Raw genomic sequence first — 225,357 nt, forward strand, 5'->3', positions numbered from 1 at the left:
TACGTGAACGGCGACCTTGAGCAGCGCGTGCCGCACAACCTGAACATCAGCTTTGCCTACGTCGAAGGCGAGTCGATGCTGATGGCGGTGAAGGACCTCGCGGTGTCCTCGGGCTCGGCCTGCACCTCCGCCTCGCTCGAACCCTCGTACGTGCTGCGGGCGCTGGGGCGCAACGACGAGCTGGCGCACAGCTCGATCCGGTTTACGCTCGGCCGCTTTACGACCGAGGAAGAGATCGATTACACGGTGCAGCTGATGCGCGCCAAGATCGGCAAACTGCGCGAATTGTCGCCGCTCTGGGAAATGGTCCAGGAAGGCGTCGATCTCAACACCGTGCAGTGGGCCGCCCACTAAGGCAAACGTATTCAGGGCGTGGCAGGCCCCGGCCTTGCCGCTGACCTGCCGCCCTCAAGAGGAGAGTAAGATGGCATACAGCAACAAAGTGTTGGACCATTACGAGAATCCGCGCAACGTTGGTTCCTTCGCCAAGGAAGACGACGGCGTGGCAACCGGGATGGTCGGTGCGCCGGCTTGCGGCGACGTGATGAAGCTGCAGATCAAGGTGGGCAAGGACGGTGTCATCGAGGACGCCAAGTTCAAGACCTACGGGTGTGGTTCGGCGATTGCCTCGTCGTCGCTGGTCACCGAGTGGGTCAAGGGCAAGACCCTCGATCAGGCGCTGGAGATCAAGAACACCCAGATCGCCGAGGAACTCGCGTTGCCGCCGGTCAAGATTCACTGTTCGATCCTGGCCGAGGACGCGATCAAGGCGGCCGTGGCCGACTACAAGAAAAAGCACGGCGAATAATGCCGGCTGTGGTGAATGCCGGGTCCGGACAAAGCGCCGGCCCGGAGGACGCAAAGGAGAATGAACGGATGGCTGTAACGCTGTCGGAACGTGCGGCCAAGCACGTCGCCAATTACATCGCCAAGCGCGGCAAGGGCATCGGTCTGCGCCTCGGCGTACGCACGAGCGGTTGTTCCGGGGTCGCCTACAAACTCGAATTCGCCGACGCCGTCGAAGCCGAGGACCTGGCCTTCGAATCGCACGGGGTGAAGGTTTTCGTCGACGCCAAGAGCTTGCCGTACCTTGACGGTACGGAACTCGACTACGTGCGCGAAGGCTTGAGCGAAGGTTTCAAGTTCAACAACCCCAACGTCAAGGATGCCTGCGGCTGCGGAGAGAGCTTCACCGTCTGACCGTCAGGTGGTTTGCCACCGATGACTGCGCTTCTCGTTGTGCTTCTCGCCGCTCCGGGTCGGTTCGATCGCCCGGAAAGGTGCCAAATGACTGCCCATGGACTTCAACGCCGATCACTTCGCGCTCTTTGAGCTGCCACGCGCGTTCCGACTCGAGAGTGCGCTGCTCGACAAACGCTACCGCGAGATTCTCGCCCTCGTTCATCCCGACAAGTTCGCCCACGCCAGCGACGCTGAACGGCGCTTGTCGCTGCAATGGGCAACACGCATCAACGAAGCCTACCTGACGCTGAAGAAACCGCTCGCGCGCGGGCGTTATCTGCTCGAGCTGCTCGGGCATCCGGTGGACGAGGAAAATAACACCTTGATGCCGACAGAATTCCTGATGGAGCAGATGGAATGGCGCGAGGCAGTGGCCGAGGCGCGCCAGGCCTGCGATCAGGAAGAACTCGAGAAGCTGCGCCGCCGCGTCAAGGCACGCCAGGCGCAGCGCTACGAGCAGTTGGCCGAGGCTCTCGATGACCGGCAGGACTATGCCTTCGCCACCGAGCGCGTGTGCCGCTTGATGTTTCTCGAGAAACTGATCGCCGAAATCGACAACGCGCTGACCGAGCTCGACGCCTGAGGCGGTGCCGGCCAGCGGACCCAACACAGCAACCCAGCAAGGATTCACGACCTTCATGGCTCTTTTCCAGATCGCGGAACCCGGTCAATCGGAAGCCCCGCACCAGCACAAGCTGGCCGTCGGCATCGACCTTGGCACCACCAATTCGCTGGTGGCGACCGTGCGCAGCGGCCAGTCGACGGTCATTGCCGACGCGCTCGGCCGCCCGCTGCTGCCCTCGGTCGTCCGTTACGGCGCCGACGGCAGTGCGACGGTCGGCTACGAGGCGCAGGCGGTGCAGTCGAGCGACCCGCGCAACACCATCGTTTCGGTCAAGCGCTTCATGGGCCGCGGTTTGAGCGACATCGCGCACCGCGAGTCGATGCCCTATCACTTTGAAGAGGCGCCCGGCATGGTGCGGGTGCGGACCGTGGCCGGGGCCAAGAGCCCGGTGGAAGTTTCGGCCGAGATCCTGCGCACTCTGCGCGAGCGGGCCGAGGATTCGCTCGGCGGCTCGCTGGTCGGTGCGGTGATCACCGTCCCCGCTTACTTCGACGACGCCCAGCGCCAGGCGACCAAGGATGCCGCCAAGCTGGCCGGACTTTCGGTGCTGCGCCTGCTCAACGAGCCGACGGCGGCGGCGATCGCCTACGGGCTGGATAACGCCGCCGAAGGCGTGTATGCCGTCTATGACCTGGGCGGCGGCACGTTCGACATCTCGATCCTCAACCTGACGCGCGGCGTTTTCGAAGTGCTGGCGACCGGCGGCGATTCGGCGCTCGGCGGCGACGACTTCGACCAGCGCATCTTCTGCTGGGTGCTCGAGACGGCCAAGCTCAAACCGCTCTCGGCCGAGGATGCGCGCCTGCTGCTGACCTGCGCGCGCGAAGCCAAGGAATACCTGACGCCGCACGGCGTGGCGCCGATTTCGGCGCGGCTCTCGAGCGGCGAAGTCGTCGATCTGCAGCTGACGACGGAGATCTTTACCGAAATCACCCGCACGCTGGTGACCAAGACGCTGCAGCCGGTGAAGAAGGCGCTGCGCGACGCGGGCATGGGGCCGGAGAACGTGAAGGGCGTGGTGATGGTCGGCGGAGCGACGCGCATGCCGCAGATTCAGCGTGCTGTGGCCGATTACTTCGGCCGCCAGCCGCTCAACAACCTCGATCCGGACAAGGTCGTCGCGCTCGGCGCGGCGATGCAGGCCAACCTCCTCGCCGGCAACCGCGCGGCGGGCGACGACTGGTTGCTGCTCGACGTCATTCCGCTCTCGCTGGGCCTGGAGACGATGGGCGGTCTGGTGGAAAAGATCATTCCGCGCAACTCGACGATTCCGGCGGCGCGGGCGCAGGAGTTCACCACTTTCCGCGACGGACAGACGGCGCTGGCCGTGCATGTGGTACAGGGCGAGCGCGAACTCGTCAGCGACTGCCGTTCGCTGGCGCGCTTCGAGCTGCGCGGCATCCCGCCGATGGTGGCGGGCGCGGCGCGCATCCGGGTGACCTTCCAGGTCGATGCCGACGGGCTGCTCTCGGTTTCGGCGCGCGAGCAGACGGCGGGCGTCGAGGCGAGCATCACCGTCAAACCCTCGTACGGCCTCTCCGACGACGAAGTCGCCAACATGCTCAAGGACTCGCTCAGTCACGGCAAGGACGACGCCCTGCGGCGCGCCCACAAGGAGGCGCAGGTCGAGGCGCAGCGCCTGATCGAGGCGGTGCAGGCGGCCTTGCGCCACGACGCCGAGCTGCTTTCGCCCGACGAGGCGCAGGCCATCGAGGCCGGCATCGCCGCGCTGCAGGTGGCGGCGCTGGGCGAGGACCGGCGCGCCATCTCGGCAAGCATGAATGCGCTTGAACTCGCCACCAAGGACTTTGCCGCCCGGCGCATGGACAAGTCGATCCGCCGGGCTTTTGCCGGTCGACGCATCGATGAAATTTCTGAAATCGAAGCCGCCACCGGCGACGACGTGACCACGCCGGGAGCGCCCGCATGACCCAGATGATCGTATTGCCGCATGTCGAATTGTGTCCGGAGGGCGCCGTCATCGAGGCCAAGCCGGGCGAGTCGATCTGCCAGAACCTGCTCGACAACGGCATCGCCATCGAGCATGCCTGCGAGATGTCGTGCGCCTGCACGACGTGCCACGTGGTTGTGCGCGAGGGCTTTGCCGCGCTCGAGGCTTCCGACGAACTCGAGGACGACATGCTGGACAAAGCCTGGGGGCTGGAGCCCAATTCGCGCCTCTCCTGCCAGGCGATCGTGAACGAGACGCCGCTGGTGGTCGAGATTCCGCGCTACTCGATCAACATGGCCAAAGAAGGCAAGCGCTGAGGAGAGCAACATGAAATGGACCGATGTGCACGACCTGGCGATCGAGCTTGCAGAGGCGCACCCGGACGTCGATCCGAAACGCCTGAATTTCGTCGACCTGATGCGTTGGGTGCTCGCGCTGCCGGGCTTTGACGACGATCCCAAGCATTGCGGCGAAAAGATCCTCGAGGCGATCCAGCAGGCCTGGATCGACGAAGTGGAATGAGCGCCGGCGAGTTCGGCGGCGCCGGAGGCGTGCAGCGCAACGTCCTTGGTGGTCCGCTCGGGCGCTGCAGCGATGCGCCAAAGACCGGGTTTTACCGCGACGGTTGCTGCAATACGGGCGACGAAGATGTCGGCCGCCATACCGTTTGCGTGGTGATGACGGAGGAATTTCTCGCCTTCTCGCGCGCGCAGGGGAACGACTTGTCGACGCCGCGCCCGGAGTACGGCTTCCCCGGCCTCGCGGCCGGCGACCGCTGGTGCTTGTGCGCTGCGCGCTGGCTCGAGGCCTTCCGTGCCGGGCAGGCGCCGCGCGTGCTGCTCAACTCGACCAACGCAGCGACCCTGGAGATCGTCGCGCTCGCCGACCTCAAGCGTTACGCCATCGACCTGATGTGAGCGCAGGTGCGGGCCGCGAAGCCCGTCTGGATGCGTCTTCCGGCGCCGCTGCAGGGCGCATCCAGCGGTCGTTTCAGGGGCATGTGCTTGAGCGTTTGTTCTGCAAGCTCGGTCCAAGCCGCAGCGAACACTGGGCCCATTGAGCGCACGAACAAAAAAACGGGAGCGAGCTTGGCCGAAGGCAGGGAATGCCTTTGGCTAGAAAGCCTTTTTCTTTCTTCGTGCTTCCGCGTGGGGAGCTTCAATCCGCTGCCGCGCACGGCAGGCGCAGGCGGGCGATCAGCCCGCCGCCCGGGCGCGGCAGGAGGTCGAGCCGGCCGCCGTGCAGGCGCGCCATGCGCTCGGCGATGGCCAGCCCGAGCCCGGTTCCACCGGCGTTCGAGCGCGCCGCTTCGAGGCGGGTGAAGGGGCGCTTGAGACGTTCGATCTCGGTTTCCGGGATGCCCGGGCCGCGGTCGAGAACATCGATCCCGGCTTCGTCGGCGCGATGCCAGGTGGCGACGTCGACCTCGCCGCCGCCGTATTTGAAGGCGTTGTCGATGAGGTTGGCGAGCGCCCGTTGCATTCCCTGGCGGCGCAGCGGCAGGCGTGTCCCGGCGGCGCTGAACGTGATCGCCTGGCCGCGCCGGGTGTAGGCGTCGACGAGCTCGCCGACCAGCGCGTCGAGCTCGCTCGGTTCAAGCGCCTCGTCGGCGCTGCCACGCGCAAAATTCAGGAATTGCCCGATGATCGCATCCAGGTGCTCGATGTCGTCGGCGACGGCCTGGCGGGCGGCTTCGTCGCGGATCGACAGCTCGGCTTCCAGGCGCAGGCGGGCGAGCGGGGTGCGCAGGTCGTGCGAAAGGCCGGCCAGGATTTCGGCGCGCTCGCCGTCCATGCGTTTCAAATCATCGGACATGCGGTTGAAGGCGGCGGCGAGCTGGCGCAGTTCCAGGGCGCCGCGCTCGGGGATCGGCGCGGGGTAATGACCGCGTCCAAGCGCCGCGACGGCGCCGGCCAAGGCACGCAAGGGCAGGGTGACGCGGGAGACGATCAGCCAGGCGACCGCCAGCGCCAGGGCCAGCGAGGCGCCCCCCCAACTCAGCCAGCGCAGCGGGAGGTCGCTTTCGGCGTGCTCGCCGGGAATCATCAGCCAGTAATCGTCCTTGCCTTCTTCGTCGAGCGCAAAACCGACCCAGATGCCGACCTCGCCGTTGATCGCGCCGGCAAATCGCGTTTCGTCGCCCAGTTCCTCGCGCGCGGTGGCGAGCACCAGGCGGAAGAAAAAGGTGTCGGGCAGCGGGTCGATGCGGTCCGAAGCCGAGGCCGGATGCAGGCTCAAGCCTTCGCTCTCGGCCAGGTCGATGAGTAGCTGGGCACGTTTCTCAGGATCGGCGGCGACCAGCGCCGCGCTGGTGGTGTTGACGATGCTGACGGTCAGTTGCGCCAGTTGCCGCGCGCGCGGTTCGCGTTCGGCGAGGCCGAAGAGAACCAGCCAGATGCACATCGAGCCGACCAGCAGCAAGCCCAGCAGGGCGAAGGTTCGGACCAGCAGCGTGCGCGGCAGGAAGGGGCGCACGCAGGCGAGGGCGCGCCGGATGCGGCCGGATGCGGAACCCTGGGCGCTCGGGGCGGCCGTCATGGCCGGCGGTCGGCCGGCGGGTCGGGGACGAAGACGTAGCCGAAACCCCACACCGTTTGCAGGTAGCGCGGGGTGCCCGGGTCGGGCTCGACGAGTTTGCGCAGTCGCGAAATTTGGACGTCGATGGCCCGGTCGTAAGGGCCTTGCTCGCGGCCGCGGGCCAGCGTCATCAGGCGTTCGCGCGATTGCGGCTGGCGCGGGTGTTCGAGCAGGGCCTTGAGGACCGAGAACTCGCCGGTGGTCAGCGCGATCGTCTCCTCGCCGCGCTTGAGGCTGCGGGTGGCGAGGTCCACGCAGACGTCGCCAAAGCTGACCGTCGTTCGTTCGCCGCTCGTCGGCGCGCCGGGGATCGCCGGCGGACGGCGGCGCAGCACGGCCTGGATGCGGGCCAGCAACTCGCGCGGGTTGAAGGGCTTGGGCAGGTAGTCGTCGGCGCCCATTTCGAGGCCGACGATGCGGTCGATCTCATCGCCCTTGGCGGTGAGCATCATGATTGCCAGTTGCGGGTCGGCACTGCGCAGGCGGCGGCAGATCGAGAGGCCGTCCTCGCCGGGCAGCATGAGGTCGAGAACGACCAGGTCGAAGGCTTCGTGCGCCAGTTCCCGGTCCATCGCCGCGGCGTCTTCGGCGCTGCGCACGACGAAGCCTTGTTCGCCGAGGTAGCGCTCAAGCAGTTCGCGCAGGCGCTTGTCGTCATCGACGACGAGCAGTTTTCTTTCGTTCATCCTCTGATCGTAGCAGGAAAGTGATTGCCGTTACCGTCCGCGTGCTTGAACGCGCCGGACGATGGTTTCCATGAGGCGCCAGATGGGCAGCGAAAAGAGCACCACCACCACGAGGCGCGCGACTTGAAATGCGGTGACCAACGCCACGCCAAGGTGCAGCGTCTTGGCGGTGATGCACATTTCCGAAAGGCCGCCGGGCGAGGTCGAGAGGATCATCGTGCTGGCCGATTCGCCGATCAGCCAGGCGATCGCCAGGCCCAGGCTCACGGTCATGGTCAGGGTCAGGAAGGTGCTGGCGACGATGCCGACCATCAGGCTGCGCGATTCCTGTTTGAGGCTGGGCTTGAAGCGCGTACCCAGTGCGCAGCCGAGCAGCACCTGGGCGAGCAGCGAGAATTCGAACGGGACCGAGGTGAGCGCGTTGCCGCTCATGGTGATCGCGGTGCTGACGAGCAGCGGGCCGAGAATCCAGGCGTTGGGAATCCCGACCTTCATGAACACGAAGGCTGCGGCGATGGCGGCGAGGACCAGGAGGCCAATTCCCTGAAGGTCGAAAGGGACGCGGGCGGATTCGGAGAGGATGTCGCCGCTGATGCCGAAGGCGGTGACTCCGATTGGAATGGTGGCGACGACGATCAGGATGCGGATCGAATGCGAGAGGGCGACCTGATCGAAGCGGGCGCCCGCGCGTTCAGCCATGATCGCCATTTCCGAGGCGCCGCCGGGAACGCTGGCGAAATAGCCGGTAACGTAGGTGATGCCGGAAATCCGGGTCTGCAGGTAGCCGCTGATGGCGCCGATGCCGATCGACGCGAACGAGGCGAACAGCATGTAAGGCCAGAAACCGAGCAGATAGCGGGTGACTTCCGGCGTGAAATAGAGGCCCAGGGCGCAACCGATGATGAGTTGTCCGGCCTGTCGGCCGCCGCGGATTTCGCCGACCTTGACGCCGTTGATCGCGGCGAGTCCGACCCCGAACAAGGGGCCGAGCATCCAGGGCAGCGGGATGTGCAGGAGCTTGCACAGGGTGCCGGCAACAAGGCTGATGCCGAGGGCGGTGAGGATCGGAAACAGGGTCGTCTTGGGCCAGGAGGACATGATCGGTGATGCACTGCGACGCAAGGGCGGAAAGAAAAACCCCCCGCACACGGCGGGGGGTTCGAAGGTGTCAGGATAAGGCGAGCCCTGTCCTGATGGCAAGCATATTATCGTTAGATACGGATGTGGCCGAGGGCGATGGCCGTGGCCAGCCAGACCAGCGAAACGCCGATCGCGGGCAGCAGAGCAAACTTCTGCAGATCGCCGAATTCGACCTTGTTGATACCGACCAGCAGGTAGGTCGAGGGGACCAGCGGGCTGAGCAGGTGCGAACCCTGACCGATCAGCGCGGCGCGGCCCATTTCGTCGGCCGGGATGCCGTAGGTGGCAGCGGCCTTCGCCAGGACCGGCAGAACGCCGAAGTAGAAGGCGTCGTTGGTCATGAAGAACGTGCCCGGCAAGCTGATCAGCGCGGTGATCAGCGGGAAGTGCGGGCCCCAGGTTTCCGGCATCGAAGCGATGATCATCTTGGACATGGCGTCGACCATCTTGGTGCCCGACAGGATGCCCATGAAGATACCAGCAGCGAAGACCATCGACACGACCGGCATGGCGTTGGCGCCGTTGGCGACGAGACGGCCTTGCTGTTCCTTGTTGCTGTAGTTGATCAGCAGAGCGAGCGCGGTACCGATCATGAACAGCAGCGCGAGCGGCAGGACTTCCATGATCAGGCAGGTCATCAGCGTGGCAACGAGGATGGCGTTGATCCACAGCTTCTCGGGGCGCTTCAGCTTGTCAGCATCGGGATCTTCCGAAACCGACTTGTGGCTGCCGTCGTGCTGGTAGTCGATGACGCCCAGACGAGCACGCTCTTGCATGCCCCAGCGGTAGCCCATGAAGCAGACGAAGGCGGTACCCAGGACCATGCCCGGGATCATCGGCACGAACACCTGGCTCGACTCGACGCCCAGAGCGGCGAGCACGCGGCCGGTGGGGCCGCCCCAGGGGATGATGTTCATCACGCTGTTTTCGAGCAGGGCGAGGGCCGGGAGGATGATCGGGCGGATGCCGAGTTTGCGGTGAACCGCCATCATCGCGGAACACGTGACGAGGTAAGTGGTCGAACCGTCACCGTCGAGCGAGATGAACGCGGCCAGCACGGCGGTGCCGACGCAGACCTTCATCGGGTCGCCATGCACCATCTGCAGGATCTTCTTGATGATCGGGTCGAACAGGCCGGCGTCGATCATGATGCCGAAGAAGAGAATGGCGAAACAGATCATGATGCCGGTCGGGGCGACGCGGCGGACGCCGTCCATCATCATTTTGCCGAGCTTGGCGTCGTGGAAACCCAGGCCCACAGCGAAGATGATGGGAATCAGGATCAATGCGTTCATGGCTGACATGCGCTTGGACATGATCAGGTACATGAAGACTGTAATCATTGCAAAGCCGGCGATTGCCAGCGTATTTGCATCAGTCATGACTTACCTCCAATAGTTGATTATCGACCTACTTTTACTGCTGTTCTCTGCCGAACGAATAACCGTACGACGGGCGGGAGTATACTCCTCGGCCTGCGGACGGGAATCCCCGCAACCATTCTTTATCCCGATCGTTAGATGTTGATTCAGTAATCAAGCCACAGGGCGGTTTGGACTATCATTCCCGTCATTCTTGTGTGGGGAAGCAATCGCAGTGATTGCACAATTGGTATCCGGCACCGACCGTACGGCTGCCCGGGAGCTGGTGGAACGAAACGGCCTGAGCTTCGAGGAAGGCTGTGACGAATTGTTCGGTGTGTTCGAGTCCGGCCATCTGGTGGCCACAGGCGGGCGTGCCGGAAACATCCTGAAAATGCTTGCCGTCGAGCCCAGCCATCAAGGCGGCGCTCTGCTGGGCGAGGTGGTGACGGAACTCGTATCGCGCGGCCTCTCGGCCGGTTACGATTCGCTCTTCATCTACACCAAACCCGAGTACATCTCGACCTTCGAGGCGCTCAATTTCTCCTTGCTGGCCAACCAGGGGCGCGTCGCCCTGCTCGAATACGGGCGCGGTTTCCAGAAATGGCTGGCCACCCACAACGCCGACGTGCGGTCCGGCATCAACGGGGCGGTGGTGGTTAACTGCAACCCCTTCACCCTTGGTCACCGCTACCTGATTGAGAGCGCGGCCAAACAAGTCGACAATCTCTACGTGTTCGTCGTCCGCGAAGACCGCTCGGTCTTCCCCTTCGACGTCCGCTTTCAGTTGGTCAAGGACGGCGTCCGTGACCTGACCAACGTCGTCGTTCTCGACTCGTCGCGCTACATCGTCAGCGGCGCGACCTTCCCGACCTATTTCCTGAAAAAGGACGATCCCGTCGCACGCATCCAGATGGAGTTGGATGTGACTCTTTTTGCCTCGCGGATCGCCCCGTTCTTCCGCCTCGTGCGCCGATTTGTCGGCACCGAGCCCACGTGCAAGCTCACGGAGGGCTATAACGATGCTATGCGGAGGATTTTGCCGGTGTACGACATCGAACTCGTTGTGATCGAACGCAAGCAAAGCGCAGGGGGCGTGATCAGCGCCTCGCGCGTGCGCGAACTGATCGCACGCCAGGAGTTTTCTCAATTGGAAGAATACGTGCCGGCCACCACGCTTGCCTACTTGAAGAGCGCGGCGGCTGATCCAATTCGGAAACAATTGCAACAATGATATTAGGAGGTAGTTGATGCAAATACTTAAAAAGGCGCAGGCCGGAACGATGCAGTCCAGCGACCTGATGGTCGTGGTCGAACCGGCTCAAGAACTTGTCGTGGAGATCGAGTCGACTGTCAAAAAACAGTTCGAGCACTTGATCCGCGCCCGGATCGAAGCCGTTCTGACCCGCTGCAGCGTAACGGCTGGGCGGATCAGCGTCAGCGATCGCGGGGCGTTGGACTATGCGATCGAAGCAAGAGTTGAAGCCGCGCTGCGGCGTGCAGGGGGTGTGTAATGGAAGACAAGGCATTTTGGTACCGCGAGTACAAGCAGGGACGGCGCTTCATCGTCAAGATCCGCCCTGAGGAAAGCATCATCGAATGCGTCACCGCACTGGTGACCAAGGAAAAGATCGAATGCGCCGTCGTCCTGTCGGCCATCGGTTCGGTCCAGAACGTCCGCCTGAAGGACATCAAGAGCGGTGCGCGCCTGCCGATTTCCTCGCCGCGCCTGATCTCGCACGACATCGAAGGTCCGCTCGAGCTGCTCGGCCTGACCGGCAACGTCGTTCCGGGCGAGGACGGAAAGCCCGATTGCCACCTGCACATCATGGCCAGCCGTTCCTCGGGTGACGTGGTCGGTGGTCACATGTACGACGCCCAGGTGTTCGCCACCTGCGAAATCGTCCTCGTCGAGCTGAGCGTCGAGGGCATCGAACGTTACCAGTCGAAGACGGGCGGCACGCCGACCCTGTTCTTCTCGGAGGAGTAAGCCATGGCCGATTTCAAGCTCCGTCGCTCGCTCCTGTACGTGCCGGGCAACATGCCCTCGATGCTGCAGAACATCCCGCTCTTCCAGTGCGATGCCGTGCTGATCGACCTCGAAGACGCCGTCCCCTACAGCGAGAAGGACGCCGCGCGCATCCTCGTGCGTCGTTTCCTCGAAGGCTACAAGGATCGCAACAAGGAAATCCTGGTCCGCATCAACGGCCTCGACACCAAGTGGGCGCTCGACGACCTGAAGGCCGTCCTGCCCGCCGTTCCGGATGGGATTCGTCTGCCGAAGGCCGATTCGCCCGAGATCGTCGAACGCCTCGACACGCTGCTCACCGAGTATGAAGAAGAGCTCGGCCTGCCGCTCGGTCACTTCAAGATCCTGCCGTCGATCGAAACCGCCGAGGGCGTGATCAACGCCGTCGCCACGGCGCGTTCGTCGCCGCGTCTGATCGGTCTGGCCTTCGGTGCCGAAGACTACACGGCAACGATGGAAATCAACCGCACCAAGGAAGGCGAAGAACTCTTCAACGCCCGCATGAACGTGCTGTGGGGCGCCAAGTCGGCCGGCATCCAGGCCATCGACTCGATCTTCGCCGACGTGAACGACATGGAAGCGCTGCGCCGCGAGACCGAACTCGTCAAGCGCCTGGGCTTCACCGGTAAGTGCATGGTCAACCCGCGCCAGATCGACGTGATTCACGAAGTCTTCGCGCCGAAGCAGGAAGAAGTGGACTACGCCCTCGAAGTGATGGACGCCATCAAACGGGCCCGCGAAATGGGCACCGGCGTCATCTCGCTCAAGGGCAAGATGATCGACCGTCCGATCGTCGTGCGTGCCGCCCGTGTCATCAATACCGCGCGCGCCCACGGCATGGTGGACGTCGTGATCAATGAGGAGGACATCTATGGTAGTGAATAGCCTGGGTCGGTTGATCCCGGAAACCTTCAACGGGAAAATACTCACCCCCTATAGCGACCCGTGGTCGATGCAGCCCAATGCCGAGCGTTCGACGCGCGCCATCCGGCGCATTACGAGCAGCGGCAGCAAGCTGGTTGGCGGCCTGCGCGAAGCGATCATCGCTTCCGGCCTCAAGGATGGCATGACCATCTCGACGCACCACAGCCTGCGTAACGGCGACTACCTGCTCAACGATCTGGTCAAGGAAATCGACGCCCTCGGCATCCGCGACATCAAGATTGCCTCGAGTTCGGTGCACGTCGTGCATGCCGAGCTGATCCCCTACATCCGCAAGGGCGTCATCACCAGCCTCGAATGCGGCGTGAACGGCCCGATCGGCGAGCAGATCTCGAAGGGCGAGCTCGACTGCCCGATCATCGTCCGCTCGCACGGTGGCCGCGCACGCTCGCTGATTACCGGCGAAGTGCAGGTCGACGTGGCCTTCCTGGCCGCGCCTTACTGCGACGAGTACGGCAACTTCAACGGCTTCTACGGCCCCTCGGCCTGCGGCAGCCTGGGTTATGCCCTGGTCGACGCGCAGCACGCGCATAAGGTCGTGGCCGTGACCGACAACCTGGTGCCGTTCCCGGCCGTGCCGGTCGGTATTCCGCAGTCGGTGGTCGACTTCGTCGCGACCGTGCCGCGCCTCGGCGACCCGAAGAAGATCGTGTCCTCGACGACGCGCATCACCACCGATCCGATCGGGCTGCAGATCGCCAAGTACGCCGCTTCGGTCATCGAAGCGACGGGCTACGTCAAGGATGGCTTCTCGTTCCAGACCGGGACGGGCGGCATCTCGCTGGCCGTGGCCTCGCACGTGCGCGACATGCTGCGCAAGAACAAGGCCAAGGGCAGCTTCGGCTGCGGCGGCATCACCGGCTTCTTCGTCGACATGCTCGAGGAAGGCCTGTTCGAAGCCCTGTTCGACGTTCAGTGTTTCGACCTCAAGGCGGTCGAGTCGATCGGGCGCAACCAGCGTCACGTGGAAATGACGGCCGGCACCTACGCCAACCCGTTCAACTGCGGCGCGGTGGTTAACCGTCTCGACTGCGCGATCCTCTCGGCAACCGAAATCGACGTGAACTTCAACGTCAACGTCAACACCGAGTCGATGGGCTACCTGCTCCACAACACCGGTGGTCACTGCGACGTCGCAGCCGGCGCCAAGGTGTCGATCGTGGTTTGCCCGTCGATCCGTGGTCGTCTGCCGATGATCCGCGACGAAGTGACGACGATCACCACGCCGGGCGAAACGGTCGGCGTCATCGTCACCGAGCGCGGTGTTGCGGTTAACGACAAGCTCCCCGAGCTGAAGGCCGAACTGATCCGTCGCCGCGTGCCGGTCAAGGACATTCGCCAGCTGCGCGACGAGATCTATGCGGTGACCGGTGTGCCGAAGCCCATCGAGTTCGAAGACGACGTGGTCGGTCTGATCGAATATCGTGACGGTTCGATCATTGACGTCGTTCGCAAAGTCCGCCAGTAATTTTCTGGCGGCTCGAGACAACCGGCAGGAGGCCGTCGCGCGCGCTTTGCGCGCGGCGCCCCCTGCGGGAGTTTCGAGTCTCGTTTTCCTGTCGCTCAACGTTCCGGGTGCGGACAAAAACCCGCCCGGCGTTGAGGGGCTGTTCCTCGCCCTGCATCACGCCCTGCTGACGGCATTGCCGCAAGCGCTCGAAATCGAGCGTGCGGTCGACGCCCTCGGGCCTTACGCCCTCTACCGGGTCTATGCGCCGGGCGATGCCGTGAAACGTGCCTGCATCGGCATCGAAAATGCGCGGCCTTCCCATCGTTTAGCCGACCTCGACGTTTATGTCGAAGGCGGGCATCAGATCGGTCGCCGTGCGCTCGGGCTCGAAGCCCGAAGTTGCCTGTTGTGCCCGAATCCCGCCGTCGATTGCATGCGCCTTGGTTCGCATCCCTTCCAAGACCTGCTTGATCGTGTCCATGAACTCCTTACGCCTTTCCGAACTTGAACGTCTGGCTGCCGCCCTGGTCACCGGCGCCCGCCTCGAACTCCATCTGACCCCCAAACCCGGACTCGTCGATCGCCTCGACAACGGTTCGCATCCCGACCTCAGCTTTGCGACGATGGAGCGTTCGATCGCCATCGTCGAAGCCTACCTGCAAGCGACGGTCGCCTCGCTCGCTGCCGGCGAAGACTTCGCCGCCCAGAACGCCCTCGGACGGCAAGCCGAACAGCGCCTGCTCGACGAGCTGGGGACCAATACCCACAAGGGCTACATCTTCCTCGCCGGGATGCTGTTGATTGCCCGCTGGCATGCCCCGAGCGGTGCCGTCTCCGACCTGCGCGCAAGCTTGTCCTCACTCTGCCGCGACTTCTTCAGTCGTCCGCGCGACGGCGAGACGCACGGCGAACGTGCCCGTCGCCTCTATCACGCTGGCGGCATCGTGCGCGAGGCCAGTGATGGCTATCCCGCGCTCTTCGAACACGGCCTGCCGGCCTTCCGTGCCGCGCGCGAGAAAAACGGCTCCTTGCTCAACGCTTCCTTCGCGATGATGGCGCGTCTGATGCAGACGGTCGACGACACCACCATGCTGCATCGGGCCGGCCCCGGCGGCCTGGCGCGCATGGTCGCCGATGGGCGCTGGCTGCAGGTGCAGATCGCCGACGGCGGCAATGCGCGGCCTTTCCTGGAAACGGCCAACCGCAACTACGTCGCCGCCAACATGACCATGGGCGGCGTGGCCGACATGCTGGGCCTCGGCTACGGCGTGCTGATCGCTGCCGGCGAACTCTCCGAGGATGACGTGGCGGCCTTGCTCTCCGCCGCCTGAGCATCAAGCGCGGCGCGCCACGCAAACGGCCCGGAAGCTTGGCTTCCGGGCCGTTTTGTTCCGTGTCTTCGCTTTGGCCTTATCCGACACGCGATGCGCGCCGGAGCGAGCGTTTAACGGGCTTTCGGAGCGGCCCGCGCGGCGGGCTCGAGGCCTTGCTGTTCGATCAGGGGATAGGCCTCTGGACTGGTCAGGAAGCGGACCAGTGCTTGTGCGGCGGCGGGCGATTTTCCGCTTTGCGCTTGTCCGACCGAGAAGGTGGTGACCTTCTGGTAGGGCGGCGGAATTTCGCCGACGAAATCGACGCCGGGGATCGGCAACAGCTCGCTGACCTGCTGGAAACCGATTTCGACGTCGCCGCGCGCGACCCAGGTGGCGACCCGGTCCTTGACGATTTCGCGCGACTTGGCGACGACCGCGTCGCCGAGCAACGGCAACACGTTCTTCGCCAGATGGACGCCGCTGGCGCTGGCCGAATAACCGATTGACGCGGCGTTGCGCAAGGCCTGCTCGAAAGCCGCTGGGGTCGAAATGTCCGGTTTTGCGGCACCGCTGCGTACGACCATGCCGATCTTCGAGTGTACGAGATCGACGCGGCTGCCCGCGACGGCGTGACCTTGCTCGATCAGCTTGTCCAGCTCGGGGCCGGCCATCATGACCAGATCGGCGACCTCGCCGCGCTGGAGGCGCGCGGGGATGGCCGTCGGCGAGCTGCCCATCGACGACCCCGAAATCAGGACGATGTTGTGCCCCGTCTGGCGTTCGAATTGCGGCGCGAGCGCCTCCATGGCGGAATAGAATCCGCCCGAACTCATGACCCGGATTTCGTCGGCATGAACCGCCAGGGCGCCGGCCAGGGCGGCAACGGCGAGTAGACCCCTCGCCAGGATGCGATGTAGTGCGTGCATGCGTAGGACTCCAAAAAAAGCGGCGACGACGGCCGCGAAGCCGCCGTCGCCAGGGGGGGTCAAGCCGAGTATTCCGGCATCCGGTGGAAGTTCATGTAGCGGTAGATGTCGCTCGATTTTTGCATCACGACCTGCATCCGCTCCATGTACTCTTCCTTCGTCGGCAGGCGTCCGAGCAGCGAGGCGATCGCCGTCACTTCGGCCGAGCCGAGGAAGACGTTGGTCGCTTCGCCCATGCGGTTGGGAAAGTTGCGCGTCGAGGTCGAGACGATGGTCGAACCCTTGCGGGCGCGGGCCTGGTTGCCGAAGCACAGCGAGCAACCGGGGACTTCCATGCGCGCGCCGGCGGCGCCGAGACGGGCGTAGTAGCCTTCGCGGTTGAGCGTGTCGGCGTCCATCTTGGTCGGCGGCACGATCCACAGGCGCGTCGGAATCTCCTTGCCGTTGATGAGGTGCGCGGCGGCGCGGAAATGGCCGATGTTGGTCTGGCAGGAGCCGATGAAGCCTTCGTCGATCTTGGTGCCGGCGACGGCCGAGAGCGGCTTGATGTCGTCCGGGTCGTTCGGGCAGGCGAGCAGTGGCTCGCTGATTTCGGCCAGGTCGATTTCGATGACCGCCGCGTATTCGGCATCCGGGTCGGGTTGCTGGATGTGTGGCTTGGCAAGCCAGGCTTCCATCTTGCGGATGCGGCGCAGCAGGGCCGTCTTGTCCTGATAGCCGTTGGCCACCATCCACTTGAGCAGAGCGACGTTGGAGCGCATGTACTCGACGATGGGCGGCAGGTCGAGGCGCACCGTGCAGGCTTCGGCCGAGCGTTCGGCGGAGGCGTCGGAGAGTTCGAAGGCCTGTTCGACGGTGAGGTTGGGCAGGCCTTCGATTTCAAGGATGCGGCCGGAGAAGATGTTTTTCTTCCCTTTCTTCTCGACGGTCAGCAGGCCTTGCTTGACGGCGTAGTAGGGGATGGCGTTGACCAGGTCGCGCAGGGTCACGCCCGGCTGCATTTCGCCCTTGAAGCGGACGAGCACCGATTCGGGCATGTCGAGCGGCATCACCCCGGTTGCCGAGGCCAGCGCGCACAGGCCGGAGCCGGCGGGGAAGTAGGCGCCGAGCGGGTAGCGGGTGTGCGAGTCGCCGCCGGTGCCGACCGAGTCGGGCATGGCCATGCGGTTGAGCCAGGAGTGCAGGACGCCGTCACCCGGACGTACGGCGACGCCACCGCGCGAGTAGATGTACTGCGGCAGCTCGGCGAACATCTTGATGTCTTCGGGCTTCGGATACGCGGCGGTGTGGCAGAAGGTCTGCAGCACCAGATCGGCGGTGAAAGTGAGGCAGGCGAGGTCGTTCTGTTCGTCGCGGGTCATTGGGCCGATGGTGTCCTGCGAGCCGACGGTGTCCATTACCGGTTCGCAATAGGTACCCGGGCGCACGCCCTTGCCCTCGGGCAGGCCACAGGCGCGGCCAACGATTTTCTGCGCCAGCGTGTAGCCCTTGCCGGTGTCGGCCGGAACCTTGGGGGCGCGGAACAGGGCCGTGGCCGGCAGCCCCAGGAGCTTGCGTGCTTCGGCGGTGAGGTTGCGGCCGATGATCAGCGGGATGCGTCCGCCGGCGCGCATGCTGTCGAGCAGCACGTCGGTCTTGAGTTTGAAGGTGGCGACGACTTCGCCGTTCTTGAGCACCTTGCCTTCGAACGGCCGCAGTTCGATGACGTCGCCCATCTCAAGCTTGCTGACGTCCATCTCGATCGGGAGTGCGCCCGAATCCTGCATGGTGTTGTAGAAGATCGGCGCGATCTTGCCGGCGAAGACGAAACCGCCGAATTTTTTGTTCGGGACGTTGGGAATGTCCTGCCCGGTCCACCACAGCAGCGAGTTGGCCGCCGACTTGCGCGAGGAGCCGGTGCCGACGACGTCGCCGACATAGACCAGCGGGTGCCCCTTGGCCTTCATCGCTTCAAACTGCTTGAGCGGGCCGCGTTTGCCCGGTTCGTCCGGCGTCAGCCCGGTGCGCGGGAACTTGAGGATGGAGAGGGCGTGGAGCGGAATGTCCGGGCGGGTGTTGGCGTCCGGATCGGGCGAGAAGTCGCCGGTGTTGGTCTCGCCGCCGACCTTGAAGACGGTGAGCGTGATGCTCTGCGGAACGTCGGCGCGACCGGTGAACCACTCGCCGTCGGCCCAGGACTTGAGGACGGCCTTGGCGTTGGCGTTGCCTTTGGCGGCGAGCGCCTGGACGTCCTTGATCGCGCCAAAGACGAGCAGGGTCTTTTTGAGGCCGTCGGCGGCCAGTGTGCCGAGCTGCGGGTCGGCGAGCAGGCCAATCAGGAGCTTGACGTTGTAGCCCCCCTGCATGGTGGCGAGCAGTTCGGTGGCGCGCTGGCGGGAGATGAGCGGCGATTTCTGTTTGCCTTGCGCAAGGGCACCGAGGAATTCGGCCTTGACCCTGGCCGCGTCGTCGACGCCCGGCGGAACACGGTTGCCGATGAGGTCAAGCAGGAAGGCTTCCTCGCCCTTGGGCGGGGTGCGCAACAGGGTCGTCACTGCGGCGGTTTGCTGGGCGTTCAGGGGCAGGGGCGGGATGCCCAGCGCGGCGCGCTCAGCGGCATGCTTGCGGTAGGCGTCGAAAATCAACGCCCGGCTGGTGGCTTCGTCGACCACCGGGATGCCCGCCGCGGTGGCTGCGGCTTTTGCAGGGGCGGCGAGGGCGACCTCGCCATGGACGGCCACGGCACCGGCCACCGAGGCGGCGACGCTGCGAATACAGAAACTGCGGCGGTTCAACATGTTCAGCGCTCCCAAGAAATAAATATTTCTGTGCTTAAGGGGCATTCCCGTTTGGCGCGTGTGCTGATGCGAACGGGATGCCGCCGTCGGTTTTGTGTTTTAGGGACGGCGCGCTCATTTTCATGCTTTTGTTGTAATAAATAAAATATCAATTTCTTATTGAAGTGCATAATTGAATTTTATTTCAGCAGTGGGGTTCAACATGGACGATAAGGACTGGCGCATCCTCAAGACCATTGCCGAGGAGCGCAACCTGACCCGGGCAGCAGCGCGGCTGTACATGACCCAGCCGGCGCTCACCTACCGCCTGAAAAACCTGGAAGACGACTTCGGCACGCAACTCGTGTCGCGGATGCCGAGCGGCGTGATGCTTACCGCGCAGGGCGAGTGCCTGCTCAACTACGCCCGCGAAATGCTGCTGCGCCACGATGCGATCAAGGAACGTATCCGCAACATGGCGGACAAGGTGCAAGGGCCGTTGCGCCTCGGTTCGTCCGGCGTGTTTGCCCACTTTGCCTTGCCCGGCATCCTCAAGGGCTTTCTGGAGACTTATCCGGAAGTCGAGATTTCGCTCAAGACGGCGCTCAGCCAGCCGATCGTGCGCATGCTCGAAAAGCAGGAAGTTACCGTCGCCATCGTACGCGGCGAGCATGCCTGGGAAGGCGAGCGGCTGTTGCTCATGCAGGAGCCGCTGTGTCTCGTTTCGCGCGCGCGCATCGGACTCGACGCTTTGCCTCAGCACCCGCACATCCGTTATGGCACCGATGCGCCCTTGCAGCGCTTGCTCGACGAATGGTGGCGGCGCTCCTATGCCGTGCCGCCGCGGACGACGATGGAGGTCAACACCATGGATACGGCGCGCGAGATGGTGCTCAACGGGCTGGGGTGGACGTTGTTGCCGTCGATCGGGCTGACCCAGCGGGAGGGGTTGTACGTCGAGCCGGTGCATTGGCCCGATGGCGGCGCGTTCGTGCGCGATACTTGGGTGCTGTGTTCGGCCGGGGCGATGGAATTGCGTACCGTGCGGGTCTTCATCGACTACCTGCGTGCTTGGCAGCAATACGGCGGTGGAGGGCGAGTGGCTGGTGGCGGCACGGTGCCTTCTGCTCCGGCACGGGGACGGGGGCGGCGCGGTCAGCCGCTGATGGATGGGCGCTGAACGGGCCAAGTCCACCGCACCATAGAGAAAGGGCCGGCGCCTTTCGGCACCGGCCCTTTTGCGGTGGCGTTCCCGGCCCCCTTCAGGGCGCCGGGAAGCGTATCGCTTAGATTTCCTTGACCGTGGCGAGCACCTTGTCGCCATGCTCGTCGGTGACCGTCGTTTCGATCTTGAGCAGTTCGCTCCAGCGCTTGAACGCGGCGACGAAGACGATGGACATCAGCACCATCAGCAGCACCGACATGCCGGCCAGCAGATAGAGGTTCTTCGGCAGGAAGTTATTGACGACGTTGAGGTAACCCGCCCACATCACGATCGGCAGCACGCAGAGGACCGGCAGGCCGGTGACCCAGGCGTACTTGGCCTTGCCGATGCGGATCAGCATCGTCGTGCCGACGATCAGTGCGCAGCTGGCGAGCAGCTGGTTGGCCATGCCGAATAGCGGCCAGATCGTCGAGATGTCGCCGGTGTAGACCAGGTAACCCCAGGCCGACGTGAAGAGCGCGCTGGTGACGATGACGCCCGGCGTCCAGGAGTTGTCGGTGAAGGGCTTGTAAACACGGCCCAGCATTTCCTGGAGCAGGTAGCGGCCGACGCGGGTGCCGGCATCAACGGCGGTCAGGATGAAGACCGCTTCGAACATGATGGCGAAGTGATACCAGTAGGCCATCATTCCGTCCATGAACGGAACCGACGAGAAGATGTAGGCCATACCGACGGCCAGCGACACGGCGCCGCCCGGACGGTGCTGGATCGTCTCACCAACCTGCTGAGCGAGGTGCGGCAGATTGACGACTTCGACACCCAGTTTGGCGAAGTTGGCCGCCGACGAGTTGATCGCGAAGTAGTCGGCCGGAACCAGGACGCACGCGGCGATCAGGGCCATGATGGCGACGAAGCCTTCGGTCAGCATCGCGCCGTAGCCGACGAAGAGGATGTCCTTTTCGTTGGCGATCATCTTCGGCGTGGTGCCCGAGCCGATGATGGCGTGGAAGCCCGACAGCGCGCCGCAGGCGATGGTGATGAAGAGGAAGGGGAACAGGGCACCCGGGATCACCGGGCCGCCGCCTTGGATGAACTTGGTGAAAGCGGGCATCTGCAGTTCGGGGTTCACGAACACGATGCCGAGGGCCAGGGCGGCGATGGTGCCGATCTTGAGGTAGGTCGACAGGTAGTCACGCGGCACGAGCAGGAACCACACCGGCAGGACCGAGGCGAAGAAGCCGTACACCGGGATCATCAGCGCCAGTTCCTTCTTGGAGAAGGTGAGCATGGCGGCGAGGGTCGGGTTGGCTTGCACGTACGGGCCAGCGAGGATCGAGAGCACCAGCAGGACGACGCCGATCAGGCTGCCGCCCTTGATGTCGCCCGGACGGATCTTCTGCATGTAGATGCCCATGACCATGGCGATGGGGATCGTCGAGAAGACCGTGAAGGTGCCCCACGGGCTGTCGAACATGGCGTTGACCACGGCGATCGACAGACCGGCGAGGGTCAGGATCAGGATGAACAGGATGGCGACCGAGGCGACCTTGCCGGCGACCTTGCCGATTTCGGTTTCGGCGATCACCGAAAGGCTCTTGCCCTTGTGGCGAACCGAAGCGAAGAGGACGACCATGTCATGGACGCCGCCGGCCATCACGCAGCCGACCAGAATCCAGAGTGCGCCCGGCATGTAGCCGAACTGCGCGGCGATGACCGGGCCAAGCAGCGGGCCGGCCGCGGCGATGGCCGCGAAGTGGTGTCCGAAGAGGACGTATTTGTTGGTCTTGACGTAGTCGTGACCGTCGTTGATCGCTTCGGCGGGCGTAACGCGGTCTTCGCGCAGGTTCATGACCTTTTGGGCCAGATACAAGCCGTAGAACCGGTACGCGATGGCGAAAATACACGCCGCCGCGAAAATTAAGGTTAATGCATTCATCAGAATCCCCCAGTGTGGATGACTATCCCTCGTCCCTGGCCCGGAGCCGCAGAAGCTCGATCGGCGAATCCCCAGGATGGAACACACGCGTACTGACCGGGGGCGAACTCCGAAACCCTTTTGGTCTGGACTTTCCGCCGTACGGACAGTCCAGACCAGCCGGATTCAGGTTTCAAATCCCTTCGTCCAGGCCAGTACGGATTGCACTATAGCTAAAGGAAGATGCAATTTTTGGGGAATCTGGCGAGCGGTCGCCCGGCGCATTGAGTGGTTGCCAACGGGGGGCGAGCGGTGGACGTCGAGGCTCAGACGATGTGCAAGCGGTCCTTGATGTCACGCAGGTAGCGCCGGCTGACCGGAAGCCTTTGCCCGCTGCGGGTCAGAATTTCGGCGCCGCCGTTCTCGAGCAGTTCGATCTCGGCGATCTGGCTCACGTTGACCAGGTATTGGCGGTGGCAGCGGATGAAGGGCGTGCGTTCCTGCAGAATCTTGAGCGTCAGTTCGGTGACGCCCTGACGGCTGCCGGCGACGACCTGCACGCCGGCAATGTCGGTATGGATGTAGTCGACGTCTTCGAGCGGGATGAGGCAGATCTTGTTGCGCGTCGTGCAGGGGATGTGTTGGAGCACGGCGGTGGTGCCGGGAAACGGCTGCGGGGTGCCGGCGCGGGCGCCGCTGCGCAGCCAGTTGAGCGTTTTTTCCAGACGCTGCGGGTCGATCGGCTTGAGCAGGTAGTCGGTGGCGTGCTCCTCGAAGGCCTTGAGCGCGTGTTCGTCGTAGGCGGTGACGAAGACGATCAGGGGCAGCGCGGCGGGGTCGATCATGCCGACCATTTCCAGGCCGCTCAGGCGTGGCATCTGGATATCGAGGAAGACGACGTCGGGGCGCAGGCGGTGGATCGCGGTGAGGCCTTCGATGGCGTTGCTGCATTCGCCGATGACTTCGATGTCGGCGGCGTCGGCAAGCAAGGCCTTGAGCTCCTCGCGCGAGGGTTGTTCGTCGTCGATGATCAGGGCGTTGAGCATCAGGCGGGTTCCTCTTCGGCGGGCAGACTGATCGAGACGCGTGTCCAGCGCTCGGGTTCACAATCGACGCTGAGCCCGTAGGCGGGGCCGTAGCGCAGCTTGATGCGACGGTCGACGAGGTTCATCCCCAGACCGTCGCCGCCCGGGGTCGGGCGGTAGAGGCCGGCGCTGTCTTCGACGAGAATCTGCAGCGTTTCGCCGAGGCGTTGGGCGCGGATGGTGATCTTCCCCGGTTCGATCATCTGCGAGATGCCATATTTGATGGCGTTTTCGACGATGGGCTGGAGCGAGAAGGCGGGCAGGCGCAGGGAGAGCAGTTCGTCGGAAACGTCGAGCTTGACGTCGAGCCGGTCGGCGAAGCGGGCGAGCTCGATGCGCAGGTAGGCGTCGACGTGCTCGATCTCGTCCTTGAGCGTCGCTTCGGTGCTCACCCGCTTCAGGCTCTTGCGGAAGAAGGTCGACAGGTACTGCACGATCTGCCGCGCCGCCTCGGGGTCCTTGCGGATGACCGCGGCCAGGGTGTTGAGTGCGTTGAACAGGAAGTGCGGGTTGATCTGGGCCTGCAGGAGCTTGATTTCCGATTGCGCGAGCAGGCGCTTTTGTTCTTCGATCTTGCCCGAGAGCACCTGCGAGGAGAGCAGGCGGGCGATGCCTTCGCCCAGGGTGCGGTTGAGCGAGGAGAAGAATTTGCTCTTGGGCTCGTACAGCTTGATGGTGCCGAAGACGCGGTTTTCTTCGTCGCGCAGCGGGATGACGAGGCAGGAACCGAGCTTGCATTCCTTGGACACCGAACAGCAGTAGGGCACGATGGCGCCGTCGGCGTAGACCACTTCGTTGTAGTGGATGGCGCGGAAGGTGTGCGGCGAGGAGATGGTCTGTCCGGGGATGTGGTGGTCGGCGCCGAGGCCGACGAAGCCGAGCAGCTTGTCGGTGTCGGTGATGGCCACCGCGCCGACGCCGGTGTCCTCGCGGATGATGTGTGCGAGCTTGGTGCAGTTCTTCTCGTTGAAGCCGAGCGAGAGGATGCCGACCGAGCGCTCGGCGATGCGCAGGGCTTTGGCCGAGAAGGCGATCGAGTATTTCTCCATCATCTCGCGCCGGTCAAGGATGAGGCGCATGATCAGCGCCGCGCCGCAGGAGTTGGTGAGGATCATCGGCAGCGCGATGTGGGCGACGAGGCGCGTCGCCTGATCGAAAGGCTTGGCCATGATCAACAGGACGAACATCTGCAGCATCTCGGCGACCATCGTCGCGCCGAAGGCGATGGCTGGGCTGAGCAGGTCCTGGGCGCGGTGCTGGCGCATCAGGTAATAGTGCAACAGACCACCGATCAGACCTTCCATGGTGGTCGACACGGCGCAGGCCGAGGCGGTGAAGCCGCCCATGAAGTAACGGTGCAGGCCGCCCGTCAGTCCCACCCCGAGGCCGACCACCGGCCCGCCGAAAATGCCGCCGAGCACCGCGCCGATGGCACGCGTGTTGGCGATCGCGCCTTCGATCTGGAAGCCGAGGTAGGTGCCCATGATGCAGAAGCTCGAGAAGACGAAGTAGCAGACGAGCTTGTCGGGCAGGCGCACGGTGACCTGCATCAAGGGCGCGAAGAGCGGCGTTTTGCTGAGCAGGTAGGCGATGGCGAGATAGACGCACATCTGCTGCATCAGGCTGCCGATCAAGGCGATGTGGTTGATGTCTTCGAGCAGCATGGAGAAGCGGCGCGCGGCGGCGGGAGGCGAAGGGTTAGATGCTTGATTCTACGGGATTGGCGGAAAAAAGGCAGGCCGCCGCCAAGGGCGTCCAGATGCGCCTTGCAGCCGGCCTGCAGGGCGCATCGGGCGGTCGTTCCAGCGCGTCAGCGAGCCTACCAGGCGCCGGTGAGGCGCAGCGGCGAGAGCGTGAGGGTGGCGGTCGAACCGTCTTCGCTGCTGACCGCGACGGCCGGTGCGATCTTTTTGGGCGGGCGGGCGTACCAGCGTTCGCACAGGCGAACGAGGTCGGCGTATGAGGCCGTCTCGGCAAAGCCCTGGAGCAGCGTCGTGGTCAGTTTTTCGTTGATGCGGTGCAGGTAGGCGCTGGGCGTCGCCAGGCGCTCGAGGCCGGTGGGGGCCAGGGCGGGGCGCAGGAACATCCGTGGCGGCAGCGCGCGGCTGGACGACGAGGCGTCGAACCGGGCCGCGAACAGCGGCGCGCTGAGGTCGATCACCCAGCCGTCGGCCTCGATCCAGCAATGGTGGTGGTCGGCGTCGGCGACCAGCGTATCGCCTTCGGCCGTGCCAAAACAGAGCAGCTCGCTTCCGGTCAAGGCGTAAGCGGCGGCGCCAGCGACCGGGCAGACGTTGCTCAGGCGGTGATGGCGACGCAGGACGAAGGCGCCGGCGACGGCGAAGAACAGGCTCGCCTGCGCGGGGTCGTGTCCGACCTGGGTCAGAACGGCGTGAATGACGCGGAACAGGCGTTCGTACTCGACGACGGTGATGGGCGGGTGAGGGCTGGCGTTCATGCGGATACTTCGCGGGTGGACGGGGCGACATCATAGTCGATCGGGGGCCGATGGCGGGTACAATCGCCGCCTCGGGCGCCCCGAGCGGCGCTACCATTGAGGCGAAAGGACTTGCCGTGGAGGGGATCGAACGGGTGGCCGCGCGACTGCGCGCTCAATTTGCCGACGAAGGTTCGGGGCACGACTGGTACCACCTCGAGCGGGTCTGGCGTCTGGCGCGCCGGATCGGCGAGGCTGAGGGCGCGGATCTTGAGGTCGTTCAACTCGCCGCGCTGGTGCACGACATCGCCGATTGGAAGTTCCACGCCGGCGACGAAAGTGTCGGCCCGCGCGAAGCCGCGCGTCTGTTGCGCGACGAAGGCGTTTCGGCGCGGGTGATCGACGCCGTCGTCGACATCGTGGCCACGATTTCCTACAAGGGGGCTGGCGTCCCGACCCCGATGCGCTCGCTCGAAGGGCGCTGCGTCCAAGACGCCGACCGCCTCGATGCCCTGGGTGCAATCGGCATCGCCCGTTGTTTCGCCTACGGCGGTCACGCCGGACGGCTGATCCACGATCCGCAAATCGCCCCGGTGCTGCACGCCAGCGCCGAGGCCTACAAAGCGGCGCGCGGCACCAGCCTCAACCACTTCTACGAAAAGCTCCTGCTGCTCAAGGATCGGATGCACACCGCCAGCGGCCGCGCCATTGCAGAAGAACGGCACCGTTACGTGGAAGGTTTTGTGCGGCAGTTCCTCTCCGAGTGGGAAGGCGAGGTGCGCGAGTGAGGTGGTCGGTGCGTTATTGAGGGGCAAGGCCGAGATCGTGAGGGCGATTCGGCTTCTGCTCCGTACTTTGTTCGACCAAGGGAAGTATAAAAACAAAAAGGCCAGTCCGAAGACTGACCTTTTTGCTTGAATCTAATGGTCGGGGCGGCGGGATTCGAACTCGCGACCCCTTGCACCCCATGCAAGTGCGCTACCAGGCTGCGCTACGCCCCGACAAGCCGCCATTATATCGCAGTTTCGGCGTTTTAGGCCGGGATTCTGAGGATTTCTGCAATCTTCAGAAGTTCGCCGCGGAGAGCTTCAGGCGAAAGCGCTGAGGGGGCGGTGGTCTCCTCGTGCTGCGCCTCTCCCAACCGGTTGCGAGCGCCGCTGATCGTGAAGCCTTGGTTGTAAAGCAATTCACGAATCCGGCGGACGAGCAGGACTTCGTGGTGCTGGTAATAGCGGCGATTGCCTCGCCGCTTGACCGGTTTGAGCTGAGTGAACTCCTGTTCCCAGTAGCGTAGGACGTGCGGCTTGACGGCGCACAGTTCGCTGACTTCGCCAATCGTGAAATAACGCTTGGCGGGGATCGGCGGCAATGTTTCCTTGCTGCCGTCTTTAGGATTGTGGTGTTCCATTGTAGGACTGTTCGACCTCGCCCTTCAGCTTCTGGCTGGCATGGAAAGTGACAACGCGCCGGGCCGTGATCGGGATTTCCTCGCCGGTCTTGGGGTTACGGCCCGGGCGTTGCGGCTTGTCGCGCAACTGGAAGTTGCCGAATCCAGACAGCTTGACCCCGTCGCCGCGCTCCAGCGCGTTGCGGATTTCCTCGAAGAAGGCTTCGACCATGTCTTTGGCCTCACGTTTGTTGAGGCCGACTTTTTCAAACAATAAATCTGCGAGTTCTGCTTTGGTGAGCGTCATGTTTTGATCCTGTCAGACGCGGAGCTGGGCCGAGTACGCGTTTTGCACGTAGGCCAGCAATTGTTGCATTGCCGCATCGACTTCCGCATCTTGCAAAGTCCGTTGAGTATCTTGCATAACTATACGGAAAGCAAGACTTTTTTTCCCTGGCTCGATGCCTTTTCCGGTGTAAACGTCGAACAATTTGATCTCTTGGACGAGGGTCGGCCGGTTGGCCAGAATGCCGTCGAGCAGGGTCTGAAGTTCGAGTTTTTGATCGACCACGATGGCCATGTCGCGCAGTGCGGGCGGCTGTTTCGAAATCTCGCGGTAGGCCGGCAGGCGCGCGGCCAGGACGGCGGCGAGGTCGAGTTCACAGACGACCGGGGCGAGCGGCAGTTCGTAGTCCTGGACCCATTGCGGGTGCAGCTCGCCGATCACGCCGACAGCCTTGCCGTCGATCAGGATGCGGGCGCTGCGACCGGGGTGTAGCGCCGGATGCGTGGCTTTTTCAAAGCTGGCAACAGCCGGCGCGAGCAGGAGTTCGAGTTCGCCCTTGAGGTCGTAGAAGTCCACGTTCCGCGTTGCCGTCCCCCATTGTTCGGGCGTGGCGTTGCCGTAGGCGAGCATGGCCAGCTTCCACGGCTGGTCGAAGCCCTCGACCGGTGCGCCGGGGTTGGCGCGGAAGAAGCAGCGGCCGGTTTCGAAGACGCGCACGCGGGTCTGTTTGCGCTTCAAGTTGGTGGCGACGTTGGCGACGAGGCCGCCGATCAGCGTCGAGCGCATCACGCTCATCTGGCTGGCGATGGGGTTGGCGAGCCGGATCGGCGCGGCGTTGCCGGCAAAATCCCGTTCCCAGGCCTCTTCGATGAAGGCGTAGTTGATGACTTCCTGGAAGCCACGGTCGGCGAGGATCTGCCGCGCCTTCTGCAGCGGGCGCGCATCTTCGCCTTGCGGCAACATGCCCAGCGCCGCGCGCGGAGCGTGGGTGGGAATGTTGTCGTAGCCGTGCAGGCGGACGATTTCCTCGATCAGATCTTCCTCGATCTCGATGTCGAAGCGATGGCTGGGCGGGGTGACGACGAAATCGTCACCGTCGCGCAGGCAGGCGAGGTCGAGGCGAGCGAACAGCGCTGCGATCTCCTCACCGCTGAAAGTCACGCCGAGCACCTTGGCGACGCGCGCGATGCGCAGGCGCACCGGTGGGCGCGCCGGCAGGGCAGCGGCGGCTTCGCACACCGGGCCGGCCTGGCCGCCGCAGATCTCAAGGATCAGCTGCGAAGCGCGTTCGAGGGCGCGACGGGTGTTGCCGAAATCGACGCCACGTTCGAAACGATGCGAAGCGTCGGAACCAAAGCCGTAGCGGCGTGCGCGGCCGGCGATGGCCTTGGGCGCAAAGAAAGCCGACTCGAGGAACATTTCGGTCGTCTCAAGGGTGATGCCGCTATCCTCGCCGCCCATGATGCCGGCCATGGCGACCGGGCGGGTATCGTCGGCGATGAGCAGCACGTCGGCGTCGAGTTTGAGCGTTTGCTCGTTGAGGAGGAGGATTTCTTCGTCCTGGCGCGATACGCGGGCGTGGATGGCGCCGTCGAGCTTGGTGTTGTCAAAGGCGTGCAGCGGCTGGCCGAGTTCGAGCATCACGTAGTTGGTGATGTCGACCAAGGCTGAAATCGACCGGATGCCGCTGCGCTCCAGGCGGCGCTTCATCCACTCGGGCGTCGGCGCCTTGGCGTTGACGCCGGCGATGACGCGGCCGCAGTAGAGCGGGCAGGCTTCGGGCGCATCGAGAACGATGGCGCGGGTGCGGTCGATACTGACCGGGGCCGGGGCGACTTCGGGGAAGCTTGCGGGTGTTCCGGTCAGGGCGGCGACTTCGCGCGCGATGCCGGTGAGCGAGAGGCAGTCGGCGCGGTTGGGGGTGAGCTTGAGCGTGCGCAGGCAGTCGTCGAGGTCGAGGTAGTGGCGGATGTCTTCGCCGACCGGTGCGTCGGCCGGAAGGACGAGCAGGCCCGAGGCGTCCTCGGCAATTCCAAGCTCCTTGGCCGAGCACAGCATGCCCGAGGATTCGATGCCGCGCACTTTGGCGATCTTGATCGTGAACTCGCCGGGCAGCACGGCGCCGGGTAGGGCGCACGGCACCTTGAGGCCCGGGGCGACGTTGGGTGCGCCGCAGACGATCTGTTGCGGCGTGCCGGTGCCGATGTCGACGCGGCAGACGTTGAGCCGGTCTGCGTCGGGGTGTTTGTTCACTTCAAGAACGTGGGCGACGACGACGCCGGCAAAGGCCGGGGCGACGCTTTCTTCTTCCTCGACTTCAAGGCCGGCCATGGTCAGCAGGTGAGAGAAGGCTTCGCCCTCGATGGCCGGATCGACGAAGCTGCGCAGCCAGGATTCAGAGAATTTCATGGGGTGTCCGTTTCAGCAATGGCGCGAAAGTACCGGAATGCGTGGAGTGTAGTGGCCGTCCGATCAGACGAACTGGCGCAGGAAGCGCAGGTCACCGTCGAAGAAGAGGCGCAGGTCGTTCACCCCGTAGCGCAGCATGGTCAGGCGATCCGGACCCATGCCGAAGGCAAAGCCGATGTACTTCTCAGGATCGATGCCGACGTGGCGCAGGACGTTCGGATGTACCATGCCGCAGCCGGCGATTTCCAGCCAGCGGCCCTTGAGCGGCCCGCTCTGGAAGGCGACATCGATTTCGGCCGACGGCTCGGTAAACGGGAAGAAGGATGGGCGGAAGCGCACCTGCAGGTCGTCGCTCTCGAAAAAGCGGCGCAGGAAGTCGGCGACCACGCCTTTGAGGTCAGCAAAACTGACGTTCTCGCCGATCCACAGGCCTTCGACCTGATGGAACATCGGCGAGTGGGTGGCGTCGGAGTCGACGCGATAGACGCGGCCCGGGGCGATGATGCGGATTTCCGGCATCGTCTCGAGATGCGCGTACTTGGCGACGTGCGCCTGCATGTAGCGCACTTGGATCGGGCTGGTGTGCGTGCGCAGGAGAATCTTGTCGGCCACTTGGCCGTTTTCGTCCTGCAGGTAGAAGGTGTCGTGCATTGAACGTGCCGGGTGATCCTCGGGCGTGTTCAGTGCCGTGAAATTCTGGAAGTCGGCCTCGATCTCGGGGCCGTCGGCAACTTCGAAGCCGATCGAGCGGAACAGCGCTTCGATGCGTTCGAGGGTGCGCGTCACGGGGTGCAGACCGCCGCGCGTTTCGCTGCGGCCGGGCAGGGTGACGTCGAGGGATTCTTCGGCGAGGCGAGCTTCGAGTGCGAGACGGCGGAGGGCTTCGCGGCGGGCGTTGAGCGCCGCTTCAACGGCTTCCTTGGCACGGTTGATCTGCGCGCCGGCGGCCTTGCGTTCTTCCGGCGAAAGCTTCGCCAGACCCTTGAGAAGTTCGGTGATCTGGCCGCTCTTACCGAGGTAGCGCGCCTTGATTTGTTCTAGCGTGTCGGGATCGTCGGTCGCAGCGAAAGCGACGGCGGCATCCTGGGCGATTTGATCAAGGTTCTGCATTTTTTTAGTCCACTTCAAGCAAAAAAGGGAGGCGAGCGCCTCCCTTTTCCGTTAAGCGCCCAAATTAGGCGCCGAGCTGGGCTTTGGCCTGGGCAGCCAGGGCAGCGAAAGCCGGCTTGTCGAACACGGCCAGGTCGGCGAGGACCTTGCGGTCGACTTCGATCTGGGCCTTCTTCAGGCCGTTCATGAAGGTGCTGTACTTCAGGCCGACCTCACGGGCCGCCGCGTTGATACGGGCGATCCACAGGGCACGGAACTGACGCTTCCTTTGACGGCGGTCGCGGTAGGCGTACTGGCCGGCCTTCATCACCGCCTGTTTGGCGATGCGGTATACGTTCTTGCGACGGCCGCGGTAACCCTTGGCCTGAACGAGAATCTTCTTGTGACGCGCGCGCGCCGTTACACCACGTTTAACTCGGGGCATCTTTTATCTCCTTATGCGTAAGGCATCATGGCGCGAACCATGGCCTTGTCGGAGTCATGCACTCCGGTCATGCCGCGCAACTGGCGCTTGGACTTGGTGGTTTTCTTGGTCAGGATGTGGCGCTTGAACGCCTGGCCGCGCTTGATGCGGCCACTGGTGCTGACCTTGAAGCGCTTCTTGGCGCCACTCTTGGTCTTCATCTTGGGCATTTTTATGCTCCTTTTTAAACATGGCTACGGGTGGCCCCCGGCGGGGACACTTCGGACCTGCAACCACTTCTTGGGTACTGCGGTACTACGGGGACTACAAAACCTTACTTTTTCTTGCTCGGCGCCAGGATCATCACCATCTGGCGGCCTTCCATCTTGGGCATCTGCTCGACGTTGGCGAGGTCCACAAGATCGGCCTTGATGCGCTCGATCTGGCGCATGCCGATTTCCTGGTGCGCCATTTCGCGACCGCGGAAGCGTAGGGTGACCTTCACCTTGTCTTCTTCCTGCAGGAAGCGGGTCATGTTGCGCAACTTGATCTGGTAGTCGTTCTCGTCGGTGCCCGGACGCAGTTTGACTTCCTTGACCTGAACCTGCTTTTGCTTCAGCTTCTGCTCGTGCTGGCGTTTCTGTTCCTGGTACTTGAATTTGCCGTAATCCATGATCCGGCAAACCGGGGGCTGCGCCAGCGGTGCAATCTCGACCAGATCAACACCGGTTTCCTCGGCCATCTGCATGGCCTGACGGATGCCCATGATGCCAAGCGCCTCGCTGTTGGTGCCGACGACGCGGACCTCGGGGGCGTTGATCTCTTCGTTGATGCGATGCGACTTTTGCAGTGCGATGGTATCGCTCCTTGTTCAGACAAATAATTAAGCCGTGCCACTCCGCGCCGCGACTTCGCCTTGAAGCCGCTCGATCAGCGATGCTACGGACATCTGTCCGAGATCCTGACCACCACGGGTACGCACGGCAACCAGATTGGCTGCCATTTCCTTGTCGCCGACGACAATCTGATATGGCAGCTTGTTCAAGCTATGTTCGCGTATTTTATAGGTAATTTTTTCGTTGCGCAAATCCGCCTCGGCGCGAAGGCCGGCTGCGCGTAGCGCTTTGGCCACATTTTCGGCGTATTCGGCCTGCTTTTCCGAAATGTTGAGTACCACAACCTGTTGCGGCGCGAGCCAGAGGGGCAGGGCGCCGGCCCAGTTTTCGATCAGGATGCCGATGAAACGCTCGAGTGAGCCGAGAATGGCACGGTGCAGCATGACCGGCGTATGGCGCCCGTTGTCCTCGCCGACATATTCGGCACCGAGGCGCTGCGGCATCGAGAAGTCGACCTGGATCGTGCCGCACTGCCACGAGCGGCCGATGGCGTCCTTGATGTGAAATTCGATCTTCGGACCGTAGAAGGCGCCTTCGCCGGGGAGTTCTTCCCATTCGAGGCCTGACGCCTTGAGGCCTTCGCGCAGGGCGATCTCGGCCTTGTCCCAGACTTCGTCGGCACCGACGCGCTTTTCCGGGCGCAGGGCAAGCTTGACCGCGATGTCGTTGAAGCCGAAATCGGCGTACACCTTACGCACCAGCGCGTTGAAGTCGGTGACCTCAGCTTGGATCTGGTCTTCGGTGCAGAAGATGTGGCCGTCGTCCTGAGTGAAGCCGCGGACGCGCATGATGCCGTGCAGCGCGCCCGAAGGCTCGTTGCGGTGGCAGGCGCCGAATTCACCATAGCGCAGCGGCAGGTCACGGTAGCTGCGCAGGCCGGTGTTGAACACCTGGATGTGGCCCGGGCAGTTCATCGGCTTGATCGCGTAGTCGTGTTTCTCCGACTCGGTGGTGAACATGTTGTCCTTGTAGTTCGCCCAGTGGCCGGATTTTTCCCACAGCGTGCGATCGAGGATCTGCGGGCATTTCACTTCCTGATAGCCGTTGTCCTGATAGACGCGGCGCATGTACTGCTCGACCTGTTGCCAGACGGTCCAGCCTTTCGGGTGCCAGAAGATCATCCCCGGCGCTTCGTCCTGCAGGTGAAAGAGGTCGAGCTGGCGGCCGAGGCGACGGTGGTCGCGCTTTTCGGCTTCCTCGAGCATCGTCAGGTAGGCGTCCTGGTCTTCCTTCTTGGCCCAGGCGGTGCCGTAGACGCGCTGCAACTGTTCGTTGTTGTGGTCGCCGCGCCAGTAGGCGCCGGCTACCTTCATCAGCTTGAAGACCTTGAGCTTGCCGGTCGACGGCACGTGCGGGCCGCGGCAGAGGTCGACGAAGTCGCCTTCGCGGTAAAGCGAAACGTCCTGCCCGTCGGGGATGGCGGCGATGAGTTCGGCTTTGTAGTGCTCACCAATCGATTTGAAGAAGGCGGTCGCTTCGTCGCGCGCCCAGACTTCGCGGGTGACCGGGAGGTCGCGCTTGGCCAGTTCGGCCATGCGCTTCTCGATGGCCAGCAGGTCTTCCGGCGTGAAGGGGCGGGTGTAGGCGAAATCGTAGTAGAACCCGTTCTCGACGACCGGGCCGATCGTCACCTGCGCTTCAGGGAAGAGCTCCTTGACGGCGTAGGCGAGCAGGTGAGCGGTCGAATGGCGGATGATCTCCAGGCCGTCGGCATCTTTGTCGGTGACGATCGCCAGCTGGCTGTCGCCCTCGATGCGGAAGCTGGTGTCGACAAGCTTGCCATCGACCTTGCCGGCGACGGCTGCGCGGGCGAGTCCGGCGCCGATGCTGTGCGCCACTTCGGCAACCGTGACCGGTTGTGCGTATTCACGTTGGGAACCATCGGGCAGGGTGATGACCGGCATGTTCGACTCTGAAAAAAGTGCACCGGGCGGCGTCCGTTTTACGGAAAGAGGACCGGCGGCAATGGGAAAACGTAGATTCTAGCAGGCGTCGGGGCGGCTTTGAACCCCCGTGGCGGGCTTGTAAAGCAAAACGGGCCACCCTGTTCAGGTGGCCCGTCTGCGAAATTTGGTAGGCGCGATTGGATTCGAACCAACGACCCCCACCATGTCAAGGTGGTGCTCTAACCAACTGAGCTACGCGCCTTCACTTCACCGCGTTGTTGCTTGCGGCAGCGAAGAAGCTGCGCATTATAGGGACGTGGGAAAAAGAGTCAACACTTTTTTGCAAAAGCCTCGTCTGCTTGTCTCCCTGGGCTGGGCTGCGAAGCCCTTTGGTGCTGGTGTTATGACGAATAGCTTGTCTCCGCAATGCGGAGAATCCACGCGGTTTCAGACTGTGGCATCGGGGCACGGGGCCGTGCCCCTTGCCGCGCCGCCGTGTGCAGGCGAGAGCAAGGGGGTAAGCTGTTCGGCGCTTCAGCAGCCGGCAACGTCGAGGCCGGTGCGCAGCTTTTCGAGCGTGCGTTCGGGGTGGTGCAGTTTGTCGAGGCCGAAGAGCCCGATGCGGAAGGAGCGGAAATCGGCACCTTCGTCGCACTGCAAGGGGACGCCGGAAGCGATCTGCAGGCCGGCGGCGAGCGGCTTCTTGCCGCTTTGCAGTTCGGGGTCGGTGGTGTAGCTGACGACCACGCTCGGGGCCTGGAAGCCTTCGGCGGCGACGCTCGGGTATCCGCGCGCGACGAGCAGCTCGCGCACCCGCCGGCCGAGTTCTTCCTGTTCCGCGCGCAGCCGTTCAAAACCGTAGTCCTCGGCTTCACGCATCACGTCGCGCAGTGCGGCGAGGGCGTCAGTAGGCATCGTCGCGTGGTAGGCGTGCCCGCCGTTTTCGAAGGTCTGCATGATCTGCAACCATTTTTTGAGGTCGGCCGCAAAACTGGTGCTGGTCGTCTCTTCCAGGCGTGCCAGGGCGCGTGTGTTCAAAGCGATCAGCGCGGCGCAGGGCGGGCCGCTCCAGCCTTTTTGCGGGGCGGTGATGAGGATGTCGACCTCGCACTCGGCCATGTCCACCCACAGGCAGCCGGAGGCCACGCAATCGAGGACGAAAAGGGCGCCCACCTCGTGCGCTGCGGTGCCGACGGCCTTCAGGTAGGCGTCGGGCAGGCGCATACCCGAGGCCGTTTCGACGTGCGGGGCGAGGACAAGGTCGGGTTTTTCGCTGCGGATCGTGGCCACGACGTCGTCGATTGCCGCCGGAGCGAACGGCGCCTGTGCACCATCGCCTTCGCGGCTTGCCTTGAGCACCGTGCAGCTGGCGGGGATGCGGCCGGTGTCGAAAATCTGAGACCAGCGGAAGCTGAACCAGCCGTTGCGGAGGACGAGGCATTTCTTGTCGGTGGCGAACTGACGTGCCACGGCTTCCATGCCGAAGGTGCCGCCGCCTGGGACGATCACCGTGGCCTGGGCGTTGTACACCTGTTTGACGAGGCGCGAGATGTCCTGCATCACGCCCTGGAAGCGCTTGGACATGTGGTTCAGGGCGCGGTCGGTATAGACCACCGAGTATTCGAGCAGGCCGTCGGGATCGGGCTGGGGCAGCAAAGCGGGCACGGGAGGCTCCTGTCGGGAGATGAACGGAAGGAAGCGGTGAGAAAGCGAAAGGACAAGAATAGCGCTGCGGGCTTCGATCTGCCAGCCGGGCATGATCCCGAATCCGATTCTGGGTCCGATCCGTTTCGGTGAGTGTGTGGTGGTGCTGCGCGTTTCGCCTGCGTTGTGCCCCGCTGCCGGCCTGGGGTAGGCGGCGTCAGGGCGTGTGCGACTGGCGCAGAGCAGAGGGCGGACGGCGCATGAATAAAGCCATGGGCGTCGATTCCGGCTCGCTTGGGCAAAAACCGAGGTCGAGGTAAAGGGTGTGGGCGACAATGTTGTCGCGCCGCACGCGCAGGGTCAGCGCCTGGCGCGTGCCGTCGTGGGCGGCGATCAGCAGTTCGCAGAGGCGGCGGCCGTAGCCGTGTCCGCGCGCGTCGGGGGCGACGATCAAGCGACCGAGGTGCCAAGCCTGAGGGTGTTCCTGCCAGCTCTGGGCGAAGCCCCAGAAACTGCCGTCGGGATCGGTGAGGGCGAAGCGGCGGCGGTCGTCCGGGCTGAGTCGTTGTTCAAGCTCGGCAGAGCTCAAAGGGTAGGGCATGCTCGGGCCGGCCCAGCGGTCACAGGCGTCGGCGTCGGGAATCCAGGCGGCGAGTCGCCGGTAGTCGAGGGGTTGCGGCGTGCGCAGGAGCAATGCACTGGCGGGCGGTAGAGGTGGCATTGCCGCTGTCATGGCGTGGCGTTGGCGACCTTCGGCTCCGATGGGCGATCAGCCGTCGAGCGTGCGGATCAGTTCAAACAGGCGCTGATAAAACTCGGGCGCGGTGACGGTGACTTCACCGGTCTTGACCAAGGTGTCCTTGTCGGCCGCCCAAGGCATCGAGACTGAGCCGACGCCAGCGACGCTGAGGCCGGCGCTGGTACCGCTCGACTTGAGCTCGTAGCTGGTTTCCATGGCGCTGGCATAGACGGCGGCGCCCATGCTGCTTGGCAGGCAGACCAGGGTGATCGTCAGACGGGTGGCCTGCGTGGGCAAGGGGCGGAAGTATTTTTCGCCCTTGACGTTGGTCGGTTGCGCGCCTTCGACTTGATAGCCCTGGCTGAGCAGGGCGCGCTTGCCGATCTCGCAAGCCGCTTCGGGGCCGCGTTCGCTGTAGTACTGGAACGGCGTCTCGACGGTGAAGGTTTCCGCTTGGTAGGCCGATGCGGTCGGTTGCGTGGTCTGGCAGCCGGTGACGAGCGCGGCCAGCAAGAGTGCGGCGGCCGGCCGACGGAAAAGGGGAGCGCGAATCATGGTCGCCATGATAACCAAAAGGCGGGATCGGCGACACCGTGTCGTGCATCGCCATCGAGGCGCCGGGTTTGCTTAAAATGCCGCCATGTCTTCCGTCTCTTTCGCCGAACTGCGCGGTCAGCGCGCCTTCTTTCGTTTCTGGTACGCCCGGGTGGCTGGGACAACGGCCAACCAGATGCTCCTCGTCGCCGTGGCCTGGCAGATGTACGACCTTACCGGCAGCGCCTGGGATCTTGGCCTCGTCGGCCTGTTCCAGTTCGCGCCTGCGCTGCTGGCGGTACTGCCGGCCGGGCATTGCGTCGACCGCGGGCATCGCGGCCGTATTTTTGCCATGGTCATGTTCGGGCAGGTCGTCGTCGCGTTGGCGTTGGCAGCGGCCTCCTGGCACGCGATGGTGACGCGCGAGCTGATCCTCGGTCTGTCCGTGCTGCTCGGGTTGGCGCGTGCTTTCCAGATGCCCGCGCAGCAAGCCTTGACGCCCTTGCTGGTGCCGGCAGCGCTGCTGCCGCGCGCGGTGGCGTTGGCCAGCAGCGGGGTGCAGGCGTCGATCATCGGTGGGCCGGCGCTCGGCGGCCTGCTCTACACCCAGGGCGTGACGCTCGTCTATGCGGTGTGCGTGGTGCTCTTTGCCCTCGGCGGTGTGTTGACTGCCGGCCTGCGCTACGTCCAGCCCGAGCGGCGCGCGTTGTCCGGCGACTGGCGCAGCATGCTTGCCGGCGCGGTCTTCGTCTGGCGGCATAAAGTCTTGCTCGGAGCGACTTCGCTCGATCTGTTCGCGGTTCTGCTCGGCGGGGCTGTCGCGCTGCTTCCGATCTATGCGCGCGACATTCTCAACGTCGGGCCGGTCGGGCTCGGCGTGCTGCGTGCGGCGCCGGCCGCCGGCGCGCTGGCGATGTCGCTGGTCCTGACGCGCTGGCCTTTGCAACGGCATGTCGGCCGGCGCATGCTGCTGGCGGTCGGTGCCTTCGGCATCGCGACGCTGGTGTTCGGCTTATCGACCAATGTGGTCGTCTCGGTCATCGCGCTTGCCGCCACCGGCGCTGCCGACATGGTCAGCGTGGTGACGCGACAGACGTTGGCTCAGCTCGAGACGCCGGACGAGATGCGCGGCCGTGTCGCGGCGGTCAATTCCATCTTCATCGGCGCCTCGAACCAGTTGGGTGAGTTCGAATCCGGGGCGACTGCGGCCTGGTTCGGCGCGGTGGATTCGGTGGTGTTCGGCGGTGTCGGTACGCTGCTCGTGGCGACGCTGTGGGTGCGCGTGTTCCCTGAGTTGGCGCAGCGCGATCACATGCACCAGGCTTGTCCACGCTCGCCGTAGACAAGGCTGTGGACAAGCGCGGGATAGGCGGCGCAGACGCTTGATGCGACGGGTTTTTTAAGCGCCGCCTGTTTTTTGAGCGCCGCTCAGTTGCGGCGCGTTACCCGCCAGATGCCGACACAGACGAGCAGCAAGGCCAGCACATACTTCCATTCGAAGATGCTCTCGCCGAGAAAAATCGCCGAGAGCAGCGCGCCGAACACCGGGATGAGGAAGTTGAACACTGACACCATGCCGACGTTGTTGTACTTGAGCAGGCAGGTCCACAGCGCGAAGGCGACCGACGAGAGCAGCACGAGGTAGGCGAAGAGCGCGCTCGAGGCGACGGTGAAGCCGCTCAGCGTCCCCCCCGTGGCGTGGCCGATGAGGACCAGGACGAGGCCGCCGAAGGCGAGCTGGTGGCCGGTGAGGACGAAGGAGTCGATGCTTTGCGAGAGGCGCTTGCCGTAGATCGACGCCGCCGAGAGAAGGAAGGCGGCGATGACCACGAAACCTTCGCCGCGCAGGGTGAAATCGAAATCGAGCAGGTGGTCGCCGAAGTTCACCACCATGACGCCGGCAAAACCAGCGAGGCAGCCGACGACCTTGTTCAGCGTCAGCCGGTCGTTGTGGTAAATGAAGTGGGCGAGCAGGACGCTGAAGAAGCTGCCGGTGGCGTTCATGATCGAGCCCTTGACGCCGGTGGTGTAGGCGAGGCCGACGTAGAAGAAGACGTACTGGAGCGAGGTCTGCGTCAGCCCGAGCAGCGCGATCTGGCGGCATTGGCGGCCGTCGAGCGCGAAGATCGGCCGCGTCGGGGCGACGGCGATGAGGATCACGATGCCGGCCGCGAGGAAGCGGTAGCCGGCGAACAGCAGCTTGGACGGCAGGTCGTCGGCGGCGATGGCAAAGAGCGCGTAACCGGCCTTGATCGACGGGTAGGCGCTGCCCCAGAGCATGCAGCACAGGGTGGCGAGCAGGAAAACGAGCTTGCGGTTCGAGAAGACGGGATGCAAGGCGGGAGGGCGTCGGCGACGCGTAAAAGGAAACTAGTATACAAGTTGTGCACGGTTTAGGCACGCCAAGGGCGGTGCGATCGGCGTGATCGGCGAGGTCGGCGCAGCGGCAGACCTCGGGTCGCGCATCGGGACGGGGCTCGGGACGACAGAAGCGCCGCCTGCCGAAGGGAACCCGGGTGCCGTCGTCGACTCGATTGCGAAGCGTGAGCTGCGGGTCATGCCCGGCGGCCTTCCAGGTGCCGGTTGGGCGTTGACAGTCCGGCCCGGCTCGTCGATTGTGATGCGCCGGAGGTTCGGCACGATTGAAGCGGATCAACGCTGCGTCCGGCCTGGAGAACGTATCCCTTACCGTTGAGGAAAGCATGCGTCTGCGTTTCTTTTCCTTTTGCGCCTTCGCGTTCCGCAGCCTGCTCGTTGTGGGCGCGCTCGCCGGCCTCCCCCGTACGGTCGTGTCGGCGCCGGTCGCGGCAACAACGGCGACAGCGCACGCCGTGGCGCCTGCAGCCATCACCGGAGGCAGCGTGAGCGTGACTTCGCCGCGCGCCACGGTCAGCCTGCTGACGGAACGCGAGGCAGTGAGTCCGGGCGAAACGCTCTGGCTCGGCCTGCAGTTCAGACTGGCACCCGGGTGGCACGTGTATTGGCTCAATCCAGGCGATTCGGGTTACCCGCCAGTGTTCACCTGGCGCCTGCCCGAGGGCGTGGAGGTCGGCGCGCTGCAGTGGCCGGCCCCGGAACGCATCGCCGTCGGGCCGCTGGTCAATTTCGGCTATTCGGACGCAGTGCTGCTCAGCCTGCCGATCGAGGTGCCGGCCGGTTATCGCGGGCAGAGCTTGCCGGTGGAGCTGGCGGCCGAATGGCTGGTGTGCGAGGCCTCGTGCATCCCCGAGGAGGGGCGTTTCGCGCTTGAGATCCCGGTCCGCCCGCCGGAGGAGCGTGCTCAAGCACGATCCGAAACGGCGGGCGTGTTCGCCGCGCAACGCCGCAGCGTGCCGGCCGAGCGCCCGCCCGAAGGGTGGCGGGTGATGGCGCGCGTCGACGACGGACGTGTGGCGGTTGATGTGCTCGCGCCGCGCGGGGCGCCGCGATTGTACGAGGCGGCGTTTTTCCCGTACGGCGAAGGCTTGATGCAGGCCGCGGCGCCACAGGCGTTCCGCGCCCAGGTCGGGGGTTATGCGCTGACCCTGAGCGGCGCGGACACGCCGGTCGGCGAATGGACGACGCTGGCTGGTGTTCTCGTCGGTCGCACGGAGGCGGCGCAGGCGCCGATCGCATTTGCCGTGGAGGTGCCGATCGACGGCGCGGCGCCCGGGGCAATCCGTCCGGCGGCGGTGGGCGTTGCGCCGGAGGCAGAACGCCCACCTTCGGCGCCGCCGCCCATGTGGCTGGCGCTCGGGTTGGCGTTTGCCGGCGGGATTTTGCTCAACCTGATGCCCTGCGTCTTCCCGGTGCTGTCGATCAAGCTGTTGTCGCTGGTCCGGCACGAAGACCGCGCCTCGCCCGCGGGGCGGCGCGCGACGTGGGGGCATGCCGCCTGCTATGCGCTCGGGGTGGTGCTTTCCTTCGTCGCGCTGGCCGCTCTCCTGCTGGCTTTGCGGGCTGCCGGGCACGCCTTCGGCTGGGGCTTTCAGCTCCAGTCGCCGGCCTTCGTCGGCGGCATGGCGGTGCTCTTCTTCGCGTTCGGCTTGTCCTTCTCTGGGGCGTTGCCCGTGGCCACGCTGGCGCAGGACGTGCCTGGCGCTTGGCGCTTGCGGCATCCGCTGGCCGATGCCTTTCTTTCGGGCGTGCTCGCGGTTCTCGTCGCTTCGCCGTGCACGGCGCCCTTCATGGGCGCGGCGCTGGGCGCGGCCTTCGTGCTGCCGGTGCCGGCGACTTTGGCGGTGTTCTTTGCCCTCGGGGTGGGCATGGCCCTGCCTTACGCCGTGCTCGCCGCCTGGCCGGCGGCACAGGCCAGGCTGCCACGCCCGGGGCCGTGGATGGAGCGTTTGAAGGAGTTTCTCGCCTTTCCGCTCTATGCCACGGTCGTGTGGCTGGCCTGGGTGCTGGTCGAGCAGGTCGGCGCCAACGGGCTGGCGTTCTTCGGCGCGGCCTTGCTGAGTCTGGCGTTGCTGGCGTGGGTGCTCGGCTGGGCTGGGGCGCGGCTGCGCCTGGCGGCGACCTTGGCAGCGGTGGGATTGATCGGCGTGTTGTTGCTCGAACTCGAGGCGCTCGAGCCGCCGGTGGAAGCAACGGCGCGCCGGGAAGCGGCGCGGGGGCCGGCGGCAGCCGCGGGCTGGGCGGCCTGGTCGCCGGCGGCGGTGGCCGAGGCGCAGGCCGCGGGAAAGACGGTCTTCGTCGATTTCACCGCCGCGTGGTGCATCACCTGCCAAGTGAACAAACGCCTGGTGCTGTCGCGCGCAGGGGTGCAGGAGGATTTTGCGCGTGCCGGGGTGGTGACGCTGCGCGCCGACTGGACGTTGCACGATCCGGCGATTACCGCCGAGCTGGGGCGTCTCGGTCGCAGCGGTGTGCCGGTCTATGTGTTCTATCCGCCGCGCGGTACGCCGGTGCTACTGCCCGAGTTGCTGACTGCGGACCTCGTGCGCGACGCCTTGCTGCGGCTGGCGCCGGCGGCGTTCGCAGGGCGGGGGTGAGCGCGGGCGATCGCGCTGCGCCGAACGTTGTTATCCTGACCGACGCTGGGTCGCTTGGGTTGGAGCGTTGAGTCCGTTGTGGATGCGTTTTTATTGCCAAAGGAGGCCTTGATGTCGGTTCTGAAAAACATGTACAGCCCCCTGCGTCGCGGGGTTTTGGCCTCTTTGCTGGGCTTGGCTTGCGGTGTGGTTTGGGCAGTCACGCCGGGCTCTCCAGCGCCCGGATTCAGCCTGAAAACGTTGGAGGGCAAGCCGTTCGCGCTCGCCGATTTCAAGGGCCGCTGGGTGGCGCTCGAATGGGTCAATCCCGACTGCCCCTTCGTCCAGAAGCACTACAACGCCGGCAACATGCAGGCGACGCAGCGTTTCGCCGCGGCGAACAAGGTGGTGTGGATTCAGATCAATTCGACGACGCCGACGCACAAGGACTACAAGAGCACAGCCCAGATGCGCGACTGGCTGGTGGCGATGACGTCGCAGCCCGAGTATTCGGCGCTCGACGAGCCGGGTGCCGTCGGCCGCGCCTACGCGGCGAAGACGACGCCGCAGATGGTGCTCATCGACCCGGCCGGGACGGTGGTCTACAACGGCGCGATCGACGACAAGCGCTCGGCCAACGTCGCCGACATCCCCGGTGCGCGCAATCACCTCAAGGCGGCGATCGAGGAGGTGATGGCCGGCAAACCGGTGTCGCAGCCGGTGACGACGCCTTACGGTTGCACGATCAAATACTGATCGGCCAGGATCAAGCATCCACGCGCCTTCTGGCCCGGCTGGAGGGCGCATGGAATGGCGCTTCCAGGGGCATGGCATAGAAAAAGGGCATCGCATGCGATGCCCTTTGTTCTGCGCCGAAAGGACTTGTGCTGCGTGCTTAGCCGGCGAAGTTCTTCTCGGCAAACGCCCAGTTGGCGAGGCTCGCGAGGAAGGTCTCGACGAACTTCGGACGCAGGTTGCGGTAGTCGATGTAGTAGGCGTGTTCCCACACGTCAACGCAGAGCAGGGCCTTGTCGCCGGTGGTCAGCGGGGTGCCGGCGGCGCCCATGTTCACGATGTCGACCGAACCGTCGGCCTTCTTGACGAGCCAGGTCCAGCCCGAGCCGAAGTTGCCGACGGCGGAGGCCTGGAAGGCCTTTTTGAACTCGTCGAACGAGCCCCACTTCTTGTCGATGGCCGCGGCCAGCGCGCCGCTCGGGGCGCCGCCGCCGTTCGGTTTCATACAGTTCCAGAAGAAGGTGTGGTTCCAGACCTGCGCGGCGTTGTTGTACACGCCGCCGGCCGGCGCCTTCTTGACGATGGCTTCGAGGTCCAGGGCTTCGTACTCGGTGCCCTTGATCAGGTTGTTGAGGTTGGTGACGTAGGCCTGATGGTGCTTGGCGTAGTGGTACTCGAAGGTCTCCTTGCTCATGTGCGGGGCGAGGGCGTCGAGGGCGTATGGCAGTTGCGGCAGTTGGTGTTCCATCGTGTCTCCTTGTCGTCAGGTCGGGTGTTCGAAGTGTAGTACAGGCGGATATTTCTTGCCGGGGTCCGGGGGCGAGAGGAGGTCGAAAAAATTCTTATCGCCTCATTCGTCCTGGGTGGCGATGACCGTGGCCTCGGCCCGCCCATGCCTGAAACAGACCGCGATGCGCGCGTTTGGTTCCAGCGTGCGACTGTCGCGCACGATGACGCCGTGCTCGTCGGTGACGAGGCTGTAGCCGCGTTCGAGCACCGCCTGCGGGTTGAGGTGGGCCAGGGCGGCGGCAAATCGCGCGAGGTTGGCGCGGCGTTCGTCGAGCGCCTGGTGCCCGGCGGCATCGAGGCGGTGCGCCAGGGCGTCGAGGCGGCGCGCGGCGCGTTCGGTCTGCGGGCGGGCGACGGTGAGGCGCTGGCCGAGTGCGCCGAGCGTTTGCCGGCGGCGGGCACAGATCTGCGCCAGGGCGCCGCCGAGGCGGTGCGCCAGGTGGTCGAGTTGGCGCCGCTGGCGGGCGATCTGTTCGGCCGGGTGGACGAGGCGCAGGGCGAGCAGGTCGAGCGCTTGCTGGCGGCCTTGCAGCGCGCTTTGCCATTGCCTTTGCAGCTGGCGGCGCTGTGCGGCCAGCGTGTCGAGCAGGGTGTCGCGCGCCGGAGCGGCGAGTTCGGCGGCGGCGGTCGGCGTCGGTGCACGGCAGTCGGCGGCGAAGTCGGCGAGGGTGAAATCGGTCTCGTGGCCGACGCCGCTGATCACCGGCAGCGGGCAGGCGCGGATGGCGCGCGCTAGCGCCTCGTCGTTGAATTCCCAGAGGTCTTCGAGGCTGCCGCCGCCGCGACAGAGGATCAGTAAGTCGCATTCCTTTCGTTCGCCGGCTATGCGCAGGGCGGCGACGATTTCGCGCGCCGCGCCGGCGCCCTGCACCGGCGTCGGGTAAAGGACGACGCCGACCTGCGGCGCACGGCGACGCAGGGTGGTGAGCACGTCGCGCAGCGCGGCGGCTTGCGGCGAGGTGATGAGGCCAATGCGGCGCGGGAAGGCGGGCAAGTCCCGTTTGTGCTCCGGCGCGAAGAGGCCTTCGGCGTCGAGGCGGGCCTTGCGGCGCAGGAATTCTTCATAGAGGTTGCCGGTGCCAGCCTGACGCGCATTTTCGACATTGAGCTGGAAGTCGCCGCGCGCCTCGTAGAGCGTGACCAGCACGCGCGCTTCGATGCGCTGCCCGTTGGCCAGACGCCAGCCGAGCAGCTGCGCGCGGTTGCGGTACATCACGCAGCGCACCTGGGCCTGGGCGTCCTTGAGCGTGAAGTAGACGTGTCCCGAGGCGGCGTAGGTGAGGTTGGAGATTTCGCCCGCCACCCAGCACAGCGGGAAGGCGGATTCGAGTCGTTCGCGTGCCATCCGGTTGAGCAGGGAAACCGGGATGACGGGCGCAGGCGTGGCAAGGTTTGCCGGGGAGGGTGGGGCTTCAGTCATGCTTCAATTCTACAAGTTTGTCAAATCATGCACATCCTGCGGGCGTTTGCGGGGTGGGTGTGCCGTGAATCCTTGTGGCATCAAGGTGTTGTTGTTAAGTGTTTGAAAAATAAAAGCTTTAATTTGATGCTCTTTTTTTTTGCAAAGTGTCTCGAAGCCTTGCTTTAACGGGGTTCGACCGGGTTTTACGCAACTTGCTCACATTGTTATCCACAGATTTTGTGGATAGTCGTTGCCGCTGTTTTTTTGGTCGGGGCTTGCCCCGCGCCGTCGCGCACGCTAAAGTCTGCGGCTGCAATAATCCCGAGGGAATTTCGCGTGTTCAACATCATCCTGGCCGCCGGCTGGCCGATCTGGCCGCTCCTCTTTGCCTCCGTCGTTGCCGTGGCGCTGATCATCGAACGCCTTGTTGCCCTGCGCCGCGCCAAGGTGCTGCCCAACGGGCTGCTGCAGCGCGTGGTCGCCGAATACCGCCAGAACGGCGTCAGCGACGCCTTGGTCACCAATCTGGAAGCGGGTTCGCCGCTTGGGCGCGTGCTCAGCGCAGGCTTGCGCAACGTTGGCAGCTCGCGCGAAATCATGCGCGAAGCGATCGAGGAAACGGGCGCCGGCGTGGCGCACGAACTTGAGCGTTATCTGACCACGCTCGGCACGATCGCCTCGATCAGCCCGCTGATGGGCCTGCTCGGCACCGTCGTCGGGATGATCGAAATCTTCGGTTCGCAGTCGCCGACCGGCAGCAATCCGGTGCAACTGGCGCACGGCATCTCGGTGGCGCTCTACAACACCGGCTTCGGCCTCCTGATCGCGATCCCGGGGATGATTTTCTGGCGTCACTTCCGCGCCCTGGTCAACGGCTACGTGATCGAGATGCAGCAGCAGGCGGTGCGCCTCGTCGAAGTGCTGCACGGCGAGCGCCGGGCCTAGGGTCGGGGAGCGCGCATGAATTTCCAGCGCAGACGCGGCTTCGATGAGCCCGAGATCAACCTGATCCCGCTCATCGACGTGCTGCTGGTGATCATCATCTTCCTGATGCTGACTACCACTTACGCCAAATTCTCGGGCATCGAGATCAACCTGCCGACCGCCGATTCGAGCAAGCAGGCCGAACAGCCGAACGAGGTCAATGTCGCGGTCACCGCCGGCGGGCAAGTGCTGGTCAACAAGGCGCCGCTGGCCGCGGCCGACGTGCGTTCGATCAGCGAGGCACTACGCCGCGCCGCGGGCGAGCGTAAGGATCCGCTGATCGTCATCAACGCCGACGCCAAGGCGACGCACCAGAGCGTTGTCGACATCATGCAGGCCGCCCAGGCCGCCGGTTATCCGCACATTTCGTTCGCCACGCAGGCGCCGCGCTGATGGCCCGGCGATGACCGCGTCCGGCGACAAGCTGGTCCAGCGTCTGCCGCGATTGTGGTTCCAGCGCCACCTCGCGCCCGCGCTGTTCCTCCTGCTTCCATTTTCCTGGCTGTTTTCCGCCCTCGGTGCCTTGAGGCGGTTCGGCTATCGCATCGGGCTCAAATCCGCGCAGCGTTTGCCGGTGCCGGTTGTTGTTGTCGGCAACCTCACCGTCGGCGGCAGCGGCAAGACGCCTCTCGCGCTCTGGCTGGTGGCGCAATTGCGTGCGGCTGGGCGACGTCCCGGCATCATTAGTCGCGGCTATGCGCGCGATGGGCGCGCGGTGCTGGCGGTGGATGCGCAGGCGGATGCCGCCGTGGTCGGCGACGAGCCGTTGCTGTTGGCCCGGCGCAGCGGTGTTCCGGTGTTCGTTGGCCGTGATCGCGCCGCGGCAGGGCGCGCCTTGCTTGCTGCGCATCCCGACTGCGATGTCCTTGTTTCCGACGATGGCCTGCAGCATTACCGCCTGGCGCGGGATGTCGAAATCGCCGTTTTCGACGCGCGCGGCGCTGGCAATTGTCATCTCCTGCCGGCGGGGCCTTTGCGTGAGCCGCTGGCCCGCCTGGGTGTGGTCGATGCCGTCGTTTGGAATGGCGCACCCACGGGAACGCCGGCGCGCGACGCGCTGCGGTCGCGGGAGGGGCTGGACCGGAATTTCGACATGGTGCTGCGCGCGCAGCAATTCCTCCATTTGCACGATGGCGGTCGGCGCTGCTCCGCGGCCGATCTGCAGGGCAAGCGCTTGTGCGCCATCGCTGGAATTGGCGATCCTGAACGCTTTTTTAAGCAGTTGTCGGCCTTGGGGCTAAGCTTTGAAAAGCGTGCGTTTCCGGACCATCATGCGTACGTTGCCGAAGATCTTTTGTGCGATTTCGGAACGATTCTGCTAATGACCGAGAAAGATGCGGTAAAATGCGCGCCTTTGCCCGTGCCGACCGACGCATGGGTGCTGCCGGTGGCTGCGGAAATTCTGCCCGCGCCCGACGGTGCTACGCTCTTCGCCACGATACTGGAGAAACTCAACCATGGACGCGCGTCTGCTTGACATCCTTGTCTGCCCGATCTGCAAGGCTAACCTGGAGTATCGCAAGCAAGCCGCCGAGCTGGTCTGTAAGCCGTGCAAGCTGGCGTTCCCGATCCGTGACGACATTCCGGTGATGCTCGCCGACGAAGCGCGCCCGCTGGCTGCTGACGAACAATGAGCACTGGCTCAGTGAAATTCAAGGCGGTCGTCCCCGCCCGCTACGCCTCCACCCGTCTGCCTGGAAAACCGCTCCTCGACCTCGGCGGCAAGCCGATGGTTGTCCGCGTCGCCGAGCGAGCGCTCGCCTCGGGGGCTGAGGACGTTTTAGTCGCGACCGACCATGCCGACGTCCATGCCGCTGTCCAAGCCTGCGGCCTGCGCGTGTTGTTGACTCGTGCCGATCATCCGAGCGGTACCGACCGTCTGGCGGAGGTCGTCCATGAATGCGGCTGGGACGACGAGACGATCGTGGTCAATGTCCAGGGGGACGAACCCCTGATCGATCCCGAGCTGATTGCGCGTACGGCGCGTCAATTGGCTGAAAGCGGGGCCGACATCGCGACCGTCGCGCATCCGATTACGTCGCCTGAGGAATTTTTTAACCCCGCCGTGGTCAAGGTCGTTTGCCGCGCGGATGGCGATGCCTTGTACTTTTCACGTGCTCCGATTCCTTACGCACGCGACCATTTTGCGCGGACACCCGGGCGTGATTCGTTGCCGGCGGGATTCCAGGCCTTGCGCCACATCGGCCTGTACGCCTACCGTGCGCGATTCTTGCGCGCCTATGCCGACCTGACGCCGTCGTATGTCGAAGGGTGCGAGGCGCTGGAGCAATTGCGGGCTCTGTGGCACGGTTATCGGATCAGCGTGACCTTGGCGGATGACATGCCTTTGCCTGGCGTGGATACGCCGGAAGATGCGGCACGCGTGCGTGCGTACTTTGCAGGACGGTGCGCGGGAAATTAAGCTGTACGCAGAAAAACAGATTTTCAAAAAATTCAGATTCGTTCCACCGTGGCATTCAATACAGTTGGCTTGCAGTTCACGATTGCTTCAACCGAAGAAATGGTAGTGGAACCAAGGGGTTTGTTTTTGGGGTCTTTTTCCAATTCTCTTCGAGGGGATAAGCAATGAGGATCGTGTTGTTGGGCGCGCCTGGGGCCGGTAAGGGCACTCAGGCTACATTTCTTTGTGAACGTTTTGGCATTCCGCAGATTTCCACCGGCGACATGCTGCGCAGCGAAATCCGCGCCGGCTCGCTGATCGGCACCGAGGCGAAGATGCTGATGGATGCCGGCAAGCTGGTATCCGACGGAACCGTCATCGAACTCGTCAAGAGCCGCTTGTCGCGCCCGGACTGTCAGCCGGGCTACCTGCTCGACGGTATTCCGCGCACGCTTCGTCAAGCCGATGCGCTGCGTGCCAGCGGGCTTGGTATCGATTTCGTGGTTGAAATCGCCGTCGACGATGCGGTGATCATCGAGCGCATGAGCGGCCGTCGCGTGCATCCGGCATCGGGTCGCAGCTATCACGTGGTTTTCAATCCGCCCAAGGTCGAAGGTCGCGATGACGTGACCGGCGAAGCGCTGGTGCAGCGCGAGGACGATCGGGCCGAAACGGTGCGTCGTCGTCTCGAGATCTACCACGAACAGACGAAGCCGCTGATTGCGTATTATAATTCGTGGTTTTCCACGGGCGATGCCAATGCCCCGAAGTTCGTCCGCATCGAGGGCGTGGGCAGCGTCGATCAAATCAAACAGGCCATCTGCGCAGCTTTAGGCTGATCGCGGCGGGTTTGTTTTTTTGCCGTTTTTTTCTCGGCTCATTGAACGATTTACCTCCCGCTAGAGGAGGTAAGCAGTTTATTTGTGCAGTTGTTTGACTTGCCGGCACCTTTGCAGGGGGGTCGGCGGTTTTGATAGGGGGATTACATGTCGGCTGGTTTGCTTTTTGCGCTTGCATGCGCGGTGGTCGCCGTCCTTTACGGGGCGGTCATGACCAAATGGATCGTGTCCTTGCCCGCAGGCAATGACAAGATGCAGGAGATCGCCAAGGCGATCCAGGTGGGCGCTTCGGCCTACCTCAACAAGCAGTATTCGATGATCGGCATCGTCGGCGCCGTGCTCGCCGTGCTGATCGGTCTCTTCCTCAGCAAGCCGATGGCTCTGGGCTTCGTGATTGGTGCCGTGCTCTCGGGCGCCACCGGCTTCATCGGCATGAACGTTTCGGTGCGCGCCAACGTGCGTACCGCCGAGGCCGCGCGTAAGGGCATCTCGGCCGCGCTCGACGTTGCTTTTAAGGGCGGCGCGATCACCGGTATGCTGGTCGTCGGTCTGGGCCTTTTGGGCGTTGCCGGCTACTACGCCTTCCTGCGTGCTGCGGGCGGCGATTTCCACCACACGGTCGAGCCGCTCGTCGGCCTGGCTTTCGGCGGTTCGCTGATCTCGATCTTCGCGCGTCTGGGCGGTGGTATCTTCACCAAGGGCGCCGACGTCGGCGCCGACTTGGTCGGCAAAGTTGAGGCCGGGATCCCCGAGGATGATCCTCGCAACCCGGCGGTGATCGCCGACAACGTCGGCGACAACGTCGGCGACTGCGCTGGCATGGCCGCCGACTTGTTCGAGACCTACGCCGTGACCGTCGTCGCCACGATGGTGCTGGGCGCGATGATGCTCAAGGGTGTCGACGGCGCGAGCGATAACCTGATCATCTACCCGTTGGTGCTCGGTGGTGTCTCGATTCTGGCCTCGATCGTCGGCTGCTTCTTCGTCAAGGCCAACGACGGTGGCAAGATCATGAACGCCCTCTACCGCGGCCTCGCGGTGGCCGGCGTCCTGGCCCTCGCTGCGTTCTACCCGGTGACCACCTGGCTGCTGGGCGATGGTGTGACCATGGCCGACGGCAAGACGATCAGCTCGATGAGCATCTTCGCTTCCGCGACCATCGGCCTCATCCTCACCGGTCTCCTGGTTTGGATCACCGAGTACTACACCGGCACCGACTACGCGCCCGTCAAGTACGTGGCCGAAGCCTCGACCACCGGCCACGGCACCAACATCATCGCCGGCCTTGGCGTTTCGATGAAGGCCTGCGCGATGCCCGTCATCGCTGTCTGTGTCGCCATCTACCTGACCTACGCGCTGGCTGGCCTGTACGGCATCGCCATCGCTGCGACCTCGATGTTGTCGATGTCCGGCATCATCGTCGCTCTCGACGCCTACGGTCCGATCACCGATAACGCCGGCGGCATCGCCGAAATGTCGGGTTTGCCGCAGAGCGTGCGTGACGTGACCGATCCGCTTGACGCTGTGGGTAACACCACCAAGGCCGTCACCAAGGGCTACGCCATTGGTTCGGCGGGTCTGGCTGCACTGGTTCTGTTCGCCGACTACACCCACGCCCTTGAGGGCCGTCTGGGTTACGTCCTTGCCTTCGACCTGTCGGATCACATGGTCATCATCGGCCTGTTCATCGGTGGTCTGATTCCCTACCTCTTCAGCGCCATGGCCATGGAAGCTGTTGGTACGGCCGCTGGCGCGGTGGTGATGGAAGTGCGTCGCCAGTTCAAGGAAATGCCCGGCATCATGACCGGCCAGCAGAAACCCGACTACTCGCGCGCGGTCGGCATGCTGACCTCGGCGGCGATCAAGGAAATGATCGTGCCGTCGCTGCTGCCCGTGCTCGTCCCGGTTATCGTCGGTCTGCTGCTCGGCCCCAAGGCGCTCGGTGGCCTGCTGATGGGTACCATCATCACCGGTCTGTTCGTCGCCATCTCGATGACCACCGGCGGCGGTGCCTGGGATAACGCCAAGAAATACATCGAAGACGGTCATTTCGGCGGCAAGGGTTCGGAAGCACACAAGGCCGCGGTAACCGGCGACACGGTCGGCGATCCCTACAAGGATACGGCTGGCCCGGCGGTGAACCCGCTGATCAAGATCATCAACATCGTTGCGCTGATGATCGTGCCGATCCTGCCGATGGTTTCGTAAGCTTCGGTTGATGTAAAAAAGGGCAGCCTGCGGGCTGCCCTTTTTGTTGTTTTCGCGTCGCTTCGGTTTCGTGCGCCAGAGTTGCGGTGTGCGTGGGTTCAGTCGGCCAGTTTCGGATTCAGCGTATAGGTGCCCGTCAGGCTCGCTTGCGCCAGGATGTGGCCTTGCAGTGCGGCGCGTGCTTCGGCGCCCGTGAAGCGCCCCTCGATCGGTAGGCGTTCGATGTCGAGCGCATAGACGGTGAAGACGTAGCGGTGCATGCGTTCGTCGTTCCAGGGCGGGCAAGGGCCGTCGTAGCCGTAATAGTCGCCGCGCATGTCGTGGTCGCCGGAAAACCAGCCGGTGTAGTCATTGATGCCCTGGCGGGTGCCGTGCGGTGCGGCTGGACCGGCTTTGCCGCGCGGGGTGACTTCGCGGGAGTACTCGCCGGTGGCGAGTTGCCGAACCGAGGCGGGCAGGTCGATGAGAATCCAGTGGAAAAAATCGACGCGCGGCAGGTCGGCCGGAACACTGCGGCCCTCCTGGTTCACGTCGTCGCCCTTGCTCGGAACGTCAGGATCGTGGCAGATCACGGCGAACGAACGCGTTCCCGCAGGCGCGTCGCTCCAGGCCAATTGCGGGTTGCAGTTGCGGCCGAGGCGGACGTGATGGGTGGGGTCAGGCAGGCAGAAGGCGAACTCGCCCGGGATGCGCTGCCCGTCGATAAAACTGGTGCTGGTCAGTTGCATGCTGTCCTCTCCTGTGTGGCGTGGGGTGGTGGCTATTCGGCGCCGCGACGCCGGAAGTCACGCAGACGGAAGCCCGTCAGCCATAGTGTAGCGAAGTATGTGGATCCGGCAGCGCCAACGATGGCGGCGAGGCGTGCGACGCGCTCGAACGCGTCGAAGCTGAGCCAGTCAGAAGCGTTGCCACTCATGAAGGACAGCGTGGCGCCCATGACGCCGAGGGCCAGCAGCAGTTTGGTGCTGAATAACAGCCAGCCAGGTTGTGGGACGTAGATCCCCTGGCGCCGCAGGCCGCGGTAGAGCAGGAGTGCGTTGAGGCATGCGGCGAGCCCGATCGACAGTGCCAGTCCGGCGTGCTTGAGTGGGCCGATCAGCAATAGATTGAGCGTCTGTGTGGTCGCCAGTGCAATCAAGGCGATGCGCACTGGCGTGCGGATGTTTTGTCGCGCGTAAAACCCCGGGGCGAGCACCTTAACCAGGATCAGCCCGACCAGACCGACGCTGTAGGCGACCAAGGCTTCGCGGGTGCGGAAGACGTCGTTTGCAGAGAAGGCACCGTGGTGGAAGAGGGTGGTGATCAGCGGAATGGCGATGATTGCCAGCGCCACGGCAGCAGGTGCGGCGAGTAGCAGGGTCAGGCGCAGCCCCCAGTCGAGCAGGCGCGAGTATTCTGCGTGATTGTCGTTGGCGTGGTATTTGGAGAGGGAGGGCAGCAGGATGGTGCCGAGCGCGGCGCCGAGCATTCCGGCGGGAAACTCCATCAGGCGGTCGGCGTAGTAAAGCCAGGAAACACTGCCGGTGCCGAGAAAGGAGGCGAAGATGGTGTTGATGAGCAGGCTGACCTGTGAAACCGAGACGCCGAGTACCGCAGGGGCCATGAGTTTCAGGATGCGGCGTACGCCTGGGTCGCGCCAGTCAAGGATGAAGCGCGGCAGCATGCCGATGCGACGCAGGCTGGGAACCTGATACGCCAGTTGCAGTACACCGCCGAGAAAAACGGCCCAGCCGAGCGCCTTGACCGGTTCTGCGAAGTGCGGTGCGGCGAAGAGCGCCATGCCGATGAACGCGACGTTGAGCAGGACCGGCGTGAAGGCCGGAACGGCGAAACGGTTCCAGGAGTTCAGAATGCCGCCAGCCAGGGCGACGAGCGACATGAACAGGATGTAGGGGAAGGTGATGCGCGTAAGTTCGACGGTTAGGGCGAACTTGTCTGCATCGGCAGCGAAGCCCGGGGCGGAAAGGTAGATCAGCAAGGGGGCGCCGGCCATGCCGAGCAGGGTTACAGCGAGCAGGACGAAGAAGAGTAGGGTGGCGACACGGTCGACGAGCGACTTTGCTGCCTCGGGGCCTTGCTTGTTCTTGTATTCGCCGAGAATAGGAACGAAGGCTTGCGAGAACGCCCCTTCGGCAAAAAGGCGGCGCAACAGGTTCGGTAACTTGAAGGCGACGAAGAACGCATCGGTCATCATGCCGGCGCCGAAGACGCGGGCAATGACGAAGTCGCGGACGAACCCGAGAATGCGGGAGAGCAGCGTCATTCCGCTGACGGTCACGAGGGCTTTGAGCAGGTTCATGCGGTGCTTTGTTGTGCGGCGTGGAGCGCAGGAGGCGTAATACTACGCCCTTCCTTGTTGTTCGGTGCGTCCGGCGATGCGCTCATGCCGGCGGGATGTCCGTGACGTGTCGATGGCGCGGCTTGAAAAACGCCTTGCGTTGCAAGCACTTTCTCCGTATAATCCCGCGTTTTCGATTAACCCATTAGCTTTCTTAGGGACAGACACTCATGGCCAACAGCGCACAAGCCCGCAAGCGTGCTCGCCAAGCCGTCAAGCAACGCGCCCACAACGTCAGCCTGCGTTCCACTCTGCGTACGGCCGTCAAGCGTGTGCAGAAGGCGATCGTCGCTGGCGACAAGGCTGCTGCTCAAAGCATCTATCAGGAATCGGTTTCGGTGATCGACCGCATCGCGGACAAGAAGATCATCCATAAGAACAAGGCCTCGCGCCATAAGAGCCGCCTGTCGGCCCAGATCAAGGCGCTGGTTGCTGCCTGATCCTGGTTCTTCGCGGTACAGAAAAACGGCGTCTTCGGACGCCGTTTTTGTTTGCCTCATGCCGGCGCGCTTCGGGCGCGATGGGCAAGAGACGCTGAGCCTTGTGCTCTGGAAAGGTTGAAGAACTCGCAGTTTAGGCTGCAGCGACAGCGACTTCGTTCTGATCCTTGTATTTGCTGCGGATCGGGCAGGCGGCCTCGATGAGTTGCAGGTCGTTGTCGACGGCAAAGTTGAGCACAAAGCGGTAGGCCATCGGGTCGACGTCATAAAGGTCGCCGTCGACGAAAACGGCCTTGGCGTCGTTGTAGAAGCCCGGGCTGACGTAGGGGGAGTACTTCATGCGTTTTTCGGTGCAGAAAGCGGACAGGACGCCGCTCAGTCTTTCGGCCCAGTCGCTCGGGCGGAAGCGTTTGCCTTCGCTCGTCAGGCCCACGATGATGTAGGGGGTATTTGAAGAGAATCGCATGGCTGTGCTGTTCAGAAATGAAAAAAGAATAATGAAAACAGGGATGAATCATTTCTTGTTATACGCGCGATTCTAGCAGAGCTACCCTGTTTGCGTCCCGGGTAATCGCATCATAAAAACCGATTTCAGCATTCGGCGTTGTTTTTTGATGTATATAAGGGCAATTTTATCCGGGGATGCATGCATAAACAGGCGCTTTGGCTTGATTCCCCATGCTTTGCTGCATATAGTCTCCATATCCCTTTGATGCAGAGCTGTTTTTTTTCATGTCCTCCACGTGTGCTGCTGTGGCGAAGTTCGGCTTCCGCATTCGGACGCGGAGCGGGGCGATCGTTGATCATCTGATGATTCTCGGTTGTGACGCTTCCGATGCGGAACGCAAGCTGCGGCAAATTTATGTCGGCTGCGAGATTCTCGAGTCGCGCTGCTTTCCGGTGCGCAATCGGGGGGTGATGCGTGGCAACGACGCGAGTTACGAAGAGGTCATGGATTTGATCGCGTCCTCCGGCGAGTCGGGGGCGAGAACCGGCCGTTCCGGCTGACGTCGGCATCGACGCACCCTCGGTGCGCGGCACGTCCTCTAGAGTAGTTTCTGGTGCAGGAATTCGCTGTGCAGCGCGGCGTAGTCGCGGGCGCCTGTGCTGCCCGCGTTGTGGCTGAAGACGTCGCGGCGTTGTGCCGGGCTTTCGGCGATCGCCACGTTCTCGGCAATGACGGTGGTGCACACTTCGTCGCCGTAACGTTCGTGCAGGCGTTGCCGAACGTCTTCGCTCATCTTGCGACGTCGGTCGAAGCGGGTGAGCAGGTAACGGCGTTCGACGCGCCGCTTAAGCACCGGTTCGAGGATCTCCAGGGTGCGCGCCATCTGCTCTGCCGCCTGGAGCGACATGTAGTCGGTCGAGACCGGGACGAGCAGCAGATCGCAGGCGAAGATGGCGTTGAGCGACAGGACGCCGACGTAGGGGCAGCAATCGATCAGCGTGGTTTGTGCAGCCTGACCGGGGACGACTTCGTCGATGCGGTCGAGTCCCTGACGGAGCTTGTTCAGGATCGCGGGGCCCTTGCCGAAAATCGAGTCGACCTTGATGAGGTGTTGGTGTGAGGGGACGAGGCGTCCGATGCCGTCCCACGACAGGGTGAGTTCCGACAGGCAGCGCGAGTTCTGGTAGAAACCGAACAGGCTGTGGGTCGAGTCACGAGGCGGGTTGCCGTGGATGCCGGAGAGGTGGCATTGCGGGTCCAGATCCAGCAAGAGCGGCTGCCCGCCATGGCGCACGATGGCGGCGGCGAGGTTGAGCGTCGTGGTGGTTTTTCCAACGCCGCCCTTCTGGTTGAACACGGCGATCCGCATGGCCCATTGTAGCCCGAGATAACCATGTCGGGAGAGTCTTCTCGCGGGACTTGAAATATATACATGCGTCTTGTTTTGTCTTACACTTTCCGATCCTGCGGATTTTGCGCACAGGGCTTCCGCTGTGCCGGGAGTCGCGGCAAAAGGATCGTTTTGGTTGCGGCGGCGTGGGCCGCCGTTTCAATTTAATGGGCCTCATTGGGGTGGTTTACATGTCGCATGTCATGAACACTTACGCCCGGTTGCCAGTTGCTTTCAGTCATGGCGACGGAAGCTGGGTGACCGATACCGAAGGCAAGCTTTACCTCGATGCCCTGTCTGGCATCGCGGTGAACACGCTGGGTCACAACCATCCCGAGCTGGTGGCGGCGATCGCTGCGCAAGCGGGCCGCCTGCTGCATACCTCCAACCTCTATCAGATGCCCTTGCAGGAGCAACTCGCCAATCGCCTGTGCGCGATTTCGGGGATGCAGGAAGTCTTCTTCTGCAACTCCGGCTGTGAGGCCAATGAGGCGGCGATCAAGCTGGCGCGTTTCTACGGCAACCAGCGCGGCATCGAGAATCCGACCATCGTGGTGATGGAGAAGTCGTTCCATGGGCGCACGATGGCGACCCTGTCGGCGACGGGAAACCGCAAGATCCAGGCAGGCTTCGAGCCGCTGGTCGCCGGTTTTCTGCGCGTGCCGTACAACGATCTGGCGGCGATCCGCGAAGTGGCCCAGCACAACAAATCCATCGTCGCCGTGATGTATGAGGCGGTGCAGGGCGAGGGTGGCATCCACATGGCCGACCTCGATTTCCAGCGCGGCGTGCGTCAGTTGTGCGATGAAAACGCTTGGCTGATGATCTGCGACGAAGTTCAGTGCGGCATCGGCCGCACTGGTCCGTGGTTCGGCTTCCAGCACGCGGGCATCGTGCCCGACGTGGCGACCCTCGCCAAAGGCTTGGCCGGCGGTGTTCCGGTGGGCGCCTGCCTGGCTTCGGGCAAAGCGGCCGGCCTCTTCGGGCCGGGCAATCACGGGACGACCTTCGGAGGCAACCAGCTGGCGATGACGGCGGCGCTGACCACGCTGGACGTGGTCGAGAAGGAAGGGTTGCGCGAGAGCGCCGTACGCATCGGTCAGCTGATCCGTGACGAACTGAAGACGGCCCTTGCCGGCGTGGCCGGGGTGGTCGACATCCGCGGCAATGGTCTGATGATCGGCATCGAACTCGATCGGCCGTGCGGGGCGATCGTGCAGAAAGGCCTCGAAGCTGGCGTCCTGATCAACGTGACGGCCGATTGCGTGGTGCGTCTGCTGCCGGCGCTCAATTTCGGTGAAGACGACGCGCATGAACTCGTCGCCCGCCTTGCCAAACTGATCCGCGCTTTTCTGGCGGGCTGAACGGAACCTCTGACGATGAAGACGGCAGTCAAACACTACCTGCAGTTCAAGGATTTTACGCGCGAGGAGTACGCCTACCTCTTTGAGCGCACGCGCTGGATCAAGGAGCAGTTCAAAGCCTATAAGCGTTATTGGCCGCTCTCCGACCGGACGCTGGTGATGATTTTCGAGAAGGCCAGTACCCGCACTCGCCTGTCCTTCGAGGCCGGCGTGCAGCAGCTCGGCGGTGCGGCGATCTACCTCAATACTCGCGACTCGCAACTTGGGCGCGGCGAGCCGGTGGAGGATGCGGCACAAGTGATTTCGCGCATGAGCGACATCATCATGATCCGCACCTTCGAACAGGACATCGTCGAGCGTCTCGCCCGGCATTCGCGGGTGCCGGTGATCAACGGGCTGACCAACGAATACCACCCGTGCCAGATCATGGCCGACATCTACACCTACATCGAGCAGCGCGGTCCGATCGCCGGCAAAACGGTGGCCTGGATCGGCGATTCGAACAACATGTGCAACACCTGGCTGCAGGCGGCTGAAGTGCTGGGCTTCTCCGTGCATGTGTCGACGCCCCCGGGCTACGAAATCGATCCGGCCGCCGCCGGCCTCGAGGGGAGCGCGCACTTCCGTACCTTTGCCGATCCGATGGAGGCTGCGCGTGGCGCGGACATCGTGACCACCGACGTGTGGACCTCAATGGGCTTTGAGGCCGAGAACGAGACGCGGCGCTTGGCTTTCGCCGACTGGCAGGTCGACGCCGAGATGATGGCGGTGGCCAATCCCGACGCCATCTTCCTGCATTGCCTGCCGGCGCATCGCGGCGAGGAAGTCGCCGCCGAGGTGATCGACGGGCCGCAGAGCTTGGTCTGGGATGAGGCGGAAAACCGGCTGCATGTGCAGAAGGCGCTGATGGAATATCTGGTGCTCGGACGCGTCGAGGTCTGAGCCGTCGCGCGAGGAACCACCGATGTTCGGATTTAGCGAGGAGCAGGTTGCAGAATTCGGCATGACCTTCGGGTTGGCGGCCTTCATGCTCTTCATGCTGTTCATCATCGGTGAACTCGCCTGGACGTCCAAGGCCGGAAAAGTCGGCACCTTCGTCCTGTTTTTCGTTCTTGCTTTCGGCATGCTCGGTTTTGTCGCCAAGGGCCTGCTGGAACATTTTCTGAGGTGAACCCATGTCGCAATTCGACAATGTGAGCGTCGTCAAGCAGGCCAACGTCTATTTCGACGGCAAGTGCATCAGCCACACCGTGCTGTTTGCCGATGGCACCAAGAAAACGGTCGGCGTCATCCTGCCGGCGACGTTGACCTTCAACACCGGAGCGCCGGAAGTGATGGAGTGCGTCGGCGGATCGTGCCGCGTGCGTCTGGCAGGGGTCTCTGAATGGACCACCTACAGCGCCGGTCAATCGTTCTCGGTACACGGAAATTCGTCGTTCGAGATTGCTTGCGACGAGCCGTATCACTACGTCTGCCACTTCGGCTAAGGCCGAAGCCGCATCCGATCGCGCGCCGAGTCGAACCGACCGGCGCGCGAATTTACATCCATACAGAGGAAAACCTATGCCGTCTTTCGATTTTTCATCCGAAGCCGACTTGGTTGCGCTGAAGAACGCGATCGACGTCACCAGCCGCCAGATCGACGCCCGCTACGACTTCAAAGGGACCTCGGCCAAAGTCGAACTCAACGAAAAGGACAAGGTCATCACCCTGCACGGTGATTCCGATTTCCAGCTCGACCAGATCAAGGACATCCTCTTCCCAGCCATGGAGAAGAAGGAGAAGGAAAGCGTCAAGCGCCTCGATCAGCAGACGGTGCAGAAGGTTTCGGGCAACAAGGTCAAGCAGGAACTCAAGATCAAGATCGGGATCGAGTCCGAGCTGGCCAAGAAGATCGTCAAGCTGATCAAGGATTCCAAGCTCAAGGTGCAAGCCTCGATCCAGGGCGACACGGTGCGTGTTTCGGGCGCCAAGCGCGACGAACTGCAGGCGTGCATCGCTCAGGTGACGAAGGCGATCACCGATTTTCCGATCAAGTACGGCAACTTCCGCGACTGAAGCGCAGCGAATGCTTCGGAGACGGACGTTGAGTTGTCTGCCGCGCAGGCGCCACCCCATGCAGCAGGACTGAAGACGTGCAGGACAAGGATCGTATCAACCCGGGCGTGTTGTCCTGGGTCGAAGAGTTGCGTCGGGTCTCGGTTGCGGTCAGCAAGAAAACCGGCCGCGGCGCGGTCAATCGCAACCAGCTTTTCTATCGACTGCACTGGACGCGCGACGGCTTGCGCTTCGGCGTGACCGTGCATAAAGGGCGCGATCCCGAGAGTGCCGAGGAGTGGTGGGCCGTTGATCGCGCCCTGCTCAAGCCGCCGCCCTTTGTGATCGATGAAGACCAGCCCATTTTGCGCATGCTGTGGGCCGAGCGCAGCCATGACAGTGGCTTGCGTGCGTTCGGCCTCGGCCCGAAGCACGGGGCCGAGATTCTGCAGCGCATGGCCCAGTCCGGGCGCCTCTACCCGGCAACCGATGCTTCACCTCTGCGCCTGGCGGAAGCACGGCCGGCGACGGTGAGCTGGCGGCTCGACATCAACGGTCGGCAGCGGCCGTGCCTTAAGGCGCAGCCGGAAGCCAGCCACGTCGTGCCGCTCGATCCGCCCTGGTTCGTCGATATCGATGAAGGCTGCGTCGGGCCGCTCGAAGTTCCGGGCAATCCGGCCGTCGTCGGCCGCCTGTTTGCCCTGCCGCCGCTCACCGAGCGCGAGGCGGCGCTGGTTGCCGAAACACTGAGCGAACTCGCGCCCGAGCTGCCGATCCCGGTTGAGGAAACCGATGCCGGTTTGCGCTGCATCGACGTCAATCCGGTGGCCGTCCTGCGCCTGCGCACGCTCGACGTGCTCGGGCAGCGCAGTTGGCGCGACTACGAAGCCGGCGACGAAGGCATGTTCGACGTCGCCTTGCCGGTCTTCCGTTATCAGGACGCAGAATTCCTGCCCGGCGACCCGCACGAGTATTGCAGCCTGCCCGACGGCGAGGCGGTGCGCGTGGTGCGCCGCCATGAGCGCGAGCGTTTGCTCCTCGAGCGTCTGGCGGACGGCGGGCTGCACAAGATTCCGGGCTATGTCCTGCATGCCGCGGGAACAATGCCCGAATGCCCTTACGGACTGGCCTGCGAAGACGATTGGGCGGCGTTCGTGCAGGAGGGCATCAACGCGCTCAAGCTGGCCGGCTGGGAGATCGTTTACGACGACGATTTTCGTCATCATGCGCTCGAAGTCGACGCCTGGGATGCGGTGCTCGTCGAGCCTGCGGAGGCCGACGGCGGCTGGTTCGAGCTGGACATGGGCATCGTCGTCGAAGGCGTGCGCATGCCGCTTGCGCCGCTCCTGGCGGCCTTGTTCCGGCGCGACCCGCGCTGGCTCGATCCCTTCATGCTGCGCGAGATCGACGACGCCGAGATGGTCGAGCTCAAGACCCCGACCAGCAAGCGGGTGCGTGCGCCCGCCGGGCGCCTCAAACCGTTGGCGGCGACCTTGATCGACCTCTTCGACGGTTTCCAGGGCGGGCCGACGCTGCGTGTTTCACGCTTTGACGCTCCGCGTCTGGCGGAACTCGGCGACCCGGACCGCTGGCAATTCCACGGTCAGGCCGATGTCATGGCCATGGCCGAGAAGCTGGTCGCTGCGCAGGGCATTTCCGACGTCGAGCCCCCCAGCAGCCTGGGGCTTGAGCTCCGCCCCTACCAGCGGGAAGGCTTGTCCTGGCTGCAATTTCTGCGTCGGCACAAGCTCTCCGGCATCCTGGCCGACGACATGGGCCTGGGCAAGACCGCGCAGGCCTTGGCGCATCTGCTGCTCGAGAAGGAAGCGGGGCGCCTTGACCGTCCGGCGCTGATCGTCCTGCCCACTTCGCTGATCTTCAACTGGCGCGACGAAGCAGCGCGTTTCGCCCCTGCGTTGCGCGTGCTTTCGCTGCACGGGGCTGAGCGCAAAAGCCGTTTCCCCGAGATTCCGAATCATGACGTCGTGCTCACGACGTATCCCCTGCTGTGGCGCGATGCGGCTGAGCTGACCCAGCATCGCTATCACTTGCTGATTCTCGACGAGGCGCAGACAGTCAAGAATGCACGCAGCCAGGGGGCCGAGGTCGTGCGCCGGCTCGAGGCGCGCCATCGCCTGTGTCTGACCGGGACGCCGCTGGAGAACCACCTTGGTGAGCTGTGGAGCCAGTTCGACTTTCTCTTGCCCGGGTTTCTCGGCAGCAGCGCCAACTTCCTGCGTTACTGGCGGACGCCGATCGAGAAGCAGGCCGACAACGACCGGCGGGCGCTGCTCGCGCGCCGCATCCGGCCTTTCGTCCTGCGCCGCAAGAAGGAAGACGTGGCACGCGAACTGCCGCCCAAAACGGTGATCGTGCGCACGGTCGAACTTTCCGGTGCTCAGCGCGACCTCTACGAGACGGTGCGCGCGGCGATGGACGCGATGGTGCGCGAGGAAGTCGCCAGCAAGGGCTTCGGTCGCAGCCAGTTCGTCATCCTCGACGCGCTGCTCAAACTCCGTCAGGTCTGCTGCGACCCGCGCCTGGTGCGCTCCAGCGCCGCGCAGCGGGTCAAGGAACGCGCCAAGCTCGAGCTGCTGATGACCCTGGTGCCGGAACTGGTCGACGAGGGGCGGCGCATCCTGATCTTCTCGCAATTTACCAGCATGCTGGCGTTGATTGAGCAGGAGCTGCGCCAGGCCGGGCTTGACTACTTGATCCTGACCGGCGACACCGACGACCGCGAAGTTCCGGTACGCCGCTTCCAGGCAGGCGAAGTGCAGATTTTTCTGATCAGCCTGAAGGCGGGCGGGGTCGGTCTCAACCTGACGGCGGCCGATACGGTCATCCATTACGACCCGTGGTGGAACCCGGCGGTCGAGAATCAGGCCACCGACCGCGCGCATCGGCTGGGGCAAGACAAGCCGGTCTTCGTCTATAAGCTGATCGTCGCCGGCAGCATCGAAGAAAAAATCCTGGCTTTGCAGGAGCGCAAATCCGAACTGGCTGCCGGCATTCTTTCCGAAGATCACCGCGTCGACCTCAAGTTTGGCGAAGAGGATTTGACGGCGCTCTTCGAGGCGCTACCGCCTTGAGCTTTGGCGTAAAAAAAAGCTGTTCTGCGTGAGAGTGGTTCTTGTTGCCATGACGCTGAGATTTTTGATTGATCCAGCGCAATCCTTATGAAATGTAAGGGCTTCATGCTTTCGTGTGCGCACGTTCAGGGTTTGACCGGGGCGAGAAGGTCGAGGATAATCTCACGCTTTGTTGTGCCTTTCTGTTCGCTTGGCCGCACCTGGTTCCCGGAGTTCGGCGGTGTGCCGACGGCCAGGAACTTGACTGTATAGGACCGAGAAATGACCAAGAATCACCCGACGTTGGCAGTGGATCCCTACTACGACGGGGTTCCGGAGTACATGACCGAGGTATACGACTGGGCGTACGTCGATCCCAAGTGGGTACGCATGCTCGACCGGAACATCGTCGTCCGCATCCTGCTGTTCCTCAACGACCAACGTCTGATGCGCGCCTACCTGAACGAGATCAAGGAAGGCTCGCGCGTCTGGCAACTGGCGCACGTCTATGGCGATCTGGTTTCGCGCGCGGCGCGCAAGGTCGGGCCCAAGGGGGCTTTCCACCTGACCGACGTCACGCCGGTGCAGATCGAGCACGGTACGCGCAAACTCGCGGACATGAACTGGGCCAAGGTGATCCGCAGCGACGCGGCGGCGTTCCAGGGCGACGGCAAGGACTACGACCTGATCTGCAGCTTCTTCCTGTTGCACGAAGTGCCGGAGGAAAAGAAGTTCGAGATCGTCAATCACATGCTGAGCAAACTGCCCAAGGGCGGCAAGGCGGTCTTTGTCGATTACCACAACCCGGCCAAGTGGCAGCCGATCCGCTACATCCTGAAGCTGGTCAATCACTACCTCGAGCCCTTCGCCGAAACCTTGTGGAAGAACGAAATCAGCCACTATGCCGCGCATCCCGAGCGCTTCACCTGGCGCAAGCGGACTTTCTTCGCCGGCGTGTATCAGTGCGTGGTGGTCGAGCACAAAGGGTGATGAAGACGCTCCTGGCCTGATTCGCTGCGCTGCGTACCGCGGCGCAGGCGTTTCGCAGGCCGCGGGCATGCGCGTTGCGTCGTCCTCCGGAGGCCTTTCATGCGGACTTTCGGGGCCTGCGCAAAGCGCATGAAAAAGTCTTTTTTCTGCGGTTAGTACGGAGCCAATCCGGACATTTCTTTGTGGCAGAATAGGCCGCACTTTGATCGCGGCCGATGCCATGACCATGTCCTTCCCACCTTCGCCGGGTCTTACGTCCGGGTTCTTCCGCCAGCTCCGGCTCGGCGCATGCGCCGCCATGGCGTTGTGCCTGGCCGGGCCGAGCCTGGCGGCCGAGATCGGCCTGGCCGGGGTTTTTCCGGGCAAGGCGCTGCTCACGGTCAACGGCGGGGTGCCGCGCACGGTGGCGGTGGGCGCGCGTACGGAAGAGGGCGTGCTGGTGGTTTCGGTCGAGCGCGAAACGGCGACGGTCGAGGTCGACGGCAAGCGGCGCGTGCTGCGCATCGGCCAGTACATTTCGTCGCAGACGTCCACTTCGGGGCCGCAGACCGCGGTGCTGACCGCCGACGGACGGGGCCACTTCGTCACGACCGGTCAGGTGAACGGCGCCGCGATGCGTTTCCTGGTCGATACCGGGGCTTCGTCGGTGGCCCTCGGAGCCTCGGATGCGCGCCGGCTCGGGATCGACCTGACGCGCGCCGAGCAGGTGGTGGTAAATACCGCGAATGGCCAGACCGTGGCGTCGCGGGTCAAGTTGGACAGTGTCCGGGTGGGTGAGATCGTCGTCATGAACGTCGATGCCATGGTGCATTCGACCGAAATGCCGTTCGCCTTGCTCGGCATGAGCTTCCTGAATCGAATGGAAATGCAGCGGGATGGCGACACCATGACGCTGAAGAAACGCTACTAGGAGAGTCGTCTATGCCACATCGCGATCAGGAAATCGCCCTGTTGCGCCGCGAAGTTGAGTTGTTGATGGGCGAGCGGCAAGCGCTGCTGCACGTGGCCGGGACCGCGGCGGCCCTGATTGCCTGCCTCGACAGCCGCCGTCTGCCGGTGGCCGCGATCGAGTCAGCCGATCTGGTGGCCACCTCGATCAATCTCCTTTCGGAAGAGACCTTGCAGGATGCGCTCGATTCGGTGCATGCCGAAATCGAAGAGGTGTATCCGAGGGGCGATGACGAGCTGCGGCAGGCGGCCGGACGCGCGTGAATCTCAACGCCTAGCCGCGAAAGGAGCGACGCCGGGGATGTCGGAATACGATTGGCGTTCTCTGTGCGCGGCCCTCTTGTCCGGCCCGCGGCGGACGCCCTTTCTCGCTGACGATGGCGTGAGCGAGGATGCGCTGGTTCCGGCAGCGGTGCTTTTTCCCATCCTCGACCGTGCGGACGGGCCGAGCGTGCTGCTGACCCAGCGTACCGAAGCCTTGAAGCATCATCCCGGGCAGATCAGCTTTCCCGGCGGGCGCGTCGAAGCCGAAGACGCGTCACCGCAGGCGACCGCCCTGCGCGAAGCCTGGGAGGAGATCGGTCTGGCCCCCGAACGCGTGGATGTGCTCGGCTACCTGCCCGATTACCGTACCGGAACCGGCTACCGGATCACGCCCGTGGTGGGGCGCATCGCGCTGCCGATCGAGTTGCGACCCGATCCGCGCGAAGTGGCCGAGGCCTTCGAGGTGCCGCTCGCTTTCCTCCTCGACCCGGCCAATCATCGCGAGTACGAACGCGAATACATGGGCCGGATGCGCCGCTATTTCGCCATGACCTACGCCGACCGTTTCATCTGGGGGGCGACGGCCGGAATCATCGTTGCCCTGGCCCAGGTTCTGAACCGGGGACTGGAAACGCGCGCTTAACCGGTTGCGGCGGGTTGGAGGCGAGGCACCTGAGAGGCCTGCTCGCAGCTGCAGGCGGCCCGGACGGTGAATGCCATGTGGCCCGGAGGGGCATCTCGCTTGTGCGGCGCCGGCGTTCTAGATGCGGCCGGCTTATGTTATGTTGATCCGCCTCGGTCCCGTTGTGCCCTTACCCACGTCGCCTGTCACCATGGTCATCTTTTCGGTCATTGCCGTCCTTCTCCTCGAGCAGCTGCGCCCTTTGTCCTATGTTGCCTGCGTGCGCACCCCGCTGTTCGGGCTGGCCGACTGGATCGAACGGCGTTTCGATGCCGGCGAGTCGCATAACGGCGCCTGGGCCTGGTGCGCGGTGGTCGTTCCGCTGGTCGCTCTGAGCGGCCTCGTCGCCGTCGTTTTTGACGCGCTCAATCCTTTGCTCGGCTGGTTGTGGACCGTCGGCGTTCTTTACCTCACCCTGGGCTTCCGGCAATTTAGCCACTACTACTCCGCCATCCACCTGGCGCTCCGCATGGACGACCTGGAACACGCCCGGGAATTGCTCGGCGAGTGGCGCGGCGAGTCCTGCGCCGGACTTTCGACGTCGGAGGTTGCGCAGCGGGCCATCGAACAGGCGCTGGTGGCCTCGCATCGGCATGTCTTTGGCGTGCTCGTCTGTTTTGTCCTGCTGCCCGGGCCGTGCGGCGCGGTGCTCTATTGCGTGGCGGCCGAACTCGATGCGGTCTGGGGGCGGCGCAGCCAGGATCCGAACGACGCTTTTGCCGCCTTTGCCCGGCAGGCCTTCGCCGTCGTCGACTGGTTGCCGCTGCGGCTTACGGGGCTGTTGTTCGCGGTGGTCGGCAATTTTGAGGACGCGATGTTCAGCTGGCGTACCCGCGATCTGAACGATGCTCGCCACGCCGCCATCGTTCTGGCGAGCGGCGCCGGGGCGCTGGGCGTCCGCCTTGCGGGGTGCAACGAAAGCAACGGCGAGGCGGCCGATACCGGCCACATGCACAGCGCCGTGGCGCTGGTTTGGCGCGCCCTCCTGCTCTGGCTGCTGGTGCTGTTTCTGTTCGGCTTCGCCGGCCTGCTCGCGGCCTGATTCGAATTCGCGATACCAGCGAGACGATGCCGACGGCGTCTTGCTGCGTCTTGGCACTGTCTTGGCGTCTTACTCTGCATGTCCACCGGAATGATCCTGCGGACATGCAGATGGACGGTGCAGGCGGCGCCTGCTGACCGAACGTCATGCCGCCAAACGCTAGAGGTGGCGCGCCCTGGCGCCGGCCTGGAGGGCGCATCCAGACGCCCTTTGCAGGCCGCGCTTGGCGCGGCTCGTCAGCGGTATTCGCTGCGAAGGTGCGCCTGGCGCGTTTCTTCCCACGCGGCCTCGTCGGCACGCGCCAGTGCGTCGAGATCGGCCGGCGTCGCGGCCGGGTCGTCGACCCACTCGCGCAGCAGCGGGCTGCCGTTGATCAGGTCGATGGCCAGGCGCTCGAATTCGTACTCGTAGGGAAAGTCGCGCCACAGCGGGTAGTCGGGCCAGAGCTGACGGATGGCTTTGAACGCCAGCGCCTGCAGGCGCCAGGGGCGGAACAGATGGTGCGCGTAGTGGCCATCCTCGACGTGGATCTGGACGCCGTTGCAGAGCTGGCCGGCGTGCTTGTGAAAGGTCGGTTCGAACCAGCATTCGCGCAGGCGGCAACCGGCGAGCCAGTCGGGCGCCAAGGCGTGCATTCTGGTCAGCAGCGCGCGAGCATCGAGGTCGGGGGCGCCGAAGAGCTCGAGCGGGCGGGTGGTGCCGCGCCCTTCGGAGAGCGTCGTGCCTTCGAGCATCACCGTGCCGGCGTAGCAACGCGCCATCGACAGGTTGGGCGCGTTCGGGCTGGGGTTGATCCAGGTCCGCTCGCCGAGCGGCCAGCCGAAGCCGGGGCTGGCTTCGGGCTGCCAGTTGCGCATGGGAATGACCTGCCAGTCGAGGTCGAGTTGAAGCGTGCGCACGAACCAGCCGGCAAGCTCGCCCAGTGTGAGGCCGTGGCGCATCGGCAGCGCGCCGGCGCCGACGAAACTCTCCCAGCCCGGGCGCAGGGTCAGCCCTTCGACCGGCCGGCCCGCGGGGTTCGGACGGTCGAGGATATAGACGCGCTTGCCGTGCGTGGCGGCGGCTTCGAGCATGTAGCGCAGGGTGGTGATGAAGGTGTAGATGCGGCAGCCGAGGTCCTGCAGGTCGATCAGCAGGACGTCGGAAGTCTCCATCATCGCCGCGGTCGGCCGCCGGACTTCGCCGTAGAGGCTGAAGATCGGGATGCCGTGGATGGGGTCGAGGTAATCGGCGGATTCGACCATGTTGTCCTGCTTGTCGCCGCGCAGCCCGTGCTGCGGCCCGAAGGCGGCGCTGAGGCGGAGGTCGGGGCAGGCGGCGAGCGCGTCGAGGGCGTGCGTGAGGTCGGCGCTGACGCTGGCCGGATGGGCGAGCAAGGCGAGGCGCTGGCCGGAGAGAGCGTGGCGTAAGGTCGGGTCGGCGAGCAGGCGGTCGAGGCCGAAGGCGATGGGCATGGGCGTTTTCTTTCGAAGCGTGGCAGCGCGTGCCGGACGGGCACGCGTGGGCCGTGTTCAGTCGGTGGGCAGGACCCAGGTGAATCCGGCGCGGTGGTGGAAGTCCGGGCGCTCGCTCGGGTGGTGGAGCGCCCAGTAGCTGTGACGTCCGTCGCCCAGGTCGTCGCTTTCGACGACGGCCGTGAGTCCGACGAGGAGCGCCGCGTTACCCGGCGGCAGGGCGCTGGCGTCGAGTTCAGCCGTGAGTTCGACGCGCCCGGCAGTCTGGAGGACGGACAGGCGCGGGGGGGCGAGGCGCTCGGATTCCTGCGGCTCGCCGGGGCGCCGGTAATCGGCGAAGGCATACATCGCCCAGTCGCCGGACGGGGAAAAATTGAATTCGCGGTAAGCCGCCTGATCGGCGCGGGCAAGGAAAACCTCGAAGCAGGTCTGCTCCCAGAGGCGGTCGCCGCGTTCGGGATGCGCCTTGGTTGCGGCGATGCGCAGGCGCGCGATGTCGCCGGCAAGCTGGTAACGGAGCCGCAGCCCGCCTTCGGGGCGGATTTGCAGCGAGGCCCTCAGGCGCTGGATCGCCGGGGCGGGCGTGCGCGGATGGCAGTTCAGGAAACGTTCTTCGGCAGGCATGGCGGGATTCTACCTCCGCGGCCGTTTTTTGCCCCGTCTTGACGGTCGCCCGCCTCGGCCCGCGCCCGCGCCGAGGCGGGAAATACGGATACCAAGGCCCTCCGGCTTTTGCCAGAGTGAAGTCGATCGTCGCGCGTGCGCTCCGGTCATGGCCTGACCGGCCGGCCCAGGTCGCTCGCCCGTTATTTCACGAGGTTAGTCATGGATAGCCCATTGATGGTCGAAGCTCGGGATGAGCGCGAACTGCTGGACGTCGATTTGCGCGAAATCGTTTATGCGCTTTCGGATGCGCTGGATCTGGTCGGCATCTCCGATGTCGCGCACGGCAAGCGCGTGGCCATCATGGCCGAACGCTGCGCGCAACAGCTGGGCTACGATCCGAATGAGGCGACCTTCATCTTCGACCTCGGCATGCTGCACGACATCGGCGTTTCCTCGTCGCGCGTGCATGCCATGCTGGTGAGCGAGTTCGACTGGGAGAACTCGCAGGAACATTGCGAGATCGGGTATCAGCTGTTGTGCAGTTTCCAGCCGCTGGCCAGGATGGCCGAGCCGGTGCGTTTGCACCACACCCACTGGGCGACCTTGCAGTCGCGCGCCGACGTGGCTCCCGAGGTGGCCGAGGCGGCCAACCTGATTTTCCTCACCGACCGGGTCGACGCCATGTGCGCCGCGTTTTACAGCGGTGACAGCATCCTGCGCCATAACCAGACCCTGCGGGCGCACATCGCCGGCCTCTCGGGCAGTTTTTTTGCGCCGCGTCTGGTCGAAGCCTTCATGAGCGTTTCGTCGTCCGAGGCGTTCTGGCTCGGTCTTGAGCCACGCGGCATCCAGCAGGTGCTACAGGGAAAACTCAGCGGAGGGCGGAAATTCCAGCCGACGATGCGCGACCTCAAGCGCCTGGCGCACATCTTCGCGCGCATCGTCGATGCCAAGAGCACCTACACCGCCAACCATTCCCTGGGCGTGGCGCGGGTCGCCCGCCTGGTCGGGCGGCTGATGGGGCTCGACGCGCTGGTGTGCGACAAACTGCTGATCGCCGGCCTACTGCACGATCTGGGCAAGCTGCGCGTTCCCGACGACATCCTGGATAAGCCCGGACCGCTTGACGATCAGGAACTCACGGTGATGCAGACGCACAGCTACGAGACGTACCAGATCCTCGGGCGTATCCGCGGCCTCGAGGAGATTGCGCAATGGGCGGCGTATCACCACGAAGCCCCGGGGGGGCGGGGCTATCCCTTCCATCTGGACGCCGCAAAATTCTCCTTGCCGGCGCGCATCCTGCGCGTGGCCGACATCTTTCAGGCCATGGTGCAGAACCGGCCTTATCGGGCCGGGTTGACCGAAGGTGCGGTGCGAGCCTACCTCGACAAACTGACCCTGTGCGGCCTGGTCGATGGCGAGGTGGTCCAGGTGCTCGAAACGAACATGGGGCGGGCGATGCGCCTCGCCGGCGCGGGGCGGGTGGAAACCGCAGGGCGCGCGCCCTGACGCGTGGTGCCGATACGGATCGGCAGGGGACGGCCGGGCGCGCCTGCCGGGAACGGCTTAAGCCAGCGCCTGGAGCGCCGCGTCGTAGTCCGGTTCGTTCTTGATTTCGCTGACCAGCTCGCTGTGCAGCACGACGTCGTTCTCGTCGAGGACGACGACCGCGCGCGCAGCAACCCCGGCCAAGGGGCCGCTGGCAAGGGCGACGCCGTAGTGTTGCAGGAAGTCGGCACCACGCATGGTCGAGAGGGTGACCACGTTCTCGATGTTCTCGGCACCGCAGAAACGCTTCTGGGCGAAGGGCAGGTCGGCCGAGATGCACAGCACCACGGTGTTGTTCAGCTGGCTGGCGCTTTGGTTGAAGCGGCGGACCGAGAGCGCGCAGGTCGGCGTGTCGATGCTCGGGAAGATATTGAGCACCTTGCGTTTGCCGGCGAAGCTGGCGAGCGGCGTGTCGGCGAGGTCTTTGGCGACCAGCGTGAACGCGGGCGCGGTTTGCCCTTTTTGCAAAAAGTTGCCGGCGACCTGGACGGGGTTGCCGCCGAGCGTGACGGTGTTGGCCATTTCGATTCCTTTGCGTGGTTGGAAAAAATGCGCTGCGAGCCAGGCTGTCCAGGCTCGCGACGTGAGTCGGTGAACATGCCTGAAGAATATGTTTTCCGTATCTTGCCGGGCGGTGGCTTTCCGGGTTTGGTCAGCCTTGCCGGAAAAAAGTTCGTACGCTCGGCGCATCACAGTGTATCCGCTATCATCCGCGCTTTCTCTCCCCTTTGCCTCTTGTTCCCGTCGCTTCCGTGTCGCATTGCGGAGCGCTTGGACTTCATCCTTGCGAGCCATGATCAAGCAAACTCCAGAAACATCGCTGCAACCCATCTGCCTGAAGGATTACACGGCGCCGGCCTACCTCATCGACACCGTCGCGCTCGACGTCGATCTCGGTGCCGAAGCGACGGTGGTCAGCGCGCGTTTGTCGCTTTCCCGCCGGGCTGGCGTCGCGGCGAACACCGAACTTCGCTTCGATGGCGAAGCGCTCGAGACCCTGAGCGTGGCGCTCGATGGCCGCTTGCTGGCGCCGGACGAATATCGCCTGGATGCGCGCGAGCTGGTCATCCCCAATCTGCCGGAACATTGCGTGCTTGAGACCAAGGTGCGCCTGCGCCCGGATGCGAACACCGAGCTTTCCGGCTTCTACCGCAGCCGCGACGGCTATTTCACCCAGTGCGAACCGCAAGGCTTTCGCCGCATTACCTGGTTCACGGACCGTCCCGACGTGATGGCGCGCTACCGGGTGACCCTGCACGCCGACAAGGCGGCGTTCCCGGTGCTGCTCGCCAACGGCAACCCGGTCGCCGCGGGTGATGAAGCGGGTGGTCGTCACTTCGCCACCTGGGAAGATCCTTTCCCCAAACCGAGCTACCTCTTCGCCATGGTCGCCGGCAAGCTCGACGTGCTGCGCGACACCTTCCGCACCGCCTCCGGCCGGACCGTGCAGCTTGCCATCTACGTCGAGCCGGGGAAACTCGACCAGTGTCCGCACGCCATGGACGCGCTGAAGAAGGCGATGCGCTGGGACGAAGAGCGCTTTGGCCTCGAGTGCGACCTCGACCACTACATGATCGTCGCCGTCGGCGATTTCAACATGGGGGCGATGGAAAACAAGGGCCTCAACATCTTCAACACCAAGTACGTGCTGGCGCGCCCGGACGTGGCGACCGACACCGATTTCGAAAACATCGACCGCGTCGTCGCGCACGAGTACTTCCACAACTGGACCGGCAACCGCGTGACCTGCCGCGACTGGTTCCAGCTCTCGCTCAAGGAAGGGCTGACGGTCTTCCGCGACCAGGAATTCGGTGCCGACACGCATGGCCGCGAGACTGCCCGCATCCGCGAAGTGCGCGGCCTGCGTGCGGTGCAGTTCCCCGAGGATGCGGGGCCGATGTCGCACCCGGTGCGCCCGTCGACCTACCTCGAGATCAACAATTTCTACACCGCGACGGTCTATGAGAAGGGCGCCGAGGTGGTGCGCATGCTCCAGACCCTGATCGGGCGCGACGCCTTCCGCCGTGGCATGGACCTCTACTTCGCGCGCCACGACGGGCAGGCGGTGACCTGCGACGATTTCGTCGCCGCCATGGCCGACGCTTCCGGTTTCGATTTTTCGCCCTTCATGGCCTGGTACCGTCAGGCCGGAACGCCGCAGGTCGACGCGCGTGGCGAGTACGACGCGGCGGCGCGGCGCTACACGCTGACCCTCACCCAGCGTTGTCATTCAGCGTATGTGCCGGCGCCGGGCGACCCTGCGCGCGGGCCTTACCTGATCCCGGTCGCCGTCGGCCTGCTCGGTGCGGACGGGGGCGAGCTCCCAGTGCGCTGCTCCGACGGTCTGACCACTGAGAACGGATCGACCTTGCTGCTGACCGGGGACGCGCAGCGCTTTGTCTTCGACGGCGTTGCCGAGCGCCCCGTGCCGTCCTTGCTGCGCGATTTTTCCGCGCCGGTGATTCTCGATTACGCCTACGGCGATGACGAGCTGGCCTTGCTCCTGGCGCACGATCGCGACCCGTTCAATCGTTGGGAGGCTGGGCAGCGTCTGTTCGCCCGCTTGATCGGCGCGGCGTGCGAGTGCCTGGCGCGCGGCGAGGATATCGCGCGCGTTGAGTGGCCTGCGCGCGTGCTCGACGCGGTCGGACGCGTGCTCGCCGACGCCAGCGATCCGGCCTTCGTCGCCGAGGCACTGACCTTGCCGGGCGAAACGACGCTGGCCGAGCAGATGGCGGTGGTCGATCCCGAAGTGCTGCATCAGGCACGGCGCGGCCTGATGCGCCATCTGGCGCGGCATCACGGTGCGACCTTCGCCGCGCGGTATGCCGAGCTCGCCCCGCGCGGCGGGTACAGCACGGCGCCGGACGAGGTGGCCCGTCGTCGTCTGCGCAACCTCTGTCTGGCCTACCTCGCGGAGCTGGAAGGCGAAGCGGGCGGCGCGGAGGCGCTGACGCTGGCCCGCCGTCAGTACACGGACGCCGACAACATGACCGACCAGTTCGCCGCCCTGAGCGTGCTGGTCAACGCCGACGGTGAGGCCGGCGATGACGCCGGAGCCGCGGCGCTGGCCGACTTCTACGCCCGCTGGCAGGGCGAGGCGCTGGTCGTCGACAAATGGCTGGCGGTCCAGGCCACGAGCCGGCGCACAGGCACGCTGGCGCGGGTCGAGGCGCTGACCCGTCATCCGGCCTTCGATCTGCGCAACCCGAACAAGGTTTATGCGCTGCTGCGGACCTTTGGCGCCAATCACCGTCACTTCCACGCCGCCGACGGCGGGGGCTACCGTTTCTTGGCCGCCCAGGTGGCTGCGCTCGATCCGCTCAACCCGCAGGTGGCTTCGCGCCTGGTGCGTAGCTTTGATCGCTGGCGGCGTTTCGACCCCGAACGCCAGGCGCATGCGCGCGCGGCGCTCGAAAGCTTGCACCGTCAGCCGGGCCTGTCCCGCGACGTGTTCGAGGTGGTGGATAAGGCGCTGGCGTCCGGCGCCGCGTAGGGCCTCGTCCGCCCGCCAGCTCGACGCCTCGTTCAGGCGTCGAGCTGGCGTTGCGCGAGTTCGCCCAGCGTCATCAAGGCGTGGATGTAGCGGTCGGTGAAGTGGTGGCAGGCCGACAGGCGGACGTGGTGGCGGTGCCGTCCCGACGGTGAAAACAAGGTGCCCGGCGTGATCGTGATGCCGCGGGCGAGGGCGTCGTCGCACAGCCGGTTGGCGTCGCAGGCGGCGGGCAGTTCGACCCACACGATGAAGCCGCCGCCCGGCTCGGTGGCGCGCGTGCCGGCCGGAAAGGCAGTCTCGATCAGGCCGCGCAGGCGTTCGACGTACGTGGCGTTGATCCGGCGCAGGCGACGCAAGTGGGCGGCGTAGCCGCCGCTGTCCAAGAAGGCGGCGATGACTTCGGCGAAGAACGCGGGCTGCGCGATCGAGGCGCTGAACTTGAGCGCCGCGACTCGCTCCTTGAAGCGCCCGGCGTGCATCCAACCCACGCGCAGGCCGGGCGCCAGCGTTTTCGAGTACGAGGTGCACAGGATGACCCAGCCTTCGGCGTCGAAGGCCTTGACCGTCGGCGGCAAGGGCGTCGCGTACTGCAGTTCGGCGTACAGCGCATCCTCGATGACCGGGACGCGGTACTGCGCGGCCAGCGCGGCGAGTGCGCGCTTGGCTTCGACCGGCATGCTGGTGCCGAGCGGGTTGTGGATGCTGGGCATGGCAACCACGGCCTGGACGCGTCCGTCGGCGAGCAAGAGTTCGAGTGCCTCGAGCGAAATCCCGCGCCCGGGGTGGGTCGGCACTTCGATGGTGCGCAAACCAAGGTGTTCGGCCAGCGAAATCAGGTTGAAATAGGTCGGCGATTCGACGGCGATCGTGTCGCCCGGCCGGGTGACGGCGCGCAAAGCCAACTGCAAGGCCTCCATGCAGCCGTTGGTGAGCAGGATGTCGTCGGCTTGCAGCACCATCCCCAGTTCGACGGCCTGGCGCGCGATCGCGGCGCGCAGGCGTAGCGGACCGGGCGGGAAGGCGTAGTCGGTGAGCAGCGCCGGCTGGCGCCGTGCGTGCTCGGCCACCAGGCGGGCCAGGGCCTTGCCGGGGTAGAAATCGCTGCTTTTCGGGCAGGCCAGCGAAAGATCGATGACGTCGGGGTCGGATTGCGCGGCCACCATGCGGGCGATGCGGTCGAGGACGGCGCTTTCCGCATGCCGGGCGGTGGGCGGAGTCGTGGACGCGGGCCCACTGGCCGGGGCGGCCAGGCGGGCGCGCACGAAGTATCCGGCCTGCGGGCGGGCTTCGATCCAGCCGTGTGCTTCGAGTTGTCGGTAGGCGGCGAGGACGGTGTTGATGCTCAGGCGGCGGCTTGTTGCCGATTCGCGCACTGAGGGCAGGCGCGTGCCCGCCGCCAGGCGGCCGTCATCGATGGCGCCTTGCAGCTCATCGGCGAGCGCTTGGTACAGCGCTTTGCGCGGCGCGGATTTGGCAGGGGGCACAGGGCGTCCTCGAAATGATGGAAACAGGATGAAAAAATGCGATCTGTGCCTAGTATAAATTGCTTTTTCTGGTGCTGTATCCATTTATGCGCGGCCGTTACAGTGAAGGGCCTCGTTACCCTCAGGAGAAGGCCATGATCGATGTTCCCTTGTTGAGTTACGTCGCCACGATGTCGGTGACGCCCGGGCCGAACAACCTGATGCTGGCCGCGAGCGGCGTCAATTTCGGTTTTCGGCGGACCTTGCCGCACATGCTGGGGGTCAGCTTCGGCAACGGTTTCCAGGTGCTGCTGGTGGCCAGCGCCCTGGCTTGGGTGATGGGGGCGCTGACGCGTTGGCGTCTGGCCTTGGTGCTGGTCGGTTGCGTCTATCTGCTGTGGCTGGCCTGGCGCCAGGCGCATGCCGCGCAGCCCGGGCAGAACGGGCGCTCCGGAGGGGCGAAACCGCTCGGGTTTCTCGGCGCGGCCTTGTTCCAGTGGGGCAATCCAAAGGGCTGGATGATGGTGTTCAACACCGTGCTGCTCTTCTTGCCGCGCGGTGGCGGCTGGGCGGCGGCACTTTCTCTGGCGGCCGTCTGCATCGTCATCAACCTGCCGTGCATCGCGCTCTGGGCGGTGATCGGCGATCGTTTGCGCCAGCGTTTGGCCGAGCCGCGCGTCTTGCGGATGTTCAATTACACGATGGCATTTTTGCTGGCGGCCACCGCGGTGTGGATCGCGATCGACGAAGCCTTCAGTCGTTGACCCCAATCGATGTCGAAGGCATTTCCCAGGACGGGAGCGGTGGGTTGTCGGGACTGAGGTAGCGGCGCGAAATTTCGACTTCGGCACTGTGGCGGTCGGGGCTGAGGATCAGGCAGGTCTGGCGCTGCAGGTCGTAGTAGATCCAGCGTAAGGCGCCGTCGACCGGTTCGACGTGAAAGTCGCCCATCCGCCCGGTCGGGGTCCTGACCTTGGCGTCGGCGCCGAAGACGAGCAGAACCGCATCGTTTTCGTCGTGCAGTTCGACAGCGTCGATGGCGGTGTTCATCACGTGCTTGTAGCACTTGCCGTCGACCTGGAAGGTGCGGATGGTGGCTGACATGATCGGAACCTCCTGCCCGGCCGGGAGGCGGTTGATTTTGTCCGGCCGTTGCCTTCGTTAACGGGTTTCGCCCGGTGCGGGTTGAGTGCCGTCTGTCGTTTTTTGTGCGGCGTTTGTCTCGGGGTGTAACGTCGCCGGACTTGCAATTACAGCGAGCGGCTCGGGGCGGTGGAGTCCGTAGCCCTGGCCGTAATCGACGCCCATGCCGGCGAGTTGTGCGGCAATGGCCGGGGTCTCGACGAACTCGGCGATGGTCTTGAGACCCAACGTCTGCGCCATCTGGACGATGGCCTGGACGAGCGCGGCGTCGGCGTCGTCGCGCCCGAGGACGCGCACCAGGCTGCCGTCGATCTTCAGGAAGTCGACTTGCAAGTCGCGCAGGTAGGCGAACGAAGAAAAACCGCTGCCGAAATCGTCGAGCGCGAAACGGCACCCCAGCAGCTTGAGTCGCCGGATGTATTCGCGTGCCGTGTCGATCCCGCTCATCGCTGCCGATTCGGTGATTTCGAAGCTGATCTGGTGGGCTTTGCCCGAGGCCTTGAGCAGGGCTTCGAGCTCGGGCAGGTAGTGCTTGTCCATCAAGGTCTGGCCCGAGAGATTGACCGCGTATTCGCAGTCGGGGTCGAGCTGCCCGGCGAGCAGGGTTTCGATCACCCAGCGGTCGATCTTGGGCATCAAGCCGAAGCGTTCGGCGGCGGAGAGGAAGGTGCCGGGGCTGACGATCTGGTCGTGATCGTCGAGTCCGCGCAACAGGACTTCGATGTGGCCGTGGCCGCGGTCGTTCCGGAGCGGGACGACGCGCTGGCCATAGAGCCGGAAGCGACCGTCGCGAATCAGTTGCGGCAGGCGGGCGGCCCACAATTCTTCCTGGCGCGCACGATTGAGCGCCGGGTCGGCTTCTTCGTAAACCAGTACCTTGGGGCTGCCGGGTTGTTTGGCGAGGCGACACGCGGCGTCGGCGCGGGCGACAACCTCGCGGTTGAGGTAGCCGGGCCCGGCCAGGGCCAGCCCGGCCGAAGCGCCGAGCGGCATCGGCTGGCCGAGCCAGGCGAAGTGATGTTCTTCGATGAGGAGAATGATTTCGTCGGCCAGTCGGCGTGCTGCGTCGAGGTTCGTGTCGCCGCCTCGCCATACGGCGAACTCGTCGCCGCCGACCCGGGCGATGACCGCCTGGTGGCGGGTGCAGCAGGCGCCAAGTTTTTCGGTCAATTCGACGAGCAGGTCGTCGCCCGCAGTGTGGCCGCAGAGGTCGTTCACCAGCTTGAAGCGGTCGAGGTCGATGTAGGCGAGGGCACCGCCGCGCGCCGTGTCGGCGTTCATGCTGGCGGCGAGACCCCGCCGGTTGAGCAGACCGGTGAGGGTGTCATGCAGCGCCTGGTGTTCGAGACTGCGACTGATCGACAGACTGCTGCGCGTGATCCGGTGGCTGAGCACTAGGCAGAGGACGAGGCAGATTACGCCAATGCCGACGAAGGTCATGAGCAGAACTTGGCGTTGCTGGTTCAGGTGGGTGAGGGTGTGTTGCTCCTCTTCCTCGGCCTTCTCGACGATGTCGTCAAGTTTGTGCGCGATCGTATAAGCGTACGCTTTGGCTTCGCTCAAAGCGCGGTTGGCGGCTTGTGGGGTTGTTGCTCTGGGTGTGTCGAAATCGGCGATGACGGCCTCAACGCCCTGTGCATAGGCCTTCAATCCGGTCTCGATTTCGCCGACCTCGACCTTGAGTTGCCCGGTTCCTTCTGCGACCTCGGTCTGCAGCTTGGCGATCTGGGCGAAGGACTGCGCCAGGCTGTCGCGCCAGCGCTGTCGAGCGGCGTACCAGGCGTCGCCGCGCTCGGCGGCGGCGAGCAGAATGTCCTTCTCGTGCCGGCGCACTTCGCCGATCAGCACCTTGAGTTCCAGGGCCTCGAGCTGATGGTCGGAGAAACTGACCAACTCGGTGCTCATGTCTCGGTGCAGGGCGAGCAGGCTCCAAGCGCTGAACGCCAACTGGCCGATGACGATTAACGCCAGTGCAATGAAACCGGCCCGCGTGATCTGTCCGAGGCGGCGCGATTCCTTGTAAAGCATGGTTTGGGCACGGAAATGACGAGAGGGTGCGCGAATGATGCCGAGCGCAGTGAGGCTTGGCAAGCGACCGTCGAGGCTTTGGCTCAGAAAGTGAAAAAATCGCCCGAAAATGCCTCAATGAATCCCCCTACTCGCAACGATCTTGTTTTTTTTCTCGGGCTCGTTTCTAATGAGTCCGCAAGATCAATGTCCTTCCCCGAGTCGAACGTAATCACCATGTCCGAAACTGCACGCAGCACCTCATTCGCTTCCGCTCCCGCAGCGGCGCGTGTGCTGTCGTCCGCGCGTTCGGTTCTGCTTGCGCTCGTCGTACGCCTGGTACGTGTAGTACGCGTATCCGTACGCACCGTACCGACGGGGATCTAGCCAGCCAAAAGTCAGCGAGAAACAAGACTTCAGACTTCCAACCCCCGCCGGTGCCAACCGAGCGGGGGTTTTCATTTTGGCCTCCGCTTCGTCCTCCCGGCTCATGCAGCAGTTTTTTTGAGGAGAAAGCAATGACCACGATGTCCACGATGCCCAGTCCGCCTGCGGAGCGATTGTCTGGAGCGCAGATCGTTGTGCGCCTGCTTGAACGCCAGGGCGTGCGTCGTCTGGCGGGGATTCCAGGTGGCGCCATCCTGCCGTTTTACGATGCGCTGTCGCAATCGACGTCGATCGAACACGTCCTGGCCCGGCACGAGCAGGGGGCCGGGTTCATGGCCCAGGGCATGGCGCGGGTCAGCGGCGAAGTGGCGGTCTGTGTCGCGTCTTCAGGGCCGGGGGCGACCAACCTCATCACGGCGATCGCCGACGCCAAGCTCGATTCGATCCCCCTGGTGGCCATTACCGGCCAAGTACCTAAATCGATGATCGGTACCGACGCTTTCCAGGAGGTCGACACCTACGGCTTGTCGATCCCGATCACCAAGCACAATTTCCTGGTCGGCTCGGCGCAGGAACTGCTCGACGTCATTCCGCGTGCCTTCCGCCTCGCGGCCTCGGGGCGCCCTGGGCCCGTGCTGGTCGATATTCCCAAGGACGTGCAGAACCAGATCATCGAGGTGACGCACTGGCCCGAACCGGGGCGGCCCGACATCGCCCCGCTGCCCGAGACCAAGCTGATCGAGCGGGCGGCGGCGATGATCGAGTCGGCTGAACGCCCGATCCTTTACCTCGGTGGCGGGGTCGTGCATTCGGGGGCAGCAGCTGAGGCCGTGGCGCTTGCCGAACAGTGCGATCTGCCGACGGTGATGACGCTGATGGGCCTGGGCGCGATGCCGGTCGATCATCGTCTTTCGCTGGGCATGCTGGGCATGCACGGGGCGCGCTGCACCAACTATGCACTCGACGAGTGCGACCTGCTGATTGCCGTCGGCGCCCGTTTCGACGACCGGGCCACCGGCAAGGTCGCGGCCTTCTGTCCGCAGGCACGGATCATCCACATCGACATCGACCGTTCTGAGATCGACAAGATCAAGACTGCGCATGTCGGCCTGCGCGGCGACGTGAAGCCTGTGCTCGAGCGGCTGTCCGCGCTGCTGCCGACGCAGCGGCGCGGCGACTGGTGCCGTCGCGTCGCGACGCTCAAAGCCGAGCACCCGCTGCGCATGCCCGGAATCGACGATCCGCGCACGCCGTACGGGCTGATCCGCGCTGTGGCCGATTGCCTCGACGACACGGCCACGATCGCCACCGACGTGGGGCAGCACCAGATGTGGGTCGCCCAGGCCTATCCCCTGCGCCGGGCGCGCCAGTGGCTGACGTCCGGCGGCCTCGGGACGATGGGCTTCGGCATGCCGGCGGCGATCGGCGCGGCGCTTGCCGAACCGGAGCGGACCGTGGTCTGTTTCTCCGGCGACGGCAGCATCTTGATGAACGTGCAGGAGTTGGCCACGGCCGCCGAAGAGAATGCCAACGTCAAAATCGTGCTGATGAACAACGCCTCACTGGGGCTCGTTTTTCAACAGCAGACGTTGTTCTATGGGGAGCGGATTTTTGCCTCGAAGTTCAAGGGCGTTCCCGATTTTCTGTCCGTTGCCGCCGGCTTCGGCTGGCGCACCCTCGATCTCGACGCCGCGCCCGATGCCCGGGCGGCCTTGCGCGAGGCTTTTTCGCTGCGCGGCCCGGTGTTCATCCACGCCAGCATCAATGTCCAGGAGCAGGTGCTGCCCATGGTCGCGCCGGGCGCCGCCAACCTCGAAATGATCGGAGACTGAACGATGAACTCGCTTAACCGAAACGAAAAACGCGCCATGCCCAGGACGGTGCTCGAAGTTGACGTCAATAACCATGCTGGCGTGATGTCGCACGTGGTCGGGTTGTTCTCGCGCCGTGCCTTCAACGTCGAGGGCATTTTGTGCATGCCGGTCGGCGACGGGAGCACCAGCCGCATCTGGCTGGCGGTCGGTGAGGACGAACGCCTGGACCAGATGGTGCGGCAGATGGAAAAGCTCGAGGATGTGCTGGCCGTGCGCCGTCATGGCACCGAGCACGCCGTCTTCGAGCGGCTCGAGGAGTTCTTCCAGTAAGGGTGGCGCCCGGAGGTCGATTGCCGCCGCCGGGCGAGCTACCCTAAGCGGCGGGCTGGGCTTAGCGCCGGCCGCCGTGTCCGCCGCCTTTTCGCCCGCTGTTGTCCCAGTTGAAGCGGACGTTGCGCTGCCAACGGCGGTTTGCGGCGTGCGCCCCCGGGAGCGGCTCCGGGGCACGCTTGCTGTCGCGTGGCTTGGGCGGTTCGGGTTTGTTGCGTTCCCCGGTCATGGGCGCTCCTCGTTTCCAGTGTTATGCATTTGCGCTAGACTTCAGGGCGACTCCATTTCGTACGGGGATTATTGTCATGGCGGATCCGATCCGGGGCGCGTGTCTGTGCGGTGCGGTACGTTACGAGTGTACGGCGGAACCGATGTTCGCCGTCAATTGTCACTGCCGCGATTGCCAGCGGGCCAGTGGTTCGGCCTACCTGCCGGTGTTGATGGTGCCCGCTGCGGCGCTCAAGGTTGTTGGCGAGGTGTGCGAATACGCCAAGCAGGGCGACCGGGGTTTCGTCGCCCGGCGCTCGTTCTGCCCGGTTTGCGGCTCGCAACTCTTTGCCTGCAGCGACGGTATGCCGGACTGGGTCGGGTTGCGAGCGGGAACGCTCGACGACCCGTCGCGTTATCGGCCACAGGCTGACATCTACACGCGCAGTGCCCACGCTTGGGACGTCATGGCGCCGGAAACGGCGAAGTTCGACACCCTGCCGCCACCGCAGCCCGCGCCCGCTTAAGGCGTCGGCCGCGGGCGCCGTGGCGGACGGCGAGGGGCGGCCGGGGTCTGTGCTACACTTTTTGCCCCGTCCATCCTCCCCCTTGTGCGCTATGTCCGGCAATACCTTCGGCACCCTGTTTACCGTGACCTCCTTTGGCGAGTCGCATGGCCCGGCCATCGGTTGTGTCGTTGACGGCTGCCCGCCCGGACTCGAGATCAGCGCGGCCGACATCCAGCTTGAACTCGACCGCCGCAAGCCCGGCACATCGCGCCACGTCACTCAGCGGCGGGAGTCTGACAGCGTCGAGATCCTGTCGGGCGTCTTTGAAGGGCGCAGTACCGGGACGCCGATCGCCCTCCTGATCCGTAACGAGGATCAGCGCAGCAAGGATTACGGCAACATCGCCGAGACCTTCCGTCCGGGGCATGCCGACTACGCCTATACGCAAAAATACGGTTTCCGCGATTACCGCGGGGGCGGCCGTTCGTCGGCGCGCGAAACCGCGGTGCGCGTTGCGGCCGGGGCGATTGCCCGCAAGTGGCTGCGCGAGCGCCATGGCATCGTGATCCGCGGCTGGATGAGCCAGCTCGGGCCGGTCGAGATTCCTTTCGTGGACGAGGCCGAGATCGATCGCAATCCCTTCTTTGCCCCGAATGCCGCGGTGGTGCCCGAGCTTGAGGCCTACATGGACGCCTTGCGCAAGTCGGGCGACTCGATCGGGGCTCGGATCAACGTCGTCGCGCGCGGGGTTCCGCCCGGTTGGGGCGAGCCGGTGTTCGACCGGCTCGATGCCGAGATCGCCTACGCAATGATGGGCATCAACGCGGTGAAAGGGGTCGAAGTTGGCGCCGGTTTCGGCTGCATTGCCCAGAAAGGCAGCGAGCACGGCGACGAGATGACGCCGCAAGGCTTTCTTTCCAACCACGCTGGCGGTGTGCTCGGCGGCATTTCGACCGGGCAGGAGATCGCGGTGAGCATGGCGATCAAACCAACCTCGAGCATCCGTTTGCCGCGCCGGACGATCGACCGGGCCGGGCAGGCCGCCACGGTCGAAACGCACGGTCGTCACGACCCCTGCGTCGGCATCCGTGCAACGCCGATCGCCGAGGCGATGCTGGCTCTGGTGCTCATCGATCACGCCTTGCGCCAGCGTGCGCAGTGTGGCGACGTGGCTTGCTCGACGCCCCGGATTCCGGGCGTTGCGGCCGCCTGAATCAGGCGTGTGGCGGGGGGCTACACTTTCCTGGAGGAAGTGGTAGATTAGGCGTGCGGTTTGGCAATCAAGGTCGTTTTTTCAACCGGATTGGACGGCTTTGCAGGAGTCGTCCAAAGAGCGAGAGAGGGCACGATCATGCAAGTCGAGCATCACGAGTTGTTTCGGGAGTTTCCTGAGTTTGTCGATACCATCCGGACGCTCAGGACTTCCGATAGTTACTTCTGCCAGATGTACGATCAGTATCACCAGTTGACGCATAAGGTCGAACGGCTCGAGGAAGATGATCTGCCGATCGACGACGTTGCCTTCGAAAACCTGAAGAAGCAACGGGTCTGGCTCAAGGACAAGATGTACAAGATGCTCGTTGAGCACTGCAATCCCAGCTGATCCCACTGTTTTTCTTCCGTTCGCCGCACGCCCCTTGGGGCGTGCCCGATGCATCCGGTAAGATGGCTGGATGCATGCAGTTCCATATTGGCGCCTGTCCGCCTACTACTTCAGCTATTACGCCTTCCTCGGCGTCTTCTCGCCGTATTTCGCCCTCTATCTGCAAAGCTTGGGGCTTTCGGCCTGGGACATCGGTTTGCTGATGTCGCAGATGCAGCTCATGCGCCTGTGCGGGCCTTATGTCTGGGGCGGCGTGGCGGATCGCTGCGGGCGTCGTTTGATGATCGTGCGAACGACCGGGGCCGTCGCCTGCGTGAGCTTCCTGGTGTTTTTCATCAGCCAGCGCTTTGAGCCCTTGCTGGCGGCGATGGCCGTCTTTGCCTTCTTCTGGTCGGCTTCGATGCCCTTGGTCGAGGCCCTGACCTTCGATCACCTGCGCGAACAGGCGCCACGCTACAGTCGCATTCGTCTCTGGGGGTCGATCGGTTTCGTCGTCGCCGTGCTGGTGGTCGGCGCACTGCTCGATTTCCTACCGGTCACCAGTCTGCCGTGGCTGTGCCTGTTTACGCTGCTGGTCATTCTCGGCAGCTCTGCCCGGCTGACCGAGGCCAAGCCCTTGCCGCACGCGGTCAGCGATCCGAGTCTCGGGGACGTCTTGGCCTTGCCGCATGTGCGGGCGCTGTTCGTCGGGTGTTTTGCGATGACCGCGGCGCACGGTGCGCTCAATATTTTCTACACCCTGTTCCTCGACGCGCACGGGGTCAGCAAGTCCGTGGTCGGCGCCTTGTGGACGCTGGGCGTGCTGGCCGAGATCGGCGTCTTCCTGGTGATGGCGCGCGTGATGCGGCGTTTCGACCTGCGGACGATCCTGCTCTTCAGTCTTGCCGCCGCGGTGTTGCGCTTCGTGCTGATCGGCTACGGCGTCGGTTCGCTGGCGGTATTGGCATTCGCGCAGTTGCTGCATGGTCTGACCTTTGGCGCCTGTCATGCGGCGGCCATCGCGGCGGTGAACCGCTGGTTCACCGGGGCGACCCGCGGGCGCGGGCAAGCCTTGTATTCGGGCATTGCCTTCGGCGCAGGCGGTCTTGTTGGCGGCCTCCTGAGTGGAGCGTTGTGGGATCGTCTCGGCGGCGAACTGACCTTTGCAGTCAGCTCGCTTTTTGCCTTGTTCGGGTATTGGGTCGTCGCCCGCTGGGTGCGCGCGGACGATGTCGGCGCGCCGCCGGGGTCGCGCGTTGTACGGTCTTCTTGAGCATTATGGAGGTCTTTGGATGCGTCGTTTTCCTTGCCGTGTCGTAGTCTTGCTGTTGGGCATGTCGCTGGCTGTGGGCGCTTGCGTGCAGACCAAGACGACCGCCAGCGGCGCGGTCGGGGTTGAGCGCGAACAGACGATGCTGCTGTCCGCGGCCGAGGTCAATCAATCGGCCGAAGCGGCGTATCGCAAGACCTTGCAGCAGGCACAGAACGCCAATCGTTTAAATCGTGATCCGGCAGTCGTGCAGCGCGTGCGTGGCATCGCGACGCGGCTGACTGCCGCCACGGGTGCGTTTCGTTCCGACGCGCCGGGGTGGCGTTGGGAAGTGAATGTCATTTCTTCCAACGAGCTCAATGCCTGGTGCATGCCAGGCGGGAAAATTGCGGTCTATACCGGGATCATTGAGCGACTGCAACTGACCGATGACGAGTTGGCCGCGGTGATGGGGCACGAGATCGCCCATGCCTTGCGCGAGCATGGGCGGGAAAAGGCAGGGCAGTCCGCCGGAGTCGGCGCCGCGGCCGCCATCGGAGGGGCGCTGATCGGCGCTTATTACGGCATCGACGCCAGCATCGGACGGAATGTGCTGGGGACCGCCGGGGATCTGGCCTTCATGCGTCCGAACTCACGTGGAATGGAGCAGGAAGCCGATCGGATCGGCGTCGAGTTGGCGGCACGCGCCGGCTATGACCCGGCGGCCTCCATTTCCTTGTGGCAGAAAATGGCGCGTGCCTCGAGCGGTAGCCCGCCGCAGTGGTTGTCTACGCATCCGTCGAATGCAACGCGGATCGACGACCTGCGGGACTACTCTGAGCGTGTTCGTCCGCTATATGGTGCTTCAAAAAAGCAGTAATGAGACAGGATGTTGCTCGGAAATGGCTGTTTCATGCAATGATGACAGGGTTTTTGCCCCGTGCGATAATCGAAACGCAAATTTCCTTCGGATGGTTCTCTGATTTATGGCGCAGACCCTTTACGACAAGTTGTGGCAAAGCCACGTGGTGCACGAAGAGGCCGACGGCACGGCCCTGATCTACATCGACCGGCATCTGGTGCACGAAGTCACCAGCCCGCAAGCTTTCGAAGGGCTCAAGCTGGCAGGCCGCAAGCCGTGGCGGGTCAGTTCCATCGTCGCCACGGCCGACCACAACACGCCGACCGACCACTGGGACAAGGCCGAGGGTACGGCGGCAATTGACGATCCCGTCGCTCGCCTGCAGGTCGATACGCTGGATGCCAACATCCGCGAACAGGGGGCGCTGGCTTATTTTCCGTTCAAGCATCCGCGCCAGGGCATCGTTCATGTGGTCGGGCCGGAGAACGGCGCGACCTTGCCCGGGATGACCGTGGTTTGCGGCGATTCGCACACCTCGACGCACGGCGCTTTCGCCTGTCTCGCGCATGGCATCGGCACCTCCGAGGTCGAACATGTGATGGCGACGCAGTGCCTGGTGCAGAAAAAATCCAAAACCCTGCTGATCCGCGTCGAGGGCATGCTCGGCCGGAGCGTTACTGCCAAGGATGTCGCGCTGGCGATCATCGGCGTCATCGGCACGGCGGGCGGCACGGGCTATGCGATTGAGTTTGCCGGTAGCGCGATCCGTGGTCTGTCGATGGAAGGGCGCATGACGTTGTGCAACATGGCCATCGAGGCCGGCGCGCGCATGGGCTTTGTGGCGGTCGACCAAACCACGATCGATTACCTGCGCGACCGCCCTTTCTCGCCCAAGGGCGAGGACTGGGACCGGGCGGTGGCCTACTGGCGCACTTTGCGTTCGGACGAAGGGGCGAGCTTCGACCGCGTCATCGACTTGCGCGCCGAGCGCATCCTGCCGCAGGTGACCTGGGGTACCTCGCCCGAGATGGTCGTCTCGATCGCCGACACCGTACCCGATCCGGCTAAGGAGACCGACGCCGTCAAGCGTGAAGGGATGGAGCGGGCTTTGCAATACATGGGGCTTACGCCCAACCTCCCGATCCAGTCGATCAGGATCGACAAGGTCTTCATCGGTTCATGCACCAACTCACGCATCGAGGATTTGCGCGCTGCGGCCGCCGTCGTCAAGGGGCGTCACGTCGCTGCCAACGTCAAGCTGGCGCTGGCCGTCCCGGGCTCGGGGCTGGTCAAGGCGCAGGCCGAGCGCGAAGGCCTGGACAAGATTTTCGTCGCGGCTGGTTTCGAGTGGCGTGAGCCGGGGTGCTCGATGTGTCTGGCGATGAACGCCGACCGGCTTGAGCCGGGTGAGCGCTGCGCCTCGACGTCGAACCGCAATTTCGAAGGGCGGCAGGGGCCAGGAGGGCGGACGCACCTCGTGAGCCCGCAGATGGCGGCCGCCGCGGCGATCGCCGGGCGTTTTGCCGACGTGCGTGAACTTGGACTGTGAGAAGGGGATCGAAATGAAAAAACTGACGACGATTATTCTGGCGCTGGCGCTGGTTGCCGCCGTAGGGTGCAACACCGTCAAGGGCATCGGCAAGGACATCGAGCGTGGCGGTGAAGCTATCCAGCGCTCGGCGACGAAGTGACGAAATGAACCAATGATGGAACGATTCCTTACCCTGCGAGGCTTGGTCGCACCGCTCGACCGCAACAACGTCGATACCGACGCCATCATCCCCAAGCAATTCCTCAAGTCGATCAAACGCTCGGGCTTTGGCCCCAACGCCTTCGACGAGTGGCGTTATCTGGACGTCGGTCAGCCGGGGCAAGACAACGCGCGGCGCCCGAAGAATCCGAATTTCGTGCTCAATCAGCCGCGCTATCAAGGTGCCCAGATCCTGCTCACGCGGCAGAACTTCGGTTGCGGCTCGTCGCGCGAGCATGCGCCCTGGGCTTTGCTCGACTTCGGTTTTCGCGCCATTCTCGCCGAGTCCTTTGCTGACATTTTCTTCAACAACTGTTTCAAGAACGGCATCCTGCCCATTGTCCTGCCGGCAGCCGAAATCGAAGCATTGTTCGCACAGGTCGAGGCCAGCCCTGGCTATGCTCTGAGCATCGACCTGCCGGCGCAGGCGGTGATCCGTCCTGACGGGCACGGGATTCCCTTTGCCGTCGATCCCTTCCGCAAGGAATGCCTGGTGAATGGCTGGGACGACATTGGCCTGACCTTGCGCCATGCCGACAAGATTCGCGCTTACGAGGATAAGCGTCGTGCCGAACAACCCTGGCTGTTTGCCGGATAGGAGTAAAGATGAAGATTTGCGTTTTGCCCGGTGACGGCGTCGGTCCCGAAATCGTTGCCGAAGCCGTGCGCGTGCTGCGTGCGCTCGAACTGCCGTGCGAGCTTGAGGAGGCGCAGTTGGGTGGTTGCGCCGTCGATGCCACCGGCAATCCTTATCCCGAGGCGACTCAGAAACTCGCGCAGGCGGCCGATGCCGTACTGCTCGGTGCAGTTGGCGGGCCGAAGTGGGATCAGTTGCCGCGCGAACAGCGCCCCGAGCGCGGCTTGCTGGGCATTCGCAAGCAACTCGGGCTCTTCGCCAACCTGCGCCCAGCCGTGTTGTACGCCGAACTTGCCAACGCTTCGACGCTCAAGCCCGAGGTGGTTTCCGGGCTCGACATCCTGATCGTTCGCGAGCTCACAGGCGACATCTATTTCGGTCAGCCGCGTGGTGTCGAGATGCGCGAGATCGACGGGCGGGCGCAACGTTACGGCTATAACACGATGCACTACAGCGAGGACGAGATTCGCCGCATCGGCCGTGTGGCTTTCGAGGCCGCCCGTAAGCGCAACAAAAAACTGTGTTCGGTCGACAAGATGAACGTCTTGGAGACGACCCAGTTGTGGCGCGATGTGATGAACGAACTCGCGCCCGAATATCCGGACGTCGAACTCTCGCACATGCTGGTCGATAACGCCGCGATGCAACTGGTGCGTGCGCCCAAACAGTTCGACGTGCTGGTGACCGGGAACATGTTCGGCGACATCCTGTCGGACGAAGCAGCGATGCTTACCGGTTCGATCGGGATGTTGCCGTCGGCCTCGCTCGACGCGAACAACAAAGGCTTGTACGAACCCTGTCACGGTTCTGCGCCTGACATCGCCGGTCAAGGCGTGGCCAACCCGCTGGCGACGATTCTGTCGGCGGCGATGATGCTACGCTATACGTTCAATCGCGAAGAGGATGCCGCGCGGATCGAGGCTGCGGTCAAAACGGTGCTGGCGCAGGGGTATCGAACCGGCGACATCTACGAAGCCGGAACGCAGCGGGTCGGCACGCGGGCGATGGGAGACGCGGTGCTCGCGGCCCTGTAATCGGTTTAATTTTGTTTATTGTGGAAGGCTGAAATGAAGAAGCTTGGTCTGGTCGGTTGGCGGGGCATGGTCGGTTCCGTGCTCATGCAGCGGATGGTCGAAGAGGGCGATTTCGCCCACGTCGAGCCGGTGTTTTTCACCACATCGTCAGTGGGGGGTAAGGCGCCGACGCTGGGGGGCAAGGACGGCGGTATTCTGCAGGACGCAATGTCCATCGAAACGCTCAAACAGATGGACATCATCATCACCTGTCAGGGCGGCGACTACACCAAGGAAGTCTTCCCGAAACTGCGTGCCACCGGCTGGAATGGTCATTGGATTGACGCGGCCTCGACCCTGCGCATGGATAAGGATGCGGTGATCATCCTCGATCCGGTCAACCTCAACGTCATTCAGGATGCGCTGGCCAAGGGCGGGCGCAACTGGATCGGCGGCAATTGCACCGTTTCGCTGATGCTGATGGGCTTGGGCGGTTTGTTCAAACACGATCTCGTCGAATGGGTGTCGGCGATGACCTATCAGGCTGCCTCGGGCGCCGGCGCGCAGAACATGCGCGAATTGCTCGCCCAGATGGGGGCCTTGCACGATGCGGTCAAGGCTGAGTTGGCCGACCCGGCCTCGGCCATCCTCGACATCGATCGCAAGGTCGCCGAGACGATGCGTGCCGCTGACTTCCCGACCAAGAATTTCCGCAACACCGCACTTGCCGGTAGTCTGATTCCGTGGATCGACGTGCCCGTGGATAACGGGCAATCGAAGGAAGAGTGGAAGGGTGGCGCTGAATGCAACAAGATTCTCGGTCGGCCAGCCTTCCGTTCGCCGGGATCGATTCCGATCGATGGGTTGTGCGTTCGCATCGGCGCCATGCGTTGCCATTCGCAGGGGCTGACGATCAAGCTGAAGAAAGATGTGCCGCTCGACGAAATCAGCGACATCATTGCCCAGGGAAATGCTTGGGCGAAGGTGGTGCCGAACGAGCGCGAGATCAGCGAGCGCGAGCTGACCCCCGCTGCGGTGACGGGAACGCTGACCGTTCCGGTCGGCCGTCTGCACAAGTTGGCGATGGGGCCGGACTATCTCGGCGCGTTCACGGTCGGCGACCAGCTTCTGTGGGGTGCCGCAGAACCCTTGCGGCGAATGCTGCGTATCCTTGTGGATTGATAGCGCTTTGTTTGTAAAAGAAAAACCGGGGCTTTCCCCCGGTTTTTTCGTTTCAAAGTGATAATAAAGATTAGCTTGCATGGCTAACTCCATGATGTTATTTTAATAATTCCCATGTTCGACGCTCAGGGTGGGTGGCGCTGTGGCAAAAAAAATACATCATGCTTTGGAATCGCTCAGGATGAAGACGTCTGTGTTGGCGGCTGCATCCTGTTTCGCGCTTGCGGGCGCAGCATTTGACGCTTCTGCTGCCGGTTTGGGCAAGATTGTCGTCCTTTCCTCGTTGGGGCAACCGTTGCGGGCTGAAATCGAGCTCACGGCCTCGCGCGAGGAAATGACCGACATGCGGGCCCAACTGGCTTCGGCTGACGCTTTCAAGCAGGCAGGGATCGACCTCGTTCCATCGCTTCTTGGCATCCGCTTTTCGATCGACAAACGGCCCAACGGCCAGTCGATCCTTAAACTGACTTCGGATCGGCCGCTGAACGATCCCTTCGTCGACGTCCTCCTCGAACTCAACTGGGCGACCGGTCGGCTGGTGAGGGAATACACCTTCCTGCTCGACCCGCCGGAAATGGCAGTTCGCTCAGCCCCGACGCAAGCCCAGTCTCCCGCGCCCAAGCCGAGTCTCGGGCGTGTCGAACCAGCCAGTGTGGCTCCGGCGTCCTCCATTGACGATGGGGTGCGTTCCCGAGCCCGGGAGGCCAGTCGCCCCGGTTCTGCCAAAGCCGTGGAGGCGCCGGCGCGCCCTTCGCCTCGTACCGAGGCCGCCGCGACGCCCGCACCGACGGAGGCTAAGGACGCCAGGTTGCATCAGGTGCAGCGCGGCGAAACCTTGCGCAAGATTGCGAACGAGACCAAGCCCGAAGGGGTCAGTCTCGAGCAGATGCTTGTCGGCTTGCTGCGCGCCAATCGCGACGCCTTCGATGGCGGCAACATGAACCGTCTGCGCACGGGGCGGGTTCTGACCGTTCCCGAGAAGAGCGAAGTCGAGGCTGTCTCTACCGGCGAGGCCAAGAAGATCGTGGCCAAGCAGTCTTCGGACTGGAACGCTTACCGCGACAAACTGGCGGCGGTGGCCGAAAGGGCGCCAGCCAAGGATGGCGAAGCAAGCCAGATGTCCGGTGGCCGCGTGACGGCCAAGGTCGAGGACAAGGCCGGGGCCGAGAACGAAAACAAGGACCGGCTGCAGGTCTCGCGGACCGAGTCCGGCAGTGCGCAGCCCGCGAAGCCGGGTGCGCGTGGCGGCGAAGACGCCGTGGCGCAGGACAAGGCACTTAAGGAAGCCAACGATCGCGTGGCCTTGCTTGAGAAGAACATCGCGGACCTGCAGAAACTGCTGGAGATGAAGAACCAGAGTCTGGCCGACTTGCAAAAGCAGGCCAGCGCCAAGGGTGAGGTCGCACCGGTACAGCCACCCAAGCCTGCGGAAGTGGTCAAGCCCGTTGACGCACCGAAACCGGCCGAGCCCGTCGCGGCAGAAGCGAGCAAGCCTGCTACCCCCGCGGACGCACCCAAGCCCGCGGAACCCGTCAAGCCTGTCGAGGCTGCGCCGCAGGAGGCGACCAAAGCGGTTGAGCCACCCAAGTCGGTCGAGCCACCCAAACCGGCCGAAGCGCCCAAGCCAGTCGAGGCCGCGAAACCCAAGGTGGTAACTCCGCCGCCGCCTCCGCCGCCGGAGCCGAGTCTCATTGACGACCTTCTCGACAATCCGCTGACCTTGCTCGGCGGTGGTGGGATTGCCGCGCTGCTGGCCGGTTTGCTGATCGCACGGCGTCGGCGTGCTGCCAAGGCCGAAGAACCGCCGATCGACCTGAGCAGCACTTTGACGCCCAATGCGGGCAGCAGCCTGACGTCGAACTCGGTGTTCCGCAATACGGGCGGCCAGAGCGTCGATACTTCGCGCACGCCGGTGCAGACCGATTTCAGCCAGGCGGGGCCGGGCAGCATCGACACCGATGAGGTCGATCCGGTCGCCGAAGCTGACGTGTACATGGCTTACGGCCGTGACGCACAAGCCGAGGAAATTCTGCTTGAGGCCAAGCAGAAAGATCCGCAGCGTTATGCAATTCACCTCAAACTGCTCGAGATTTACGCCAACCGCAAGGACATGGCGCGCTTCGAGACGCTGGCCGGTGAGCTGTACACCGACACCGGCGGCGTTGGCGCCGACTGGGAAAAAGCGGTCGTCATCGGACGTCGCGTCGATCCCACAAATCCGCTCTACGGTGGCGCAGGGCAAGCTCCGGCCGAGCCGGCGAAAGCTGCTTTCGCCGCCGACGCCACGATCATTGCCGGTGCCGCGGCAGCCGGGTTGCGAAACACGGTCACTTTGCCGGGCGAACTGTCGCAGATGGCGAACGAGGCCGGCGCCTCGACCCGAAGCGTCGAATCCGCCCCCGTGGCCAACATGAACGACCTCGACTTCGACCTCGGTCTGCCGGAGGAGAAAGCCCCTGCGGCACCTGCGCCTGCCCCTGTGGTTGAAGAAACCGTGCTCGATTTCGATCTGGGCGGTACGCCGGCACCTGCGCCTGTCGCCTCCGCTCCGGTCTTCGAGCCGACAACGAAAGCGCAGGCTCCGCTTGCTCCGATGGTTTCGGAGGCTGCACCTGCGGCCCCGTTGCCGGACCTCGACTTTGATCTGGGCTCTGACGTTCCGGTCAAACCGACGGCTGCGCCCAGCGCTGCCCCCGCGCTGCCTCAGTCTCAGGAAGAGAACAGCGTCGAGTTCGATGTGTCGCTGACCGAGTCGACCTTCCTCGGCCGTTCGGTGCCGGGTGCCAATTCGTTCGACATGTCGAGCATCGACCTCGACCTCGATCTCCCGCCCATCCAGTCTGAACCGGCGTCGCCGCCGGCTCCGTCGGCGCCTTCGGTGGCGCCGCGCACGCCTTACGCTTCGCCGATGTCGCCGCCCGAGCCACAAGCGGCCGATGGTTTCGAGCGCGAGCAGGTGTCCACCGCGGTGAATCCCGACTTCGGGAGCGCGCAACTTGAGACTGTCGTCAATCCGGCGCTGGCTGGAGGCTTCGAGCAGGATCAGGCGGAAACCATGCTGGCGCCCGAACTCGGTGCGGCCGATTTCGGCGGCGAAACGGCGTTGACTTCGGTGCCCGAGATTTCGAGTAACGAGGAAGTGGCGACTAAGCTCGACCTGGCAAAAGCGTATGAGGAGATGGGCGACCTTGAGGGGGCGCGCGAATTGCTGCAGGAAGTGCTTAAAGAAGGCGACGTCGGACAGCGCGAGAAGGCGCAAAGCCTGTTGAGCCGAATCGGCCAGTAAGCTGACGATAAGGCGGGGGCACGGCGTGCCTGCCCGTCGTGCCGCATTGAATGGGCCGTGACTTGTCGAAGTCACGGCCGATTCTTTTTGGTTTTGACTTCCGCAGTGACTGCAGAGGGAGTTTCAAGCTGTCTTACGGTTGAACGATGAACTTATCCGTGTTGCACCCCACGACGCGCCTGCTGTGCTGGTTGACGGCGACACTGCTCGGCCAAGGACTCTCCGGGGCGGCGCTCGCGTATGCCTTGCCGTGCACAGTCTTCGTGATAGCGATCGTCGCGGGCACTCGTGCCGTGCGCGAAGGCTGGCGTCTGGTGCGACGTGTCCGCTGGTTGATCGTAGCCCTGGTGCTGGTTTTTGCCTGGGGGGTTCCCGGTGAACCGATCGGTGGCGACAGTCGCGTGGTGCCGACCTGGGAGGGCGTGCAACTGGCGGCCTTGCATCTGGGGCGACTGTTGCTGACCTTGATGCTGATCGGTGCCTTGCTCGCCAGCCTGTCGCGCGACGACCTCCTGAGCGCCTTGCTGACCTTGGTTCTCCCGTTACGCCGGATGGGCGTCGATTGCGAGCGGGCGGTGGTTCGCATGGCACTGGTGTTGCGCTTTGTGGAGGATGCCAAAGCGGCCGATTGGCGCCAGCTACTGCGCGAGTCACCGCCACCGGCAGAGTCTGGAGGTTTGGCGTCGCTGCTGGTCGAACAACGGCCCCTGCGTTGCGCTGATCGTTGGTTGTTGGGCGGATGCGGCGTCGTCATGGGGGGCGCAGTTTTCATGTTCATGGGTGGAGTTTGATGCGCATTGCGCTTGGAATCGAATACAACGGCACGTCCTTCCGCGGTTGGCAAATCCAGCCGGCGGGCGGGACGGTGCAGGATGCCTTGCAAGGGGCGCTGGCAAAGATCGCCGGCGGTCCCGTCGACGTAGTGTGTGCCGGGCGCACTGATGCCGGGGTGCATGCCACCGGACAGATCGTGCATTTCGACACCGATCTCGATCGGCCGTTGACGGCCTGGGTGCGCGGGGTCAACACCTTTTTGCCGGCAAGCGTTGCCGTGCGCTGGGCGCACCCCGTTGCGGACGAATTTCATGCGCGCTTTTCCGCCTATGCCCGGCGCTACCGCTACCTGCTGCTCAACCGGCCGCAGCGTCCGGGCGTGCAGAGCGGGCGTGTCGGTTGGTGTCACCAGCCGCTCGATGTGGTGCGGATGCAGGGTGCCGCCGAAGCGCTGCTCGGCGAGCACGATTTCTCCTCATTTCGGGCGGCCGAATGTCAGGCCAAATCACCGCAAAAGACCATGCACATCGCCCAGGTGCGGCAGGTGGGCGAGGTGATCGTCTTCGACTTTGAAGCCAGTGCGTTTCTTCACCACATGGTGCGTAATCTGGTCGGCAGTCTGGTTTACATCGGTCAGGGACGCCAGCCTGCGGACTGGATGCAGACCCTGCTCGAAGTGCGCGACCGGCGAGTCGCCGCGCCGACCTTCGCCGCGGAAGGGCTCTATCTGGTTGGCGTCCGTTACGAGGCGCATTGGGGGCTGCCGAACCGGATCGACGACGGCTTGTCCGATCTCCAACTGATTTGAGAACATCGCACACCATGACACGCATCAAGATCTGCGGATTGACCCGCTTGGAAGACGTCGACGCGGCGGTGGCCGCCGGCGCCGACGCCATCGGCCTGGTTTTCTACCCGCCCAGCCCGCGCTACGTCGATCTGGCGCAGGCGGCGGCCTTGGCGCGACGGGTGCCGCCCTTCGTCAGCGTGGTCGGTTTGTTCGTCAATGCGTCGCCGGACGAAGTGCGGCGCACGCTGGCTGCGGTGCCGCTGCATGTGCTTCAGTTTCATGGCGACGAGGACGAGGCCTATTGCCTTCAGTTCGATCGCCCCTACCTGCGGGCCGCGCGGATGCGCCCCGGATTCGATTTGCTACAATACGCCGCGTCGTTCCCCTCGGCCCAGGCCATCCTGCTCGACGCCTTCGTTGACGGCTATGGTGGCGGCGGGGCGTCGTTCGATTGGTCGCTGATCCCGAACGACCTGTCGTGCCCCTTGGTGCTGGCCGGCGGACTCGACGCCGGCAATGTGGCCGAGGCCATCCGGCAGGTGCGTCCGGCGGCGGTCGATGTGTCGTCGGGGGTTGAAGCGGGTAAAGGCATCAAGGATGCTGAACGCATGCGCGCCTTCGTCGCCGCGGTGCGTGCGGCGGTTTGAGATGCGGAGCGCAGCGGCGGCGTTGCTTAGGAATTAAGGACAGAGCAGAGATGCGCAAAACTTGCGGAGGCCGTACCCGGACGTGCTGGAGGCGTTTTCTGGCCGACCATACCTGAGAGGCGGATGGTATTCATCCGTGCGTCGCTGGTGGGCGACGCGATTTCTCCGGCCGCTTGGCGGCCCAGCCTCAAGGAGCAAGCATGACTTTCGAGAAGTACGATCTCCCCGACCTGCGCGGTCATTTCGGTCCCTACGGCGGCATCTTCGTCGCCGAAACCCTGATTCCGGCGCTCGAGGAATTGCGCCTCGCCTACGACGAAGCACGCCGTGACCCGGCCTTCGTCGCCGAATTCGAATACGACCTCAAACATTACGTCGGCCGGCCCAGCCCGGTCTATCACGCCAAGCGTTGGTCCGAAACCCTCGGTGGGGCCCAGATTTACTTGAAGCGCGAGGACTTGAACCACACCGGCGCGCACAAGGTGAACAACTGCATCGGCCAAGCCATGCTGGCTCGCCGGATGGGCAAGAAGCGGGTTATCGCCGAGACCGGTGCCGGTCAGCACGGCGTCGCGACGGCCACCGTGGCGGCGCGCTACGGCATGGAGTGTGTGGTCTACATGGGTGCCGAGGACATCCGGCGCCAGGCGGCGAACGTCTACCGCATGAAGCTCCTGGGGGCGACGGTGGTGCCCGTCGAGTCGGGATCGAAGACGCTGAAAGATGCGCTCAACGAAGCGATGCGCGACTGGGTGACCAACATCTCGGACACCTTCTACATCATCGGCACGGTTGCCGGCCCGCATCCTTACCCGATGATGGTGCGCGATTTCCAGGCCGTGATCGGGCGCGAAGCCATCGCCCAGATGCAGGAGCAGTGCGGGCGCCAACCCGACGCGGTGATCGCCTGTGTGGGCGGTGGTTCGAATGCGATGGGGATTTTCCACCCCTACGTACCGCACACCGGCGTGCGCTTGATCGGCGTCGAAGCGGCGGGCGAGGGCCTGGAGACTGGCCGCCACGCAGCTTCGCTCACCGGCGGCCGCCCGGGCGTGCTGCACGGCAACCGGACCTATCTGCTGCAGGACGAGAACGGGCAGATCATCGAGACGCACTCGATCTCGGCCGGTCTCGATTATCCTGGCGTCGGTCCCGAGCATGCTTGGCTCAAGGACGCCGGCCGGGCCGAATACGTCCCAATCGACGACAAGGAAGCGCTGGCCGCCTTCCACGCCTTGTGCCGCCTCGAAGGCATCATCCCGGCGCTCGAATCGAGCCATGCGCTGGCCTATGCCGCCAAGCTCGCGCCGACGCTGTCCTCCGACGCCATTTTGCTGGTCAACCTCTCGGGTCGCGGTGACAAAGACATGCACACCGTGGCCGAGCATTCGGGGATTCGCTTCTGATCATGCCGAAAATCCAAGCCACCTTCGAGCGCCTGCAGGCGCAAGGCCGCAAGGCCCTCATCCCCTTCATTACCGCCGGCGATCCCGATCCGGCGCAGACCGTCGAGCTGATGCACACCCTCGTCGAGGCAGGTGCCGATGTCATCGAACTGGGGGTTCCCTTCTCCGATCCGATGGCCGATGGGCCGACCATTCAGCGTGCCTCGGAACGCGCCCTGGCCAAGGGCGTCAGCCTGCGCCAGGTGCTCTCGATGGTCGCGAATTTCCGCGCCGACGATAATGAGACCCCGGTCGTACTCATGGGCTACGCCAACCCGATCGAGGCCATGGGCCTGCGCACCTTTGCCGCCGCAGCCTTCGATGCCGGCGTCGACGGCGTGCTGGTGGTCGACTACCCGCCCGAGGAGGCGGTCGAGTTTGCCGAGGCCATGAGCGAACACGCCCTTGATCCCATTTTCCTGATCGCGCCGACGTCGACGCCTGAGCGCATCGAGCAGGTCGCGGCGCTGGCCAGCGGCTACGTCTATTACGTGTCGCTCAAAGGTGTGACCGGTTCGGCGGCGCTCGATGTTGCCTCGGTTGCCGCGCGCATCCCGGCGATTCGCGCCAGCACCGGTGTTCCGGTCGGTGTCGGCTTCGGGATTCGCGATGCGGCGACGGCCGGGGCGGTTGCCGCGGTCGCCGATGCAGTCGTCGTCGGCAGCCGCATCATTGAGGAAATCGAGCGTGCGCCGGCTGGCGAGGCTTGTGCCCGGGTCAAGGTGCTGGTCGCCGACCTGCGGCGCGGCATCGACGCGGCCCATCCGTAACCCATTACTGGAGTCATCCCATGAGCTGGTTGAGCAAATTGCTCCCCCCAAAGATCAAGCGGCAGGACGGTGAGGCACGCAAGTCGCCCTTGCCCGAGGGTTTGTGGAGCAAGTGTCCGGCGTGCGAGGCGGTGCTCTACGCAGCCGATCTGGAGAAGAACGCTCAGGTCTGCCCGAAGTGCGGGCATCACCACCGCCTGTCGGCGCGGGCGCGCATCGACCTGCTGCTCGATCCCGAGGCCCGGTTCGAAGTCGGCGCCGAGGTGCAACCCGTCGATGCGCTGAAGTTCAAGGACAGCAAGCGCTACAGCGACCGTCTGCGCGATGCGGCCAAGAGCACCGGCGAGGACGACTCCTTGATCGTGGTGCGCGGGGCGCTTAAAGGACAGCCCATTGTCGTTGCCGTTTTCGAGTTCGACTTCATGGGCGGCTCGATGGGTTCAGTGCTCGGCGAACGTTTCGTTCGCGGCGTCCAGGCGGCGCTGGCGCTTGGAGCCCCTTTTGTTTGCGTGACTGCCTCGGGCGGGGCGCGCATGCAGGAAGGGCTCTTCTCGCTGATGCAGATGGCCAAAACGACGGCCGCCCTGGCCAAGCTCGCCGAGGCGCGCTTGCCTTTTGTCTCGATTCTCACTGATCCGACGATGGGTGGCGTGTCGGCCTCGTTTGCCTTCATCGGCGACGTGGTGATCGCCGAGCCCAAGGCGTTGATCGGCTTTGCCGGGCCGCGCGTGATCGAACAGACCGTGCGCCAGAAGCTGCCCGAGGGCTTTCAGCGCGCTGAATTCCTGCTCGACAAGGGCGCGGTCGACCTGATCGTCGACCGGCGCGAGTTGCGTGACCGGCTTGCCGCGCTGCTGACCATGCTCTCCCGTCAGCCGGCGGCGGCCTGAGCGTTCGGAAGAGGCTTGCTTTCCGGCGGCTGCGGCCGCCGGCTTTGTTTGGAGTGCGGGGATCGTGGAGTTGAGCGTGAACGACCGGAATTTGAACGACTGGCTGGGGCATCTCGAAAGCCTGCATCCCAAGGGGCAAGGGGGCATCGAGCTCGGGCTTGAGCGCGTCGCGCGGGTCAAGGCGGCGCTCGGGCAGACGCAGCATTGCCCGGTGATCGTCGTCGGCGGCACCAACGGCAAGGGGTCGACCTGCGCCTTTTTGGACGCGATCTACACTGCCGCCGGCTACCGGGTTGGCTGTTACACCTCGCCGCACCTGCTTGCCTATAACGAGCGCGTGCGCGTTGGGGCGGCTCCGATCGACGACGCTGCGCTGTGTGCGGCCTTCGCCCGCGTCGAGGCGGCGCGCCAGTCGGCGGGCGAGCAGGGCGCCGAAGTGGCGCTGACCTATTTCGAATTCAGTACCCTGGCCGCGTGGGAGGTGTTTGCGGCGGCGCGGGTCGAGGTCGCCATCCTTGAGGTCGGTCTCGGCGGTCGCCTCGATGCGGTCAATGTCTACGACGCCGACTGTGCCGTGGTGACCGGCATCGCGCTCGATCACACCGACTGGCTGGGTGACACCCGGGACGCGATCGGTTTCGAGAAGGCGGGCATCTTTCGTGCCGGCAAACCGGCCTTGTGCGCCGACCCCGAGCCGCCGGCAAGCCTCGTGGCGCATGCCCAAGCCATTGGTGCCCACCTGTCCTTGATCGGACGTGATTACGCCGCCGAGCCTGAGGCGGCCGGTTGGCGTTGGCGCGGGCCGCGGGGCTTGAGTGATCCCGTCTTGCCGCGCCCCGGCTTGCCGGGAGCCTGGCAACTCAACAATGCTGCAACGGTCCGCTACGTGGTCGAACTCCTGGCCGAGTGCCTGCCGGTTCAGGCCGAGGCCTTTGCGGCCGGCTTGAGCCGAGCGCGGCTCAGCGGGCGTTTCCAGGTATTGCCCGGGCGTCCGACCGTGATCCTCGATGTGGCTCACAATCCGCAGGCGGCGGCGGGCCTGGTCGCCAACCTTGCGGCGCAGACGGGCTTTGGGCGAACCTTGATGGTGGTCGGCATGCTGGCCGACAAGGACATCGAAGGGGCGCTGGCGGCCCTTGCCGGTGCCGTCGATGCGTGGTTCCTGGCCCGTCTCGATGTGCCGCGCGGCGCGTCGGCCGAACGTTTGGCCGAGGCGTTGCAGGCCGTGGACGCGCGCGGCTCGGTCGCGCGTTGCGCCTCACCGGCCGAGGCGCTGGAACGGGCCGCCAAGGAGGCTGGCGAAAATGATAGAATTGTCGTCTGCGGATCGTTTTACACGGTAGCCGCAGCCTTGGGCGCGCAGCAGAGTGAGCTGCGCTGACCGAAGACGTCTCTTTTCCTTCTTTTCTTGCCTCGAACCACGATGTCCGATGCCGTTGATGCACAGTTGCAGCTGAAAAAGCGAGCCCGGCGCCGGCTGATCGGTGCCATCGCCTTCGCTGGCTTGGCCGCGGTCGTTCTGCCGATGGTCATGGATCAGGAGCCGAAGCAGCAGGTTCAGGACGTCCAGATTCGCATTCCCGGCCAGGACTTGCCGCCGCCCAAACTCGCGCGTTCGGCTGAACCGCAAGCGCGGGCGCCCGAATCCTTGCCGCCGGCCGAGCGCGCTGCGCTTCCGGTGGCAGAGAAGCCGGTCGAGAAACCGGCTGATAAGGCTGCTGAAAAGAAACCGGTCGAGAAGCCCGCCGAGAAAACCGTTGAGAAAACAACGGAAAAAACGGCTGAGAAAGCGCCTGAGAAAAAGCCCGAAAAACCCGCGGAAAAGCCAGCCGAAAAACCAGCTGACAAGGCAAAACCCGGTCGCAGCCAGGAGAGCGATGCCCAGCGTGCCGCGGCAATCCTCGCCGGGAAAATGCCCGACGAACCGGCCAAGCCGGCGGCGAACGGCAACGGCCAGTACGTGGTCCTGATCGGCGCTTTTTCCAATCCGGCCAACGTCAAGCAGTTGCAGAGCAAGCTTGGCGAGTTATCGATCCCGGTGTTCACCGAACCGCTCGATACACCGGATGGACGCAAAACCCGGGTCCGCGCCGGCCCGTTCGGCGGCCGGGAAGCCGCCGAGCGCGCGCTCGACAAGATGAAGCGGATCGGCGTCGGTGGCGTCGTTGCGGCCAAACAATGACGGGTTTCGATTACGTCGTGGCGACCTTGGTGCTCGCCTCGGTGCTGCTTGGAGCATGGCGCGGCGTGGTCGGTGAAATTATCGCTTTAACGGCCTGGGTGCTTGCCTTCTTCGCGGCCCGTTGGTGGGGTGCGGAAATCGCCCAGGTCCTTTTCCATGAGGTGATCACCGATCCGGCGTTGCGCATCGTCGCCGGCTGGGTGGTCGTATTCGTCGGCGTGCTGATCCTGATGGGACTGTTGCGCCTGGCTGTGCGCGGGATGCTCAAGGCTTTCGGCCTCGGGCTCAGCGACCGTCTGCTGGGGGTCGTCTTCGGCCTCGCGCGCGGCCTTCTGGTGGTGCTCGTACTGGTGGCGCTCGGCGGCATGACGTCACTGCCCAAAGAGCGGTGGTGGCGCGAAGCTCATCTTTCGCCCCCTTTTGAAACGGCGGTGCTGGCCAGTCAGCACTGGTTGCCGCCGGAAGTGTCTAAACGGATTCGTTTCAGGTAGGAATTTTTATGTGCGGAATTCTCGGGGTTGCAGCGCATACGCCGGTCAACCAGCTTCTTTATGACGGATTGATGGTGCTCCAGCACCGCGGCCAGGATGCGGCAGGCATCGCCACGGCCGAGGGCGACGCCTTTCACATGCACAAGGGCCAGGGCCTGGTGCGCGACGTCTTCCGCACGCGCAACATGCGCGCCTTGCCGGGCAACTTCGGCATCGCCCATTGCCGTTATCCGACCGCCGGTTCGTGCTCGGATTCGGCCGAGTCGCAGCCCTTCTACGTGAACTCCCCCTTCGGTCTGGTCCTCGCTCACAACGGCAACCTGACCAATACCGTGCAGTTGCAGGAGGAAATGTTCCGCCTAGACCGCCGGCACATCAACACCAGCTCCGATTCGGAAGTGTTGCTCAACGTCTTTGCGCACGAACTGCAGACGCACGCCAAGGACTACATTCTCAACCTCGATGCCGTCTTCGCCGCGGTGGCCGGCGTGCATCGGCGCTGTCGTGGCGCCTATGCCGTCGTGATGCTGATCGCCGGTTACGGCCTGTTGGCCTTCCGCGATCCGTACGGCATTCGCCCGCTGGTGATCGGCGTCAACGAGACCGCGCAAGGTCCGGAGTACATGCTGGCCTCGGAGTCGGTTGCGCTCGACACCTTGGGTTTCAAGGTGCTGCGCGACGTGGCACCGGGCGAAGCGGTGTTCATCGACAACGCCTACCAGCTCCATCAGCGCCAATGCGCCGACCAGCCGCAGCTCTCGCCGTGCATCTTCGAGTACGTCTATCTGGCGCGTCCCGACTCCGTGATCGACGGCGTCTCGGTGTACGAAACCCGTCTGCGCATGGGCGAATACCTTGCTGACAAGGTGGCGGCGCAGTTGCCGGTGTCCGAGATCGATGTGGTCATCCCGATCCCCGATTCGAGCCGTCCGGCGGCGATGCAGCTCGCTCAGCGCCTCGGCGTGCCGTACCGCGAAGGCTTCGTGAAGAACCGCTACATCGGCCGTACCTTCATCATGCCCGGCCAGTCGACGCGCAAGAAATCGGTGCGCCAGAAGCTCAACACCGTGAGCCAGGAATTCAAGGGCAAGCGCGTGCTGCTGGTCGACGACTCGGTGGTGCGCGGCACGACCAGCCGCGAGATCGTCGAGATGGCCCGCGCTGCCGGCGCGCTGAAGGTCTACTTTGCCTCGGCCGCGCCCCCCGTGCGCTTCCCCAATGTCTATGGCATTGACATGCCGACGCGCGGCGAGCTGATTGCCACCGGGCGCAACGTCGACGAGATCGCGGCGGCAATCGCCGCCGATGCCTTGGTCTATCAGGATCTCGAGGCACTGCAGGCGTCGATCACCGACCTGCGTGCCGACCTCAAGCGCTTCGACTGCTCCTGTTTCAACGGCGAGTACGTGACCGGCGACGTGACGCCCGAGTATCTCGACGCGATCGAGCAGCAGCGCCAGCGCCCGGCGCCGGCCGAAGGGACGGGGACCGTGCATCGTACTGAACGGATGATCGTTCCCTGCGCCGAACGCCAATGACACGCGAAATCGATTCCCAGGGCGGGGCTGACCCGTTCCGCCTCGAAACGCTGGCGGTGCGTGCCGGGCAGGAGCGCAGCCAGTTTGGCGAGCACGCCGAGGCGCTTTACCTGACCTCGAGTTTCGTCTTTGAGAGCGCGGCGCAGGCCGCTGCGCGCTTTTCTGGCGAGGAGGCGGGCAACGTTTATTCGCGCTTTACCAACCCGACGGTGACGGCCTTTCAGGCGCGGCTGGCCGCCCTGGAGGGCGCCGAAGCCTGCGTCGCCACGGCTTCGGGGATGTCGGCCATCCTGTCGCTGGTGATGGGTTTGTGCAGTGCCGGCGATCACATCGTCGCCTCGAGCGGCCTGTTCGGCGCGACGCAGCAACTCTTCTCGACCATCCTGCCGCGTTTCGGGGTGAACACCACCTTCGTCTCGCAGACCGATGCCTCGACCTGGGACGCGGCGATTCGCCCGGAAACCAAGCTCTTTTTCCTTGAGACGCCGTCCAACCCGCTGACCGAAATCGCCGACATTCCGGCGCTGGTTGCCATCGCGCGGGCACGAGGGATTCGCGTCGCGGTCGATAACTGCTTTTGTACTCCCATCCTGCAGCGGCCGCTTGAACTCGGCGCCGATCTTGTCGTGCACTCGGCGACCAAGTACATCGATGGCCAAGGCCGGGTGCTTGGCGGCGCCGTGGCCGGTGCCAAGGTGCTGACCGACGAAGTCCTCAAGTTTCTGCGCACTGCCGGTCCGACGCTGTCGGCCTTCAATGCCTGGGTCTTGCTCAAGGGCATGGAGACGCTGAAGCTGCGTATGGAGGCGCAGTCGGCCGCCGCGCTCGAACTGGCCCGCTGGCTCGAAGCGCATCCCAAGGTCGCGCGCGTTTATTATCCGGGCCTGCCGTCGCACCCACAGCACGCGCTGGCGCTGCGCCAGCAGAAGACCGGCGGGGCGATCGTGGCCTTTGAAGTCAAAGGTGACCGCCGCGCGGCCTGGACGGTGGTCGACCACTGCCGACTGCTGTCGATTACCGCCAATCTCGGGGATACCAAAACGACGATCACGCACCCTGCCTCGACGACGCACGGCCGCATCACGCCGGAACAGCGCGCGGCGAGCGGGATTCGCGAAGGCCTGCTGCGGATTGCGGTCGGGCTCGAGGCGGTTGCCGATCTGCAGGCCGATCTGGAACGCGGGCTGGCGAAGCTCTGATCGTGGATCTGCGCCGGGTTTCGTGCCCGGCGCAGCGCGTTTCGCGGCCGAGCTTTCCTCGGCCGCTGTGTTCCACGCTGACGTGCGGGCGCCTTCCTTTAGGCTCGGCAAAAAGATGGCCAAGCCGTCGGTCAACGGCGAAACCATGCCGCGAACGCGGGCACGCCCCCCATTTAAGGCGCAGAGGAGCGATGCTCCGCAAACTCCGTCCTGCTTGATCTGCAGCGCCGCCGTAGCGCGCGTCTTAATTGCCCCTTGGGCGGTGCCGACCTTAGTGCGCCGTATTTTCGCTCCGGGTCTCGCGGTCGAGCGCTTTCCGGGCCGCATTCGGCAGCATCAGACAGGTGAGCAGGCTGGCACAGGCGCAGATCAGCCAGAAGAACAGGAAACCCAGGGAGTAGGTGGTCAGGGGCGGCAGGGTGACCGGCTGCCCGAGCAGGTAAAGTTGTTGCGGGTCGATGAGGGTGAAGAAGACCGATTCGGCGATTCCGGCGGCGATGAAGGCCGGCCAGCAGACCCAGATGATCGTTTTCATGTTGTGCCTCCCTCCACAGTGTTGCCAACGCAAATGCACCGGCCTTGGTATGACTGGCCGGGCGGGAGGCGGTTCCTTGGTCTTTGCGGCGACTGCGGTGCCTCAGAAAAACTTCCGGCGCCCTGGGGCGCCGGAAATGCCTGCGGTTGGGGGCTTGCGCCGGACGGCTTACTTCGGAACCCAGTCGGTCGGCGACTTGAAGGAATCGCGCAAGAGGTAGCTCATCGGCAGTTTGAGGTTGATCTGCTGCGGCGGGATCGGCGACTCGAACCATTTTTTGTAGATGGCGTTGATTTCGCCGGTCTGAATCAGGCGCAGGATTTCCCCGTCGACGATTTTCTTGAACGCCGGATCGTCCTTGCGCAGGATGATCGCGGTCGGCTGGATTTCCAAAACTTCGCGCGCGAGAACGTAATCGTCGGGTTTTTTCGAACCGGCCTTGAGGCTCGCGAGGATGACTTCCTTCATGACGAAGGCTTGGGCCTTGCCTTGCGCGAGGTTCTCAAAGGCTTCTTCGTGGTCCTTGGCGAGGAGCACCTTGGCGTGCAGGGAGCGGTCGGCGTTGAGTTGGTTCACCATTTTTTCGTAGCTGGTGCCACGGGTCGTGGTGATGGTCTTGCCCGCCAGGTCGTAAATGCTGTTGACACCGGCATCCTTGCGCACCAGGACGCGTCCCAGGTCGAGGTAGGGCGGGATCGAGAAGGCGACCTCCTTGAGCCGGTCCTGGGTGCTGGTGCTCGAGCCGCATTCCATGTCGATCTTGCCGTCGACCAGCGACGAGATGCGTGTCGACGAGACGACGAGTTCGTGCTTGATGGCGAGGTCGGGGCGTTTGAGTTCGCGTTTGAGCGCGTCGGCGATCTTGTAGCAGATGTCGAGCATGTAACCCAAGGGTTTCTGGGTCGTGTCATCGACGTAGGACAGCGGGGCCGAAGCATCGCGGTGGCCGAGAACCAGAGTGCCGCTCTTGGCGACTTTCTCGAGGGTTCCGCTGGCGCTCGCCTTGTGGGGAGCGACCAGGGTCAGGCACAACAGCGCCAAGCTGCAACAAAGGGCAGGGCGGGGCGAAAAAAGTGAAAGCATCGTGCGCAAGCTCCTGATATTGAATTGGAATGGGGTGCATGGCCGAGCAGAAACACGTGACGTTGAATTGGCAGTCGTGTCACGCAGTGAAGTATTCTCAGGCGTCGTCTCCGGGCTGGCAATATGTCTTTGGGTATAGGCGCGGGGGCGGGCTGGGGCGGCTAGAAACGGCCCCGACCCTGTCGTTTATTGAGGCAACCAGTCGGTCGGGGCCTTGAACGAGTCGCGCAGGAGGTAGCTCATCGGCAACTTCAGGTTGATCTGATTCGGCGGAATCGGGGACTCGAACCACTTGCGGTAGAGGGTGTTGATTTCCCCCTGGGTGATGGCCCGGTGCAGTTCGCTGTCCACGAGTTTCTTGAAGGCCGCGTCGTCCTTGCGCAGCATGATGGCAAGCGGTTCGATCGTCAGCGGGTCGCGGGTCAGCGCGTATTTGTCCGGGTCTTTGCTCGATGCCCGGAGCGTGGCGAGCAGGACGTCGTCCATCATGAAGGCGTCGGCCTTGCCGGCTTCGAGGAGCGCGAAGGATTCGTTGTGATCCTTACCGAGCACCAGGTTGGCGCGCAGAGTGTGGTTCTTGTTGAGGTCGTTGAAGAGGGCTTCGCTGCTGGCCCTTGGTGGTGACGACGGTTTTTCCGCCCAGGTCGTAGATCGATTTGATCCCGCTCTTGCTCGGCGCGAGGAGGCGTACGGCGGCAACGAAGGTGGGGATCGTCGAGGCAACCTGTTTGCGGCGCTCGGCGGTACTGGTCGTCGAGCCGCATTCGAGGTCGATTTCGCCCGAAGTGAGCGCGGTCAGCCGCGTTGCCGCACTGACCGGGACGTATTTGACGGCGAGATCGTTGCGCTTGAGGTCGCGTTTGATGGCATCGACGATTTTCAGGCAGATGTCGAGCGAGTAACCGACGGGGCGTTTGTTTTCGTCGAGATAGGCGAAAGGCGCGGCGGCGTCGCGGTAGCCGAGAACAACGCTGCCGGACTTGGCGATCTTGTCGAGGGTGGGCGGGGCGGCGGCAGCGGAGAGGCAGGCAATGCCGATAAGAAAACCGACCAAGCCGCGTCGCTTGGTCGGGCTGATTTCCTTGAGCTGCAACAGCATTTCATCCTCCGTTCGAATCCAAGTGGTTGAAAACGGCGAGCGTTGCGGCGCAGTGATGCAGCGTCGCGTGCATGAATCATGGCGGCGAGGCAGCGTCGAGTGGAGCAGAAACGGTTTCTGGGTCGTTACGGCAACCACTCGGTCGGCGACTTGAAGGAGTCGCGCAAAAGGTAGCTCATTGGCAGCTTGAGATTGACTTGGTTGGGCGGAATCGGCGACTCGAACCACTTACGGTACATGCCGTTGATTTCACCCTGGGTGATCAGGCGGTGAATTTCGCCGGTGACGATTTTGCGAAACGCATCGTCGTTCTTGCGCAGGGTCAGCGACAAGGGGTCGATGGTCAGCGGGTCGCGGGTGAGGACGTAGCGGTCAGGGGTCTTGGACGTGCTGCGCACCGAGGCGAGCAGGATGTCGTTGAGCATGAAGGCGTCGGCCTTCCCCGCCTCGAGCAAGGCGAACGATTCATCGTGCGTGTTGCCGAGTACCGTCTTGGCGCGCAGGGTATGGTTTTTGTTGATCTCGGCGAAGAGCTTTTCCTGCGTCGTGCCCTTGGTCATTACCACGGTCTTGCCGGCGAGGTCGTAGACCGACTTGATGCCACTGTCACTCTTGACGAGCAGCCGGGTCGAGGCGATGTAGGTCGGGATGGTGAAGTCGGCCAGTTTGCGCCGCTCGGCGCTGGCGTTGGTCGAGCCGCATTCGAGGTCGATTTCCCCGGATTCGAGCGATTTCAGCCGCGTTTCCGTGGTGACCTTCACGTATTTGACATTCAGGTCGTTGCGCTTGATCTCGCGCTTGAGCGCATCGACAATTTTGAGGCAGATGTCGATCGAGTAGCCGATCGGGCGTTTGTCGGCATTGAGGTAGGAAAACGGCAGCGAGTTGTCCCGATAGCCGAGCGAAACCACTCCGCTTTTCGCCACCTTGTCGAGGGTGCTCGCGGCCGTCGCCGGCAGGCTGGAGAGGATAAGCAAGGCGCCGCAAACGGCATGCAGGGCGAATGCGGTGCGAGTTCGGGTCGATGTGTCCGAGATGTGCATGAAATTCCCCGTCGGTAAGGCTCGTTATTATGACGTGCGCGCATGGTCGGGCACGTGTCCCGTATGGTAACCGATATCGGGCGCAGGTGTTTCCCGTCACTCGCTGTCGTTTGCGCGGCTGGCGCGGGGGAGTAATATTCGGGAATGTGGTCGCCATTGGCGGCAGCCGTTCGGCGCAAGGAACAAGGAGAAGACGTTGGGAATGGAATCCTTCAAGGGGTATTTGATCGAGGAGTCGGAAGGGCGGGTGCAGGCCAGTTTCGCTGATCTGGACGCGACGCGCCTCGATCCGGGCAACGTGGTCGTGCGCGTGGCCTACTCGAGCGTGAACTACAAGGATGCCTTGGCGGCGACCGGCGCCGGTCGCATCATCCGCCGTTTTCCCTGCGTCGGCGGCATCGACCTGGCGGGCATCGTCGAAACCAGCGCCGACCCGCGCTTTTCGCCGGGCGATGCGGTCCTGGCCACGGGGTATGACCTTGGCGTTGCGCATCACGGCGGTTACGCCCAGTACGCGCGCCTGCCGGGCGATTGGCTGTTCCCCTTGCCATCAGGCTTAAGCTTGTTCGAGGCGATGGCCTTGGGCACCGCGGGTTTTACCGCTGCGCTTGGCATCCAGCGCATGGAAGAGAATGGTTTGCGTCCGGAAAACGGGCCGGTGATCGTCAGCGGCGCCACCGGTGGCGTCGGGGGCCTGGCCGTCGACATGCTGGCGCAAGCCGGTTATCAGGTGACCGCGCTGACCGGCAAGGCCGCGAGCGTCGATTACCTGCGCGGCCTCGGGGCGAGCGAAGTGCGCTTGCGCGGTGAGCTCGATCTGGCGCGCATCCGGCCGCTCGACAAAGCCCTGTGGGCGGGGGCGGTGGATAACCTGGGCGGTGCGGTGCTGGCCTGGATTTTGAGCGGCATGCAGTACGGCGGAACGGTGGCCAGCATCGGCCTTGCGGCCGATACCGCACTCAACACCACGGTGATGCCCTTCATCCTGCGCGGCGTCAGCTTGCTCGGCATCGATTCGAGCCAGACGGCGCATGCCCGTCGCGAGCAGGTCTGGGCGCGTCTGGCGAGCGACCTGCGGCCGCGCCATCTGGCGCAGATGGCGCGTCGGGTTCAGTTCGTGGAATTGCCCGGCGTGTTCGATGACTTCCTCGAGGGGCGGATCCAGGGGCGGGTGGTGGTTGAGGTCGGTGGGGACTGAGGCGATGCCTGAGGGAAAGGGGATGGGTGTCGATTTGTCGTCGACTCCGTTGCCGACTTCGTCGTCGGAACGGCCGCGCATCCTGATCGTGGACGAGTCGCGCATGGCGCGGGCCATGCTCGGCAAGACCTTGCGCGAGCATTTCGACGTGCGCGAGGAGTCGGATGGCGAATCGGCCTGGCAGGTGCTGGTGCTCGATCATTCGATCCGGCTGGTGATCTGCGCGCTGGCTTTGCCGGTCCTTGATGGCGATGGGTTGTTGCAGCGTTTGCGTGGGTCACGCCTGCAGCGTCTGGCGCGTGTGCCGATGCTGATGGTTTCCGGCGATGACGATGCCGCGGTCGAGCGTGCCCGCAATCACGGCGCGTCGGACTTCATCGCCCGCAGCGCCGGAACCGCAGAGCTGCTGACGCGCGTCTCGACCCTGCTGACCCTGGGGCGGACGCAGCAGGATCTGCAGGAAAACCTCGAGCAGCACGTTCAAAATCCGCAGACCGGCCTCTTTACCCGCAAGTACATCGAACTCCAGGCCGCCCAGGCCTTGTCGCATGCCTTGCGCCACGGCAGCGAAGTCAGCGCCGTCGTGCTCAGCTTCGACAATGTTGGCGCCCTACGCGAGACCTATGGCGACGAGATCGTCAACGAACTGCAGAAGCGTTTCATCGGCATGCTGGGCGGCAAGGTTCGGCGCGAGGACAGCCTTGGGCACTTCGCTGGCAGCCAGTTGGTGGTGATTTCGCCGGGAACTTCCTATCCGGCTTGCGCGGCCTTCGGTGTCCGTCTTCGCGATGCGATCTCGGCGGCCAGCATCAGTGTGCATGGGCGGCGATTGAACCTCTCGGTCAGTGTTGGGGTCAGTAACAGTCCTGCCGACATCGTGACTTCGGCGGGGGCTTTGATCGAGCTGGCGGCCAAGCGCCTGGGCGAGGCCCAGCAGGCGGGAGGCAATCGCATCGTGACCTGTCAGGAGGTTTATGCGCCCGCGGCTGCTCCGCAGGCACCGCCTCCGCCGGGCCTTGCGGACGGGCAGGAGATGAGCCTCGAGTTAGCGCTCGAGTGGATCAGTACCGGGCGGGAGGCGCAGTTGCGCCCCTACATGCCGAATCTGCTCAACGCCCTCTTGCCTTTGTTGCAGCAGCTTGAGCGTGAGTACGGCATGGGACTGCCGCTCGCGGACTTGGAACGACGTTGTGCTGACCTGGTGCAAGGAAAAAAAGACGCCGGGCAGAAGTAGTATGACCAGTGCAGGTGTGTCGCATCCGCGAAGGATCTCGTATGACGACCATCCAGGCCTTTCATCAGCAATCGATCGAAAATCCCGACGCCTTCTGGGCCGCCGAGGCCCAGCGCATCGATTGGCAGACGCCCTTCGAAAAAACGCTGGATTACTCGCGTCCACCCTTTGCCCGCTGGTTCGTCGGCGGGCGCACCAACCTCTGTCATAACGCCGTCGACCGGCATGCAGCCAAGCGTCCGAACGATCGGGCCCTGGTCTTCATCTCCACCGAAACCGAGCGCGAAGTCGTTTATTCGTTCGCCGAGTTGCGCACCGAGGTGATGCGCATGGCGGCGGTGATGCAGCGTCTCGGCGTCGGCCGGGGCGACCGGGTGCTGATCTACATGCCGATGATTCCCGAAGCGGCGTTCGCCATGCTTGCCTGCGCGCGCATCGGCGCCATCCATTCGGTCGTCTTCGGCGGCTTTGCCTCAGGTTCGCTCGCTACGCGCATCGACGACGCGACGCCCAAGCTGATTGTTTCGTCCGACGCCGGCATGCGCGGCGGCAAGGCCGTGCCCTACAAGCACCTGCTCGACGATGCCATTAAACTCGCCCGGCATCAGCCCGAGCATGTGTTGATGGTCGATCGTGGCATCGACGTCGGCTTCAACACGGTACCGGGGCGCGACGTCGATTACGCCGCGTTGCGCGCGGAGTGTCTTGACGCCGACGTGCCAGTGGTGTGGCTCGAATCGTCCGAGCCTTCATACATCCTCTACACCTCGGGCACCACCGGCAAACCCAAAGGCGTGCAGCGCGACACCGGCGGTTACGCCGTGGCGCTGGCAGCTTCGATGGCCTACATCTACTGCGGTGGCGAAGGCGAGACGATGTTCTCAACCTCCGACATCGGCTGGGTCGTCGGTCATTCCTACATCATCTACGGGCCCTTGATCGCCGGGATGTGCACGATCATGTACGAGGGCACGCCCTTGCGTCCGGATCCGGGCATCTGGTGGCAGATCGTCGAGAAGTACCGGGTTAACGTCATGTTCTCGGCGCCGACCGCGGCACGGGTGCTGAAAAAGCACGACCTCGCCTACATGCGCAAGCATGACCTCTCCAGTCTCAAGCACCTCTTTCTCGCCGGCGAGCCGCTTGACCAGCTGACGCACGAGTGGATGATGAACGCGCTCGGTAAACCGGTGATCGACAACTACTGGCAGACCGAGACCGGTTGGCCGATCCTGGCAGCGATGCCGGGCATCGAGAAGACCGAGATCCGCTACGGCACGCCGAGCTTTCCGGTTTACGGCTACAACCTCAAGGTCTTCCGAGAAGACGGTACGGTCTGCGATGCCGACGAGAAAGGCATCGTCGGCATCGTGCCGCCCTTGCCACCGGGCTGTCTGTCGACCGTCTGGGGTGACGATGCGCGTTTCGTGTCGACGTACTTTTCGCTCTTCCGCGAGCCGCTGGTCTATTCCTCCTTCGACTGGGGGATCAAGGACAAGGAGGGCTACCACTACATCCTCGGGCGCACCGACGATGTGATCAACGTCGCCGGTCATCGCCTTGGCACACGCGAGATCGAGGAAGCGGTGCAGGGGCACCCGGCGATCGCCGAAGTGGCGGTGGTCGGCGTCGCCGATCCGCTCAAGGGGCAGATGCCGATGGCCTTCGCCGTGGTCAAGGACGCGGCGAGTATCGCCACGCCCGAGAAACGCGCCGAGCTCGAAAAGGCGGTGTTCAAGCAGGTTGATGACAGCCTGGGGGCGATCGCTCGCCCGAGTCGCGTGCATTTCCTCACTGTGCTGCCCAAGACGCGCTCGGGCAAGCTCCTGCGCCGCTCGATCCAGGCGCTGGCCGAGGGGCGCGATCCGGGTGATTTGACGACCATCGAGGACCCCGCGGCGCTTGAGCAGCTGCAACAGGCGCTGGGCCGAGTGGCGGCCTGAACGGGGATGGCCCCGGCAAGGCGGCCCGCCAGCGTGGGCCGCCTTGAGCGTAAGCTGCGTGAGTCTGGGAAACGCATTGATTTTCAAGCCGTACTGCGAGTATAATCGCCCGCTTTTCCACCTTGCCCCACCGTTCGCATGGCGGGGGGCTTTAACCGTAAGGAGCGTTCATGCGTCATTACGAAATTGTTTTCATCGTCCACCCGGACCAAAGCGAACAGGTCCCGGCGATGGTCGAGCGTTACAAGACGCTCGTCACCTCGAACGGCGGGCAGATCCACCGTCTTGAGGACTGGGGTCGTCGCCAGCTCGCCTACCCGATCCAGAAGCTGCACAAGGCGCACTATGTGCTGATGAACATCGAGTGCAACGGTGAAGTCCTCGCCGAACTCGAGCACGGCTTCAAGTTCAACGACGCCGTCCTGCGCCACCTGACCATCAAGATGAAGCGCGCCGTGACGACGCCTTCGCCGATGATGAAGGAAGAGAAGTCGCGCTCGATGCTGGCCAACGCTCAAGAAGAGCAGGCCGCCGCGGCTCCGGCTGCCGAACAGGCTGCGAACTAAGTCGAGGCTCAGCTGAATCGCGTCGAGCTTGCCGGCGTCCTGATCGAGCGCAAGGCCCTGCGCTACACCCCCGCCGGCGTGCCGGTGACGGAATGCGTGATTGGGCACCGTTCGGAACAGATCGAGGCAGGCCACCCCAGGCTCATCGAGTGTGAACTTCACGCCGTGGCCCTCGGGGATAACGCGAAATGGCTGCAGGCGGCGACGCCGGGAGTCGAGGTCAAGCTGACCGGATTTCTCGCCCAGCGGAGCCAGCGCAGCAAACAGCTGAGACTGCACATCAACACGATAGAATTTACTGAAGGAAAGCAAAATGGCTAGGTTCTTCAAAAAGAAAGACGACAAGAACGTCAAGAAGCGCGGCGGCGGCATGTTCAAGCGGCGCAAGTTCTGCCGCTTCTCGGCCGAGAAGATGGAAGAGATCGACTACAAGGACGTCGACCTGTTCAAGGAATACATCGCCGAGAACGCCAAGATCATGCCGGCCCGTCTGACCGGTACCAAGGCCGGCTACCAGCGCATGCTGTCGGTGGCCATCAAGCGCGCGCGCTTCCTGGCGCTGCTGCCCTACACCGACAACCATCAATAAGCTGGAGGAAAGACGATGCAAATCATTCTGCTGGAAAAGGTCGTCAACCTCGGCAACCTGGGCGATCTCGTCAAGGTCAAGGACGGCTACGCCCGTAATTTCCTGATCCCGCAAGGCAAGGCCAAGCGTGCCACGCCGGTCGCCCTGAAAGAGTTCGAAGCCAAGCGCGCTGAACTCGAGGCTGCCGCCGCCGCGAAGCTCGACGCCGCCAAGGCGCTCGCCGAGAAGTTCGCAGGCGTGGTCGTCACCATCGCCCGTAAGGCTGGTGTTGATGGCCGTCTGTTCGGTTCGGTGACCAACCACGACGTCGCCGAAGGTCTGGCCAAGCTCGGCTTCGATCTCGAGAAGTCGGCCGTGCGCATGCCCACCGGCCCGCTGAAGATGATCGGCGAGTCGGAACTGGAAGTCTCGCTGCACACCGACGTCGTGGCCACCGTCAAGGTCGTCATCGTCGGCGAGCAGTAAGTCGACCCGGAGCGCCGCGCGTTAAGGCTCGCGGCGCCATGAAGCCCTGCCCGGACTTCCGTGCAGGGCTTTTTTGTTTCCGCCTGCGGATTTCCGGAGGCGATGCCGTCATCGTGCGGAGCGTCGTCCGGTGCGGTACACTCCCATTTTTTCGGGGCGCCGGTGCGCTCCGGTTTGCCCGGTGATGTTCGATGGCCAAGCCGTTCAATTCTAAATTCCCCAAGAAGCCGGGCAGCGGCTCGTTTGCCGACTCCGACGATCCTGCGATTGCCCAATTGCGCGTGCCGCCGCATTCGATGGAGGCCGAGCAGTCGGTGCTCGGCGGTTTGCTGCTCGACAATGCGGCCTTCGACAAGATCGCGGACCTCGTCGGCGAGGCCGATTTCTACCGCGACGAGCACACCCGGATCTACCGTCAGATCCGCCGGCTGCTCGAACGCGGCAAGCCGGCCGACGTGGTCACGGTGGCCGAGAGCCTCGACCACGCCGGCGAATCGGGCGAGACCGGCGGCCTCGCTTACCTCGGCGAATTGGCGGCCAACACGCCGTCGGCGGCGAACATCCGGCGTTATGCCGAGATCGTGCGCGACCGGGCGATCCTGCGCAAACTGGTGACGGCCGGCGACGAGATTGCCGGCAACGCGCTCAACCCGCTCGGGCGCGACCCGAAGCAGTTGCTCGACGAGGCCGAAGCGCGGGTGTTCGCCATCGCCGAGAGCGGTTTCCGCAGCCAGACGGGCTTCCAGCACATCAATCCGCTGCTCACTCAGGTCGTCGATCGCATTCAGGAACTGCACGACCGCGAGAATCCGTCCGACATCACCGGCGTGCCGACCGGCTACGGCGACCTCGATGCGCGCACCTCGGGCCTGCAGCCGGGCGACCTGATCATCGTCGCCGGGCGTCCGTCGATGGGTAAAACCTCGTTCGCGCTCAACATGGGCGAGAACGTGGCGATCGAAGTCGGTTTGCCGGTCGCCGTGTTCTCCATGGAAATGGGCGGCGCGCAGCTGGCCATGCGGATGCTGTCCTCGGTCGGCAAGCTCGATGCGCACCGCGTGCGCACCGGTCGGCTCAATGACGACGAGTGGTCGCGGCTGTCGTTTGCCCTCGGCAAGATGCACGAGGCGCCGCTCTACATCGACGAGACGCCGGCGCTCAACCCGATCGACCTGCGCGCGCGGGCGCGGCGCTTGGCGCGCCAGTGCGGGCAGCTGGGCCTCATCATCATCGACTACCTGCAGCTGATGACGGGCGCCAACCCGGGCGGCGGCGAGAACCGGGCCAGCGAAATCTCGGAAATCTCGCGTTCCTTGAAAGGCCTAGCCAAAGAGCTTCACGTGCCGGTGATCGCGCTCTCGCAGCTTAACCGCTCGCTCGAGCAACGGCCGAACAAGCGCCCGGTGATGTCCGACCTGCGCGAATCGGGCGCCATCGAGCAGGACGCGGACATCATCATGTTCATCTACCGCGACCAAGTCTATAACCCGGATAGCCCGGACAAGGGCACGGCCGAGATCATCATCGCCAAGCAGCGTAACGGCCCGATCGGGACGGTGCGCCTGGCCTTCCTCGGCGAATACACGCGCTTCGAAAGCCTGGCGCACGGCATGGGCAAGGTCGAAGACCTGTACTGAGCGTTGGGAGTCCCTTGGCGGCGCGGTCTGCTCGCTGCGCCGTCGGCTTCACTTGCCTTGGTCGCGGGGTGCGCCGTGCGCCCCTGGAAGGGCCGCTGGATGCGCCCTGTAGCCGGCCTGGAGGTCGCATCCCGCTTGCCTTCCGGCATGGCCTCGGATCGGGATCCGAGGCCATGAAAACCTTGACTTAGACGGCGCTGCGTTCGGCGCGGACGGCGTAGCTCAGACGCGTTCCGGACGACGGGTCGAACAGGCCTTCGGGCGTTTCGAGCTTGGGCGCGGCGAGGTAGGGTAGTGGCGCGCCGTTCAGGCCGCGCAGGTTGACGTCCTGGGCCGCGTTGTAGCCGATCCAGTTCATTTCCCAAAAGCCGAAGAGCAATTTCTTGAGCACGTTCAGCTTGGGGTCCTGCAGGCTCAGTTGTTCGTCGTGGATGGCCTTGCGCACGTCGGACGGATTGACCGCCACCCAGCTGTAACCCGGTACGTAGAACTCGGCGCGGCAATGCTGCGCCTGGCTCAGGTCGCCCGTGACGCCCAGGCTGCCGAACAGGCGGGAGCTGTCCAGCCGCAGGCCGAAGACCGGACGGGCCGGGATGCCCAGCGAGCGGCAAAGGGCCACGAAGAGCAGCGAAATGTCGGCGCTGCGTCCGGCCAGGCGGCCGCTGTCGAGCATCTGTCCGATGTTCTGGTTGCCGATGCCGGCGGCTTGCGGGTCGTAGCTGGTGTTGTCGATCACCCATTCGTAAACGGCCTTGGCCATGGCCAGCGGGTCCTTGACGCGGCCGATGGCGCGTTCGGCCGTGCGATGCACGATGCCGTCGGTCGGCATCTGCTCGGTCGGCTGCAGGCAGCGGCGCAGGACTTCGGTGCGCTCGGCGACGTTGTTGCGCCGGGTGATGTCGAAGTGCCGATCCTGGGTGGCGATCTGGCTGGTCAGCTCAAGGCGCATCTCTTCGCCGCCGTTGGGCCATTCGGCGTAGAACACCTCCATGTCGGCGACCGGATCGCGGTAGATGCCGGCCTGGCTGAAGTTGCCCTGCCAGCGGTGGCCGAGCGAGCGCGCCCAGGGCGTGTCACGGTACTGGACGAGGGGCAGCCAGAGCCGGGTCGGGCCGCGCGTCGGAGCGAGGGTGAGCGTCGAACGTACGTCGTGGCCGCGCCAGTTGGGCGCCGGCTCGTCGGGCAGGCTGACCGCGTTGCGCGGTTCGCTGTGCGCGCCGGTGCTGTCGGTCTCGCTGGCCGCTGCGGCCGGCTTCTTGTTGGTCTTGGGCTTGGGTTTCGGCTTCTTGGCTTTTTCCTGGGCCTTCTTGGTTTGCGCCAAGGCTGGGGCGGCGCCCAGCAGGGACAGGATCGCCGTGGCGGAAAGAAAGTCGCGGCGTTTCATCGACGCTCCGGAATGCGTTGACACTCGGCGCGGGTCGACGCGCCTTGATCCGGGCGCCGAACGTTTCGCGCCGCCTGAAAGATGCAGCTGCGGGGGTCGGGCGAGCGCCCGCCAAGGGCGGCGAACCGCCAAAACGACAGAGCCGTGTCAACAGGGACACGGCTCTAACGTGGCGCCGATTATAGCACTTCGGCGGCGTGGTCCGCGAGCCGGGAGCGCTCGCCGCGCTGCAGGGTCACGTGGCCGGAATGGGCCCAGCCCTTGAAGCGGTCGACGACGTAGGTGAGCCCTGAACTGCCCTCGGTGAGGTAAGGGGTGTCGATCTGGGCGATGTTGCCCATGCAAACCACCTTGGTGCCGGGGCCGGCGCGGGTGACCAGGGTCTTCATCTGCTTCGGGGTGAGGTTCTGCGCCTCGTCGATGATCAGGAATTTGTTGAGGAAGGTGCGTCCGCGCATGAAATTGAGCGACTTGATCTTGATCCGGTTGCGGATCAGGTCGTGGGTGGCCGCGCGCCCCCACTCGCCGGCCTGCTCGTCGGTCTTGTTGAGCACTTCGAGGTTGTCTTCGAGGGCGCCCATCCAGGGGCTCATCTTTTCTTCCTCGGTCCCGGGCAGGAAGCCGATGTCCTCGCCGACCGGAACGGTGACGCGGGTGATGATGATTTCCGTGTAGCGGCGGCTGTCGAGCACCTGGGTCAGTGCGGCGGCGAGGGTGAGCAGCGTTTTTCCGGTGCCGGCCTGGCCGAGCAGGGTGACGAAGTCGATCTCCGGGTCCATGAGCAGATTGAGGGCGAAGTTCTGCTCGCGGTTGCGCGCGGTGATGCCCCAGACGGCATTCTTGGGATGGCTGTAGTCGATCAGCGTCTCGAATTCTGCGCTCTTGCCCGTGACGTTGCGCACCACGGCCTGGAAGGGAGGCTGCGCATCGTCCTGAAACAGGAATTCGTTGGTCAGCAGCTTGGCGCAGAGCGGCCCTTTGACGCGGTAGGCGGTGCGGTTGTCGTGCTTCCAGGACTCCATGCCCTGGCCGTGCTTGTCCCAGAAATCAGCCGGAAGCTGGCGGATACCGCTGTACAGGAGGTCGGTGTCTTCGAGAACCTTGTCGTTGAAGTAATCCTGCGCCTCGAGCCCCAGCGCGCGCGCCTTGATGCGCATGTTGATGTCCTTGGACACCAGAATGACCGGGCGGTCGGGGTTGAGGCGCTGCAGGTGGATGAGGACGGCCAGGATCTGGTTGTCGGCCTTGGCGGTCGGGATGCCGATCGGCAGGTCGTTGGCGATGGCTTCGGTTTGCAGGAAGAGGCGCCCGCTGGCCAGCTTGTGCGACGGGCTGGCCAAGGGAATGCCCTTGCCAATGGCCTCGGTGTGGCTGCTGACGATTTCGTCGAGGGTGCGCGTCACCTGGCGCGCGTTGCGGGCGACTTCGGAGAGCCCTTTCTTGTTGTTGTCGAGTTCTTCGAGCGTCATCATCGGCAGATAGACGTCGTTTTCCTCGAAACGGTAGACGCTGGTCGGGTCGTGCAGGAGGACGTTGGTGTCGAGGACGAAGATCTTGCTGTGCGGGGCGGACGATTTCTTGCTCTTGCTGCGAGTGCTCGTCTTGTGAAGCATGCGGATCTCCTGTTGCCGATGGAAGGGTCAGAGGGTTCTCACGTAATCGAGAACCCCCTGGGCATGACCCGGAACCTTGATGCCGCGCCATTCGCGGCGCAAGATGCCGTGAGCATCGATGACGAAGGTGCTGCGCTCGATGCCGCGCACCAGCTTGCCGTACAGCTTCTTCTCCTTGATGACGCCGAAACGCTGGCAAAGCGTCTCGTCGGTGTCGCTGATCAGCTCGAAGGGGAGGGCTTGCTTGGTCTTGAAGTTTTCATGCGAACGCAGGCTGTCGCGCGAGACGCCCGCAAGCACGCAGCCAGCGGCCAGAAAGTCAGCGTGGAGGTCGCGGAATTGCTGCGCCTCGGTGGTGCAGCCGGGGGTGCTGTCTTTGGGGTAGAAGTAGAGGACCACGGTTTTTCCGCGCTGCGCGGAAAGACGGAAGGGGGTGGGGCCGGTCGCCGGCAGTTCGAAATCGCTGACGGGCGTGTCGAGCATGGTTCGTGTCCTTTCCTGATGGATTGTTGCGGTGTTGTCCAGGGTTGGTCAAGCGCCGCGACGAATGGTTCGCCCCGAGGCCACACCGGATGTGGCTTCGGGAGGGCGGCCGGCGTCCGCCGGATCAGAGCCGGAAGCGGGAAACGCTGGATTTGAGCGCCGTGGAGAGGTCGACCAGGCGGCGTGCGGTGTCGGCGACCGCGTCGACGGCGTGGGCATTGTCGTCGGAGAGGCGGGCGATCGACTCGACATTGCGGGCGAGGTCGGTGGAGGTCGATTTCTGCTCGCGCAGGGCGTCGGAAATGGCTTCGATCGAATGGCGCACGGTTTCCGAGGCCTTGCGGATTTCCCGCATCGAATCGCTGGCCTGGCCGGCGGTGTTGACGACCGTGCCGACTTCGTCGTGACTGGCCTGCATGCTGCCGGCCACTTCGTTGGCGCCGTTCTGGATGGCGGTGACGACGACGCTGATCTCTTGCACCGAGGTCGTGGTGCGTTGGCGAGCTTGCGCACCTCGTCGGCGACGACGGCGAAGCCGCGGCCTTGTTCGCCGGCGCGCGCGGCTTCGATGGCGGCGTTGAGCGCGAGGAGGTTGGTCTGCTCGGCGACTTCGCGGATGACGGTGGTGATGCGCCCGATCTGCCGCACTTGCTCGGAGAGCCGTCCCATCTGTCCGGAGGTGGTTTCCACGTGCCCGGCGACGCGTTCGACCTGGGCCGCTGCGGTCGCCACCGCCTGGCCACTGTCCTCGGCGCGCAGGCCGGCGTCGCGGGCTTGCTGGTTGGCGTCCTGTGCGCTCGAGGCAATGTGGTCGATGCTGACCGTCATTTCCTCGACCGCGGCGGCCGCCGAGGCGGTGGCCGCCGTCTGGCCTTCGGTGCTTTGGGCGACGCGTTGCGCGGAGTCCGAAAGCTGGGTGGTGGCGTCGTCGACTTCGCCGGCGTGGGTGGCGACCTCGGCGATCGTCTGCGCCAGGTCGGCGCGCATGCGTTCGAGTGAATCCATCAGCCGGCCGATTTCGTCGCCGCCGCGCGGGGCCGCATCCTGCATGGCGCGCAGATCGCCGCCGGCGACCTGGGCCGCGAGCCGGTTGGCTTGGGCGATGCGGGCCGTAAGCCGGCGCATGGTGCCGATGCCGATGGCCAGCGAGACGGCGACCGCGGCGGCGAGCAGGGCGAGCGAGACGAAGGCGGCCTGGCGCTTGGTGGCTGCGGCGGCTTCGGCCTCGCGTTTGCCGAGCGCTTCGTTGTGGAGCTTGTGCTTGGCGAACTGGCCGGAGAGGGCGTCGGCGAGCGGCTGCTTCTCGGCAACCTTGAGAATGGCGTTTTCCTGTTCGTAATCCCAGGACAGCGCGACGACTGCGGCCACGACGTCCTTGAACTCGGTAAAGAGGCGCTGATTTTCGGCGAGCAGGCGGCGATCCTCGTCGTCGCTGACGAGTTCGGCGTAGTTCTTGAGTTCCTGTTCGACCCGGGCGGTTTCTTGCTCGATGCGTTTGTCGATATCGACCTTTTTCTTGGCGTCGTGGCTGACCGCGTGCGTCAGCATCCAGTGCTGCAGGCGGTAAAAGGCCGTCGCGGCGCGGTCGAGCGTGAGCATGCTCGGCACGGTGTCTTCGTTACCGTAGTTGGCCGCCCGGTAGACCTTGTCCATCTGCAGGTAGGCGAGACCGGAGAGCAAAAGCAGGCACAGCGTGGTGCTGGCGATCAACACGATCAGCCTTTGAGCGATGGTCATGGCGTGCGGTCCAAGTGTCGGCAGAGGTCCTCAAACCATACCTTGGCGGGGCGTGCTTGCCAAGCCCGGGAATGCCCTTGGCGTATAACTTTCGGCGTGTTTTGGAAGGCTTTTTTTGTGGTTCATTCCCCGCCCGGAGCGGCGGGCGGGGAGGTTCCGCTTAAGGCGCGGTTTTGGACGTTCTAGAGGCGGAAGCGGGCGATGCTCTGTTTGAGTTCGTCGGCCAGCGTAACCAGTTGCTTGGCCGTGTCGGCGACCGAGTCCACCGCCTGGGCGTTCTCCTCCGACAGCTGGGCGATCGATTCGACGTTGCGGGCGAGGTCGGTCGAGGTGGTCTTTTGTTCGCGCAAGGCATCGGAAATCGCTTCGATCGAATGGCGCACGGTTTCCGAGGTGCTGAGGATGTTTTGCATCGAGGTGCTGGCTTGATTGGCGCTGACCACGACCGCGCCGACCACGCCGCGGCTGGTCTGCATGCTGTCGACCGCGGTCGCGGCGCCGTTCTGGATGGCGGTGACGACGGCGCTGATCTCTTGCACCGAGGTCGTGGTGCGTTCGGCGAGCTTGCGTACTTCGTCGGCGACGACGGCGAAGCCGCGGCCCTGTTCGCCGGCGCGCGCGGCCTCGATGGCGGCGTTGAGCGCGAGGAGGTTGGTCTGTTCCGCGACTTCGCGGATGACCGTGGTGATGTTGCCGATCTGTTGCACCTGTTCGGCGAGCGCCTGCATCGTCTTGGCGGTGTCCTCGACCTGCGCGGCGACCTTGGAGATTTGCCGCGTCGCGTCGTCCACGCTCTTGCCGCTCTGCACTGCCAGGGTGCCGGCGTTGGCGGCCTGGCTGTTGGCATCGTGGGCGCTGCTGCCAATGTGGTCAATGCTGACTGTCATTTCTTCCACCGCAGCGGCGGCCGAGGCGGTGGCCGCAGTTTGTCCTTCGGTACTTTGCGTGACTTGCTGCGCCGTGCCCGCGAGTTGGCTGGCGGAGTCGACCACGCGCTCGGCGTTGCCCGCCACGGCAGTGATCGTCTGGGCGAGGTCCTGGCGCATCCGTTCGAGCGATTGCAGCAGTTGCGCCAGCTCGTCGCGCCCTTTGGCCTCCGCCGTTTCGGCGTGGCTCAGGTCGCCCGCTGCGATGCGTCCGGCGAGGGTGTTGGCGGCCAGGACCCGGCGCGTGACGCTGCGCGTGATCCCGATCCCGATGATCAGCGAGACGGCAATGGCAGCGGCCAGCAGGGCAACGTTGATCAGTGTGGCGCGCTTGATTTCGCTGGCCGCGCTTGCGGCGTGTTCGCGCCCCGTTTCCTCGTTGAGATCCATCAGCTTGTCGAAAAGCGCGCTCAGTTTTTCTCCGACCTGGCGTGCGGTCTCGATTTCGCGCATCGCATCCTCGGTGCGGTAGTCACGCGAGGCGGCGAGGACGACTTCGAGGTCGTGCTGGTAGGTGCTGAGTGCGGTCACGAGCTCTTTGGCCAGTTGTCGGTCTTTCTCGTCCGAGATCAGTTTTTCGTATTTTCCGAAGAGGGTGCCGATTTCCTTGAAGCGATTAGTCGCGGTTTTTTCGAGCTCGATCTTGGCGCGCGGATCATTGGTGATGACGTGTCCGTAGATGTCGCTGCGCAGCCGCAGAAACTGGGTGTTGGCGTCGTTGAGGAGCTGCAGGCTGGGGATGCTGTTGGTGTTGGCGTAGTTGGTGGTTTCGTACACTTTGCGCATCTCGGTGTACATGGTGCCGGAGAGCAGGAACAGGATGGCGATCGAGGTGGCGATGAGTACCGTCAGGCGTTGCGCGATTGACATTGCTTCTCAAGTCTCCAGTGGGGCACGGCGCGTGCAAAAAACTTCGAGTATATCGCCTGCCTGTGCAATCGTCATATCGAAAGCGCGAATTCGAGCATTTCCTTTCTCGAAAGGGAAAGTTCGTGCATTACGAAGGCTTTGAGGTTATAATTTTCCGGTTTAGCCAGAATTCACATCAGCGGAGAGCGTCATGCCTGTCGTCGAGGTTCGTCATCCACTCGTCAAGCACAAAATCGGCCTGTTGCGCGAGGTCGATATCAGCACCAAAAAATTCCGTGAACTGACCGCCGAGCTGGCGCGCCTGCTCACGTACGAAGCCTGCCGCGACTTCGAGCTCGAGCGCTGCACCATCCAGGGCTGGGCCGGTCCGGTCGAGATCGACCAGATCAAGGGTAAGAAGGTCACCGTGGTGCCCATCCTGCGCGCCGGCCTGGGCATGCTCGATGGCGTGCTCGACCTGATTCCCAGCGCCAAGGTGAGCGTGGTCGGCATCGCCCGCAACCACGAGACGCTGGCGCCCGAGCCGTATTTTGAGCGCTTCGTCGGCCAGCTCGACGAGCGCATGGCGCTGATCGTCGATCCGATGCTCGCCACCGGCGGCTCCTTGATTGCCACCGTCGACATGCTCAAGCGCAACGGCTGCAAGCACGTGCGCGCTCTGGTTCTGGTTGCCGCGCCGGAAGGCATCAAGGCCATGCAGGACGCGCATCCCGACGTCGACGTGTACACCGCGGCGGTCGACGACCGGCTCAACGAGGTGGGTTACATCATGCCCGGCCTCGGAGATGCGGGCGATAAGATTTTCGGAACCAAGTAAGCGGGAAAAAGAGCCTCCGGGCTCTTTTTTTTAGCCAGTCTTTCTACAAGGAGAACCATGAACACTGCCACCGAACCCGTTTGGCGCACCGCCCTCTCCGGCGCGCAAATCCTGTTCGTCGCCTTCGGCGCGACCGTCCTCGTGCCGCTTCTGACCGGCCTCAACCCCAGTCTGGCGCTGCTCGGCGCCGGCATCGGCACCCTGATCTTCCAGTTCTGCACCAAGCGTCAGGTGCCGATCTACCTCGGTTCGAGCTTTGCCTTCATCGCGCCGGTGATCTACTCGGTGCAGACCTGGGGCATGCCGGCGACGCTCGGCGCGCTGGCTGCCGCGAGCTTCTTCTACTACGTCGCGGCGGCCCTCGTGAAGTGGCGCGGTGTCGAGTTCATCCATCGCCTGCTGCCGCCGGTGGTCATCGGCCCGGTGGTGATGGTGATCGGTCTCGGGCTTGCGCAGGTCGCGGTCGGCATGGCCACCGGTAAGGCCGGCGATGCGCAGGTCATCCCGTACGAAACGGCGATTTCCATCGCCGCGATCTCGCTCCTCGCCACGATGCTGACGGCGATCCGTGCGCGCGGCCTGCTCAAGCTGGTGCCGATCCTGGTCGGCGTTGCGGTCGGTTACGTCGTCTCGATCTTCATGGGCATCGTCGATTTCTCCAAGGTCACCAACGCCGCGTGGATCGCCATCCCCGAGTTCGGCAAGCCCGAATTCAACATGGCCGCGATCCTGTTCATGATTCCGGTCGCGATCGCCCCGATCGTCGAGCACGTCGGCGGCGTCCTGGCCATCGGCTCGGTCACCGGCAAGGACTACACCGAGTCGCCCGGCCTGCACCGCACGCTGTTCGGCGACGGTCTGGCGGTCAACGTCGTCGGCCTGTTCGGCGGCCCCCCGGTCACCACCTACGGCGAAGTGACCGGCGCGGTGATGCTGACCAAGAACTTCAACCCGGTGGTCATGACCTGGGCGGCGTGCTTTGCCATCCTGATGGCCTTCGTCGGCAAGTTCGGCGCCGTCCTGCAGACCATCCCGCTGCCGGTGATGGGCGGCATCATGGTTCTGCTCTTCGGCTCGATCGCAGGGATCGGTCTTAAAACGATCATGGACGGTCGCGTCGAACTGTCCAATGCGCGCAATCTTTGCATCGTTTCGGTGACGCTGGTTACCGGTATTGGCGGGCTTGGTGTTACCATTGGCAGTTTCTCGCTGCACGGCATCAGCCTGTGTGGCGTGCTGGCCGTCCTGCTCAATCTGGTTTTGCCGCGCGAGCCCGAACACAGCTAGTCTGGGTCCGGGTTGTCCAACCCGTACTGAAAGGAAGAACAATGAAAAAAATCTCGGCTCTCCTGCTGGCGCTTGTCGCCGGGGTGTTCATCGCCGCCTGCAGCAAGCAGGAACCGGCGCCGGCACCCAAGCCCGCGCCCGCACCGGCCCCGGTCGCTGCCGTGCCGGCGGCGATCACGGTCGGTCTGGACGATCACTTCCCGCCCATGGGCTTCCGCGACGACAAGAACGAACTCGTTGGCTTCGACATCGACCTGGCCAAGGAGGCCGGCAAGCGTCTGGGCCTCGAGGTCAAGTTCAAGGCCATCGACTGGAGCGCCAAGGAAGCCGAGCTTTCGGGCAAGCGCGTCGACGTGCTGTGGAACGGCCTGACGATCACCGAGCAGCGCAAGGCCAACATCCTGTTCACCAAGCCTTACCTTGAGAACCGCCAGATCATCGTGGTCACCGAGAAGGCCGAGATCAAGGACAAGGCCGGGCTCGCCGGCAAGGTCGTCGGCGTGCAGGACGGCAGCAGCGCCATCGAGGCGGTGCAGAAGGACGAAGCCACGGCCAAGTCGCTCAAGGAGCTGAAGAAGTTCGGCGACAACGTGACCGCGCTGATGGACCTCTCGGCGGGCCGTCTGGACGCGCTGGTGGTCGATGAAGTCGTCGGCCGCTACTACACGGCCAAGAAGCCGGGCGAGTACCGCGTGCTTGAGCAGCACTTCGGCACCGAAGACTACGGCATCGGCACCCGCAAGGAAGATACCGAGCTGATGGCCAAGATCGAGAAGGTGATGGACGAGATGAAGAAGGACGGTTCGGCCGCCGCGATCTCGACCAAGTGGTTCGGCAAGGACATCATCAAGCCGTAAGCGAAACGCCCTGATCGTTCAAGACGTTGCACGGGACGCCCCGGCCGGAATTCCGGACCGGGGCGTTGCCTTCGTAACCGACGGTTCGGGCACCAGAACAACAGGGAGTATCGGGGAGATGCAGCGCACACCGGGGATGGCCATGCGAGGGGCCTTGGGTGTTCGCCGATCGTGCGCCGCCGGCGCCGCACCCCGCAAGGGCTACGGCCGGTGCACCCGACCCGAGGCACACTAACGCATGGACTACGTCTTACAAATTCTGCCCCACCTCATCGAGGGGACCGGGGTCACCCTGCAGGTCTTCGCCATCACCCTGGTGTTGTCGATGCCGCTCGGCCTGGTGCTGGCGCTGTTGCGCATCTCGCGCTTCGGCGTGGTGAGCGGCGCGGTGAACGGCTACATCTGGCTGATGCGCGGCACGCCCTTGATGCTGCAGATGCTGTTCATCTACTTCGCGCTGCCCTTCGTGCCGGTGATCGGCATCAAGCTGCCCGATTTCCCGGCCGCCATCGTCGCCTTCGTGCTTAACTACGCGGCCTATTTCGCCGAGATCTTCCGCGCCGGCATCCAGTCGATCGGGCGCGGCCAGTACGAGGCGGCACGCGTGCTGGGCATGACCTATCCGCAGACCATGCGGCGCATCGTCCTGCCGCAGGTGATCAAGCGCATCCTGCCGCCGGTCAGCAACGAGACGATCACCCTGGTGAAAGACACCTCGCTGATCTACGTGCTGGCCATGAACGACCTCCTGCGCGCGGCGCGCGGCATCGTCCAGCGCGACTTCTCGACCACGCCCTTCGTCGTCGCCGCCGCCTTCTACCTGATCATGACGCTGGTGCTGACCTACATCTTCCAGCGGATGGAAAAGAAATATGCCGTCTATGACGAATGAGCCGATGCTGCGCGCGCACGACATCCACAAGCGCTTCGGGCACGTTGAGGTGCTGCGCGGCGTCTCGCTCTCGCTCGACAAGGGCGAGACGGTGGCCATCATCGGGCCGTCGGGTTCGGGCAAGAGCACCTTCCTGCGCTGCCTGAACCATCTCGAAACCATCGACCGTGGCCAGATCGACATCGAAGGCGAAACGCTGGTGAAGACCGACGCCAGCGGGCATTGCCACTACCTGCCCGACGCCGACGTGCGCCGCCTGTGCGGGCGCATGGGCATGGTCTTCCAGCATTTCAACCTGTTCCCGCACATGACCGTGCTGCAGAACATCATCGAAGCGCCGATGACCGTCAAGGGCATCAAGCGCGACGCGATCATTCCCAAGGCCGAGGAACTGCTGCGCAAGGTCGGGTTGCTGGAAAAGCGCGACGCCTACCCCTCGCGCCTCTCGGGCGGGCAGAAACAACGCGTGGCGATTGCCCGTGCACTGGCGATGGAGCCGGACATCATGCTCTTCGACGAGCCGACCTCGGCGCTCGATCCCGAACTCACCGGCGAAGTGCTGCGCACCATGCGCGAGCTCGCCGACGAGCACATGACCATGATCGTCGTCACGCACGAAATGGGGTTCGCCCGCGAAGCGGCGAGCCGCGTGGTGTTCATGGACGGTGGCGAAATCCTCGAGTCGCGGCCCTCGCGCGAATTCTTCGCTGCGCCCGAACATCCGCGCACCCGCGCCTTCCTGGAGAACATGCTGTAAGCGGCCCGTAGCCGGGCTGGAGGGCGCATCCACAGGCGCTCCCAGACCGGCTAGAACGCAAATTCCCGCCATGCCGACGCTCGCCGAAGTCTTCTCCGCTGACGGACTGCTCTCGCGCAGCATTCCGGGTTACCGCCTGCGTGCGCAGCAGCTGGAGATGGCCGAACGCATCGCCGCCGCGCTCAAGGGCAACAAGGTGCTCGTCGCCGAGGCCGGCACGGGCACCGGCAAGACCTTCGCCTACCTTGTCCCGGCTTTACTCTCGGGCGGTAAGGTCATCGTCTCGACCGGCACCAAGACCCTGCAGGACCAGCTCTTCGGGCGCGACCTTCCGGCCGTGCGCGACGTGCTCGGCGTGCCGGTCAAGATCGCGCTGCTCAAGGGGCGCGCCAACTACCTCTGCCACTACCACCTCGAACGCACGCTCGACGAAGGCCGCTTCCTGACGCGCGAGGACATCGTGCATTCGCAGCGCATCGGACGCTTCGCCAAAATCACGCGCACCGGCGACAAGGCCGAATGCGCCGGCGTGCCGGAAAATTCGGCGGTGTGGCCGATGGTCACCTCGACGCGCGACAACTGCCTCGGCCAGGATTGCCCGTATTACCAGGATTGCTTCGTCCTCGCCGCGCGGCGGGACGCGATGGCCGCCGACGTGGTGGTCGTCAATCACCACCTCTTTTTTGCCGACGTCATGCTTCGCGACGAAGGCACGGCCGAACTCCTGCCCGCCTGCAACGCGGTGATCTTCGACGAAGCGCACCAGCTCCCCGAAACCGCGAGCCTGTTCTTCGGCGAAAACGTCTCGACCGCACAGGTGCTCGACCTCACCCACGATGCACGCACCGAAGGCATCGTCAGCGCCCGCGACTGTCTCGACCTGCCCAAGCTCTGCGCCAGCGTCGAGAAAGCGGCGAAGGACCTGCGCCTGACGCTTCCGGTCGAGCCGGCGCGCTTCTCGTTCGCCCAGCTCGACGAGCGCGGCGGGTTCGACAACGCGCTGGTCGGCCTCTTGCGCGAGCTTGAAGTGTTCACCGCGCTGCTCGAAACCCAGGCCGCGCGTTCCGAAGGTCTGGAAAACTGCTGGCGGCGCGCCGCCGAACTGGTGATCCGCTTCCGCCGCTGGCGCGAGGACGCGGCGCCCGATTCGGTCCGCTGGGGCGAAACCTACACCCACGCGCTGCACCTCAACGCCACGCCGCTCGTCATCTCCGGCATCATGCAAAAGCAGATGGGCGGGCATCCGCGCGCCTGGATCTTCACTTCGGCGACGCTCGCCGTGCAGCGCAGCTTCACCCACTACTGCGCCGAGATGGGGCTCTACGACGCCGAGACGGCGTGCTGGGACAGTCCCTTCGACTACGGCGCGCAGGCCGTGCTCTACGCCCCGACCGGGCTGCCCGACCCGAACAGCCACGCCTACACCGAAGCCGTGGTCAAGGCCGCCTTCCCGGCGGTGCAGGCGAGCGGTGGGCGCGCGTTCTTCCTTTGCACCTCGTTGCGCGCGATGCGCCGCACGCACGAACTGCTCACCGAGACGCTCGAACGCGCCGGCCTGGAGCTGCCGCTGCTGGTGCAGGGCGAGGCGGGCAAGGGCGAACTGCTGGAACGCTTCCGCCGCCTCGGCAACGCCATCCTCGTCGGCAGCCAGAGCTTTTGGGAAGGCGTCGACGTGCGCGGTGAAGCGCTGTCCTTGGTGGTCATCGACAAGCTGCCTTTCGCGCCGCCCGACGATCCGGTGCTTTCGGCGCGCATCGAAAAGATGAAGAAGGAAGGCCTCAACGCCTTCATGAACTACCAGTTGCCGCGCGCGGTGATCAACGTCAAGCAGGGCGCGGGGCGCTTGATCCGCGCTGAAACCGATCGCGGCGTGCTGATGATCTGCGACCCGCGCCTGACCGGAAAGCCCTACGGCCGGCGCGTCTGGCAAAGTCTGCCGCCGATGCGGCGCACGCGCGAACTCGCCGAGGTGCTGGCCTTCCTGGCCGGCGAAACCCTGCCGGAGCGCAGCGCGTGACGCGCCCATCAATGGCTGATGGCGGTCGCGCCGCAGCCGATGCCCTGAACCGCGGCTGTGCCTGCCACAACGTCGACCGGGCGCGCCTGCTGCATGCGTTGGCCACCGAGGAGGGCGTGGCCGAAGCCTGGCTCGCCGAACGTCCGAACCTCTTTTCCGGGCGCGCGCTCTACGTCGCTCAGGCGCATCTCGACGCGATGGCCGGGCTGGCGGCGGCCATGCACCGCGTCGTGCGGCTGCCGGGCTGGCAGGCGCGCGTCCTTGCCCGGGCCCCCGCGAGTGCCGGCCACGCGCCGCTCGCGGCCGGCGTTTTCCTCGGCTACGACTTCCACCTCGGCCCGGACGGACCACGCCTGATCGAGATCAACACCAACGCTGGCGGCGGCCTCCTGTGCGCCAAGTTGCTGCATGCGCAGGCCAGCTGCTGCGGCGTCGCCGAAGGCGTCGGCGCCATTCCCGCGCCCGGCGCGGTCGAGGCGGCCTTCCTCGCGATGTTCCGCGAGGAATGGCGGCGTTCGCGCGGTGAGCGGCCGCTCCAGCGCGTGGCCATCGTCGACGAGGCGCCCGCGGGGCAGTTCCTGTGGCCCGAATTCCGCCTCTTCGCCGAGCTGTTCGCGCAGGTCGGGATCGAGGCCCTGATCGTCGATCCGGATGAACTGACCTACGACGGCGAACGCCTCGCTGTTCGCGGCCAGAGTGTCGACCTCGTCTATAACCGGCTCACCGATTTTGGCCTCGACGCGCCGGCCAGCGCTGCGCTCCGTGCCGCGTATCTGGCCGATGCCGTCGTCGTGACCCCGCACCCGCGCGCGCACGCGCTCTACGCCGACAAGCGCAACCTCGTCCTGCTTGGCGATGACGCCTGGCTGGCCGAGATCGGCGTCAGCGAAGACGACCGCGCACGGATCGCCGCCTGCGTGCCACGCACCATCGAGGTGACGCCCGACACCGCTGAGACCTTCTGGGCCGAGCGTCGCCATTGGTTCTTCAAGCCGAGCGCTGGCTACGGGAGCAAGGCCGCTTATCGCGGCGACAAGCTCACCAAGGGGGTGTTCGCGGCCATTGCGCAGGGCGGTTATGTGGCACAGGCGCTGGTGCCGCCGTCCGAGCGCTGGCTGCCGGTCGACGGCGTTGAGCGCGCGCTCAAGGTGGACGTGCGCAACTACGCCTACGACGGCGCCGTGCAGCTTGTCTCGGCGCGCCTCTACCAGGGGCAGACGACCAACTTCCGCACGCCCGGCGGCGGTTTTGCGGCGGTATTCCCGGTCGCCTAGTTCCGGGCGGGGGCGAGCTTATTCCTTGCTGCCGTAGAGCTCTTCCCACTGCCGCAGGGCCTCGTTGATCTCCTGCTTGAGCCGGTCATCCTCCCAGGGCTTGAGCATGAAGCGGTAGACCGCGCCCTTGTTGATCGCGTCGGTCACGGCCGACAGCTCCGAATAGCCTGACAACACCATGCGGATGGTCTTGGGGTGCATGGTTTTGACCCGGGAGAGGAATTCCGTGCCGTTCATCTCGGGCATGCGCTGGTCGGAGACGATGACATGCACCTGCTGCTTGGCCAGCAGGCTGAGGCCTTCAGCGGCGCTGTTGGCGGTCAGGACCTGATAGCCTTCGCGTCGCAGCGTGCGCTTGATCGAGGAGATGATGTTGGCCTCGTCGTCGACGAAGAGCACGGTCTTGGTTTTTTCCGGCGCGTTCGGGTCGAGGACGGACAACCGGGTTCCGGCCTGCATCATGCGGGTGATTTCCTCCGCCGGCTGCGGCCGGGCGAAGAAATAGCCCTGCATTTCGTCGCAGTCGCAACGGCGCAGGTAGCGCATCTGCTCTTCCGTCTCGATGCCTTCGGCGATGACCAGTTTGCCGAGTTTATGCGCCATGGCGATGGTGGCCTGGGCGATGGCGGCGTTGGTCGGGTTGGTGGTGATGTCCTGGACGAAGGAATGCTCGAGCTTGACCGCGTCGACCGGAAAGCGCGACAGGTAGGCGAGCGAGGAATAGCCGGTGCCGAAGTCGTCGAGCACGATGCGCACGCCGATTTCCTTGAGTCGCGTGGTGCAGCGCACGGCGGCGGCGATGTCCTGCATCATCGTGCCCTCGGTGATCTCGAGTTCGAGATGGCGGGCGCTCAGCCCGTGGGCAGACAGCGCATGTTCAAGCTGCTGGTGCAGGGCGGGATCGAGGAAGTGGCGGGCCGCGAGGTTGAGCGAGACCTTGAGCGCCGGCAGCCCGGCGTCGAGCCAGGCGCGCATCTGGGCGCAGGTGCTGCGGATCACCCATTCGCCGATCTGGACGATCAGCCCGGTGTGCTCGGCGACGGGGATGAAGGTGCCGGGCAGCACCAGGCCGCGCGTCGGGTGCTGCCAGCGGATGAGCGCTTCGAGGCCGATGATCTCGCCCGAGAACAGGCTCAGCTGCGGCTGGTAATAGAGGATGAATTCGTTTCGCTCGAGCGCGTGCCGGAGTTCGTCGAGCAGTTCGAGGCGCGAGGTTGCCTGATGGCGTGTTCCCGGCGTGTAGATGCAATAACGGTCGCCGCCTTCGGCGCGGGCCTGTTCGGCGGCGGTGACCGCCGTCTCGAAGATTTCGCTGGCGCTTTGCCCGTCGCTCGGATGCGTGGCGATGCCGATCGAGGCACTGAGCGAGGTCTTGCCGGCGTCGGTGCTGAACTGGCCGTTGAGCACGCAGAGGACGCGGGTTGCGATCTCGTCGGCCTTGACCTCGAACACCGACTGTCGCTGCTGGAGCAGAATCGCGAACTTGTCGTGCGAAACGCGGCCAAGTACATCCTCATGGCGGAGGATGGCGCGCAGACGCAAGGCGATTTCGCCGATGATGAAATCGATTCCCTGAGGGCCGAGCATCAGACTGGCCGCGGACAGGTGTTCGATGTCGACGTAGAGAATGGTGAGCAGGGTGTCGTTGTCGCGGCCGCGGACGATGGCATCGGCGACTTCGCGCAGGAAGGCGCTGCGGTTCGGCAGCCCGGTCTGCTCGTCGAAGGTGAGCAGGTTTTCGACCCGCTGGCGGTAGTGGTGGTGCTGGCTGAAATCCTCGCCGATCGACAGGTAATACTGAACCTTTCCCTCGTCGTCGCTGATGGCCGAGATCATTTTGTTTTCGACGAAGATCGAGCCGTCCTTGCGCCGGTTGACGAAGTGCCCGCGCCAGATTTCGCCCTGATTCAAGGTGCGCCACATCTCCTCGAAGGTCTCGCGCGGCGTGTCGCCGGAGTTGAAGATCGCCGGCGTTTCGCCGAGGAGTTCGTCCTCCGTGTAGCCCGTCATCTGCGAGACCGAGGGATTGACGTAAAGGATGCGCCGCTCGGCATCGGTAATGACGATGCTGCCGTGATAATGCTCGACCACGGTCTGGAACATCCTCGTCTGGCTCTGTTCCGCCAGCGACTCGTCACCGTTGATCCTGACGCCGATCAGGATGCGCCCGTCGTTCGGGGCCGGGTTGATGCTCCAGCCCACGTCGATCCGGCTGCCGTCGCGTCGGCGCAGTGCGCCATAGCGGGGCGAGGCACACGATGAGGCGCAGGCGTTCGTACCCGGTTCCGTTCGCGTGCCGGGATCGTCTTGTGCCTGCAGCGTCGAGAAGGCCTGCCCGAGGACGTCTTCGGGGCTGGCGTATCCCAGGCTGCGGGCACCGGAGGGATTGAGGCTGAGGATGCGGCCTTGTGCGTCGAGGTGCAGGACGAAGCCGTTGACCGGGTCGGTCGGCAGGAGCAGGGGAGATGGACTCATCGCTCGGGGGCGGGGCTCAAAAGGAGTCAATCGGGGTCGATCAGGGACAATCGGCGTCAATCGGTTTTTTGGCGGGGATCGAGAAGCGATTCATCGAGCAGTACGGATCCGTCCGGTCCCCAGTTCACGTGCGTGATTCCGGGTTCTTCCGCCTCAAGGCGCCGCCGCTCCAGGTCTTCCGCCGTCAGTGTCCCCCGGGCGAGGCGCATCTCGTCGGCCAGGGACTGGTTTTCGACTGCGGCAGCCCGCAGTGCGAGCGACTGGCCGATCGCGGCGATCAGTTCGTAATCCTTCCAGGGTTTGGCGATGAACCGCCGGATGCCGGCCGCGTTGATCGCCTCGATCAAGGCGTTGAGGTCGGCGTAGCCGGAGAGGATCAGACGCTCGGCGTCCGGTTGCAACTGACGGAAGGCGGAAAGGAATTCAACCCCGTTCATGCCGGGCATGCGGTAGTCGGAGAGCACCAGGTCGTACGCCGTGTGGCGCGCCTGTTCGAGGGCTGCGAACGGATCGTCCTGCGTGTCGATGACGAGCGGATAGTTCTTGCCGCCTACGGTGCAGGGTACCCGCGTGAGCAGACGGCGCAGCGCGTTGAGCACGGCGATTTCGTCGTCGACGATGAGCAGTCGGTTCATCGCTCTTGGCGTGGCCCGGGTTTGCGCTGGATGTAGATTTCCTGCGCCGTCGTTTCGCGCTCCGCATAGTCCTGCAGTTGTTTGAGCACGACCGGATTGAGGACGTAGCCTTCGGCGAGGAGAAGAACGCCGTCGCGGCTGAGCAGGTCGCGCGAGAGGACCATGCCGGAGCGCAGTTCGAGGTAGGGCACGAGACGTTCGTTCTCGCTGCCCTGGCGGATTTCGCCAAGCAGCTTGATGAAGGCGTCGACCACCGCCGGATCGTAGCGGGTGCCGCTCATCTGGACCAGGATGCCCTGCGCCTCGGCCGGGGTGTGCTTCTTCTCGGCGATGGTGCCGATCTGCAGCGCGTCGTAGTCGTTGACCACCGTAAGGATGCGCGCGCCGATCGGAATCGCCTCGCCCGTCAGCCCATCGGGGAAGCCGTGCCCGTCGAAGCGTTCGTGGTGGGCGCGGATCAGGTGCGCCGTTTCCTTCATGTCCTCGAGCGGCATCAGCGCTTCGACACCGGTGGAAACATGGCGGCGGTAGAGGCGCATTTCCTCGCTGCTCATCACCGAAACCGGGATCGCGAGCAGGGCATCGGAGAAGCCGATTTTGCCGATGTCATGCAGAAGCGCCGCCTGATAGGCGTCTTGTTGCAGGCGTTCGGTCAGCGCCATGGCCTGAGCCAGTTTCAGCACCAGGTCGGCGACCCGGCGCGAATGCCCGCCGACCGCGCCGCCGCGCAGTTCCATGAGGTTGGAGAACACCTTGATCGAGGTCAGGAAGTTCTGCTTGAGCTGCTCGTTGGCGAGGTTGAGGAAATCGTTGATCTGCTCGATCTCCTGGGTCCTTTGCTTGACCTTGTCTTCGAGCGAGGCGTTGAGTTCGGTGAGCTCGGCGTTTTGTCGTTGCGTCAGTTCGAGCAGGCGCTGGTTTTCGTTGCGTAGCCTGGCGCTTTCGAGCGCCCCGCGGATGATCAGCATCAGGTCGCTGTCGACCCAGGGTTTCGAGATGTAGCGGTAAATCTCGCCGCGGTTGATCGCGTCGATCGTCGAGGAAATGTCGGCGTAGCCGGTGAGCAGCAAACGGGTGATTTCGGGCCAGCGCAGGCGGACTTGTTCGAGGAACTGGGCGCCGTCCATCTCGGGCATGCGCATGTCGGAAATAACCAGATCGACCTTTTCGCGTTCAAGCAACTCAAGGCCGGCGCGCCCGCTTTCCGCGAGATGGAGGGTGTAACCCTCGGGGCGCAGGAGTCGACGCAGCGCGGAGAGGATCGCCGGCTCGTCATCGACGAGAAGGAGGACGGGAACTTCGGCAGGATTGTTCATGGCTGGATCTGTGCGTTGTCCAATCGATGACATTTGCGTTGCAGGTGTCCGCAGGAGACGGTGAACGCTTCCCATGCAGGGTCGATGATAGGCTTCGCGGCGCCGCGCACAATGGCGGAAATTACTCGCTGGCTGGCGGTAACTACGGAGTCTGGAGCGCAGGAGTTTTGTCATAAGCTAGACCTGCGCTTGCGGTTCCGGGCGAGCGGTGCGAGCGCCGCTCCCGTGTCCGACGCGGATCAAATGCGTCGCTGAACGTACGGTCGCGGGCGCTTCGTGAGAGGACGAAGCTATGTCGGTTTCCATTCTTGTCGTCGACGATTCGCCGATCGCGCGGAAGATGCTGATCCGCGCCTTGCCCCCGGCGTGGGACGTCGAAATTGCCCAGGCCCAGAACGGGATCGAGGCCCTTGAGCATTATCGCGCCGGCAAGGTCGACGTGATGTTCCTCGACCTGACGATGCCCGACATGGACGGCTACCAAGTGCTCGAGACCTTGCGCAGCGAGGACCTCAACTGCCTCGTCATCGTGGTTTCGGCCGACGTGCAGGAGCAAGCCAAGGCCAGGGTCAAGTCGCTCGGCGCCATCGCCTTCATCCAGAAGCCCGTGACCGCCGATGGGCTCTCGGACGTTTTGCGCACCTACGGGGTGATTGTATGAGCGCGCCGGACAGCGAACTGAGCGTCGACCAGCGCAATGCGCTGCAGGAAATCGCCAACATCGGCATGGGGCAGGCCGGGGCCTCGATCGCCAAAATCTGGGGCGAATTCGTCCGCCTCTCGATACCGAAGATTGCCCATGTCGAACGCACGAGCATTCCCGGTCTTCTCGCCCGGGTGGTCGGCAGCGCGCCGGTGGACGCCGTGCGCCAGGCTTTCCATGGGCAACTGCGGGGCGAGGTGGTGGTCGTCTTTGCCGACAGCAACGTTTCCGAGCTGGCCGAACTGATGGGCTACGATTCGAGCGATGCGGTCGAGCAACATGAGCTGCTTCTCGATGTGGCCAACATCCTGGTCGGGGCGTGCCTGGGCAGCGTGGCTCGCACGCTCGAGGCGGAAATCGGATTCTCGGCGCCTTCCCTGATGGGGGTCGATGTCAAGCCCGAGAATCTGGTGCAGAGGGGCGATCTCGGCGCGGGTCGGGCCCTGTTTCTGGAAATCTGCTTCACCCTGGAAAAACGGAGTTTCTCCAGCCACCTGGTGGTGCTGATGCCGGCCGAGGAGATCGCCGTGCTGGCCAAACGGCTCGACCAGTTCCTCGAGGCCTATTGATGAGCGCGAGTCTCGAACGCCTGCTGCCCTTCATCGTCGATCGCATCGAGGTCGGTATTTTCGCGCTCGACAAGGGGTGCAACGTGGTGCTGTGGAATTCGTTCATGGCCACCCACAGCGGGCACGCCGCCGATGAGGTCATCGGCCGCAACCTGTTCGACTGCTTTCCCGACCTGCCGCGCCAATGGCTTTCACGCAAGATCGAAAGCGTCTTCGTCCTCAAGAATTACGCGTTCACCTCCTGGGAGCAGCGGCCTTACGTTTTTCGTTTCGACCACAACCGACCCATCACCGGGGGCGTCGATGCCATGCGCCAGAGCTGCATCCTGTTGCCGCTCAAGGATGCCGCTGGCGAGGTCGAGTTCGTCTGCGTCACGCTCATCGATTTCACCGACACGGCGATGTTCCAGGGACGGCTGAATGCGGCAATCGTCGAACTGGAGCAGGAAAAAACGACCCAGAAGGAGTTGATCCACAAGCTCGAGGACGCTCAGGGGCAGCTTTTGCAGTCGGAGAAAATGGCTTCGGTCGGTCAGTTGGCGGCCGGCGTCGCGCACGAGATCAACAATCCGATCGCCTTCATCAACTCCAACCTCGGAACATTGAAGAAACAGGCCGTCGAACTGCTCGGCCTGATCGACGCATACGAGCGCCTGGAGCCGGCGGGGGCGAGCGATGCGGCTGCGCTCGATACGGTGCGCGCGATCAAACAGTCGATCGACCTCGACTTCCTGCGCGAGGACATCGTCAACCTGATCGACGAGTCGCTCGAAGGCGCGCGTCGGGTCAAGGCGATCGTCGACAACTTGAAGGATTTCTCGCGCGTCGATACCGCGGAATGGCACTGGGCCAACCTCGAACAGGGCCTGGAGAGCACGCTCAGCATCGTTTGGAACGAGCTCAAGTACAAGTGCGAGGTGGTGCGCGAGTACGCCGGGATTCCCGAGGTGGAATGCATCGCCTCGCAGATCAACCAGGTCTTCATGAACATCATCGTCAACGCCGGGCAGGCCATTGCCGAACACGGCACGATACACCTGCGTACCGGCAGGGGCGAGAAGACGGTGTGGGTCGAGATCGAAGATAGCGGCGAGGGCATTCGCGCCGAACACCTGGCGCGCATCTTCGAGCCGTTTTTCACCACCAAGCCGGTGGGCAAGGGCACCGGGCTCGGTCTGTCCTTGGCCTACGGCATCGTCCAGCGGCACGGCGGTCTGCTCGAAGTGCAAAGCGAAGTGGGGCGCGGCACGCGCTTCCGCATGACCTTGCCGGTCCAGCGGGAGGGCGGGCTGTGAACGGGGCTTTCCGGATACGCGCAGATCACTCGAAAAGAGGCTGAACGTGAAACCATTGGCGACCAGCATCCGAACCGGTACGGCGCTTTTGCTGACGGCATTGGCACTGCTGTGGGGCGTGACCTGGATGCTGCTGCACAAGGAACTGTCGCGCACTTACGAGAGTGCCAGGCTGGACAGCACCAACCTGGCGCGGGTGATCGCCGAGAACGAAGCCGGCGCCTTGCACTCGATCGACCTTCTGGTGCGTTATTTTGCGCAGGAATGGGCGCGCAATCGGGACACGTTTCCGGAGGTCGTGCGCCGGCATCAGGAGTTCCTCGATCGTTTGTCGATCCTTCAGGTCGCCGTGACGGAAAAAGACGGGATGATGGTGTTCAGTTCGATCACCGGGTGGTCCAAGGTCGACTTGTCTGACCGGCCGCACATCCGTGTCCATATGCGGCGCTCCTCCGACGAGGCCTACATCAGCTCGCCGGTGCTCGGTCGGGTTTCGAAGCAATGGACGATCCAGTTCAGTCGGCCGGTGATCGATGCGCAGGGTAATTTCGCCGGCGTGGTCGTCGCCTCGATTCCTCCGCCGGCGCTGGTGCGCGACTACCAGGCCGTGCAGCTCGGAGAAGGAAGCGCCATTTCGCTGGTGCGCTTCGACGGGCAGACCATGAGCCGCTCCTCGGGCCTGGACAAAGCGGCGGGTGTGTCGCTGGCCAATACGCCCGGGCTCGATCCGAAAGACCCCGCCAGCGGCGAATACCGGCGGGCCAGCATGATCGACGGCGTCGAGCGCTTATACAACTACCAGAAGGTCGGCGACTACCCCTATACCGTGTATGTCGGGCAGGCCATCGAAACGATCGAGGCCAACTATCGGCGGAGCCAGGCGACGTTTCTTGTTGCCGCATCGGGCACCAGTTTGCTGATGCTGATGGTTTTTGCGCTGTTCGTCTCGCGCGTCCATCGCGAAGCTGAAGTGCACGCGCGCCAGCGCCATTTCGACGAGGAGATGCGGGCCAGCGAGGCCCGCTTCCGCCTGATTGCAGAGACGATCGACAGTGTGGTCTGGTCGGTCGACTTGCAGAACGCTGGCGCGGTCTATATCAGTCCGTCTTACGAGAAGATCTGGGGGGTCGAGATCGCCGAAGCCACGCCGGAACTGTCCATGCTCGCCACCCATGCGGTCGATGAAGACCGTGCGGCGGTGCTGTCCGACTTGCAGATCGACGAGACGAGCGAAGGCTTCGAGCACGAATACCGCATTCAGCGGCCGGATGGCACGCTGCGCTGGATCTGGGGGCGCGGTTTCCCGGTGCGCGACGACGCGGGGCGCAACATCCGCTTCGTCGGATTGGCGCAGGACATTACCGTGCTCAAGACCACGCAAGGCGAACTCAACCGCCTCAACCGCGATCTGGAGCGCCGGGTCGAGGCGCGTACCGCCGATCTGCTGGCGATGAACTCGATCCTGGTGGCCGAGAAGGAGCAGAACAAGGCGCTGATCCGAAAATTCGAGGATGCGCAGATGCAGCTGCTGCAATCCGAGAAGATGGCCTCCCTGGGGCAGCTCGCGGCCGGCGTGGCGCACGAGATCAACAACCCGGTGGGCTTCGTGAATTCGAACCTCGGGGTGCTGAAAACGTATTTCGAAGACCTCTTCAGCCTGCTCGATGCTTACGAGCGTTGCGAGGCGCAATTGACGGCGGAGCAGAAGGACGCGCTTGGACAGGTCAAGCAGCGCATCGACATCGACTACCTGCGCGAGGATCTGGGCAAGCTTTACGTCGAGTCGATGGACGGCTTGCAGCGCGTCAAGCAGATCGTCCAGGACCTCAAGGACTTCTCGCGCATTGGCAATGCGGAATGGACGACCGCGAACATCGAGAAGGGCCTCGAAAGCACGATCAACGTGGCTTGGAACGAACTCAAATACAAGGCTGACGTGGTTCGCGAGTACGCCGGCATTCCGGAAGTCGAGTGCATTCCGTCACAGCTCAATCAGGTGTTCATGAACCTGCTGGTCAATGCCGCGCATTCGATCCGTGAACGGGGACGGATCACGGTGCGCACGAACGAGACGGAAAACGACGTTCGCATCGAGGTGAGTGACACCGGCTGTGGCATTCCGTCGGAGAACCTGCAGCGCATTTTCGATCCGTTCTACACCACCAAGCCGGTCGGCAGCGGGACCGGACTCGGCCTGTCCTTGTCTTACGGCATTGTGCAGAAGCACGGCGGTCGGATCGAGGTCGAAAGCCGGGTTGGCGAAGGCAGCACCTTCCGGGTGATTCTCCCGAAACGTCGGCAGGACGGACTGGCGGAGCTTTCCGAGACTGTGCCGGACGTGAGCGTTTCGTCGCCCGGTGGCGCGGCCTCCTGAAGCGCGGCACGGCCACGCCGAACGTTTGAACCGGGACGCGGTGCGGGCTTTCGCAAGTGCCGGGGAGCGAAAATGTCGCTTTCCAAGTGCCAATGCCCCGCTGTTTGCGGTGCCGGAGGTCAGCGGTAGGCCGCGAAAATGCGCTCGATCTCCCCGCTGGCCTTGAGCGCTTCCAGCGCCGTGTTGATCGCCGGCAGCAGGGCGGCATTCTCCTTGCGCACGGCGAAAGCCACCGGTGAACCCGGGTCGTCCTTGCCGATGGTCCTTACCGGAAAACGGAGTGACTTGGCCAAGGCGTAGCCGACTTCGAGCGGGGCGATGACTGCCACCACCTCATTGCGCATCAGTTTCCTGAACGATTCTTCCTTGGACACCGTCGGCATGAGCCGGAGGCGTTCCCGATCGCGGTTGAGGTCGCGTTCGACGAAGGATTGACGGTCGCTGGCGACGAACTTGCCGCGAAGGTCCTCCATTTCGCGGATCGGCCCCTGTGCCAGGACGAAGATCGCGATGTGACGTGAGTAGTAGGGCTTGGAAAACGCGAAGAACTTGCGACGCTCGGCGTTGATCTCGGTGCCGATGAGCAGGTCCGGGCCGTTGGAAAAGCGCATGGCCCCCAGCAGGTCGTTCCAGGGGGCCTGGTGGAAACTGACCTTGAGCTCGAGGCGACTGAAAACGCGCCGGGCGACCTCGTAGTCGATTCCCGCTGGCTGCCCGTTGGTGTCCTGATACTGGTAGGGCGGGAAACCGATGGCCAGACCTGCGACCAGCGCCTTTTCCTCGCCGGCGGACGCGGCGCTCAGCAGCAGGAGTGTTCCGAGGCCAAGCAGGCCGTGGACAAGGCGACCAATAAAACCGGTTCGAGCGGACATCCTGCGGACAGTTTCGAGATCGAGCATCGGTTCGTCGGGCGTGAAAGTTTCCAGGGCGATGGCCCGCCAGGGGCGGGCCGCTCTGAAGGTAGACGTCTGCCATCGTAATCGGTTTCGTCGTGGCTTTTCCGCCGGGGGCGATGGCGCCCTTGAAATCGCCGCACGCGTCCCCCACCTTGATGACATCGAAGCCACTTCATGGAGTACGCCATGCGTCTCGACAAACTCACCACCAAGTTCCAGCAGGCCCTGGCCGACGCCCAGAGCCTGGCCGTCCACAACGACCAGCAGATGATCGAGCCGTCGCATCTTTTGCTTGCCCTTTTGCAGCAGGACGACGGCAGCAGCTCGGCGCTGCTCGCTCAGTCGGGCGTCAATGTGCAGGCGCTCAAGGGCGCGCTCGAGCAGGCCATCGCCCGCTTGCCGCGCGTCGAAGGCCACGGCGGTGAGGTTCAGGTCGGGCGCGATCTGGCCAACCTGCTCAACCTGACCGACAAGGAAGCGCAGAAGCGCGGCGACCAGTTCATCGCCAGCGAGATGTTCCTGCTCGCCCTGTGCGAGGACAAGGGCGAGACAGGGCGTTTGGCGAAGCAACACGGCCTGGCGCGCAAGGCGCTTGAGGCGGCGATCCTGGCGGTGCGCGGCGGGCAGGGCGTCGATAGCGCCGAGGCCGAAGGGCAGCGCGAGTCGCTGAAGAAATACTGCATCGACCTGACCGAGCGCGCGCGCCTGGGCAAGCTCGATCCGGTGATCGGGCGCGACGACGAAATCCGGCGCGCGATCCAGATCCTGCAACGGCGGACCAAGAACAACCCGGTGCTGATCGGCGAACCCGGCGTCGGCAAGACGGCGATCGTCGAGGGCTTGGCGCAACGCATCGTCAATGACGAGGTGCCGGAGACGCTCAAGGGCAAGAAGGTGCTCTCGCTCGACATGGCGGCGCTGCTTGCAGGGGCGAAGTACCGCGGCGAGTTCGAGGAGCGCTTGAAGGCCGTGCTCAAGGAAATTGCGCTCGACGAAGGCCGGATCATCGTCTTCATCGACGAGCTGCACACCATGGTCGGCGCCGGCAAGGCCGAGGGCGCGATCGACGCCGGCAACATGCTGAAGCCCGCGTTGGCGCGCGGCGAGTTGCACTGCGTCGGCGCGACGACGCTCGACGAGTACCGCAAGTACATCGAGAAGGACGCCGCGCTTGAGCGCCGCTTCCAGAAAGTTCTCGTCGACGAGCCGTCGGTCGAGGCCACGGTGGCCATCCTGCGCGGCTTGCAGGAGAAGTACGAAGTGCACCACGGGGTCGAGATCACCGACCCGGCGATCGTTGCCGCGGCCGAACTCTCGCACCGCTACATCACCGACCGCTTCCTACCCGACAAGGCGATCGACCTGATCGACGAGGCGGCGGCGCGGATCAAGATGGAGATCGATTCCAAGCCCGAGGTGATGGACAAGCTCGACCGGCGCATGATCCAGCTCAAGATCGAGCGCGAGGCGGTGAAGAAGGAGAAGGACGAGGCGTCCTTGAAGCGCCTGCAGCTCATCGAGGACGAGCTCGCCCGCCTGCAGCGCGAGTACAACGATCTTGAAGAAGTGTGGAAGGCCGAGAAGGCGCGTGCCCACGGCAGCGCGTCGATCAAGGAAGAGATCGACCGCGTGAAGGCCGAAATCGCGCGCCTGCAACGCGCCGGCAAGCTCGATCAGGTGGCCGAATTGCAGTACGGCAAGCTGCCGCAGCTCGAAGCGCAACTCAAAAGCGCCGAGAAGGCGAGCAGCGGCGCGGTGAAGAACACGCTCTTGCGCAACGAGGTCGGCGTCGAGGAGATCGCCGAGGTCGTCTCGCGCGCCACCGGCATTCCGGTGTCCAAGATGATGGAAGGCGAGCGCGACAAACTGTTGCGCATGGAAGACCGCCTGCACCAGCGCGTCGTCGGCCAGGACGAGGCGGTGCGCCTCGTCTCCGATGCCATTCGCCGCTCGCGCGCCGGCCTGTCCGATCCCAATCGCCCCTACGGCTCCTTCCTCTTCCTCGGCCCGACCGGCGTCGGCAAGACCGAGCTGTGCAAGGCCTTGGCCGCCTTCCTCTTCGATTCGGAGGAACACCTGATCCGCGTCGACATGAGCGAGTTCATGGAGAAGCACTCGGTCTCGCGTCTCATCGGCGCGCCGCCCGGCTACGTCGGTTACGACGAGGGCGGTTACCTGACCGAGGCCGTGCGTCGCAAGCCGTACAGCGTGATTTTGCTCGACGAGGTCGAGAAGGCGCACCCGGACGTGTTCAACGTCCTGCTGCAAGTGCTCGACGACGGGCGCATGACGGACGGGCAGGGGCGGACGGTGGACTTCAAGAACACCGTCATCGTGATGACCTCCAACCTCGGCAGCCAGATGATCCAGCAGATGGCCGGCGACGATTACCAGCTGATCAAGCTGGCGGTGATGGGCGAGGTGAAGACGTATTTCCGGCCCGAGTTCATCAACCGCATCGATGAGGTCGTCGTCTTCCACGCGCTCGGCGAAGAGCACATCAAGTCGATCGCCAAGATCCAGCTGGGCAACCTCGAAAAACGCCTCGCCGCGCTCGACATGCGCCTCGTGGCCGACGATTCCGCGCTGGCCGAAGTGGCGACCGCCGGTTTCGACCCGGTGTTCGGCGCCCGCCCGCTGAAGCGCGCGATCCAGGCGCAGATCGAGAACCCGCTGGCCAAGGCCATCCTCGAAGGTCGTTTTGCGGCGGGCGACACGATCGCGGTCTCCTGCGTCGGCGGAGTGATGCGCTTCGAGAAGGGGTAATTCGAGCAGGGCGGTGGCTGGCAGGCTACCGCTTCACACGCGCGACAAACAGGCCCGGATGCGCGCGATGGTGTGCTCAACCGGGGCGCGGCGGGAGACTTCGAGGCCGAGGTTGCGGGCGATGGCATTCACCTTAGCCGGGTTGAGGGGAATGCCGCCGCGATCGATGGCGTCGATCAGCCGTCGCGCCTGCTCGATGTCGGACAGTGGCGGGGCTTTAGCGAACCGCCGCCGAAGCCAGTTGAGCATGGCGTGCTTCATCGCCAGGCTGCGCGCAGTTTTGGCCAGAGGAGGTTCAGCGTCAATCCGCCCATGACCAGGGCGGCGGCGATCAGTTTCCAGGCCGGCAAGGGTTCGCCCAGATACAGGACGGACGCGCCGATGCCGAACACCGGCACCAGCAAGGCCATCGGCGCGATCGTCGCCGCCGGGTGGCGCGCCAGCAGCCAGCCCCAGGCGGCATAGCCGAACAAGGTATTGCCCCAGGCCTGCCAAGCGATGGCGGCCCAGGTGCTCCACGTGGAGTGGAGGACACCGGCCTGCACCGCATCCCAACCTTCAAACGCCAAGGACAGGGCGAACAGCGGCGGGATGGCGAAGGCGCTCGACCAGACGACGTAGGCCAGCATGTTGGCCGGGGCACCGCGTTTGGCGGCGATGTTGCCACCGGCCCAGGAGAACGAAGCCGCCAGCACCAGCGCCAGGCCCAGCACGGTTGTTGTGCCGTCGGTATGGGCCAGGATGGTGGCGATCCCGGAACTGGCGAGCAGGAGCGCGAACCACTGGAAGGCACGTACCCGTTCGCCAGAGAGCACCATCGACAGGCTGATCGTGAAAAACACCTGCGTTTGCACGACCAGCGAGGCGATGCCGGGCGAAATGTGGCCGTTCATCGCCATGTAGAGCAACCCGAACTGGCCGACCCCAATCAACAGGCCATACAGGGCGAGGTTGTGCCAGGGCACCGCCGGACGGGGCAGGAAGAACATCGCCGGAATGAGCGCGAGAGTGAAGCGCAACGCCGCGAAGAGAAGCGGCGGCAGCGATCCGAGGGCCAGTTTGATGACGACGAAGTTGGTGCCCCAGACGCTGACGATCGCCAGCGCGAGCAGGAAATGGCGCAATGGGAGGGCAGCGTGCATCGTGGTGACAACCTTTTAATTCCGTTGATCATGGCAAGAAAGCGGCAAGATCAAGGGTTTGGCCGTTCCGTCTTGCGAGCCGTGCTTGCCGTTTGCCGGACCATTAAAACGCCTGACAGCCTCTGTACCCATCGATGCCCTGGAAGGCGCATGAATAAACAATCCTGGCGTCCATGCCGCAGGAAGCCCGTGAATAGTGCGTCCTGGAGGGGGGCAATTCTAGCGCACCCTGCGGCTACTCTGCTGGTGACGCGCCGACAGTATCCTGTGTCGGTGCGGTGATGGGCGTAGAAAAAAGTGCGTCGGGCGGGGAGGCGGCTTCCGTAGTCGCCTTTCAAGGGCGATCGAATGCTGCCTTTGGCGATTCAGCGTTTCTTGTGGTTGGAGCTGCGTTCAAGGTTTGACCAGTGCTTCCGGCTCAAGGATACTCAAGCCCTTTCTGTCGAGAGGAATTCATCTTGAAGCGGCGATTGCTTTCCCGGGTTTTTCCGGCCACTTGCGCGGTGTTGTCGTTGTTTGTGTCTTCGCTGGCGTTCGCGGCCGAACTGCGGGTCCTGGCGCACAATTCGTTCTTCCTGCCCAAGCCCTTGCTGGCGCAGTTCGAGGCGCAGACCGGGGTCAAGCTGAGCGTGATCAAGGGTGGGGATTCGGGCGAGTTGCTCAACAAGCTGATCCTGACCCGCGCTCAACCGATCGCCGACGTGGTTTTCGGGGTCGACAATGCCCAGTACGCCAAGGCGAAGGCGGCCAACGTGCTTGAACCCTATGCCGCCGCGCCGTTGGCGGGCGAGAGCGTGCCTATTGTCGGCAAGGGCGTGGTGGCCATCGATTACAGCTACGTCGCGCTCAACTATGACAAGGCGGCGTTCGCCAAGTCCGGGCTGCCGCTGCCCAAGACGCTTGAGGATTTGGCAGACCCGCGCTACCGCGATCTGCTGGTCGTGCAGAATCCGGCGACCTCCAGCCCAGGCCACGCCTTCCTGCTGGCGACCCTCGCCGGACTCGGCGAGGGCGCCGCCTTTGACTGGTGGGCGCGCATGCGCGCCAACGGCGTCAAAGTGGCCAAAGGCTGGAGCGAGGCTTACTACACCGAGTTTTCCAAGAACGGCGGTACCCGCCCGCTGGTCGTGAGCTATGCCACCAGCCCGGCGGCGGAAGTGTTCTACAGCAAGGAGAAAATCACCGAGCCCCCGACCGGCGTGCTGTTCCTCAAGGGCGGGGTGTTCCGTCAGGTCGAAGGTGTGGCTTTGATCAAGGGGGGCGGCCAACGCGAGGCCGCGGTGCGGTTCATCGAGTTCATGCGTTCGCCGGCCGTGCAGGAAGCCTTGCAAACCTCGATGTGGATGTTCCCCGCCGTGCCGGGAAGCCCCCGTGCCGAGGTCATGCGCCATGCCGTCGAGCCCGCGTCGTTCGACACTTTGAGTTCCGAGGTCATCGCCGAGAAAGGGGCCGAGTGGGTCAGCCGCTGGACGAAGGTGGTGTTGAAGTAAGCGCTCGATGCTTCCGAAATCGTTGTCGCAGCGTTTCGCCGTGGGGTTGGTTCCGGCGGCGTTTTTGCTGATTTTGCTCATTGCCCCGGTGGGCCGCCTTTTGCTTGAAGGCGGAGCCGGAGCCTTGGCCGGGATGATCGGCCCGCTGTGGCAGGACGACTACCTGCGCTGGCGCATCCTCTGGACCTTCCTGCAGGCTGCATTGACCTGTGGCTTGGCCTTGGTTCTGGGCTTGCCGGTGGCCTGGGTGCTGGCCCGTTACGAGTTCGCCGGGCGCAGCCTGGTGTTGCGTTTGCTGATGCTGCCCTTCGTCGTTCCGACGCTGGTGGCGGCCCTCGGCGTGCTTGCCTTGTGGGGGCCGCGTGGGCTGCTCAGCGGCTGGCTGGGCTTTAACTTGCAGGGCACCCCCTGGCTGCTCCTCTACGGCAACCTGTTTTTCAACCTCTGCGTCGTGGTGCGCGCCGGGGTCGATGCCCTGGGGCAGGTCAGCGCGTCGCGCGTGGCCGCCGCCCGGACCCTGGGGGCGACGCCCTGGCGGGCGTTCTGGCGGGTCGAGTGGCCGGCAATCGCGCCGTGGCTGGCGTCGGCCCTGTGCCTGGTTTTTCTGTACTGCTTTTCGGGGTTCGGGTTGGCGCTGATTCTCGGTGGGCAGCGTTTCGCCACCGTCGAGGTCGAGATCTACACCCTGGTGGCGCATGAGCTGAAAATCGCCGAGGCCGGCGCGCTGGCGCTGTGCATGATGCTGCTTAACGGCGGCATCGCCTGGCTGTATGCCCTCGTCGAGAAGCGACTGGCGACGCCGGCGCGCGCCGACGCCATCGCCTTGCGCCGCCCGCTGACCTTGAGGCAAAGAAGCGCGGTGGTTGCCGCCCTGCTGGTGCTCCTCGTTTTCTGTGCTGCGCCGCTGCTGGCAATTGTTCTGCGCACTGTATTGGCCGGCCCGGCCGTCCTCGCCGTGCTGCTCGAAGAGGAAACGCGCTTGGCGCTCGCTAACACCCTGCGCTTTTCCCTGAGTGCCCTGGCGCTCGCGACTGTGCTCGGGCTGACCCATGCCGTGGCGGCGCGCCATTCGGTGGGGCTCCGGGCCAGCGCCTTTCTGCCCTTCGTGGTTTCGCCGGTGACCGTGGCCTTCGGCCTGCTCCTGCTCTATCCGCAGTGGACGGCGAGTCTCTCATTGCTGCTGGCCGCCTACGCACTGCTGGCCTATCCCTTCGTCGCCAAGTCGGTCGGTTCCGCGCTCGACAGCTTGCCGGCCCACCTCGAACAGGCGGCGCGTTCGCTCGGCGCGAGTTCCTGGCGTTGCTTCTGGCGCGTGACCTTGCCTCTGGTCGCGCCGGCCCTGCGTCGAGGAATGGCGTTTGCCGCTGCGACCTCGTTGGGGGAGTTCGCGGTCACCCTATTCCTGTCCCGCCCCGAATGGATGACGCTGACGACCCTGATCTACCAGCGCCTGGGGCGGCCGGGTGCGGCCAACCTCGATGCCGCGCTGATGCTGGCCTGCCTTTTGATGGCGCTGTCGCTGACTGCCTTCCTGCTGATCGAAAAGACGCCGGGGCGGAGCACGCTGCGCAAGGATGCCCTCCATGCTTGAACTCGTTGCCGTACATAAGACGTTTCGCGATCCTGCCGGTGCTGCGTGGCCATTGGCGGACGACCTTCACCTCCACGTCCCCGCAGGCGAGAGCGTGGCCATCCTGGGGCCGTCCGGCTCGGGCAAGAGCACTTTGCTCAAGATGATCGCCGGCCTTGAAGCGCCCGATGCGGGACGCATTCTCTTTGCCGGTCAGGACATCACTCACGAAGCGCCCGAGCGGCGGCATTTTGCGCTGATGTTCCAGGACTTCGCCTTGTTCCCGCATCTGGACGTGGTCGATAACGTCGCCTTCGGGCTGGTCGAGCAACGCCTGCCGCGTGCCGTGGCACGGAAAAAAGCGCTCGAACTTCTCGCGGTGTTCGGTTTGGCGGCGCATGCACAGCAACAGGTCTGGAAGCTCTCCGGCGGCGAGCAACAGCGCGTGGCCTTGGCGCGGGCGCTGATCACTCAGCCGCGTCTGCTGCTGCTCGACGAGCCTTTTTCGGCGCTCGATGCCGAGCTGCGCAGCAGCCTGCGCGACGAATTCCGTCAGCGCTTGGCGAGCGCGGCGATGACGACCGTGCTGGTGACGCACGACGAAGCTGAAGCGCGGGCGATGGCTCAGCGCGGATACCGGTTGCTTGAGGGAAAACTGGTGTCGCTCTGGTGAGGGCGCGCGTGCGGATCAAAGCAGTCGACATCTTTGAGCTTCGCATGGCAAGGTGAACGCTTCGAATGTCCTGTCGTGCAGGCGTTCGGGGCCTTGTGTTTCGGCGTTGCTGTTCCCTTGTCGGTCGGAACGCTGTCGCCGGCCTCGCCAACCGGGCGGGACATTTTTGATCACGTTCTGGACTCAACCATGCTCAGTCATGAGATCAACCGAGCCTTTCGTACCCGCCTCGCCAGCGGCGGTGCGTTGCTCATGCCCGGGGCCGCCAACGCACTGGCCGCGCGGGTGATCGCCGACCTCGGTTTCGAGGCCCTTTACCTTTCTGGCGCGGGGCTGACCAACACCTACCTCGGCATGCCCGACCTGGGGTTCGTCAGCCTGACCGAGATTGCCCAGCACACCGCGACGATCCGCGACGCGACGGATTTGCCCCTGGTGGTCGATGCCGACACGGGCTTCGGCAATGCGCTCAACGTGCGCCATACCGTGCGCACGCTCGAGCGTGCCGGCGCCAGCGCAATCCAGCTCGAAGACCAGGTCAATCCCAAGCGTTGCGGGCATTTTTCGGGCAAGGACGTGGTCGGTCTCGGCGAAGCACGCAGCCGCATCAAGGCCGCCGTCGATGCGCGCCAGGACCCCAATCTGCTGATCGTCGCGCGCACCGACGCACGCGCGACGCTGGGCTTTGCCGCAGCCATGGAACGCGCCGCCGCCTTCGTCGAGGACGGCGCCGACGTTACCTTCGTTGAGGCGCCGGAAAGCGTCGATGAGTTGCGCGCCATCCCCTGCGGCTTGCCGGGCACGCCGCAACTCGTCAACGTGGTGATCGGCGGCAAGACGCCCGCGCTCGACTTTGCCGACCTCGATGGCATGGGCTTCAAGCTCGTTCTTTACGCCAACGCCGCCCTGCAGGGCGCGCTCTACGGCATGCAGGCTGCGCTGTCGCGGCTCAAGGCGGACGGCCGCCTGGACGAGGGCGGGCCGGTGGCAAGTTTCAAGGAGCGGCAGCGGATGGTGAATAAGCCGTTCTTCGACGCGCAGGAAAAACGTTATACGAACGATACGGCTTGAGCCGCGGCCAAGATAGGGGAACGATCAGCGGCGATTTCGCATGCAGGAGGAATGAATGCCTCAACTCAGGATCGATCCGGCGCTCGCATCGGACTTCGACGCGCTAACCACCGATGCAGGCGTGCGCGAGGCGCTGGCGCATGTCGAACGCGACGCCGAGGCGACGTTGGCCGAACAGAAAACGCTGGCCACGATTCCGGCGCCGACCTTCGCCGAGTCCGAACGCGCGGCTTACCTTGCGGCGCGCTTTGCAGAACTCGGTTTCGCCGATCTGCGCCTCGACGCGGCGGGCAATGTCATCGCCTGCCGTCCCGGCTCCGGGGAGGGGCCGACGCTCGTCATTTCGGCGCATCTCGATACGGTCTATCCCGCAGGCACCGAGCTGAGTGTGCGCAGCTTGGCCAACGGTCGGCTGGAGGGGGCGGGCATCGCCGACGATGCCCGCGGTCTGGCCGAGATCCTTGGCATCGCCCGGGCACTGCAGGCGACGAAGCTCGCCACGGTCGGCGACCTGTGGTTCGTCGGCACCGTCGGCGAGGAGGGGCTGGGCGACCTGCGCGGGGTGCGCGCCTTATTTGCCGAGCATCGTGACGCGATCGATGGATTCATCTCGATCGACGGCGCCCTCGAGGCGCGCATCGCATTTGTCGCGGTCGCCAGCCGGCGCTACCGGGTGTGCTTCAGCGGGCCCGGCGGGCATAGCTTCACGGACTTCGGCCGCCCGTCGGCGATCCACGCGCTCGGGCGGGCGGTGGCGGCGCTGGCCGAGTTGCGTCCTCCGGAGCGTCAGGACGGCGCGGATACGGCCAAGACGACCTTTACCGTTGGTACGGTCAGCGGCGGCACCTCGGTCAACAGCATCGCGGCCGAGGCCAGCTTCGAACTTGACCTGCGTTCGACCGACATGGATGTGTTGCGTACCCTGGAGGCGCAGGCCTTGTCCGCCATCGATGCCGCAGTCGTGGCCGAGAACGCGCGCTGGGGCGGCACACGCCCCACACGCCCGATTGAACGGCACCTCGAAGCGATCGGCGACCGCCCCGGCGGCGCCCAGCCCGTCGATGCGCCGATCATTCAGGTGGCCTCGCTCGCCTTGCGTCATGTCGGTGTCGAGCCGATCCTCGGCATTCCGGCCAGCACCGACGCCAACGTGGCGATCAGCCTTGGCATTCCCGCGCTGACGCTGGGACCGGGGGGCGCTTCGGGCGAGAACCACACCGTCCGGGAGTGGTATGACCCGACGCAGGCCCACCGCGGCGTGCAGAAAAACCTGTTGGCCGTGCTGGCTCTGGTGGGGGTCGTGGGCGTGATGCCGCCGGTGTTGCGTCGCAGGGCCGTGGCGGCACACTGAGGTACGCCTAACGCACGCGGTCGGTATGGGGGCTTGCGGGGCTTGCTGGGGAAGGATCAGCGGTAGACGAGGACCGGAATCTTGCTGTGGGTGAGCACCTTGTGCGTTTCGCTGCCGAGCAGCAGGGCGCCCAAGCCGCTACGTCCGTGCGACGCCATGAAGATCAGGTCACAGCCTTGTTCATGGGCCGTGTCGATGATGGCTTCGAACGGGAAGTCGCTGGCCCCGGCAATCGCTGCGCATGCCACGCCCGCGCTTTGACAGGCTTCGACGATGAAATCGAGTGCCTGTTTGGCCTCGGCCGCGTCGTGCTCGGCGGCCTTGGCCCACAGCATTTCGTCGATGCGCAGACCCTCGGTGATGTAGGCGTGCGATTCGGGTTTGGCGTAGAAGCCGGTTATCCGGGCGCCGCACTCCTTGGCCAGTTGTACCGCCGCGCGGACCGCGTTTTGCGAGAGTACCGAACCGTCGGTCGGGACGAGGATGTGCTTGAACATTTTTTTCTCCCTTCGGGTTGCCACACGTTCACTATAGGAAGCCCGAAGGGGAATGCTACGCGCACGCCGCGCGCGGGGGCGTCAGGCCTGATCGGAAGCTTCTTGCGGTGTTTCCGCCCAGTTCCGGGCGCGTTCGACGGCGCGTCGCCAGCCGCGGTAGAGCGTGTCGCGGCGCCGGAGAGTCAGGTGTCCTGCAAGAGGGCGAGTTCTTCGTTGGTGTGGCGCAGGCGGATCGAGAGCAGACGTGCGAGCTTGGTCATCAGCACCAGGGCGATGCGCTTGTGGTCCTCGGCGAGCAGGTTGTAGTTTTCGACCGAGAGGACGTACATGTCGCAGTCGCGCGTGGCGATCGCGTCGCTCGAGCGGATCCGGTTCTCAAGGAAGGCCTGGCCGCCAATGAAGTCACCGCGTCCGAGCGTGGCGATGTGCTTGATGGCACCGCTGCGCCCGACGGCACCGACCAGCTTGACCTGGCCCTTGCGGATCAGCATCAGTTCGCTGCCGGTATCGCCGCTCTGGTAGATCGTTTCTCCGGCTTTCCAGGAGCGTTTTTCCAGGCAGGCTTCGAGGTCGACCAAGGTGTCGGGCTTGCTGCCCTTGAACAGCTCGATCTCGTGCAGTTCGAGCGGCGGCCGGTCATGCGTCTCGCCGTGGGTTTCGACGGATTCGACGTCGCCGAGCAGTTGGCTCTCGACCCATTCGATCGCGGCTTCCAACGAGGGCATGTACTGGACGTTGGGGCGCCCGGCGTCGAGGCCGGACAGCTCGAGGAATTCGCGCAGGTTACGGCCGTTGGGCAGGCGTTCGGAAACGTTGGCGAAGAGCAATGGCACTTTGCGTTCGGCAAGAACGTCGCCGACGACGTTGAGGGTGTGCGCGGCGGTGATGTCGACCGATTGCACGCGGCGCAGGTCGAGGATCAGGTAGTCGGCGCGCAGCAGCTCGGGTTCAAGGGCACGGTAAAGCTGCTGCGCGGTGCCGAAGAAGAGGCTGCCTTGCAGTTCGATGATGGGGGCGGAGCGGCCTTTTTCCTCAAGGATGCGCATCTCGCGCTCGGGGCGGTACCAGGCCGAGGAGCGCTCGCTGACCAGGCTCTTGCGCCGGATGACGGTACCGCCGACCTGTTCGCGCAGGAAAAGGAAGATCGAGAGGATGACGCCGACCGCCGAGGCGGCGATCAGACCGACGGTCAGCGAGACGCCGACCACCGCCAGGACGACGGTGAAGTCGAGGGCCGTCGAACGCGATTCGAGGAAGCGCAGCGGCGTCGTGTCGATCATGCGGAAGCCGACCACCAGCAACACGCCGCTCAACGTGGCGACCGGAATCCAGGCGACGAAGGACCCGAGCAGCAGGGCGGTGATGACGGTGAGCACGCCCTCGACGACACCCGAGATGCGGGTACGGGCGCCGCTCGAATAGTTGACCATGCTGGCACCCATGGTGCCGGCGCCGGGCATGCCGCCGATCGTCGCCGCGGCGATGTTGCCAAGGCCCTGGGCGAGGAGTTCGCGGTTCGAGTCGTGCCGGGTGCGGGTGAGCTGGTCGAGCACGACACAGGTCTTGAGCGTGTCGATCGAGAGCAGCGCGGCGAGCGTCAGGGCGCTTCCGACCAGACCGCCGATCTGTGCGACCTTGAGCTCGCCGATGTCTTGCCAGCGGTCGGTGATCAGGTTGAGGTAGCCTTGGCCGGTGGTGCCGAGTTCGCCGATGACGAGGGTGTTGCCGTCGAGTTGGCGCAGCGATTCATCGGTGACGGCGATCGCGGCGTAGGCGAGGATGCCGGCGGCGATGCCAAGGATCGTCGCTGGGACGACCTTGGTGAAGCGGCCGCCGAGGGCCATGGTGATCGCGGTGACAAGGCCGATGGCGATGTCACGCCAGTCCCAGAGCTGTGGGGCGAGCAGCACTTGCAGCCAGGTCATCTCGAAATCGACGCCGGTCAGTTTTGGAATCTGGCTGCTGATGATGATCAGTCCCACGCCCGAGAGGTAGCCGCTGACCACCGGATAGGGGATGTAGCGGATCAGGCGGCCGATGTTGGTCAGGCCGAAGAGCACCTGGATGATTCCGGTGAGGATGCCGAGCACGGTGAGCATCAGCACGATGCTGCCGGGGGAGATCCCCTGGCGCACCATTTCAATGGCGAAGGCCGAGAGCACCGCAGCGGCCGGCGCGCAGGGGGCGCTGATCAGGCGGTCGGTGCCGCCCAGGGTCGGCGCGATGAGACCCAGGGCCATGGCGCCGAGTACGCCGGCGAGGGCTCCGAAGGCCGCGTAGTGCGGAGCGACGGCGCCGTAGACCGAGACCCCGAAGGCGACCGAGGCCGGCAGCGCGACGAGCATGGCGGCGAAGCCGCCCCAGAAGTCGCCCGAATGGTGTTTCCAGGTGCCTGCCAGTTCCCGCATCGTTCCCCCGTCTGTATGGCGTCTGCCTTCGCGGGCAGACGTTATCGTCGTTTCAACGCGGCCTCATTCGGCGCGTTCGATCAGTATCTCCGCGCCTGCGTCGCCAGCGGCTTCCGCCTGCGGCAGGACGTCGTAACCGATGCTCGAAATCTGGGTGTTGATCCAGCGCAATTCGGAAATCAGGTCGAGGTGGGCCGAGCTGCTCTCCATGGCGTTGGAGACCCCTTCGCTCAGGCGGCGGATGTGCGCTTGCGCGCTCTCCTCGCACATGCCCTTGAAGTCGCGCTTGCGCTGCACCAGCACGCTGCCGGTGTCGGGGTGCCAGCTCATGATCACCTCCGCCGCCAGCTGAGCGTTGCCGGTCAGGTAATCGAACAGGCGGCCGAGCTCGTCCTGGCCGGCTTCGGAAAAGCTCTTGCGGTCCTTGCGCATGGTTTCGGGGATGGCGAGCATGGTCTTGCAGATCACGTCGCCGGCGTGTTCGAGACTGGCCGTGTAGCGCAACAGGGTGGTGACCTTGCGCTGCTCCTGTTCGTTCAGGCCCTTGCGTGTGAGGTCGACGGCGTAGGCGCGCACCGCCTTGAACAGGGCGTTGACCTTGTCTTCCATACGATTGACGTCCTGCGCGTTTTCCGTTGCGCCGGAGACCAGCATGTCGCGCGTCTGGTCGAGCATGTTCTGGATGGTGCCGAGGATGCGCAGCACCTCGCGCGCCAGCGCGGTGACCGGGAGCAAGTCGGGGCGCGTCGCTTCCTCTCCACGTCCGGGGATGTACTTGGGTCCGTGCTCGTCGGCGGCCTTGGGCGGATCGGGAATGAAGCGCTCGGCAATGCGCGTCGCCTGGTCGACGAGGCCGGTGAAGCCGAGGATCAGCGCGCTGTTGAAGAGGATGTGCAGGATCACGACACGGAAGCCAGGATCGCCGGGGATCAGGGTGTAGAGGCTGGCGACCAGACGCAGCAGCACCAGGCAGATGAAAATGCCGATGAGCTTGAAGGCACCGTGCACGATGACGATGCGGCGCGCCGGTGCGGCCTGGTTCCAGGTCATCAGGATCGGCGGGATGGCGTTGCCGAGGTTGATGCCGAGGATGGCGGCAAGGATCAATGCCGGATCGGTGGTGATCCCGGCCTGGACCAGGGAGCCCCAGAAAAGCAGGATGGCGATCGACGAGTGGGCCAGCCAGGTGAGCACCGCGAAGAGCAGCAGGGCGATGAGCAATTCGCTGCCGAGCGAGGAGACGATGATGCGGATCAGTTCGCTCGAGGCGAGGGCGCTCGAGACCTGGCTCATGAAGGTGAGCGCGATGAGGATCATGGCGATCCCCAGCGCGATCCGGCCAAATTGCTTGAGCGGCGAATCGGTGTCGCTGTAGATCGAATGCAGCAGGTAGCCGACGAACATCAGGACCGGCCAGAGCGCCTTGAGGTTGAGCGAGAGCAAGGCGGCGATGAGGGCGCTGCCCACGTCTGCGCCGAGCATCAGGAGCAGGCCTTGGGCCACCGGGATGGCGCCGACCGCGGCGAGGCCGGAGGTGAACACGGCGACGGCGAGCGAGCTTTGCAGCACGGTTGCCGCACCGGCGCCGGTGATGAGGGCGATCGCGCGGCTGCGCAGGGCGCGCGGCAAGGCGCGGTGGATTTCCGGCCCGTACATGCGCATCACGCCGGTGCGCGCCATGCGCACGCCCCACAGCAGCAGGGTCGCCGCGCCGAGGATGAGGGTCAGTTCGTAGGTGCCCGATTCTTGCATGGCCAGACCTGTATTCGGGGCGCGGGGCTAGAAGCCGCCGAGATCGTCGAGGACGAGTGTCGGCTGGCGTTCGAGGCCGGCCAGATCGGCGCGCTGCGCTTCGCCGCTGAGCACCAGGATGAAGTCGATGCCGGCGTTTTCGGCGAGCTTCTTGTCGGTCGAGAGCCGGTCACCGACCATGACCATGGTCTCACGCGGAAAACGCCCGAGCAGCGGCGCCAGGACGCGCGGGTCGGGTTTGCCGAAGACGATTTCGGGCAGGCGTCCGGTGGCCGCTTCGTAGAGTTTGACGAAACTGCCGGTGTCCGGCAGCGGGCCGGCGGGCGAGGGGCAGACGAGGTCCGGATGGGTCGACAGGAAACGGACCTCGGGGCGCTGCAGCAACAGGCAGGATGCTGCCAGTTTGGCGTAGGTCAGCTCGGTGTCATAGGCCAGGACGACGGCCTGGCAATCCTCGCCAGCAGTGAATACGACCTCCGGCAACTGCGCTTTGAGAAAGGCCTGAAAGCTGGCGTTGCCGACCGGGTAGAGGCGGGTGATTCCTTCTTTGCGCAAATGGTCCAGCAGTGGCAGGAGCGGCGACAGGATGCGCTCGATCCCGACCTCGATGCCGAAGCCAGCCAGCTTGCGGGTGTATTCGGCGAGGTCTTTCGAGGTGTTGTTGGTGAGGAAGTAGATTTCGCGCTGGGCGAGGTTGCGGCGGATGAAATCGATCGTTCCGGGAATGGGCCGGTCGCCCAGGTAGACCGTGCCGTCGAGGTCGAAAACGAAACAGGTTTTGGTGTGCGGATTCATGCCGCCAGTATGCCACTCAAAGTGCCGCGCCGAGGCGTTCATCAGCGGTGGCGCGCTCTTTTTCGCAGCGCTCGCCATCCCATCCGAGTTCCTTGGCCATGACTTCGATGACGCGCGGCAGGGCGGCGCGCGCGGCGGCGAGGTCGACCAGGGCCAGCGGCAGGCGGCGTGCGAGCACGTCGATGGCGCGCTGCGCGTATTCATGGCGTGCGGCGTAGACGACCTCGGCTTCGATGTAGGGATGGCGTGCGTGCAAGCGCGCGGCATGCCCGGCGTGGGCCAGCGCAGCGACCTTCCCCGCTTGGTCGCCGAAGCTCTGGTGCAGGTGCTCGGCGATGTCGCTTGGCAGGCCGAATTCGCCGCCCAGGTCTTCGCGTTCGGCCGGTGCGTAGTGCTCGGCGCCGACGATGGGCAGATTGGCCGTACGGCAGGCGGAGAGTCCGCTGAAGCCGAAGGTGCGGATCGCCTCGTCGACAGCCTCCTCGGCCATCTTGCGGTAGGACGTCCACTTGCCGCCGGCCATCGAGATCAGCCCGGACGGGCTCGTGAGGAGCAGGTGTTCGCGTACCAGCTGCGCGGTGTTGGCCGCGCCGTCGGCCTGGATCAACGGGCGCAGTCCGCTCCAGACCGAGGCAACGTCGGCCCGGGTGGCCTTCATGTCGAAGTACTGGTTGACGTGGCGCAGGACGTAGGCAATCTCGTCTTCGCGGGCCTGCGGGTGTTCGACGATCTCGGCGGGGCTGTCGGTGGTGCCGACCAGGGCGTGGCCCTGCCAGGGCAGGATGAAGAGCACTCGGCCGTCTTCGGTCTTGGGAATCAGCAGGCCGGTGTCGGGCGGGGCGAAGCGGGCGTCGAGGACGATATGGATGCCCGAGGCTGCCTTGAGGATGGGGGCGGCCTGCGGTTCGTCCATCTGGCGGATGCGGTCGACGAAGGGGCCGGCGGCGTTGATCACGCCGCGGGTCCTGAGTTCGAATTCCTCGCCGCTGAGGACGTCGCGAACCCGTGCGGCGCAGATTTTCCCGTCCTGCTTTTCGAGTCCGACGACTTCGACGTGCGGGGCAATCGTCGCGCCGTGCTGTTCGGCGGTGAGCGCCAGGCTGACGGCCATGCGGGCGTCGTTGAACTGGCCGTCGTAATAGACGACGCCGGCCTTGAGGCCCTCGGCCTTGAGCATGGGGAAACGGCGCAGCGCTTCTTCGCGGCCGATGAGTTTGCTGCGGCCGAGCCCGAGGTGGCCGGCGAGCAGGTCGTACATGACGAGGCCGGCGTAGACGTAAGGGACTTCGAACCAGTTGTAGATCGGCGTGATCAGCGGCAGACGGTGTGCCAGGTGCGGGGCGTTCTTGAGGAAAATGCCACGTTCATGCAGGGCTTCCTTGACCAGATGGTACTGGGCGCGGTCGAGGTTCTTGACCGCCGCCTCGAGGTAGCGCACGCCGCCATGCACGAGCTTGGTACTCTTGCTGCTTGTGCCTTCCGCGAGGTCGTTCTTTTCCAGCAAGGCGACCTTCAAGCCTCGGCTGGCGGCATCGAGGGCAATGCCGCAACCGGTTGCGCCACCGCCGATGATCAACAGGTCGTAGAGGGGCGTTGTGCGCAAGGCGGTGCTGGGCGGTGAGGTCGACATGGCGGTTGTCCGGTTTAGTGTGTTGCGAAAGTGTGATGCTCTTAATACAACATTATATATTCGAAAACGAAAATTTATTGTTGCTCGATGAGCATTCTTGGACCGTTCAGGCGAAGCATTGTTGTTGTTATTGCTGAATAGATCGGTTTTGGTTCGTTTGCGAATTATTTACCGACAACGTGATTTTTTGGAGGAGGCGAAGGCAAATTGCATGCATGCCAGGAACGCGCTAGCGTGCAGTCAGAGACCGCCGGAGAGTGCATGAATGGCCGCGCGGGTGCGCCGAGAGTGGCGTATGGACAGCGGAGGAACTTGGATGCGGGCAACAACGAACGGGCGGTGGCGCGGGCTTTTCGGGGGGCTTCGTAGCGCGTGGGTCGCAGTTTTGGGGTGTGCCATGTTCGCGACTCATGGGTGGGCCGAAACGCCGCTGTCGTCCGAACTCCAGCGCAGCGAAACGCTCGTCGTCTTGACCGAAGAATGGCCGCCGGTCAGTTTTTCAGGTAACGGCGAGGCGACCGGGATGGCGGTCGATGTGGTGCGCGAAATACTGCGCCGGACGGGGTACAAGGCCGAAATCGAGGTCGTGCCGTGGGCGCGCGGGTTTAAGCAGGTCAGCGAGCATCCGAACGTTTTGTTGTTTTCGGTGGCGCGGACCCCGGAGCGCGAAGCCGTGATGACCCTGATCGGCCCCTTGCTGACGGCGCGCACCGAGATGTATCAGAGACGCGGCAACGTCTGGAAGGATCGGACCGGCGACGAGTTGCGCCAAGGCGTGGTCGGTACCTATCGGGCCTCGGTGTTCGAGAAGATCGCGCGCGACAACGGATTTTCCCGCCTCGAATTGACCGTAACGGCGGACCGCTCGGCGCGTATGCTGTTAACGGGGCGCATCGACCTGTGGATCGACAGCAGCGTCAGCGCGCCTGCGATCATGCTGGTGTCCGGGGGGAGTGTTGCGGATCTGGAGACCGTGCTGACACTGGATGTCACCGAGTTGATGCTCGGGGTCTCGCGCGGTACGCCGGCCAAAGTGGTTTATGAGCTCGAGAACGCGCTGCATGCGATGAAGGCCGATGGCAGCTACCAGCGCATTTTCCGGCGCTGGTTTCCGAGCGAGACGCCGCCGCGTCATGTCGTCCGAGTCGGAGTCCAGCCCCACTAATCTGCGGCCCACGCTCGGCGCCTGTCCTCGGGCGCGTCGATCGCAAAGCCCTGATGATCCGGAGCATGCAAGGCCGGGTTCGTTCCGCGCGGATGCCGTCCTGTGCCGTTGAGCTTGCACGGTCTTCCACTCTTGAGTGTGTGGTACCGAGCGTAGGCCAATGAGGGCGTTGTCTTTCCTTTTCGCAGTGTTGATGCGCGTTCGCGCCTTGGGGTGAGGGCTTCTTTTTTCGTTCGCGCCGAGTGTTGGCGCGTAATCGAACGCAGTCCCTTTTTCGTCCGCCAATGCTGGCTGCACGCAGGGGCTTGGCATAGAATCCAGACGGTTGTCCGCCCTTCCCGCAGCCCCCTTCGACGGGTTCCAAAGACATGCCGGGCAAAGGGGGCGCCCTTCATCAACTTACGTCAAGGAGCATGCGCCGAACGGCAGAACGCACGCGGGAAAACACCGAACGGGTGACGATAAAAGAGCGCTCGAAGCGCCACCTCGAGGACGAACAAAGGAGACTTGCATGTTTACGGTGGAACTGGAACGTCCGGGCCCGGAGGCGGGCCGAAACGCGGCACAGGAAGAGCTTGATCTCAGTGTTCTGCGCGCCTGGGTGGGGCGCACCAAACAGGATGAAGACACCTTGACGCTGCGTCAGGCACGCTTGATGGCGGCGACGATCGATTACCCGCAATCGGCTCAACTGTGCGATGGTGCGCCGCTGCCTCCCCTCTGGCACTGGATTTATTTCCTCGAAGCCTTGCCCGAACGCGAGCTAGGCCGCGACGGGCACCCCGAACGCGGCAGTTTCCTGCCGCCGGTGCCGCTGCCCAACCGCATGCGTGCCGGCGGGCGCATCGAATTTCTGGCGCCCTTGCCGATTGGTGCGCGCGTGCGCCGCATCTCGCGCATCCAATCGGTCGAGCACAAGCGTGGCCGCACCGGCGACCTGGTGTTCGTGACCGTGGAGAATGTGATCGAGAGCCTGGTCGGTGAACGCCTGCTGCGCGAGGAAAACGACATCGTCTATCGCTCCGCCGGGCGTTTATCTTCCCCCGCACGCCAGGATGGCGACGGGGCGCCGCCGGGAGCGTTGACCCACACCCTGAAACCGAGCAGCACGACCCTCTTTCGTTACTCGGCGCTGACCTTCAACGGCCATCGCATTCACTACGACGCCGACTATTGCCGCCAGGTCGAGGGCTATTCCGCGCAGGTCATCCACGGGCCGCTCAATGCCACGCTGATGGCTGGCTTGGCCGCCTCCTGCGCGGTCAGCCTGGGACGCTCGCTGCGCGACTTCGCTTATCGGGGCTTGGCACCGGCGCTGCTCGGCGATACCATGCGTTATGCCGCGTGGCCGCAGGACGACAGCATCTGCGTCGAAGCTCGGCTGGCGAGCGGTGCGCTGTGCATGCGGGGCGAGGCGAAAATGGCCTGAGCGCTCGGAGCGCGGCGGTAAAAAAGGCGGCCCAGAACAATAAAATCGGTCGCCTGGACGGGAGGCTCCGCTTCTCGTTCGCAAGCGTGGATGCGGACGCCAAGAGGCAGTTCCGCTTTGACGCGGGAGTGCAGGGGAGTTGGAAGCTGGCTGTGTGACGGCGCAAGCCGGTCGCACGGTGCTTGTTACTCGAGTCTTATGTATGAGCCCGGATACGACCCTGATCTCTGGTTCCATGGCTTACCCGGAAGGCGAAACTGCGTTCTGCCTCGGCGTTTCCTGCGCCCTTTTCCTGTTCATCCTGATTGTGGTCCTGGCGTACGTGCGCTCGGTGCTGCGCCGTCCGGCGGAGCTGGCGTATGACGCCGGTGTGCGCCGTTACAGCGCCGACCGGCGGCGGACTACACACGGACAGGGCTGGGGGGCCGTGCGTCGGTGGTGCACCCCGTCCGCCGATCACTGCTTCCGTTCGGCGCGGCGTAGCGCGGAAACCCTGTTCCAGTACCGCGCCTGGCGGCGCGGAACAGACTGAATGCGCGCTTAGCTTTTTCGCCGAATCTGCTCCGTTAAGGTAGAGCAGGGGATGAACGGGCTCTCATGCCGGCCGTCCCGCATGCGACGGGTGACTGGGCCGGCGGGGGCAGCGCCAGCGTGGGGCTCACGGCGTGCTCGTTTCCGGAGGGCGCGAAGGGGCGCGCGAAACGGGTTCCGCAGCGTCTTGGCCTGCGGCTAGAATCGAAGCCTCGGCGATTTGCCTTCGCTTCGTCTTCGATTCCATTCCTCCCTTCGCCCCGTCCGCGCATGTCTTCAATCCCCAGCACCGCTTCCAGTCCCGCCCCGCGTAGTGATGCGGCGACCATCGCCCTGGTCGGGTACGCCCACGCCGTCTCGCACTTCTTCCATCTCCTGATCCCGGTGCTGTTTCCCTGGCTGATGCCGGCGTTTGGCCTCTCCTACACCGAGGTCGGCGCGGTGATGACCCTGTTTTTCGTCCTCTCGGGCGTCGGTCAGGCGCTGGCGGGACTGGTCGTCGACCGCACCGGCCCGGTGCCGGTGTTGCTGGGCGGCGTGCTGTGCCTGGCCGTCGCGGGTTTCCTGCTTGCGGCCGCGCAGAGCTACGCAATGCTCTTCGTGGTGGCGGCCGTCGCCGGACTCGGCAACTGCGTTTTCCATCCCGCCGATTACACCCTGCTCAACCGGCGTGTCGCCAAGGCGCGTCTGGGGCATGCGTTCTCGGTCCACGGCTTGTCCGGCAACCTCGGCTGGGGCGCCGCCCCCATTGTTCTCACGCCGCTCGCCGCGAGCAGCGGCTGGCGCTTTGCCGCCGTCGTTGCCGGCGGGTTGGCGCTCTTGTCGCTCGTCTTTTTCTTCTTCTGGCGCAAGGCCTTGACTGATCACGCGGCTGGCGCGGACAAGGGGGCGGGCACCGCCTCGGTAGCCGCCTCGGTGAGCACCGGCGCGGTGCTGCGCTCGCCGGCGGTGCTCCTGTGTTTCGCTTTTTTCTTCCTCGCTACGGTGGCGTTCGGTGCCATCCAGAACTATTCGCCGGCGCTCTTTCACGCCATGTACGGTCTGTCGCTCGGCGTTGCCGCGATGGCGCTGACGACCTACCAGGTTGGCGCCGCGGTCGGAACCGCCGTTGGCGGTTTCATTGCTCAGGGGCGTTTGCTCGAACGCACGGTGGCGCTGTGCATGGCTTTTGCCGCCGGCCTCAGCCTGACCCTGGCCTGCGGTGTCCTGCCGGCGTGGGCGATCCTGCCCGCGATGGCGTTGATGGGTGCCGGGGTCGGGATCGCAGCACCATCGCGCGACCTCCTGATCCGCCAGGCGACGACCCGCGGATTGGGCGAGGCTTCGTTCGGCCGCGTCTATGGCTTCGTCTATTCGGGTCTCGATGCCGGTCTCGCCACGGCGCCCTTGCTCTTTGGCGCGCTCATGGATGGCGGACACTACCCGGCCTTGTGGCTCGGGGTGGCCATCTTTCAGGCGCTGGCCATGTTCGTGGCCTTGCGCGTTGGCCGGTTGAACTTTGCGTAAGCGCGCCTAGTCTGAGAAATGACGGGAGTGGTATCGAGTCTAGAGCGACCGTCTTGAAAGTCGCGACATTGGACGCATCTGCGTCATGACCGTAGCGTGTTAGACGGTGGTCGGCAGCCCGCTGGCCGTTCCGAAATCAACGCGTGTCCCGCGTGCCGCAGCAAGCGGCGCAGGACGGAAAGGAGTCGTGATGAACATCGTCTATAACAGCGAGCACTACGCCATTGTGGCGTATCCCGTACGCTCTGGCTTCGAGTTGGTCGACAAGGCAAGTGGCCGCAACCTCTTCGTGCAGGGGTCGGTGGCGCGCGAGTTGCGCGCTTCGATCGATCGCATTCCCTTCGAGGAGCGTGACGTCGAAGCCATCGACGCGCTGCTCGACGATTATTGCGCCGGCGCGGCACGCCCGTTCGCGATTCACTGACGCAGCAAATCCTGCGCCGTACCGTATGCCGGAAAACGATGGACGGATGTTCTCACTCAGGGAGGCTGGAACATGGGCTATGAATCAGAGCACACCAAGTTCATGCGGGAGATGATGAGCAAGAACCCACAATGGCGCGAGGACCAGTTGTTCGGGCGCAGCCTGTTGTGGGACCGGAAAGTCGATTTCGCCGCGCAACGACGCTTTCGCGAGGCGAGCGAAATGCAGAAGCCCTATCCCTACGACGTGAATTTCTTCCGCTGAGAATCGCGGCGGTATTGGAATAACGGCCGGCAAGCGCAAGGCTTGCCGGCCGTTATTATTGTTTCCGAAGCGCGGCAGGCGCTTCAGCGTTCAGGCGAGGTTGTTCAGGGCTTCTTGGCCCAGGCGCTGCACCAGCCGTTGGGCGAGACTTCGGTATCGCCCGGGAAAATCTTGCAGCCGCCGAGGTCTTTGGCGGTCTTGCCAGGGACGAACTGGAGGCAGTTCGAGCACTTCTTGTCGCCTTCGGGCGTGTCCTTGTACTTCATGGCCTTGCGGATGGGCTCATTCTTTGCAGCGAAGGCGGTGACGGGGATCAGCGCCAGGGCGGCGGCACCGAATTTGAGGACGTTGCGGCGGCAGGGGTCGATACAGTCAGACATGACTCTCTCCGTTGTGGGTGGGTAAAACCGGTTTCGCCGGCCAGCCCCGGGGTTCAATCAGGGCTGGAAGCTTCCCGTCCGGCGTCCGTTCAAAAACTGGTGGGAACTCGTTTCCGGCGACGGGAATGGCAAGACTATACATCGACCGCGGGGGATAAAAACCGTTCCAGTCGCATGGTATTTTTCTAGCCCCGATATTGGTTTTTCCAATACCTCGCGTGCAGCGCGGTCACACCAGCCTGCTTTTCAAGGTAGCCTGCGCTTGCTGGAACGCAAGGCATCGCCCCGTCGCGGCGGGCACGGCAGGCAAGGAAGGGCGGGCCCTTCCAGCCGCCGTCTTCAGGTGGCGAGCGGCAGCACGACCCGCTTGACCGAGGGGTCATCCGGGTGCGGGTGGATGGTGAAGCCGAGGCTGCCGACGAGGCGGAACATCTTGGCGTTGGTGGTCAGGATGTCGCCGACCATGCTCCGGTAGCCGCGCAGGCGGGCGCACTCAATCAGGGTGGACATCAGCTTGCGGCCGAGGCCGTGGCGCTGCCAGCTGTCGGCGACGGCGAGCGCGAACTCGACGCTTTCGCCGTCCGGGTTGGTGACGTAGCGGACGACCCCGATCTGCACGATACGACCGTCGTCCTCGGGGATGGTGGCGACGAAAGCCATTTCCCGGTCGTAATCGATCTGGGTGAAGCGGACGAGCATGGATTGCGTCAGCTCGCGCAGGGTGTCCATGAAGCGGTAATACTTGCTTTCCTCCGACAACCCCTTGACGAAGGCTTGTTCGAGATCGGCGTCCTCGGGACGGATCGGGCGGATCGTCACCGTCCGCCCGTCGGGCTGATCCCATTCCTGGGTCAGGTGTGCCGGGTAGGGGTGAATGGCCATGTGCGCGTAGCGGTCGCCCTTGCCGCTGGCGTGGTCGATGACGATGCGCGCATCGACGGCGATGGCGCCGTTCTCGTCGACGATCAGCGGGTTGAGGTCGAGTTCGCGCAGCCACGGCAGCTCGCAGACCATTTCGGAGATGTTGAGCAGGACGTCCTCGAGGGCGCCCAGGTTCACCGGCGGCAGGTTGCGGAATTCGCCCAGCACCAACGCGGCTCGCGTCGAACGGATGAGGTCCTGGGCCAGGAAGCGGTTGAGCGGCGGAAGCGCGGCGGCGCGATCGCTGAAAATTTCAACGTCAGTGCCACCCGAGCCGAAGGTGATGACCGGGCCGAAAACGGGGTCGCGGGTGACGCCGATCAGCAGCTCGCGGCCGTTCGGGCGTGCCAGGTAAGGCTCGATCGAGACGCCGTTGAGGCGCGCCTCCGGGCATTTGCTGCGCACGGTTTCGAGGATGTCGTGGTAGGCGTTGCGCACCGACGAGGCGTTGGGCACGTTGAGGCGTACGCCGCCGGCATCACTTTTGCGCAGGACGTCGGGCGAGTCGACCTTCATCGCCACCGGGAAGCCGATCTGCTCGGCGAGCAGGATGGCCTCGGTCAGGCTGCGTGCGACCATGGTCTGGGCGACGGGGATGCGGAACGCGCGCAGCACGGCCTTCGACTCCATCTCCGAGAGCACCTTGCGATGCTCCTGCAGCACCGCCTCGATCAGCATGCGCGCGCCTTCGGTTTCCTGCGGGGTGAGCTGGTAATTGGCGTTGGGCACCTGCAGAAGCAGTTTCTGGTTCCGGTAGTACGAGGAGATGTGGTAGTACAACTCGATGGCCGTTTCGGGCATGCGGAAGGCGGGAATGCCCGCGTCTTCCAGGCGGGTGCGTCCTTCGAGCACCTGCTCCTCACCCATCCAGCAGGCCAGCAGTGGCGTCGTCGTCTGTTCGCTGACCTTGATGACCGCTTCGGCGACCGCGAGCGGATCGGTCATCGCCTGCGGCGAGAGCATCACCAGAATGCCGTCGATACCCTCGTCCTTGGCGACGGCGAGCAACGCGTCGCGGTAACGCTCCGGCGTGGCGTCGCCGACGAGGTCGACCGGGTTGCCGTGCGACCACATCGGCGGCAGGAGCGCGTTGAGCGTCTTGATCGTCTCGGGCGAGAGCTCGGCCAGGGTCAGGCCGAGGTCGGCGGCGCGGTCGGCGGCCATGGCGCCCGGCCCGCCTCCGTTGCTGACGATGGCCAGACGGCGGCCTTGCGGGCGGAATTTCGAAGCCAGCGCCTTGGCCGCGTAGAACAACTGGCCGACGTTTTTGACCCGCACCACGCCGGCACGGCGCACCGCGGCGTCGAAAACGCTGTCGGCACCGGCATGCATGCCCGAGTGGGCGCGTACCGCGGCGCTGCCGGCCGCATGGCGCCCGGCTTTGAGCAGCAGGATCGGCTTGATGCGGGCGGCCGAGCGCAGGGCGCTCATGAAGCGGCGCGAATTGCGCGTGCCTTCGATGTAGATCAGGATCGAGTGGGTGCGGTTGTCATAGACGAGGTAGTCGAGGATCTCGCCGAAATCGACGTCCGCGGTGCTGCCCAGCGAGATCACGCTGGAAAAACCGAGGCGGTTGCTCTTTGCCCAGTCGAGGACCGCCGAGCACATCGCCCCCGACTGCGAGACGAGGGCGAGGTTGCCGACGTCGGCGCCGACCCGGCCGAAGGTGGCGTTGAGCCCAAGTTCGGGGCGGATCACGCCGATGCAGTTCGGACCGAGGACCCGCACCCCGTAACTGCGCGCGATTTCCAACGTCTTGCGTTCGAGCGCCGCGCCGGAATGGCCGGATTCGGCGAAGCCGGCGGTGAGGATGATGACGATCTTGATGCCGCTGCGCCCGCACTGCTCGACGATCTCGGGCACGGTCTTCGGCTTGGTGGCGATGAGGGCCAGTTCGACGCGTGCGCCGATGTCCTCGATCGACTTGTAGGCGGGCAGTCCGAGGACGGTTTCGTGGCGCGGATTGATCGGGTAGAGGCGGCCCTTGTAGCCGCCGTCGATGATGTTGCGGAAGAGGACGTGACCGAGCGTGCCTTCGCGTTCCGAGGCGCCGACGACGGCGACCGATTTGGGTTCGAAGAGGCTGGTCAGGTAGTGTCGCTCGGACATCGGATTCCACCCTGGGAAGAGGTTGCTCGGCAAGACCCTGCGCAGATGCAACTTAGCATAGAAAATCGTGCCGGCTAAGCGCTGTGGTGATCTTGCCCCGAGGGGGCGGGAGCGATGTTGCGCCGCGCGGGGCGCGGCGGTGCAATCCGCGGATCAGGCGCCGCCGAAGCGTTCGAGAACGGCCTTGAGGGCCAGGCCGCCGCCCGAGAGCAGGAGCGCGAAATAGAGGATGGTGGCGACGTTGGCCAGGTGGCCGAGCGCGATGCATACGCCGTCGCGCTGCAGGAAACCGATGGCCAGCAGCAGCAGGGCGATGGCCGGCAGGGTGTTGCTGAAGGGGATGAGACCGAAGGGCAGCATCAGCAGCACGGCGCCGAGGATGAAGGCCAGGTCGTTGACCACCGCCAGGGGGCCGGGCGCCGAGAGCCAGCGCCCGCGGTGCGGACGGCTGATGCGTTCGAGCCGGTGAAACCAGCTCAACCCCTTGCTCAGTCCCTCGCGCAGGCGCGCGGCGGGGAGCGGGCGGGCGAGCACCCGGCGCGGCAGCCAGAGGGTGCGGTTGAAGAGGCGGCAGATGCCGATGAACAGGATGGCGGCGCCGAACACCGTGCTGACCCCGGGAATCGAAACCGGGATGAGGAAGACGAGGGTGAGCAGGGCGGCGAAAAAGAGCGGGCCGTCCTGGCCGAGCGCGTCGCGCAGTTCGGCCAGGGTCAGGGCGTCGGCGGGCAGCGTGTCGATGATGCGCTGCAGGCGTTCGCCCAGGGTTTCGTCGGCTGGAGCCGCGGCGGAAGTGGTGTGGGGCATGGGCGTTCAGTCCGGTTGGGCGGGGTGGAGCTGCGCGGCCAGGGCGTCGATGCCGGCCGGCGAGAGGTCTTCGGTGGCGAGCTTGCGCGGGGTGGCGAGGCCGGCGAAATTGTGGTGTTGCGAGCGGCGGTAGAGCGGGTCGTAGTGCTGTCCCAGGAGTTCGCTCACCAGCTGCCGCCAGGCGCCGCTACGCGCCAGGTCCTGCCAGCGCTTGACGGTTTCGTGCCCTTGCAGCGGGCGCAGTGCGTCGAGTCGCTGGTTGAGCCAGTCGGGGGCGGCGAGGAAGTAGTCGTAGTCGCGCAGCAGGAATTCGACACGCGCCGAAAACTCGGCTTCGACCTCGATGCAGGCGCCGGCGCGTAGCCCTTCGAGCAGCGTGTCGGGCAGGTGCAGGCGGCCGATCTTTCGGCTCTCCGCTTCGACGAAAACCGGGTGTGCCGGGTCGAGGCCGGCGAGGGCCGCCAGCAGGCGGGTTTCGAACGCCTTCTGGCTGGGCTGGTCGGCGTCGGGCAGCACGCCGAGCACCGAGCCCTTGTGGCAGGCCAGCGCTTCAAGGTCGAGGACCTGCGCGCCGCGCGCGGCGAGCGCCTGCAGCAGGCGGCTTTTGCCGCTGCCGGTGGCGCCGCAGACGACCTGGAAGGCGAAGTCGCGCGGCTGTTCGACGAGGGTGTCGACCACCAGCCGGCGGTAGGCCTTGTAGCCGCCGTCGAGCTGCTGCGCGTCCCAGCCGACGCGGCGCAGGATGTGCGTCATCGCCCCGCTGCGCTCGCCGCCGCGCCAGCACATGACGAGCGGGCGCCAGGACTTGGGGCGGTCGAGGAAGCGTTCGCGCAGGTGGCGGGCAACGTTTTCGGCGACGTAGGCGGCGCCGATTTTCTTGGCGGCAAACGGCGAGACCTGCTTGTAGAGCGTGCCGACCTCGACGCGCTGGGCGTCGTCGAGCACCGGGCAGTTGATCGCGCCCGGCGCATGGTCTTCGGCAAATTCGGCGGGGGTGCGCACGTCGATGATCTCGTCGAACGCCGCGAGGTCCGCGTAACGGACGAGCTGGGTGAGGCCGGGTTTCATGGGCCGCTATTGTAGGCAAGCGCCGGTTAAATGGCTATGCAGCCGGCGCCGTATGCTGTTGTCTTCAACGCGCCTTGAGCAGCGGTTCCAGGCGGCGCCAGACGGTATCGAGCAAAATGGGCTGTGCCTCGGCGGTCGGGTGCAGCTGGTCGGCCTGGAAGTAGCGCAGTTCGGTGGCGATGTCGGCGAGCAGGTAGTCGCCGAGGGCGACCTTGCGCACCTTGGCCACGGCCGGGAAAACCGCCGCGAAATCGTCGGCGTAGGGGCCGTAGTTGGGCGGCAGGTGCTGCGGCAGCAGGAGGACGCGCACCTTGTGCTTCTGGGCGCTGTCGATCATCGCGTTGAGGTTGTCGCGTACGGTTCGGACCGGCAGGCCGCGCAGCCCGTCGTTGCTGCCTAGGGCGAGGATCAGCACCGTCGGTCGATGGCGTTCCAGAGCGGCGTCGAGCCGGCTGCGTCCGCCGCTGGTGGTCTCGCCCGAGATGCTGGCATTGACGACGCTATAATCGAAACCGCGGGCGGCGAGCCGCTGCCCGAGCAGGTTGGGCCAGGCGGCGTCCTGGCGAATGCCGTAGCCGGCCGAGAGCGAGTCGCCGAAGACGAGCACGGTGCGCGCGGCCAGGGCCGGTACGGACACGGCGAGCAGAACGACGGCGCAGATCAAGGCGCGGGCGCTGGCCCGCAGATGGGCGAGAGACGAAAGGCGGAACATGCGGTCGGAAACCCCGGTGGTGGAAATGTCGTTGAGTGAGGCTGCGGCAGCGGATCGTGTCGTGGTCAAGGTCGAAGGATTGTACAAACGCGTCGACAACGGCGGCGAACCGCTGACCATTTTGCACGACAACCGTTTCGAAGTCGCCGCCGGGGAGAGCGTGGCCATCGTCGGCGCCTCGGGGTCGGGCAAGTCGACCCTGCTCGGCCTGCTCGCCGGTCTTGATCTGGCGAGCGAGGGCACGGTGCGCGTCGCCGGCGAAGACCTCGGCCAGCTCGACGAGGACGCCCGGGCCCGCTTGCGCGGCCGCATGCTCGGTTTCGTCTTTCAGTCCTTCCAGTTGCTGCCTTCGCTCAACGCGCTCGAGAACGTGATGTTGCCGCTCGAACTGGCCGGCGTCTCCGGCGCGCGCGCCGAGGCCACGGCCTGGCTCGAGCGCGTCGGCCTCGGCCATCGCTTGCGCCATTACCCCAAGCACCTCTCCGGTGGCGAACAGCAGCGCGTCGCGCTGGCCCGCGCCTTCGCGCCGGCGCCGCAGCTGGTGCTCGCCGACGAGCCGACCGGCAACCTGGACGCGGCGACCGGGCACCAGATCATCGAGCTGATGTTCGCGATCAACGCCGAGCGCGGCACGACGCTGATCCTCGTTACCCACGACGAAGAAATCGCTGCCCGTTGCGCCCGCCGGCTGCGCATGCATGCCGGGCGGATCGAGGAAGCTCCGGCCTGACCTGTTCGGACGGGCGGTACGGCTTGGCCGTCCGCCGCTTGGATGCTATCGTCCTGGCTCTGACAGCTGGCCACATAACACATAACGCCGGGCTCGACCGGCGACCTGCGGAGGGTGCGATGAGTGGGGTTCCAGGGGTGCAGTTCTTTGTTCGCGACGCCGCGCTCTGGGCGCAGGTGACACCTGTGGCGGAGCGCTTGCCGCCCGGGCGCGCCGCGCTGCAGGATGCGCTCGATGCTGCCGGCTTGGGCGTCTGGAGCCTCGACGACGATGTCCTCGACCGGCTGGTCGCGCGCTGCGCCGAAGGCTTCGAGGCGGGCGAGCTGATGCTTGCCGCGGCCCGGCCGGGGCGGTTTACGCTCGAGATTGCGCCCGACGGCCTGCAGGCCTGGGTCGATGTGGTGCCGCCCTGCGGCGGTGAGCCGCTGGCGTCCGAGACGATTCTGCTCGTGCTCGGCGAGGCCGGGGTGACCCACGGCCTGGATGCTGAAGCGATTGAACAGGCCTGCCGCGCGCGTCAGCGCGGCCGTTTCGTCGTCGCGCGGGGCGAACCGGCGGTCGATGGCGAGCCGTCGCGTTTCGAGCTGCTGGTTGCCGAGGCACGCGACCGCACGCCGCAAGTCAATGAGCGGGGGCTGATCGACTTCCGCGAGCAGGGCGCGATCCCGACCGTCGAGGCCGAGCAGGCGCTGATGCGCCGCATTCCCGCGACGCGCGGCACGCCCGGTCGCAATGTGCGCGGAGAAACGCTCGAGCCGACCCCGGGGCACAACGCCCCGTTCGCCGAGCGGCTGGTGGGCGCCTATGTCGCGCCCGACGACGCCAACCTGCTGCGCGCGGTGTTCAGCGGGCAGCCGGTCTGCCTGCCCGACGGTGTCTCGGTCGAGCACGTGCTGCGCGTGCGCAACGTCAATCTCGCCAGCGGCAACATCAGCTTCGACGGGACGGTGCAGGTCGAAGGCGAGGTGATGCCGGACATGAAAATCCGCGCCACCGGCGACGTGATCGTCGGCGGCTTGATCGACGGCGCCGATGTCGAGGCCGGCGGCGACGTGCGCGTGGCCGGCGGAATCATCGCCAAGGCGCGTGTCGTGGCGGGCGGGGCGATCGCCGCCCGCTTCGCCGAGAGCGCGCTGCTCGCGGCCGGAACCAACATCGTCATCGAGGATTCGGCGCTGCAAAGCGAGCTGCAGGCCAACAACCAGATCCATATCGGCACCAAGGCCACCCAGCGCGGCCGTCTGGCGGGCGGTTCGGCGCGCGCGATGATGCTCATCCGCACGCCGCTCCTCGGCTCCAACAAGGGGGGCGTGACCCGCCTGCTGCTGGGCGTCAATCCCGTGCTCGAAGCCGAATACCAGGCGCTGCTGCAGCGACTCGAAGCGCAGAAGGCAGAGGAAGACAAGCTCGACAAGATCGTCAAGCACCTGAGCACCCAAGGCGATCCGCGCGGCTTGCTGCCGCGCGCCAAGGAGTCCTGGCAACGCGCCCTGCAAGCCTGGGCGCAGCTGATGCCCGAGCGCGAGGCGCTGGAACGCCGGCTCGACCTGGTGGCCGGCGCGCGGGTCGAGGTCAGCGTCGGCGTCGAAGGCGCGGTCGACCTCGCTTTCGGCAAGAAGACGCTGTCCGTGCGCTATGGCTACGACGCCGGCTTCTTCTGCGTCGAAGGCGGACAGGTCGTTTTCGGTTCCGGCGAAGCGCGGGGGTGAGCCTAGCGCGCTTGCGCCGGGCTCTGTGAACCCACGCGGTTTAAGTGTTTGAGTCAGGCCTTTTTTCGCCGTCCGAGTACCAGGCTTAGCCCCGAGGCGCCGATGATGCCCATGCCCAGCGCCGTCCAGGCGTCGGGGACGTCACCGAAGACCCACCAGCCGAGCAGGGCGGCCCAGACGAGCTGCACGTAGAGCAGCGGTGCGAGCAGGCTGGCCGGCGTTTCGCGCAGGGCGCGGATGAGCAGGAAGTGCCCGATCCCGCCGCACAGGCCGAGGCCCACGAGCAGCAGTAACTCGAAGGGCGTCGGCAACGTTGCCGGCCAGACCCCGGGGAGGACGAGGCTCATCGCCAGCGTGCCGATGAGGGCGGTGTAGAACAGTTGACGCAAGGGCGTCTCGCTTGCCGCCAGGCGCCGGGTGAGGATCTGATAGAGCGCGTAGCAGACCGCGCCGGCGAGTGCGCAGGCGACGCCGGTGGGGTCGAGGTTGCTGCCTGGGCGGGTGATCAGCATCACTCCGGCAAAGCCGGCCAGGGTGGCCAGCCAGCTCTTTTTCGTGACCGTTTCGCCGAGCATCGGGCCGGCGAGCAGGGCGACGAGCAGGGGGGTGATGAAGACGATGGCCGTGGTTTCGGCGAGCGGCAGGACGCGGAAGGCGAGCTGAGCGAACAGCGTCAGCGCGCACAGGAGCAGGGCGCGGACGACCATCAGCCACGGATGCCGGGTGGCGATGAGCGCGCGCCCCTGGCTCGGGGCGACGGCAACCAGCATGACGACGAGATGCACGGCGTAACGTGCCCAGACGAGGAAGGGCACGGCGTAGAAGGCGGTCAGGTATTTCGCGCTGGCGTCGAGGATGGCGAAGAGCAGGAGCGCGAGGAGGAACAGCAGGATGCCGAAGATTCTGGGTGACACGGGACGTCTCGGAAAAAGGAAGGTGAGGACAGCCAGGCGTTGAACACGGCGCGCGCGGCGGCGATCGTCTCGCCCGCAGTCAGGCCCGCCGGGCCGATGCCGGCGGCCGCCAGGCGTTCGGCGGCGAGGCCGTGCAGGTGAACGGCGGCGAGTGCGGCATCCGTCGCCGGCCAGCCTTGGGCGAGCAGGGCGACGGCGAGGCCGCTGAGTACGTCGCCGCTGCCGGCGGTGGCCAGCCCAGGGTTGCCGCTGGTGTTGATGAACCATTCACCCGCGGGCGTGGCGACGACGCTGCCGCAGCCCTTGAGGACGGCCGTGGCGCGGTGGCGGGCGGCGAGTTCGAGGGCCGCGGTGACCCGGTCCGCCTGCACTTCAGCGGTGCCGCAGCCCAATAGGCGCGCGGCTTCCGCGGGGTGCGGGGTGAGCACGACCGGGGCGCTGCGGGTGCCGAGCGCGGCGGCGAGCTCGCCGTCGGCGGCGATCAGGTTGAGCGCGTCGGCGTCGAGCAGCAGCGGCAGGTCGCAGCCCGCGTCCAGCGCGCGCTCCAGCGGCTCGCGCGCGGCGTCGCTACGGCCCAGGCCAGGCCCGACGGCGAGGGCGGTGAGGTCGGCGGCGAGTGTGTCGTTCGCAAAAAGGTCATCGGCGCGGCGCAGCATGAGTTCGGGCTGTTGCAGGTCGACGCGCGGCGCGTCCGGGTCGATGAGCCCGAGATGGACGCGGCCGCAGCCGAGGTGCAGGGCCGCGCGCCCGGCAAGCAGCGCGGCGCCGAGCATGCCCGGGGCGCCGCCGACGATGCAAGCGCTGCCGTAGCTGCCCTTGTGCGTGTTGCGCCGGCGCGGGACGAGGCGGTCGGCGAACAGGGCGGGCGCGATCAGGTGGCCGGCGGGTGGGTCAAGCTTGAGCTTCGGATCGGTGACCGGCGCAGCGGCGTCGAAGCCAAGGTCGAGGCCGGCAATGCGGATTTCGCCGCAGTGGTCGGGGCCGTCAGCGGTGTACAGGCCGGGCTTGGCGCCGATGAAGCTGAGCGTGTGCGTGGCCCGGATGCAGGGGGCGAAGGCGCGGCCGGTGTCGGCGTCAAGGCCGCTCGGGACGTCGAGCGCCACCAGCGGGCAGGCGTCGCGCACGGCGAGCGCGTTCGCGGCTTCGATCAACGTGGCGTAGGCGCCGCCTGGCGCCCGGGTGAGTCCGATGCCGAACAGGCCGTCGACGATCAGGTGCCAGCGCGCGACGGTCGGGATGGCGGCTTCGCTCCGGCCGCCGGCGGCAACGAAGCGGCGATAGGCCGCGGCGGCATCGGCCGGCAGCTTCTCCGCCGTGCCTGGAAACACCACACTGACCTCGAAATGGCGGGCCCGCAGGTGCTCGGCGACGACGAAGGCGTCGCCGCCGTTGTTGCCGGGGCCGGCGAGGACGAGGATGCGGCCGCCGTCGGCCAGGGCCTCGGCCCAGGCGGCGGCCACGGCGCCGGCACGCGCCATCAGCGGGTGGTCGGCGTGCGCGGCTTCGAAGACGCGCAGGGCCGGGCTGCGGTAGAGCGGCAGGGCGGCGGGCGGCATGGCGGACAAGGAGCGTGGACAGATGCTGGGATTATGGCACCGCGCACCGGGTTCCGGGGGCGGAATCGAGCTTGCGCCGGGCTTGGCAACCGAAGCGGCCAGGCGCGGGGGCGATGGCGTGCGCCGTCGTTACCACCGCTTCCCGTCGGTTTGCCTTCCGCCGAGGGCAAAGAACGGCGCAAAAACAAGGCTCAAGCGTGCCGAAAGAGGGCGAAAAACAGCCCGTTTCGCGGGCGGGGCGGGGCGTTCTCGGCTATAATGCGCGCCTCTCCGAGCGCAAAGTTCTCCTGGCGCGGTGATTGTCCCGCGCCCGCCGTCGTACCGCCGCATTGTCGAATTCAATACCCTCAACGCCGTTCCCCGTTTTTGCCTCCTTTCTAGCGACCATGGCCGACATCCTCTTCCTGCGCGGAGCTTCCGCGTTCTCCGCTTTCCGTTTCCAGGGCTTGCAGCAGCGCATCGCCGCCGCCGTGCCCGGTGCCCGCCTCGCCGGCGCCGAGTACTGGCACGTCGCCAAGCTCAAAGGCGAGCTTGACGCTGCGCAGCGTCAGCAACTCGCCGCGCTGCTCGAGGAAGTGCCGGCCGCCGCGAGCGACGCCACGGGCACGCTGTTCTTCGTCACCCCGCGCATCGGCACCATTTCGCCGTGGTCCTCGAAGGCCACCGACATCGCCTGGAACTGCGGCCTCGCCGCCGTCGAGCGCATCGAGCGCGGCATCGCCTTCCACGTCGAGCTGCCGGCTGGCGCCGACCGGAACGCCGTCGCGGCGCTGATCCACGACCGCATGATCGAGACCGTGCTCGGCCGTTTTGAAGACGCCGCCGAACTCTTCCGTCATTTCGCGCCGAAGGAACTGACCACCGTCGACCTGCTCACCGGCGGCCGTGCTGCGCTGGTCGAGGCCAACGTGCGCCTGGGCCTGGCGCTCTCCGAGGACGAAATCGACTACCTGATCGAGATCTTCGTCAATCGCGCTCAGCGCAACCCGACCGACGTCGAGCTGATGATGTTCGCGCAGGCCAACTCCGAGCACTGCCGGCACAAGATCTTCAACGCCTCGTGGGTGGTCGACGGCGAAGTGAAGAAGGAATCGCTGTTCGGCATGATCCGCGAGACGCACGCCGCGCACCCCGAGGGCAACGTCGTCGTCTATTCCGACAACTCCTCGGTTTTCGAGGGCGCCGAGGTCGGCCGCTTCTACCCGCGCGAGGACGGTGGCTATGCCTGGAGCGAGGAGCTGACGCACATCCTGGCCAAGGTCGAAACGCACAACCACCCGACGGCGATCTCACCCTTCCCGGGGGCGGCCACCGGCTCGGGCGGCGAAATCCGCGACGAAGGTTCGACCGGGCGCGGCTCCAAGCCCAAGGCCGGCCTCTGCGGCTTCACCGTCTCCAACCTCTACCTCCCCGGCGCCGAGCAGCCCTGGGAGGCCCCGATGGCCGCCTACGGCCGTCCGGCGCGCATCGCCTCGGCGCTGGAAATCATGCGCGACGGCCCGATCGGCGCCGCCGCCTTCAACAACGAATACGGTCGCCCCAACCTGGCCGGCTACTTCCGCACCTACGAACAGCAGGTCGGCAGCGGGGATGATGCCGTCGTGCGCGGTTATCACAAGCCGATCATGGTCGCCGGCGGCCTGGGCAGCATCGCCGCCGAGCAGTCGATCAAGGTCAAGACCTTCGCCCCCGGCACGCTGCTCATCCAGCTGGGCGGTCCGGGCATGCTGATCGGTCTGGGCGGCGGCGCCGCCAGCTCGATGAGCACCGGCACCAACGCCGAAGACCTCGATTTCGCCTCGGTCCAGCGCGGCAACCCCGAAATGGAACGGCGGGCGCAGGAAGTGCTCGACCGCTGCTGGCAGATGGGCGCGCCCGCCGTCGATCCGGCGCAGCCCGGCGACGGCAACCCCATCCTTTCGGTGCATGACGTCGGCGCCGGCGGCCTCTCCAACGCGCTGCCCGAACTCGCGCACGGTGCCGGTTGCGGCGCGCACTTCGAGCTGCGCGACGTGAACATCGAAGAGCCGGGCATGTCGCCGGCCGAGATCTGGTGCAACGAGGCGCAGGAACGCTACGTGCTGGCCATTCCGCCGAGCCGCCTGCCCGAGTTTAAGGCCTTCTGCGAACGCGAGCGCTGCCCGTTCGCCGTGGTCGGCGTCGCCACCGACGACAACCGCCTGACGCTCACCGACCGCCACTTCGGCAACAGCCCGGTGGACATGGACATAGACGCGCTGCTCGGCAAGCCGCCGCGCATGACGCGCGACGTGGTGCGCCTGCCCGCCGCGACGGTGCCGCTGGAACTGACCCGCGTCGAGTTGGAAGACGCCGCCTACCGCGTGCTGCGCCTGCCCGCCGTGGCCGACAAGACCTTCCTCATTTCGATCGGCGACCGCACGGTCGGCGGCATGACCGCGCGCGACCAGATGGTCGGCCCCTGGCAGGTGCCGGTGGCCGACGTCGCGGTCACCACGATGGGCTTCAACACCACGCTCGGCGAAGCCTTCGCCATGGGCGAGCGTACCCCGCTGGCGGTCATCGACGCGCCGGCTTCGGGCCGCATGGCCGTCGGCGAGGCGCTGACCAACGTTGCCGCCGCGCGCATCGCCAAGATCGGCGACGTCAAGCTCTCGGCCAACTGGATGGCGCCCGCCGGCCAGCCGGGCGAGGATGCCCGCCTGTTCGACACCGTGCGCGCCGTCTCCGACCTCTGCCAGCAGATCGGCGTCTCGATCCCGGTCGGCAAGGATTCGCTCTCGATGCGTACTGCCTGGGACGACGCGGGTGAGAAGAAGCAGGTCGTCTCGCCGCTGTCCTTGATCGTTAGCGCCTTCACCCCGGTTGCCGACGTGCGCGCCACGCTCACGCCGGAACTCGCGCGCAATGTAGATAATGCGGGTGACACGGACCTGCTGCTCATCGACCTCGGCGCCGGCCAGAACCGCCTCGGCGGCTCGGCACTGGCGCAGGTGTTCAACGCCACCGGCGAGGTGGCGCCCGATCTCGACGATCCCAAGCGCCTCGTCGCCTTCTTCAACGCCGTGCAGCGCCTCGCCGGCGAAGGCCGCGTGCTGGCCTACCACGACCGCGCCGACGGCGGCCTCTTCGCCACCGTGGCCGAGATGGGCTTCGCCGCGCACTGCGGCGTCACCCTCGACCTCGCCTCGCTGTGCCCGAGCGCTGCGCCTCAGGACCTGCTCGCCGCGCTGTTCAACGAAGAACTCGGCGCCGTGCTGCAGATCCGCCGCGCCGATCGCACCCCGGTGATGAACGTGTTGCGCGAACTGGGCCTCGGCGACTGCGCCCACTTCATCGGCACCCCCAACCGCAGCGACGAGCTGCGCATCGAAGGTGCCACCGGCACGCTGTTCTGCGAGACGCGCATCGAGCTGCAGCGCGCCTGGTCGGAAACCAGCTACCGCATGCAGGCGTTGCGCGACAACCCCGAGTGCGCGCAGCAGGAATACGACCGCATCCTCGACGCCGCCGATCCCGGCTTGTCCTGCGCGCCGAGCTTCGACCCGGCCGAGGACATCGCCGCGCCGTTCATCGCCACCGGCGTGCGTCCGCGCGTCGCCATCCTGCGCGAGCAAGGCGTCAACGGGCACGTCGAAATGGCCGCCGCCTTCGACCGCGCGGGCTTTGCCGCGGTCGACGTGCACATGAGCGACATCCTCGCCGGCCGCGTCGATCTCGCCGCCTTCAACGGCGCCGTGGCCTGCGGCGGCTTCTCCTACGGCGACGTGCTCGGCGCCGGCAAGGGCTGGGCGCGCACCATCCTCTTCAACGGCCGCGCGCGCGACCAGTTCTCTGCCTTCTTCGCCCGGCCCGACACCTTCGCCCTCGGCGTGTGCAACGGCTGCCAGATGATGAGCGCGCTCAAGGACCTGATCCCCGGCGCTGACGCCTGGCCGCGCTTCGAGCGCAACAAGGTCGAGCAGTTCGAGGCCCGCTTCACCCTGGTCGAACTGCCGTCGTCGCCGTCGCTGTTCTTCGGCGGCATGGCGGGCAGCCGCATGCCGGTCGTCGTCTCGCACGGCGAAGGTCGCGCCGAGTTTGACAGCGCCGCGCAGCAGGCCGCCGCCCTGGTGGCCATGCGCTACGTGAATAACGCCGGCCAGCCGACCGAGCTCTACCCGGCCAACCCCAACGGCTCGCCGGCGGGTCTGGCGGGCGTGACCACGGCCGACGGCCGCTTCACCATCATGATGCCGCACCCCGAACGCGTCTTCCGCAGCCTGCAGATGTCCTGGCATCCGGCCGAGCTGGGCGAAGATTCGCCGTGGATGCGCATGTTCCGCAACGCCCGCCGCTGGGTCGCTTAAGCGGACGGAACCGCCGCGCCCCGCGCGCGGCGGCGGTTGGCGGAAGGAAAGACGGCGCACCCTTCGGGGGGCGCCGTTTTTTTATCCGAAAAGCGCGAAAAAGACGCGGCGCAGGCTGGCGCGAACGCCCTGAATTCCCTATGCTTGCGACTTTTCACGGCACAATCGGCCTCCGATCGCAGCAGATGGAAACCTGGTTCCTCGAACTTTTGCAGGCCTTTTCACTTCCCAAGGTCGGCTTGTCGACGCTGTTCTTCGTGGCCCTCGTCTCGGCCACGCTGCTGCCGATGGGCTCGGAGTTCGCCGTCGTCGCGCTGCTCAAGCTCAATCCCGATCTCTTCTGGCCGGCGATTTTCGTCGCCACCGCCGGCAATACCATCGGCGGCGCGGTCAACTGGTGGATGGGCTACGGCGTCAAATGCGCCTACGAGCATTACAAGCACTCGGCCGTCCACGCCAAGGCGCTCGCCTGGCTCGAACGCCTCGGGCCCAAAGCCTGTTTCTTTGCCTTCCTGCCCCTCATTGGCGACCCGCTGGGCACCGTTGCCGGCTGGCTGAAACTGCCCTTCTGGCCCTGCTTCTGGTGGAGCGCCGCGGGCAAGTTCATCCGCTACGTCGTCCTTACCGCCGCGATCCTCGAACTCTGGCCGGGGCAGATCCTGCTCGGGATCTAGGTTTCCTGCCTCCAGCGCGATCGGCACCGGAGCGCGCCCGCGAACCGCTCCGCTTTTCAGCCTGTCCAATCGACTCGCCTCCTCTCCGGCGCGAGCTGCGTTCCTGGCGGATTATGTCCGGAAGAGGCGGTCGACGGCTGAGGACGGCGGCCGATGGATTCGCCGTTCATTTCGTTTGGAGTCTCCGCCCATGCACGCCTACGAAATCTCGGACGACAAGGCCCGTCTGGACACCGATCTCATTCACGGTTTTCTCAAAGGGAGCTACTGGTCGCCCGGGGTGCCGCGCGCCATCGTCGAGCGCGCGATCCGCGAGTCGCTCTGCTTCGGCGTGTATCGCGGCGCCGAGCAGGTCGGCTTTGCCCGCGTCGTGACCGACAAAGCCACCTTTGCCTATCTCGGCGACGTTTTCATCCTTGATGCGCATCGCGGCCAGGGGCTGTCGAAGCGCTTGATGGCGACGATCGCCGCGCATCCGGACTTGCAGGGCCTGCGCCGCTTCATGCTGGCGACCAAGGACGCGCACGGCCTGTATGAGCAGTTTGGTTTTCGCGCGCTTGGCAGCCCGTCGACCTACATGGAAATCCTGCGCCCGGACGTCTACCAACAGCACTGAGCGGAGCCCGAAGCAGACGTTTCGACGCTGAAACGTCCGCCTCGGGCGCTGCCCTGGAAGGCGCATCCAGCGGTCATTCCAACGCATGCCGGCCGGTAGAGCGCATCTGGATGCGCCCTGCAGCCCGGCTTGAACTTGAGCGTCGACACGATGGGGCGAGGTTCCGTTGATCGAAGGCCTGGTCGAGCCAGCGACCGGAGGTGACGCCGACGTTGTCATCTTTTCCCTGGGAATGAAAAGCGCCAGGGGCATGCCCGTAACCCGTACTTTTGCCGCACAATGGCATGCTCAGGACGCTTCGCGACGACGTGGGTCGTTTTCTCTTCGCGTCCCTTTCCTTCCGAACGCCTGCCGATGCCGCTGCCCGCCAACAAAACCGAACTCCAGCGCCGTTTGCAAGACGCTTATGCCAAATTGGCCGAGACGGCGGCTGCGGTGCCTGCCGAGCGTGAGCGCGAGCCTGCGCTTGCTGGCGGGCTTTCGCCCTGCGATTTGATCGCCTACCAGATCGGCTGGGGGCGGCGGCTACTGGCCTGGGAGGCGAGCGAAGCCGATGGCGGAGTCGCCGAGATGCCGGCTCCGGGCTACAAATGGAACCAGCTCGGCGCGCTGGCGCAGGCTTTTTACGCCGAGCACCGCGAACGCACGCTGGCGCAGTTGCTGGCCGAATTCGAGGCCTTGGTCGGCGAGCTGCAAAGCTTTGTCGCCGCCACCTCCGAGGCGGCTTTGTTCGGCCTTGGCCAACGCCGGTGGGCGGGGCCGAAATGGCCGCTGGTCAAGTGGATCCAGGTCAACACCATCGCGCCGTATGGCAGCGCCCGCGCCAAGCTGCGCCAGTGGCAGCGCAGTCTTCCGGCGTCCGCCCCGGTCGACGCCGCGGAATGCGGCTGACGAAAATTCGAGTTTCTTTACTGAGGTGAAAGCCGGTAAGCGCGGTGGCCGATTCGCGTCGCGCTACAGCAGCCACTCGATCGGCAGCCAGGAGAGAATCCGCACCACAACGCGGCGCCGCAGGCTGGCGTGCGGTTCGCGGTCAAACACCGTGCGTTGGCCATTTTCCAGCGTCGTCCAGCGCAGTGTTCCGCCGTCGAGGCTGAGTGCGTAGGCGCTCTCCGGCCCCGTGACCGCGAGCGCTTGCGGCAGGCTGCGCGCGAGCGCAGGGCTGTCGATCAGCAGGCCCATTTCGGTGTTGAGTTCGGCCGAGCGCGGGTCGAGGTTGAACGAGCCGACGAAGAGTTGCGCTTCGTCGAGGGCGAAGGTCTTGGCGTGCAGGCTGGTGCCGCTGCGCCCGGGAAGGGCAAGGCGGCCGCCGCCCACGGTGCTCCCGGGTTTGAGTTCGTACAAGCGCACGCCGGTCCGCAGCAAACCCTTGCGGTAACGGGCGTAGCCCGCGTGTACGGCGCTGACGTCGGTGGCCGCGAGGGCGTTGGTGAGCACGCTGACGCTGACCCCGCGCCGGGCCAGTGCGGCCAGTGCGGCAGCTCCTTGGCGGCCCGGAACGAAATACGGCGAGACGAGGGTGAGGGTGTGCCGGGTTTCGGTCATCGCCTGATACAGCGGCGCGAGCAAGGTTTTATCCGGCGGGGCGCGGTCGAGGATCTTGTCCGGAGCGTCGCTGAGCAGGCGGGCCGGTGCCCATTCAAGCGGCAGGTGGCCGGCCTGCAGGTGCTGGAGCAGGTCGGATTGCGCCAGGGCTTCGAGGTAACGCTGCGTGGCGGCGTCGGCGGCGGGTGTTGAGCCGAGTTCGAGTCGGGGGTGGTCCGGGGCGAGGAGGTCACGCAACGGATAGGCCAGGGGGCTGTTCCAGTAGCGTTCGAAATCGGCGCCGACGGCGTCGAGCACCGCGCCGACGGCGACCACGTCGAGGTCGGCGAACATCACGCCTTCGCCAGCGCCGAAGTATTCGTCGCCGATGTTGCGTCCACCGAGCACCGTGATCTGCCGGTCGACGGTGAAGGCCTTGTTGTGCATGCGGCGGTGCACGCGGGCAAAATCGAACAGGTAGTCGAGAAGCCGTGCGCGGCGGTGGCGCAGCGGGTTGAACACCCGCACTTCGAGGTTCGGATGTGCGTCGAGGCCCAGGAGCAGCGGGTCCAGGCCGGAGGTGTTGTTGTCGTCGAGCAGCAGGCGCACGCGCACGCCCCGTTCGGCGGCGCAGCGCAGGCGTTGCAGGAGCAGGAGGCCAGAAGTGTCGGCGTGCCAGATGTAATACTGCGCGTCGATCGAACGCTCGGCGGCGTCGGCGAGGACGGCGCGGGCGACGAAAGCGTCGCGCCCGTCGGCAAGCGGGTGGATGCCGGTGAGGCCGGGATGCGCGGCCTGCTCGGCGGCCAGGGTGCGTCCGAGCAGCGTCTCGACGTCGTCCTGCGGGGGGCATTCAGCGTCGCGGTCGATGCGTCGCGGCCCGGCGCGGCGGCCGAGACGCATCAGCGCATCGATCAGCCGCTGGCCGCGGGACATGGCGGTTTCCTTCTCATCGCTTTAATGGCATTGGCATGGATTGGGCGAAAACCAGTGTAGCGCTTTGTCCTTCCTCCGTCTCGTCGTCTAGTGGCAATCGCTGGCCCGGTGGCGCGTTCAACCGGGTTTTCTGCCGCCTTCCGCTTGGTTTTCGACTCAGGCCAGCGCAGCGTCCCAAAGATGGTCGACCTGCGCTGGCGCTGGAGCGTTCCTCGACGCCGAAGGCCAGCGTTCGGCCCGCCCAGGGTTGCGGTGCGGCGGTCATGATGGTGCAATGACGCTGGCAAAGGAACCTCGACCTCGAAACCCCGGTCCGATGGATCGCTGTGCCTGCCGCACGAACGCGGCCTCATCTCCCCCAACCCCGCCCAGGAGTTCGCATGCCCACCTTCAACGTCGCCACGTTTTTCACGCAGCGGATCACAGTCGCATGCCTTCATTTCGGTCTGTTGGCTGCGTTGCTCCTCGGCGTGGCGTCCGCGCGTGCCGAAGCCCCGCAGGCCACGGCCCAAGTGCCCGGCTACTATCACATGACGCTCGGGAAATTCCAGGTCACGGCGCTCTATGACGGCCCCATCGCCCTGCACACCAAACTGCTCAAGAACGTCCCGGCGCAAGACGTGCAGCGCCTGCTTGCACGATTGTTCGTCAAAGGGCCGGAGGTGCAGACGGCGGTCAACGCCTATGTCGTCAATACCGGCGAGCGCCTGATCCTGGTCGACGCGGGGGCGGCCAAACTGTTCGGCCCGACGCTGGGCCACATCGTCGACAACCTGCGCGCGGCCGGCTATCAACCGGAACAGGTCGATACCATCCTCATCACCCACCTGCACGGCGACCACATCAACGGACTGGTGACGCCCGAGGGGCAGCGCGTTTTCCCCAAGGCGGTGATCTGGTCGGCGCAGGCGGACAACGATTTCTGGCTCAGCGAGACCGTGGCCGCCCAGGCGCCGCAGGAGTTCCAGCCGTTCTTCAAGATGTCGCGCGACGCAGCGGCGCCCTATCTGGCGAGCGGCCAGTGGCAGACTTTCACCGAAGACCGCGAACTGGTTCCGGGCGTGCGTTCGCTCGACACGCACGGCCACACCCCGGGGCACCGCAGCTACCTGATCGAAAGCCAGGGTGAAAAACTGGTGATCCTCGGCGACCTGGTGCATAACCACGCGGTTCAGTTCGCGCGCCCCGAGACGAGCATCGAGTTCGACATCGATCCCAAGCAGGCGATCGTTGCGCGCAAAAACACTTTTGCGCTCGCCGCCCGCGAGCGTCTGTGGGTTGCCGGCATGCACCTGCCTTTCCCGGGCCTTGGCCACATCCGCAAGGAAGGCAAGGGCTTTGCCTGGGTGCCGGTCGAGTTTTCCCCGCTGGCCGGGCAATAAAACGGCCTGCCGGCGCGCGAAGCCGAGCGCCCGTTGTGTATGGATGCCGGATTCGGCGGCGGGGGCTTGGTGACGGACTCGGAGAGGGACATGACGAATCGCATTGAAGCTTTCGTCGCTTCCATGCAGATCGGACCGGACGACCGGGTGCTGGAAATCGGTTGCGGCCACGGCGTCGCGGCGTCGCTGGTGTGCGAGCGGTTGCGCGGCGGGCGCTACCTGGCAGTGGATCGTTCGGCGAAGATGATCGCCGCCGCCGAGAAACGCAATGCCGCCTATGTGCGCGCTGGCGTGGCCCGCTTCATGCTCGCGGATCTGGAAACGCTCGAGTTGGGCGAACTGCGCTTCGATAAGGTCTTCGCCCAACGGGTGCGTCTCTTCCACGACGATCCCGTACGGGCGCGTACGCTGGTGCAGCGCTGGCTGGCGCCGCAAGGGCGCGCGTTTTTCGAATACGATCTGCCGTCGCTGCGGCGCGAGGATTGAAATGGGCGTAACGGCGCGCCTCCGTGGGCGGGCAGCGTTTTCCCGCGACTAGATCACGGGCCGACGTAAAGCACTGCGCGCTTCTTCGACCTTCGCCCGAACCACGCAAGCGACGGCATGGTCGTTGATCAGCCCCATCGCTTGCATGAAGGCGTAGATCGTCGTCGGGCCGACGAATTTCCAGCCGCGTTGCTTGAGCGCGCGCGAGAGTGCGACCGATGCGGGGGAACTCGAAACGGTTTGCGGTTCATCCAGCGCCTCCGGCGACGGCTCGAAACGCCAGAGGAAAGCGGCCAACGAACCTTGTTCGGCAACGATGTCCTGTGCCCGACACGCGTTGTTGATCACCGCTTCGATCTTGCCTCGGTGACGGATGATTCCTTTGTCCTGCAGCAGTCGCTCGACGTCCGCTGCGTCGAAGCGCGCGATCCGCTCGAAATCGAAGTCACAAAAGGCGGCGCGAAAGTGTTCGCGCTTCGCGAGAATGGTCCGCCAGCTGAGGCCGGACTGGAAGCTCTCCAGGCACAGCTTTTCGAATAGGCGACGGTCATCGACGACCGGGAAGCCCCATTCGTGGTCGTGATAGTCAAGGAATTCCGGCGCTGCGGCGCACCAGCGGCACCTTTCCTGGCCATCGGGAGCGGTGATCGTGGAGTTCATTTTTCCCTCTGCTTCGGTCGGGGGCGTTAAATCTGAATCGTCGCGCAAAAGGATGTCGAGCGCGCGTCAACGATAAACCCAATCGTAAGAACGGAAGACGGCCGGAGGAGGCGTGCGCGGCGGTGATGCTGGATCTTTGATCCGATCTTTTTTTGTCAGGGGCTGCACTGATTGGCGGTTGGCCTTGAGCTTGAACTGCCTGGAAAGCTTTTTTCAATTTCGTTGGATTCAGGCGTTTTAAGCGAATTCAAACCGGGTGATCCGGGGCTTTTGTTGGCGAATGAAGTTGCTCGCAATTATGCAATTATGCAATTGTGTTTTGTGTTTATTTCCGGTGCGTTGCTTATAGACCTTTGATCCTGCATGGTTTTGTGTCAGTTGTCTGCGGCTTTATTGAATGTTCGATTGAAACTTTTAAACTGGCTTCGGTCTACCGGAGTGCGAATAACTCAAAAATCGCCGGCCTGCAAAGCGAAGTCGAATTCCTTGGTTGCAGTGGGCGGCGGATCTCCGGGGGAATGGCCATGGCACGCAGTCGGGGTGTTTTTCGTTCTTTTTTTGTTCGCGCAAATTTTTTCTACGGCAGTTTGCCTCTGCTGCTGTTCTTGGCCGCCTGCGGGCCGTCCCAACCCAACGGCGGGAACGGGATGTTCGGTGGGCCGGTGCCGGTGTCGGTGCAGACCGTGCAGTCCGAAGCTTTGCCACTCACGCTCGAATACACGGCACAGACCCGGGGGGCGCGTGAGGTCGAGGTGCGCGCCCGGGTCACCGGAATCCTCCTCAAGCGCAATTTCACCGAGGGCGCCAAGGTGAGCGCCGGGCAGTCGTTGTTTACGATTGATCCGGCGCCGTTCGCCAACGCGCTGGCTCGCAGCGAGGCCGAAGTGGCCGCCGCCCAGGCGCGGCATGCGCAAGCCGTGCGCGATGTCGCGCGCCTGTCCCAGTTGATCGAAACCAAGGCCATCAGCCGCAAGGATTACGACGATGCGCTTTCCGGCGAAGCCATTGCGAACGCCGAGTGGCTCGCCGCCCGGGCGCGTTTGAAGGAAGCCCGCCTCAATCTGGAATGGACACGCGTCGAATCGCCGATCAACGGGGTAAGCAGCCGCGCCCTGAAATCCGAAGGTTCGCTGGTGTCGGGCCCGGAGGTCCTGCTCACCACCGTGACGCAGGCCGATCCGATTCAGGTGATTTTCGGCGTCTCCGACAACGAGCGGCTGAAACTGCGTCACGAAGCCGATTCGAAGGCGCTGCAATGGCCGCCGGACGGGCGTTTCAAGGTGACGCTCAAACTTGCCGACGGCAGCGAATATGCGCATTCCGGGTATACCGATTTTGCCGACCTGCGCGTTTCACCGCACACCGGGACCAGCGAGGCCCGGGCCGAACTGCCGAATCCCGACGGGCTGCTGCAGCCGGGGCAGTTCGTGCGCGTGCGCTTGTCCGGAGCAACGCGCTCTAGCACCTTCCGAGTTCCTCAGCGTGCCGTCCTCGAAGGGCCGCAGGGCAAGTTCGTCTACGTCGTCGGCGAGGGCAGCAAGGCGGAAGTCCGCAGCGTTGAAACCGGCGAATGGAGCGGACAGGAGGTCATCGTCGTCAAAGGCTTGCAGTCCGGCGAACAGGTCATCGTCGATGGCGTGCTCAAACTCGGGCCGGGGGCGCCGGTCGAGGTCGGCGCGCCGCCTGCGGCGGCGGCCAACGCGGCCGGGCGAGGGTAGTTGTCATGCTGGCGCGTTTCTTCATCGACCGGCCGATCTTCGCTGTCGTGATCTCGATCTTCATCGTGATCGCCGGCCTGGCGGCCATGCGCAACCTGCCGGTCGCACAGTACCCGGAAATCGCTCCGCCGCAAGTGCTGGTGGCGGCGGTCTATCCGGGGGCGTCGGCCGAGGTGCTCGAAAAAACCGTTGCCGCGCCGCTGGAAACCCAGATCAACGGTGTCGAAGGCATGCTCTACATGAATTCGACGTCGGCGTCGAACGGCCGGGTCGAGATTACCGTCACCTTCGAGATCGGCACCAACATCGACCAAGCGGTGATCAACGTCAATAACCGGGTCAAGCAGGCCGAGGCGCGTCTGCCGCAGGAGGTCCGTCGCCAGGGCTTGCAGATCGAAAAGGTGTCGTCGTCCTTCCTGCAGGTGATCGCCTTCACGTCTCCCGACGGCCGCTACGACGACCTGTACACCAGCAACTACGTGACCCTGAACGTGCTCGACGTGCTCAAGCGCGTGCCGGGGACGACCAATGTCCAGATTTTCGGCGCCAAGGACTACGCCATGCGCATCTGGCTCAAGCCCGACCGCATGGCGCAACTGAAGCTGGCGACCTCCGACATCGTCGCCGCGATCAATGAACAGAACGCCCAGTTCGCCGTCGGCCGCGTCGGCCAGCCGCCGACCTTGAATGGGCAGCAGTTGGCGCTGACGGTGAATACCAAAGGGCGTTTGTCGGAGGTGGCGGAATTTGAGCAGATCGTCATCCGCGCCGCGTCCGACGGTTCGCTGCTGCGCCTGAAGGACGTGGCCCGCGTCGAGATGGGCTCGAAGGATTACGACTTCATCGGCCGCCGCAACGCCCAGCCGGCAACGCTGGTCGGGATCTTCCTCAAGCCGGGAACCAACGCCCTGGATACGGCGAACGAGGTCAAGAAAACCCTCAAGGAACTCTCCGGCCGCTTCCCCGACGGGCTGACGTACGCGATTCCCTACGATACGACCGACTTCGTTCAGGTCTCGATCCGCGAGGTGCTGTTCACCTTGAGCGAAGCCATGGTCCTCGTCTTTCTCGTGGTCTACCTGTTTTTGCAGAACTGGCGGGCGACGCTGATTCCGACATTGGCCGTTCCGGTCTCGCTGATCGGTACCTTCGCCGGCCTGCTCATGCTCGGTTATTCGATCAACACCCTGACCCTGTTCGGCATGGTCCTGGCCATCGGCATCGTGGTGGACGACGCCATCGTGGTGCTGGAGAACGTCGAGCGCATCATGCACGAGGAGGGCGTGCCGGCGAAGGCTGCGGCCATCCAGGCGATGCGCGAAGTGACGGGGCCGGTGATCGCCATCGTGCTGGTGCTCTGCGCCGTGTTCGTGCCGATCGCCTTCCTCGGCGGGCTGACCGGCGAGCTGTACCGCCAGTTCGCGGTCACCATCTCCATCGCGGTGGTGATCTCCGGCATCGTCGCCCTGACCCTCACCCCGTCGCTGTGCGTGCTGATCCTGAAGCACGAACACAAGGGGGTGAATCGGGTGTTCATGGCCTTCAACGCCGGATTCGCGCGCGTCACGAGCCGCTACACGGCAGGCGTCGCCTGGCTGATCCGGCGCGGCGCCCTGGGGCTGCTGCTGTTCCTCGGCATGGTTCTGGTCACCGCCCAGCTCTGGTCAATGACGCCAGGCAGCCTGGTGCCGGACGAGGATCAGGGCTACTACATCAGCGCGGTCTATCTGCCCGACGGCGCCTCGCTGGAGCGGACCGACCGGATCGTTCAGCAGGTGGAGGCGATCATCCGCGAAAACCCCAATGTGGCCAACACCATCGTGTTTTCGGGTTTCGATTTCATCGGCGGCAGCTTCAAGAATAACGCCGCCACGTTCTTCGTTACGCTCAAACACTGGGACGAGCGCAAGGTGCCGGCGACCGCGCTGGTCGGCGAGCTGTTCATGAAGACGGCGCAGATCAAGGAGGCGCTGGTGCTGGCCTTCGGCCCGCCGGCCATTTTCGGCCTCGGCAACTCGGGCGGCTTCGAGTTCTACCTGCAGAACCGAGGCGAGGGCGGGGCGAAACGGCTGGCCGAAGTCAGCGATCAGTTCATCGGCAAGCTGCGGCAGGACGCCCGCTTCGCCATGGTGTCCTCGCTCTGGCGCGCCAACGTGCCGCAGCTCGACGTCGATGTCGACCGGGAGAAGGCAAAATCGCTGGGGGTGCCGATCGACGGCCTGTTCGACACACTGACGGCGACGCTGGGAACGTATTACGTGAATGACTTCAACAAATACGGCCGGACCTGGCAGGTGCTGATGTCGGCCGAGCCGCAATTTCGCCATGCGCCGGCGCAGATCGGCGACCTTTACGTGCGCTCGACGCGCGGCGAGATGGTGCCCGTCGCGGCCATGGCACAGATACGCCAGACGACCGGGCCGGAAACCCTGGAACGCTTCAACAACCTGCCGTCGGTGAAGATCATCGGGGCGGGCGTGCCGGGGATTTCCTCCGGCCAGATCATCGCCGAGGTCGAACGCCTGGCGCGTGAAACCCTGCCGCCGGACTTCAGCTTCGATTGGGGCGGCGCGTCCTTCCAGGAAAAGAAATCGAGCGGCTCGTCGAGCTATGCGCTGGTGCTCGGAGCGCTGATGGCCTTCCTGATCCTCGCCGCGCAATACGAACGCTGGTCGTTGCCGCTGGCCGTCATGCTGGCGCTCCCCTTCGGCACTTTCGGCGCCTTGGCCGCAGTTTTCCTGCGCGGCATGAGCAACGACGTGTACTTTCAGATCGGCCTGGTGACCTTGCTCGGCCTGGCGGCCAAGAACGCGATCCTGATCGTCGAGTACGCCGTCTATAAGCACGGCGAAGGGATGAGCGCGGCGGCGGCGGCGATCGAGGCCGCGCGGCTGCGCTTCCGGCCGATCCTGATGACCTCGCTGGCTTTCATTCTCGGCGTCTTGCCCCTGGCCGTTTCGCACGGCGCGGGCGCGGGCGCGCGCCAGGCGGTCGGGACCGGGGTGATGGGCGGGATGCTGGCCGCCACCTTCCTCGCCATCTTCTTCGTGCCCCTGTTTTACCGTTTGATCGCCGAGTACCGCTTGAGCGAAACGCGCAGCACGGATGCGCTTTATGCCGAAATCAAGGCGGCCCATGCCAAGGCGCACGAGAAACTGGTGCAGCGGGCGCAGCGCGACGAAGTCGCCGGAGTTCGTGATGAGTAGGGCGGCGGTGGGATGCGACGGCGCAAAACGCTCGTGGCCGTTTGTCGGGTTGTTGGCCCTGATCCTTGCCGGGTGTGCCGTCGGGCCGGACTATCGGCGCCCGGATTTCGATTTGCCGCAGGACTGGCGCGCCGTTTCGGAGCCCATCGACGCGGACGCGCAGCCGGCGAAGGCGATCGGCGAGCGCTGGTGGTCGCTGTATGCCGATCCCATTCTCGATCAGTTGATCGACGAGGCTTTGCAGCACAACACCGACGCGGCCATCGCCACCGCGCGCGTGCTCGAAGCCAAGGCGCTGTCGAAAGCGGTCGATGCCGATCTGTCCCCTTCCTTTGCCGCCGGTTTCTCGGTCGACCGCACCCGCAGTTCGCAGCTGGGAGCCTTCCCGATCAGCGGCGTCCCGCGGACCCAGACGAGTTATCGGGCGACGCTCGATGCCCGGTACGAAGTCGATCTCTGGGGACGCTACCGGCGCGCCAGCGAAGCGGCGCACGCCGATCTCTTTGCCGCCGTCTCGGCGCGCGACGCGGTGCGTCTCTCGCTTACCGCCGAGGTGGCGCAGCAGTATTTCACTTTGCTCGCACTCGATGCCCAATCGGCGCTGACGCAGCGCGCGCTGGACTCGCGCCGCGAAACCGTCGACCTGTTCGCCAAACGGCTGTCCGCCGGAACCCTGGCCGAATTCGACTTGTTGCAGGCCGAAGCCGAAACGGCCGTCGTTCGCGCGCAACTGGCGCGGCTGCAGCAGTTGCAGGATCGCGCCGAGAGCACACTGGCGCTGCTGCTCGGGCGATCGCCGCGCGCGGTGATGGAGACGCGGGTGGCACGCGGCACGCCGACGGTGCCGAATGACGGGCTGATTCCGGCCGATCTACCGTCCGAACTCCTGCTGCGTCGTCCCGATTTGCGCGAAGCCGAGGCGCGGCTGGTGGCTGCCAACGCGCGCATCGGCAGTGCGCGAGCCCAGTATTTCCCGGCCGTCGGCCTGACCGCTTATCTGGGCAGCGAGAGCGTCGAGTTTTCCCGCTTGTTCAGCGGCCCGGCCGGCATCTTCCAGTTTGCCGCGGCAATCACCCAGCCGCTTTGGAACGCCGGACGCATCGACGCCGGCGTCGAGATCAGCGAAGCCCGCCGCGACCAGGCCTTGGCGCAGTATCGACATGCGGTGGCCGGCGCCTTCAAGGACATGCGCGACGCGCTTGGCGCGCAACGCGCGGCGCATGCGACGCAAGTGGCCGAAAGTGCGCGTTCTCGTGCTCTGGAAAAGGCGCTGGAGCACGCTCAGCAGCGCTTCGAGGCGGGGATCGCCAGCCGCCTCGAAGTCCTCGACGTCGAACGCAACCTGCTTGCGGCCGAACTGGCTTTGGCCGAGAGTGAGCGGGCGCGCAAGGCGGCGCTGACGGACATCGTCAAGGCCTTGGGCGGCGGCTGGGCGGGCGGCGGCGATGCGCAGTCCCCCTGAGCCCCGCAGCACCGCGCTTAAATTTGGAGCATGCCCATGAGCAATTCGATGTGGACCGATTTACGCGCCGCTTTGCGCGGCACCGATGCCGACTACACGCGCATTCCTTTGAAACGCGCGGTCTTCCTGCTGGCGGTGCCGATGCTGATGGAATTGGTGCTCGAATCGACCTTCGCGGTCGTCGACATTTTCTTCGTTGCGCAGCTGGGCGCTTCGGCGGTCGCGGCCGTCGGGCTGACCGAGACCTACCTCTTCCTGCTCTACTCAATTGCCATGGGCCTGTCGATGGCCGTCACCGCCATCGTTGCCCGCCGTGTCGGCGAACGACGGGGCGAGGAGGCCGCGCTTTCGGCGGTGCAGGCCATCGTGGTGGCGCTGCTGGTCTCGCTGCCCTTCGCATTTGCGGGCATCGTCTGGGCACAGGATCTGCTGCGCCTGATGCGGGCCGACGACTGGGTCATCGAACACGGCTACCGCTACACGCAATGGATGCTCGGCGGCAATGCGGTGATCCTGCTGCTGTTCGTCATCAACGCCATCTTCCGCGGCGCGGGCGACGCGGCGGCGGCAATGCGCGTGCTGTGGGTCGCCAACGCCCTCAACATCGTGCTCGACCCCATCCTCATCTTCGGTCTGGGGCCGATCCCGGCGCTGGGCATCGAAGGCGCGGCGATCGCCACCAACCTCGGCCGCGGTGCCGGCGTGTTGATGCAGCTCTGGATCCTCGCGCGTGGCAGCGAGCACCTGCGCCTGCACCGTGCCACCCTGCGCTGGCACGGTGCGACCTTGGTGCAGATCGTGCGCACTTCGCTCGGCGGCATCGGTCAGATGATCGTGGCCATGACCGCGTGGATCTTCCTCATGCGCATCCTCGCCAGTGTCTCCACCGAAGCCGTGGCCGGCGCGACCATCGCCATGCGCATCATGATGTTCACGCTGATGCCGGCCTGGGGCATGTCCAACGCCGCTGCCACCCTGGTCGGGCAGAACCTCGGCGCGGGCGAGCCGATGCGCGCCGAAGCCGCCGTCTGGCGTATTGGCTGGATGAACATGGTGTTCACGCTTGCGGTCTCGGTGCTCTTCTTCTTCCTGCACGATGCATTGATCGCGCTCTTCACTGCCGATGGAGAGGTCATCGCCATCGGCGGCGAGTGGCTGCGCATCCTGTCCTATTCCTACTTCGTCTACGGTTGGTGGATGGTGTCGGTGCAAGCGTTCAACGGGGCCGGCGACACGATGACCCCAACCTGGATCAACCTCATTTTCTTCTGGCTGATTCAGATTCCGCTGGCGTGGACGCTGGCGCTGCCGCTCGGTTGGGCGCATTCGGGCGTCTTCTGGGGCGTCTTCGTCTCGGAAACCGCGGTCGGTGTGTGCACCCTGCTGCTGTTCTCCCGGGGACGGTGGAAGACGGTGAAGGTATGAGTCCCGTTTCGGCGTAGGCCCCGAAATGCTTGCTACGTCACGAATGCTTAATTTCCGACGGATTCGACTTCTCGTCCGGCTCTTCCTGCGCCTTGGCCAGATACGCGTTCCACAGGTGGCCGTAGCGGTCGTCGAAACGTTCGTTGCTCGCTTCGACGTGTTCGATGCGGTCGACGCGGAAGGTACGGAATTCCTTGCGCAGTTCGCACCAGGCGCCAAGCGTCCAGCAATGCCCCCAGAACACCAGGCCGAGCGGCCACAGGCGGCGGGTTGAGGTCTGGCCGTCGGCGCGGCGGTAGACGACGTCGAGCTTGCGTCCGTGTTCCATGCCTTCGCGCAGCAGGGCCATCGGTTCGCGCCGTGCCGCCGGTTGCATGAAGTCGGGAGCGAGGAAGCGGCGGCCGCTGCCTTCGATGCGCTCGTCGAGGTGGCGCGGCAACACCGCGCCGATACGCGCGAGGGCCTGTTCGGCGGCTTGGCCGAGCGCGGGGTCGCCCCAGGCCTGGACGAGCTTGGCGCCGATGACCAGGGCCTCGAGTTCGTCGCCGGAGAACATCAGCGGCGGTACCTGGTAGCCGCGGCGCAGGCGGTAGCCGACGCCGGCTTCGCCGTCGATGGGGGCGCCGGACTGGACGAGGTCGGCGATGTCGCGGTAGATGGTGCGTTCGGAGACGGAGAGTGCCTCGGCGAGCGCGGCCGCAGTGACGATGCGTCCGTGGCGCAGCATGAGCAGAATCTGGAAGAGGCGGTCGGCCGGGCGCATGGTCGTGGGCGTGAGTCAGCAGGTGGGTCAGGAGAAGGCCAGCGTAGCACGAGGTCGCGGGGCGGAGGGCTTCTCTCCTGACACCATGGTGTCAGGAGGCGGGGGCGAAGATGCGTCCGTCGTCGGCATCCCGCCGGCGCTTTTCAAGGAGTCTGAGATGGCCTCTCCCATCAGCTGGTTTGAACTTCCGGTCAATGACCTGCCGCGCGCCACCGCATTCTATGAGCGCATCCTGAACGTGAAACTCCAGCCCGAAACCTGTGGCGAGTGCACGATGTCGGTCTTCCCCCATGTTGAGGGCTATCCTTCCGGCGCACTGGTGAGCATGGCGCAGATGGTGCCGCAGGACAACGGCACGCTGGTGTATCTCTTCACTGGCGACGATCTGGCGCCCGTGCTGGCCCGAGTTCCGGCGGCCGGCGGGACGGTGGCGATGCCCAGGACGTCGATCGGCGAACATGGTTTCATCGCGCTCTTCATCGACAGCGAAGGCAACCGCGTGGGGCTGCATTCGCTGCATTGAGCGGACGGCATGAACGACGGCGCCGGCGGCGCACCTTGCACGCGCCGACGCCGTTCCCGGTCTACAGCCGGTAAGCGCTGACGATGCGCTGCATGTCCGTGGCCAGGCGGTCGAGTTCGCGCGCCGCGTCGGCGCTGTTGCCGGCGGCGGCGCTGCTTTCTTCGGACATCTGCGCGATGTGCTCGACCTGCACCGCGATGCTGTTGGTCGCGGTGCCCTGTTCGCGGATGGCGGCGGTGATTTCCTCGACCATCCCGACGGCGTGACGGCTGCTTTCGCCGATCTGCTTGATCGAGACGTTGGCCTGCTGCGCGCGTTCGACGCCCTGACCGACCTTCAGCTCCACCGCTTCCATGCTGGTCACCGCGTCGCTGGCGCTCTGGCGCATGGCGTCGATGGTCAGCGCGATCTCCTTGGTCGAGGAGGCGGTGCGCTCGGCGAGCTTTCTCACCTCGTCGGCGACCACCGCGAAGCCGCGCCCCTGTTCGCCGGCGCGTGCCGCTTCGATCGCGGCGTTAAGCGCCAGCAGATTGGTCTGGTCGGCGACTTCCTTGATCACCGCGACGACGTTGGAAATCTGCTGGCTGTGTTGTTCGAGGCCATGGATGAGTTCGGCGGCCTGATGCACGGTGCTGGCGATCTCCTGGATGGCGCCGACGGTCTGATCGATGACCGCGTCGCCGGACGCCGAGAGCTGCCCCGATTCGCACGAGAGGCGGTTGGCCTCCTGCGCGCGGTCGGCGACGTGATTGATGCTGACCGTCATCTCTTCGACGGTGGCGGCCATGTCCGAGGCCGCGGCGCTCTGGTGGTGCGAAGCCGTGGCAACTTGGTTGGAGGTGGTGGCCATCGTGCTGGCGGCCGAGGCGACCGAGTGCGCGCCCTCGGCGATGGATTTGAGGTTGGCCTGCATCTTGTCCAGCAGGCGGTTGAGGGCGGCCGTCGTTTTTCCGATCTCGTCCTCGTTGCCGATGTCGACGCGTACCGTGAAGTCGAGGTCGCCTTCGACGCGGGCGACCATCGACTGGATGCGCGTCAGTGCCGATTTGATGTTGAGCAGCAGCAGGACGCCGATGGCCGTGACGGCGATCACACCGGCGACGATGACGGCAATCGAGATGCCCTTGCCGTGATCGGCCGTTTTCAAGGCCTCCAGTTGCGAGGCTTCGGCTCGTTCGACATTGAAAGCCACATGGGCATCGAGCGCTTCTTGCGCCTTGCTGCTCAAGAGCGCGAGGCGCGTTACATGCGCCGTGCGCTCGGCGTCGATTTCGTTGCGCCGCGATTTGGGCAGGAGTTGCTGGGTCAGCAAATCGAGGTAGTCGCGCAAGCTGGCCTCGTCGGCCGCGAGCAGTTTTTTATCCTGTTCGTTGCTGATCAGTTTTTGGTAGGTGGCGAGTTCGTGCTGCACCCGCTTGCGCTGCTCTTCGATCCGGCTTTCCGCACCGCGCTTGACGTCCAGATCACTGGTCAGCAGGTGCGCGTAGGCGTTGACGCGGATGTTCATGAACGCCTGCCGGAGCTCGTTCAAGGTGACAATGCTGGTCAGGCTGTCTTCATGAATGATGCGGATGCTGTTCGTCTGCTGGTTCGAGACGTTCAATCCGACCCCTCCCACCAGCATTAATGCGATGACCGAAGCGACGATCATCAGGATGATGCGTTGGGCGATGCTGATCCTCTTCATTTTTATCCCCGATTGACGTTTTTGTTTTGCGACGCGTTCGACGATCGACGCGGCGAGGCGCAGCGTCAGCAGAATGCGTGAATCGGTGTTCCGATGAAGGCGGATTCCGGCACTTTTGGCGCGCGGCGTTTTCTATGCTGAAACTGCGTGGCGCGGGCGGAAAATGCCGGCGGCCACCGTGGACGATCCCTTGCATGCTATGCGGATTTCAAGGGGGGATTGGTGAATTATCCGGACGGGATCATTGACTATCCGGACAACAAACAAGCGCCCAACGAATTACTATCTAGAAAAATGAAACGTGCTTGCCCAACGATCCAGGAGCTGCTGGCATTTGATGCCGTTGCCCGCTATGAGAGCGTGACGCTGGCGGCGAAGGAGTTGTGCATCTCGATCAGCGGAGTGAGCAAGCAGATCGCGGGCTTGGAGAGTTATGTCGGCAAGCTCCTGTTCGTCAAGAACGGGCGCGGCGTGGCGCTGACCGCGGTGGGGCGCGAATACTGGCGCCAGATCGCCCCCAACCTGCGCGCTATCGAAGCGGCGACTCTGGCCGTGCGCGCGGCCGAGAACGGCGACGCGACCCTCATCGTGGCCTCGGTGCCGACTTTCCTGGCGCGCTGGCTGATTCCTCGCCTGACCGATTTTCGCCGCCACCATCCCAGCATCGCCTTCTCCTTTCGCCAGCACGTCGATCCCGGCGAAATCTTCCCGGCCGACGTCGACGGGGTGATCAGCCACGCCCCGGGAGGCTGGCCGAACGTGATCTGCGACTACATCACCGGACGCGATTTCGTCTGCATCCGGTCCCCCGAGCTGGAACTCAACGGCGTTCCTCAGTTGCAGGCGGCGGACATGCTGAAAAACACCCTGCTGCACCTTGAGCACGCTCCCTTGAGCTGGCGCAGCTGGGCTGCCCAGCATGGGCTGGACGAAGCGCAGGCACTGGCGGGGCCGCGTTTTGCCCAGTATTCGGCGGTGATCCAGGCGGTGGTGAGTGGGCTGGGGATCGGTCTCGTGCCGTGGTGCCTGGTCGAAAAATCCTTCATGCGCGGGCAGGTCGACATCATCCGGACCTTCGCACGCGAACCCCAGGGCCACTACCTGTGCTACCGGCCGGATCGCGTCGAACGCCCGGTGTTCCGGCTTTTCCGTGCCTGGTTGCTCGACCAGGGGCGGCGCGACAAACGCTGCCCGCATGCGTCGGGCGAAGCGAGTCCCCGCCTCGACGCTGCCGTGACGGGGGCCTTGGGTGACTCGGACGAGGCGGCGGATGCGGTCCTGAAGGCGGCCTTTACTCCACCTCGCTCACGAGGCGGCTGATCTCCAGCACCATCCGGCACGAGAGCTCGAACGAAGGAATCGGCAGGAACTCGCAAGGCGAGTGGAAATTGTGCGCCCCGGTGAAGAAGTTGGGCGTCGGGATGCCGCGCGCCGAGAGGCAGGAACCGTCGGTGCCGCCGCGCATGGCGACGGTCTTGGGCTCGATGCCGAGGCGGGCCATGGCCTGGTAGATGGTGTCGACGCAGGCCTTGGTGTCTTCGCCGAGCGCATCGGCGATGTTGCCGTAGCTGTCCTCGATGCTGAACTTGAATTTGGCCTTGGGGTGGCGCGCTTCGGCGAGGCGAACGGCCTCGGCGATGAACCGCTTGCGGGCCTCGTAGCGCGCCTTGTCGTGGTCGCGGATGTTCATCTTGACGACGGCGAGGTTGTCGTTCGAGGTTACCGAGCGCACCCAGAAGTAACCTTCCTTGCCTTCGGTGTGCTCGGGCGTGTCGTGCCGGTCGAAGTGGTTGATGAGATCGATCGCCGCGAGCGTGGGATTGACCAGCACGCCCTTGGCCGACATCGGGTGCGCCGTGATGCCCTGGATTTCGATGCTGACGCTGGCCGCGTTGAAGGTTTCGTAGACGACTTCGCCGAGCTCGCAGGAGTCGAGCGTGTAGGCGAAGGCCACCGGGAAATCGGCCAGATCCATGGCTTTAGCGCCCACGAGACCGATTTCCTCGTCGGGCACGAAGGCGACGTGGAGGTCGCCGTGGCAGGCGTCGGGGTCGGCGACGAGTTCGGCCAGCGCTCCCATGATCGCCGCGATGCCGGCCTTGTTGTCGGCGCCGAGGACGCTGGTGCCGTCGGTGACGAGAATGTCCTGGCCGACGTAGCGCTCAATCTCCGGGTGCTCGGCGGTGCGCAGCCAGAGGTCTTTCTCCGCGTTGAGGCAGAGGTCGCCACCCGGGTAGGCGTGAACGAGGCGCGGTTTGACGTCGGGCGAGAGGTGCACGTTCACCGTGTCGAGGTGGGCGAGAAAGCCGATGGCCGGTACCTTGCCGGCCAGAGCGGCGGGCAGGCGCGCCGGCAGGCGGGCGGTGAGGATCGCCTGGTCGGTGAGTTTGATGTCGGTCAGGCCCAAGGTTTCGAGTTCGCCCTTGAGCAGGCGGGCGAGGGCCATTTGCCCGGGCGAGCTCGGCAGAACGCCTGCCTTGGCGTCGCTCTGGCTGCTGATCGCGGCGTAGCGCAGGAAGTTGGCGACCAGTTTCTGGCGCAGGATGGTGGAGGAGGCGGAAGGCGAGGTGGACATGACAGGCTCGGGCGCGAATGAAAGCGACATTCTCCTGCCACCCGCCTGGTCCAGCAAGCCGGGCCAGGGTAGATCAGGTGTGGGCGCCGAGGCGGGTGACGCGGCCTTGCCAACCGTCGACTTCGAGTTCGTCGCCATCGGCAATCTCATCCAGGATGCCGGGCAGGTTGACCACCGCCGGGATGCCGAACTCGCGCGCCACGATGGCGCCGTGCGACATGAAACCGCCGGTCTCCATGACCAGGGCGCCGGCCTTGAGAAAGAGCGGTGTCCATGCCGGGTCGGTGGTGGCGACGACGAGGACGTCGCCGCGAGCGAGGCGTTCGCCCTGGTCCGGCCGGTCGAGGCGGCAGGCACGGCCGCGCGCGCGGCCGCTGCCGACCGGGGTGCCGTGGCGCGTCGCGCCGCTGGCGGCGCGCGGCATGGCCGCAGGAGGGGGCGATGCGGCCTCGCTGCCGACGAGGAAGTAGTCCGGAGGCGGGGTCGCGGCCCATTCCGCCTGCTGGCTTTGCCGTGCGGCGACCAGCGCGGCCAGCGCGCTCCCTGGGCGACGCCCGTCGAGAACGGCGAGGATCTCCTCTTCGAGCAGGTCGAAGACGTGCTCGGGCTGAGTCAGCCAGCCGTGCTCTTGCCATTGGCGGCCGAGGTGAAGGAGTGTGCGACGGTTGATTTCGATGTAGGCCGTCAACGCGCTGCGCGCGGCTTCGCGGCCGTTGGTTTCGCGCGTCGCCTGGGCAGCGAGGCGCAGGCACCATTGACGCAGAACCCACGGCAGGGCGCGTAGGCGGTTTTTGGCTGCGGTCACGGCGGCGTGCTGGCGCGCGGCGAGGGCTTCAAGGTCGGTGCCCGCGAGGTCTTCCAGGCTGGCGAGCAGCGCCTCGGGGCGTTCGCGCCAGCGCGGGGTGCGCAGGTAGGTTTCGTAAATGCCGCGATGCCCGTAGCGTTCGAGAAAGTCGGAGAAAGCGAGGCGGAAGGCGTTGTCGGCCGGCAGGGCTTCCCACTCCTGCAGCGACACGCCATCGCCGCGCCGAGCTTCGGTGAGCCAGGCGCGCGTCAACGGATCGGCGAGCGCGGTGCGAGCGATGGCGATCAGTTCGTAGCTCTGACGTGCAGTGACGCTCGGTTCGCCACCGGCGAGTAGAGCCGAGGTCAGGGCGTGTCCTTCGCCGGGAAAGCGGCGTTCGAGAATCTCGGTGAGCAGGCTCAGGCTGCCGCCGCCCGAGCCTTGGAGCAGGAAGACGCCGTGCATCCCGCCCGTGTGGCGGCGCACGGCGCGTAGGTGCGCGGCCAGGGCGGCCGGGGTGTCGGGCAGAGGGCTGCGACGCCAAATCGCGCACTGGCGGTGGATCGCCTCGACCTGTGCTTCGCCGCGCCGGCGTTCGCCTTCGGCGCGCAGGATGTAACGCAACATGCCGGCGGCGCGCCGCAACTGCGCGCCGAGGCCGAGCCGCGGTACGCGGATTTCGGGCTGATGGCCGCCGACGAGGCGGTTCATGCGCTCGGGTTCGACGCCAAAGCCGTGGTAGATCTCCCACTGGATCAGCGAAAGGTTGAGGTAGAGCCGGCCGTCGAACAGCCCGCCGCGCTGCGCGCCGGGATGGCACGGGAAACCGGCGAGGCGCAAGCCGGCTTCGAGGAGGGCGTTGACCAGCCGGCGCGAGGCGCTCCAATCGATCGGCGAGAGCGCGTCGGGAACCACCTCGCAAGTGTTGCCGCGTGACCAGATCACGGGCTGTGTGCGCAGGCCAGGGTAGGTACAGGGGGCTTGCGCGGTGACCGGGCGCATCTGCACGATCCAGAAGCGCGTGCCGTCCCAGACCCACTCGGCGTCGTAGCTCGGGTGCGCGAAATCGAGGGCGCGGGCGGCTAAGCGCAGCAGCTCGGCCAAGGTGCGCGCCTGCGTCGCATCGAGGCAAGGCGCGGCAGCACGGGCTGCGGCGTTGGCCGTCGTCCGCGTGCCGCCGCGAGGGGCTGGCCAGCCGCTCTCGGCTTTGCTGCCGACGCGGTATTCCAGGAGCTGGAGGCTGTCTTCGGCGAGGTCTTCGCCCAGAACGATCTCATCGCCTTCGCTGTGGCCGCCGACCAGCGTTTCGCCGAGGCCCCAGTTGGCATGGATGACGAGGCGGTCGTCGCGCCCGTCGCGCGGATCGCAGGTGAAGGCAATACCGCTCGCATTCGTCGCCAGGAGGGGCATGATCAATACCGCCATTTCGCCGCTGGCAGCGAGGCCCAAACGGGTGCGGTAGGCCTGCGCGGCGGGCGCCGAGGCCGAGGCCCAGACGTCGAGGACGGCGGCGAGCACGGCGTCGGCGCCGACGACGTTGAGCCGTGAACAATGGACGCCCGCGAATGAAGCCTGCGCAGAATCTTCTTCGGGGGCGGAAGAGCGTACGGCCAGCGGGCGTTCGAGCCAGCCGTGCGCGGCCAGCGAGGCCGCGAGCGCGGCGCGTAGTTCGGCCCGGGCCGCCTCGGACGCGCTGCGCAGGGCGCGAAACACGGCGACGGGGATGACGATTCCCGCCGGCACGGGAAAATCCAGCGCGGCGAGGCGGGCCAGCGTCCAGGCTTTGCCACCGACCTCGCGGCTTCCGGCGGCAAGAATTTCGGGCCAGCCTGCGAGCAGCTGCGGCGCGTTCATGGCCGTCCCCGCAGGCCATCTAAGACAAGGTCGAGCATGGCGTTAAATTCTGCGGCCAGGTCGAGCGCGGGCTGCTTCAACCAGCGCATCAGGCAGGCGAGATAGAGAAATTGCAGGTAGTGCGCGACTTCGTCGGCCGGGCGGTTGGTGTTGAACTCACCTTCGGCCTGCCCGCGCGCGATCAGTGCGGTGAAAACGCGGTCGAGGCCACTGCGTGCTTCGTGCGACAAGTGTTCGTTGCCCGCGATTTCACCGAGGCGGTAGCGGACGTAATGTCCTAAGTAATCGCGTCGCGGTGTCGACCAGACCGCCGAGTGAGCAAGGAAGGTGCGCAGGGCGCTTTCAGCCGTCGGAAGCCCGGCGAATGCGGCGTGCATTTCGGGCTGGGCCGCAGCGAGTTCGCGGTGGAAACGGTGGCGCAGCAGCGCTTCCTTGACCGGAAAGTGTTTGTAGAGCGTGCCCTTGGCGACGTCGGCCGCTTCGGCGATGGCCTCCATCGTCACCGACGCGTAACCATGGGCCTCGAAGAGCGCCCACGCCGTGTCGGCGAGGTGGTCGGCGGTTTGCTGCCGCTTGCGTTCGCGGCGACCAGGCAGAACGGGGGCTCCCTCGTGTGTTGCGTCGGAGTGAGCGGGCGAGGATTGCGGCGTCGACGGTGCGGTTTGGGCGGGCATGGGGGTAAAAAATTCGTGAACGACGTAGAAAACTATACGACGTTCACGAATTTTTGCAAAGCCGTCGTGCTGCCAAGTGAATTCGGACGGGGCGCGATCTTGCGTCTCTGGGGGCTAAAGGGAGGCTGCCGCGTTGATTTGCTGTGCCGCAAGCTCGGCGGCACGGCCGGTGAACACGGCGCAGCGCTGACGCAAGCGGTGTTCACGGAAGTGCGCCTGGCCTTCCGGTGTGCCAAGGTCGCAGCCGAGCAGGCGATGGCAATCGCGCGCGCCGAACTCGGCTTCGAAGGCGGCGATCAGCGCCTGCGTGGCGGCGTAGGCCGGTTGCGAGGCGTCGTCGGGCGATGCGCGGCCGAGCGCAAGGCCGATGCCGAGGATGCCGCCCGTCAGCGCGCCGCAGGGGCCGCAGCGGCGGGCGAGTCCGGCGCACAGGCCGGTGGCGATCCGGGGCACGAGGGCACTGTCGATGCCTTGGGCCTGTGCCAAAGCGAGTAATACGCTCTCGGCACAGTAGAGGCCATCAGCGAACGCCGTTTCAGCGTGATGGCGGACTTGGGCTGGATCGAGTTGGGGCACGGTGCTCTCCTTCTTGAGATTCAGCGCGACGGCGTCGGGGCGGAGAGGCCGAGTTCGTCGAGAAAACGCCCGACGTGCGGTTCCCATTGCGACTGGATGCGGGTGAAGGCGGCGTGGCCGGCGCCTGCGCCGGCACCGTGCACGGACGGCAACTGGACGAAACGGCCCGGGCTGCCCTGGGCACTGAAGGCGGCGAACCAGGCCTGCGGGATGTCTTGGCCCCAGAAGCCGTCGTTTTCGCTGTACAGCCACAGCGTCGGGATGCGCGCCGTTTTGCCGTAGTCGGCATAGAGGGCTTCGAGCCGGTCTGGCCGGCAGGGCTGGCCGGGGCGGTTCACAGGGTCGCCACCGCCACCGCCGGCAAAGTTGATCGCGGCCAGAACGCCGGGCGGGTTGTGCGATGCGGCCTCGATCGCCAGCGCGCCGCCGTAGGATTGGCCGGCGATCACGCCACGCGCGGGATCGACGAAGGGCAGGGTGCGGGCGTAAGCCAACACCTGTGCGGTTTGCTGCCCGCCGACGCCGAGCGAGTAGGCGAAGTCGCGCTCATTGCAACGGCCCGCGTTCTCCACGTCCGGACCACCGCTGGCGCCGTAGCCGATCCGCAGGTGGGCGAGAACGACGAAGCCGCGCGCCACGAAGTAATCGATCTGCTTGCGGTAGCCGTCGACGCGGAAATTGGCGAAATTGCCGTTGGCCGGACGACCGTGGCCGAGGATGAGGAAGGGGTGCGGCCCCGGGGCGCTGTCGTCGCGGAAGATGCCGACGTGCATCGTCTGGCTCAGCGTTTCCTGGTGGCGCAGTTCGACCTTGACCGGCAGGGCGACGGTTTCCTCGACCCGCGCCGCCTGGGCCACGGGCAGCAAGGCGAACATGAGAAAGGCGCCGCCGGCAACGGTGGCCATCGCGGCAAGACGACGGCCCAAGATGGGGAGGAGGGTCATGGTTGCTTCGTTTCGCGAGAGGAGGAAAGTGTGGCCGGACCGGGCTTGGCGACGAAGGCTTGTTTGCCGTGGCGGTCAAAGCCCGCGTTTTCGTAGAAGCGGAACGTAGCCGCGTCGAGCCGGCCGGTGAGCAGCATCACTTTGTAGCAGTGGGTCGCCCAGGCGTCGGCCAGAGCGCGTTCGAGCACCGCCTGGCCGTGGCCGCGCCGGCGGTGTTCGGCGTGGGTGACGACGTTCTCGATCAGGCCGTAGGGGCGGCAACCGCGGGTCAGGTTAGGCAGGAGGTGAAGGACGCAACTGGCGACCAGCGCCCCCTCAACGAAAAGGCCGTAAACGCGGTGCGCCGGGCTGTCGAGTAGGGCATGGCCGACGGCGTCGACCCGGGCGCGCTCCGGGCGCGGGGCGTCTTGCGCGTGCAGGTGGGTGTAGAGGTCGAGCAGGGCGTCGAGGTCGGCGGGGCCGAGCAGGCGGATGTTCATGGGCGGGGTTCGATACGGAAGTCGGTGCGATGGGGGGCAGTGCCGGCCGGAATCTCGGGGCGGATGGGCATGGCGGCGCCTCATGACGAATGGCAGGAGGATACCCCTGCACCGGTCGGGCGTCGATGTCGTGGGGGCGGATGCTGATGTGTTGCGCGAGGCGATGTTGCGGATTGGCATCCGCGGCGTTTGCAGACTATGTTCAACATATGAAAGCGGGATGTCTGCGGCCGAGGGGCGATGGTCGCGGTTTCCCCGTTTCATCTACATCTCAACCGGGCTGTGGTCCCTAGACAGGAGGACGGCATGAAGAGCGAAGCGTGGGTGTGGACGTCGCCGGGCGAACCGGAAGGCCTGAAACTCGAGTCGCGCGTGTTGCCCGAACCGGGCGTGCGCGAAATCTGCGTCGAGAACCGGGTCGCCGCGTTCAATCCGGTCGACTGGAAGCTGATCGAATCCGGGCATCCGGTGTGGAGCGCCGGGCATGTTCCCGGCGTCGATGGCATGGGTGTCGTGGTCGCCGTCGGCGAAGGTGTCTCACACCTGCGTCCCGGCGCTCGCGTTGCCTATCACGCCGATCTGCGGCGCGACGGGAGCTTTGCCCGCCATACCCTGATCCCGGCACGCGCCGTGCTGAGCGTTCCGGCGGGCTTGAGCGACGAGACCGCGGCGGCTTTTCCGTGCCCGGGGCTGACCGCCTGGCTGGCGCTCGCCAAACTGCCCGAGATCAAGGACGAGGCGCTGCTGGTTGCCGGAGCGGGCAGCAACGTCGGGCGTTTCGTCGTGGCCCTGGCCTTGCGTGCCGGGGCGCGCGTGTTCGCCGCGGCCGGGCCGGCGCATCACGATGCGTTGCGCTGCCAAGGGGTGTGCAGCGTTGCCGACTATCATGATCCGGCCTGGGTTGAGCGACTGCAGACGGCCAATGGCGGCGCGCCCTTCCACGTAGTCGTCGACATCGCCTCCGGCCGGCAGGCGGCGAGCCTCGTCCAACACATTGATTATTCCGGGCATCTGGTCGCGGTGATGGGGCGGGTCGAGGAAAACCTCTGGCCGCCGTTCAGCCGCTGTGTTTCGCTGCACGAAGTCGCACTCGGTGCGCAGCACCAGCACGGCTCCGAGCGGCAGTGGCAGCGCATGGTGATGGCCGGCGAAGGGATGCTGCAGGATCTGGCGCAAGGACGTCTTCCGATCCCGCCGGTGAAGGTCGGCGAATTCGCCAACCTGCCGCAGTGGCTGTCCGAATTCAAGCGCGGCGGACAGGGGATCAAGTACCTGGTCCGGATTTGAGCGACGTTCTCTGCGCGGGCGCCGTTGGGCGCACCGCGCAGAGGGGGCAGCATCGCCTCGGGGCTTGAAAACCGGGAGGGAGTGGCCATATTCGGGGTACGGGACTTCCCGTTTTTACAAGGAGGACGAAATGGCCAACCTGTCGCGTTATCGTGGCTACGGAGAAGGTCTGGACGATCTCTTTCGTGGCTTCCTGATGAGTCCGGTCCGCCTCGATGGGCAGCCGGAATTGCAGATCAAGATCGACGTTTCCGAGGATGAAAAAGCCTACACCGTGCACGCCGAGATTCCCGGGGTGAACAAGGAGGACATTCTGGTCGGCGTCGATGGCAATCAGGTTTCGATCAGCGCCGAAATCAAGAACGTGTCGGAAGTGAAGGAAGGCAGCCGGGTGCTGCGCAGCGAGCGTTATTTCGGCAGTGTGTCGCGCGCTTTCTCGCTGGCGCAGGATGTGGACGCGAGCACAGTCAGCGCGAAATACGCCAACGGCGTGCTCGAACTCGTCTTGCCCAAGCGCACCGTGGCGCGCAGCACGCGCATCCGCATCGAATAACGTGTTGAGGGCATAAGGCCGAACGCCCGCGTGGGCATCTTCGGCCCGGCGGCGTGGCGCGTGCGGTCCGGCGCGCCACGTGCCGTTGACGCTCAGGCGAAGGCCAGCCCGGCAACGCCGGAAAGCATGATCGCCGCGCCGACAATCTGCGTCGGGCGCACCGCTTCCTTGAGCAGACGGGCGCCCAGAAGGGTGCCGATGAGCATGGAGATTTCGCGCACCGGGGCAACGTAGCTGAGCGGCGCCAGTTGCAGCGCGTAGAGCACCAGTGCGTAGGCGGCCGGCGAGAGCAGGCCGACGGTGAGGATTGCGGCGCGGTGCGACCGCCACTGTTCGCGCAGTTCGTCGCGACGACACAGGGCAAAGGGCGCGAGCAGGGCGCTACGCACGATCAGTCCGACCACGTAGAAGAGAATCGGCGACATGCCGAGGGCCTTGATCGCCCAGCCGTCGAGGACGGTGTAGGCGGCGATGCACAGGCCGGTGAGCAGGCCCCAGAGCACGCCCAGCTGGCGCTTGCGCTGACTGCTGCTGCCACCTTGGAAAATCCGCCCGCCGTCGGCCGAGACGAAGAGGCCGGCCAGAATGGCGCCGACCGAGAGTGCGCCGGTCAGGCTGGGCAGTTCGCCGAGCAGCAGCACGGCGACGACGACGGTGAGCATCGGGCCGCTGCCGCGGGCGATCGGGTAAACCACGGCGAAGTCGCCGACCTGATAACCCTTCTGCAGCACCAGCGAATAGACGATGTGGATGACACCGCTGCCGATGGCGGCGAGCCACATCCAGAGGTCGAAGGTTTGCGGTGCGGTCAGCCAGATCCAGGCCGCGACGGGCAAGGCGGCGCAGACGCTGACCTGACCGAAGAGCCAGACGAAGGGCAGGCCGCCGGCAACTTTCTTGGCGACGATGTTCCAGATGGCGTGGCACAGCGCGCCGGTGAGGACGAGCGCCAGGGCGAGTGCGCTCATGCGGCGTTCTCCGGTGCAGCGGCGTGCGGCGCGGCCAGCATGAACGCGCGCCGGTTTTGGCGCAGGCCGTTCAAGGTATGAGTTTTGTTGTTGGATTCCATGCCGGCGATTATGCTCCCAGGCGCATCCGGATGCGATCCGGGCGATTCGATGGCGAGGGTACGGGTATGAGTAAAACCGATAATGCTGGGTCGAGCGTGGCTGCCTGCCACGCCGAAACGGCGGCGTTGCCGCTCAACGCTGTGCGCGTCTTCGTCGAGGCCGCGCGCGCCGGCAGCCTGAGCGGTGCAGCCCGCCGCCTGGGCATGACCCAGAGCGGCGTCAGCCATCACGTGGCGACGCTGGAGAAACACCTCGGCGCCCGGCTTTTTGTGCGCGCAGCCGGTGGCGTGCGGCTCACCGACGACGGCCGGATCTACTACGACGCGGTGCACGAGGCGCTCGACACCCTGGCCCTCGCCACCCGGCAGATGAGCTTGCGTCCTCCCTCGGCCGGAACGCGCCTGGTGGTGCGCACGTCCTTGCCGAGCTTTGCAACGCACGTGCTTCTGCCCGAGTTGTCCGCTTTTTCCGCACAGAGTGGCTTGTCGGTCGATGTCGTCACCTCGCTCGCCCCGCCCGAGACGGGGGCGCGTTACGACGTGCTGGTAACGCGCGATCTGGACGTCGATGCCGACAACCACTGGCAGTTGGCCGGCGAAACCCTGATCGCGGTTGCCGCGCCGGGCGTTGCCGCCGGCCTGCGCGCCATGCCGCCCGCAGACTGGCCCTTCGTCGTCGCCCGCTCGCGCCCCGATGTCCTCGCCCAGTGGGCGGCCGGACAGGACCTCGACGCCGGGGCGGTGCGGGTCGTCGCCGGTTTCGAACACTATTACCTGGCGATCGCGGCGGCGCTTGGCGGCCTTGGGGCGCTGGTCGTTCCGCGCCTGCTGGTGCGCGACATCCTGACGCGCGGCCTGCTCGTCGATCTGGGGTGGCCGGCGGTGCGCGGCGACGCGAGTTACAAGGCCGCGGTCAATCCCGCGGCCGTCCTGCCCGAGGCGGCCGTGGCCTTTTGCCGCTGGCTGAGCGGATTATTGAAGAGCGAAGTTGTCAACTAGGCGCGACGCCATCGCGCCGTGGCGAATCGCGTGAACAGCAGTCGGGATCAGCGTTTCGCGGTGCTGCTGGCGTGGCGGGCGAAGTGCTTGCAAAACCACTGTGTGGTTTCGCGCGCGGCGGCTTCGAAACCGGCCGAGCCGGCGATCTCGAAGCCGATTTCGGGGATCGCGCGCACGGTGCTCAAGGCCTGCAGTTCCTTCTGCGCCCGCCGTGCGGCTGCGAGCTGGGCTGCGTCGTTTTCTTCCACGAGCTGGAGCAGCGGCGCTTCGAGCGTGCGCAGGTAGAGCAGGCCGGCCAGGTCAATCAGACCGCCGCGGCAGACCACGGCGGCGATGTCGTGGTCGCGCAGGGCGGCGACGCGTACCGCGACCGGCGAGGTGGCATGGGCGGCGCAGAGGCCGAAGGGGAGCGTCTGCAGTTCGCCCATCAGCATGCGGGTCTTGATCAGGTCGAGGACGTCGACCAGGCGTCGGGCGAGCAGCGGCACGTTGTTGTGCAGGTCGGGGTAGTGTTCTTCCTCGCGTGCGATGAGGTCGATCGCCAGGGTCGACAGCCCCGCGTGACGCAGGATGCCGGCCAGCACATGTTCGCGCGCGTCGAGCGCGGGCGCGGCGTAGGCCAGCACGACAAGGCCCGGTGCGGCGGGATGCAGACTCAGCTGTCCGTGCAGGCGCGCGTGCGCCGGCCCCTGCACGCAGGGCAGGCTGAGCGGGATGGCGTGTTCGTCGGGGGTGAAGCTGTCCATGGGAGGGCTAGCGCCGGGCCAGGCGGACGGGAATCCGCTGCGCGCCGAAGGGCTTGCCGAAGCGGCCGAAGTGCCCGGCGATGGGCGTCCGGCAGTGCGGGCAACGGCCGTCGTCAGGCAGGTCGTACCGGCGGATGGTGTAGCCATCGCGCTCGATCAGCGCGGCATGGCAGCCCGGGCAGAAGGTCGTTCCACCCTCGCTGTCGCGCACGTTGCCGGTATAGACGTAGTGCAGGCCGGCGTCGAGCGCGAGGCGCCGGGCATGGCGCAGGAGGGCGGGCGGGGTCGGGTCGAGATCGGTCATCTTCCAGTCGGGATGGAAGGCGGTGAAGTGCAGCGGCACTTCGGGCCCGAGCTCCTTGACGACCCAGCGGGCCAGTTCGGCGATTTCGGCGCTTGAGTCGTTATGCCCGGGGATCAGCAGGGTGGTGATTTCAAGCCAGCATTTGGTGTCGTGGTGGATGTAGGCCAGCGTGTCGAGCACCGGGGACAGGTGGCCGCCGCAGAGCTTGACGTAGAACTCGTCGCTGAAGGCCTTGAGGTCGACGTTGGCCGCATCCATGACGGCGAAGAATTCGCGCGCCGGTTCGGGGTGAATGTAGCCGGCGGTGACGGCGACGGTTTTCACGTGCTGACGGTGGCAGGCGAGCGCGGTGTCGATGGCGTATTCGGCGAAGATCACCGGGTCGTTGTAGGTGAAGGCCACCGATTGCGCGCCGTAGGCCGCGGCGGCGCGGGCGATCCCGTCGGGGCTGGCGGCGTCGAGCAGGCGGTCGGTGTCGCGGCTTTTGGAGATGTCCCAGTTCTGGCAGAACTTGCAGGCGAGGTTGCAACCGGCCGTGCCAAAGGACAGGATGGCCGAGCCGGGATGGAAATGATTGAGCGGTTTCTTCTCGACCGGGTCGATGCAAAAGCCCGACGAGCGACCGTAGGTGGTCAGCACCATCTGTCCGCCGTCGTTGCGGCGCACGAAGCAGGCGCCGCGCTGACCGTCGTGCAGCTTGCAGTCACGCGGGCAGAGGTCGCACTGGAGGTGCGGTGGCTCGCGGCCGTCCTCGAGGGGGTGCCACCAGCGGGCGGGATGGGCGGATTCGGGCGTTTTCACAAGGTTCTAGGGCCGAGGTGAAGCGTGGCTTTCGATTCTACCCGCGCCGGGGCGGGCGGTCGCTTCTTCCTTCCACTTGCGCACCCGGTAACGTTCGAGCTTGAGCTGAGGCGACCAGTAATCGGCGGGAAGCCCGGCCTTGCGTTTGAGCTGGGCGAGAAAGTCGTGCGGTTGCGGCAGGCTTTCCCAGACCTGCGGCAGGAAGGTTGCGCGCTGCGCGCCGCAGCTCAGGATGAGACCGTCGATCCCGGGGCGCAGGCGCTCGAGCGCTTCGGCTTCGTCGGCGCAGGGCAAGGGCTCGGCCTGGGCGAGCAGGGAGACCTCGATCCGGGTGACGGCCAATTCGTCGGCGGCGAGCGGCGGGAAGCGTGGGTCGCGGAAGGCCGCGGCCAGGGCGTTGGCGACGACGTCGTCGGCCAGCGGGCGGTGCGCCTGCAGGCTGCCGATGCAGCCGCGCAAGGCGTTGTTCTGGGTGAGGGTGACGAAGCTGGCGCCGGGGGCCGTCAGTTCGGGCAGCGGTGGCGCTTCGAACGGTGCGGTTGCCTGCCCGAGGTGGGCGGCGATGGCGTGACGCGCCAGCCCGAGCAGGGCGGCGCCCAGGGGGTCAGTGGACATGCGGTTTCCCCTCGTGCGGTTCCGTGCAGAAGGTAAAGGCACCGTAGCCGACGACGCGCTGGCGGTCGCCGGCCGTGTCGCCGGAGTTGCGCAAGTCGACGAGTTCGACGTGCAAGTCGTGTTGCCGGGCGGCATGCAGCAGGCCGTTGATCGCGCTGGCGCCGCAGGCGCTGCGCGGGTCGTCGAGCGCACGCAGCGCCAGGATGCGCTGCGCGGTCTGCGCGTCACTCTCGCAGGCCTGTGCGTAAGGCAGGTAGTGCGAGAGGTCGGAGCTGACGACGATCAGGGTTTCCGGGCCGCCCCACAGTGCGTCGAGAACTTCGCCGACGCTGGCCGGGCGCACTTCGCCGACGACCAGCGGCAGGATGCTGAAGTCTTCGAGCGTGCGCTGGAGGAAGGGGAGTTGGACTTCCAGGGCGTGCTCCTCGGCGTGTGCCGGGTCGCTGACGCCGACCTGTGGCAGCGCGCAGGCCGTAGCGCGGGCCTCGACGTCGATGGGCACCTCGCCGAGCGGCGTGGCGAAGGCGCTGCAACTCGGCACCGCGAGGCCGCGCAGGGCGACCCGATGCGCCGGGCCGAGCAGGACGACGCGACGGTACTGCGCCGCGTGTGGCGCGAGGCGGGCATAGAGGCGGGCGGCGATGGGGCCGGAGTAAACGAACCCGGCGTGCGGCACGATGACGGCCTTGGGCGGCGGATGCGGCGTGGCGGCTGCGGTGTCTGCTGCGCCGGCCGTTGCCAGCAGGTCGTCGACACAGCGCAGCAGGGCCGCCGACGGCGTCGGGTAGAACATGCCGGCGACAGCGGCCGGGCGGATGGATGCGGTCATGGCGGACTCCTCGGGGCGGCGCCGGAACAGCCCTGCGTATCGGGGCTCGGGGTGCATCAGCGGGCAGCGAGGCCGGCCGTGGTCAGGCGCGGACTCGGCGCTGCGCGCCGTTGGGCTTGCGTTCGGGATGCCTGCGACGCTGGCTGTGCCGGCGCGGTGCCGATGCTTTGATTATCCGTCCGGAACGTGTAAATGCAAGCCATTCGGCTTGCAGCGGCCCGGCCGCATTCGCCCTGCGCGCGGTAGAATGACGCGATGACATCCAGCGCCCGACATTTTGCCCTCGTTCCCGCTGCCGGCAGCGGCGCGCGCTTCGGCGCCGAGGTGCCCAAGCAGTACTTGCCGCTCGCCGGGCGGCCGGTGCTTTACCACACGCTCATGGCGCTGCTCGCCTGCCCGCATCTGGAGAAAGTCTGGGTCGTGCTCTCGGCCGACGACGCCTGGTGGCGCGGTTTCGACTGGCCCGGACTGGGCGGGCGCGTCGACGCTTTGTTCTGTGGTGGTGCGACCCGGGCCGCCAGTGTCAGCAATGGACTGGCGGCGATCGCGTCGCAGGTGGCGGACGACGACTGGATCCTGGTGCATGACGCCGCGCGCCCCTGCGTTACCCCCGCAGCGCTCGAACGCCTGTGCCGCGAATTGGCGAACGACCCGGTCGGCGGCTTGCTGGCGATGCCGGTCGCCGACACCCTGAAGCGTGCCGACGGTACGCAGCACGTTGCCGAGACGGTGGCGCGCGACGGGCTGTGGCAGGCGCAGACACCGCAGATGTTCCGTTACGGGCTGCTGGGGAAGGTGCTCGCCGGGCAGGGTGCTGTGACCGACGAGGCCAGCGCCTTCGAGGCGGCGGGCTATGCGCCGCGCCTCGTGCGCTCCGACATGACCAACCTCAAAGTGACCTACCCCGCCGATCTCGCGCTGGCGGAACTCATCCTCCAGGGACGACACGCATGATCCGCATCGGACAAGGCAGCGACATCCACGCGCTGGTCGAAGGGCGCAAACTGATCATCGGCGGCGTCGATATTCCACACGAGCGCGGCTTGCTCGGTCATTCGGACGCCGACGTGCTGGTGCATGCCGTGATCGACGCGCTGCTCGGCGCCGCGGCACTGGGCGACATCGGCCGCCATTTTCCCGACACCGATCCGCGTTACGCTGGCGCCGACAGCCGCGTCCTGCTGCGCGCTACGCGCGAACTGCTGGCAGCGCGGGGCTGGCGTATCGTTAACGTCGATTCAACGATCAGCGCCCAGCGCCCGAAAATGGCGCCGCACATCCCGCAGATGACCGCCAACCTCGCGGCCGACCTCGGTTTGCCCGAGGGCTGTGTCGGGATCAAGGCCAAGACCGCCGAGCGTCTCGGTTTCGTCGGTCGCGAAGAAGGCATCGCCACTGCTGCGGTGGCGCTTATCGAGCGCGACTGAGTTCGCGTTCGTCGGCGCGTCTACGGACGCGCTTTCCCGGCCCTCCTCGGCCGGGGCTTGCGTTCGTCCCTGTCCCCTGTTTTTCAGCCCGGCGTATCCCAACGGCGTGAAGCCGGCTCGCTGGAAGTGTTGTATCGCGTGTCGTCGCGAGGCCGCGGTGCGTCGATGATAATTACTTGTTTTTTATTGGTTTGATTTGCTTTCTATTACTTTTGTATTGTATTTAAGGCCATGAAAATGCTGCATAAAATCCGTTATTGACGTATCGCGAAGCGTAATTCTTGGTATAGTTGTCGCGCAGGAGAGAAAAGCAAAGTCAGTCATAACAACAACAACGTTTTCCTTCTCGAGTAGTAGCTGTCGTACCTGTTTTGCCGGCGCATGCGGCGAAATTGGCGGTGTGCGTCCTTCACATTCATTGTCAATTGAGGTTCATAGCTAATATGTCGAATAAATACGTCTACGTTTTCGGTCAATCCAAGACTGAAGGCGCTGCAGATATGAAGAATCTGCTTGGCGGTAAGGGCGCCAACCTGGCTGAGATGTGCAAACTGGGCATCGCCGTGCCGCCGGGACTGACGATCAGCACGGAGGCGTGCACCATCTTTACCCAGCAGGGTGCGGATGTGGTGCACAAGCTCATCGAAAAAGAAGTCCTTCAGGCCATCGCTTTCGTTGAAGGCGAAATGGGCAAGAAGTTCGGCGACGCCGCCGATCCTCTGCTCATGTCGGTGCGATCGGGCTCGCGTGCTTCGATGCCCGGCATGATGGACACCATCCTGAACCTCGGCCTCAATGACGAAGCAGTCAAGGGTTTGGCCCAAAAATCGGGTAACGAGCGTTTCGCCTGGGATTCCTACCGCCGCTTCATCCAGATGTACGGCGACGTGGTCATGGGCCTCAAGCCCGAGTCGAAGGAAGACCACGATCCGTTCGAAGAAATCATCGATCACATGAAGGAAAAGCGCGGCGTCGAACTCGACACCCAGCTTTCGGCCGACGACCTCAAGCAACTCGTCAAGGAATTCAAGGATGTGATCCGCGCCCGCTTGGGCGTCGAATTCCCGAACGACCCGTGGGAACAACTGTGGGGCGCCGTGATGGCCGTCTTCCGCAGCTGGAACAACGACCGCGCCAAGCTCTACCGCGCGATGAACGACATTCCCGAGGAGTGGGGAACGGCAGTCAACGTGCAATCGATGGTCTTCGGCAACCTGGGCGACAACAGCGGCACGGGCGTGTGTTTCACGCGCGACGCCGGCTCGGGTGAAGACATCTTCAACGGTGAATTCCTGGTCAACGCGCAGGGCGAGGACGTTGTCGCCGGCATCCGTACGCCGCAGCAGATCACCCTCGAAGGTTCGCGTCGCTGGGCCGAGCTGGCTCAGGTCAACGAAGAAGAGCGCCGCAGCAAGTACCCGTCGCTCGAAGAGTTGATGCCCGAGATCTATCAGCAACTGCTCAAGACCGAAACCTCGCTCGAACTGCACTACAAGGACATGCAGGACATCGAGTTCACCATCCAGGAAGGCAAGCTCTGGCTGCTGCAGACCCGTTCGGGTAAGCGCACCGGCGCGGCGATGGTGCGCATCGCCATGGAAATGCTGGCTCAGGGCATCATCAACGAGAAAACCGCGTTGCTGCGCGTCTCGCCCGACCGCCTGAACGAACTGCTCCACCCGGTGTTCGACAAGGCCGCGATCAAGGGCGCCAAGTCGATCGCTCACGGCTTGCCGGCTTCGCCGGGCGCCTCGACCGGCCAGATCGTCTTCTTCGCCGACGAAGCCGAGCAGTGGGTGCAGAATGGCCTCGACGTCATCCTCGTGCGTCAGGAAACCTCGCCGGAAGACCTGCGTGGCATGGCCGCCGCCAAGGGCATCCTCACCGCGCGCGGTGGCATGACTTCGCACGCCGCCGTCGTGGCGCGCGGCATGGGCAAGTGCTGCGTCTCGGGGGCCGGCGCCGTGCGCGTCGATCCGCGGGCCCGCACCATGACGGTCGATGGCAAGGTGTACAAAGAAGGCGACTGGATCTCGCTCGACGGTTCGACGGGCCAGGTCTATGAAGGCAAGATCGCGACCAAGGACGCCGACCTCTCGGGCGACTTCGGCAAGCTGATGGACATCGCCGAGGGCTACAAGACGATGGCCGTTCGCGCCAACGCCGATACGCCGGAAGATGCCCGCGTGGCCCGCGGCTTCGGTGCCGTCGGCATCGGCCTGTGCCGCACCGAGCACATGTTCTTCGAAGGCGACCGCATCAAGGCCGTGCGCGAGATGATCCTGGCGCGCGACGAGGAAGGCCGCCGCCGCGCGCTCGCCAAGCTGCTGCCGATGCAGCGCGGCGACTTCGAGGGGATCTTCAAGGCGATGGACGGGCTGCCCGTCACCATCCGTCTGCTCGATCCGCCGCTGCACGAGTTCCTGCCGCACGACGAAGCCAACCAGCGTGAGATGGCGATCGAGATGAGCCTCACCTTCGAGGGCATCAAGCATCGCGTCGACGACCTGCACGAAGCCAACCCGATGATGGGTCACCGTGGCTGCCGCCTCGGCATCACCTATCCGGAAATCACCGAGATGCAGGCCCGCGCGATCCTCGAAGCGGCGCTCAACGTCAAGGCCGAAGGCATCGCGCCGAAGGTTGAGATCATGATCCCGCTGGTCGGTAGCGTGCGCGAGTTCAACTCGCAGGCCAAGGTGATCCGCGACACGGCCGAGAAGGTCTTTGCCGAACGCGGTGCGACGATCGACTACATGATCGGCACGATGATCGAGACGCCGCGCGGTGCGCTGGTTGCCGACGGGATCGGCAAGGAAGCCGAGTTCTTCTCGTTCGGGACCAACGACCTGACGCAGATGACCCTCGGCTTCTCGCGTGACGACGTGGGCAAATTCCTGCCGCACTACCTCAAGCAGGGCATGTACGAGCAGGATCCCTTCCAGTCGATCGATCAGGTCGGCGTCGGCCAGCTCGTCAAGATGGCGGTCGACAAGGGGCGTTCGGTGCGTCCGAAGATCAAGCTCGGCGTTTGCGGCGAGCACGGCGGCGACCCGGCTTCGGTCGAGTTCTTCCACCGCGCTGGCCTCGACTACGTGAGCTGCTCGCCCTTCCGCGTGCCGATCGCCCGTCTGGCGGCCGCGCAAGCCGCGATCGTCGGCTAAACCCACAGCAAAACGTCGCATCGCCCCAACGCCAGCCTTCGGGCTGGCGTTTTTCGTTCACGTTCCAAGCAACCAAAAAAAACCGCGCCCAAGGGCGCGGTATGAAGTCCATCCCTTGCGGATGGAGGAGGGAGGGTCATGCATTGCCAGCGGGGGGAACGCTGAAGCAACGATTTCATCCTACGGGCCCGCGCCGGCGGCGTCTGTAGTCGTGTTTGCTGTTTTGGGTGACGGGGTGTGACCGTCGGCAACACTTTTGCGTCAAGTTCAGTGCCGCCTGTTTGACCGGCAGGCGCTCCGTCGGCGCTGCAAAATCAGAGTGCTTTTTGGGCAAGGAGGTGTTTCGTCTTTTGGTTTTTTTTGAAGATTGTTGCCTTGTGGTGTTCGAAAACGAAAATTTTGTTGTTGTTGACTTTGTTTTTTTATTGTGGCCAACTAAACATCGAAAGTCTTCAGGTTGATTTTATTTCTCTGTAAAGAATCTAAAAATCCAAAAAAATCATCGTCTAATAAGGCGTTCTTTGTGTTGTCTGTTGTCTTTGCTTAAAAAAGTTTAGTATTTTTGCTTAGTTGTCTGTGCGTTTGTTTGTTTTCAAAAACAATTGTGCGGATGCGCGGTTGGTGTCCGTGCCAAGGGGGGGGGATGGAAAGAGAACGTAAGCGTTCCTTGGTCTGCTCGCTCGCGGACGTGGTTTTTGCCCACGCCGAGGAACTGACCCAACTTGATCAAGCCATCGGCGACGGGGATCACGGCTTGAATCTCAAACGCGGTTTCGAGGCGGTCATGGCCGGGCTCGAGCCGGAATTGGACAAGTCGTTTCCTGATCTCGTGAAGTACATCGGAACGACACTGGTCATGAAGGTCGGTGGCGCTTCAGGCGCGCTATACGGCACCTTGTTCATGACCTTCGGCAAGCTGATGCCGGTCGATGGTGGGTGGGACGACTTCGTGCATACCTGCCGTCAGTCAGTCGAGGCCGTGCAGAAGCGTGGAAAATCCGAAGCCGGGCAAAAGACCATGCTCGACGTACTGATCCCGTTGCTCGAAGAGCTTGAACGGGGCCCCGATGAGATTTGTGCCCGTGTGCGTCATCGGGCCGAGGCGCAGGCGCTGGCAACCATTCCTCTGCTGGCTGTGCGTGGACGCGCGTCTTTCCTCGGTGAGCGCTCGATCGGACACATGGATCCGGGGGCGCGTTCTTCCGCGCTGATGGCCGAACGGATTTGCACGGTATGGGAGTGTGGGCAATGAGCAATGTCGGGATTGTGATCGTCTCGCATTCGGCGAAGGTTGCCGAGGGCGCGGCGGAGATGGTGTTGCAGATGGTGGGTGATTCCGTGCCGTTGGCGCATACCGGAGGCAATCCGGACGGAGGTCTGGGGACCGACGTGGCAGCGATTGTCGCCGCGATCGATCAGGCCTGGTCGCCAGCCGGGGTGGCGGTTCTGGTCGACCTTGGGGGCGCGGAGAGCAACAGCGAAGTGGCGATTGAGCTGCTGGCCCCGGATAAAGCTACAAATGTCGTCATCTGCAATGCGCCGGTCGTCGAGGGGGCGGTCATCGCCGCCACCGAGGCGAGTGGTGGCGCCAGCCTCCTAGAGGTGCAACAGGCGGCCGAGGATACCTTCCGCTAATGGCCCAGGAGACTTCTACGATCATGAACGAGTCCGTGGTGAGTGTCGCGGTTCTCTTGACCAATGCCCTTGGGCTGCATGCGCGTCCGAGCGTCAAGCTGACGCGCACGGCCAAGACCTTTCCCTGTCGTGTCGAGTTGTCACTTTCCGAGGATGGCCCTTGGATCGACGGCAAGAGCCCCGTCCAGGTCATGCGCTTTCGGGTTGCGCAAGGGCAGCACCTCCACCTGCGAGCCAGCGGCGAAGCCGCTGCGCAGGCGATCAGTGCCCTGGTCGACCTGGTTCGCCGCAATTTCGACGAAGAAGATGGCGAGCGCGATCACCCGAATCCAGCTTGCTCGACGTCAGGAGACGGGCATGGCTGAGCGCCGATTCACCGGGCGCTGCGCATCGCCCGGTCTGGCGCAGGGCGTCTTGCAGGCGGTCGAGGTGGCCGCCGTCGCGGTTCGTCGTCTGGGAGCTCCGGCGGCCGAGGCCGGGGCCTTGAAGATGGCGCTGAGGAGCGCCGGAAAAGCCTTGCTAGACCTGATGGCGCAAGGGGACGCGGACGCCGCGGCCATCGTCGAGTTCCAGCTTGCTTTCGTCGAGGACGAAACGCTGAGCGCGCCCGCGTTCGCGGCGATCACTTCCGGTGCCTTGGCTGGCGAAGCCTGGAAAAGCACGCTCGATGCCGAGATCGCGTTTTACCAGGGGAGCCAGGACGAATATTTCCGTGCCCGCGCTGCGGATCTGGTCGACCTGCGCGACCGGGTTCTGCAAACCTTGTACGGAGGTGCGGATGTCACAGCGTCACCGTCCGGTGGCATCGTTCTGGCAGACGATCTTCCACCCTCGCTTTTCCTCGCTCGGAATTGGCGTCAGGGTGACGGAATCGTGCTGCGCCAGGGGTCAGCGACCAGCCACGTGGCGATCCTGGCGCGTGCGCGTGGTATCCCGATGTTGGTTGGCGTCGGCGATGCACTCGATTTAGGGGATGTCCAGACCCCCGTGTTGCTCGATGCCAAGATGGGCCTCTTGATCATCGACCCGCAAGCTGCAAGCCAGGAAGCATTCTCCAGGCGATGTGTCGAGGAAGAGTGTTCGCGAGCCCGTGCAGAGGCGGCTGCTCTGGGTGAATGTCGCTCGAAGGATGGGCAGCGGGTTGAGATCTGGCTCAATGTTGCCGATCCCGAGGAACTCAACGGAATTTCGCCCGAGGTTTGCGACGGCATCGGTCTGGTTCGCAGTGAATTCTTTTTTCAGCGCGCCGGCCTGCCTGACGAGGAGGCGCAGTACGCGTTCTATGTGCGCCTGCTCGACTGGGCGGCTGGGCGACCTGTCGTTGTCCGCACGCTTGATGCCGGAGGCGACAAGCCTGTTCCCGGAGTCACCCTCGATGGGGAATCGAACCCCTTCCTGGGGGTTCGCGGCGTCCGTTTGTCTTTGCTCCGCGAGGATGTCTTCCTCGTTCAGTTGCGTGCCCTCGCACGGGCCGCGGCGCAGGGGCCGCTGTGGGTCATGTTGCCGATGGTCAGTGTTCCCCGTGAACTCGAACAGACACGTGCCCTCCTGGCGCGTGTGGTCGAGGAACTTCATTCGCAGGGCATCGAGGCACGTATGCCGTCATTGGGCATGATGGTCGAGGTTCCTGCGGCAGCGTTGACGCTTGATCGCTTCTCTGCCGATTTCTATTCGATCGGTTCCAACGACCTGGTTCAGTACGTCATGGCTGCCGGGCGCGACAGTCCGCACCTGGCGGACTTGCAGGATATCGGGGATGCGGCTGTCCAGTCGCTGCTTAAACAGGTTGTCGATGCCGCAACGCGGATGGGGCGCGGCGTCAGCCTGTGCGGTGACGCCGCAACGGATGAAGCATCGCTGCCGCTGCTGTTCAATGCCGGACTGCGCAAACTGTCGGTCGCGCCGGCAGCCCTGGGGCGGGTCAAGGCCACGGTTGCCGAACTCGATCTCCGAGAATCGGTGAACGAGGGGAGGCTCAAATGACGACTGGCTTCCAGCGAGGGGGCTCGGGGGATGCACTCGTTGAGTACAAGCGCGTTCTCGAAGAGGTGCTCAACAATCGCCCGTCCGGAACGCGGATGCGCTTGGCGACGGCGCTGGGCAAGAATCGTTCCTTCATTTCGCAGATCAGCAATCCGCTCTATCCGACGCCGATTCCCGCCATCCATCTCACGTTGCTGTTCGAGGTCTGCCGTTTTTCGAACGACGAACGTCGTCGTTTCCTTAGTGCGTATGCGGCAGCGCACCCGGGCCGTCGAATTCCCGGGCTGGAGGTGCATCCGGTCCGCCAGATCAGCCTCGAGGTACCCGATTTCGGAGATGAAATCCGCAACCGGGCGCTGGATTCCATGCTCGTCGATTATGTACGCAAGCTGTGTCGTTTAGTAGAACTCATTCCAACATCATCGGAAAAGGAGGGCTCGTCATGAAAAAGCTGATCAATTCCCCGGAAACCGTTTTGGCTGAGGCGCTCGACGGTTTTGCCGGGGCGCATGCGGACATCGTTGTTCTGGGTGAGGAGCGCAAATTCGTCCGGCGGCGTGAACTCAGGTCGGGCAAGGTGGCCTTGCTTTCGGGGGGCGGGTCGGGGCACGAACCCTTGCATGCGGGCTTCGTCGGTCGTGGGATGTTGGATGCTGCGTGCCCAGGGCAGGTTTTCACTTCGCCCTCGCCGGACCAGATGATTGCAGCGGCCCAAGCGGTCGATGGCGGGCGCGGCTGCCTTTTCATCGTCAAGAACTACGAGGGCGACGTGATGAATTTCGAGATGGCCGCCGAAGCCTGCGGTCTCGAAGTGCGTACGGTCATTACCGACGATGACGTTGCCGTCGAAAAGTCGACTTGGTCGATCGGCCGGCGTGGAGTGGCCGGAACCCTTGTCGTCGAGAAGGTCGTCGGTGCGGCGGCCGAGGAAGGTCGCGACCTTGATGCGCTTAAAACGCTCGGCGACGACGTCAACGCGCGGACCCGAAGCATGGGCGTGGCGCTCACCTCGTGTACGGTTCCGGCGGCAGGAAAACCGAACTTCGAGCTGCCCGACGACGAGATGGAAATGGGCGTCGGCATCCATGGTGAACCCGGGCGGCGGCGGGTCAAGCTCGAATCCGCCGACAAGATCGCGGCGGAGATCGTTGAAGCGATTGTGCACGACCTGGCACCGGCGACGGGGGAGCGGGTTCTCCTGCTGGTTAACGGTTTCGGTGCCACGCCGTCGATGGAGCTTTACCTGATGGCGAACTCGGCCCGCAAGCTCCTCGAGGCACGGGGGCTGAAGGTCGTCCGTCAACTGGTCGGCAACTACGTCACTTCGCTGGATATGGCCGGGTGCTCGATTACCGTCACCGCGGTCGACGATGAAATTTTACGCTTGTGGGACGCTCCGGTCCGCACGGCGGCGCTGGTCTGGGGCTGAATCTGACCGGCGAGGGCCCCGCGCTTTCCTGGCGGGGCGTTTGGCGATGCTTGATCAACCACTGAAACGGGAGGTGTCGCATGGTCGGAGTAGGACAGAAAGCGCCAGATTTCAAGGCGTTCGCATATCACGGCGGGGCGTTTGTTGACGTCGGCTTGGCGGATTATCGCGGGCGGTGGGTCGTCCTTCTTTTTTATCCGGGCGATTTTACTTTCGTCTGCGCTACCGAGGTTTCGGCTGCGGCAGAGAATTACGAGGCCTTTCATGGGCTCGGTGCCGAGGTATTGACGGTTAGTGTCGATTCGCCGTACGTGCATAAGGCCTGGGTTGAGCAGGAACTGCACAAGGTTGCCGAAAAGACGGTGCGTTTCCCGATGCTGTCCGATGTTGCCGGCAGCATCGGTCGACTCTACGGGGTTTTTGACGAAACTCAGTTGTTCAACCACCGAGGATTGTTCGTGATTGATCCGGATGGGGTGATCCAGGCCGTTCAGGTCACGCATCCTGCCGTCGGGCGAAGCTACGAAGAGCTATTCCGGATACTGGCAGGCCTGCAACGACTGCGCAGAAATCCGCACGAAGCGCTGCCTTGCGATTGGTTGCCCGGAGACAAAGTGCTTGAACCGAGTGCCGATCTCGTCGGCAATATCCACGGTGTCTGGACGACGGCCAATATGAGCATCGGGCGTTTCCGGAGCAGTGAAGGTGGGAGCGTCTGGTCGTCGGATCGCTTGCGTATTGATAAAGGATCGTCTTGAGGGGAGGGGCGCGACATTTTTTCGCCCCCGAATTACGGAGTAAGCAGCACGGGGAACGTAGCACGATTTAAATTCCATATACATTATCGGGAGAGATCCATGACACCGTTTGTTTCGGAAATCGTCGGTACGGCAATGATCCTGTTGTTTGGTTGCGGGGTGGTCGCGGGAGTTTTGCTCGATAAGAGCAAGGCGCAGGGCGGCGGCTGGATTGTCATTACTTTCGCATGGGCGATCGGGGTGACGCTGGGGGTTTATGCCTCGGGGCAGTTCAGTGGCGCGCACCTTAATCCTGCGGTCTCGATTGCGCTGGCTGCGGTGGGCAAATTCGACTGGGCTTTGGTGCCGACTTATGTTCTCGGACAGTTCATCGGCGCGATGGTCGGCTCTGGGCTGGTTTACCTCGCTTACCTGTCTCATTGGGGCGGGACCAGCGACCCGGGGCTGAAACTGGCGGTTTTTTCGACCGGTCCTGCGGTGCGTAATCCGGTCGGAAATTTCATCTGTGAGTTCATCTCCACGGCCATCCTGCTCTTCGTCATCATGTTCCTTGGCGCCAATAAATATGCGGAAGGCGTCGGCCCGATCGCTGTCGGCATTCTGATTCTTGGCATGGGGCTGTCCTTTGGCGGCCCGACCGGGTATGCCCTTAATCCGGCACGCGATCTCGGTCCGCGCATCATGCACGCGCTTCTGCCGATTCCGGGCAAGGGCGATTCGGATTGGGGCTACTCATGGATTCCTGTGGTTGCACCCGTCCTGGGTGGCATTTGTGGCGCGGCGCTGGCAAGCGCGGTGCTGTGAAAAAGCTTGCGGTGAAATTCAACTGACTTGAACGGAGGTCGATGAATCATGAGCAAAAAATATATTCTGGCGCTTGACCAAGGGACCACGAGTTCACGTGCGATCCTCTTTGACCAAACCGGACGCAGCGTCGGGGTGGCGCAGAAGGAGTTCTCGCAGATTTATCCGAAAGCCGGCTGGGTCGAGCACGACGCGCTCGAAATCTGGGGCACGCAGAGCGGTGTTGCGCGTGAGGTGCTGGAGCGCAGTCGGGTGCGCCCGGACGAAGTGGCGGCGATCGGGATCACCAATCAGCGCGAAACGACCGTCGTCTGGGACAAAGCTACCGGTAAGCCGATTTACAACGCCATCGTCTGGCAGTGTCGGCGTACCGCCAGTATTTGCGACGCGCTTAAGGCCGAGGGGCTCGAAAACTACGTGCGCGAGAACACCGGGCTAGTCCTCGATGCGTACTTCTCGGGAACCAAGGTCAAGTGGATTCTCGACAACGTTCCGGGGGCACGGGTGCGCGCCGAGAAAGGTGAGCTGCTGTTCGGCAACATCGACACCTGGCTGATCTGGAACCTCACCCGCGGCAAGGTGCACGTCACCGATTACTCGAACGCTTCGCGGACGATGCTCTTCAACATCAAGACGCTGGAGTGGGATCAGAAGATGCTTGATCTGCTTGGCGTCCCGTTGGCGATGTTGCCCAAGGTGCGGCCGTCGAGCGAAGTCTATGGCTATACCGATGCCCAGACCTTCGGTGGCGCCGAGATTCCGATTGCCGGGGTCGCCGGCGACCAGCAGGCCGCGCTGTTCGGGCAGGCGTGCTTCTCCGACGGGATGGCCAAGAACACCTACGGCACCGGCTGCTTCATGCTGATGAATACCGGCGAGAAGCGCGTTCCGTCGAAGAACGGATTGCTGACGACGATTGCCTGGGGCGTCGACGGCAAGGTCGAGTACGCGCTCGAAGGCAGCATCTTCGTCGCCGGGGCCGCGGTCCAGTGGCTGCGCGACGAGTTGCGCCTCGTCGACAACGCCGCGCAGACCGAGGCCATGGCCGCCTCGGTTCCGGATAGTCACGGCGTTTATCTGGTCCCGGCTTTCGTCGGTCTCGGCGCGCCATATTGGGACATGTACGCCCGCGGCACCCTGGTTGGCCTGACTCGTGGCGCGAACCGCAACCACATCGTGCGGGCGACGCTCGAATCGATTGCCTACCAGACGCGCGACGTCTTGCAAGCCATGGAGGAGGACTCGGGAATCAAGCTGGCGGCGCTCAAAGTGGATGGCGGCGCTGTGGCCAACAATTTCCTGATGCAATTCCAGTCCGACATCCTGGGCGTCCCGGTGCAGCGGCCTTGTGTCACAGAGACGACGGCCATGGGTGCGGCTTTCCTAGCTGGCCTTGCCGTTGGCTTCTGGAAGAGCAAGAGCGAGATTGCCGAACGCTGGGCTGTTGATCGGGCTTTCAGTCCTGCAATGGCGGCAGAGGAGCGCGACCGGAAGTACTCGGGATGGAAGAAAGCGGTCAAGCGTGCCTTGGCGTGGGAGGAAGAGGGCGCCTAAAGTGGTTTGAGTGACATCCCCGGGGAGCGCCTCTGCGGGCGCTTTCCCGGACTGAGGTTCTTTATAGGGCAAAAAAACGCCGGGCGGCTGACGCGGCCCGGCGTTGCATTTTTGGGGTTCCGTCAGTCGCTGACCTTGGCCTTGGCGCGCAGGCTGTCGACCAGCTTGCCGATCTGCTGCTGCTGGGCTTGCTGCTGCAGGCGCGGCTTGACCTCTTCGAAGGACGGCGCGCTGAGCGGGCGGCTGTCGTCGAGCAGGATGACGTGGTAGCCAAAGTCGGTCTTGACCGGCGTTTCGGTGAACTTACCCTTGGCGAGCGCGGTGAGCGCGTCGGCGAAGGGCTTGACGAAGTTGCCGGCGCTGGCCCAGCCGAGGTCGCCGCCGTTATCCTTCGAGCCCGGATCGATCGACTGCTTGGCGAGTTCTTCGAACTTGGCCCCCTTCTTCAGGTTGTCGACGATCGCCTTGGCGTCTTCTTCCTTCTGGACCAGGATGTGGCGCGCCTTGTACTCGGTGTCGCCGAGCTGGGCCTTGATCTTGTCGTAGTCGGCCTTGAGTTGGGCGTCGGTGATCGGGTTCTTCTTCAGGTAATCCTGCACGAAAGCGCGGATGAAGATGGCCTGGCGGGCCGCGTCGGCCTGGGCGGAAACGTCGGCACGCTTGTCGATGCCGGCCTTCTTGGCTTCCTGGATCAGCAGTTCACGGCGGATCAGCTCTTCGCGGACGGCGTTCTTCAGTTCCGGCGAATCGGGGGCGCCCTGCGCCTTTTGTTCGGCGATGAAGGTGTCGGCCAGGTTTTGCGGAATGGCGACGCCGTTGACCGTGACGAATGCCTTGCCGGCGGCCATGGCAGGCGCCGAGATCAGGGCGCCGACGAGCAGGGCGGCCGCGAGTGTCGTTTTCTTATGCATTTCTCGTTGTCCTTCAGTCAGGGGAAAAAAGCGCAGGATAGGGGTTCGGAGGGGAAGAGTAAAGCAACAGACTGTACGCGACGAGGCGTGCAGCCTTGCCGGTTCAGGCCTAAGTCGATTCTTCCGGGGTTTGCGCGCGAATGCTCAACGCATGGATGTGGGTGCGCATCAGATCGCCGAGCGCCTCGTTCACCAGGCGGTGGCGGGCCAGCGTGGCTTTGCCGGCAAAGCCTGCGGCGACGATGTGGAGGCGGTAATGGCCGCCGCTGCGGGCGCCGGCGTGGCCGGCATGCTGCGCGGAGTCATCGATCAGTTCGATACGTTCTGCATTCAGCGTGGCGAGCCGGGCGCGGATGAGCGCTTCGATCTCGGGGAACGGCAAGGGGCCGGCGCCGCTCATGCCGGGAAGACCTTGCGGAAAGGCTTGACCGTCACCCGGGCGTAAACGCCGGCCGCCACGTAAGGGTCGGCATCGGCCCAGGCCTGGGCGGCATCGAGTGAGGCGAATTCGGCGACGATCAGGCTGCCGGTGAAACCGGCCGGGCCGGGGTCGGCGCTGTCGATCGCCGGGCAGGGGCCGGCGAGGATGAGGCGGCCGGCATTTTGCAGCGCCTGCAGGCGCTCGAGGTGGGCCGGGCGCGCGGCAAGGCGCGCCGCAAGGCTGTCTTCGCGATCTTCTCCGACGATGGCGTAGAGCATCATTCTTTCTCCTGCATGTGTTTGGTCAGGTAAACGCCTTGCCCGAGGGCGAAGGCCAGCGTCAGGCCGATGCCGCCGAACATCTTGAAATTGACCCAGGCATCGGTCGACAGGCCAAGGGCGAAGGCCACGAGCAGGTTGATCACGCCCATGACGAGGAAGAAGACGACCCACGACCAGTTGAGCATTTTCCAGGCGGGCTCGGGCAGGCTGACCTGCTCGCCGAGCAGCGAACGGATGAGGTTCTTGCCGAAGGCCAGGGTGCTGACCGTCAGCCCGGCGGCGAACGCCCAGTAGAGGACGGTCGGCTTCCATTTGATGAAGTTCTCGTCGTGGAAGAGCAGGGTCATGCCGCCGAAGACGGTGACGATGACGAGGCTCGCCCACAGCATGGCATCGACCTTGCGGTGACGAAACCACACCCAGCCGATCTGGGCGAAGGTGGCGGCAATGGCGACGCCGGTGGCGACGAAAATGCCTTCGGTCTTGAAGGCGATGAAGAAGAGGATGACCGGGAAGAGGTCGAAGAGAAATTTCATGTTCGGCGCAACGTATGGACCGGCGGATTATGGCCGATTTGCGTCGCGACTGTCCATTTGCCGGCGCGGAGGATTGCCGTGCGGCGTCGGGCAAGGTAGTCTCCTGTTGATGTTCACTGCCCCGACCGCCATGAACCGGATCGCCATCGTTGATGACAGCGAGATTAACCTGACCTTGTTCAAGGCGCTCGTCAGCCGCATTCCAGGATGTGTGCCGGAGTGCTTCGTGCAGGCGGAGGTCGGCTTGTCCTGGTGCCTTGAGCAACGCCCGGAATTGATCATCGTCGACTACATGATGCCGGGGATGGACGGGCTTGAATTCGTCCGCCGGCTGCGGGAAAGCCCGGCTTGCGCCGAACTGCCGTTGCTGATGATCACCGCCAACGTCGATAAGCAGGTGCGCTACGAGGCTTTGCAGCGCGGGGCCACGGATTTTCTGACCAAGCCCGTCGACCGCATCGAGTTCGACGCGCGCGTGCGCAATATGCTGGCCCTGGGCGAGAGCCGGCGCCATCTCGCCGACCGCGCGGCCTGGCTGGCCGATGAAGTGCGCAAGGCGACGGA

At 64.8% G+C, this 225,357-nt stretch carries 211 protein-coding genes and 2 tRNA genes (2 of these 213 running past the window's edge); 129 read left to right on the plus strand and 84 right to left on the minus strand.

Annotated features, from left to right (window positions below; all coding sequences use genetic code 11):
• From QMB55_RS06720 to QMB55_RS06755, 8 genes are all read left to right on the plus strand, one after another.
• A protein-coding gene (locus QMB55_RS06720; RefSeq protein ID WP_497587912.1) for an IscS subfamily cysteine desulfurase crosses the window boundary here: on the plus strand, positions 1-354 show its 3' end. The gene continues 858 nt to the left of window position 1, outside the view; the window shows 354 of its 1,212 coding nt (coding positions 859-1,212); its start codon lies beyond the left edge, outside the window; it ends in the stop codon at positions 352-354.
• A 70-nt stretch (positions 355-424) separates the two neighbouring features.
• Positions 425-808 carry a Fe-S cluster assembly scaffold IscU gene (iscU, locus tag QMB55_RS06725; RefSeq protein WP_497587913.1) on the plus strand — a complete coding sequence of 128 codons (384 nt, stop codon included), beginning with the start codon at positions 425-427 and terminating at the stop codon, positions 806-808.
• A gap of 68 nt (positions 809-876) precedes the next feature.
• Complete coding sequence (iscA, locus tag QMB55_RS06730; protein WP_497587914.1) at positions 877-1,200, plus strand: iron-sulfur cluster assembly protein IscA; 324 nt, start codon at positions 877-879, stop codon at positions 1,198-1,200.
• A gap of 97 nt (positions 1,201-1,297) precedes the next feature.
• Positions 1,298-1,825 (plus strand): Fe-S protein assembly co-chaperone HscB, encoded by a 528-nt coding sequence (gene hscB, locus QMB55_RS06735; protein WP_497587915.1) that lies wholly within the window; start codon positions 1,298-1,300, stop codon positions 1,823-1,825.
• Positions 1,826-1,880: 55 nt separating this feature from the next.
• Complete coding sequence (gene hscA, locus QMB55_RS06740; RefSeq protein WP_497587916.1) at positions 1,881-3,797, plus strand: Fe-S protein assembly chaperone HscA; 1,917 nt, start codon at positions 1,881-1,883, stop codon at positions 3,795-3,797.
• Positions 3,794-4,135 (plus strand): ISC system 2Fe-2S type ferredoxin, encoded by a 342-nt coding sequence (gene fdx, locus QMB55_RS06745; protein ID WP_497587917.1) that lies wholly within the window; start codon positions 3,794-3,796, stop codon positions 4,133-4,135. Before hscA ends, fdx begins: the two co-directional genes overlap by 4 nt.
• 10 nt (positions 4,136-4,145) lie before the next feature.
• Entirely contained in the window at positions 4,146-4,340 is a 195-nt protein-coding gene (gene iscX, locus QMB55_RS06750) for a Fe-S cluster assembly protein IscX (protein WP_497587918.1), read from the plus strand.
• A complete protein-coding gene (locus QMB55_RS06755; RefSeq protein ID WP_497587919.1) occupies positions 4,337-4,735 on the plus strand; it encodes a DUF2237 family protein in 399 nt (132 codons plus the stop codon). Before iscX ends, QMB55_RS06755 begins: the two co-directional genes overlap by 4 nt.
• Positions 4,736-4,976: 241 nt before the next feature.
• On the opposite strand, the gene QMB55_RS06760 is transcribed toward QMB55_RS06755, so the two are convergent.
• From QMB55_RS06760 to QMB55_RS06775, 4 genes are all read right to left on the minus strand, one after another.
• Positions 4,977-6,356 (minus strand): ATP-binding protein, encoded by a 1,380-nt coding sequence (locus tag QMB55_RS06760; RefSeq protein WP_497587920.1) that lies wholly within the window; start codon positions 6,354-6,356, stop codon positions 4,977-4,979.
• Positions 6,353-7,081 carry an osmolarity response regulator transcription factor OmpR gene (gene ompR, locus QMB55_RS06765; RefSeq protein WP_497587921.1) on the minus strand — a complete coding sequence of 243 codons (729 nt, stop codon included), beginning with the start codon at positions 7,079-7,081 and terminating at the stop codon, positions 6,353-6,355. The genes QMB55_RS06760 and ompR overlap by 4 nt, the downstream gene beginning before the upstream one ends.
• A 30-nt stretch (positions 7,082-7,111) precedes the next feature.
• Complete coding sequence (locus QMB55_RS06770; protein WP_497587922.1) at positions 7,112-8,179, minus strand: AbrB family transcriptional regulator; 1,068 nt, start codon at positions 8,177-8,179, stop codon at positions 7,112-7,114.
• Positions 8,180-8,292: 113 nt separating this feature from the next.
• Positions 8,293-9,603 carry a CitMHS family transporter gene (locus QMB55_RS06775; protein ID WP_497587923.1) on the minus strand — a complete coding sequence of 437 codons (1,311 nt, stop codon included), beginning with the start codon at positions 9,601-9,603 and terminating at the stop codon, positions 8,293-8,295.
• Positions 9,604-9,868: 265 nt separating this feature from the next.
• Between QMB55_RS06775 and citC the strand changes: the two genes are divergently transcribed.
• Genes citC through QMB55_RS06810 form a run of 7 tightly spaced genes read left to right on the plus strand, consistent with a single transcriptional unit; the run spans position 9,869 to position 15,334 of the window.
• Positions 9,869-10,816, plus strand: coding sequence for a [citrate (pro-3S)-lyase] ligase (gene citC / locus QMB55_RS06780; RefSeq protein ID WP_497587924.1), 948 nt, complete (start codon positions 9,869-9,871; stop codon positions 10,814-10,816).
• A gap of 16 nt (positions 10,817-10,832) precedes the next feature.
• On the plus strand, positions 10,833-11,096 hold the full coding sequence (gene citD / locus QMB55_RS06785) for a citrate lyase acyl carrier protein (RefSeq protein WP_497587925.1): 264 nt from the start codon (positions 10,833-10,835) through the stop codon (positions 11,094-11,096).
• The gene (locus QMB55_RS06790) at positions 11,096-11,572 is read left to right on the plus strand and encodes a PPC domain-containing DNA-binding protein (RefSeq protein WP_497587926.1); all 477 of its coding nucleotides are present in this window, start codon (positions 11,096-11,098) and stop codon (positions 11,570-11,572) included. Before citD ends, QMB55_RS06790 begins: the two co-directional genes overlap by 1 nt.
• 3 nt (positions 11,573-11,575) lie before the next feature.
• Entirely contained in the window at positions 11,576-12,496 is a 921-nt protein-coding gene (locus QMB55_RS06795; protein WP_497587927.1) for an HpcH/HpaI aldolase/citrate lyase family protein, read from the plus strand.
• Complete coding sequence (gene citF / locus QMB55_RS06800) at positions 12,483-14,021, plus strand: citrate lyase subunit alpha (RefSeq protein WP_497587928.1); 1,539 nt, start codon at positions 12,483-12,485, stop codon at positions 14,019-14,021. Before QMB55_RS06795 ends, citF begins: the two co-directional genes overlap by 14 nt.
• Complete coding sequence (locus QMB55_RS06805) at positions 13,993-14,511, plus strand: citrate lyase holo-[acyl-carrier protein] synthase (protein ID WP_497587929.1); 519 nt, start codon at positions 13,993-13,995, stop codon at positions 14,509-14,511. The genes citF and QMB55_RS06805 overlap by 29 nt, the downstream gene beginning before the upstream one ends.
• The gene (locus QMB55_RS06810; RefSeq protein WP_497587930.1) at positions 14,483-15,334 is read left to right on the plus strand and encodes a triphosphoribosyl-dephospho-CoA synthase; all 852 of its coding nucleotides are present in this window, start codon (positions 14,483-14,485) and stop codon (positions 15,332-15,334) included. The genes QMB55_RS06805 and QMB55_RS06810 overlap by 29 nt, the downstream gene beginning before the upstream one ends.
• Before the next feature lie 113 nt (positions 15,335-15,447).
• Here QMB55_RS06810 and QMB55_RS06815 read toward each other — a convergent pair whose 3' ends face one another.
• Positions 15,448-16,242: a substrate-binding domain-containing protein gene (locus tag QMB55_RS06815; RefSeq protein WP_497587931.1), complete on the minus strand. Its 795-nt coding sequence runs from the start codon at positions 16,240-16,242 to the stop codon at positions 15,448-15,450.
• Between the two features lie 59 nt (positions 16,243-16,301).
• Positions 16,302-18,863, minus strand: a complete 2,562-nt coding sequence (gene acnB, locus QMB55_RS06820; RefSeq protein WP_497588279.1) for a bifunctional aconitate hydratase 2/2-methylisocitrate dehydratase — start codon at positions 18,861-18,863, stop codon at positions 16,302-16,304.
• Positions 18,864-19,221: 358 nt separating this feature from the next.
• Between acnB and QMB55_RS06825 the strand changes: the two genes are divergently transcribed.
• Positions 19,222-20,178 carry a LysR family transcriptional regulator gene (locus QMB55_RS06825; RefSeq protein WP_497587932.1) on the plus strand — a complete coding sequence of 319 codons (957 nt, stop codon included), beginning with the start codon at positions 19,222-19,224 and terminating at the stop codon, positions 20,176-20,178.
• A gap of 106 nt (positions 20,179-20,284) precedes the next feature.
• Here QMB55_RS06825 and QMB55_RS06830 read toward each other — a convergent pair whose 3' ends face one another.
• From QMB55_RS06830 to QMB55_RS06845, 4 genes are all read right to left on the minus strand, one after another.
• A complete protein-coding gene (locus QMB55_RS06830; RefSeq protein WP_497587933.1) occupies positions 20,285-22,099 on the minus strand; it encodes a carbon starvation CstA family protein in 1,815 nt (604 codons plus the stop codon).
• A gap of 305 nt (positions 22,100-22,404) precedes the next feature.
• Positions 22,405-23,124: a two-component system response regulator BtsR gene (gene btsR / locus QMB55_RS06835; RefSeq protein WP_497587934.1), complete on the minus strand. Its 720-nt coding sequence runs from the start codon at positions 23,122-23,124 to the stop codon at positions 22,405-22,407.
• Positions 23,124-24,827, minus strand: a complete 1,704-nt coding sequence (locus tag QMB55_RS06840; protein ID WP_497587935.1) for a LytS/YhcK type 5TM receptor domain-containing protein — start codon at positions 24,825-24,827, stop codon at positions 23,124-23,126. Before QMB55_RS06840 ends, btsR begins: the two co-directional genes overlap by 1 nt.
• 155 nt (positions 24,828-24,982) lie before the next feature.
• Positions 24,983-25,621 (minus strand): DUF2026 family protein, encoded by a 639-nt coding sequence (locus QMB55_RS06845; RefSeq protein WP_497587936.1) that lies wholly within the window; start codon positions 25,619-25,621, stop codon positions 24,983-24,985.
• A gap of 50 nt (positions 25,622-25,671) precedes the next feature.
• Between QMB55_RS06845 and QMB55_RS06850 the strand changes: the two genes are divergently transcribed.
• On the plus strand, positions 25,672-26,388 hold the full coding sequence (locus QMB55_RS06850; RefSeq protein ID WP_497587937.1) for an HD domain-containing protein: 717 nt from the start codon (positions 25,672-25,674) through the stop codon (positions 26,386-26,388).
• Between the two features lie 136 nt (positions 26,389-26,524).
• On the opposite strand, the gene QMB55_RS06855 is transcribed toward QMB55_RS06850, so the two are convergent.
• The 13 genes from QMB55_RS06855 to QMB55_RS06915 all read right to left on the minus strand — a co-directional run bounded on the left by QMB55_RS06855 (position 26,525) and on the right by QMB55_RS06915 (position 36,915).
• Positions 26,525-26,601 (minus strand) — tRNA-Pro (locus QMB55_RS06855).
• A gap of 32 nt (positions 26,602-26,633) precedes the next feature.
• Complete coding sequence (locus QMB55_RS06860; RefSeq protein WP_497587938.1) at positions 26,634-27,008, minus strand: MerR family transcriptional regulator; 375 nt, start codon at positions 27,006-27,008, stop codon at positions 26,634-26,636.
• A complete protein-coding gene (locus tag QMB55_RS06865) occupies positions 26,989-27,294 on the minus strand; it encodes an integration host factor subunit alpha (protein WP_497587939.1) in 306 nt (101 codons plus the stop codon). The genes QMB55_RS06860 and QMB55_RS06865 overlap by 20 nt, the downstream gene beginning before the upstream one ends.
• Before the next feature lie 12 nt (positions 27,295-27,306).
• Positions 27,307-29,682 carry a phenylalanine--tRNA ligase subunit beta gene (gene pheT, locus QMB55_RS06870; protein WP_497587940.1) on the minus strand — a complete coding sequence of 792 codons (2,376 nt, stop codon included), beginning with the start codon at positions 29,680-29,682 and terminating at the stop codon, positions 27,307-27,309.
• A 63-nt stretch (positions 29,683-29,745) separates the two neighbouring features.
• A complete protein-coding gene (gene pheS / locus QMB55_RS06875) occupies positions 29,746-30,792 on the minus strand; it encodes a phenylalanine--tRNA ligase subunit alpha (protein ID WP_497587941.1) in 1,047 nt (348 codons plus the stop codon).
• A 64-nt stretch (positions 30,793-30,856) separates the two neighbouring features.
• Positions 30,857-31,216: a 50S ribosomal protein L20 gene (gene rplT / locus QMB55_RS06880; protein ID WP_497587942.1), complete on the minus strand. Its 360-nt coding sequence runs from the start codon at positions 31,214-31,216 to the stop codon at positions 30,857-30,859.
• Between the two features lie 11 nt (positions 31,217-31,227).
• Positions 31,228-31,425, minus strand: coding sequence for a 50S ribosomal protein L35 (gene rpmI / locus QMB55_RS06885; RefSeq protein WP_497587943.1), 198 nt, complete (start codon positions 31,423-31,425; stop codon positions 31,228-31,230).
• Between the two features lie 104 nt (positions 31,426-31,529).
• Entirely contained in the window at positions 31,530-32,051 is a 522-nt protein-coding gene (gene infC, locus QMB55_RS06890) for a translation initiation factor IF-3 (protein WP_497588280.1), read from the minus strand.
• Between the two features lie 27 nt (positions 32,052-32,078).
• Positions 32,079-33,995, minus strand: coding sequence for a threonine--tRNA ligase (gene thrS, locus QMB55_RS06895; protein ID WP_497587944.1), 1,917 nt, complete (start codon positions 33,993-33,995; stop codon positions 32,079-32,081).
• A 167-nt stretch (positions 33,996-34,162) separates the two neighbouring features.
• Positions 34,163-34,239, minus strand: a tRNA-Val gene (locus QMB55_RS06900).
• 272 nt (positions 34,240-34,511) lie between these two features.
• Positions 34,512-35,642, minus strand: coding sequence for an aminotransferase class V-fold PLP-dependent enzyme (locus tag QMB55_RS06905; protein WP_497587945.1), 1,131 nt, complete (start codon positions 35,640-35,642; stop codon positions 34,512-34,514).
• A gap of 196 nt (positions 35,643-35,838) precedes the next feature.
• Complete coding sequence (locus QMB55_RS06910; protein ID WP_497587946.1) at positions 35,839-36,342, minus strand: GNAT family N-acetyltransferase; 504 nt, start codon at positions 36,340-36,342, stop codon at positions 35,839-35,841.
• A 48-nt stretch (positions 36,343-36,390) separates the two neighbouring features.
• On the minus strand, positions 36,391-36,915 hold the full coding sequence (locus QMB55_RS06915) for a DUF2242 domain-containing protein (protein WP_497587947.1): 525 nt from the start codon (positions 36,913-36,915) through the stop codon (positions 36,391-36,393).
• An 85-nt stretch (positions 36,916-37,000) separates the two neighbouring features.
• On the opposite strand from QMB55_RS06915, the gene QMB55_RS06920 reads away from it, so the two are divergent.
• Complete coding sequence (locus tag QMB55_RS06920; RefSeq protein ID WP_497587948.1) at positions 37,001-38,236, plus strand: MFS transporter; 1,236 nt, start codon at positions 37,001-37,003, stop codon at positions 38,234-38,236.
• Positions 38,237-38,322: 86 nt separating this feature from the next.
• On the opposite strand, the gene QMB55_RS06925 is transcribed toward QMB55_RS06920, so the two are convergent.
• On the minus strand, positions 38,323-39,231 hold the full coding sequence (locus QMB55_RS06925) for a DMT family transporter (protein WP_497587949.1): 909 nt from the start codon (positions 39,229-39,231) through the stop codon (positions 38,323-38,325).
• A 365-nt stretch (positions 39,232-39,596) separates the two neighbouring features.
• On the opposite strand from QMB55_RS06925, the gene QMB55_RS06930 reads away from it, so the two are divergent.
• Both QMB55_RS06930 and QMB55_RS06935 read left to right on the plus strand, forming a co-directional pair.
• Positions 39,597-41,867 (plus strand): protein-disulfide reductase DsbD family protein, encoded by a 2,271-nt coding sequence (locus QMB55_RS06930; protein ID WP_497587950.1) that lies wholly within the window; start codon positions 39,597-39,599, stop codon positions 41,865-41,867.
• Between the two features lie 111 nt (positions 41,868-41,978).
• Positions 41,979-42,602, plus strand: coding sequence for a redoxin domain-containing protein (locus QMB55_RS06935; protein ID WP_497587951.1), 624 nt, complete (start codon positions 41,979-41,981; stop codon positions 42,600-42,602).
• A gap of 139 nt (positions 42,603-42,741) precedes the next feature.
• On the opposite strand, the gene QMB55_RS06940 is transcribed toward QMB55_RS06935, so the two are convergent.
• Entirely contained in the window at positions 42,742-43,329 is a 588-nt protein-coding gene (locus QMB55_RS06940) for a superoxide dismutase (RefSeq protein WP_497587952.1), read from the minus strand.
• Between the two features lie 102 nt (positions 43,330-43,431).
• On the minus strand, positions 43,432-44,790 hold the full coding sequence (gene xseA, locus QMB55_RS06945) for an exodeoxyribonuclease VII large subunit (RefSeq protein WP_497587953.1): 1,359 nt from the start codon (positions 44,788-44,790) through the stop codon (positions 43,432-43,434).
• Between the two features lie 318 nt (positions 44,791-45,108).
• On the opposite strand from xseA, the gene QMB55_RS06950 reads away from it, so the two are divergent.
• From QMB55_RS06950 to QMB55_RS06980, 7 genes are all read left to right on the plus strand, one after another.
• Positions 45,109-45,717, plus strand: a complete 609-nt coding sequence (locus QMB55_RS06950; protein ID WP_497587954.1) for a MotA/TolQ/ExbB proton channel family protein — start codon at positions 45,109-45,111, stop codon at positions 45,715-45,717.
• Between the two features lie 15 nt (positions 45,718-45,732).
• Positions 45,733-46,149: an ExbD/TolR family protein gene (locus tag QMB55_RS06955; RefSeq protein ID WP_497587955.1), complete on the plus strand. Its 417-nt coding sequence runs from the start codon at positions 45,733-45,735 to the stop codon at positions 46,147-46,149.
• 10 nt (positions 46,150-46,159) lie between these two features.
• Positions 46,160-47,233, plus strand: coding sequence for a tetraacyldisaccharide 4'-kinase (lpxK, locus tag QMB55_RS06960; protein WP_497587956.1), 1,074 nt, complete (start codon positions 46,160-46,162; stop codon positions 47,231-47,233).
• The gene (locus QMB55_RS06965) at positions 47,214-47,390 is read left to right on the plus strand and encodes a Trm112 family protein (RefSeq protein ID WP_497587957.1); all 177 of its coding nucleotides are present in this window, start codon (positions 47,214-47,216) and stop codon (positions 47,388-47,390) included. Before lpxK ends, QMB55_RS06965 begins: the two co-directional genes overlap by 20 nt.
• A complete protein-coding gene (gene kdsB / locus QMB55_RS06970) occupies positions 47,387-48,178 on the plus strand; it encodes a 3-deoxy-manno-octulosonate cytidylyltransferase (RefSeq protein WP_497587958.1) in 792 nt (263 codons plus the stop codon). Before QMB55_RS06965 ends, kdsB begins: the two co-directional genes overlap by 4 nt.
• 164 nt (positions 48,179-48,342) lie before the next feature.
• On the plus strand, positions 48,343-48,996 hold the full coding sequence (adk, locus tag QMB55_RS06975) for an adenylate kinase (protein ID WP_497587959.1): 654 nt from the start codon (positions 48,343-48,345) through the stop codon (positions 48,994-48,996).
• Between the two features lie 147 nt (positions 48,997-49,143).
• Positions 49,144-51,204, plus strand: a complete 2,061-nt coding sequence (locus QMB55_RS06980) for a sodium-translocating pyrophosphatase (RefSeq protein WP_497587960.1) — start codon at positions 49,144-49,146, stop codon at positions 51,202-51,204.
• Positions 51,205-51,302: 98 nt separating this feature from the next.
• Here the strand turns inward: QMB55_RS06980 and QMB55_RS06985 are convergent, their stop codons facing one another.
• Positions 51,303-51,932 (minus strand): YbhB/YbcL family Raf kinase inhibitor-like protein, encoded by a 630-nt coding sequence (locus QMB55_RS06985; protein ID WP_497587961.1) that lies wholly within the window; start codon positions 51,930-51,932, stop codon positions 51,303-51,305.
• Between the two features lie 32 nt (positions 51,933-51,964).
• On the minus strand, positions 51,965-53,503 hold the full coding sequence (murJ, locus tag QMB55_RS06990) for a murein biosynthesis integral membrane protein MurJ (protein ID WP_497587962.1): 1,539 nt from the start codon (positions 53,501-53,503) through the stop codon (positions 51,965-51,967).
• A 209-nt stretch (positions 53,504-53,712) separates the two neighbouring features.
• Here murJ and rpsT point away from each other — a divergent pair, with 209 nt between their 5' ends.
• Complete coding sequence (gene rpsT / locus QMB55_RS06995) at positions 53,713-53,982, plus strand: 30S ribosomal protein S20 (protein WP_497587963.1); 270 nt, start codon at positions 53,713-53,715, stop codon at positions 53,980-53,982.
• A gap of 133 nt (positions 53,983-54,115) precedes the next feature.
• Here rpsT and QMB55_RS07000 read toward each other — a convergent pair whose 3' ends face one another.
• Positions 54,116-54,448 carry a DUF3579 domain-containing protein gene (locus QMB55_RS07000; RefSeq protein WP_497587964.1) on the minus strand — a complete coding sequence of 111 codons (333 nt, stop codon included), beginning with the start codon at positions 54,446-54,448 and terminating at the stop codon, positions 54,116-54,118.
• A 287-nt stretch (positions 54,449-54,735) separates the two neighbouring features.
• Between QMB55_RS07000 and QMB55_RS07005 the strand changes: the two genes are divergently transcribed.
• Positions 54,736-54,990, plus strand: a complete 255-nt coding sequence (locus tag QMB55_RS07005; protein ID WP_497587965.1) for a hypothetical protein — start codon at positions 54,736-54,738, stop codon at positions 54,988-54,990.
• A gap of 38 nt (positions 54,991-55,028) precedes the next feature.
• Here the strand turns inward: QMB55_RS07005 and QMB55_RS07010 are convergent, their stop codons facing one another.
• Positions 55,029-55,799, minus strand: a complete 771-nt coding sequence (locus QMB55_RS07010; protein ID WP_497587966.1) for a ParA family protein — start codon at positions 55,797-55,799, stop codon at positions 55,029-55,031.
• Between the two features lie 212 nt (positions 55,800-56,011).
• Here QMB55_RS07010 and QMB55_RS07015 point away from each other — a divergent pair, with 212 nt between their 5' ends.
• From QMB55_RS07015 to QMB55_RS07065, 11 genes are all read left to right on the plus strand, one after another.
• On the plus strand, positions 56,012-57,184 hold the full coding sequence (locus tag QMB55_RS07015; RefSeq protein ID WP_497587967.1) for an aspartate aminotransferase family protein: 1,173 nt from the start codon (positions 56,012-56,014) through the stop codon (positions 57,182-57,184).
• A gap of 15 nt (positions 57,185-57,199) precedes the next feature.
• A complete protein-coding gene (gene argF / locus QMB55_RS07020) occupies positions 57,200-58,126 on the plus strand; it encodes an ornithine carbamoyltransferase (protein ID WP_497587968.1) in 927 nt (308 codons plus the stop codon).
• A 22-nt stretch (positions 58,127-58,148) separates the two neighbouring features.
• Positions 58,149-58,355 (plus strand): DUF2788 domain-containing protein, encoded by a 207-nt coding sequence (locus tag QMB55_RS07025; RefSeq protein ID WP_497587969.1) that lies wholly within the window; start codon positions 58,149-58,151, stop codon positions 58,353-58,355.
• 4 nt (positions 58,356-58,359) lie between these two features.
• Entirely contained in the window at positions 58,360-58,671 is a 312-nt protein-coding gene (ppnP, locus tag QMB55_RS07030; RefSeq protein WP_497587970.1) for a pyrimidine/purine nucleoside phosphorylase, read from the plus strand.
• Positions 58,672-58,747: 76 nt separating this feature from the next.
• The gene (locus tag QMB55_RS07035) at positions 58,748-59,242 is read left to right on the plus strand and encodes a YajQ family cyclic di-GMP-binding protein (RefSeq protein ID WP_497587971.1); all 495 of its coding nucleotides are present in this window, start codon (positions 58,748-58,750) and stop codon (positions 59,240-59,242) included.
• Between the two features lie 77 nt (positions 59,243-59,319).
• Positions 59,320-62,313, plus strand: coding sequence for a DEAD/DEAH box helicase (locus QMB55_RS07040; RefSeq protein WP_497587972.1), 2,994 nt, complete (start codon positions 59,320-59,322; stop codon positions 62,311-62,313).
• 261 nt (positions 62,314-62,574) lie between these two features.
• A complete protein-coding gene (gene rquA, locus QMB55_RS07045) occupies positions 62,575-63,282 on the plus strand; it encodes a rhodoquinone biosynthesis methyltransferase RquA (RefSeq protein WP_497587973.1) in 708 nt (235 codons plus the stop codon).
• Between the two features lie 220 nt (positions 63,283-63,502).
• Positions 63,503-64,192: a retropepsin-like aspartic protease family protein gene (locus QMB55_RS07050; protein WP_497587974.1), complete on the plus strand. Its 690-nt coding sequence runs from the start codon at positions 63,503-63,505 to the stop codon at positions 64,190-64,192.
• Between the two features lie 11 nt (positions 64,193-64,203).
• The gene (locus QMB55_RS07055; RefSeq protein ID WP_497587975.1) at positions 64,204-64,494 is read left to right on the plus strand and encodes a hypothetical protein; all 291 of its coding nucleotides are present in this window, start codon (positions 64,204-64,206) and stop codon (positions 64,492-64,494) included.
• 37 nt (positions 64,495-64,531) lie between these two features.
• Positions 64,532-65,137 carry a CoA pyrophosphatase gene (locus QMB55_RS07060; protein WP_497587976.1) on the plus strand — a complete coding sequence of 202 codons (606 nt, stop codon included), beginning with the start codon at positions 64,532-64,534 and terminating at the stop codon, positions 65,135-65,137.
• 190 nt (positions 65,138-65,327) lie between these two features.
• Positions 65,328-66,218, plus strand: a complete 891-nt coding sequence (locus QMB55_RS07065; protein WP_497587977.1) for a CobD/CbiB family protein — start codon at positions 65,328-65,330, stop codon at positions 66,216-66,218.
• A gap of 236 nt (positions 66,219-66,454) precedes the next feature.
• Here the strand turns inward: QMB55_RS07065 and QMB55_RS07070 are convergent, their stop codons facing one another.
• Both QMB55_RS07070 and QMB55_RS07075 read right to left on the minus strand, forming a co-directional pair.
• Positions 66,455-67,672 (minus strand): exo-beta-N-acetylmuramidase NamZ family protein, encoded by a 1,218-nt coding sequence (locus tag QMB55_RS07070; protein WP_497587978.1) that lies wholly within the window; start codon positions 67,670-67,672, stop codon positions 66,455-66,457.
• Between the two features lie 57 nt (positions 67,673-67,729).
• Entirely contained in the window at positions 67,730-68,296 is a 567-nt protein-coding gene (locus tag QMB55_RS07075) for a DOMON-like domain-containing protein (protein ID WP_497587979.1), read from the minus strand.
• A gap of 201 nt (positions 68,297-68,497) precedes the next feature.
• On the opposite strand from QMB55_RS07075, the gene QMB55_RS07080 reads away from it, so the two are divergent.
• On the plus strand, positions 68,498-69,790 hold the full coding sequence (locus QMB55_RS07080; RefSeq protein ID WP_497587980.1) for an HD-GYP domain-containing protein: 1,293 nt from the start codon (positions 68,498-68,500) through the stop codon (positions 69,788-69,790).
• A gap of 57 nt (positions 69,791-69,847) precedes the next feature.
• Here QMB55_RS07080 and tpx read toward each other — a convergent pair whose 3' ends face one another.
• A complete protein-coding gene (gene tpx, locus QMB55_RS07085) occupies positions 69,848-70,351 on the minus strand; it encodes a thiol peroxidase (RefSeq protein WP_497587981.1) in 504 nt (167 codons plus the stop codon).
• A gap of 271 nt (positions 70,352-70,622) precedes the next feature.
• On the opposite strand from tpx, the gene pepN reads away from it, so the two are divergent.
• Entirely contained in the window at positions 70,623-73,325 is a 2,703-nt protein-coding gene (gene pepN, locus QMB55_RS07090) for an aminopeptidase N (protein ID WP_497587982.1), read from the plus strand.
• Between the two features lie 32 nt (positions 73,326-73,357).
• On the opposite strand, the gene QMB55_RS07095 is transcribed toward pepN, so the two are convergent.
• Entirely contained in the window at positions 73,358-74,809 is a 1,452-nt protein-coding gene (locus QMB55_RS07095) for an aminotransferase-like domain-containing protein (RefSeq protein ID WP_497587983.1), read from the minus strand.
• Positions 74,810-74,943: 134 nt separating this feature from the next.
• Between QMB55_RS07095 and QMB55_RS07100 the strand changes: the two genes are divergently transcribed.
• Complete coding sequence (locus tag QMB55_RS07100; RefSeq protein ID WP_497587984.1) at positions 74,944-75,552, plus strand: LysE family translocator; 609 nt, start codon at positions 74,944-74,946, stop codon at positions 75,550-75,552.
• On the opposite strand, the gene QMB55_RS07105 is transcribed toward QMB55_RS07100, so the two are convergent.
• Positions 75,542-75,892 carry a hypothetical protein gene (locus QMB55_RS07105; RefSeq protein WP_497587985.1) on the minus strand — a complete coding sequence of 117 codons (351 nt, stop codon included), beginning with the start codon at positions 75,890-75,892 and terminating at the stop codon, positions 75,542-75,544. The genes QMB55_RS07100 and QMB55_RS07105 overlap by 11 nt on opposite strands.
• 57 nt (positions 75,893-75,949) lie before the next feature.
• Entirely contained in the window at positions 75,950-77,959 is a 2,010-nt protein-coding gene (locus QMB55_RS07110) for a putative bifunctional diguanylate cyclase/phosphodiesterase (protein WP_497587986.1), read from the minus strand.
• A 497-nt stretch (positions 77,960-78,456) separates the two neighbouring features.
• On the opposite strand from QMB55_RS07110, the gene ilvB reads away from it, so the two are divergent.
• Together ilvB and ilvN are read left to right on the plus strand one after the other, a co-directional pair.
• The gene (gene ilvB / locus QMB55_RS07115) at positions 78,457-80,157 is read left to right on the plus strand and encodes an acetolactate synthase large subunit (protein WP_497587987.1); all 1,701 of its coding nucleotides are present in this window, start codon (positions 78,457-78,459) and stop codon (positions 80,155-80,157) included.
• 3 nt (positions 80,158-80,160) lie between these two features.
• A complete protein-coding gene (ilvN, locus tag QMB55_RS07120) occupies positions 80,161-80,469 on the plus strand; it encodes an acetolactate synthase small subunit (protein ID WP_497587988.1) in 309 nt (102 codons plus the stop codon).
• Positions 80,470-80,530: 61 nt separating this feature from the next.
• Here the strand turns inward: ilvN and QMB55_RS07125 are convergent, their stop codons facing one another.
• The gene (locus QMB55_RS07125; RefSeq protein ID WP_497587989.1) at positions 80,531-80,698 is read right to left on the minus strand and encodes a hypothetical protein; all 168 of its coding nucleotides are present in this window, start codon (positions 80,696-80,698) and stop codon (positions 80,531-80,533) included.
• A gap of 76 nt (positions 80,699-80,774) precedes the next feature.
• Between QMB55_RS07125 and QMB55_RS07130 the strand changes: the two genes are divergently transcribed.
• From QMB55_RS07130 to QMB55_RS07235, 22 genes are all read left to right on the plus strand, one after another.
• Complete coding sequence (locus QMB55_RS07130; RefSeq protein ID WP_497587990.1) at positions 80,775-81,203, plus strand: GFA family protein; 429 nt, start codon at positions 80,775-80,777, stop codon at positions 81,201-81,203.
• Between the two features lie 91 nt (positions 81,204-81,294).
• Positions 81,295-82,398, plus strand: a complete 1,104-nt coding sequence (gene aroC / locus QMB55_RS07135) for a chorismate synthase (protein ID WP_497587991.1) — start codon at positions 81,295-81,297, stop codon at positions 82,396-82,398.
• Positions 82,399-82,536: 138 nt separating this feature from the next.
• Positions 82,537-82,788 carry an HP1242/YdcH family protein gene (locus tag QMB55_RS07140; protein WP_497587992.1) on the plus strand — a complete coding sequence of 84 codons (252 nt, stop codon included), beginning with the start codon at positions 82,537-82,539 and terminating at the stop codon, positions 82,786-82,788.
• A 70-nt stretch (positions 82,789-82,858) separates the two neighbouring features.
• Entirely contained in the window at positions 82,859-84,040 is a 1,182-nt protein-coding gene (locus QMB55_RS07145; protein ID WP_497587993.1) for an MFS transporter, read from the plus strand.
• A gap of 19 nt (positions 84,041-84,059) precedes the next feature.
• A complete protein-coding gene (locus QMB55_RS07150) occupies positions 84,060-84,896 on the plus strand; it encodes a M48 family metallopeptidase (protein ID WP_497587994.1) in 837 nt (278 codons plus the stop codon).
• A gap of 106 nt (positions 84,897-85,002) precedes the next feature.
• Positions 85,003-86,427 carry a 3-isopropylmalate dehydratase large subunit gene (leuC, locus tag QMB55_RS07155; protein ID WP_497587995.1) on the plus strand — a complete coding sequence of 475 codons (1,425 nt, stop codon included), beginning with the start codon at positions 85,003-85,005 and terminating at the stop codon, positions 86,425-86,427.
• Positions 86,428-86,440: 13 nt separating this feature from the next.
• Positions 86,441-86,569 (plus strand): entericidin A/B family lipoprotein, encoded by a 129-nt coding sequence (locus QMB55_RS07160; RefSeq protein WP_497587996.1) that lies wholly within the window; start codon positions 86,441-86,443, stop codon positions 86,567-86,569.
• Positions 86,570-86,584: 15 nt separating this feature from the next.
• Positions 86,585-87,226, plus strand: coding sequence for a 3-isopropylmalate dehydratase small subunit (leuD, locus tag QMB55_RS07165; protein WP_497588281.1), 642 nt, complete (start codon positions 86,585-86,587; stop codon positions 87,224-87,226).
• A gap of 8 nt (positions 87,227-87,234) precedes the next feature.
• Positions 87,235-88,299: a 3-isopropylmalate dehydrogenase gene (gene leuB, locus QMB55_RS07170; RefSeq protein WP_497587997.1), complete on the plus strand. Its 1,065-nt coding sequence runs from the start codon at positions 87,235-87,237 to the stop codon at positions 88,297-88,299.
• Between the two features lie 33 nt (positions 88,300-88,332).
• Positions 88,333-89,460: an aspartate-semialdehyde dehydrogenase gene (asd, locus tag QMB55_RS07175; RefSeq protein ID WP_497587998.1), complete on the plus strand. Its 1,128-nt coding sequence runs from the start codon at positions 88,333-88,335 to the stop codon at positions 89,458-89,460.
• Positions 89,461-89,641: 181 nt separating this feature from the next.
• Positions 89,642-92,746, plus strand: coding sequence for a motility hub landmark protein FimV (locus QMB55_RS07180; protein WP_497587999.1), 3,105 nt, complete (start codon positions 89,642-89,644; stop codon positions 92,744-92,746).
• Positions 92,747-92,892: 146 nt separating this feature from the next.
• Complete coding sequence (locus QMB55_RS07185) at positions 92,893-93,537, plus strand: hypothetical protein (protein ID WP_497588000.1); 645 nt, start codon at positions 92,893-92,895, stop codon at positions 93,535-93,537.
• Positions 93,537-94,328, plus strand: a complete 792-nt coding sequence (truA, locus tag QMB55_RS07190; protein ID WP_497588001.1) for a tRNA pseudouridine(38-40) synthase TruA — start codon at positions 93,537-93,539, stop codon at positions 94,326-94,328. The genes QMB55_RS07185 and truA overlap by 1 nt, the downstream gene beginning before the upstream one ends.
• Positions 94,329-94,342: 14 nt before the next feature.
• Positions 94,343-94,957: a phosphoribosylanthranilate isomerase gene (locus QMB55_RS07195; RefSeq protein ID WP_497588002.1), complete on the plus strand. Its 615-nt coding sequence runs from the start codon at positions 94,343-94,345 to the stop codon at positions 94,955-94,957.
• Positions 94,958-95,157: 200 nt separating this feature from the next.
• A complete protein-coding gene (gene trpB / locus QMB55_RS07200) occupies positions 95,158-96,363 on the plus strand; it encodes a tryptophan synthase subunit beta (RefSeq protein WP_497588003.1) in 1,206 nt (401 codons plus the stop codon).
• A 2-nt stretch (positions 96,364-96,365) separates the two neighbouring features.
• Positions 96,366-97,172, plus strand: a complete 807-nt coding sequence (trpA, locus tag QMB55_RS07205) for a tryptophan synthase subunit alpha (protein ID WP_497588004.1) — start codon at positions 96,366-96,368, stop codon at positions 97,170-97,172.
• A gap of 20 nt (positions 97,173-97,192) precedes the next feature.
• Positions 97,193-98,062 carry an acetyl-CoA carboxylase, carboxyltransferase subunit beta gene (accD, locus tag QMB55_RS07210; RefSeq protein WP_497588005.1) on the plus strand — a complete coding sequence of 290 codons (870 nt, stop codon included), beginning with the start codon at positions 97,193-97,195 and terminating at the stop codon, positions 98,060-98,062.
• A 76-nt stretch (positions 98,063-98,138) separates the two neighbouring features.
• Positions 98,139-99,443 carry a bifunctional tetrahydrofolate synthase/dihydrofolate synthase gene (gene folC, locus QMB55_RS07215; protein WP_497588006.1) on the plus strand — a complete coding sequence of 435 codons (1,305 nt, stop codon included), beginning with the start codon at positions 98,139-98,141 and terminating at the stop codon, positions 99,441-99,443.
• A 42-nt stretch (positions 99,444-99,485) separates the two neighbouring features.
• Positions 99,486-100,244 (plus strand): SPOR domain-containing protein, encoded by a 759-nt coding sequence (locus QMB55_RS07220; protein WP_497588007.1) that lies wholly within the window; start codon positions 99,486-99,488, stop codon positions 100,242-100,244.
• A complete protein-coding gene (locus tag QMB55_RS07225) occupies positions 100,241-100,735 on the plus strand; it encodes a CvpA family protein (RefSeq protein ID WP_497588008.1) in 495 nt (164 codons plus the stop codon). Before QMB55_RS07220 ends, QMB55_RS07225 begins: the two co-directional genes overlap by 4 nt.
• A gap of 8 nt (positions 100,736-100,743) precedes the next feature.
• Positions 100,744-102,273 (plus strand): amidophosphoribosyltransferase, encoded by a 1,530-nt coding sequence (gene purF / locus QMB55_RS07230; RefSeq protein ID WP_497588009.1) that lies wholly within the window; start codon positions 100,744-100,746, stop codon positions 102,271-102,273.
• A complete protein-coding gene (locus tag QMB55_RS07235) occupies positions 102,270-103,472 on the plus strand; it encodes an O-succinylhomoserine sulfhydrylase (protein ID WP_497588010.1) in 1,203 nt (400 codons plus the stop codon). Before purF ends, QMB55_RS07235 begins: the two co-directional genes overlap by 4 nt.
• Before the next feature lie 271 nt (positions 103,473-103,743).
• Here the strand turns inward: QMB55_RS07235 and QMB55_RS07240 are convergent, their stop codons facing one another.
• The 5 genes from QMB55_RS07240 to QMB55_RS07260 form a co-directional block, all read right to left on the minus strand.
• Complete coding sequence (locus tag QMB55_RS07240) at positions 103,744-104,007, minus strand: hypothetical protein (protein ID WP_497588011.1); 264 nt, start codon at positions 104,005-104,007, stop codon at positions 103,744-103,746.
• Between the two features lie 168 nt (positions 104,008-104,175).
• A complete protein-coding gene (locus QMB55_RS07245) occupies positions 104,176-105,048 on the minus strand; it encodes an amino acid ABC transporter substrate-binding protein (RefSeq protein ID WP_497588012.1) in 873 nt (290 codons plus the stop codon).
• Positions 105,049-105,276: 228 nt separating this feature from the next.
• A complete protein-coding gene (locus QMB55_RS07250; RefSeq protein WP_497588013.1) occupies positions 105,277-105,642 on the minus strand; it encodes a glutamate/aspartate ABC transporter substrate-binding protein in 366 nt (121 codons plus the stop codon).
• Positions 105,632-106,189 (minus strand): transporter substrate-binding domain-containing protein, encoded by a 558-nt coding sequence (locus QMB55_RS07255; protein WP_497588014.1) that lies wholly within the window; start codon positions 106,187-106,189, stop codon positions 105,632-105,634. Before QMB55_RS07255 ends, QMB55_RS07250 begins: the two co-directional genes overlap by 11 nt.
• Before the next feature lie 125 nt (positions 106,190-106,314).
• Positions 106,315-107,232: an amino acid ABC transporter substrate-binding protein gene (locus QMB55_RS07260; RefSeq protein ID WP_497588015.1), complete on the minus strand. Its 918-nt coding sequence runs from the start codon at positions 107,230-107,232 to the stop codon at positions 106,315-106,317.
• Positions 107,233-107,434: 202 nt separating this feature from the next.
• On the opposite strand from QMB55_RS07260, the gene QMB55_RS07265 reads away from it, so the two are divergent.
• From QMB55_RS07265 to dnaB, 8 genes are all read left to right on the plus strand, one after another.
• The gene (locus tag QMB55_RS07265; protein WP_497588016.1) at positions 107,435-108,430 is read left to right on the plus strand and encodes an oxidoreductase; all 996 of its coding nucleotides are present in this window, start codon (positions 107,435-107,437) and stop codon (positions 108,428-108,430) included.
• A 4-nt stretch (positions 108,431-108,434) separates the two neighbouring features.
• The gene (locus QMB55_RS07270) at positions 108,435-109,664 is read left to right on the plus strand and encodes a diguanylate cyclase (protein ID WP_497588017.1); all 1,230 of its coding nucleotides are present in this window, start codon (positions 108,435-108,437) and stop codon (positions 109,662-109,664) included.
• A 41-nt stretch (positions 109,665-109,705) separates the two neighbouring features.
• Positions 109,706-111,607 (plus strand): propionate--CoA ligase, encoded by a 1,902-nt coding sequence (locus QMB55_RS07275; RefSeq protein ID WP_497588018.1) that lies wholly within the window; start codon positions 109,706-109,708, stop codon positions 111,605-111,607.
• Positions 111,608-111,777: 170 nt separating this feature from the next.
• Positions 111,778-112,173, plus strand: coding sequence for a 30S ribosomal protein S6 (gene rpsF, locus QMB55_RS07280; protein ID WP_497588019.1), 396 nt, complete (start codon positions 111,778-111,780; stop codon positions 112,171-112,173).
• 12 nt (positions 112,174-112,185) lie between these two features.
• A complete protein-coding gene (priB, locus tag QMB55_RS07285; RefSeq protein WP_497588282.1) occupies positions 112,186-112,494 on the plus strand; it encodes a primosomal replication protein N in 309 nt (102 codons plus the stop codon).
• Positions 112,487-112,762: a 30S ribosomal protein S18 gene (gene rpsR, locus QMB55_RS07290; RefSeq protein ID WP_497588020.1), complete on the plus strand. Its 276-nt coding sequence runs from the start codon at positions 112,487-112,489 to the stop codon at positions 112,760-112,762. Before priB ends, rpsR begins: the two co-directional genes overlap by 8 nt.
• A gap of 15 nt (positions 112,763-112,777) precedes the next feature.
• The gene (gene rplI, locus QMB55_RS07295) at positions 112,778-113,227 is read left to right on the plus strand and encodes a 50S ribosomal protein L9 (RefSeq protein WP_497588021.1); all 450 of its coding nucleotides are present in this window, start codon (positions 112,778-112,780) and stop codon (positions 113,225-113,227) included.
• 191 nt (positions 113,228-113,418) lie between these two features.
• Positions 113,419-114,864: a replicative DNA helicase gene (gene dnaB / locus QMB55_RS07300; RefSeq protein WP_497588022.1), complete on the plus strand. Its 1,446-nt coding sequence runs from the start codon at positions 113,419-113,421 to the stop codon at positions 114,862-114,864.
• Between the two features lie 187 nt (positions 114,865-115,051).
• On the opposite strand, the gene QMB55_RS07305 is transcribed toward dnaB, so the two are convergent.
• The 5 genes from QMB55_RS07305 to QMB55_RS07325 form a co-directional block, all read right to left on the minus strand.
• Entirely contained in the window at positions 115,052-116,248 is a 1,197-nt protein-coding gene (locus QMB55_RS07305) for a transglutaminase-like domain-containing protein (protein WP_497588023.1), read from the minus strand.
• A 179-nt stretch (positions 116,249-116,427) separates the two neighbouring features.
• Positions 116,428-117,861, minus strand: coding sequence for a PhoH family protein (locus QMB55_RS07310; protein ID WP_497588024.1), 1,434 nt, complete (start codon positions 117,859-117,861; stop codon positions 116,428-116,430).
• 27 nt (positions 117,862-117,888) lie between these two features.
• A complete protein-coding gene (locus QMB55_RS07315) occupies positions 117,889-118,344 on the minus strand; it encodes a peroxiredoxin (RefSeq protein WP_497588025.1) in 456 nt (151 codons plus the stop codon).
• Positions 118,345-118,392: 48 nt separating this feature from the next.
• Positions 118,393-120,081: a methyl-accepting chemotaxis protein gene (locus QMB55_RS07320; RefSeq protein ID WP_497588026.1), complete on the minus strand. Its 1,689-nt coding sequence runs from the start codon at positions 120,079-120,081 to the stop codon at positions 118,393-118,395.
• A 182-nt stretch (positions 120,082-120,263) separates the two neighbouring features.
• Positions 120,264-121,877, minus strand: coding sequence for a methyl-accepting chemotaxis protein (locus QMB55_RS07325; RefSeq protein ID WP_497588027.1), 1,614 nt, complete (start codon positions 121,875-121,877; stop codon positions 120,264-120,266).
• Positions 121,878-122,067: 190 nt separating this feature from the next.
• On the opposite strand from QMB55_RS07325, the gene upp reads away from it, so the two are divergent.
• The 7 genes from upp to QMB55_RS07360 all read left to right on the plus strand — a co-directional run bounded on the left by upp (position 122,068) and on the right by QMB55_RS07360 (position 129,778).
• A complete protein-coding gene (gene upp / locus QMB55_RS07330; protein ID WP_497588028.1) occupies positions 122,068-122,694 on the plus strand; it encodes a uracil phosphoribosyltransferase in 627 nt (208 codons plus the stop codon).
• A 57-nt stretch (positions 122,695-122,751) separates the two neighbouring features.
• The gene (locus QMB55_RS07335) at positions 122,752-123,981 is read left to right on the plus strand and encodes a uracil-xanthine permease family protein (RefSeq protein ID WP_497588029.1); all 1,230 of its coding nucleotides are present in this window, start codon (positions 122,752-122,754) and stop codon (positions 123,979-123,981) included.
• 41 nt (positions 123,982-124,022) lie between these two features.
• The gene (locus QMB55_RS07340; RefSeq protein WP_497588030.1) at positions 124,023-124,838 is read left to right on the plus strand and encodes an amino acid ABC transporter substrate-binding protein; all 816 of its coding nucleotides are present in this window, start codon (positions 124,023-124,025) and stop codon (positions 124,836-124,838) included.
• A gap of 238 nt (positions 124,839-125,076) precedes the next feature.
• Positions 125,077-125,730 (plus strand): amino acid ABC transporter permease, encoded by a 654-nt coding sequence (locus tag QMB55_RS07345; protein ID WP_497588031.1) that lies wholly within the window; start codon positions 125,077-125,079, stop codon positions 125,728-125,730.
• Positions 125,711-126,487 carry an amino acid ABC transporter ATP-binding protein gene (locus tag QMB55_RS07350; RefSeq protein ID WP_497588032.1) on the plus strand — a complete coding sequence of 259 codons (777 nt, stop codon included), beginning with the start codon at positions 125,711-125,713 and terminating at the stop codon, positions 126,485-126,487. The genes QMB55_RS07345 and QMB55_RS07350 overlap by 20 nt, the downstream gene beginning before the upstream one ends.
• 70 nt (positions 126,488-126,557) lie before the next feature.
• The gene (gene yoaA, locus QMB55_RS07355; protein WP_497588033.1) at positions 126,558-128,504 is read left to right on the plus strand and encodes a DNA repair helicase YoaA; all 1,947 of its coding nucleotides are present in this window, start codon (positions 126,558-126,560) and stop codon (positions 128,502-128,504) included.
• Positions 128,501-129,778: a hypothetical protein gene (locus QMB55_RS07360; RefSeq protein ID WP_497588034.1), complete on the plus strand. Its 1,278-nt coding sequence runs from the start codon at positions 128,501-128,503 to the stop codon at positions 129,776-129,778. The genes yoaA and QMB55_RS07360 overlap by 4 nt, the downstream gene beginning before the upstream one ends.
• An 18-nt stretch (positions 129,779-129,796) precedes the next feature.
• Here QMB55_RS07360 and QMB55_RS07365 read toward each other — a convergent pair whose 3' ends face one another.
• Genes QMB55_RS07365 through nosR form a run of 3 tightly spaced genes read right to left on the minus strand, consistent with a single transcriptional unit; the run spans position 129,797 to position 134,204 of the window.
• On the minus strand, positions 129,797-132,253 hold the full coding sequence (locus QMB55_RS07365) for an EAL domain-containing protein (protein WP_497588035.1): 2,457 nt from the start codon (positions 132,251-132,253) through the stop codon (positions 129,797-129,799).
• 56 nt (positions 132,254-132,309) lie between these two features.
• Positions 132,310-132,888: a response regulator gene (locus QMB55_RS07370; protein WP_497588036.1), complete on the minus strand. Its 579-nt coding sequence runs from the start codon at positions 132,886-132,888 to the stop codon at positions 132,310-132,312.
• Positions 132,885-134,204 (minus strand): response regulator c-di-GMP phosphodiesterase, NosR family, encoded by a 1,320-nt coding sequence (gene nosR, locus QMB55_RS07375; protein ID WP_497588037.1) that lies wholly within the window; start codon positions 134,202-134,204, stop codon positions 132,885-132,887. The genes QMB55_RS07370 and nosR overlap by 4 nt, the downstream gene beginning before the upstream one ends.
• A 292-nt stretch (positions 134,205-134,496) precedes the next feature.
• Between nosR and QMB55_RS07380 the strand changes: the two genes are divergently transcribed.
• The 4 genes from QMB55_RS07380 to QMB55_RS07395 are packed head-to-tail and all read left to right on the plus strand — an operon-like array spanning position 134,497 to position 139,145.
• On the plus strand, positions 134,497-134,865 hold the full coding sequence (locus QMB55_RS07380; protein WP_497588038.1) for a response regulator: 369 nt from the start codon (positions 134,497-134,499) through the stop codon (positions 134,863-134,865).
• Complete coding sequence (locus QMB55_RS07385; protein ID WP_497588039.1) at positions 134,862-135,476, plus strand: hypothetical protein; 615 nt, start codon at positions 134,862-134,864, stop codon at positions 135,474-135,476. Before QMB55_RS07380 ends, QMB55_RS07385 begins: the two co-directional genes overlap by 4 nt.
• The gene (locus tag QMB55_RS07390; protein WP_497588040.1) at positions 135,476-136,771 is read left to right on the plus strand and encodes an ATP-binding protein; all 1,296 of its coding nucleotides are present in this window, start codon (positions 135,476-135,478) and stop codon (positions 136,769-136,771) included. Before QMB55_RS07385 ends, QMB55_RS07390 begins: the two co-directional genes overlap by 1 nt.
• Positions 136,772-136,817: 46 nt before the next feature.
• Positions 136,818-139,145: an ATP-binding protein gene (locus QMB55_RS07395; RefSeq protein WP_497588041.1), complete on the plus strand. Its 2,328-nt coding sequence runs from the start codon at positions 136,818-136,820 to the stop codon at positions 139,143-139,145.
• A gap of 119 nt (positions 139,146-139,264) precedes the next feature.
• Here QMB55_RS07395 and QMB55_RS07400 read toward each other — a convergent pair whose 3' ends face one another.
• Positions 139,265-140,017 (minus strand): transporter substrate-binding domain-containing protein, encoded by a 753-nt coding sequence (locus QMB55_RS07400; RefSeq protein WP_497588042.1) that lies wholly within the window; start codon positions 140,015-140,017, stop codon positions 139,265-139,267.
• A gap of 210 nt (positions 140,018-140,227) precedes the next feature.
• Here QMB55_RS07400 and clpB point away from each other — a divergent pair, with 210 nt between their 5' ends.
• Positions 140,228-142,807, plus strand: coding sequence for an ATP-dependent chaperone ClpB (gene clpB / locus QMB55_RS07405; protein WP_497588043.1), 2,580 nt, complete (start codon positions 140,228-140,230; stop codon positions 142,805-142,807).
• A 33-nt stretch (positions 142,808-142,840) separates the two neighbouring features.
• Here the strand turns inward: clpB and QMB55_RS07410 are convergent, their stop codons facing one another.
• Together QMB55_RS07410 and QMB55_RS07415 are read right to left on the minus strand one after the other, a co-directional pair.
• Positions 142,841-143,068, minus strand: a complete 228-nt coding sequence (locus QMB55_RS07410) for a hypothetical protein (protein ID WP_497588044.1) — start codon at positions 143,066-143,068, stop codon at positions 142,841-142,843.
• Positions 143,065-143,949 carry an EamA family transporter gene (locus QMB55_RS07415; RefSeq protein WP_497588045.1) on the minus strand — a complete coding sequence of 295 codons (885 nt, stop codon included), beginning with the start codon at positions 143,947-143,949 and terminating at the stop codon, positions 143,065-143,067. Before QMB55_RS07415 ends, QMB55_RS07410 begins: the two co-directional genes overlap by 4 nt.
• 503 nt (positions 143,950-144,452) lie before the next feature.
• On the opposite strand from QMB55_RS07415, the gene QMB55_RS07420 reads away from it, so the two are divergent.
• The 5 genes from QMB55_RS07420 (at position 144,453) to QMB55_RS07440 (ending at position 150,104) form a co-directional block, all read left to right on the plus strand.
• Complete coding sequence (locus QMB55_RS07420; protein ID WP_497588046.1) at positions 144,453-145,439, plus strand: thiamine ABC transporter substrate-binding protein; 987 nt, start codon at positions 144,453-144,455, stop codon at positions 145,437-145,439.
• A 133-nt stretch (positions 145,440-145,572) separates the two neighbouring features.
• The gene (locus QMB55_RS07425) at positions 145,573-147,030 is read left to right on the plus strand and encodes an ABC transporter permease (protein WP_497588047.1); all 1,458 of its coding nucleotides are present in this window, start codon (positions 145,573-145,575) and stop codon (positions 147,028-147,030) included.
• Positions 147,023-147,682, plus strand: a complete 660-nt coding sequence (locus tag QMB55_RS07430; protein ID WP_497588048.1) for an ABC transporter ATP-binding protein — start codon at positions 147,023-147,025, stop codon at positions 147,680-147,682. Before QMB55_RS07425 ends, QMB55_RS07430 begins: the two co-directional genes overlap by 8 nt.
• Positions 147,683-147,871: 189 nt before the next feature.
• A complete protein-coding gene (locus tag QMB55_RS07435; RefSeq protein WP_497588049.1) occupies positions 147,872-148,753 on the plus strand; it encodes an isocitrate lyase/PEP mutase family protein in 882 nt (293 codons plus the stop codon).
• 55 nt (positions 148,754-148,808) lie between these two features.
• Positions 148,809-150,104: a M20/M25/M40 family metallo-hydrolase gene (locus tag QMB55_RS07440; RefSeq protein ID WP_497588050.1), complete on the plus strand. Its 1,296-nt coding sequence runs from the start codon at positions 148,809-148,811 to the stop codon at positions 150,102-150,104.
• A gap of 56 nt (positions 150,105-150,160) precedes the next feature.
• Here QMB55_RS07440 and QMB55_RS07445 read toward each other — a convergent pair whose 3' ends face one another.
• The 5 genes from QMB55_RS07445 to QMB55_RS07465 all read right to left on the minus strand — a co-directional run bounded on the left by QMB55_RS07445 (position 150,161) and on the right by QMB55_RS07465 (position 157,186).
• Positions 150,161-150,601, minus strand: a complete 441-nt coding sequence (locus tag QMB55_RS07445; protein ID WP_497588051.1) for a universal stress protein — start codon at positions 150,599-150,601, stop codon at positions 150,161-150,163.
• A 182-nt stretch (positions 150,602-150,783) separates the two neighbouring features.
• Positions 150,784-153,009 (minus strand): SulP family inorganic anion transporter, encoded by a 2,226-nt coding sequence (locus QMB55_RS07450; protein ID WP_497588052.1) that lies wholly within the window; start codon positions 153,007-153,009, stop codon positions 150,784-150,786.
• 63 nt (positions 153,010-153,072) lie between these two features.
• A complete protein-coding gene (locus QMB55_RS07455) occupies positions 153,073-154,761 on the minus strand; it encodes a Na/Pi cotransporter family protein (RefSeq protein ID WP_497588053.1) in 1,689 nt (562 codons plus the stop codon).
• Between the two features lie 27 nt (positions 154,762-154,788).
• Positions 154,789-155,556, minus strand: a complete 768-nt coding sequence (locus tag QMB55_RS07460) for an HAD-IIA family hydrolase (protein ID WP_497588054.1) — start codon at positions 155,554-155,556, stop codon at positions 154,789-154,791.
• Positions 155,557-155,572: 16 nt separating this feature from the next.
• Complete coding sequence (locus tag QMB55_RS07465; RefSeq protein ID WP_497588055.1) at positions 155,573-157,186, minus strand: glycerol-3-phosphate dehydrogenase/oxidase; 1,614 nt, start codon at positions 157,184-157,186, stop codon at positions 155,573-155,575.
• Between the two features lie 316 nt (positions 157,187-157,502).
• Between QMB55_RS07465 and QMB55_RS07470 the strand changes: the two genes are divergently transcribed.
• The 6 genes from QMB55_RS07470 (at position 157,503) to QMB55_RS07495 (ending at position 162,505) form a co-directional block, all read left to right on the plus strand.
• Positions 157,503-158,351, plus strand: a complete 849-nt coding sequence (locus QMB55_RS07470; protein WP_497588056.1) for a substrate-binding periplasmic protein — start codon at positions 157,503-157,505, stop codon at positions 158,349-158,351.
• 511 nt (positions 158,352-158,862) lie between these two features.
• Positions 158,863-159,780: an HTD2 family dehydratase gene (locus QMB55_RS07475; protein WP_497588057.1), complete on the plus strand. Its 918-nt coding sequence runs from the start codon at positions 158,863-158,865 to the stop codon at positions 159,778-159,780.
• A gap of 202 nt (positions 159,781-159,982) precedes the next feature.
• Complete coding sequence (locus QMB55_RS07480; protein WP_497588058.1) at positions 159,983-160,312, plus strand: hypothetical protein; 330 nt, start codon at positions 159,983-159,985, stop codon at positions 160,310-160,312.
• A gap of 269 nt (positions 160,313-160,581) precedes the next feature.
• Complete coding sequence (locus QMB55_RS07485; protein WP_497588059.1) at positions 160,582-161,817, plus strand: MFS transporter; 1,236 nt, start codon at positions 160,582-160,584, stop codon at positions 161,815-161,817.
• Positions 161,818-162,007: 190 nt separating this feature from the next.
• Positions 162,008-162,241 carry a DUF3567 family protein gene (locus QMB55_RS07490; protein ID WP_497588060.1) on the plus strand — a complete coding sequence of 78 codons (234 nt, stop codon included), beginning with the start codon at positions 162,008-162,010 and terminating at the stop codon, positions 162,239-162,241.
• Positions 162,242-162,313: 72 nt separating this feature from the next.
• Entirely contained in the window at positions 162,314-162,505 is a 192-nt protein-coding gene (locus QMB55_RS07495; protein ID WP_497588061.1) for a DUF3460 family protein, read from the plus strand.
• A 104-nt stretch (positions 162,506-162,609) separates the two neighbouring features.
• Here QMB55_RS07495 and QMB55_RS07500 read toward each other — a convergent pair whose 3' ends face one another.
• The 5 genes from QMB55_RS07500 to QMB55_RS07520 all read right to left on the minus strand — a co-directional run bounded on the left by QMB55_RS07500 (position 162,610) and on the right by QMB55_RS07520 (position 168,502).
• Positions 162,610-162,885 carry a high-potential iron-sulfur protein gene (locus tag QMB55_RS07500; protein WP_497588062.1) on the minus strand — a complete coding sequence of 92 codons (276 nt, stop codon included), beginning with the start codon at positions 162,883-162,885 and terminating at the stop codon, positions 162,610-162,612.
• A gap of 339 nt (positions 162,886-163,224) precedes the next feature.
• On the minus strand, positions 163,225-165,915 hold the full coding sequence (locus QMB55_RS07505; protein ID WP_497588063.1) for a bifunctional acetate--CoA ligase family protein/GNAT family N-acetyltransferase: 2,691 nt from the start codon (positions 165,913-165,915) through the stop codon (positions 163,225-163,227).
• A 153-nt stretch (positions 165,916-166,068) separates the two neighbouring features.
• On the minus strand, positions 166,069-166,722 hold the full coding sequence (locus QMB55_RS07510) for an exopolysaccharide biosynthesis protein (protein WP_497588064.1): 654 nt from the start codon (positions 166,720-166,722) through the stop codon (positions 166,069-166,071).
• Positions 166,723-166,728: 6 nt separating this feature from the next.
• Complete coding sequence (gene mnmH / locus QMB55_RS07515) at positions 166,729-167,790, minus strand: tRNA 2-selenouridine(34) synthase MnmH (protein WP_497588065.1); 1,062 nt, start codon at positions 167,788-167,790, stop codon at positions 166,729-166,731.
• Between the two features lie 64 nt (positions 167,791-167,854).
• Positions 167,855-168,502, minus strand: coding sequence for an arylesterase (locus QMB55_RS07520; RefSeq protein WP_497588066.1), 648 nt, complete (start codon positions 168,500-168,502; stop codon positions 167,855-167,857).
• 25 nt (positions 168,503-168,527) lie between these two features.
• On the opposite strand from QMB55_RS07520, the gene QMB55_RS07525 reads away from it, so the two are divergent.
• Complete coding sequence (locus QMB55_RS07525) at positions 168,528-169,232, plus strand: ABC transporter ATP-binding protein (protein ID WP_497588283.1); 705 nt, start codon at positions 168,528-168,530, stop codon at positions 169,230-169,232.
• Positions 169,233-169,351: 119 nt separating this feature from the next.
• Complete coding sequence (locus QMB55_RS07530; protein WP_497588067.1) at positions 169,352-170,941, plus strand: flagellar assembly protein A; 1,590 nt, start codon at positions 169,352-169,354, stop codon at positions 170,939-170,941.
• Positions 170,942-170,994: 53 nt separating this feature from the next.
• Here QMB55_RS07530 and QMB55_RS07535 read toward each other — a convergent pair whose 3' ends face one another.
• Both QMB55_RS07535 and QMB55_RS07540 read right to left on the minus strand, forming a co-directional pair.
• Positions 170,995-171,855, minus strand: coding sequence for a DMT family transporter (locus QMB55_RS07535; protein WP_497588068.1), 861 nt, complete (start codon positions 171,853-171,855; stop codon positions 170,995-170,997).
• The gene (locus QMB55_RS07540) at positions 171,771-173,411 is read right to left on the minus strand and encodes an NAD(P)H-hydrate dehydratase (protein WP_497588069.1); all 1,641 of its coding nucleotides are present in this window, start codon (positions 173,409-173,411) and stop codon (positions 171,771-171,773) included. The genes QMB55_RS07535 and QMB55_RS07540 overlap by 85 nt, the downstream gene beginning before the upstream one ends.
• Positions 173,412-173,797: 386 nt before the next feature.
• Here QMB55_RS07540 and purL point away from each other — a divergent pair, with 386 nt between their 5' ends.
• The 4 genes from purL (at position 173,798) to QMB55_RS07560 (ending at position 179,920) form a co-directional block, all read left to right on the plus strand.
• Positions 173,798-177,739 (plus strand): phosphoribosylformylglycinamidine synthase, encoded by a 3,942-nt coding sequence (gene purL / locus QMB55_RS07545; RefSeq protein WP_497588070.1) that lies wholly within the window; start codon positions 173,798-173,800, stop codon positions 177,737-177,739.
• 185 nt (positions 177,740-177,924) lie between these two features.
• Positions 177,925-178,413 carry a YqaA family protein gene (locus tag QMB55_RS07550; RefSeq protein ID WP_497588071.1) on the plus strand — a complete coding sequence of 163 codons (489 nt, stop codon included), beginning with the start codon at positions 177,925-177,927 and terminating at the stop codon, positions 178,411-178,413.
• A 190-nt stretch (positions 178,414-178,603) separates the two neighbouring features.
• Entirely contained in the window at positions 178,604-179,029 is a 426-nt protein-coding gene (locus tag QMB55_RS07555; RefSeq protein WP_497588072.1) for a GNAT family N-acetyltransferase, read from the plus strand.
• Positions 179,030-179,383: 354 nt separating this feature from the next.
• Positions 179,384-179,920, plus strand: a complete 537-nt coding sequence (locus QMB55_RS07560) for a ClbS/DfsB family four-helix bundle protein (RefSeq protein WP_497588073.1) — start codon at positions 179,384-179,386, stop codon at positions 179,918-179,920.
• A gap of 63 nt (positions 179,921-179,983) precedes the next feature.
• Here QMB55_RS07560 and QMB55_RS07565 read toward each other — a convergent pair whose 3' ends face one another.
• Positions 179,984-181,489 (minus strand): phospholipase D family protein, encoded by a 1,506-nt coding sequence (locus QMB55_RS07565; protein WP_497588074.1) that lies wholly within the window; start codon positions 181,487-181,489, stop codon positions 179,984-179,986.
• 380 nt (positions 181,490-181,869) lie between these two features.
• Between QMB55_RS07565 and QMB55_RS07570 the strand changes: the two genes are divergently transcribed.
• A complete protein-coding gene (locus QMB55_RS07570; RefSeq protein WP_497588075.1) occupies positions 181,870-182,871 on the plus strand; it encodes an MBL fold metallo-hydrolase in 1,002 nt (333 codons plus the stop codon).
• A gap of 90 nt (positions 182,872-182,961) precedes the next feature.
• A complete protein-coding gene (locus tag QMB55_RS07575; protein ID WP_497588076.1) occupies positions 182,962-183,357 on the plus strand; it encodes a class I SAM-dependent methyltransferase in 396 nt (131 codons plus the stop codon).
• Between the two features lie 48 nt (positions 183,358-183,405).
• Here the strand turns inward: QMB55_RS07575 and QMB55_RS07580 are convergent, their stop codons facing one another.
• Complete coding sequence (locus tag QMB55_RS07580) at positions 183,406-184,017, minus strand: DNA-3-methyladenine glycosylase I (RefSeq protein ID WP_497588077.1); 612 nt, start codon at positions 184,015-184,017, stop codon at positions 183,406-183,408.
• A 171-nt stretch (positions 184,018-184,188) separates the two neighbouring features.
• Between QMB55_RS07580 and QMB55_RS07585 the strand changes: the two genes are divergently transcribed.
• The 5 genes from QMB55_RS07585 (at position 184,189) to QMB55_RS07605 (ending at position 191,828) form a co-directional block, all read left to right on the plus strand.
• Entirely contained in the window at positions 184,189-184,374 is a 186-nt protein-coding gene (locus tag QMB55_RS07585) for a hypothetical protein (protein ID WP_497588078.1), read from the plus strand.
• 290 nt (positions 184,375-184,664) lie between these two features.
• A complete protein-coding gene (locus tag QMB55_RS07590; protein WP_497588079.1) occupies positions 184,665-185,735 on the plus strand; it encodes an efflux RND transporter periplasmic adaptor subunit in 1,071 nt (356 codons plus the stop codon).
• A 5-nt stretch (positions 185,736-185,740) separates the two neighbouring features.
• Positions 185,741-188,941 carry an efflux RND transporter permease subunit gene (locus QMB55_RS07595; protein ID WP_497588080.1) on the plus strand — a complete coding sequence of 1,067 codons (3,201 nt, stop codon included), beginning with the start codon at positions 185,741-185,743 and terminating at the stop codon, positions 188,939-188,941.
• Entirely contained in the window at positions 188,934-190,403 is a 1,470-nt protein-coding gene (locus tag QMB55_RS07600) for an efflux transporter outer membrane subunit (RefSeq protein ID WP_497588081.1), read from the plus strand. The genes QMB55_RS07595 and QMB55_RS07600 overlap by 8 nt, the downstream gene beginning before the upstream one ends.
• A 36-nt stretch (positions 190,404-190,439) precedes the next feature.
• Positions 190,440-191,828, plus strand: coding sequence for an MATE family efflux transporter (locus QMB55_RS07605; protein WP_497588082.1), 1,389 nt, complete (start codon positions 190,440-190,442; stop codon positions 191,826-191,828).
• Positions 191,829-191,865: 37 nt separating this feature from the next.
• Here the strand turns inward: QMB55_RS07605 and QMB55_RS07610 are convergent, their stop codons facing one another.
• Entirely contained in the window at positions 191,866-192,591 is a 726-nt protein-coding gene (locus tag QMB55_RS07610; RefSeq protein ID WP_497588083.1) for a helix-turn-helix transcriptional regulator, read from the minus strand.
• A gap of 157 nt (positions 192,592-192,748) precedes the next feature.
• Between QMB55_RS07610 and QMB55_RS07615 the strand changes: the two genes are divergently transcribed.
• A complete protein-coding gene (locus QMB55_RS07615; protein ID WP_497588084.1) occupies positions 192,749-193,114 on the plus strand; it encodes a VOC family protein in 366 nt (121 codons plus the stop codon).
• 61 nt (positions 193,115-193,175) lie between these two features.
• Here the strand turns inward: QMB55_RS07615 and QMB55_RS07620 are convergent, their stop codons facing one another.
• The gene (locus QMB55_RS07620) at positions 193,176-194,801 is read right to left on the minus strand and encodes a methyl-accepting chemotaxis protein (RefSeq protein ID WP_497588085.1); all 1,626 of its coding nucleotides are present in this window, start codon (positions 194,799-194,801) and stop codon (positions 193,176-193,178) included.
• 294 nt (positions 194,802-195,095) lie between these two features.
• Here QMB55_RS07620 and QMB55_RS07625 point away from each other — a divergent pair, with 294 nt between their 5' ends.
• The gene (locus QMB55_RS07625) at positions 195,096-196,121 is read left to right on the plus strand and encodes a LysR substrate-binding domain-containing protein (RefSeq protein ID WP_497588086.1); all 1,026 of its coding nucleotides are present in this window, start codon (positions 195,096-195,098) and stop codon (positions 196,119-196,121) included.
• Here the strand turns inward: QMB55_RS07625 and pepT are convergent.
• The 6 genes from pepT to QMB55_RS07655 all read right to left on the minus strand — a co-directional run bounded on the left by pepT (position 196,093) and on the right by QMB55_RS07655 (position 202,687).
• Positions 196,093-197,376 (minus strand): peptidase T, encoded by a 1,284-nt coding sequence (gene pepT, locus QMB55_RS07630; RefSeq protein ID WP_497588087.1) that lies wholly within the window; start codon positions 197,374-197,376, stop codon positions 196,093-196,095. The genes QMB55_RS07625 and pepT overlap by 29 nt on opposite strands.
• Positions 197,377-197,449: 73 nt before the next feature.
• Complete coding sequence (locus tag QMB55_RS07635) at positions 197,450-200,014, minus strand: PEP/pyruvate-binding domain-containing protein (protein ID WP_497588088.1); 2,565 nt, start codon at positions 200,012-200,014, stop codon at positions 197,450-197,452.
• Positions 200,011-200,688, minus strand: a complete 678-nt coding sequence (locus QMB55_RS07640) for a TetR/AcrR family transcriptional regulator (protein ID WP_497588089.1) — start codon at positions 200,686-200,688, stop codon at positions 200,011-200,013. Before QMB55_RS07640 ends, QMB55_RS07635 begins: the two co-directional genes overlap by 4 nt.
• Before the next feature lie 114 nt (positions 200,689-200,802).
• Entirely contained in the window at positions 200,803-201,264 is a 462-nt protein-coding gene (locus QMB55_RS07645; protein ID WP_497588090.1) for a C-GCAxxG-C-C family protein, read from the minus strand.
• Between the two features lie 20 nt (positions 201,265-201,284).
• On the minus strand, positions 201,285-202,208 hold the full coding sequence (locus tag QMB55_RS07650; protein WP_497588091.1) for an alpha/beta hydrolase family protein: 924 nt from the start codon (positions 202,206-202,208) through the stop codon (positions 201,285-201,287).
• Positions 202,205-202,687, minus strand: coding sequence for a GNAT family N-acetyltransferase (locus QMB55_RS07655; RefSeq protein ID WP_497588092.1), 483 nt, complete (start codon positions 202,685-202,687; stop codon positions 202,205-202,207). The genes QMB55_RS07650 and QMB55_RS07655 overlap by 4 nt, the downstream gene beginning before the upstream one ends.
• Positions 202,688-202,993: 306 nt before the next feature.
• Here QMB55_RS07655 and QMB55_RS07660 point away from each other — a divergent pair, with 306 nt between their 5' ends.
• Together QMB55_RS07660 and QMB55_RS07665 are read left to right on the plus strand one after the other, a co-directional pair.
• Complete coding sequence (locus QMB55_RS07660) at positions 202,994-203,974, plus strand: alcohol dehydrogenase catalytic domain-containing protein (protein WP_497588093.1); 981 nt, start codon at positions 202,994-202,996, stop codon at positions 203,972-203,974.
• A gap of 130 nt (positions 203,975-204,104) precedes the next feature.
• Entirely contained in the window at positions 204,105-204,527 is a 423-nt protein-coding gene (locus QMB55_RS07665) for an Hsp20/alpha crystallin family protein (protein WP_497588094.1), read from the plus strand.
• Positions 204,528-204,619: 92 nt separating this feature from the next.
• On the opposite strand, the gene QMB55_RS07670 is transcribed toward QMB55_RS07665, so the two are convergent.
• The gene (locus QMB55_RS07670) at positions 204,620-205,495 is read right to left on the minus strand and encodes an EamA family transporter (RefSeq protein ID WP_497588095.1); all 876 of its coding nucleotides are present in this window, start codon (positions 205,493-205,495) and stop codon (positions 204,620-204,622) included.
• Between the two features lie 167 nt (positions 205,496-205,662).
• Here QMB55_RS07670 and QMB55_RS07675 point away from each other — a divergent pair, with 167 nt between their 5' ends.
• Positions 205,663-206,595, plus strand: a complete 933-nt coding sequence (locus QMB55_RS07675) for a LysR family transcriptional regulator (protein ID WP_497588096.1) — start codon at positions 205,663-205,665, stop codon at positions 206,593-206,595.
• Between the two features lie 47 nt (positions 206,596-206,642).
• Here the strand turns inward: QMB55_RS07675 and QMB55_RS07680 are convergent, their stop codons facing one another.
• From QMB55_RS07680 to amrB, 4 genes are read right to left on the minus strand one after another with little or no spacing between them, the layout of a single operon-like run.
• Positions 206,643-207,341 carry a hypothetical protein gene (locus tag QMB55_RS07680; RefSeq protein ID WP_497588097.1) on the minus strand — a complete coding sequence of 233 codons (699 nt, stop codon included), beginning with the start codon at positions 207,339-207,341 and terminating at the stop codon, positions 206,643-206,645.
• A 7-nt stretch (positions 207,342-207,348) separates the two neighbouring features.
• Positions 207,349-208,446 (minus strand): AmmeMemoRadiSam system radical SAM enzyme, encoded by a 1,098-nt coding sequence (amrS, locus tag QMB55_RS07685; RefSeq protein ID WP_497588098.1) that lies wholly within the window; start codon positions 208,444-208,446, stop codon positions 207,349-207,351.
• Positions 208,447-208,452: 6 nt separating this feature from the next.
• Positions 208,453-209,061 carry an AmmeMemoRadiSam system protein A gene (gene amrA, locus QMB55_RS07690; RefSeq protein ID WP_497588099.1) on the minus strand — a complete coding sequence of 203 codons (609 nt, stop codon included), beginning with the start codon at positions 209,059-209,061 and terminating at the stop codon, positions 208,453-208,455.
• A complete protein-coding gene (gene amrB / locus QMB55_RS07695) occupies positions 209,051-209,890 on the minus strand; it encodes an AmmeMemoRadiSam system protein B (RefSeq protein ID WP_497588100.1) in 840 nt (279 codons plus the stop codon). The genes amrA and amrB overlap by 11 nt, the downstream gene beginning before the upstream one ends.
• Before the next feature lie 255 nt (positions 209,891-210,145).
• Here amrB and ispD point away from each other — a divergent pair, with 255 nt between their 5' ends.
• The 12 genes from ispD to glpK all read left to right on the plus strand — a co-directional run bounded on the left by ispD (position 210,146) and on the right by glpK (position 222,644).
• A complete protein-coding gene (gene ispD, locus QMB55_RS07700) occupies positions 210,146-210,844 on the plus strand; it encodes a 2-C-methyl-D-erythritol 4-phosphate cytidylyltransferase (RefSeq protein ID WP_497588101.1) in 699 nt (232 codons plus the stop codon).
• Positions 210,841-211,317 (plus strand): 2-C-methyl-D-erythritol 2,4-cyclodiphosphate synthase, encoded by a 477-nt coding sequence (gene ispF / locus QMB55_RS07705; RefSeq protein WP_497588102.1) that lies wholly within the window; start codon positions 210,841-210,843, stop codon positions 211,315-211,317. Before ispD ends, ispF begins: the two co-directional genes overlap by 4 nt.
• A 443-nt stretch (positions 211,318-211,760) precedes the next feature.
• Positions 211,761-214,481 (plus strand): pyruvate, phosphate dikinase, encoded by a 2,721-nt coding sequence (gene ppdK / locus QMB55_RS07710; RefSeq protein WP_497588103.1) that lies wholly within the window; start codon positions 211,761-211,763, stop codon positions 214,479-214,481.
• A gap of 643 nt (positions 214,482-215,124) precedes the next feature.
• Positions 215,125-215,733, plus strand: coding sequence for a dihydroxyacetone kinase subunit DhaL (gene dhaL / locus QMB55_RS07715; protein WP_497588104.1), 609 nt, complete (start codon positions 215,125-215,127; stop codon positions 215,731-215,733).
• Positions 215,730-216,116 carry a dihydroxyacetone kinase phosphoryl donor subunit DhaM gene (dhaM, locus tag QMB55_RS07720; RefSeq protein ID WP_497588105.1) on the plus strand — a complete coding sequence of 129 codons (387 nt, stop codon included), beginning with the start codon at positions 215,730-215,732 and terminating at the stop codon, positions 216,114-216,116. The genes dhaL and dhaM overlap by 4 nt, the downstream gene beginning before the upstream one ends.
• A 23-nt stretch (positions 216,117-216,139) precedes the next feature.
• A complete protein-coding gene (locus QMB55_RS07725; protein WP_497588106.1) occupies positions 216,140-216,481 on the plus strand; it encodes an HPr family phosphocarrier protein in 342 nt (113 codons plus the stop codon).
• A complete protein-coding gene (locus QMB55_RS07730) occupies positions 216,474-218,099 on the plus strand; it encodes a phosphoenolpyruvate--protein phosphotransferase (protein ID WP_497588107.1) in 1,626 nt (541 codons plus the stop codon). Before QMB55_RS07725 ends, QMB55_RS07730 begins: the two co-directional genes overlap by 8 nt.
• Positions 218,096-218,545 carry a hypothetical protein gene (locus QMB55_RS07735; RefSeq protein ID WP_497588108.1) on the plus strand — a complete coding sequence of 150 codons (450 nt, stop codon included), beginning with the start codon at positions 218,096-218,098 and terminating at the stop codon, positions 218,543-218,545. Before QMB55_RS07730 ends, QMB55_RS07735 begins: the two co-directional genes overlap by 4 nt.
• Positions 218,542-219,528 (plus strand): dihydroxyacetone kinase subunit DhaK, encoded by a 987-nt coding sequence (gene dhaK / locus QMB55_RS07740; RefSeq protein ID WP_497588109.1) that lies wholly within the window; start codon positions 218,542-218,544, stop codon positions 219,526-219,528. Before QMB55_RS07735 ends, dhaK begins: the two co-directional genes overlap by 4 nt.
• 80 nt (positions 219,529-219,608) lie before the next feature.
• Entirely contained in the window at positions 219,609-220,286 is a 678-nt protein-coding gene (locus QMB55_RS07745) for a redoxin domain-containing protein (protein ID WP_497588110.1), read from the plus strand.
• Positions 220,287-220,385: 99 nt separating this feature from the next.
• Entirely contained in the window at positions 220,386-221,090 is a 705-nt protein-coding gene (locus QMB55_RS07750) for an MIP/aquaporin family protein (RefSeq protein WP_497588111.1), read from the plus strand.
• Positions 221,091-221,138: 48 nt separating this feature from the next.
• Positions 221,139-222,644 (plus strand): glycerol kinase GlpK, encoded by a 1,506-nt coding sequence (glpK, locus tag QMB55_RS07755; protein WP_497588112.1) that lies wholly within the window; start codon positions 221,139-221,141, stop codon positions 222,642-222,644.
• Positions 222,645-222,766: 122 nt separating this feature from the next.
• Here the strand turns inward: glpK and QMB55_RS07760 are convergent, their stop codons facing one another.
• The 4 genes from QMB55_RS07760 to QMB55_RS07775 form a co-directional block, all read right to left on the minus strand.
• On the minus strand, positions 222,767-223,555 hold the full coding sequence (locus tag QMB55_RS07760; RefSeq protein ID WP_497588113.1) for a peptidylprolyl isomerase: 789 nt from the start codon (positions 223,553-223,555) through the stop codon (positions 222,767-222,769).
• Positions 223,556-223,664: 109 nt separating this feature from the next.
• A complete protein-coding gene (locus QMB55_RS07765) occupies positions 223,665-223,955 on the minus strand; it encodes a BolA family protein (RefSeq protein ID WP_497588114.1) in 291 nt (96 codons plus the stop codon).
• Positions 223,952-224,254 carry a YciI family protein gene (locus tag QMB55_RS07770; RefSeq protein WP_497588284.1) on the minus strand — a complete coding sequence of 101 codons (303 nt, stop codon included), beginning with the start codon at positions 224,252-224,254 and terminating at the stop codon, positions 223,952-223,954. Before QMB55_RS07770 ends, QMB55_RS07765 begins: the two co-directional genes overlap by 4 nt.
• Positions 224,254-224,793 (minus strand): septation protein A, encoded by a 540-nt coding sequence (locus QMB55_RS07775; RefSeq protein ID WP_497588115.1) that lies wholly within the window; start codon positions 224,791-224,793, stop codon positions 224,254-224,256. Before QMB55_RS07775 ends, QMB55_RS07770 begins: the two co-directional genes overlap by 1 nt.
• 109 nt (positions 224,794-224,902) lie before the next feature.
• On the opposite strand from QMB55_RS07775, the gene QMB55_RS07780 reads away from it, so the two are divergent.
• Positions 224,903-225,357: the start of an HD domain-containing phosphohydrolase gene (locus tag QMB55_RS07780; protein WP_497588116.1), read on the plus strand. Its footprint extends 643 nt past the window's final position; only the first 455 of its 1,098 coding nucleotides appear in the window; it begins with the start codon at positions 224,903-224,905; its stop codon lies off the right edge, out of view.

Origin of the sequence: Propionivibrio sp., from assembly GCF_041441355.1 — a bacterium.
Taxonomy (GTDB): domain Bacteria; phylum Pseudomonadota; class Gammaproteobacteria; order Burkholderiales; family Rhodocyclaceae; genus Propionivibrio.

Bases quoted from the DNA above. Each gene is read 5' to 3' on its own strand.
- QMB55_RS07625 (WP_497588086.1), top strand. From the start codon at position 195,096: ATGAAACGTGCTTGCCCAACGATCCAGGAGCTGCTGGCATTTGATGCC.
- amrB (WP_497588100.1), bottom strand. From the start codon at position 209,890: ATGACCGCATCCATCCGCCCGGCCGCTGTCGCCGGCATGTTCTACCCG.
- ilvB (WP_497587987.1), top strand. From the start codon at position 78,457: ATGACCACGATGTCCACGATGCCCAGTCCGCCTGCGGAGCGATTGTCT.
- rpsR (WP_497588020.1), top strand. From the start codon at position 112,487: ATGGCTAGGTTCTTCAAAAAGAAAGACGACAAGAACGTCAAGAAGCGC.
- QMB55_RS07555 (WP_497588072.1), top strand. From the start codon at position 178,604: ATGCACGCCTACGAAATCTCGGACGACAAGGCCCGTCTGGACACCGAT.
- QMB55_RS07275 (WP_497588018.1), top strand. From the start codon at position 109,706: ATGACGACCATCCAGGCCTTTCATCAGCAATCGATCGAAAATCCCGAC.
- aroC (WP_497587991.1), top strand. From the start codon at position 81,295: ATGTCCGGCAATACCTTCGGCACCCTGTTTACCGTGACCTCCTTTGGC.
- QMB55_RS07560 (WP_497588073.1), top strand. From the start codon at position 179,384: ATGCCGCTGCCCGCCAACAAAACCGAACTCCAGCGCCGTTTGCAAGAC.
- adk (WP_497587959.1), top strand. From the start codon at position 48,343: ATGAGGATCGTGTTGTTGGGCGCGCCTGGGGCCGGTAAGGGCACTCAG.
- rquA (WP_497587973.1), top strand. From the start codon at position 62,575: ATGACCAAGAATCACCCGACGTTGGCAGTGGATCCCTACTACGACGGG.
- QMB55_RS07320 (WP_497588026.1), bottom strand. From the start codon at position 120,081: ATGACCATCGCTCAAAGGCTGATCGTGTTGATCGCCAGCACCACGCTG.
- QMB55_RS07160 (WP_497587996.1), top strand. From the start codon at position 86,441: ATGAAAAAACTGACGACGATTATTCTGGCGCTGGCGCTGGTTGCCGCC.
- QMB55_RS07075 (WP_497587979.1), bottom strand. From the start codon at position 68,296: ATGCCTGCCGAAGAACGTTTCCTGAACTGCCATCCGCGCACGCCCGCC.
- QMB55_RS07680 (WP_497588097.1), bottom strand. From the start codon at position 207,341: ATGGACAGCTTCACCCCCGACGAACACGCCATCCCGCTCAGCCTGCCC.
- QMB55_RS07025 (WP_497587969.1), top strand. From the start codon at position 58,149: ATGTTCGGATTTAGCGAGGAGCAGGTTGCAGAATTCGGCATGACCTTC.
- QMB55_RS07130 (WP_497587990.1), top strand. From the start codon at position 80,775: ATGGCGGATCCGATCCGGGGCGCGTGTCTGTGCGGTGCGGTACGTTAC.
- ispF (WP_497588102.1), top strand. From the start codon at position 210,841: ATGATCCGCATCGGACAAGGCAGCGACATCCACGCGCTGGTCGAAGGG.
- QMB55_RS07315 (WP_497588025.1), bottom strand. From the start codon at position 118,344: ATGCTCGACACGCCCGTCAGCGATTTCGAACTGCCGGCGACCGGCCCC.
- amrA (WP_497588099.1), bottom strand. From the start codon at position 209,061: ATGTCCACTGACCCCCTGGGCGCCGCCCTGCTCGGGCTGGCGCGTCAC.
- QMB55_RS07225 (WP_497588008.1), top strand. From the start codon at position 100,241: ATGACGGGTTTCGATTACGTCGTGGCGACCTTGGTGCTCGCCTCGGTG.
- QMB55_RS07390 (WP_497588040.1), top strand. From the start codon at position 135,476: ATGAGCGCGAGTCTCGAACGCCTGCTGCCCTTCATCGTCGATCGCATC.
- rpmI (WP_497587943.1), bottom strand. From the start codon at position 31,425: ATGCCCAAGATGAAGACCAAGAGTGGCGCCAAGAAGCGCTTCAAGGTC.
- QMB55_RS07445 (WP_497588051.1), bottom strand. From the start codon at position 150,601: ATGTTCAAGCACATCCTCGTCCCGACCGACGGTTCGGTACTCTCGCAA.
- QMB55_RS07610 (WP_497588083.1), bottom strand. From the start codon at position 192,591: ATGCGCCCGGCCGACCGCCTCTTCCAGATTCTGCTCATGCTGCGCCAC.
- QMB55_RS07435 (WP_497588049.1), top strand. From the start codon at position 147,872: ATGCTCAGTCATGAGATCAACCGAGCCTTTCGTACCCGCCTCGCCAGC.
- rpsT (WP_497587963.1), top strand. From the start codon at position 53,713: ATGGCCAACAGCGCACAAGCCCGCAAGCGTGCTCGCCAAGCCGTCAAG.
- QMB55_RS07105 (WP_497587985.1), bottom strand. From the start codon at position 75,892: ATGTCAGCCACCATCCGCACCTTCCAGGTCGACGGCAAGTGCTACAAG.
- QMB55_RS07570 (WP_497588075.1), top strand. From the start codon at position 181,870: ATGCCCACCTTCAACGTCGCCACGTTTTTCACGCAGCGGATCACAGTC.
- QMB55_RS07400 (WP_497588042.1), bottom strand. From the start codon at position 140,017: ATGTCCGCTCGAACCGGTTTTATTGGTCGCCTTGTCCACGGCCTGCTT.
- iscU (WP_497587913.1), top strand. From the start codon at position 425: ATGGCATACAGCAACAAAGTGTTGGACCATTACGAGAATCCGCGCAAC.
- QMB55_RS07760 (WP_497588113.1), bottom strand. From the start codon at position 223,555: ATGCATAAGAAAACGACACTCGCGGCCGCCCTGCTCGTCGGCGCCCTG.
- QMB55_RS07540 (WP_497588069.1), bottom strand. From the start codon at position 173,411: ATGCCGCCCGCCGCCCTGCCGCTCTACCGCAGCCCGGCCCTGCGCGTC.
- QMB55_RS07145 (WP_497587993.1), top strand. From the start codon at position 82,859: ATGCATGCAGTTCCATATTGGCGCCTGTCCGCCTACTACTTCAGCTAT.
- QMB55_RS06810 (WP_497587930.1), top strand. From the start codon at position 14,483: ATGAACTCCTTACGCCTTTCCGAACTTGAACGTCTGGCTGCCGCCCTG.
- QMB55_RS07595 (WP_497588080.1), top strand. From the start codon at position 185,741: ATGCTGGCGCGTTTCTTCATCGACCGGCCGATCTTCGCTGTCGTGATC.
- QMB55_RS07365 (WP_497588035.1), bottom strand. From the start codon at position 132,253: ATGAGTCCATCTCCCCTGCTCCTGCCGACCGACCCGGTCAACGGCTTC.
- QMB55_RS07235 (WP_497588010.1), top strand. From the start codon at position 102,270: ATGACACGCGAAATCGATTCCCAGGGCGGGGCTGACCCGTTCCGCCTC.
- QMB55_RS07370 (WP_497588036.1), bottom strand. From the start codon at position 132,888: ATGAACCGACTGCTCATCGTCGACGACGAAATCGCCGTGCTCAACGCG.
- QMB55_RS07015 (WP_497587967.1), top strand. From the start codon at position 56,012: ATGTCGCATGTCATGAACACTTACGCCCGGTTGCCAGTTGCTTTCAGT.
- QMB55_RS07490 (WP_497588060.1), top strand. From the start codon at position 162,008: ATGAACATCGTCTATAACAGCGAGCACTACGCCATTGTGGCGTATCCC.
- QMB55_RS07125 (WP_497587989.1), bottom strand. From the start codon at position 80,698: ATGACCGGGGAACGCAACAAACCCGAACCGCCCAAGCCACGCGACAGC.
- QMB55_RS07765 (WP_497588114.1), bottom strand. From the start codon at position 223,955: ATGAGCGGCGCCGGCCCCTTGCCGTTCCCCGAGATCGAAGCGCTCATC.
- QMB55_RS07080 (WP_497587980.1), top strand. From the start codon at position 68,498: ATGGATAGCCCATTGATGGTCGAAGCTCGGGATGAGCGCGAACTGCTG.
- tpx (WP_497587981.1), bottom strand. From the start codon at position 70,351: ATGGCCAACACCGTCACGCTCGGCGGCAACCCCGTCCAGGTCGCCGGC.
- xseA (WP_497587953.1), bottom strand. From the start codon at position 44,790: ATGACTGAAGCCCCACCCTCCCCGGCAAACCTTGCCACGCCTGCGCCC.
- QMB55_RS07510 (WP_497588064.1), bottom strand. From the start codon at position 166,722: ATGCCCCACACCACTTCCGCCGCGGCTCCAGCCGACGAAACCCTGGGC.
- QMB55_RS07770 (WP_497588284.1), bottom strand. From the start codon at position 224,254: ATGCTCTACGCCATCGTCGGAGAAGATCGCGAAGACAGCCTTGCGGCG.
- QMB55_RS07255 (WP_497588014.1), bottom strand. From the start codon at position 106,189: ATGCTGTTGCAGCTCAAGGAAATCAGCCCGACCAAGCGACGCGGCTTG.
- leuC (WP_497587995.1), top strand. From the start codon at position 85,003: ATGGCGCAGACCCTTTACGACAAGTTGTGGCAAAGCCACGTGGTGCAC.
- pepN (WP_497587982.1), top strand. From the start codon at position 70,623: ATGATCAAGCAAACTCCAGAAACATCGCTGCAACCCATCTGCCTGAAG.
- trpB (WP_497588003.1), top strand. From the start codon at position 95,158: ATGACTTTCGAGAAGTACGATCTCCCCGACCTGCGCGGTCATTTCGGT.
- QMB55_RS07505 (WP_497588063.1), bottom strand. From the start codon at position 165,915: ATGTCCGAGCGACACTACCTGACCAGCCTCTTCGAACCCAAATCGGTC.
- QMB55_RS07550 (WP_497588071.1), top strand. From the start codon at position 177,925: ATGGAAACCTGGTTCCTCGAACTTTTGCAGGCCTTTTCACTTCCCAAG.
- thrS (WP_497587944.1), bottom strand. From the start codon at position 33,995: ATGCCGGTCATCACCCTGCCCGATGGTTCCCAACGTGAATACGCACAA.
- QMB55_RS07010 (WP_497587966.1), bottom strand. From the start codon at position 55,799: ATGCGGATCGCCGTGTTCAACCAGAAGGGCGGCGTTGGAAAAACCACC.
- QMB55_RS07665 (WP_497588094.1), top strand. From the start codon at position 204,105: ATGGCCAACCTGTCGCGTTATCGTGGCTACGGAGAAGGTCTGGACGAT.
- iscA (WP_497587914.1), top strand. From the start codon at position 877: ATGGCTGTAACGCTGTCGGAACGTGCGGCCAAGCACGTCGCCAATTAC.
- QMB55_RS06830 (WP_497587933.1), bottom strand. From the start codon at position 22,099: ATGAATGCATTAACCTTAATTTTCGCGGCGGCGTGTATTTTCGCCATC.
- QMB55_RS07485 (WP_497588059.1), top strand. From the start codon at position 160,582: ATGTCTTCAATCCCCAGCACCGCTTCCAGTCCCGCCCCGCGTAGTGAT.
- QMB55_RS07035 (WP_497587971.1), top strand. From the start codon at position 58,748: ATGCCGTCTTTCGATTTTTCATCCGAAGCCGACTTGGTTGCGCTGAAG.
- QMB55_RS07750 (WP_497588111.1), top strand. From the start codon at position 220,386: ATGACACCGTTTGTTTCGGAAATCGTCGGTACGGCAATGATCCTGTTG.
- QMB55_RS06940 (WP_497587952.1), bottom strand. From the start codon at position 43,329: ATGGAACACCAACTGCCGCAACTGCCATACGCCCTCGACGCCCTCGCC.
- QMB55_RS07465 (WP_497588055.1), bottom strand. From the start codon at position 157,186: ATGTCGACCTCACCGCCCAGCACCGCCTTGCGCACAACGCCCCTCTAC.
- QMB55_RS07620 (WP_497588085.1), bottom strand. From the start codon at position 194,801: ATGAAGAGGATCAGCATCGCCCAACGCATCATCCTGATGATCGTCGCT.
- trpA (WP_497588004.1), top strand. From the start codon at position 96,366: ATGCCGAAAATCCAAGCCACCTTCGAGCGCCTGCAGGCGCAAGGCCGC.
- QMB55_RS07575 (WP_497588076.1), top strand. From the start codon at position 182,962: ATGACGAATCGCATTGAAGCTTTCGTCGCTTCCATGCAGATCGGACCG.
- ppdK (WP_497588103.1), top strand. From the start codon at position 211,761: ATGTCGAATAAATACGTCTACGTTTTCGGTCAATCCAAGACTGAAGGC.
- QMB55_RS07460 (WP_497588054.1), bottom strand. From the start codon at position 155,556: ATGAATCCGCACACCAAAACCTGTTTCGTTTTCGACCTCGACGGCACG.
- murJ (WP_497587962.1), bottom strand. From the start codon at position 53,503: ATGAACCTGCTCAAAGCCCTCGTGACCGTCAGCGGAATGACGCTGCTC.
- QMB55_RS07430 (WP_497588048.1), top strand. From the start codon at position 147,023: ATGCTTGAACTCGTTGCCGTACATAAGACGTTTCGCGATCCTGCCGGT.
- QMB55_RS06980 (WP_497587960.1), top strand. From the start codon at position 49,144: ATGTCGGCTGGTTTGCTTTTTGCGCTTGCATGCGCGGTGGTCGCCGTC.
- QMB55_RS07525 (WP_497588283.1), top strand. From the start codon at position 168,528: ATGTCGTTGAGTGAGGCTGCGGCAGCGGATCGTGTCGTGGTCAAGGTC.
- QMB55_RS07180 (WP_497587999.1), top strand. From the start codon at position 89,642: ATGAAGACGTCTGTGTTGGCGGCTGCATCCTGTTTCGCGCTTGCGGGC.
- QMB55_RS07480 (WP_497588058.1), top strand. From the start codon at position 159,983: ATGAGCCCGGATACGACCCTGATCTCTGGTTCCATGGCTTACCCGGAA.
- QMB55_RS06755 (WP_497587919.1), top strand. From the start codon at position 4,337: ATGAGCGCCGGCGAGTTCGGCGGCGCCGGAGGCGTGCAGCGCAACGTC.
- QMB55_RS06965 (WP_497587957.1), top strand. From the start codon at position 47,214: ATGGACGCGCGTCTGCTTGACATCCTTGTCTGCCCGATCTGCAAGGCT.
- QMB55_RS06865 (WP_497587939.1), bottom strand. From the start codon at position 27,294: ATGACGCTCACCAAAGCAGAACTCGCAGATTTATTGTTTGAAAAAGTC.
- QMB55_RS06825 (WP_497587932.1), top strand. From the start codon at position 19,222: ATGGACGATAAGGACTGGCGCATCCTCAAGACCATTGCCGAGGAGCGC.
- QMB55_RS07730 (WP_497588107.1), top strand. From the start codon at position 216,474: ATGGCTGAGCGCCGATTCACCGGGCGCTGCGCATCGCCCGGTCTGGCG.
- QMB55_RS07270 (WP_497588017.1), top strand. From the start codon at position 108,435: ATGCCTGAGGGAAAGGGGATGGGTGTCGATTTGTCGTCGACTCCGTTG.
- iscX (WP_497587918.1), top strand. From the start codon at position 4,146: ATGAAATGGACCGATGTGCACGACCTGGCGATCGAGCTTGCAGAGGCG.
- rplI (WP_497588021.1), top strand. From the start codon at position 112,778: ATGCAAATCATTCTGCTGGAAAAGGTCGTCAACCTCGGCAACCTGGGC.
- dhaK (WP_497588109.1), top strand. From the start codon at position 218,542: ATGAAAAAGCTGATCAATTCCCCGGAAACCGTTTTGGCTGAGGCGCTC.
- QMB55_RS06850 (WP_497587937.1), top strand. From the start codon at position 25,672: ATGGCGGGTACAATCGCCGCCTCGGGCGCCCCGAGCGGCGCTACCATT.
- QMB55_RS07670 (WP_497588095.1), bottom strand. From the start codon at position 205,495: ATGAGCGCACTCGCCCTGGCGCTCGTCCTCACCGGCGCGCTGTGCCAC.
- yoaA (WP_497588033.1), top strand. From the start codon at position 126,558: ATGCCGACGCTCGCCGAAGTCTTCTCCGCTGACGGACTGCTCTCGCGC.
- QMB55_RS06860 (WP_497587938.1), bottom strand. From the start codon at position 27,008: ATGGAACACCACAATCCTAAAGACGGCAGCAAGGAAACATTGCCGCCG.
- QMB55_RS06795 (WP_497587927.1), top strand. From the start codon at position 11,576: ATGGCCGATTTCAAGCTCCGTCGCTCGCTCCTGTACGTGCCGGGCAAC.
- QMB55_RS07640 (WP_497588089.1), bottom strand. From the start codon at position 200,688: ATGCCCGCCCAAACCGCACCGTCGACGCCGCAATCCTCGCCCGCTCAC.
- QMB55_RS07050 (WP_497587974.1), top strand. From the start codon at position 63,503: ATGACCATGTCCTTCCCACCTTCGCCGGGTCTTACGTCCGGGTTCTTC.
- QMB55_RS07000 (WP_497587964.1), bottom strand. From the start codon at position 54,448: ATGCGATTCTCTTCAAATACCCCCTACATCATCGTGGGCCTGACGAGC.
- pepT (WP_497588087.1), bottom strand. From the start codon at position 197,376: ATGTCCACCTCGCCTTCCGCCTCCTCCACCATCCTGCGCCAGAAACTG.
- QMB55_RS07635 (WP_497588088.1), bottom strand. From the start codon at position 200,014: ATGAACGCGCCGCAGCTGCTCGCAGGCTGGCCCGAAATTCTTGCCGCC.
- QMB55_RS07065 (WP_497587977.1), top strand. From the start codon at position 65,328: ATGGTCATCTTTTCGGTCATTGCCGTCCTTCTCCTCGAGCAGCTGCGC.
- QMB55_RS07325 (WP_497588027.1), bottom strand. From the start codon at position 121,877: ATGTCAATCGCGCAACGCCTGACGGTACTCATCGCCACCTCGATCGCC.
- QMB55_RS06935 (WP_497587951.1), top strand. From the start codon at position 41,979: ATGTCGGTTCTGAAAAACATGTACAGCCCCCTGCGTCGCGGGGTTTTG.
- QMB55_RS07725 (WP_497588106.1), top strand. From the start codon at position 216,140: ATGAACGAGTCCGTGGTGAGTGTCGCGGTTCTCTTGACCAATGCCCTT.
- dhaL (WP_497588104.1), top strand. From the start codon at position 215,125: ATGGAAAGAGAACGTAAGCGTTCCTTGGTCTGCTCGCTCGCGGACGTG.
- QMB55_RS07340 (WP_497588030.1), top strand. From the start codon at position 124,023: ATGAAAAAAATCTCGGCTCTCCTGCTGGCGCTTGTCGCCGGGGTGTTC.
- QMB55_RS07470 (WP_497588056.1), top strand. From the start codon at position 157,503: ATGCGGGCAACAACGAACGGGCGGTGGCGCGGGCTTTTCGGGGGGCTT.
- QMB55_RS07455 (WP_497588053.1), bottom strand. From the start codon at position 154,761: ATGCAAGAATCGGGCACCTACGAACTGACCCTCATCCTCGGCGCGGCG.
- QMB55_RS06790 (WP_497587926.1), top strand. From the start codon at position 11,096: ATGGAAGACAAGGCATTTTGGTACCGCGAGTACAAGCAGGGACGGCGC.
- QMB55_RS07500 (WP_497588062.1), bottom strand. From the start codon at position 162,885: ATGTCTGACTGTATCGACCCCTGCCGCCGCAACGTCCTCAAATTCGGT.
- rpsF (WP_497588019.1), top strand. From the start codon at position 111,778: ATGCGTCATTACGAAATTGTTTTCATCGTCCACCCGGACCAAAGCGAA.
- QMB55_RS06840 (WP_497587935.1), bottom strand. From the start codon at position 24,827: ATGCTGCTCGAAGACATCAACCACATCGCCTTGATCGGCAGCCTGATG.
- QMB55_RS07345 (WP_497588031.1), top strand. From the start codon at position 125,077: ATGGACTACGTCTTACAAATTCTGCCCCACCTCATCGAGGGGACCGGG.
- QMB55_RS07185 (WP_497588000.1), top strand. From the start codon at position 92,893: ATGAACTTATCCGTGTTGCACCCCACGACGCGCCTGCTGTGCTGGTTG.
- QMB55_RS07310 (WP_497588024.1), bottom strand. From the start codon at position 117,861: ATGCTTCACAAGACGAGCACTCGCAGCAAGAGCAAGAAATCGTCCGCC.
- pheS (WP_497587941.1), bottom strand. From the start codon at position 30,792: ATGCAGAACCTTGATCAAATCGCCCAGGATGCCGCCGTCGCTTTCGCT.
- QMB55_RS07335 (WP_497588029.1), top strand. From the start codon at position 122,752: ATGAACACTGCCACCGAACCCGTTTGGCGCACCGCCCTCTCCGGCGCG.
- hscA (WP_497587916.1), top strand. From the start codon at position 1,881: ATGGCTCTTTTCCAGATCGCGGAACCCGGTCAATCGGAAGCCCCGCAC.
- QMB55_RS07140 (WP_497587992.1), top strand. From the start codon at position 82,537: ATGCAAGTCGAGCATCACGAGTTGTTTCGGGAGTTTCCTGAGTTTGTC.
- ilvN (WP_497587988.1), top strand. From the start codon at position 80,161: ATGAACTCGCTTAACCGAAACGAAAAACGCGCCATGCCCAGGACGGTG.
- QMB55_RS07260 (WP_497588015.1), bottom strand. From the start codon at position 107,232: ATGCACATCTCGGACACATCGACCCGAACTCGCACCGCATTCGCCCTG.
- QMB55_RS07380 (WP_497588038.1), top strand. From the start codon at position 134,497: ATGTCGGTTTCCATTCTTGTCGTCGACGATTCGCCGATCGCGCGGAAG.
- citD (WP_497587925.1), top strand. From the start codon at position 10,833: ATGCAAATACTTAAAAAGGCGCAGGCCGGAACGATGCAGTCCAGCGAC.
- QMB55_RS06770 (WP_497587922.1), bottom strand. From the start codon at position 8,179: ATGTCCTCCTGGCCCAAGACGACCCTGTTTCCGATCCTCACCGCCCTC.
- ispD (WP_497588101.1), top strand. From the start codon at position 210,146: ATGACATCCAGCGCCCGACATTTTGCCCTCGTTCCCGCTGCCGGCAGC.
- rplT (WP_497587942.1), bottom strand. From the start codon at position 31,216: ATGCCCCGAGTTAAACGTGGTGTAACGGCGCGCGCGCGTCACAAGAAG.
- fdx (WP_497587917.1), top strand. From the start codon at position 3,794: ATGACCCAGATGATCGTATTGCCGCATGTCGAATTGTGTCCGGAGGGC.
- accD (WP_497588005.1), top strand. From the start codon at position 97,193: ATGAGCTGGTTGAGCAAATTGCTCCCCCCAAAGATCAAGCGGCAGGAC.
- QMB55_RS07265 (WP_497588016.1), top strand. From the start codon at position 107,435: ATGGAATCCTTCAAGGGGTATTTGATCGAGGAGTCGGAAGGGCGGGTG.
- QMB55_RS07385 (WP_497588039.1), top strand. From the start codon at position 134,862: ATGAGCGCGCCGGACAGCGAACTGAGCGTCGACCAGCGCAATGCGCTG.
- QMB55_RS06955 (WP_497587955.1), top strand. From the start codon at position 45,733: ATGAATTTCCAGCGCAGACGCGGCTTCGATGAGCCCGAGATCAACCTG.
- QMB55_RS07745 (WP_497588110.1), top strand. From the start codon at position 219,609: ATGGTCGGAGTAGGACAGAAAGCGCCAGATTTCAAGGCGTTCGCATAT.
- QMB55_RS07440 (WP_497588050.1), top strand. From the start codon at position 148,809: ATGCCTCAACTCAGGATCGATCCGGCGCTCGCATCGGACTTCGACGCG.
- QMB55_RS07600 (WP_497588081.1), top strand. From the start codon at position 188,934: ATGAGTAGGGCGGCGGTGGGATGCGACGGCGCAAAACGCTCGTGGCCG.
- QMB55_RS07305 (WP_497588023.1), bottom strand. From the start codon at position 116,248: ATGAAACGCCGCGACTTTCTTTCCGCCACGGCGATCCTGTCCCTGCTG.
- QMB55_RS07605 (WP_497588082.1), top strand. From the start codon at position 190,440: ATGAGCAATTCGATGTGGACCGATTTACGCGCCGCTTTGCGCGGCACC.
- QMB55_RS07100 (WP_497587984.1), top strand. From the start codon at position 74,944: ATGATCGATGTTCCCTTGTTGAGTTACGTCGCCACGATGTCGGTGACG.
- clpB (WP_497588043.1), top strand. From the start codon at position 140,228: ATGCGTCTCGACAAACTCACCACCAAGTTCCAGCAGGCCCTGGCCGAC.
- QMB55_RS07775 (WP_497588115.1), bottom strand. From the start codon at position 224,793: ATGAAATTTCTCTTCGACCTCTTCCCGGTCATCCTCTTCTTCATCGCC.
- glpK (WP_497588112.1), top strand. From the start codon at position 221,139: ATGAGCAAAAAATATATTCTGGCGCTTGACCAAGGGACCACGAGTTCA.
- QMB55_RS07590 (WP_497588079.1), top strand. From the start codon at position 184,665: ATGTTCGGTGGGCCGGTGCCGGTGTCGGTGCAGACCGTGCAGTCCGAA.
- QMB55_RS07070 (WP_497587978.1), bottom strand. From the start codon at position 67,672: ATGCCCATCGCCTTCGGCCTCGACCGCCTGCTCGCCGACCCGACCTTA.
- QMB55_RS07565 (WP_497588074.1), bottom strand. From the start codon at position 181,489: ATGTCCCGCGGCCAGCGGCTGATCGATGCGCTGATGCGTCTCGGCCGC.
- QMB55_RS07660 (WP_497588093.1), top strand. From the start codon at position 202,994: ATGAAGAGCGAAGCGTGGGTGTGGACGTCGCCGGGCGAACCGGAAGGC.
- QMB55_RS07415 (WP_497588045.1), bottom strand. From the start codon at position 143,949: ATGCACGCTGCCCTCCCATTGCGCCATTTCCTGCTCGCGCTGGCGATC.
- citF (WP_497587928.1), top strand. From the start codon at position 12,483: ATGGTAGTGAATAGCCTGGGTCGGTTGATCCCGGAAACCTTCAACGGG.
- QMB55_RS06775 (WP_497587923.1), bottom strand. From the start codon at position 9,603: ATGACTGATGCAAATACGCTGGCAATCGCCGGCTTTGCAATGATTACA.
- QMB55_RS07220 (WP_497588007.1), top strand. From the start codon at position 99,486: ATGTCCGATGCCGTTGATGCACAGTTGCAGCTGAAAAAGCGAGCCCGG.
- QMB55_RS07495 (WP_497588061.1), top strand. From the start codon at position 162,314: ATGGGCTATGAATCAGAGCACACCAAGTTCATGCGGGAGATGATGAGC.
- asd (WP_497587998.1), top strand. From the start codon at position 88,333: ATGAAGAAGCTTGGTCTGGTCGGTTGGCGGGGCATGGTCGGTTCCGTG.
- QMB55_RS07195 (WP_497588002.1), top strand. From the start codon at position 94,343: ATGACACGCATCAAGATCTGCGGATTGACCCGCTTGGAAGACGTCGAC.
- QMB55_RS06760 (WP_497587920.1), bottom strand. From the start codon at position 6,356: ATGACGGCCGCCCCGAGCGCCCAGGGTTCCGCATCCGGCCGCATCCGG.
- QMB55_RS07055 (WP_497587975.1), top strand. From the start codon at position 64,204: ATGCCACATCGCGATCAGGAAATCGCCCTGTTGCGCCGCGAAGTTGAG.
- QMB55_RS07110 (WP_497587986.1), bottom strand. From the start codon at position 77,959: ATGCTTTACAAGGAATCGCGCCGCCTCGGACAGATCACGCGGGCCGGT.
- QMB55_RS06930 (WP_497587950.1), top strand. From the start codon at position 39,597: ATGCGTCTGCGTTTCTTTTCCTTTTGCGCCTTCGCGTTCCGCAGCCTG.
- QMB55_RS07410 (WP_497588044.1), bottom strand. From the start codon at position 143,068: ATGAAGCACGCCATGCTCAACTGGCTTCGGCGGCGGTTCGCTAAAGCC.
- QMB55_RS07475 (WP_497588057.1), top strand. From the start codon at position 158,863: ATGTTTACGGTGGAACTGGAACGTCCGGGCCCGGAGGCGGGCCGAAAC.
- ompR (WP_497587921.1), bottom strand. From the start codon at position 7,081: ATGAACGAAAGAAAACTGCTCGTCGTCGATGACGACAAGCGCCTGCGC.
- QMB55_RS07425 (WP_497588047.1), top strand. From the start codon at position 145,573: ATGATCGGCCCGCTGTGGCAGGACGACTACCTGCGCTGGCGCATCCTC.
- purL (WP_497588070.1), top strand. From the start codon at position 173,798: ATGGCCGACATCCTCTTCCTGCGCGGAGCTTCCGCGTTCTCCGCTTTC.
- QMB55_RS07655 (WP_497588092.1), bottom strand. From the start codon at position 202,687: ATGAACATCCGCCTGCTCGGCCCCGCCGACCTCGACGCCCTGCTCGAC.
- QMB55_RS07675 (WP_497588096.1), top strand. From the start codon at position 205,663: ATGAGTAAAACCGATAATGCTGGGTCGAGCGTGGCTGCCTGCCACGCC.
- QMB55_RS06920 (WP_497587948.1), top strand. From the start codon at position 37,001: ATGTCTTCCGTCTCTTTCGCCGAACTGCGCGGTCAGCGCGCCTTCTTT.
- QMB55_RS07450 (WP_497588052.1), bottom strand. From the start codon at position 153,009: ATGCGGGAACTGGCAGGCACCTGGAAACACCATTCGGGCGACTTCTGG.
- lpxK (WP_497587956.1), top strand. From the start codon at position 46,160: ATGACCGCGTCCGGCGACAAGCTGGTCCAGCGTCTGCCGCGATTGTGG.
- QMB55_RS06910 (WP_497587946.1), bottom strand. From the start codon at position 36,342: ATGCCACCTCTACCGCCCGCCAGTGCATTGCTCCTGCGCACGCCGCAA.
- btsR (WP_497587934.1), bottom strand. From the start codon at position 23,124: ATGCTCAACGCCCTGATCATCGACGACGAACAACCCTCGCGCGAGGAG.
- pheT (WP_497587940.1), bottom strand. From the start codon at position 29,682: ATGAAATTCTCTGAATCCTGGCTGCGCAGCTTCGTCGATCCGGCCATC.
- QMB55_RS07650 (WP_497588091.1), bottom strand. From the start codon at position 202,208: ATGACCCTCCTCCCCATCTTGGGCCGTCGTCTTGCCGCGATGGCCACC.
- QMB55_RS07520 (WP_497588066.1), bottom strand. From the start codon at position 168,502: ATGTTCCGCCTTTCGTCTCTCGCCCATCTGCGGGCCAGCGCCCGCGCC.
- upp (WP_497588028.1), top strand. From the start codon at position 122,068: ATGCCTGTCGTCGAGGTTCGTCATCCACTCGTCAAGCACAAAATCGGC.
- QMB55_RS07735 (WP_497588108.1), top strand. From the start codon at position 218,096: ATGACGACTGGCTTCCAGCGAGGGGGCTCGGGGGATGCACTCGTTGAG.
- QMB55_RS07530 (WP_497588067.1), top strand. From the start codon at position 169,352: ATGAGTGGGGTTCCAGGGGTGCAGTTCTTTGTTCGCGACGCCGCGCTC.
- nosR (WP_497588037.1), bottom strand. From the start codon at position 134,204: ATGAACAATCCTGCCGAAGTTCCCGTCCTCCTTCTCGTCGATGACGAG.
- ppnP (WP_497587970.1), top strand. From the start codon at position 58,360: ATGTCGCAATTCGACAATGTGAGCGTCGTCAAGCAGGCCAACGTCTAT.
- dnaB (WP_497588022.1), top strand. From the start codon at position 113,419: ATGGCCAAGCCGTTCAATTCTAAATTCCCCAAGAAGCCGGGCAGCGGC.
- QMB55_RS06845 (WP_497587936.1), bottom strand. From the start codon at position 25,621: ATGAACGCCAGCCCTCACCCGCCCATCACCGTCGTCGAGTACGAACGC.
- kdsB (WP_497587958.1), top strand. From the start codon at position 47,387: ATGAGCACTGGCTCAGTGAAATTCAAGGCGGTCGTCCCCGCCCGCTAC.
- truA (WP_497588001.1), top strand. From the start codon at position 93,537: ATGCGCATTGCGCTTGGAATCGAATACAACGGCACGTCCTTCCGCGGT.
- leuB (WP_497587997.1), top strand. From the start codon at position 87,235: ATGAAGATTTGCGTTTTGCCCGGTGACGGCGTCGGTCCCGAAATCGTT.
- QMB55_RS06985 (WP_497587961.1), bottom strand. From the start codon at position 51,932: ATGCAACTGACCAGCACCAGTTTTATCGACGGGCAGCGCATCCCGGGC.
- argF (WP_497587968.1), top strand. From the start codon at position 57,200: ATGAAGACGGCAGTCAAACACTACCTGCAGTTCAAGGATTTTACGCGC.
- QMB55_RS06915 (WP_497587947.1), bottom strand. From the start codon at position 36,915: ATGATTCGCGCTCCCCTTTTCCGTCGGCCGGCCGCCGCACTCTTGCTG.
- purF (WP_497588009.1), top strand. From the start codon at position 100,744: ATGTGCGGAATTCTCGGGGTTGCAGCGCATACGCCGGTCAACCAGCTT.
- hscB (WP_497587915.1), top strand. From the start codon at position 1,298: ATGGACTTCAACGCCGATCACTTCGCGCTCTTTGAGCTGCCACGCGCG.
- mnmH (WP_497588065.1), bottom strand. From the start codon at position 167,790: ATGAAACCCGGCCTCACCCAGCTCGTCCGTTACGCGGACCTCGCGGCG.
- QMB55_RS07580 (WP_497588077.1), bottom strand. From the start codon at position 184,017: ATGAACTCCACGATCACCGCTCCCGATGGCCAGGAAAGGTGCCGCTGG.
- QMB55_RS07150 (WP_497587994.1), top strand. From the start codon at position 84,060: ATGCGTCGTTTTCCTTGCCGTGTCGTAGTCTTGCTGTTGGGCATGTCG.
- QMB55_RS06815 (WP_497587931.1), bottom strand. From the start codon at position 16,242: ATGCACGCACTACATCGCATCCTGGCGAGGGGTCTACTCGCCGTTGCC.
- dhaM (WP_497588105.1), top strand. From the start codon at position 215,730: ATGAGCAATGTCGGGATTGTGATCGTCTCGCATTCGGCGAAGGTTGCC.
- QMB55_RS07350 (WP_497588032.1), top strand. From the start codon at position 125,711: ATGCCGTCTATGACGAATGAGCCGATGCTGCGCGCGCACGACATCCAC.
- QMB55_RS07060 (WP_497587976.1), top strand. From the start codon at position 64,532: ATGTCGGAATACGATTGGCGTTCTCTGTGCGCGGCCCTCTTGTCCGGC.
- QMB55_RS07240 (WP_497588011.1), bottom strand. From the start codon at position 104,007: ATGAAAACGATCATCTGGGTCTGCTGGCCGGCCTTCATCGCCGCCGGA.
- leuD (WP_497588281.1), top strand. From the start codon at position 86,585: ATGGAACGATTCCTTACCCTGCGAGGCTTGGTCGCACCGCTCGACCGC.
- QMB55_RS07615 (WP_497588084.1), top strand. From the start codon at position 192,749: ATGGCCTCTCCCATCAGCTGGTTTGAACTTCCGGTCAATGACCTGCCG.